The organism is Ruegeria sp. YTSA108, from assembly GCF_059610185.1.
Genome location: NZ_JBXWND010000001.1, coordinates 168,020 through 395,741 on the forward strand (window position 1 = coordinate 168,020; position 227,722 = coordinate 395,741).

217 protein-coding genes, 4 tRNA genes, 1 other RNA gene and 1 pseudogene (2 of these 223 cut by a window edge) are annotated in these 227,722 nt (G+C 56.1%); 101 read left to right on the forward strand and 122 right to left on the reverse strand.

Annotated features, from left to right (window positions below):
- The 3 genes from ligA to sciP all read right to left on the reverse strand — a co-directional run.
- Positions 1 to 824 carry the start of an NAD-dependent DNA ligase LigA gene (gene ligA / locus AC2FHW_RS00870; RefSeq protein WP_496728226.1) on the reverse strand. The gene continues 1,303 nt to the left of window position 1, outside the view, so only the first 824 of its 2,127 coding nucleotides appear in the window; the start codon lies at positions 822 to 824; its stop codon lies beyond the left edge, outside the window.
- A gap of 123 nt (positions 825 to 947) precedes the next feature.
- Entirely contained in the window at positions 948 to 1,664 is a 717-nt protein-coding gene (gene ctrA / locus AC2FHW_RS00875) for a response regulator transcription factor CtrA (protein ID WP_271947054.1), read from the reverse strand.
- A gap of 67 nt (positions 1,665 to 1,731) precedes the next feature.
- Positions 1,732 to 2,040 carry a CtrA inhibitor SciP gene (sciP, locus tag AC2FHW_RS00880; RefSeq protein WP_271947052.1) on the reverse strand — a complete coding sequence of 103 codons (309 nt, stop codon included), beginning with the start codon at positions 2,038 to 2,040 and terminating at the stop codon, positions 1,732 to 1,734.
- Positions 2,041 to 2,169: 129 nt separating this feature from the next.
- Here sciP and mnmA point away from each other — a divergent pair, with 129 nt between their 5' ends.
- Entirely contained in the window at positions 2,170 to 3,315 is a 1,146-nt protein-coding gene (gene mnmA / locus AC2FHW_RS00885; protein WP_271947050.1) for a tRNA 2-thiouridine(34) synthase MnmA, read from the forward strand.
- Here mnmA and AC2FHW_RS00890 read toward each other — a convergent pair.
- From AC2FHW_RS00890 to AC2FHW_RS00970, 17 genes are all read right to left on the reverse strand, one after another.
- Positions 3,312 to 3,893 carry a hypothetical protein gene (locus tag AC2FHW_RS00890; protein ID WP_496821313.1) on the reverse strand — a complete coding sequence of 194 codons (582 nt, stop codon included), beginning with the start codon at positions 3,891 to 3,893 and terminating at the stop codon, positions 3,312 to 3,314. The two genes, mnmA and AC2FHW_RS00890, sit on opposite strands and share 4 nt — an antisense overlap.
- Positions 3,893 to 5,050 carry a lipid-A-disaccharide synthase gene (lpxB, locus tag AC2FHW_RS00895; RefSeq protein ID WP_142633901.1) on the reverse strand — a complete coding sequence of 386 codons (1,158 nt, stop codon included), beginning with the start codon at positions 5,048 to 5,050 and terminating at the stop codon, positions 3,893 to 3,895. The genes AC2FHW_RS00890 and lpxB overlap by 1 nt, the downstream gene beginning before the upstream one ends.
- On the reverse strand, positions 5,050 to 5,844 hold the full coding sequence (locus AC2FHW_RS00900; protein WP_142633903.1) for an LpxI family protein: 795 nt from the start codon (positions 5,842 to 5,844) through the stop codon (positions 5,050 to 5,052). Before AC2FHW_RS00900 ends, lpxB begins: the two co-directional genes overlap by 1 nt.
- 4 nt (positions 5,845 to 5,848) lie before the next feature.
- Positions 5,849 to 6,634: an acyl-ACP--UDP-N-acetylglucosamine O-acyltransferase gene (lpxA, locus tag AC2FHW_RS00905; RefSeq protein WP_142633905.1), complete on the reverse strand. Its 786-nt coding sequence runs from the start codon at positions 6,632 to 6,634 to the stop codon at positions 5,849 to 5,851.
- Positions 6,631 to 7,104: a 3-hydroxyacyl-ACP dehydratase FabZ gene (gene fabZ, locus AC2FHW_RS00910; protein ID WP_142633907.1), complete on the reverse strand. Its 474-nt coding sequence runs from the start codon at positions 7,102 to 7,104 to the stop codon at positions 6,631 to 6,633. The genes lpxA and fabZ overlap by 4 nt, the downstream gene beginning before the upstream one ends.
- 72 nt (positions 7,105 to 7,176) lie before the next feature.
- The gene (locus AC2FHW_RS00915; RefSeq protein WP_282021270.1) at positions 7,177 to 7,659 is read right to left on the reverse strand and encodes an OmpH family outer membrane protein; all 483 of its coding nucleotides are present in this window, start codon (positions 7,657 to 7,659) and stop codon (positions 7,177 to 7,179) included.
- A 108-nt stretch (positions 7,660 to 7,767) separates the two neighbouring features.
- Positions 7,768 to 10,128, reverse strand: a complete 2,361-nt coding sequence (bamA, locus tag AC2FHW_RS00920; protein WP_142633911.1) for an outer membrane protein assembly factor BamA — start codon at positions 10,126 to 10,128, stop codon at positions 7,768 to 7,770.
- A gap of 128 nt (positions 10,129 to 10,256) precedes the next feature.
- A complete protein-coding gene (locus tag AC2FHW_RS00925; RefSeq protein ID WP_271947040.1) occupies positions 10,257 to 10,385 on the reverse strand; it encodes a hypothetical protein in 129 nt (42 codons plus the stop codon).
- Between the two features lie 92 nt (positions 10,386 to 10,477).
- Positions 10,478 to 11,830: an RIP metalloprotease RseP gene (gene rseP / locus AC2FHW_RS00930; protein WP_496693192.1), complete on the reverse strand. Its 1,353-nt coding sequence runs from the start codon at positions 11,828 to 11,830 to the stop codon at positions 10,478 to 10,480.
- 1 nt (position 11,831) lies between these two features.
- Positions 11,832 to 13,007 (reverse strand): 1-deoxy-D-xylulose-5-phosphate reductoisomerase, encoded by a 1,176-nt coding sequence (dxr, locus tag AC2FHW_RS00935; RefSeq protein ID WP_496821314.1) that lies wholly within the window; start codon positions 13,005 to 13,007, stop codon positions 11,832 to 11,834.
- Positions 13,007 to 13,789 carry a phosphatidate cytidylyltransferase gene (locus tag AC2FHW_RS00940; protein WP_496821315.1) on the reverse strand — a complete coding sequence of 261 codons (783 nt, stop codon included), beginning with the start codon at positions 13,787 to 13,789 and terminating at the stop codon, positions 13,007 to 13,009. Before AC2FHW_RS00940 ends, dxr begins: the two co-directional genes overlap by 1 nt.
- Positions 13,786 to 14,496: an undecaprenyl pyrophosphate synthase gene (gene uppS, locus AC2FHW_RS00945; protein WP_496788598.1), complete on the reverse strand. Its 711-nt coding sequence runs from the start codon at positions 14,494 to 14,496 to the stop codon at positions 13,786 to 13,788. The genes AC2FHW_RS00940 and uppS overlap by 4 nt, the downstream gene beginning before the upstream one ends.
- A 30-nt stretch (positions 14,497 to 14,526) precedes the next feature.
- On the reverse strand, positions 14,527 to 15,090 hold the full coding sequence (frr, locus tag AC2FHW_RS00950) for a ribosome recycling factor (RefSeq protein WP_142633921.1): 564 nt from the start codon (positions 15,088 to 15,090) through the stop codon (positions 14,527 to 14,529).
- A gap of 186 nt (positions 15,091 to 15,276) precedes the next feature.
- Positions 15,277 to 16,272 carry an acryloyl-CoA reductase gene (acuI, locus tag AC2FHW_RS00955; RefSeq protein WP_142633922.1) on the reverse strand — a complete coding sequence of 332 codons (996 nt, stop codon included), beginning with the start codon at positions 16,270 to 16,272 and terminating at the stop codon, positions 15,277 to 15,279.
- 85 nt (positions 16,273 to 16,357) lie between these two features.
- Entirely contained in the window at positions 16,358 to 17,461 is a 1,104-nt protein-coding gene (locus AC2FHW_RS00960; protein WP_496821316.1) for a dimethylsulfoniopropionate demethylase, read from the reverse strand.
- Positions 17,462 to 17,601: 140 nt separating this feature from the next.
- Positions 17,602 to 18,306, reverse strand: coding sequence for a DUF1326 domain-containing protein (locus AC2FHW_RS00965; RefSeq protein ID WP_142633927.1), 705 nt, complete (start codon positions 18,304 to 18,306; stop codon positions 17,602 to 17,604).
- Between the two features lie 4 nt (positions 18,307 to 18,310).
- The gene (locus tag AC2FHW_RS00970) at positions 18,311 to 19,033 is read right to left on the reverse strand and encodes a DUF2182 domain-containing protein (RefSeq protein ID WP_142635127.1); all 723 of its coding nucleotides are present in this window, start codon (positions 19,031 to 19,033) and stop codon (positions 18,311 to 18,313) included.
- A gap of 156 nt (positions 19,034 to 19,189) precedes the next feature.
- On the opposite strand from AC2FHW_RS00970, the gene AC2FHW_RS00975 reads away from it, so the two are divergent.
- The 7 genes from AC2FHW_RS00975 to AC2FHW_RS01005 all read left to right on the forward strand — a co-directional run bounded on the left by AC2FHW_RS00975 (position 19,190) and on the right by AC2FHW_RS01005 (position 23,930).
- Positions 19,190 to 19,924: a FadR/GntR family transcriptional regulator gene (locus AC2FHW_RS00975; RefSeq protein WP_142633929.1), complete on the forward strand. Its 735-nt coding sequence runs from the start codon at positions 19,190 to 19,192 to the stop codon at positions 19,922 to 19,924.
- 7 nt (positions 19,925 to 19,931) lie between these two features.
- The gene (locus AC2FHW_RS00980) at positions 19,932 to 20,294 is read left to right on the forward strand and encodes a DUF4345 family protein (protein ID WP_142633931.1); all 363 of its coding nucleotides are present in this window, start codon (positions 19,932 to 19,934) and stop codon (positions 20,292 to 20,294) included.
- A gap of 37 nt (positions 20,295 to 20,331) precedes the next feature.
- Positions 20,332 to 20,677: a transfer-messenger RNA gene (gene ssrA, locus AC2FHW_RS00985) on the forward strand.
- A 100-nt stretch (positions 20,678 to 20,777) separates the two neighbouring features.
- Positions 20,778 to 21,209 carry an ester cyclase gene (locus tag AC2FHW_RS00990; protein ID WP_142633933.1) on the forward strand — a complete coding sequence of 144 codons (432 nt, stop codon included), beginning with the start codon at positions 20,778 to 20,780 and terminating at the stop codon, positions 21,207 to 21,209.
- Between the two features lie 129 nt (positions 21,210 to 21,338).
- Positions 21,339 to 22,142: a chromate resistance protein ChrB domain-containing protein gene (locus AC2FHW_RS00995; RefSeq protein ID WP_281972135.1), complete on the forward strand. Its 804-nt coding sequence runs from the start codon at positions 21,339 to 21,341 to the stop codon at positions 22,140 to 22,142.
- Positions 22,139 to 23,395, forward strand: a complete 1,257-nt coding sequence (gene chrA / locus AC2FHW_RS01000; RefSeq protein WP_281994651.1) for a chromate efflux transporter — start codon at positions 22,139 to 22,141, stop codon at positions 23,393 to 23,395. Before AC2FHW_RS00995 ends, chrA begins: the two co-directional genes overlap by 4 nt.
- A gap of 76 nt (positions 23,396 to 23,471) precedes the next feature.
- Positions 23,472 to 23,930, forward strand: coding sequence for an SspB family protein (locus AC2FHW_RS01005; protein WP_496821317.1), 459 nt, complete (start codon positions 23,472 to 23,474; stop codon positions 23,928 to 23,930).
- 34 nt (positions 23,931 to 23,964) lie between these two features.
- On the opposite strand, the gene AC2FHW_RS01010 is transcribed toward AC2FHW_RS01005, so the two are convergent.
- Positions 23,965 to 24,528, reverse strand: coding sequence for a hypothetical protein (locus AC2FHW_RS01010; RefSeq protein ID WP_271947005.1), 564 nt, complete (start codon positions 24,526 to 24,528; stop codon positions 23,965 to 23,967).
- Positions 24,529 to 24,734: 206 nt separating this feature from the next.
- Here AC2FHW_RS01010 and fumC point away from each other — a divergent pair, with 206 nt between their 5' ends.
- From fumC to AC2FHW_RS01030, 4 genes are all read left to right on the forward strand, one after another.
- Complete coding sequence (fumC, locus tag AC2FHW_RS01015) at positions 24,735 to 26,129, forward strand: class II fumarate hydratase (protein ID WP_142633942.1); 1,395 nt, start codon at positions 24,735 to 24,737, stop codon at positions 26,127 to 26,129.
- Positions 26,129 to 26,305 (forward strand): DUF4169 family protein, encoded by a 177-nt coding sequence (locus AC2FHW_RS01020; RefSeq protein ID WP_142633944.1) that lies wholly within the window; start codon positions 26,129 to 26,131, stop codon positions 26,303 to 26,305. Before fumC ends, AC2FHW_RS01020 begins: the two co-directional genes overlap by 1 nt.
- The gene (locus AC2FHW_RS01025; protein WP_142633946.1) at positions 26,302 to 26,517 is read left to right on the forward strand and encodes a ribbon-helix-helix domain-containing protein; all 216 of its coding nucleotides are present in this window, start codon (positions 26,302 to 26,304) and stop codon (positions 26,515 to 26,517) included. Before AC2FHW_RS01020 ends, AC2FHW_RS01025 begins: the two co-directional genes overlap by 4 nt.
- Positions 26,518 to 26,585: 68 nt before the next feature.
- Entirely contained in the window at positions 26,586 to 27,188 is a 603-nt protein-coding gene (locus AC2FHW_RS01030) for a DNA-3-methyladenine glycosylase I (RefSeq protein ID WP_281972140.1), read from the forward strand.
- 6 nt (positions 27,189 to 27,194) lie between these two features.
- On the opposite strand, the gene AC2FHW_RS01035 is transcribed toward AC2FHW_RS01030, so the two are convergent.
- From AC2FHW_RS01035 to AC2FHW_RS01050, 4 genes are all read right to left on the reverse strand, one after another.
- Complete coding sequence (locus tag AC2FHW_RS01035) at positions 27,195 to 28,076, reverse strand: fructose bisphosphate aldolase (RefSeq protein ID WP_496700969.1); 882 nt, start codon at positions 28,074 to 28,076, stop codon at positions 27,195 to 27,197.
- 72 nt (positions 28,077 to 28,148) lie between these two features.
- Positions 28,149 to 29,498, reverse strand: coding sequence for a cytochrome P450 (locus AC2FHW_RS01040; protein WP_496821318.1), 1,350 nt, complete (start codon positions 29,496 to 29,498; stop codon positions 28,149 to 28,151).
- Positions 29,495 to 30,709, reverse strand: a complete 1,215-nt coding sequence (locus tag AC2FHW_RS01045) for a hypothetical protein (protein ID WP_496821319.1) — start codon at positions 30,707 to 30,709, stop codon at positions 29,495 to 29,497. Before AC2FHW_RS01045 ends, AC2FHW_RS01040 begins: the two co-directional genes overlap by 4 nt.
- Before the next feature lie 63 nt (positions 30,710 to 30,772).
- Positions 30,773 to 31,525: a cytochrome c biogenesis CcdA family protein gene (locus tag AC2FHW_RS01050; protein ID WP_271946989.1), complete on the reverse strand. Its 753-nt coding sequence runs from the start codon at positions 31,523 to 31,525 to the stop codon at positions 30,773 to 30,775.
- Between the two features lie 105 nt (positions 31,526 to 31,630).
- Here AC2FHW_RS01050 and AC2FHW_RS01055 point away from each other — a divergent pair, with 105 nt between their 5' ends.
- Positions 31,631 to 31,864: a sulfurtransferase TusA family protein gene (locus AC2FHW_RS01055; RefSeq protein ID WP_271946987.1), complete on the forward strand. Its 234-nt coding sequence runs from the start codon at positions 31,631 to 31,633 to the stop codon at positions 31,862 to 31,864.
- 45 nt (positions 31,865 to 31,909) lie between these two features.
- Here AC2FHW_RS01055 and AC2FHW_RS01060 read toward each other — a convergent pair whose 3' ends face one another.
- From AC2FHW_RS01060 to purC, 7 genes are all read right to left on the reverse strand, one after another.
- The gene (locus AC2FHW_RS01060) at positions 31,910 to 34,645 is read right to left on the reverse strand and encodes an Rne/Rng family ribonuclease (RefSeq protein WP_496821320.1); all 2,736 of its coding nucleotides are present in this window, start codon (positions 34,643 to 34,645) and stop codon (positions 31,910 to 31,912) included.
- A gap of 506 nt (positions 34,646 to 35,151) precedes the next feature.
- Positions 35,152 to 36,486 carry a sigma-54-dependent transcriptional regulator gene (locus AC2FHW_RS01065; protein ID WP_142633961.1) on the reverse strand — a complete coding sequence of 445 codons (1,335 nt, stop codon included), beginning with the start codon at positions 36,484 to 36,486 and terminating at the stop codon, positions 35,152 to 35,154.
- 12 nt (positions 36,487 to 36,498) lie between these two features.
- Positions 36,499 to 38,277, reverse strand: coding sequence for a sensor histidine kinase (locus AC2FHW_RS01070; RefSeq protein ID WP_271946981.1), 1,779 nt, complete (start codon positions 38,275 to 38,277; stop codon positions 36,499 to 36,501).
- Between the two features lie 36 nt (positions 38,278 to 38,313).
- Entirely contained in the window at positions 38,314 to 38,982 is a 669-nt protein-coding gene (gene purQ, locus AC2FHW_RS01075; protein ID WP_271946978.1) for a phosphoribosylformylglycinamidine synthase subunit PurQ, read from the reverse strand.
- A 22-nt stretch (positions 38,983 to 39,004) separates the two neighbouring features.
- Entirely contained in the window at positions 39,005 to 39,235 is a 231-nt protein-coding gene (purS, locus tag AC2FHW_RS01080) for a phosphoribosylformylglycinamidine synthase subunit PurS (protein ID WP_271946975.1), read from the reverse strand.
- A gap of 95 nt (positions 39,236 to 39,330) precedes the next feature.
- Entirely contained in the window at positions 39,331 to 39,990 is a 660-nt protein-coding gene (locus tag AC2FHW_RS01085; RefSeq protein WP_496821321.1) for a MarC family protein, read from the reverse strand.
- 129 nt (positions 39,991 to 40,119) lie between these two features.
- Positions 40,120 to 40,875, reverse strand: coding sequence for a phosphoribosylaminoimidazolesuccinocarboxamide synthase (gene purC / locus AC2FHW_RS01090; RefSeq protein WP_271946969.1), 756 nt, complete (start codon positions 40,873 to 40,875; stop codon positions 40,120 to 40,122).
- A 186-nt stretch (positions 40,876 to 41,061) separates the two neighbouring features.
- Here purC and AC2FHW_RS01095 point away from each other — a divergent pair, with 186 nt between their 5' ends.
- Both AC2FHW_RS01095 and bmt read left to right on the forward strand, forming a co-directional pair.
- Positions 41,062 to 41,379, forward strand: a complete 318-nt coding sequence (locus tag AC2FHW_RS01095) for a DUF1476 domain-containing protein (protein WP_271946966.1) — start codon at positions 41,062 to 41,064, stop codon at positions 41,377 to 41,379.
- A 118-nt stretch (positions 41,380 to 41,497) separates the two neighbouring features.
- Complete coding sequence (gene bmt, locus AC2FHW_RS01100; protein ID WP_271946964.1) at positions 41,498 to 42,511, forward strand: betaine--homocysteine S-methyltransferase; 1,014 nt, start codon at positions 41,498 to 41,500, stop codon at positions 42,509 to 42,511.
- 5 nt (positions 42,512 to 42,516) lie between these two features.
- On the opposite strand, the gene AC2FHW_RS01105 is transcribed toward bmt, so the two are convergent.
- The 10 genes from AC2FHW_RS01105 to AC2FHW_RS01150 all read right to left on the reverse strand — a co-directional run bounded on the left by AC2FHW_RS01105 (position 42,517) and on the right by AC2FHW_RS01150 (position 53,933).
- Positions 42,517 to 43,293 (reverse strand): enoyl-CoA hydratase-related protein, encoded by a 777-nt coding sequence (locus tag AC2FHW_RS01105; RefSeq protein WP_142633977.1) that lies wholly within the window; start codon positions 43,291 to 43,293, stop codon positions 42,517 to 42,519.
- A 71-nt stretch (positions 43,294 to 43,364) separates the two neighbouring features.
- Positions 43,365 to 43,823: a cytochrome c-type biogenesis protein gene (locus AC2FHW_RS01110; RefSeq protein ID WP_142633979.1), complete on the reverse strand. Its 459-nt coding sequence runs from the start codon at positions 43,821 to 43,823 to the stop codon at positions 43,365 to 43,367.
- Positions 43,820 to 45,784 carry a heme lyase CcmF/NrfE family subunit gene (locus AC2FHW_RS01115; protein WP_496821322.1) on the reverse strand — a complete coding sequence of 655 codons (1,965 nt, stop codon included), beginning with the start codon at positions 45,782 to 45,784 and terminating at the stop codon, positions 43,820 to 43,822. Before AC2FHW_RS01115 ends, AC2FHW_RS01110 begins: the two co-directional genes overlap by 4 nt.
- 75 nt (positions 45,785 to 45,859) lie before the next feature.
- Positions 45,860 to 46,438: a holin family protein gene (locus AC2FHW_RS01120; RefSeq protein ID WP_271946957.1), complete on the reverse strand. Its 579-nt coding sequence runs from the start codon at positions 46,436 to 46,438 to the stop codon at positions 45,860 to 45,862.
- Positions 46,429 to 47,040, reverse strand: coding sequence for a holin-associated N-acetylmuramidase (locus tag AC2FHW_RS01125; protein ID WP_496821323.1), 612 nt, complete (start codon positions 47,038 to 47,040; stop codon positions 46,429 to 46,431). Before AC2FHW_RS01125 ends, AC2FHW_RS01120 begins: the two co-directional genes overlap by 10 nt.
- A 121-nt stretch (positions 47,041 to 47,161) precedes the next feature.
- Entirely contained in the window at positions 47,162 to 47,608 is a 447-nt protein-coding gene (gene ccmE, locus AC2FHW_RS01130) for a cytochrome c maturation protein CcmE (RefSeq protein WP_271946950.1), read from the reverse strand.
- 7 nt (positions 47,609 to 47,615) lie between these two features.
- Positions 47,616 to 48,644, reverse strand: coding sequence for an N-acetyl-gamma-glutamyl-phosphate reductase (argC, locus tag AC2FHW_RS01135; protein WP_271946947.1), 1,029 nt, complete (start codon positions 48,642 to 48,644; stop codon positions 47,616 to 47,618).
- A 94-nt stretch (positions 48,645 to 48,738) separates the two neighbouring features.
- A complete protein-coding gene (gene murI, locus AC2FHW_RS01140) occupies positions 48,739 to 49,548 on the reverse strand; it encodes a glutamate racemase (RefSeq protein ID WP_271946944.1) in 810 nt (269 codons plus the stop codon).
- Positions 49,549 to 49,556: 8 nt separating this feature from the next.
- Positions 49,557 to 50,435 carry a lysophospholipid acyltransferase family protein gene (locus tag AC2FHW_RS01145; protein ID WP_271946941.1) on the reverse strand — a complete coding sequence of 293 codons (879 nt, stop codon included), beginning with the start codon at positions 50,433 to 50,435 and terminating at the stop codon, positions 49,557 to 49,559.
- A gap of 78 nt (positions 50,436 to 50,513) precedes the next feature.
- Positions 50,514 to 53,933, reverse strand: a complete 3,420-nt coding sequence (locus tag AC2FHW_RS01150; protein ID WP_496821324.1) for an indolepyruvate ferredoxin oxidoreductase family protein — start codon at positions 53,931 to 53,933, stop codon at positions 50,514 to 50,516.
- Positions 53,934 to 54,102: 169 nt separating this feature from the next.
- On the opposite strand from AC2FHW_RS01150, the gene AC2FHW_RS01155 reads away from it, so the two are divergent.
- From AC2FHW_RS01155 to grxD, 6 genes are all read left to right on the forward strand, one after another.
- A complete protein-coding gene (locus AC2FHW_RS01155; protein ID WP_142633997.1) occupies positions 54,103 to 55,008 on the forward strand; it encodes a LysR family transcriptional regulator in 906 nt (301 codons plus the stop codon).
- A gap of 277 nt (positions 55,009 to 55,285) precedes the next feature.
- On the forward strand, positions 55,286 to 57,535 hold the full coding sequence (locus AC2FHW_RS01160) for a mechanosensitive ion channel family protein (protein ID WP_271946936.1): 2,250 nt from the start codon (positions 55,286 to 55,288) through the stop codon (positions 57,533 to 57,535).
- Between the two features lie 234 nt (positions 57,536 to 57,769).
- Positions 57,770 to 59,929: a phosphoribosylformylglycinamidine synthase subunit PurL gene (purL, locus tag AC2FHW_RS01165; protein WP_496691347.1), complete on the forward strand. Its 2,160-nt coding sequence runs from the start codon at positions 57,770 to 57,772 to the stop codon at positions 59,927 to 59,929.
- 134 nt (positions 59,930 to 60,063) lie between these two features.
- Positions 60,064 to 60,300, forward strand: a complete 237-nt coding sequence (locus AC2FHW_RS01170; protein WP_142634001.1) for a BolA/IbaG family iron-sulfur metabolism protein — start codon at positions 60,064 to 60,066, stop codon at positions 60,298 to 60,300.
- A 238-nt stretch (positions 60,301 to 60,538) separates the two neighbouring features.
- Positions 60,539 to 60,814: a hypothetical protein gene (locus AC2FHW_RS01175; RefSeq protein WP_282021284.1), complete on the forward strand. Its 276-nt coding sequence runs from the start codon at positions 60,539 to 60,541 to the stop codon at positions 60,812 to 60,814.
- Position 60,815: 1 nt separating this feature from the next.
- Positions 60,816 to 61,178, forward strand: coding sequence for a Grx4 family monothiol glutaredoxin (gene grxD / locus AC2FHW_RS01180; RefSeq protein ID WP_142634005.1), 363 nt, complete (start codon positions 60,816 to 60,818; stop codon positions 61,176 to 61,178).
- Here the strand turns inward: grxD and AC2FHW_RS01185 are convergent, their stop codons facing one another.
- The 3 genes from AC2FHW_RS01185 to AC2FHW_RS01195 are packed head-to-tail and all read right to left on the reverse strand — an operon-like array spanning position 61,179 to position 62,670.
- Positions 61,179 to 61,496 carry an MliC family protein gene (locus AC2FHW_RS01185; protein WP_496700237.1) on the reverse strand — a complete coding sequence of 106 codons (318 nt, stop codon included), beginning with the start codon at positions 61,494 to 61,496 and terminating at the stop codon, positions 61,179 to 61,181.
- A gap of 32 nt (positions 61,497 to 61,528) precedes the next feature.
- Complete coding sequence (locus AC2FHW_RS01190) at positions 61,529 to 61,924, reverse strand: cell division protein ZapA (protein ID WP_281994664.1); 396 nt, start codon at positions 61,922 to 61,924, stop codon at positions 61,529 to 61,531.
- Positions 61,924 to 62,670, reverse strand: a complete 747-nt coding sequence (locus tag AC2FHW_RS01195) for a coiled-coil domain-containing protein (protein WP_142634011.1) — start codon at positions 62,668 to 62,670, stop codon at positions 61,924 to 61,926. The genes AC2FHW_RS01190 and AC2FHW_RS01195 overlap by 1 nt, the downstream gene beginning before the upstream one ends.
- Positions 62,671 to 62,906: 236 nt before the next feature.
- Between AC2FHW_RS01195 and tkt the strand changes: the two genes are divergently transcribed.
- On the forward strand, positions 62,907 to 64,931 hold the full coding sequence (tkt, locus tag AC2FHW_RS01200) for a transketolase (RefSeq protein WP_496821325.1): 2,025 nt from the start codon (positions 62,907 to 62,909) through the stop codon (positions 64,929 to 64,931).
- A gap of 58 nt (positions 64,932 to 64,989) precedes the next feature.
- Here the strand turns inward: tkt and AC2FHW_RS01205 are convergent, their stop codons facing one another.
- The gene (locus tag AC2FHW_RS01205) at positions 64,990 to 65,952 is read right to left on the reverse strand and encodes a DUF808 domain-containing protein (RefSeq protein ID WP_142634015.1); all 963 of its coding nucleotides are present in this window, start codon (positions 65,950 to 65,952) and stop codon (positions 64,990 to 64,992) included.
- A 184-nt stretch (positions 65,953 to 66,136) separates the two neighbouring features.
- Here AC2FHW_RS01205 and gap (AC2FHW_RS01210) point away from each other — a divergent pair, with 184 nt between their 5' ends.
- From gap (AC2FHW_RS01210) to gap (AC2FHW_RS01220), 3 genes are all read left to right on the forward strand, one after another.
- Positions 66,137 to 67,138 carry a type I glyceraldehyde-3-phosphate dehydrogenase gene (gap, locus tag AC2FHW_RS01210; RefSeq protein WP_142634017.1) on the forward strand — a complete coding sequence of 334 codons (1,002 nt, stop codon included), beginning with the start codon at positions 66,137 to 66,139 and terminating at the stop codon, positions 67,136 to 67,138.
- A gap of 71 nt (positions 67,139 to 67,209) precedes the next feature.
- Positions 67,210 to 67,353: a hypothetical protein gene (locus tag AC2FHW_RS01215; protein WP_185956611.1), complete on the forward strand. Its 144-nt coding sequence runs from the start codon at positions 67,210 to 67,212 to the stop codon at positions 67,351 to 67,353.
- Between the two features lie 82 nt (positions 67,354 to 67,435).
- Entirely contained in the window at positions 67,436 to 68,440 is a 1,005-nt protein-coding gene (gene gap / locus AC2FHW_RS01220) for a type I glyceraldehyde-3-phosphate dehydrogenase (protein ID WP_496821326.1), read from the forward strand.
- Here gap (AC2FHW_RS01220) and coaD read toward each other — a convergent pair.
- The 3 genes from coaD to AC2FHW_RS01235 all read right to left on the reverse strand — a co-directional run bounded on the left by coaD (position 68,432) and on the right by AC2FHW_RS01235 (position 70,409).
- Complete coding sequence (gene coaD / locus AC2FHW_RS01225) at positions 68,432 to 68,923, reverse strand: pantetheine-phosphate adenylyltransferase (RefSeq protein ID WP_142634021.1); 492 nt, start codon at positions 68,921 to 68,923, stop codon at positions 68,432 to 68,434. The genes gap (AC2FHW_RS01220) and coaD overlap by 9 nt on opposite strands.
- A gap of 85 nt (positions 68,924 to 69,008) precedes the next feature.
- Complete coding sequence (locus AC2FHW_RS01230) at positions 69,009 to 69,446, reverse strand: CBS domain-containing protein (RefSeq protein ID WP_142634023.1); 438 nt, start codon at positions 69,444 to 69,446, stop codon at positions 69,009 to 69,011.
- 60 nt (positions 69,447 to 69,506) lie between these two features.
- Positions 69,507 to 70,409 carry a LysR family transcriptional regulator gene (locus AC2FHW_RS01235; protein WP_496821327.1) on the reverse strand — a complete coding sequence of 301 codons (903 nt, stop codon included), beginning with the start codon at positions 70,407 to 70,409 and terminating at the stop codon, positions 69,507 to 69,509.
- Positions 70,410 to 70,510: 101 nt separating this feature from the next.
- Here AC2FHW_RS01235 and AC2FHW_RS01240 point away from each other — a divergent pair, with 101 nt between their 5' ends.
- Both AC2FHW_RS01240 and AC2FHW_RS01245 read left to right on the forward strand, forming a co-directional pair.
- Positions 70,511 to 72,010: a CoA-acylating methylmalonate-semialdehyde dehydrogenase gene (locus tag AC2FHW_RS01240; RefSeq protein ID WP_496691299.1), complete on the forward strand. Its 1,500-nt coding sequence runs from the start codon at positions 70,511 to 70,513 to the stop codon at positions 72,008 to 72,010.
- A 202-nt stretch (positions 72,011 to 72,212) separates the two neighbouring features.
- Positions 72,213 to 72,800 (forward strand): L,D-transpeptidase, encoded by a 588-nt coding sequence (locus AC2FHW_RS01245; RefSeq protein ID WP_496821328.1) that lies wholly within the window; start codon positions 72,213 to 72,215, stop codon positions 72,798 to 72,800.
- Between the two features lie 55 nt (positions 72,801 to 72,855).
- Here the strand turns inward: AC2FHW_RS01245 and AC2FHW_RS01250 are convergent, their stop codons facing one another.
- Entirely contained in the window at positions 72,856 to 73,332 is a 477-nt protein-coding gene (locus AC2FHW_RS01250) for a fasciclin domain-containing protein (protein WP_281972158.1), read from the reverse strand.
- Positions 73,333 to 73,409: 77 nt separating this feature from the next.
- The gene (locus AC2FHW_RS01255) at positions 73,410 to 74,255 is read right to left on the reverse strand and encodes a class I SAM-dependent methyltransferase (RefSeq protein ID WP_496821329.1); all 846 of its coding nucleotides are present in this window, start codon (positions 74,253 to 74,255) and stop codon (positions 73,410 to 73,412) included.
- Positions 74,256 to 74,399: 144 nt separating this feature from the next.
- Here AC2FHW_RS01255 and AC2FHW_RS01260 point away from each other — a divergent pair, with 144 nt between their 5' ends.
- From AC2FHW_RS01260 to AC2FHW_RS01285, 6 genes are all read left to right on the forward strand, one after another.
- Positions 74,400 to 75,515, forward strand: coding sequence for a carboxylate-amine ligase (locus AC2FHW_RS01260; RefSeq protein WP_142634035.1), 1,116 nt, complete (start codon positions 74,400 to 74,402; stop codon positions 75,513 to 75,515).
- A gap of 128 nt (positions 75,516 to 75,643) precedes the next feature.
- Positions 75,644 to 76,786 carry an acyl-CoA dehydrogenase family protein gene (locus AC2FHW_RS01265; RefSeq protein ID WP_142634037.1) on the forward strand — a complete coding sequence of 381 codons (1,143 nt, stop codon included), beginning with the start codon at positions 75,644 to 75,646 and terminating at the stop codon, positions 76,784 to 76,786.
- Positions 76,787 to 76,793: 7 nt separating this feature from the next.
- Entirely contained in the window at positions 76,794 to 77,834 is a 1,041-nt protein-coding gene (locus AC2FHW_RS01270) for an enoyl-CoA hydratase/isomerase family protein (protein WP_281972159.1), read from the forward strand.
- A 3-nt stretch (positions 77,835 to 77,837) separates the two neighbouring features.
- Complete coding sequence (gene mmsB, locus AC2FHW_RS01275; RefSeq protein ID WP_496679606.1) at positions 77,838 to 78,710, forward strand: 3-hydroxyisobutyrate dehydrogenase; 873 nt, start codon at positions 77,838 to 77,840, stop codon at positions 78,708 to 78,710.
- Between the two features lie 95 nt (positions 78,711 to 78,805).
- Positions 78,806 to 79,198, forward strand: a complete 393-nt coding sequence (locus AC2FHW_RS01280; protein WP_496785192.1) for a hypothetical protein — start codon at positions 78,806 to 78,808, stop codon at positions 79,196 to 79,198.
- 469 nt (positions 79,199 to 79,667) lie between these two features.
- Positions 79,668 to 79,994, forward strand: a complete 327-nt coding sequence (locus AC2FHW_RS01285; protein WP_496821330.1) for a site-2 protease family protein — start codon at positions 79,668 to 79,670, stop codon at positions 79,992 to 79,994.
- A gap of 17 nt (positions 79,995 to 80,011) precedes the next feature.
- Here AC2FHW_RS01285 and uvrA read toward each other — a convergent pair whose 3' ends face one another.
- From uvrA to AC2FHW_RS01300, 3 genes are all read right to left on the reverse strand, one after another.
- Positions 80,012 to 82,870, reverse strand: a complete 2,859-nt coding sequence (uvrA, locus tag AC2FHW_RS01290; RefSeq protein WP_496821331.1) for an excinuclease ABC subunit UvrA — start codon at positions 82,868 to 82,870, stop codon at positions 80,012 to 80,014.
- 168 nt (positions 82,871 to 83,038) lie between these two features.
- A tRNA-Asp gene (locus AC2FHW_RS01295) sits at positions 83,039 to 83,115 on the reverse strand.
- Between the two features lie 44 nt (positions 83,116 to 83,159).
- Positions 83,160 to 83,236: transfer RNA gene (locus AC2FHW_RS01300), tRNA-Asp, on the reverse strand.
- Positions 83,237 to 83,798: 562 nt separating this feature from the next.
- On the opposite strand from AC2FHW_RS01300, the gene AC2FHW_RS01305 reads away from it, so the two are divergent.
- Entirely contained in the window at positions 83,799 to 85,625 is a 1,827-nt protein-coding gene (locus AC2FHW_RS01305) for a M10 family metallopeptidase C-terminal domain-containing protein (RefSeq protein ID WP_496821332.1), read from the forward strand.
- A 142-nt stretch (positions 85,626 to 85,767) separates the two neighbouring features.
- Positions 85,768 to 85,842, forward strand: a tRNA-Val gene (locus AC2FHW_RS01310).
- Positions 85,843 to 85,954: 112 nt separating this feature from the next.
- Here the strand turns inward: AC2FHW_RS01310 and lon are convergent.
- Complete coding sequence (gene lon, locus AC2FHW_RS01315; RefSeq protein WP_142634051.1) at positions 85,955 to 88,363, reverse strand: endopeptidase La; 2,409 nt, start codon at positions 88,361 to 88,363, stop codon at positions 85,955 to 85,957.
- 351 nt (positions 88,364 to 88,714) lie between these two features.
- Between lon and AC2FHW_RS01320 the strand changes: the two genes are divergently transcribed.
- Positions 88,715 to 89,884 (forward strand): sugar-transfer associated ATP-grasp domain-containing protein, encoded by a 1,170-nt coding sequence (locus tag AC2FHW_RS01320; protein ID WP_281972167.1) that lies wholly within the window; start codon positions 88,715 to 88,717, stop codon positions 89,882 to 89,884.
- A 49-nt stretch (positions 89,885 to 89,933) separates the two neighbouring features.
- Here AC2FHW_RS01320 and tgt read toward each other — a convergent pair whose 3' ends face one another.
- On the reverse strand, positions 89,934 to 91,064 hold the full coding sequence (gene tgt, locus AC2FHW_RS01325; RefSeq protein WP_142634055.1) for a tRNA guanosine(34) transglycosylase Tgt: 1,131 nt from the start codon (positions 91,062 to 91,064) through the stop codon (positions 89,934 to 89,936).
- Positions 91,065 to 91,127: 63 nt separating this feature from the next.
- A complete protein-coding gene (locus AC2FHW_RS01330) occupies positions 91,128 to 92,039 on the reverse strand; it encodes a nucleoside hydrolase (protein WP_496821333.1) in 912 nt (303 codons plus the stop codon).
- Positions 92,040 to 92,212: 173 nt separating this feature from the next.
- On the opposite strand from AC2FHW_RS01330, the gene AC2FHW_RS01335 reads away from it, so the two are divergent.
- The 3 genes from AC2FHW_RS01335 (at position 92,213) to AC2FHW_RS01345 (ending at position 93,841) form a co-directional block, all read left to right on the forward strand.
- Positions 92,213 to 93,103: an SPFH domain-containing protein gene (locus tag AC2FHW_RS01335; protein ID WP_142634059.1), complete on the forward strand. Its 891-nt coding sequence runs from the start codon at positions 92,213 to 92,215 to the stop codon at positions 93,101 to 93,103.
- Complete coding sequence (locus tag AC2FHW_RS01340; RefSeq protein WP_142634061.1) at positions 93,103 to 93,381, forward strand: NfeD family protein; 279 nt, start codon at positions 93,103 to 93,105, stop codon at positions 93,379 to 93,381. Before AC2FHW_RS01335 ends, AC2FHW_RS01340 begins: the two co-directional genes overlap by 1 nt.
- Positions 93,382 to 93,478: 97 nt before the next feature.
- The gene (locus tag AC2FHW_RS01345) at positions 93,479 to 93,841 is read left to right on the forward strand and encodes an SUF system Fe-S cluster assembly protein (RefSeq protein ID WP_142634063.1); all 363 of its coding nucleotides are present in this window, start codon (positions 93,479 to 93,481) and stop codon (positions 93,839 to 93,841) included.
- Between the two features lie 22 nt (positions 93,842 to 93,863).
- Here AC2FHW_RS01345 and AC2FHW_RS01350 read toward each other — a convergent pair whose 3' ends face one another.
- A complete protein-coding gene (locus AC2FHW_RS01350; RefSeq protein ID WP_142634065.1) occupies positions 93,864 to 94,193 on the reverse strand; it encodes a hypothetical protein in 330 nt (109 codons plus the stop codon).
- Between the two features lie 200 nt (positions 94,194 to 94,393).
- On the opposite strand from AC2FHW_RS01350, the gene AC2FHW_RS01355 reads away from it, so the two are divergent.
- Positions 94,394 to 94,759, forward strand: a complete 366-nt coding sequence (locus AC2FHW_RS01355) for a HesB/IscA family protein (RefSeq protein ID WP_142634067.1) — start codon at positions 94,394 to 94,396, stop codon at positions 94,757 to 94,759.
- On the opposite strand, the gene AC2FHW_RS01360 is transcribed toward AC2FHW_RS01355, so the two are convergent.
- Positions 94,756 to 95,679 carry an isopenicillin N synthase family dioxygenase gene (locus tag AC2FHW_RS01360; RefSeq protein WP_496813008.1) on the reverse strand — a complete coding sequence of 308 codons (924 nt, stop codon included), beginning with the start codon at positions 95,677 to 95,679 and terminating at the stop codon, positions 94,756 to 94,758. The genes AC2FHW_RS01355 and AC2FHW_RS01360 overlap by 4 nt on opposite strands.
- 116 nt (positions 95,680 to 95,795) lie before the next feature.
- Here AC2FHW_RS01360 and tpiA point away from each other — a divergent pair, with 116 nt between their 5' ends.
- The gene (tpiA, locus tag AC2FHW_RS01365) at positions 95,796 to 96,545 is read left to right on the forward strand and encodes a triose-phosphate isomerase (RefSeq protein WP_496679571.1); all 750 of its coding nucleotides are present in this window, start codon (positions 95,796 to 95,798) and stop codon (positions 96,543 to 96,545) included.
- Here tpiA and AC2FHW_RS01370 read toward each other — a convergent pair whose 3' ends face one another.
- The 6 genes from AC2FHW_RS01370 to AC2FHW_RS01395 all read right to left on the reverse strand — a co-directional run bounded on the left by AC2FHW_RS01370 (position 96,546) and on the right by AC2FHW_RS01395 (position 103,505).
- On the reverse strand, positions 96,546 to 96,857 hold the full coding sequence (locus AC2FHW_RS01370) for a DMT family transporter (protein ID WP_142634071.1): 312 nt from the start codon (positions 96,855 to 96,857) through the stop codon (positions 96,546 to 96,548).
- Between the two features lie 157 nt (positions 96,858 to 97,014).
- On the reverse strand, positions 97,015 to 98,391 hold the full coding sequence (locus AC2FHW_RS01375) for a TRAP transporter large permease (RefSeq protein WP_282021297.1): 1,377 nt from the start codon (positions 98,389 to 98,391) through the stop codon (positions 97,015 to 97,017).
- Entirely contained in the window at positions 98,391 to 99,068 is a 678-nt protein-coding gene (locus AC2FHW_RS01380) for a TRAP transporter small permease (RefSeq protein WP_142634075.1), read from the reverse strand. Before AC2FHW_RS01380 ends, AC2FHW_RS01375 begins: the two co-directional genes overlap by 1 nt.
- A 113-nt stretch (positions 99,069 to 99,181) precedes the next feature.
- Positions 99,182 to 100,183 carry a DctP family TRAP transporter solute-binding subunit gene (locus AC2FHW_RS01385; RefSeq protein WP_142634078.1) on the reverse strand — a complete coding sequence of 334 codons (1,002 nt, stop codon included), beginning with the start codon at positions 100,181 to 100,183 and terminating at the stop codon, positions 99,182 to 99,184.
- Between the two features lie 362 nt (positions 100,184 to 100,545).
- Positions 100,546 to 101,775, reverse strand: coding sequence for a sigma-54-dependent transcriptional regulator (locus tag AC2FHW_RS01390; protein WP_496750504.1), 1,230 nt, complete (start codon positions 101,773 to 101,775; stop codon positions 100,546 to 100,548).
- Complete coding sequence (locus tag AC2FHW_RS01395; RefSeq protein WP_142634082.1) at positions 101,772 to 103,505, reverse strand: sensor histidine kinase; 1,734 nt, start codon at positions 103,503 to 103,505, stop codon at positions 101,772 to 101,774. The genes AC2FHW_RS01390 and AC2FHW_RS01395 overlap by 4 nt, the downstream gene beginning before the upstream one ends.
- A 47-nt stretch (positions 103,506 to 103,552) precedes the next feature.
- On the opposite strand from AC2FHW_RS01395, the gene AC2FHW_RS01400 reads away from it, so the two are divergent.
- Positions 103,553 to 104,734 (forward strand): cytochrome P450, encoded by a 1,182-nt coding sequence (locus tag AC2FHW_RS01400; RefSeq protein ID WP_142635133.1) that lies wholly within the window; start codon positions 103,553 to 103,555, stop codon positions 104,732 to 104,734.
- Positions 104,735 to 104,737: 3 nt separating this feature from the next.
- Here the strand turns inward: AC2FHW_RS01400 and AC2FHW_RS01405 are convergent, their stop codons facing one another.
- Positions 104,738 to 105,217, reverse strand: coding sequence for an Lrp/AsnC family transcriptional regulator (locus tag AC2FHW_RS01405; RefSeq protein WP_142634084.1), 480 nt, complete (start codon positions 105,215 to 105,217; stop codon positions 104,738 to 104,740).
- Positions 105,218 to 105,359: 142 nt separating this feature from the next.
- On the opposite strand from AC2FHW_RS01405, the gene cobA reads away from it, so the two are divergent.
- From cobA to infC, 7 genes are all read left to right on the forward strand, one after another.
- Positions 105,360 to 106,190, forward strand: a complete 831-nt coding sequence (gene cobA, locus AC2FHW_RS01410; protein ID WP_496821334.1) for a uroporphyrinogen-III C-methyltransferase — start codon at positions 105,360 to 105,362, stop codon at positions 106,188 to 106,190.
- Positions 106,135 to 106,449 carry a DUF2849 domain-containing protein gene (locus AC2FHW_RS01415; protein ID WP_142634089.1) on the forward strand — a complete coding sequence of 105 codons (315 nt, stop codon included), beginning with the start codon at positions 106,135 to 106,137 and terminating at the stop codon, positions 106,447 to 106,449. The genes cobA and AC2FHW_RS01415 overlap by 56 nt, the downstream gene beginning before the upstream one ends.
- A 65-nt stretch (positions 106,450 to 106,514) precedes the next feature.
- Complete coding sequence (locus AC2FHW_RS01420; RefSeq protein WP_496704709.1) at positions 106,515 to 108,179, forward strand: nitrite/sulfite reductase; 1,665 nt, start codon at positions 106,515 to 106,517, stop codon at positions 108,177 to 108,179.
- Entirely contained in the window at positions 108,169 to 108,930 is a 762-nt protein-coding gene (locus tag AC2FHW_RS01425) for a phosphoadenylyl-sulfate reductase (protein WP_271946855.1), read from the forward strand. The genes AC2FHW_RS01420 and AC2FHW_RS01425 overlap by 11 nt, the downstream gene beginning before the upstream one ends.
- Positions 108,927 to 109,334 (forward strand): DUF934 domain-containing protein, encoded by a 408-nt coding sequence (locus AC2FHW_RS01430; RefSeq protein WP_142634095.1) that lies wholly within the window; start codon positions 108,927 to 108,929, stop codon positions 109,332 to 109,334. Before AC2FHW_RS01425 ends, AC2FHW_RS01430 begins: the two co-directional genes overlap by 4 nt.
- A 109-nt stretch (positions 109,335 to 109,443) precedes the next feature.
- Positions 109,444 to 110,277, forward strand: coding sequence for a ferredoxin--NADP reductase (locus tag AC2FHW_RS01435; RefSeq protein ID WP_142635135.1), 834 nt, complete (start codon positions 109,444 to 109,446; stop codon positions 110,275 to 110,277).
- Positions 110,278 to 110,400: 123 nt separating this feature from the next.
- Complete coding sequence (gene infC, locus AC2FHW_RS01440) at positions 110,401 to 110,982, forward strand: translation initiation factor IF-3 (protein WP_246097134.1); 582 nt, start codon at positions 110,401 to 110,403, stop codon at positions 110,980 to 110,982.
- 48 nt (positions 110,983 to 111,030) lie between these two features.
- Here infC and AC2FHW_RS01445 read toward each other — a convergent pair whose 3' ends face one another.
- The 3 genes from AC2FHW_RS01445 to AC2FHW_RS01455 form a co-directional block, all read right to left on the reverse strand.
- Positions 111,031 to 111,420, reverse strand: a complete 390-nt coding sequence (locus AC2FHW_RS01445; RefSeq protein WP_142634097.1) for a hypothetical protein — start codon at positions 111,418 to 111,420, stop codon at positions 111,031 to 111,033.
- Between the two features lie 73 nt (positions 111,421 to 111,493).
- Positions 111,494 to 112,810, reverse strand: coding sequence for an aspartate aminotransferase family protein (locus AC2FHW_RS01450; RefSeq protein ID WP_271946848.1), 1,317 nt, complete (start codon positions 112,808 to 112,810; stop codon positions 111,494 to 111,496).
- The gene (locus AC2FHW_RS01455) at positions 112,807 to 113,574 is read right to left on the reverse strand and encodes a beta-keto acid cleavage family enzyme (protein ID WP_496821335.1); all 768 of its coding nucleotides are present in this window, start codon (positions 113,572 to 113,574) and stop codon (positions 112,807 to 112,809) included. The genes AC2FHW_RS01450 and AC2FHW_RS01455 overlap by 4 nt, the downstream gene beginning before the upstream one ends.
- Positions 113,575 to 113,657: 83 nt before the next feature.
- Between AC2FHW_RS01455 and AC2FHW_RS01460 the strand changes: the two genes are divergently transcribed.
- Positions 113,658 to 114,557 (forward strand): MurR/RpiR family transcriptional regulator, encoded by a 900-nt coding sequence (locus AC2FHW_RS01460; RefSeq protein WP_142634103.1) that lies wholly within the window; start codon positions 113,658 to 113,660, stop codon positions 114,555 to 114,557.
- 52 nt (positions 114,558 to 114,609) lie between these two features.
- Here the strand turns inward: AC2FHW_RS01460 and AC2FHW_RS01465 are convergent, their stop codons facing one another.
- From AC2FHW_RS01465 to AC2FHW_RS01485, 5 genes are all read right to left on the reverse strand, one after another.
- Complete coding sequence (locus tag AC2FHW_RS01465; RefSeq protein WP_142634105.1) at positions 114,610 to 115,401, reverse strand: FAD binding domain-containing protein; 792 nt, start codon at positions 115,399 to 115,401, stop codon at positions 114,610 to 114,612.
- Between the two features lie 94 nt (positions 115,402 to 115,495).
- Positions 115,496 to 117,856, reverse strand: coding sequence for a xanthine dehydrogenase family protein molybdopterin-binding subunit (locus AC2FHW_RS01470; RefSeq protein ID WP_282021304.1), 2,361 nt, complete (start codon positions 117,854 to 117,856; stop codon positions 115,496 to 115,498).
- Between the two features lie 54 nt (positions 117,857 to 117,910).
- Entirely contained in the window at positions 117,911 to 118,396 is a 486-nt protein-coding gene (locus AC2FHW_RS01475; protein WP_142634109.1) for a (2Fe-2S)-binding protein, read from the reverse strand.
- 147 nt (positions 118,397 to 118,543) lie between these two features.
- Complete coding sequence (locus AC2FHW_RS01480; protein WP_496821336.1) at positions 118,544 to 119,545, reverse strand: molybdopterin-binding protein; 1,002 nt, start codon at positions 119,543 to 119,545, stop codon at positions 118,544 to 118,546.
- Entirely contained in the window at positions 119,542 to 120,510 is a 969-nt protein-coding gene (locus AC2FHW_RS01485; RefSeq protein ID WP_496821337.1) for an XdhC family protein, read from the reverse strand. Before AC2FHW_RS01485 ends, AC2FHW_RS01480 begins: the two co-directional genes overlap by 4 nt.
- Positions 120,511 to 120,735: 225 nt before the next feature.
- Here AC2FHW_RS01485 and AC2FHW_RS01490 point away from each other — a divergent pair, with 225 nt between their 5' ends.
- Complete coding sequence (locus AC2FHW_RS01490) at positions 120,736 to 121,236, forward strand: hypothetical protein (protein ID WP_496821338.1); 501 nt, start codon at positions 120,736 to 120,738, stop codon at positions 121,234 to 121,236.
- A 3-nt stretch (positions 121,237 to 121,239) separates the two neighbouring features.
- Here the strand turns inward: AC2FHW_RS01490 and AC2FHW_RS01495 are convergent, their stop codons facing one another.
- Together AC2FHW_RS01495 and AC2FHW_RS01500 are read right to left on the reverse strand one after the other, a co-directional pair.
- On the reverse strand, positions 121,240 to 122,496 hold the full coding sequence (locus AC2FHW_RS01495; RefSeq protein WP_142634115.1) for a vWA domain-containing protein: 1,257 nt from the start codon (positions 122,494 to 122,496) through the stop codon (positions 121,240 to 121,242).
- Entirely contained in the window at positions 122,496 to 123,404 is a 909-nt protein-coding gene (locus AC2FHW_RS01500; RefSeq protein ID WP_142634117.1) for an AAA family ATPase, read from the reverse strand. Before AC2FHW_RS01500 ends, AC2FHW_RS01495 begins: the two co-directional genes overlap by 1 nt.
- A 161-nt stretch (positions 123,405 to 123,565) precedes the next feature.
- Here AC2FHW_RS01500 and pyrC point away from each other — a divergent pair, with 161 nt between their 5' ends.
- Positions 123,566 to 124,603 (forward strand): dihydroorotase, encoded by a 1,038-nt coding sequence (gene pyrC, locus AC2FHW_RS01505; protein ID WP_281994693.1) that lies wholly within the window; start codon positions 123,566 to 123,568, stop codon positions 124,601 to 124,603.
- On the opposite strand, the gene AC2FHW_RS01510 is transcribed toward pyrC, so the two are convergent.
- Positions 124,600 to 125,895, reverse strand: a complete 1,296-nt coding sequence (locus AC2FHW_RS01510) for an MmgE/PrpD family protein (RefSeq protein ID WP_496677752.1) — start codon at positions 125,893 to 125,895, stop codon at positions 124,600 to 124,602. The genes pyrC and AC2FHW_RS01510 overlap by 4 nt on opposite strands.
- A gap of 38 nt (positions 125,896 to 125,933) precedes the next feature.
- Positions 125,934 to 126,380: a type II toxin-antitoxin system RatA family toxin gene (locus AC2FHW_RS01515; RefSeq protein WP_142634123.1), complete on the reverse strand. Its 447-nt coding sequence runs from the start codon at positions 126,378 to 126,380 to the stop codon at positions 125,934 to 125,936.
- A gap of 72 nt (positions 126,381 to 126,452) precedes the next feature.
- Here AC2FHW_RS01515 and hpt point away from each other — a divergent pair, with 72 nt between their 5' ends.
- Positions 126,453 to 126,995: a hypoxanthine phosphoribosyltransferase gene (gene hpt, locus AC2FHW_RS01520; protein ID WP_142634125.1), complete on the forward strand. Its 543-nt coding sequence runs from the start codon at positions 126,453 to 126,455 to the stop codon at positions 126,993 to 126,995.
- Between the two features lie 131 nt (positions 126,996 to 127,126).
- A complete protein-coding gene (locus AC2FHW_RS01525; RefSeq protein ID WP_142634127.1) occupies positions 127,127 to 127,486 on the forward strand; it encodes a hypothetical protein in 360 nt (119 codons plus the stop codon).
- Between the two features lie 4 nt (positions 127,487 to 127,490).
- Here AC2FHW_RS01525 and AC2FHW_RS01530 read toward each other — a convergent pair whose 3' ends face one another.
- Both AC2FHW_RS01530 and lipA read right to left on the reverse strand, forming a co-directional pair.
- Positions 127,491 to 128,633 carry an amidohydrolase gene (locus AC2FHW_RS01530; protein WP_142634129.1) on the reverse strand — a complete coding sequence of 381 codons (1,143 nt, stop codon included), beginning with the start codon at positions 128,631 to 128,633 and terminating at the stop codon, positions 127,491 to 127,493.
- Positions 128,630 to 129,580 carry a lipoyl synthase gene (gene lipA, locus AC2FHW_RS01535; RefSeq protein WP_142634131.1) on the reverse strand — a complete coding sequence of 317 codons (951 nt, stop codon included), beginning with the start codon at positions 129,578 to 129,580 and terminating at the stop codon, positions 128,630 to 128,632. Before lipA ends, AC2FHW_RS01530 begins: the two co-directional genes overlap by 4 nt.
- A 265-nt stretch (positions 129,581 to 129,845) precedes the next feature.
- Here lipA and AC2FHW_RS01540 point away from each other — a divergent pair, with 265 nt between their 5' ends.
- Positions 129,846 to 130,394, forward strand: coding sequence for a peroxiredoxin (locus AC2FHW_RS01540; protein ID WP_142634133.1), 549 nt, complete (start codon positions 129,846 to 129,848; stop codon positions 130,392 to 130,394).
- 46 nt (positions 130,395 to 130,440) lie between these two features.
- Here the strand turns inward: AC2FHW_RS01540 and AC2FHW_RS01545 are convergent, their stop codons facing one another.
- Together AC2FHW_RS01545 and AC2FHW_RS01550 are read right to left on the reverse strand one after the other, a co-directional pair.
- Positions 130,441 to 131,361, reverse strand: coding sequence for a hydrogen peroxide-inducible genes activator (locus tag AC2FHW_RS01545; RefSeq protein WP_142634135.1), 921 nt, complete (start codon positions 131,359 to 131,361; stop codon positions 130,441 to 130,443).
- 52 nt (positions 131,362 to 131,413) lie between these two features.
- Positions 131,414 to 132,517: a DUF6456 domain-containing protein gene (locus AC2FHW_RS01550; protein WP_271946820.1), complete on the reverse strand. Its 1,104-nt coding sequence runs from the start codon at positions 132,515 to 132,517 to the stop codon at positions 131,414 to 131,416.
- Positions 132,518 to 132,755: 238 nt separating this feature from the next.
- On the opposite strand from AC2FHW_RS01550, the gene AC2FHW_RS01555 reads away from it, so the two are divergent.
- Complete coding sequence (locus tag AC2FHW_RS01555) at positions 132,756 to 133,067, forward strand: DUF6477 family protein (RefSeq protein ID WP_425471942.1); 312 nt, start codon at positions 132,756 to 132,758, stop codon at positions 133,065 to 133,067.
- Here the strand turns inward: AC2FHW_RS01555 and AC2FHW_RS01560 are convergent.
- Entirely contained in the window at positions 133,060 to 134,604 is a 1,545-nt protein-coding gene (locus tag AC2FHW_RS01560; RefSeq protein ID WP_142634141.1) for a trimethylamine methyltransferase family protein, read from the reverse strand. The two genes, AC2FHW_RS01555 and AC2FHW_RS01560, sit on opposite strands and share 8 nt — an antisense overlap.
- 277 nt (positions 134,605 to 134,881) lie before the next feature.
- On the opposite strand from AC2FHW_RS01560, the gene guaA reads away from it, so the two are divergent.
- From guaA to AC2FHW_RS01600, 8 genes are all read left to right on the forward strand, one after another.
- On the forward strand, positions 134,882 to 136,441 hold the full coding sequence (gene guaA, locus AC2FHW_RS01565) for a glutamine-hydrolyzing GMP synthase (protein WP_271946816.1): 1,560 nt from the start codon (positions 134,882 to 134,884) through the stop codon (positions 136,439 to 136,441).
- Between the two features lie 96 nt (positions 136,442 to 136,537).
- Positions 136,538 to 137,437 (forward strand): DMT family transporter, encoded by a 900-nt coding sequence (locus tag AC2FHW_RS01570; RefSeq protein ID WP_142634145.1) that lies wholly within the window; start codon positions 136,538 to 136,540, stop codon positions 137,435 to 137,437.
- 125 nt (positions 137,438 to 137,562) lie between these two features.
- Positions 137,563 to 138,687: an OmpP1/FadL family transporter gene (locus AC2FHW_RS01575; RefSeq protein ID WP_142634147.1), complete on the forward strand. Its 1,125-nt coding sequence runs from the start codon at positions 137,563 to 137,565 to the stop codon at positions 138,685 to 138,687.
- Positions 138,688 to 138,919: 232 nt separating this feature from the next.
- Positions 138,920 to 139,792 carry an ATPase gene (locus tag AC2FHW_RS01580; RefSeq protein WP_142634149.1) on the forward strand — a complete coding sequence of 291 codons (873 nt, stop codon included), beginning with the start codon at positions 138,920 to 138,922 and terminating at the stop codon, positions 139,790 to 139,792.
- 39 nt (positions 139,793 to 139,831) lie between these two features.
- Positions 139,832 to 140,749 carry a homoserine O-acetyltransferase MetA gene (gene metA / locus AC2FHW_RS01585; RefSeq protein ID WP_142634151.1) on the forward strand — a complete coding sequence of 306 codons (918 nt, stop codon included), beginning with the start codon at positions 139,832 to 139,834 and terminating at the stop codon, positions 140,747 to 140,749.
- Between the two features lie 58 nt (positions 140,750 to 140,807).
- Positions 140,808 to 141,692 (forward strand): alpha/beta fold hydrolase, encoded by an 885-nt coding sequence (locus tag AC2FHW_RS01590; protein ID WP_496813027.1) that lies wholly within the window; start codon positions 140,808 to 140,810, stop codon positions 141,690 to 141,692.
- A gap of 49 nt (positions 141,693 to 141,741) precedes the next feature.
- Entirely contained in the window at positions 141,742 to 142,611 is an 870-nt protein-coding gene (gene ppk2 / locus AC2FHW_RS01595; protein WP_281994702.1) for a polyphosphate kinase 2, read from the forward strand.
- 104 nt (positions 142,612 to 142,715) lie between these two features.
- Positions 142,716 to 143,330 carry a TetR/AcrR family transcriptional regulator gene (locus AC2FHW_RS01600; protein WP_142634158.1) on the forward strand — a complete coding sequence of 205 codons (615 nt, stop codon included), beginning with the start codon at positions 142,716 to 142,718 and terminating at the stop codon, positions 143,328 to 143,330.
- A 5-nt stretch (positions 143,331 to 143,335) separates the two neighbouring features.
- Here the strand turns inward: AC2FHW_RS01600 and AC2FHW_RS01605 are convergent, their stop codons facing one another.
- The 3 genes from AC2FHW_RS01605 to AC2FHW_RS01615 all read right to left on the reverse strand — a co-directional run bounded on the left by AC2FHW_RS01605 (position 143,336) and on the right by AC2FHW_RS01615 (position 145,729).
- Positions 143,336 to 144,394 (reverse strand): adenylate/guanylate cyclase domain-containing protein, encoded by a 1,059-nt coding sequence (locus AC2FHW_RS01605; protein ID WP_496821339.1) that lies wholly within the window; start codon positions 144,392 to 144,394, stop codon positions 143,336 to 143,338.
- Entirely contained in the window at positions 144,391 to 144,792 is a 402-nt protein-coding gene (locus tag AC2FHW_RS01610) for a group I truncated hemoglobin (protein WP_345741800.1), read from the reverse strand. The genes AC2FHW_RS01605 and AC2FHW_RS01610 overlap by 4 nt, the downstream gene beginning before the upstream one ends.
- A 94-nt stretch (positions 144,793 to 144,886) precedes the next feature.
- The gene (locus tag AC2FHW_RS01615; protein ID WP_496821340.1) at positions 144,887 to 145,729 is read right to left on the reverse strand and encodes a glycosyltransferase family 25 protein; all 843 of its coding nucleotides are present in this window, start codon (positions 145,727 to 145,729) and stop codon (positions 144,887 to 144,889) included.
- Between the two features lie 136 nt (positions 145,730 to 145,865).
- On the opposite strand from AC2FHW_RS01615, the gene speB reads away from it, so the two are divergent.
- Entirely contained in the window at positions 145,866 to 146,840 is a 975-nt protein-coding gene (gene speB / locus AC2FHW_RS01620) for an agmatinase (protein WP_496821341.1), read from the forward strand.
- Positions 146,841 to 146,861: 21 nt separating this feature from the next.
- Here speB and AC2FHW_RS01625 read toward each other — a convergent pair whose 3' ends face one another.
- The 6 genes from AC2FHW_RS01625 to AC2FHW_RS01650 all read right to left on the reverse strand — a co-directional run bounded on the left by AC2FHW_RS01625 (position 146,862) and on the right by AC2FHW_RS01650 (position 154,707).
- A complete protein-coding gene (locus tag AC2FHW_RS01625; protein WP_271946789.1) occupies positions 146,862 to 148,082 on the reverse strand; it encodes an aminopeptidase P family protein in 1,221 nt (406 codons plus the stop codon).
- A 161-nt stretch (positions 148,083 to 148,243) separates the two neighbouring features.
- Complete coding sequence (locus AC2FHW_RS01630; RefSeq protein ID WP_271946786.1) at positions 148,244 to 149,455, reverse strand: ABC transporter permease; 1,212 nt, start codon at positions 149,453 to 149,455, stop codon at positions 148,244 to 148,246.
- Between the two features lie 5 nt (positions 149,456 to 149,460).
- On the reverse strand, positions 149,461 to 150,735 hold the full coding sequence (locus AC2FHW_RS01635) for an ABC transporter permease (RefSeq protein ID WP_271946783.1): 1,275 nt from the start codon (positions 150,733 to 150,735) through the stop codon (positions 149,461 to 149,463).
- 70 nt (positions 150,736 to 150,805) lie between these two features.
- Positions 150,806 to 151,894, reverse strand: coding sequence for an extracellular solute-binding protein (locus AC2FHW_RS01640; RefSeq protein WP_142634172.1), 1,089 nt, complete (start codon positions 151,892 to 151,894; stop codon positions 150,806 to 150,808).
- 101 nt (positions 151,895 to 151,995) lie between these two features.
- A complete protein-coding gene (locus tag AC2FHW_RS01645) occupies positions 151,996 to 153,087 on the reverse strand; it encodes an ABC transporter ATP-binding protein (protein WP_142634174.1) in 1,092 nt (363 codons plus the stop codon).
- 576 nt (positions 153,088 to 153,663) lie between these two features.
- Complete coding sequence (locus AC2FHW_RS01650; protein ID WP_496700196.1) at positions 153,664 to 154,707, reverse strand: pyridoxal-phosphate dependent enzyme; 1,044 nt, start codon at positions 154,705 to 154,707, stop codon at positions 153,664 to 153,666.
- A gap of 110 nt (positions 154,708 to 154,817) precedes the next feature.
- On the opposite strand from AC2FHW_RS01650, the gene AC2FHW_RS01655 reads away from it, so the two are divergent.
- From AC2FHW_RS01655 to argE, 3 genes and pseudogenes are all read left to right on the forward strand, one after another.
- Positions 154,818 to 155,069, forward strand: a complete 252-nt coding sequence (locus AC2FHW_RS01655; RefSeq protein ID WP_496730526.1) for an aminopeptidase P family N-terminal domain-containing protein — start codon at positions 154,818 to 154,820, stop codon at positions 155,067 to 155,069.
- Positions 155,065 to 155,310 (forward strand): annotated as a pseudogene (locus AC2FHW_RS01660) (M24 family metallopeptidase); the annotation flags it as partial. The gene AC2FHW_RS01655 and the pseudogene AC2FHW_RS01660, both read left to right, overlap by 5 nt.
- Positions 155,307 to 156,464, forward strand: a complete 1,158-nt coding sequence (gene argE, locus AC2FHW_RS01665) for an acetylornithine deacetylase (RefSeq protein WP_282021308.1) — start codon at positions 155,307 to 155,309, stop codon at positions 156,462 to 156,464. The pseudogene AC2FHW_RS01660 and the gene argE, both read left to right, overlap by 4 nt.
- Here argE and AC2FHW_RS01670 read toward each other — a convergent pair.
- From AC2FHW_RS01670 to AC2FHW_RS01695, 6 genes are read right to left on the reverse strand one after another with little or no spacing between them, the layout of a single operon-like run.
- Positions 156,461 to 157,327, reverse strand: a complete 867-nt coding sequence (locus AC2FHW_RS01670) for an urea carboxylase-associated family protein (RefSeq protein ID WP_496785245.1) — start codon at positions 157,325 to 157,327, stop codon at positions 156,461 to 156,463. The genes argE and AC2FHW_RS01670 overlap by 4 nt on opposite strands.
- Positions 157,328 to 157,359: 32 nt before the next feature.
- Positions 157,360 to 158,838, reverse strand: a complete 1,479-nt coding sequence (locus AC2FHW_RS01675) for an aldehyde dehydrogenase (protein WP_496821342.1) — start codon at positions 158,836 to 158,838, stop codon at positions 157,360 to 157,362.
- Positions 158,839 to 158,846: 8 nt separating this feature from the next.
- Positions 158,847 to 159,881, reverse strand: a complete 1,035-nt coding sequence (locus AC2FHW_RS01680; RefSeq protein WP_496821343.1) for an LLM class flavin-dependent oxidoreductase — start codon at positions 159,879 to 159,881, stop codon at positions 158,847 to 158,849.
- A gap of 12 nt (positions 159,882 to 159,893) precedes the next feature.
- Positions 159,894 to 160,802 (reverse strand): flavin reductase family protein, encoded by a 909-nt coding sequence (locus AC2FHW_RS01685; protein WP_496707836.1) that lies wholly within the window; start codon positions 160,800 to 160,802, stop codon positions 159,894 to 159,896.
- Positions 160,799 to 161,578 (reverse strand): alpha/beta fold hydrolase, encoded by a 780-nt coding sequence (locus AC2FHW_RS01690; protein WP_496677763.1) that lies wholly within the window; start codon positions 161,576 to 161,578, stop codon positions 160,799 to 160,801. The genes AC2FHW_RS01685 and AC2FHW_RS01690 overlap by 4 nt, the downstream gene beginning before the upstream one ends.
- Positions 161,550 to 162,149 carry an amino acid synthesis family protein gene (locus AC2FHW_RS01695; protein ID WP_142634190.1) on the reverse strand — a complete coding sequence of 200 codons (600 nt, stop codon included), beginning with the start codon at positions 162,147 to 162,149 and terminating at the stop codon, positions 161,550 to 161,552. The genes AC2FHW_RS01690 and AC2FHW_RS01695 overlap by 29 nt, the downstream gene beginning before the upstream one ends.
- 108 nt (positions 162,150 to 162,257) lie before the next feature.
- Here AC2FHW_RS01695 and AC2FHW_RS01700 point away from each other — a divergent pair, with 108 nt between their 5' ends.
- From AC2FHW_RS01700 to AC2FHW_RS01720, 5 genes are all read left to right on the forward strand, one after another.
- Positions 162,258 to 163,106 carry a LysR family transcriptional regulator gene (locus tag AC2FHW_RS01700; RefSeq protein WP_496821344.1) on the forward strand — a complete coding sequence of 283 codons (849 nt, stop codon included), beginning with the start codon at positions 162,258 to 162,260 and terminating at the stop codon, positions 163,104 to 163,106.
- An 85-nt stretch (positions 163,107 to 163,191) separates the two neighbouring features.
- A complete protein-coding gene (locus AC2FHW_RS01705; RefSeq protein WP_496695231.1) occupies positions 163,192 to 164,442 on the forward strand; it encodes a sarcosine oxidase subunit beta family protein in 1,251 nt (416 codons plus the stop codon).
- 14 nt (positions 164,443 to 164,456) lie between these two features.
- Positions 164,457 to 164,744: a sarcosine oxidase subunit delta gene (locus AC2FHW_RS01710; RefSeq protein ID WP_271946753.1), complete on the forward strand. Its 288-nt coding sequence runs from the start codon at positions 164,457 to 164,459 to the stop codon at positions 164,742 to 164,744.
- Positions 164,741 to 167,686 (forward strand): sarcosine oxidase subunit alpha family protein, encoded by a 2,946-nt coding sequence (locus tag AC2FHW_RS01715; RefSeq protein ID WP_496677764.1) that lies wholly within the window; start codon positions 164,741 to 164,743, stop codon positions 167,684 to 167,686. Before AC2FHW_RS01710 ends, AC2FHW_RS01715 begins: the two co-directional genes overlap by 4 nt.
- On the forward strand, positions 167,679 to 168,239 hold the full coding sequence (locus AC2FHW_RS01720; RefSeq protein ID WP_496821345.1) for a sarcosine oxidase subunit gamma: 561 nt from the start codon (positions 167,679 to 167,681) through the stop codon (positions 168,237 to 168,239). The genes AC2FHW_RS01715 and AC2FHW_RS01720 overlap by 8 nt, the downstream gene beginning before the upstream one ends.
- A gap of 7 nt (positions 168,240 to 168,246) precedes the next feature.
- Here the strand turns inward: AC2FHW_RS01720 and AC2FHW_RS01725 are convergent, their stop codons facing one another.
- A complete protein-coding gene (locus tag AC2FHW_RS01725) occupies positions 168,247 to 169,251 on the reverse strand; it encodes a GlxA family transcriptional regulator (RefSeq protein ID WP_271946744.1) in 1,005 nt (334 codons plus the stop codon).
- A gap of 43 nt (positions 169,252 to 169,294) precedes the next feature.
- Complete coding sequence (locus AC2FHW_RS01730) at positions 169,295 to 169,543, reverse strand: hypothetical protein (RefSeq protein ID WP_142634203.1); 249 nt, start codon at positions 169,541 to 169,543, stop codon at positions 169,295 to 169,297.
- Between the two features lie 211 nt (positions 169,544 to 169,754).
- On the opposite strand from AC2FHW_RS01730, the gene AC2FHW_RS01735 reads away from it, so the two are divergent.
- Positions 169,755 to 170,633 carry a LysR family transcriptional regulator gene (locus AC2FHW_RS01735; RefSeq protein ID WP_271946738.1) on the forward strand — a complete coding sequence of 293 codons (879 nt, stop codon included), beginning with the start codon at positions 169,755 to 169,757 and terminating at the stop codon, positions 170,631 to 170,633.
- Between the two features lie 3 nt (positions 170,634 to 170,636).
- Here AC2FHW_RS01735 and AC2FHW_RS01740 read toward each other — a convergent pair whose 3' ends face one another.
- The 14 genes from AC2FHW_RS01740 to pyrH all read right to left on the reverse strand — a co-directional run bounded on the left by AC2FHW_RS01740 (position 170,637) and on the right by pyrH (position 185,515).
- Positions 170,637 to 171,314 carry a YrbL family protein gene (locus tag AC2FHW_RS01740; RefSeq protein ID WP_271946735.1) on the reverse strand — a complete coding sequence of 226 codons (678 nt, stop codon included), beginning with the start codon at positions 171,312 to 171,314 and terminating at the stop codon, positions 170,637 to 170,639.
- Positions 171,315 to 171,354: 40 nt separating this feature from the next.
- Positions 171,355 to 172,764: a hypothetical protein gene (locus tag AC2FHW_RS01745; RefSeq protein ID WP_271946733.1), complete on the reverse strand. Its 1,410-nt coding sequence runs from the start codon at positions 172,762 to 172,764 to the stop codon at positions 171,355 to 171,357.
- On the reverse strand, positions 172,761 to 173,510 hold the full coding sequence (locus tag AC2FHW_RS01750; RefSeq protein ID WP_142634211.1) for a methyltransferase domain-containing protein: 750 nt from the start codon (positions 173,508 to 173,510) through the stop codon (positions 172,761 to 172,763). The genes AC2FHW_RS01745 and AC2FHW_RS01750 overlap by 4 nt, the downstream gene beginning before the upstream one ends.
- A 9-nt stretch (positions 173,511 to 173,519) precedes the next feature.
- Positions 173,520 to 173,906: a GtrA family protein gene (locus tag AC2FHW_RS01755; protein WP_271946729.1), complete on the reverse strand. Its 387-nt coding sequence runs from the start codon at positions 173,904 to 173,906 to the stop codon at positions 173,520 to 173,522.
- The gene (locus tag AC2FHW_RS01760; protein WP_271946727.1) at positions 173,903 to 174,862 is read right to left on the reverse strand and encodes a glycosyltransferase family 2 protein; all 960 of its coding nucleotides are present in this window, start codon (positions 174,860 to 174,862) and stop codon (positions 173,903 to 173,905) included. Before AC2FHW_RS01760 ends, AC2FHW_RS01755 begins: the two co-directional genes overlap by 4 nt.
- 363 nt (positions 174,863 to 175,225) lie before the next feature.
- Positions 175,226 to 175,315, reverse strand: a tRNA-Ser gene (locus AC2FHW_RS01765).
- Positions 175,316 to 175,403: 88 nt separating this feature from the next.
- Positions 175,404 to 177,830, reverse strand: a complete 2,427-nt coding sequence (locus AC2FHW_RS01770; RefSeq protein WP_496728177.1) for a DUF3772 domain-containing protein — start codon at positions 177,828 to 177,830, stop codon at positions 175,404 to 175,406.
- Positions 177,830 to 178,864 carry a cysteine synthase A gene (locus AC2FHW_RS01775; RefSeq protein WP_142634220.1) on the reverse strand — a complete coding sequence of 345 codons (1,035 nt, stop codon included), beginning with the start codon at positions 178,862 to 178,864 and terminating at the stop codon, positions 177,830 to 177,832. The genes AC2FHW_RS01770 and AC2FHW_RS01775 overlap by 1 nt, the downstream gene beginning before the upstream one ends.
- Positions 178,865 to 178,930: 66 nt before the next feature.
- Complete coding sequence (locus tag AC2FHW_RS01780; RefSeq protein WP_496728175.1) at positions 178,931 to 180,049, reverse strand: NUDIX domain-containing protein; 1,119 nt, start codon at positions 180,047 to 180,049, stop codon at positions 178,931 to 178,933.
- A 28-nt stretch (positions 180,050 to 180,077) separates the two neighbouring features.
- Positions 180,078 to 180,518, reverse strand: coding sequence for a TrgA family protein (locus AC2FHW_RS01785; protein ID WP_142634225.1), 441 nt, complete (start codon positions 180,516 to 180,518; stop codon positions 180,078 to 180,080).
- Between the two features lie 16 nt (positions 180,519 to 180,534).
- The gene (locus AC2FHW_RS01790; RefSeq protein WP_496677770.1) at positions 180,535 to 181,743 is read right to left on the reverse strand and encodes a class I SAM-dependent methyltransferase; all 1,209 of its coding nucleotides are present in this window, start codon (positions 181,741 to 181,743) and stop codon (positions 180,535 to 180,537) included.
- A gap of 69 nt (positions 181,744 to 181,812) precedes the next feature.
- Positions 181,813 to 183,237, reverse strand: coding sequence for a cryptochrome/photolyase family protein (locus AC2FHW_RS01795; RefSeq protein WP_271946716.1), 1,425 nt, complete (start codon positions 183,235 to 183,237; stop codon positions 181,813 to 181,815).
- Positions 183,238 to 183,285: 48 nt separating this feature from the next.
- Positions 183,286 to 184,512: an aminotransferase class V-fold PLP-dependent enzyme gene (locus AC2FHW_RS01800; protein WP_496677772.1), complete on the reverse strand. Its 1,227-nt coding sequence runs from the start codon at positions 184,510 to 184,512 to the stop codon at positions 183,286 to 183,288.
- A 250-nt stretch (positions 184,513 to 184,762) separates the two neighbouring features.
- Positions 184,763 to 185,515, reverse strand: coding sequence for a UMP kinase (gene pyrH, locus AC2FHW_RS01805; RefSeq protein WP_271946712.1), 753 nt, complete (start codon positions 185,513 to 185,515; stop codon positions 184,763 to 184,765).
- Positions 185,516 to 185,610: 95 nt separating this feature from the next.
- Here pyrH and miaA point away from each other — a divergent pair, with 95 nt between their 5' ends.
- From miaA to AC2FHW_RS01830, 5 genes are all read left to right on the forward strand, one after another.
- Positions 185,611 to 186,504 (forward strand): tRNA (adenosine(37)-N6)-dimethylallyltransferase MiaA, encoded by an 894-nt coding sequence (gene miaA, locus AC2FHW_RS01810; protein ID WP_271946710.1) that lies wholly within the window; start codon positions 185,611 to 185,613, stop codon positions 186,502 to 186,504.
- 320 nt (positions 186,505 to 186,824) lie between these two features.
- Positions 186,825 to 188,495, forward strand: coding sequence for an ABC transporter substrate-binding protein (locus tag AC2FHW_RS01815; RefSeq protein ID WP_142634235.1), 1,671 nt, complete (start codon positions 186,825 to 186,827; stop codon positions 188,493 to 188,495).
- Between the two features lie 117 nt (positions 188,496 to 188,612).
- Positions 188,613 to 189,659 (forward strand): ABC transporter permease, encoded by a 1,047-nt coding sequence (locus AC2FHW_RS01820; RefSeq protein WP_271946707.1) that lies wholly within the window; start codon positions 188,613 to 188,615, stop codon positions 189,657 to 189,659.
- A 13-nt stretch (positions 189,660 to 189,672) separates the two neighbouring features.
- Positions 189,673 to 191,136: an ABC transporter permease gene (locus tag AC2FHW_RS01825; RefSeq protein WP_142634239.1), complete on the forward strand. Its 1,464-nt coding sequence runs from the start codon at positions 189,673 to 189,675 to the stop codon at positions 191,134 to 191,136.
- A 91-nt stretch (positions 191,137 to 191,227) separates the two neighbouring features.
- Complete coding sequence (locus AC2FHW_RS01830; protein ID WP_271946703.1) at positions 191,228 to 193,315, forward strand: dipeptide ABC transporter ATP-binding protein; 2,088 nt, start codon at positions 191,228 to 191,230, stop codon at positions 193,313 to 193,315.
- Positions 193,316 to 193,408: 93 nt separating this feature from the next.
- Here AC2FHW_RS01830 and AC2FHW_RS01835 read toward each other — a convergent pair whose 3' ends face one another.
- Entirely contained in the window at positions 193,409 to 193,987 is a 579-nt protein-coding gene (locus AC2FHW_RS01835) for a lytic transglycosylase domain-containing protein (protein WP_496821346.1), read from the reverse strand.
- Between the two features lie 207 nt (positions 193,988 to 194,194).
- On the opposite strand from AC2FHW_RS01835, the gene ssb reads away from it, so the two are divergent.
- Together ssb and AC2FHW_RS01845 are read left to right on the forward strand one after the other, a co-directional pair.
- Positions 194,195 to 194,692 carry a single-stranded DNA-binding protein gene (gene ssb / locus AC2FHW_RS01840; protein WP_496821347.1) on the forward strand — a complete coding sequence of 166 codons (498 nt, stop codon included), beginning with the start codon at positions 194,195 to 194,197 and terminating at the stop codon, positions 194,690 to 194,692.
- Between the two features lie 18 nt (positions 194,693 to 194,710).
- On the forward strand, positions 194,711 to 195,781 hold the full coding sequence (locus AC2FHW_RS01845) for a site-2 protease family protein (protein ID WP_271946697.1): 1,071 nt from the start codon (positions 194,711 to 194,713) through the stop codon (positions 195,779 to 195,781).
- Here AC2FHW_RS01845 and aroB read toward each other — a convergent pair whose 3' ends face one another.
- Both aroB and AC2FHW_RS01855 read right to left on the reverse strand, forming a co-directional pair.
- Positions 195,782 to 196,888: a 3-dehydroquinate synthase gene (aroB, locus tag AC2FHW_RS01850; RefSeq protein WP_496821348.1), complete on the reverse strand. Its 1,107-nt coding sequence runs from the start codon at positions 196,886 to 196,888 to the stop codon at positions 195,782 to 195,784.
- Positions 196,889 to 197,476, reverse strand: coding sequence for a shikimate kinase (locus AC2FHW_RS01855; RefSeq protein ID WP_271946690.1), 588 nt, complete (start codon positions 197,474 to 197,476; stop codon positions 196,889 to 196,891).
- A gap of 79 nt (positions 197,477 to 197,555) precedes the next feature.
- On the opposite strand from AC2FHW_RS01855, the gene AC2FHW_RS01860 reads away from it, so the two are divergent.
- The 10 genes from AC2FHW_RS01860 (at position 197,556) to AC2FHW_RS01905 (ending at position 209,526) form a co-directional block, all read left to right on the forward strand.
- Positions 197,556 to 197,705, forward strand: a complete 150-nt coding sequence (locus tag AC2FHW_RS01860; protein WP_185956616.1) for a hypothetical protein — start codon at positions 197,556 to 197,558, stop codon at positions 197,703 to 197,705.
- Complete coding sequence (locus AC2FHW_RS01865; protein ID WP_271946686.1) at positions 197,695 to 199,218, forward strand: hypothetical protein; 1,524 nt, start codon at positions 197,695 to 197,697, stop codon at positions 199,216 to 199,218. Before AC2FHW_RS01860 ends, AC2FHW_RS01865 begins: the two co-directional genes overlap by 11 nt.
- 2 nt (positions 199,219 to 199,220) lie before the next feature.
- Positions 199,221 to 200,174: a site-specific tyrosine recombinase XerD gene (locus tag AC2FHW_RS01870; RefSeq protein WP_271946685.1), complete on the forward strand. Its 954-nt coding sequence runs from the start codon at positions 199,221 to 199,223 to the stop codon at positions 200,172 to 200,174.
- A 63-nt stretch (positions 200,175 to 200,237) separates the two neighbouring features.
- The gene (locus AC2FHW_RS01875; protein WP_142634257.1) at positions 200,238 to 201,545 is read left to right on the forward strand and encodes an HlyC/CorC family transporter; all 1,308 of its coding nucleotides are present in this window, start codon (positions 200,238 to 200,240) and stop codon (positions 201,543 to 201,545) included.
- Positions 201,546 to 201,638: 93 nt separating this feature from the next.
- A complete protein-coding gene (locus AC2FHW_RS01880) occupies positions 201,639 to 204,056 on the forward strand; it encodes a GcvT family protein (RefSeq protein WP_496821349.1) in 2,418 nt (805 codons plus the stop codon).
- A 31-nt stretch (positions 204,057 to 204,087) separates the two neighbouring features.
- The gene (locus AC2FHW_RS01885; protein ID WP_496821350.1) at positions 204,088 to 204,687 is read left to right on the forward strand and encodes a nucleotidyltransferase family protein; all 600 of its coding nucleotides are present in this window, start codon (positions 204,088 to 204,090) and stop codon (positions 204,685 to 204,687) included.
- Positions 204,688 to 205,440: 753 nt separating this feature from the next.
- The gene (locus AC2FHW_RS01890; protein WP_496821351.1) at positions 205,441 to 206,877 is read left to right on the forward strand and encodes a Do family serine endopeptidase; all 1,437 of its coding nucleotides are present in this window, start codon (positions 205,441 to 205,443) and stop codon (positions 206,875 to 206,877) included.
- A gap of 183 nt (positions 206,878 to 207,060) precedes the next feature.
- Positions 207,061 to 207,741, forward strand: coding sequence for a response regulator transcription factor (locus tag AC2FHW_RS01895; protein ID WP_142634264.1), 681 nt, complete (start codon positions 207,061 to 207,063; stop codon positions 207,739 to 207,741).
- Positions 207,734 to 209,104, forward strand: coding sequence for a sensor histidine kinase (locus AC2FHW_RS01900; RefSeq protein ID WP_271946675.1), 1,371 nt, complete (start codon positions 207,734 to 207,736; stop codon positions 209,102 to 209,104). Before AC2FHW_RS01895 ends, AC2FHW_RS01900 begins: the two co-directional genes overlap by 8 nt.
- A 74-nt stretch (positions 209,105 to 209,178) precedes the next feature.
- Positions 209,179 to 209,526 carry a TfoX/Sxy family protein gene (locus AC2FHW_RS01905; protein WP_496677805.1) on the forward strand — a complete coding sequence of 116 codons (348 nt, stop codon included), beginning with the start codon at positions 209,179 to 209,181 and terminating at the stop codon, positions 209,524 to 209,526.
- Positions 209,527 to 209,580: 54 nt separating this feature from the next.
- On the opposite strand, the gene ndk is transcribed toward AC2FHW_RS01905, so the two are convergent.
- Positions 209,581 to 210,003: a nucleoside-diphosphate kinase gene (gene ndk, locus AC2FHW_RS01910; RefSeq protein WP_142634270.1), complete on the reverse strand. Its 423-nt coding sequence runs from the start codon at positions 210,001 to 210,003 to the stop codon at positions 209,581 to 209,583.
- A 117-nt stretch (positions 210,004 to 210,120) separates the two neighbouring features.
- On the reverse strand, positions 210,121 to 211,323 hold the full coding sequence (locus AC2FHW_RS01915) for a multidrug effflux MFS transporter (RefSeq protein WP_271946668.1): 1,203 nt from the start codon (positions 211,321 to 211,323) through the stop codon (positions 210,121 to 210,123).
- A gap of 106 nt (positions 211,324 to 211,429) precedes the next feature.
- Here AC2FHW_RS01915 and AC2FHW_RS01920 point away from each other — a divergent pair, with 106 nt between their 5' ends.
- The 7 genes from AC2FHW_RS01920 (at position 211,430) to AC2FHW_RS01950 (ending at position 218,360) form a co-directional block, all read left to right on the forward strand.
- Positions 211,430 to 213,283, forward strand: a complete 1,854-nt coding sequence (locus tag AC2FHW_RS01920; RefSeq protein ID WP_496821352.1) for an ABC-F family ATP-binding cassette domain-containing protein — start codon at positions 211,430 to 211,432, stop codon at positions 213,281 to 213,283.
- Complete coding sequence (locus tag AC2FHW_RS01925; protein WP_142634274.1) at positions 213,280 to 213,900, forward strand: MarC family protein; 621 nt, start codon at positions 213,280 to 213,282, stop codon at positions 213,898 to 213,900. Before AC2FHW_RS01920 ends, AC2FHW_RS01925 begins: the two co-directional genes overlap by 4 nt.
- 40 nt (positions 213,901 to 213,940) lie before the next feature.
- The gene (locus tag AC2FHW_RS01930; protein WP_496821353.1) at positions 213,941 to 214,522 is read left to right on the forward strand and encodes a retropepsin-like aspartic protease family protein; all 582 of its coding nucleotides are present in this window, start codon (positions 213,941 to 213,943) and stop codon (positions 214,520 to 214,522) included.
- 48 nt (positions 214,523 to 214,570) lie between these two features.
- Entirely contained in the window at positions 214,571 to 215,197 is a 627-nt protein-coding gene (locus AC2FHW_RS01935) for an ImuA family protein (RefSeq protein ID WP_271946659.1), read from the forward strand.
- 61 nt (positions 215,198 to 215,258) lie between these two features.
- Positions 215,259 to 216,473, forward strand: a complete 1,215-nt coding sequence (locus AC2FHW_RS01940) for an MFS transporter (RefSeq protein WP_271946656.1) — start codon at positions 215,259 to 215,261, stop codon at positions 216,471 to 216,473.
- Positions 216,470 to 217,066, forward strand: coding sequence for a YceI family protein (locus tag AC2FHW_RS01945; RefSeq protein WP_271946653.1), 597 nt, complete (start codon positions 216,470 to 216,472; stop codon positions 217,064 to 217,066). Before AC2FHW_RS01940 ends, AC2FHW_RS01945 begins: the two co-directional genes overlap by 4 nt.
- 70 nt (positions 217,067 to 217,136) lie before the next feature.
- Complete coding sequence (locus tag AC2FHW_RS01950) at positions 217,137 to 218,360, forward strand: MFS transporter (protein WP_271946650.1); 1,224 nt, start codon at positions 217,137 to 217,139, stop codon at positions 218,358 to 218,360.
- Positions 218,361 to 218,393: 33 nt separating this feature from the next.
- On the opposite strand, the gene AC2FHW_RS01955 is transcribed toward AC2FHW_RS01950, so the two are convergent.
- Both AC2FHW_RS01955 and AC2FHW_RS01960 read right to left on the reverse strand, forming a co-directional pair.
- Entirely contained in the window at positions 218,394 to 220,064 is a 1,671-nt protein-coding gene (locus tag AC2FHW_RS01955; RefSeq protein WP_496728162.1) for a flotillin family protein, read from the reverse strand.
- A 34-nt stretch (positions 220,065 to 220,098) separates the two neighbouring features.
- Positions 220,099 to 220,815 carry an OB-fold-containig protein gene (locus AC2FHW_RS01960; RefSeq protein WP_271946644.1) on the reverse strand — a complete coding sequence of 239 codons (717 nt, stop codon included), beginning with the start codon at positions 220,813 to 220,815 and terminating at the stop codon, positions 220,099 to 220,101.
- Positions 220,816 to 221,071: 256 nt separating this feature from the next.
- Here AC2FHW_RS01960 and metG point away from each other — a divergent pair, with 256 nt between their 5' ends.
- The 3 genes from metG to AC2FHW_RS01975 all read left to right on the forward strand — a co-directional run bounded on the left by metG (position 221,072) and on the right by AC2FHW_RS01975 (position 227,399).
- Positions 221,072 to 222,790: a methionine--tRNA ligase gene (gene metG, locus AC2FHW_RS01965; RefSeq protein WP_271946641.1), complete on the forward strand. Its 1,719-nt coding sequence runs from the start codon at positions 221,072 to 221,074 to the stop codon at positions 222,788 to 222,790.
- Between the two features lie 289 nt (positions 222,791 to 223,079).
- Positions 223,080 to 224,258 carry an efflux RND transporter periplasmic adaptor subunit gene (locus AC2FHW_RS01970; RefSeq protein ID WP_142634293.1) on the forward strand — a complete coding sequence of 393 codons (1,179 nt, stop codon included), beginning with the start codon at positions 223,080 to 223,082 and terminating at the stop codon, positions 224,256 to 224,258.
- A gap of 3 nt (positions 224,259 to 224,261) precedes the next feature.
- Complete coding sequence (locus AC2FHW_RS01975) at positions 224,262 to 227,399, forward strand: efflux RND transporter permease subunit (RefSeq protein ID WP_496821354.1); 3,138 nt, start codon at positions 224,262 to 224,264, stop codon at positions 227,397 to 227,399.
- Between the two features lie 38 nt (positions 227,400 to 227,437).
- On the opposite strand, the gene glpD is transcribed toward AC2FHW_RS01975, so the two are convergent.
- Positions 227,438 to 227,722, reverse strand: the 3' end of a protein-coding gene (gene glpD / locus AC2FHW_RS01980) for a glycerol-3-phosphate dehydrogenase (protein WP_496821355.1). The gene runs 1,293 nt beyond the window's last position; only the last 285 of its 1,578 coding nucleotides appear in the window; the start codon falls outside the window, past its right edge; it ends in the stop codon at positions 227,438 to 227,440.

Sequence of the window (227,722 nt, forward strand, 5' to 3'; positions counted from 1 at the left end):
TGCTTTGTATCCGCGCATAAACGGGTTAGCGGGTTGGTTGAAAATCCGAATTCCTTCAGGCGCTGTATGGCTTCGTATTGGGTGCTTGCCAGAGGCTCAGACAGCTCCCCCCAAGCATAAGCAAAAAACTTGAGGGGACGAGAACGGGTAATTGCGGAATCCAACTGACGAAGGGATCCTGCGGCGGCATTTCGCGGGTTGGCGAAGGTTTTTTCGCCTTTCTTGGACTGGCTCTCATTTAGACGATCAAAGTCGTCGTGAGACATATAGACCTCGCCGCGAACCTCAAGGATGTCTGGTGCGCCGGTGATTACCTGTGGAATATCCGATATGGTTAGCGCATTTGCGGTAACATTTTCCCCGACTTCTCCGTCTCCCCGCGTGGCCGCCTGGACAAGCCTACCCCTCTCATACCGAAGCGAAAGGGAGAGACCGTCGATCTTGGGCTCAGCCGTATAGCTCAATCCCGTCTCGTCATCCAATCCTAGGTATTTTCGGACAGACCGATCGAAATCAGAGACGTCCTCGTCTTGAAAAGCGTTGCCCAAAGACAGCATGCGCACAGCATGTGAAATCTTGGAGAACCCATCGGCGGGGCGGGCACCAACGATATCCGATGGGCTGTCAGATCGCTTGAGTTGCGGAAATCGCAACTCGATTTCTGAGTTTCTGAGTTTCAGCGCATCATAGTCGGCATCAGAAATCTCGGGGGCGTCTTTCTGGTGATACAATGCGTTCGCATGATGTAAAAGCCCAGCCAGCCGCGCCAGTTCATTGCGTGCCTGATCTTCCGTCAGGTCTGATACAGAAATGGAATTGCTCATGCCTTCGCCCCGTCAACTGTTCTTGGAGTTCAGTGATAGGGCGAGGGCATGGCTAGGTCCAGACGTGCTGTTCAGTGAGCGAGGGTGTCGCCCCGGACCCTTGGCGACGTAAAACTTGCGCGCCTAGGCGCCAACCGCAATGCGAGGTTCGTCGACGCTGTTTTTCTGAGGATCGCGTAACACATATCCCCTGCCCCAGACGGTCTCGATATAATTTACGCCGTCGGTGGCATTGCTAAGTTTTTTGCGCAATTTGCAGATAAAGACGTCAATGATCTTCAATTCGGGCTCATCCATTCCCCCATAGAGATGGTTAAGGAACATCTCTTTGGTCAGGGTTGTTCCCTTTCGAAGGCTCAGAAGTTCGAGCATTTGATATTCTTTGCCGGTCAGGTGAACGGCCTTGCCTTCCACTTCGACGGTTTTCGCATCCAGATTCACTGCAACGCGCCCGGTGTGGATTATGGATTGAGAATGCCCTTTTGAGCGGCGAATAATGGCGTGGATACGTGCAACCAATTCTTCTCTATGGAATGGTTTGGTCAGATAATCGTCAGCACCAAATCCGAAGCCCTTAATTTTACTTTCTGTATCGTCGGCCCCCGACAGGATCAGGATCGGCGTTTCCACCCGCGCAACCCGCAACTGGCGCAGCACTTCATGCCCGTTCATATCCGGAAGGTTGAGATCAAGGAGGATCAGGTCGTAATCGTAAAGTTTTGCGAGGTCGATCCCTTCTTCGCCTAAATCTGTCGCATATACGTTCAGATTGGCATGTGTCAGCATCAGTTCGATGCTTTTGGACGTGGTTGGATCATCCTCGACAAGAAGTATACGCATTTACTGCTCCAATTCAGCTCAATTTACTAATTAAAATCGAGCCTGCTCAAAAATGGTTAATCTGACGTTACCGTTGAATCATTAATTTACACTCTCCTTTAGGTTGTCGATATTTTTTTATCGTGGTGACCTTTAAAGCGTCCGTTCCGTGTTCTGCGACCGCAGAAACCCAGGAATTAAATTCTTCGTCGCTGAGGCCATATTGGTTTTTGGCTTCCGAAAGCGTAATCAATCCGTAAAGAACGCCACGGACTACAATCGCTTTACGGGATGCCACCCAGCGGGTTGTCTCTTTTGGCGGCAGATCAGCCCGGGATAAAACCGTTCCATCCGGCAGGGTTACCGACCTGGGCCCCTCTACTTTGTGCAAATACATCTTTCGGTCCTCTTCGTGCTGCGACAAAGCTGACACCATGCTACTTAATGTGTTGTGAAACCGCCCCTTGAGAGTATCTAGAATTTTCCTATATTCTGCCGGTCTTTCTTAACCCGTACTGGAACCGTCATGGCCCTCGACACCGAGACACCGCTGAACTCTCTTGGCTTTGCCAAGCCCCCGTCTGAAACACGGGTGGTTGTTGCCATGTCCGGAGGCGTGGACAGCTCGGTCGTGGCCGCGCATTTGGCGGATCAGGGGTATGACGTCATCGGCGTCACCCTGCAACTGTACGACCACGGTGCTGCCTTGGCCAAAAAGGGGGCCTGCTGTGCGGGTATCGACATTCACGATGCGCGCCGCGTGGCCGAGGAACGCGGGTTTCCGCATTACGTTCTGGATTATGAGAACATCTTCAAAGACGCCGTGATCGACGAATTCGCCGACAGCTATCTGGCTGGAGCGACGCCGGTTCCCTGCATTCGCTGTAACGAACGGGTGAAATTCAAGGATCTGCTGGAAACCGCCAAGGATCTTGAGGCTGATTGCATGGCCACCGGCCACTATATTCAGCGCAAGACAGGCCCCAACGGGCCGGAATTGCACAGCGCCGAGGATGCCAACCGCGATCAATCCTATTTCCTGTTCTCGACGACCCCGGAACAGCTGGATTTCCTGCGCTTTCCACTGGGCCACCTGCCCTCCAAGGACGCAACGCGCGAAATGGCTGCGCAATATGGGCTGGCTGTTGCCGACAAGCCCGACAGTCAGGACATCTGTTTCGTGCCCAACGGCAACTATGCCAGCGTAATCGAAAAGCTGCGCCCCGGCGCGGCGGAACCGGGTGAGATCGTTCATGCGGATGGTCGTGTGCTGGCCCAGCATAACGGGGTTATCCATTATACCATCGGACAGCGCCGCGGGCTTGGTATCGGAGGCCTCAGCGATCCGCTTTACGTGGTGAAGCTGGATGTCGACAAGAAACAGGTTGTGGTTGGCCCCAAAGAGATGTTGGCCACCCGCACCATTCCGGTGCGTGAGATCAACTGGCTGGGCGATGAGCCGTTTAAGTCACGCGATGAATGGCACGTCCTGGTCAAGGTTCGCTCGACCCGCCCCCCGCGTGAGGCCATCATCCGCCCGCTTTCGGACACCACGGCAGAGGTCGAGTTGCTGACCCCGGAAGAAGGTGTGTCGCCCGGTCAGGCCTGTGTTTTCTATGCGTCCGAAGGCAGCCGCATCTTTGGCGGCGGCTGGATTTGGCGCGGATATTAAACTGCGTCAGTCCACGAGTTGCTGAGAATATAAAGGCCAGCGCAGATCATCACGTAAGGAACAAGCATCTCAAGCTTGCGCACGATGCGACCACTGATGAGCGGAGATTTGGCGCCCAGCAGCGCCAGCGTGGCCAATCCTACCACGGCAAGCCCTGCGCCGAAGGCTCCGGCGATCCGAAAGCCTGGCGTTGAATCCGCCAATAACGGCGCCAGAACGGCCAAAGTGTCCATCGACAGGCTGGTAAACAGTAAGGTTGTCACCAAAATTGATGCTCCGGCTTCGAGATGCGCAGGAGTGTCGACGCCCTGCCCGCGCCATTGGCGGATGGCGGCCAGACAGCCCAGTGTCAGCGGGATCATCCCCAGATACCCGGCCCAGCCCGGTATTACGCCCTCGATCCCCATGGCGAACAGCAAGGACGCCGAAATCACCAAGCCCTGTGCGAACAGAAAGCCAAAGACGGCCCGCTTGTCCCCTGACACCAAGATCAGCGCCACCAAGGCGGCAAGATTATCCAGATTGGTCAGTATCAATGCCAGAAAGGCTGAAAAACCAAAGAGGATGAACTCGGCCATCAGGACGGCATTCTGGCCAACACGGCCTTTGCAGCTCTGAAACCAGGGGCGTCGCCGCCACGGCCAAGGCGCTCCATTGTCAGATCCATCGCGCTGCGCTGCGCGTCAGGTTTCAGGGCGACCTCGCGTAGCGCTACGGCAATCTTGTCCGGCAGGCAGTCATCCAGCAGGCATTCCGGGATGGAACGCGTTTCCGAGACAAGATTGACCAATGTAACCGTGTCCAGATTGACCATACGTACTGCCAGTTTCTGGGTCAGCCAGCTGAGGCGGTAGGCAATCACCATGGGTGTTGCCTGGGCTGCAAGTTCAAGCGACACGGTACCCGATGCCGCCAGAGCAAGGTTCGCTGCGGCAAAAGCTGCGCGTTTCTGCTGAACCGCCTCTTCGGTCGGAACATTGCGCGGGTCGATCACGACGGGATTGCCTGGCCATGTCTGCAGATGTTCGGTTACGGCCTCGACCATATGTGCAACCGCCGGAACAATAACCCGCGTACCCGGCCGGTCGGCTAGGAATTGCCCCAAGGCCTGACCGAATACAGGGGCCAGACGGTCAACCTCACCCTTGCGCGACCCCGGCAAGGCAAGAACCAGCGGAGCATCCCCAAGATCATAGGCGGCGCGAAACTCCTGGATATCGCGATCAGACGCGATGGGTTCGCTTGCAACCGGATGGCCAACAAAATCACATTCCATCCCGGCGCGTTCCATATAGGGCGGCTCAAACGGAAGCAACGCCAGCACATGGTCGATGACCTTGGCCATCTTATCCGCACGCCCCGGTCGCCAGGCCCAAACGCTGGGGGCCACATAGTGGACGGTTCGAGTATCGCTTGCTGCTTTGACCAACTTGGCAACGCGCAACGAGAAGTCCGGACTGTCGATGGTGATCAATACGTCAGGTTTGGTGTCCAGAACGGCCTGCGCTGTCTCAGATATCCGGCGCTTGAGGTGAAAGAATTTTGGCAATACCTCGATCAAGCCCATCACTGACAATTCGGACATCGGAAAGCGGCTGTTCAGACCCTGGGCCTGCATCAATGGTCCGCCGACCCCGTCGAATGTAACATCTGGGACAAGGGCACGTAGCCCTTCCATCAACGCGCCGCCCAATCGATCGCCCGAAGGTTCGCCGGCGACCAGAAACACCCGCATCAGTTGGTTCGCTCACGCACATAAAGGAACAAACCCAGGCGATCGCACTCAGCAATTACACGTTGTCGCTGCAATACAAGCACCCCGCCCTTTTCGATCACGATCCCGGACAAACCAGCTGCGACGGCGCTGGAAATGGTTTCAGGTCCAATAGCTGGCAGATCCGCGCGAAAGTCCTGATCAGGCTTTGGACCCTTGAAAAGCACCCCACCCCCCGCATCGGGCCGTTGAGTCAGAGACTCGAGCATCCATGCGGTGCCAAAAATTCCTTCGATCGCCAAAGCCTGCCCTTTGGAAACTGCACAGGCCTGGCCGATATCAGCTGCCCCCATGGCACGCAGGATACTGGATGCCCGATCCGCATCTGCGCGATCCGCGTCTGAGGGCTGTGCTTCTGTCAAACAACCAAGCGGAGGCAGCAGTTCAGGCGCAATCTCATGCGCGGCACGGACATTCAGGCCTGAGTTTTCGAATATCCCAATGACAGCCCGTAATGCGCCGTCATCGCCGGATTGAATCGCCTGCACCAGAATAGGCACCAACGGCATCGTCGCGGCATCAATGCGCGACGGGTCAACGGCGGGACGTTTAACCGCTCCGGCCATACAGATTTCAGTTACGCCACGGGTTTTGAGATCCGCGATGAATGATCCAAGCTGTTCCAGCGGGAAAACGATGTCAGCAGACAGAGTATCCGGGGCAAAGCCTTCCATCGCGCAGATCAAGGGCCGTTCAGCCAGACAGGAAACCACTTCGTCCGGCAACACACCTGTTCCCGCGATCAGTGCCAACATGATGTTACTTCCTCGGTGTCAGAAAGGACCGATCCGAATCGCCGGTTACGAAATTGACGATTTCGCGGACATATTCGCTTTCGGCATCTTCACCCAAGCGCTTGGCGCGGTCCATAAAAGTTCCGTCACCATCGGACAATTCGCGAAACGCTGCGCGTAAAGCTGAAATATCAGCTCGTGCGACACCACGCCGTTTGAGGCCAACAAGATTCAGGCCGTCCAGCTCGCCGCGAGGCGCTTGAACAAGCCCATAGGGAATCACGTCGTTGGGCACCATCGTCAGCGCGCCGATAATCGCCCCTCGGCCCACACGAACCCATTGATGCAAGCCCGAAATCCCGCCGACGATAACATCGTCTTCGATAATGCAATGTCCCGCGGCACCAGAATGGTTCACCATGATCACGCGATTGCCAATCTGAACGTCGTGAGCCACGTGAACACCAGCCATCAGCAAACAGTCATCGCCAATCCGGGTTACACCGCCACCGCCGTCTGTTCCAGAATTCACTGTTACATGTTCACGGATACGGTTTCGTTTGCCAATTTCCAGCCGCGTATCTTCACCGCCGAACTTAAGGTCTTGCGGGATTTCACCGATGACCGAAAAATTGAAGATTATGGTGTCTTCATCCACCTCGGTGTCACCAGTAACAACAACATGCGACTTCAGTTCTACCCGGTCTTTCAACCGCACCCTTGAACCAACAAAACAAAAAGGGCCGATGACACAGCCCTCTCCGATCTGAGCACCGTTTTCGATGATTGCGCTAGGGTGAATGCCACTCATGTTGTCTTTTCCATGTCCCAATCAACATAGGCTGAGAACTCAGCTTCGGCTGCGACCTCTCCATCAACCGTGGCCCTGCCAGAGAACTTGAAAATCTTGCCACCCTTCTTGCCGCGCACAGTTTCAACATGCATCTCGAGCACGTCACCGGGCACGACTTTGCGGCGGAACTTGCACTTGTCGATATTCATGAAATAGATCAACAAGTCGCTGTCGATGACATCCATCCCAACGCCAAGCATAACACCTGCGGTCTGCGCCATTGCTTCAACAATGGTCACACCAGGCATAATCGGTGTACCAGGAAAATGGCCCTGGAAATGCGGCTCGTTCATAGTGACGTTCTTGATGCCGACCGCTGACTGAAAGCCTGAAATCTCGACCACCTTGTCGACCAGCAGAAACGGATAGCGGTGCGGCAATATCCGTTGAATCAGCTGAATGTCGGCGCTTTTGGTGTCCGTGCTCATAGTTCTGATATCCTGTTCTGGATTTCTCTTTTCAATGTGGTTAGCAACACCGCGACCCGAGGGCAAGCAAACCTATTCGCCTGTACCTTCGTCAAGTGTTGTTCCATCACCAATGGCTGTATCAATTCGGGTGATGGCGGCATCTGTCACATCGGACAGATCCGAACTGAGAAACACGCTGGAGCGTTGAATAATGACAGAGGCGCCAGATTCGCGCAAAAGATCGATCAATACTGGGCGGGCGAGTTCAAAAAACATCTGTCGTGCATCTTCACTGCGACGCGCAAGGGCATCAAGCTTGGCGCGCTGCCCTTCTCGGTGGTTCTGAACCTTTCTGTCGAACGCCTCTGCGAGGGGACGAAATTCTTCAGCAGACAGAGAGGCGCGCTTTTCGGTGAGGTCCTTCTCCTCCGCGCTGAGCTCTGCAACGATCCGCTCGTTCTCGGCAGCAAGCAGAGTCCCCTCTGCTTCGATCTCACTGAGAATGCGACGTCCAAACGCCGAGTCAGAAAACAATCGTTCGCTGGAGATTGTCAGGACGCTGGCTTGTGTCACGCCAAGCTGCTGTCCGGTAACCGGTCCTGCCAGGGTTAAGGTCAGAAAAAGACACAGGGCCCGAATGGGGCCCTGCATATAGGTTTGAAGACTACCTCGCATCCGAGATCAGAACCTCGCCTGAATGGTCAGGTCGAAATTCTGTTCCTTGTCAAAGTCCTCTTTCTTGAGCGCTTGCGAAAAGTTAAAGCGCAGTGGGCCAAACGGTGTTTCCCATAGGACTGCAACACCCAGAACATGACGGATAGACCCATCCGCACCGACAATGTTGGCACCCGAAGTGTTTACATCGTCGATATTGTACAGGTTACCGAAATCATAGAACACGCCTCCACGCAGGCCCAATTCTTCGGGCAAGCCCAGAGGAAAGTCCGATTCCAGACGCGCGACCCAATAGTAATTCCCGCCGATAGCGTCATCCTGACCATTTGACAGATCCCGTGGCCCCAAACCGGCTGGCTCGAACCCGCGGAATTTATTGGGGCCCAACACAAAGCGATCCAACGTCCGGCTGAAATCGTTGCCAGTCCAGTGCATTGCACCCATTTCAAGCGATGCACGAAGAACGACTTCTTCACTCAGAACGCGTGTTTGGGCAATCCCGCGTGCGCTGGTTTTGTAGAACTTGTTGTCCCCACCCAGCCCAGCGGCATCCAGGCCAACCTCAAACAGAACACCGGCATTGGGGTTAAGCCCACCAAGGCGGCTGTCATATACATAGGACACACCCAGAGAACTTGTCGTGCGTTCACCCTGATCAATCTCAGAGGCGATGACCGCGCCGTTTGCCTCGTTGTCCTGCTGCTTCATCTCGCTGTTTTCCCAGGCATAGCGTACGCGCAACGAAGACAGCTCTCCGATCGCATAGCTCAACTGAGGGTTAAAGAACACACGCTCGGTATTATAGCTGGCAAAACTGGAGTCGGTCGACGCCAAACCCAGACCAAGATCAAAGCGAAGCTTGCGGCCCAAAAGATAGGGTTCGGTGAAATTCAGGGAGTACTCTTCTGAATCCTGCGCGGTCGAAATCGTAACCCCGACGGTCTGTCCACGGCCTAGGAAGTTTGACTCACTTAGGCCGATCGCAATGCCGAAACCGTCAGAGATCGAGTAGCTACCACCGAGGCTGAGCGAGCCTGTTGGCTGTTCTTCGACGTCGACATCCACGATCACTTGGCTGGGTGTCGAACCCTCGCGCGGTTCAACGTCAGCGACAGCGAAATAGCCCAATGCCCGGATACGTTCAGCCGCCTGCCGGATTTCACGCGGGTTGAACGGGTCACCCTCGACGGTGTCGAATTGACGACGGATCACGCGGTCAAGCGTTGTGGTGTTGCCCTCGATGTCGATACGCTCGACAAAGATACGCGGTCCTTTGGTCAGAACGAATTCAACATCCAGCGTCAGATCACGTGCATTGCGCGTGACGCGCGGCTCAACCCGCAGAAAGTCCACCCCTTGCCGAATGCCCAAACGCTCTTGCCTGGCGATAGAGTTTTCGACCAGTGAAGGAGAATAGGTGACACCCGGCTTGATCTTGAGTGCGGCCTGATACTCTGCCGCATCAACACCGGGTATTTCGCTTACGGTGGTGATCTTGCCGAATGAGAATTTCTGACCTTCAGTTACATTCATCACCAGGAAAAACGCGTCGCGCTCACGTGTGAATTCAACATTGGCGCTGTTGACGCGGAAATCGACATAGCCACGCGACAAGTAGAAATCACGGATGACTTGTTTGTCGAACTCGATCCGGTCAGCGATAAAAGTATCGCCCCGCAGGAACGTGCGCAGGAAATTGGCTTGCTTGGTTTCAAGCACACGGCGCAGACGCCGGTCGGAATAAGCCCGGTTGCCAACAAAGCTTACGCGCTCAACCTCGATCGTCGTACCTTCGGAGATTTCAAAAACGAGGTCTACCCGATTGTCGCTGCGGCGGATGATTCTGGGGATGACGGTTGCTGCAACACGTCCTTGAGCCAAATAGATTTCGGCAATCATGTCTGCGTCAGCTTCAGCGACCTGAGGCGTAAAGACCCGGCGGGGTTGAGACGAAACGGCATTGAGCAACAGCTCATCCTTGAGCCTCTTGTTACCCTCGATGCTGATCTGGTTGATCGTCGGATATTCCTGAACTTTGATGACCAAAGTGCTGCCACGAGGGGTCAAATCGACTGTTTCAAAAACACCACTGTCAAGCAGCCGTTGGAAGGCATCGTTGAGTTGTCCAGCTGTCACCGTCTGCCCAGGTTCGATTCCCGAACGTGCAATGATTGTCGATGTCTCGATGCGCCTGTTCCCCTCAACTTCGAACGAGTTGATGGTGTAGCTTTGCGCCTGAGCAGCCTGCGGCAGTGACAGCAAACTAACTGTGGCAAATAAGAAAAAGAATGTTAGGGCCTGCCACAAAATCTTGTTTACCGGCTTTTGCCCCCCGCAGGATGTGCCTGCGCCTCGCCTGTCGGTCATATTTTTCTCTACCCAGAATTTTAAGACTTTAAAGCTGAGTAACGGGATTGTCTGGCCTTGTCAAAAGCCGAAAAACAGAAAGCGGCCCATTGGGCCGCTGTTCAGCAAATAAAAAGAAAGGAACAGAATCACATGGTGATCAGATAAGCGCATCCACCCATAGCCAACGCAGTCGCGCCGAAAAACAAGATCGAGTCCCAGTTCAGCGCAAGCAGGAAGCTAAAGCTGCGATATGATTTTTTGATAGCATTCGCCATGATCGCCTCTGACAGACAAAATTATGAAACGAACACATCCTATGAGGGAATTGGGGCGGAATTGCGACTAGATTGTGCAAGCTCCGCCCAAATCAACAGAACAGGTCATTTGAGACGGAAAACAGCATCAGAGCCAGAATGATTGACACTCCGATGCCCATCAGAATCCGCAGCGCTTTGTCGCTGGGTGGTTTCCCAGAGATGGCCTCATATGCGTAAAATACCAAGTGTCCCCCATCCAAAGCCGGAATCGGAAACAGGTTTAGCAAACCGACAGCAGTTGACAGAACAGCGATAAAGAAGATGAAGTTCTGCGCACCCTGGCTGGCCATCGCACCCGAGGTTTCGGCGATTCCGATTGGGCCGGACATGTTGCAGGTGCTGATCGCTCCGGTCACCATGTGCCAGATACCTGAAAGAGACCCGTCAATGATACGCAATGTTTGTCGTACACCGCCGCCGAGAGATGTCAGGATGCCCGCCCTTTCGGTTGCAGGTTCTAGCATCATGCCGCCGACGATCCCGATCCTCCAATGCGTTACAAAACCACCATCAGACTGCGGCTCATCCGTGCGGCGTGGAGCCAGGGCAAACTCCAGTTCCGCTCCGTCACGCCAGACATTCAACAGCAGTGGCCGCCCATCAGAGCTTTCCACATGGTCCTTGAGCTGTTCAAAGGCATAAACCGGGTCGCCATTAACCGCTGTTATGACATCCCCTTGTGCCAGGCTGATATCCATTGCTGCGCTGCGCGGAACAACCTGTTGTATCAGAGGGGGGAACAGCCAAGGTGCGGAAACGTCCAATGTGTCACCGTCACGAAGAACTGTGTAATCAAGAACGGGGTCAACGGGCAAAGAGTCTACGAACTCGCTCCACGATCCTTCTTGCTCGAAATCTGGCAGGTCAATACCTGCAATCGCGTGGATTTCATCACCTTCACGCAGCTCTTGCACTGTCCCGGGCAGAGGATGCAGAGACCCAACGGTCAGAGGGTCTCTGGTTGCGCCTTGAGTAAAGAAAATTAGGGCAAAGACCAGTATCGACATTGCGAAATTAAAGATTGGCCCTGCCGCAACAGTTGCCGTCCTGGCCCAAAGTGGCGCGCCATGCATCGTGCGGCGCAGCTCCTCCGGGCTTTGCTCGGAAATTTCAGACATTGCGGCTTCGTCTTTGCCGGATGCTGCATTGGCATCACCCAGAAACTTGACATACCCGCCGAATGGAAGCGCTGCGATCTGCCAGCGCGTTCCTCTTTTGTCGATACGGCTCCAGAGTACGGGACCGAAACCGATTGAGAACACTTCGGCGTAGATGCCGGACCAACGGCCAACAATGTAATGCCCGTATTCATGTACGGCTACGATGGCGGATAACGCGATCACAAAGGCGAATATGGTGTAAATCAAATTGCCGAACTGTGGGATCAGTGAGAGTACGTCCAATTTATTTTCCTGCTCGTTGCGTAACGGCGTTATCGACCCATATACGTGCCAGATGGTCGGTTTGCAGCACGTTATCAAGGGTCATTGGGGCGTCAATATGGTTGTCCTGTGCATCGAAACGATCCAAGACGGCGGCCACGATGTCTGCCATATCAAGGAAACCAATGCGACCTGCAATGAAATGGTCGAGTGCACATTCTTTGGCTCCGTTGAAAACCGCTCCGGACAGTCCGCCCCGCTCCATGACTTCGCGTGCTAACCGCAAAGCCGGATATCGGTTTTCGTCTGGTTCGTGAAATCGCAACTGTCCCAGCTTTGCAAGGTTCAGCCTTTCGACCGGAAGGGTCTGACGTATTGGCCAATTCAGGGCATATCCGATCGCGTGGCGCATATCTGGCGCGCCCATATGGGCCATAACCGCGCCATCGTTAAACCCGACCATCGCATGAACGATGGATTCAGGATGGACGATCACTTCGATCATATCCGGGGAAATGCCGAAGAATTCGCGTGTTTCGATCACCTCGAGCGCCTTGTTAAACATCGAAGCGCTATCAATCGTGATCCGCTGCCCCATATTCCAGTTCGGGTGGCTCGAGGCCTGCTCAACCGTGGCCGAGGCCAATTTGCTCATTGGCCAATCCCGGAAGGCGCCGCCGCTGGCAGTGATGATGATACGCTCGACCGATGCCATATCTTCACCGACCAGAGCCTGAAAAACGGCAGAATGTTCGCTGTCCACCGGTAGCAATCGGGCATTGTGCTTTCGGGCAGTATCCAGAACCAAAGAACCCGCGCAGACAAGCGTTTCTTTATTCGCCAAAGCCAGCGTCGCGCCTTGTTCAAGCGCCGTCAGCCCTGGTTGCAACCCCGCAGCCCCAACGATGGCAGACATGACCCAGTCAGCCGGTCGCGCCGCAGCTTCGGCCAGAGCATTCGCGCCGGCGGCGACCTCGACATCGAAACCGGCCAAGGCCGCTCGCAGGTCCTCAAGCCGGTCTGGGTGGGCTGTAATCGCGATATCCGCCTTCAAACGTTTGGCGTCACGTGCAAGTTGTTCGATATTGGCTCCACCAGTCAGGGCGACAACATCATACGCTGATGGATTTCGGTCAATCAGATCTATCGTGTTTTGCCCGATAGAACCCGTCGCGCCAAAAACAGAGATTTTGCGCATCACATGGCTCCGGGGGAAAAAATCAACCCCACAAGCAGAACGAACAGAGCGGCCCCCATCATCCCATCGAATCGATCAAGGAAGCCGCCATGGCCGGGAATCAGGTTCGAACTGTCCTTGACGCCGAATTTTCGTTTGGCCGCGCTTTCGACAATATCGCCGGCCTGGCTGGCCATTGACGCCAGAACCGAGATCACGATGAACCAAGTTCCGAAGCCGCCGTAAGCCGCAAAGGCTAAGCCAACAATGGCAGCCGCTACCCAGCCTCCTGCTGTTCCCGACCACGTCTTTTTCGGGCTGACTCGTGGCCAGAATTTTGGCCCACCCAATGCCTTTCCGACAAAATATCCGGCGACATCCGTAGCAACGACGACCGATATCAGCCAGACCATCCAGACAAACCCCATATTCGTCCGGATTGAGATAAAGCCCAGCCCCGCGGCCGCGATCCACAGCACAAATAGGGTATAGATACCCCGGTACCGGCTGACCTGCCCTGCCCCGACCAGTGCCGGAGCAAGCAAGAAGGGAAGTTTATAGAGTGCCGGAAGATGGTAACTCAGCACCACCGCAAAACCGGTCAATATGGCAAGCTGGATCGCAACAGCTTTCCTGCCCGGGTCGATCATACGGACCAGTTCCCAGGTCATCAGCCCGCAAGCAATGGAAATGAAGGCTTCGAACCACAGACCGCCCAGCCAGACCTCGACAGCGCCAACGGCAACAAGGACACCCGCCGATAATACGCGGGCAGTCAGGTCGGACCAGCGCCCGTCACTCATGCCGGTACAGCTCCGAACCGTCGGTCGCGGCTGCCATAGCTCAGGCACAGGCGCTCAAGCTCTGCCGCAGTGAAATCTGGCCAGAGCGTGTCGATGAATTCGTATTCCGAATAGGCGGATTGCCATAACAGAAAATTGGAAATTCGCGCCTCGCCGCTGGTTCGGATCACCAGATCAGGATCGGGAAGAACATGTGTGTCAAGATATTTCGGCAGCGTTTCTTCGTCTACATCATCAGGATGCAAGCGCCCGTCAGCGACATCCTGTGCCAGACGTTTGGTAGCCCGCGCGACTTCATCCCGACCGCCATAGTTCAACGCAATGGTCAGGTGAACCAGATCATTTCCCTCGGTCTCGGCCTCAAGCGTATCCATCAATTCGATCAGTTTGGCATCCAACCTGACTCTGTCACCGATGAAACGCACCCGAACACCCGAGTCTCGGAGCGTCCGGGTTTCCTTGATAATATAGCGCCGAAACAAGCTCATCAGACCGGCAACTTCGACCTGAGTGCGTTTCCAGTTCTCGGTCGAAAACGCAAAAACAGTCAGATATTTGATACCAAGCCTCGGGCAGGCCTCGACCACATCGCGCACACGTCTTGCCCCGGCGTGGTGGCCAAACAGGCGAGGTCGCCCGCGGGCCTGCGCCCAGCGACCATTGCCATCCATGATGATCGCGACATGCTGGGGCCCTCTTTCGGGCATGGTATGCGAGGAAGAGGGCATCACCCGGTCTCAGACCTGCATGATTTCTGCCTGCTTGGTCTCAAGCGCGGCATCTACTACCTTGATCATCTGGTCGGTTAGATCCTGCACTTCGCTTTCCCAGAACTTCTGGTCATCTTCGGACATACCGTCGGCCTTGGCCTTCTTGATCTGATCCATCCCGTCGCGGCGCACATTGCGGATCGAAACGCGCGCGTGTTCGGCATATTGTCCGGCGACTTTGCCCAACTCGCGACGGCGTTCTTCGTTCAGTTCCGGGATCGGTAGCATGATGATCGTTCCGTTAAGCTGAGGGTTGATGCCCAGCCCACTTTCGCGGATCGCTTTTTCCACTTTGCCGACCAGCCCTTTATCCCAGACATTGACCGTTACCATACGCGGCTCGGGCACATTTACCGTTCCCACCTGGTTGATCGGCGTCATCGAACCATAGGCATCGACCATCACCGGCTCGAGCATCGAGGCCGAGGCGCGCCCGGTGCGCAGCGATGCAAATTCGGTTCTGAGGTTTGACATTGCGCCGTCCATGCGGCGCTTCAGGTCGTCTGTGTCCAGTTCGAAATCGTCAGACATTCTGCTCACTCCCCGTCTTCAGGTACTGTTTGCATGGCTCATAAGCCATTCAATTTGGGATGTATAGCAATGATGATCCGTATTTACGCCATTGACCAGAGGTGTTTGCCGGATTTTCCCGAACCTGCAGCCACAAAATTAACCGACCGCAAATCAATGCGGTCGGTCAGACATATTCATTCCGGATCAGGCGTTTACGTCTACGACAACACGACCTTTAACCTGACCTTGCAGGATATCCGCCCCTAATTGGGGCAGATCGCTCAGCTTTGCGGGGTGGATCATCGCCTCAAGCTTGTCCATCGGAAGGTCGGTTGCGATCCGCTGCCAGGCCCGCAGCCGATTTTCATAAGGCTGCATTACGCTGTCGATGCCCAAGAGGTTCACACCGCGTAAAAGGAACGGGATAACAGTTGCCGGAAGGCCCGCGCCGCCAGCCAACCCCACGGCCGAGACCGAGGCACCGTATTTCATCTGCCCCAGAACGCGTGCCAGCATTGCGCCGCCAACTGCGTCCACACAGCCAGACCATGCCTCGCTTTCCAGGGGGCGCTTAGTTGTCTCGTTCAACTCTTCGCGTGGCACAATGGTCGTGGCGCCCAAAGACTTCAGGTAATCGCTGGTTTCCGGCCGTCCGGTGACGGCTGCCACTTCGTATCCCAAATTGGCAAGAATCGCCGTCGCGACCGAGCCGACACCACCTGCCGCGCCCGTGACCAAGACCGGACCGTGCCCCGGTTTCAGCCCATGATCCTCAAGCGCCATAACCGCCAGCATCGCGGTGAACCCAGCGGTTCCGACGGCCATCGCCTGGCGGGGCTCCAACCCATCGGGCAGCGGAACCAACCAATCGGCACGGGCATTGGCTTTTTGTGAGTACCCACCCCAATGCGCCTCACCGACACGCCAACCGGTCAGGACCACTTTGTCACCCGGTTTATATCGCTCATCCGAAGACGACTCGACCGTCCCCGCATAGTCGATGCCAGGAACATGCGGATAGCTGCGTACCAGCCCCCCGCCTTTGGGCGACAGGCAAAGACCATCCTTATAATTTACCGTTGAATACTGAACCGCCACGGTAACCTCACCCTGCGGCAAATCCCCTTCCGAAAGCTGTTGAACCGAGGGGCTGGCCAGCCCGCTTTCCTCGTCTTTTTCCATCACCAGTGCGTTGAACATCAAAATGTCCTCCTGTTTTGGACGTCAGAGTAAAGCCCCGACCCCGTGTAATAACCTGTTTCTGAACCCGATGCGGTGTTTTCGATCAGACCCAGAATTTTTCCCGTACAGTCGCCTCACGCATACCGTCGGGCGTTTCGACCTCTATCTTCGTGCCTTCGTCCCAATGGCTGAGCTTGAGCATCCCAATGGAAACATTGGTGTTGAAATCCGGAGACCAAGCGGCAGAAGTGATTTGACCGACCCGTTTCCCCTGCGCGTAAACCGACCAAGGAGCAACGCAGGCCCCCACCGCCGGCCCAGCGATTTCAATCGGACGGATTTGCTGGATCGGCCCTTCTTTTGCGACCCGCAACAACGCGTCCCGGCCAATGCACCCAATCGCCGTGTGTGTGTTACAGAACTTGCCCAGGCCACATTCATGTGGGGTGTTGTCGTCGGTCATATCGTTTCCGTAGGACAGCAACCCAGCCTCAATGCGTTCGATCAGGTTGGGACAACCTGCGCGTACGTTCAAATCCTCGCCTGCCGAAAACAGCGCATTCCACAGCGTCATTCCGATATCGCTGCCCTCGACATAAATCTCGAACCCGCCCTGCTTTGAATACCCGGACCTGGCGATGGCCAGATCGCGGCCCGCAAATTCGAACATGTCGAATTTGAAGAACCGGATGTCTTTGACGCGCTCGCCGAATACGCGGGACATCAGCTCATCCGCCATGGGCCCTTGTATGGCCAGGGGTGAGACGTCGGGCTCATCCACTAGAACATCCAACCGATAGCCGTTCGCGATTCCTTTGACCCATAACAACAAATCGCTATCCGCGATTGAGATCCACCAACGGTCCTCGGACAGTTTCACCGCAACCGGATCATTCAGCATGCCACCGGTCTCATCAACGATAGGGACGTAATAGCATTGGCCGGGCAACATGCCTCTCAAATCGCGTGGCGTCAGCATTTGCATAAGGCGTGCCGCGTCGGGACCTCTGAGTTCGACCTGTCGCTCACACGAGACATCCCAGACCTGCACATGCTTTTTCAAGTGCCGGTAATCAGCCTCGACGCTGTCGAATACAGTTGGCAATAGCATCCGGTTATAAACCGTGAATGCCTTTACGCCTGCGGCTTCGACCCCTTCAGAAAAAGGTGTGCGCCGCAACCGGCGAGAGAAGGAAATATTGGCCACTTAAGCCTCCTCGGGCATAATGCCAGATCACAATTCGAAGCCTGCGGTCCCGTCAGAATCTGGTGCAACAGGCCGCGATGGCGTGTCTGGCGATTGAAAATTAGGATCACGTATTGCACGTAATCCTTTGTGATTTCGTATTATTTCGGCCCTTGCCAATCGATTGGGCAGATTTCGGCGGATTTTCCACCGAAATCCCAGACCCGACCGTAATCGCGGACCTTGGATTTGGTGCCGCGCGCCACGATAATGTCCGGTCCCATCCAGTATTTCGAGTTTGAGACCATCACAGGATGCTCGGGGTCTTTGCCCGCCAACATCTCGATTTCGCCCTGGATTTTCCGACCAATCATGATGCGGCGCTTGGTCCCGTCGCGTTCGATCTGAACCGGAGCACGTTCGGCCCCGATAATTTCGCTGACCAGCATGGTAAACAAGCCGGTCGTGCCCCCGGCCTGACCGCTGAATATCTGGAGCAACCCGTTATAGGCCTTACCGCTGGCCCGTTCGTCGACATAGGCGGCAACTTTCCACTGCCCCTCACCCATGCGACCCGGAATATCGACTAGAAGGCCAACATTGAGGCCCGACAGGTCCTCGCCCTCGAAATGGCCTTCATCGATGACAATTCCCATCCAGGCATGACAATGACCCTCGGTCGGAGGATGCGCGCCCAGCGATACGACACAGGGGCAGAACAGATCGCACGAGCAGTTAAGGATCAGCTCTCCCTTGATCGCCCAATTCGTCGGGCTCATCTCACGCCGCTTGGGGTTGGGCATGCGGCTGTCGATACGTTGGCTGATCGGCAGGCGATCTGCCTCTGGTTTTTTGTTCTTAGCCAATAGCTTATCCTCCATAGATAAAGGGGTACACGAGCAAGGCACAGCCGCCCGCGATAAGAGCAAATCCCAGCGGTCGTGTAATCACGTGACCGATCTGGGGTAGTTTTTCGAGAACCATGAAAAATGTCGCCAGACCCATCCACAGCAGACTCATGACGCCGCCCACAAAGCCGAGCGCCATAAAGCCCCAGCAGCATCCGACGCAGAACGCACCAAGGCCAAGCCCCATGCGAAAACCGCCTGAAAAACCGGTTTTCCAATGGCCGAGAAAATAGGTCATTGGGGCATGGCAGACCCCATGGCACAGCTCTTTGGCGCGGGTGAATTGAAAGGCGCCGACGGCGATCATCAACCCGCCCGCAACAAGCCCGGATTTCGCAATGCCCAGCATGTCGACAACGCCGCCAAACAGCAGAACCAGTTGCACCCCGGTAATGAGCGCGGCAAACCCGACCCAGACCACGAAATAACCCACCAAGACACCAATCCAGCCGGACCGCGTCCCGTTTGCACTGCGGATCAGATCATCATAGCTGCGCAAAGTTGGAATAATGGTCGGCAACATCATCGCAGCCATCATGATGGCCCACATCCAAAACAGCGGGCCGAACTCTGCCATGGGCATATACATGTCCATCCTGGGATCCATGGCGCGCATCGCCTGCCCCATTGCTCCGGGACGACCGATCCAGTCCAGATCCATGGCGCGGTTCATCACGAACATCATCCACCACGCCCACAGGATCAGAGCGTAGAATCCCAACCAAAATCCATTTCGTAGAACCGCGCGATTCACTTGTCCCTCCCGACTCAGTCCTTGCAATTCAAATGTCAGACTTTTAAATGTCAGACAAATGAAATTTTGCCTGCGGTCCTGCTCAAAATGAAAATCGACCCCAAGAAACCCGCTGATCTTTCGGTTCAGATCGCCCAATCAATCCGCGATGCAATCATTTCAGGTCGGTTGATTGTCGATGAACGCCTGCCTTCTGAGGCGGAGCTGTCCGACCAGTTTCAGGTGTCCCGACCAACCGTGCGTGAGGCCCTTAAACGCCTTGCGGCACAGTCCCTGATCCGCACCCAACGTGGCGCGACGGGCGGAGCATTTGTCAACCGGCTGAGCTATCAGGATGCGTATTCCCAACAGATCACCACATCCACGTTGCTGCTGTCCATGAATGCGGTCAGTTTTGAAACGGCTTGCGAGGCTCGGTATTCGCTGGAACGCGCCTGCGCTACTTTGTCAGCCGAACGCAGGACGGCGGATCATCTGGCGACGATGCGTGCCGAGATATTTCGGCAGGCTCAACCCGGGCTGACAGACGAAGCCTTTTGCGCCTCGGATGTGACCTTTCACCGGGCATTGGTCGATGGGGCCGGCAATCCGGTGTTGTCCTATCAACTGGCCGGCGCCGTCGAGGCGATGCAGCCTTTGATGAACATGATCACGTTTACGGCGCGGTCCCGAGAAGAGATCATCGTGTTGCACAACCAGATTGCCGATGCTTTGGATCGGCGGGACGCTGCTGCGGTAGATTCAGCACTGGTGGATCTCGAAGCTTATACCCGTAAGCTTGCCCTGGACGTTGCCAAACAGCGGCGCAAACCAACCGAATGAGGGTACAATGACGTCGATTTTGAATGCTGCAGCGGCGGTTCTGACAATCGGTTTCGGCCTCTTTGGGTTTCTCGCGCCCGCCTGGACCGCGGCCTCGCTGGATCTGGCACCCACGAACAGCACGATGGGTCTAAGCGAAATGCGAGCTTCGGTCGGTGGACTTTTTGTTGTCACCGGAATTGCGGTCATTTGGCTGAACACTCCCATGGCCTATGCGATGTTGGGCGTTGTTTATGCCGGCGCAGCCTTGGGCCGGTTTGTTTCCGTCATTCTGGATCACCCCCCTTTGATCAAAGCGATGACATTTGGGGGAATCGAGCTGATATTGGCGCTGTGGCTGATCCTGGCAAACATTAACCGACCAAGCTAAGACGTTATTATATAATCCGTCTTTTCGTTGAAGTATGGGGTTTGCTTTCCCCTTGTGGCTCACCTATATAAGGGATGTCCTTCGGGACTATGGACATAAACGCGCTCGTAATAAGCGGATCGGACCCGGGGGCGGTACCCGGCGGCTCCACCAACATCCTTCATTTGAGGATCGCGGGGCCGAAATAGGATCGACGAACGTCTAAAGGGGTTAGCTTTGTCTCGGCGGGGTGCCACCGTACCGGCCCAAACAGTACAATTGCAAATGACAATCGTGCTCCGGTTGCAGTTGCTGCGTAAGCAGTAGCAAGACCGAAACTTAAGCCCTTGCGCCTAGCAGCGTAAGGCGGGGTTCGCAGGTACCTGGCAACAGAAACCTGCATTTTCCCTTAAATGTCTGATGTTTAACTCTGCCTGTGTTCACGTTCAGAGTTTGTTCACTCATTCGCGTCATGCTCGGCCCGTGAGGAAAAGGAGAGCTGGGATGTCACACGCAGATATACTCAGAGAATGGTATTCAGAGGTTTGGGAAAACGGAAATACCGATGCGATTGATCGGTATTTCGCGCCGGAAACGACAGCCGAAGGACTGATTCCGGAAATGCAGGTGGGGGCCGATGATTTTCGGGATCTGGTCATGGCGTTTCGCCACATTCTGGGCGATATCCATGTTGAGCTGCCCAAAATCATCGAAAATGGCGATTGGGTATCGGCGATATTGCAGGTCAGTACAACACGCGCCGATAACGGCGCACCACTGCAGGCCTCTGGCAGTATGATTGGCCGCATTAAAGAAGGTCGTATTGTCGAGGCGTATAACCAGTTTGACTTCATTTCCTTATTTGAACAGCTTGGTCAGTTTCCCAAGGACACCCTGCCCGTATGCATGACTGGTCAACGGCTGGACTGGGCCTAGGAAATGAGCTCGCAATCTTGACCCCGACTGGCTTGTCGCGGTAGCAAAGCCTATGGGGTAAGATTGCGAACGCCCCGTGAGGCGACAGCCCAAGTTTCGCATGTATCCGTCGATCACAGGAGACATGCCATGCCTGCGCCTAATGCTATAACATCGAAACAACTGTTACGTCTGATCGGAACGTCCCGGGCGCCTGTTCTAGTGGACATCTGCACTGACACCGATTTTGAACAGGACCCTTATCTGATACCGGGCTCGGTTCGTCATCCGGCGAAGGATCTGGATGGGCTGAAGGGGCTCATCGCTAACCGCCCCTGCATCATCATTTGCCAAAAGGGCAAAAAGCTGAGCCAGGCCGTCGTTTCCTGGCTGAGGAGTGAAGGCGTGGCCGCTGAGTATCTGGAAGGCGGCATGTATGCTTGGCGCGAGACGCCCGATGCACCGCGCATCCCATTTGCAGATATACCAGCGTCTCCTTCACTCTGGGTAACGCGCCATCGGCCTAAGATTGATCGCATTGCTTGCCCCTGGTTGATCCGGCGTTTCATCGACCCCAACGCACGTTTTCTGTTTGTTGCCCCATCCGAAGTGGCAAAGGTATCCGAAGTCTTTAACGCCACCCCGTTCGATGTTGAGGGCGTCCGCTGGAGCCATCGTGGGGATAACTGCACATTTGATGCTTTGGTAAAAGATTTCCAGCTTGCTACGCCCGCAATGAACAGGCTTGCGACAGTTGTCCGGGCCGCGGATACGAACAGGCATGATCTGGCGCCCGAAGCAGCCGGGCTTCTTGCGGTCTCGGTGGGGCTTTCGCGCCTATATAAAGACGACCATCAGGCCATCGAGGCCGGGATGCATCTGTACGATGCCTTGTATCTCTGGGCCCGCGACGGGTTTGTTGAGAAACATGATTGGCCGGCAGTCGAGAAATGAGCACACCAACATATCCTGAACTCATCCGAGTGTTCGGCCGCATTGGATTGCTGTCCTTCGGCGGCCCGGCAGCCCAGATATCATTGATGCATCAGGAACTCGTCGAAAGGCGTCCCTGGCTGGACGAAGAAACCTATCTTCGGGCTCTGTCGCTGTGCATGTTGCTGCCCGGCCCCGAGGCGATGCAGCTTGCAACCTATTCCGGCTGGCGTCTGCGCGGCGTCTCGGGCGGTATGATCGCAGGCAGCCTGTTTGTTCTGCCCGGTGCGATCATTATCTCAGCATTGGTGGCACTATACGCGGCCTATGGCGCGCTTCCTCTGGTGCAGGCCGCGTTTCTCGGCGTCAAAGCTACGGTGATCATCATCGTGCTACAGGCCCTGCGAAACCTGTCCCGCAAAGCGCTGTCGGACGTCTCACATCGTGCGATCTCGGGCCTCGCGTTTCTGGCAATCTTTCTGTTCGACCTCCCCTTCCCCGCGATCATCGCGGCGGCAGCCCTTTGGGGGTATCTGAGCTTCAACGGCGTCGCCGCCCGACCGGTCGACACCCCCACCCCGCGCCTAAGCGAAGTGCTGCGGAACGCGTCGATCTGGTTGGTTCTGTGGCTTGGCCCGTTGTGGCTGTTAAGTCTTTCTGGTCAGAAACTTCTCAGCGATCTTGGCTGGTTCTTTGCCCGCCTCGCAGTTGTGACATTTGGCGGGGCCTACGCTGTTCTAGCCTACATGACGCAGACCGTTGTGGATCAGTATAACTGGATATCCACAGATCAGATGATCGACGCGCTTGGTCTGGCGGAAACGACACCGGGGCCTTTGATTTTGGTAACACAATTTGTCGCTATGCTGACCGGTCAGATCTCGGGCGGATCGATGCTGGCCATCGCCGCAGGTATCGTTGCACTTTGGGCAACATTCGTTCCCTGCTTTCTGTGGATATTCCTCACAGCCCCCTATCTTGACCACATCGCTGCGCGGCCCCGGTTATCGGCGGCCCTGCAAGGTATTACCTCTGCTGTGGTTGGGGTGATTCTCAACCTATCCGTGTGGTTTGCCCTGAATGTGCTGTTTTCAGAACTGCCAAATAAAACCTTTGGACCAATCAGCCTGCCCTGGCCTGAATTGACCTCATTGGATGTGAAAGCTGCTGTGCTGACTGTCTTCGCCGGAGCGTTGATTTTTAAACTTAAATTCGGCATGGCGCTTACGCTAATGGTTATGCTAGCTGCTGGCACCGGCCTGTTTTTTCTCTGAACAGTCAGCGTGTAACCGGCCTTTCGTTTCCAAAGGAATCCCTTATGCTGAGGGAAGCCACTTTTGAGGATGACACATGTCGCAAGACATCGACTATGGGAACCTGATGCACACCGCCATGCGCGGGTTGATCAAGACGGTTCTGACCAGCGTTTCAGAAAATGGCCTGCCGGGTGCGCACCACTTTTTCATTACCTTTGATACCAGGTGTGACGGCGTGGAAATTGCCGACTGGCTGCATGATCGTTATCCGGAAGAGATGACTGTCGTGATGCAGCATTGGTTCGAAAATCTTGAGGTCGGCGAAAGCGGATTTGCCATCACGCTCAACTTTGGCGACGCGCCGGAACCTTTGTACATCCCCTATGCCTCGATCAAAACATTTGTCGACCCCTCTGTGGAATTTGGCCTGCGTTTTGAAAGCCCGGATGAAGAGGATGACTTTGATCCGATGGACGATGAGATGATCGAGGTCGAAGAAGAACCGCAACAGCATGACGCTGATGTCGTGTCGCTGGACAGCTTCAGAAAATAGTATATGCGCTGGAAAGCCTCGCGGTTCGCGGGGCTTACTCTTTCGTCAGGAACGTCTCTACGGAACGTGATTTGGTACCGTTGCGGAAACGGGAAAATGACAGGTTCAGACCGCCTTCTGCCAGCGTTCTGTCATATTGCTGCAGCTCATAGCCGCCATTTTCTGCAATGAACAACGAAAACACGGTCAGAGTTTGACCCTCAATCCGGCCCCAGACGAACGGTTCCCCCTGCATCGGGTCAAGCGGAACTTCATGGCCGAATACATTGCGCTTCATGGCCGCGGAAAAGATGTCCGATCTGTCCGAGGTCTGAAAATCAATCGAGAATGCCTGTTCCTTGACGCGGCCATTCAGTTTGTAAGTTGTCGTCTTCCAACTAACATTGAACCCGTTCTTCAATTCCTGGATTGACACACTCATATCACGAGGTGTTTCGGTCCCGTTTGCATCGACAACATTGGCAGACCCAACGTAGCTGCCAACAAAGGGCTCAATATCTGCCGCATGAAGCGGATTTACCACCAAGGAGGCCCACAGAACGGTGGCAAAGGAATATATAATGAATTTCAGGCATGTGGTCGGGTGATTCAGACGCATTGCGGCCTCCGGCGTGCTCTGACTCTATAGTAGCTCACCCACCGGCGCGTACAATGGTGGTGATGGCGATTGCGACGAGAAAAATGACGCAGCTCTGCGCCTATACCTTTGTCAGGCATAAGTTTATGGTGCGCGCAACTGGCCGATTGCACCGCGACGCTGCTGACTGTAATTGGCATGCAATGGTATACATGACGGAGTGACCGATGTCTCAAACCCGCACCGAATCCGACAGCTTTGGCCCGTTGGAAGTTCCCGCAGACAAATATTGGGGTGCACAGACCCAGCGTTCGATTATGAACTTCCCGATCGGATGGGAAAAACAGCCTGTGGCCATCGTGCGGGCATTGGGTGTGATCAAAAAAGCCTGCGCCATGCAGAACAAGTCGACAGGGAAACTGGACGCGCGGATTGCGGATGCGGTGATTCAGGCCGCGGGTGAGGTTTTTGAAGGTAAGTTCGACGACAACTTTCCGCTGGTCGTCTGGCAAACAGGATCCGGCACCCAGTCGAACATGAACTCGAACGAGGTTATTGCGAACCGGGCTATCGAAATCCTGGGTGGTACAATCGGCACAAAAGACCCGGTTCATCCGAACGATCATTGCAACATGGGCCAGTCCTCGAACGACACGTTCCCGACGGCCATGCATATCGCCACAGGTATGAGCGTTCGGGACGTTCTGCTGCCGGGTCTGGAAAAGCTGGCCTCGGGGCTGGAGCAGAAGGCCGAAGAATTCAAAGACATCATCAAGATCGGCCGGACCCATACGCAGGATGCCACGCCGCTGACACTGGGTCAGGAATTTGGCGGCTACGCCCATCAAATTCGTCAAGGTATCGCACGGGTCAACGCCGCGATGCCGGGAATTTACGAGCTTGCCCAGGGCGGAACTGCTGTTGGTACTGGCCTGAACACTCAATCCGGGTGGAGCGAAGCGGTCGCTGCGAACATGGCAGATATCACCGGCCTGCCCTTTGTTACCGCTCCGAATAAGTTCGAGGCGCTGGCCGCCCATGATGCGATGGTTTTCCTATCGGGTGCTTTGGCGACCATTGCTGGCAGCTGCTATAAAATTGCAAATGATATCAGACTTTTGGGATCTGGACCGCGTTCCGGTCTGGGCGAATTGATCCTGCCTGAGAATGAGCCCGGATCGTCCATCATGCCAGGCAAGGTAAACCCAACACAAGCCGAAGCACTGACTCAGGTCGCAGCACATGTCATGGGCAACGATGCCGCCATAAAATTCGCCGGCAGCCAGGGGCATTTCGAACTGAACGTCTATAACCCTATGATGTCCTACAATCTTTTGCAGTCGATCCAGTTGCTTGGTGATGCCACAGACAGCTTTACCGAGCGGATGTTGCTAGGCATTCAGGCCAACGAACCACGCATCGAAAAGCTGATGAAGGAATCGCTGATGCTGGTCACCGCGCTGGCACCAACCATTGGGTACGACAACGCAACGACTGTTGCCAAGACCGCGCATAAAAACGGCACCACCCTCAAGGAAGAGGCCATCGCGCTTGGCTTTGTCGACGCCGAAACCTTTGATGCGGTTGTGCGCCCCGAACAAATGATTGGGCCCAAGGACTGATGGCAAAGCCGGTCAATCTGAACCGGTACAGAAAAGACAAGGCGCGGGCCGAGAAAAAGGCCCGCGCCGACCAGAACGCCGTGTCATTTGGGCGCAACAAAGCCGAGAAAGACGCAAGTAAAAAACATCTGGAAAAGTCGCGGCGCGACTTGGATGGGCACGAGATCGACAAATGAGTGGACGTCCCATCAAACGCTCATTGACGCTTAAAGGTCATCGAACCTCGGTATCTCTTGAGGACGAGTTTTGGAAATCCTTTCGTGCCATTGCAGCTGATAAAGATATGGCAATCAATGCCTTAGCTGCGGAAATTGATTTTAACCGTGACCCTGAGGTTGGATTGGCTTCGGCAATACGCGTTTATATTCTGAACTGGTATCGCGGCTGACTTTCCGTTCTTGATTTGGCCTCTGGAAAATGCCTATGCTCATACCAGAACAAAAAGGGAACTTAGTGATGAGCGAAACAGTTACCGGCCCAGACGGTCAACCGCGTTGTGCATGGTGTCAGTCTGCGCCAGAGTTTTTCGACTATCACGACAATGAATGGGGCTATCCGGTCAGCGACGATCAGCGTTTGTTTGAGAAGCTGTGCCTTGAAAGCTTTCAGTCCGGCCTCAGCTGGCGCACCATTCTTTCCAAACGCGAGAACTTTCGAAAAGCATTTAAACATTTTGATTACAACGCAATAGCGAAGTTTGATGAGGCCGATGTCACCCGTCTTTTGCTGGATGCAGGCATTGTCAGGCATCGCGGAAAGATCGAAGCAGTCATCAACAACGCCCGGCGCGCCCAGGAGCTGGTGGCAGCTGAGGGGTCGATTGCAGCTTATGTCTGGCGCTATGAGGCCAGTTCACCGCCAGCGCCACAAACAGCCTCAACTTCGGCTGAATCTATTGCCATGTCCAAAGACCTTAAAAAGCGGGGATGGAAGTTTGTGGGCCCGACCACGGTTTTTGCATTCATGCAGGCCATGGGTCTTGTAAACGATCATGCGACCGAGTGCTCTATGCGGGCAAAAGCGGCGCAGATGCGCCGCGATTTCACTAAACCGGAATAGCGCAGCTTAGGCAGAGGCGCGAGAAATCTTATCGATATTGCTGCCTAGGGCCGTGTTGAATTCGGCATCTGACTGCTTTTTCGACAGTCCTTCGGTCAGCGCACGAGAGAAAGACGCAATCATCTTGCTATTCTGCGCCAGCAGATCACAGGCTTGTTCGGTCGAATATCCGCCGGACAGGGCTACGACCCGCAAAACTCTGGGGTGGTCAGCCAGATCGTCATACAGATTAGCCTGGCTGGGGATGGTAAGCTTAAGCATGACATCCTGACCATCATCCAACTGATCTAGGTTCTGCAAGATTTCCGATTTTAGAATTGCTTCGGCTTCGGCTTTGGTGGTCGAGTTGATGTTCACCTCGGGCTCGACAATCGGAACCAACCCGGCGGCAACGACTTCACGCGCCACATCGAACTGCTGCGCGACAACGTTTGCGATGCCTTTGGCGTTGGCCTCATGGATCACGGAACGTTCCTTAGTGCCGAAAACGCCTTCGGCTTTAGCCAAAGTATCGGCCAGACCGGGGATCGGTTTCATGACCTGAACGCCATCGGCCTCATCCTCGAGGCCCTTGTCGATCTTCAGAAACGGAACAATGCCTTTTACGTTCCAAAGAAAATCTGCGACTTTACGGCCATCAATCTCTTCACTGAGCGTGCGTTCGAACAGGATCGCGCCGATGACTTTGTCGTTTGTGAAGCCATCCGCCAGAATGATACGCGCGCGCATCTTCTGGATTTCGCCGAACATCTCTGCGTCCGAGCCGTATTCTGACGCGTCTACCCCATAAAGCGCCAGCGCCTTGGGGGTCGAGCCGCCACTTTGGTCCAGTGCAGCAATAAAACCGGCACCGTTGGACATCTGCTCGCGCTGTTGTGTTTTGGACATATGACTTTCCCGTTCGAAATGATTCCGCGTTTTTCAACCGCATACAGCATGGAGCATGCCGATGGTAGTTTGTTAGCGCTCAACCAGGCGCAACCAAATTCCATCTTTGGATCTGACGGTCAGATGAGCCACCGGAACCGGCTCTGGCGTGTCCGAGATTTCGAACCTGAACTTCCGCAGTAGTGACGACAGCAATAACGGACCTTCGACCATTGCAAATCCGGCACCGATGCAAATGCGCGACCCGGCAGAGAATGGGATGAAAGCCTCTCTGGGACAGCTTTCCTCATTGCCCTTGGCCCAGCGAGACGGGTCGAACCCGTCGGGGTCTGCCCACAGACGTTCGTGCCGATGCAGGTGCCACGGGCTGATGACTATCTGCGAGCCCGGTTTAATCGCTCGGCCCCTGAAGTTTTCGCGGCATGTGGCCTCTCGCACCATCATCGGGACCGGAGGGTACAGGCGCAGCGTTTCGCGAAACACGTCGCGGCTGAGCTTCAACAGCGATACGGAGGTAAAATCGGATAGGTCCAGCCCTTGCGCCTCGGCCGCCAGCTTGTCCTGCCAATCCGGGTGGGTCGCCAAAAGGTACAATGCCCAAGCCAACGCAGAAGCGCTGGTCTCGTGGCCTGCCAGAAAGAAGATCGCCACCTGATCAACCATCTCCTGCGTGTCAAAACACTTGCCGGTCTTGGGATCAGCCGTTGTCATGATCTTTGTTGCCAGATCATGCGGCGCCTGCCCGGCCTCAATCATCCTCGCGCGTTGAGCGGTCATTTCGGTGATCAGCATCCTGATTTCACGCGCGGTCTTGCGAGTTTTTCTGGAATGAAGCCGGGGCATCCATTTGGGCAGCGGCAGAAACGCCGCCAAATTCAACAGCGGCTGCTCTCTTTGATAGGTTCGGAATTTCTCAAAAACCTGAGACGCAACGCGGTCTTCAATCGGTACAGAAAAAAGCGTTCGAAAGATCACATCCGCGGCGACGTGACTGGTAACCTCTTCGCACTCGATGACAGAACCGGCCTGCCCGCGCAAACGTGCGACGCAGGCCTCAGCTGCCTGAACCATGGCCGGATAGGTATCTTTCAGGCGCCCGCCCTCAAACGCCGGGTCGATAACCCGGCGCTGGCGTTTCCAGTTTTCACCATTGGTCAGAAAGACCGAATTCCCCAGCAACGGCCGCAGACCCTCGCCAATACGGTCTGATTTCGGAAAATCATCGGGGCGTTTTTTCAGAACGGTTTCAACAAGCTCTGGTTGGTTCGTCAAATATGATCGAAAGAACGGCGTCTTAAACTCGGCCATCCATGCGCGGTACAATCGCTGCGGCTGTGCCGAGAGGATGTCCTTGCGAAACAACCTGAAATAGCGCCACAGCGAAACCCTGTCTGGCCTCGATGTGGGCTTTGGCGGGGTCATGGCTGCACCGATACATACTTGGATACAGATCGCTCAATCCGGGATCCCGAAGGTTTGCGATCGGCGAACCGATGCCCAAGCGACAGAGGCCCGGCAGTCACGCGGAAATAATCGTACCTGTCCGGGTGATCAAAGGCGCAGAGATATTGGAAATGCAGTCTGAAAAACCGCCACCTCAGGGCGCGCCACCGTTCTGCTGACAGCGTTTGCGTAAACGCGGCAGATAACACCAAAGGCCAGCGCTGATCGGCATCCGCGACCCCGCTTACAGCGACAGGATCACACAGAGCGAATGCGCAGCCGTCCCCGGGTGCAGAAATGTCGACCCAAGCCAAGTCTTCGCATTTCGAAAGAAACCTCAGGTCCGCGCGCAGATCATATGCGTTGGGCAGGAACGAGACCATGGGAACCACCTGCCCCAATGTCAGAAAGGACAGCTCTGGCCCGTCTGTGCCCACCCGTCCGGATCGGATCAGATCGGCCAGAACCGTGACACCCAGATGAGCGCCGGAACTGTGGCCGACGATCAGAACCTCATCCGTCTCATCGGTAAGAGCTGCGGCAATCGCATTTGTGAACTCCGATAGGCGTCCGGCCAATTCAGGTGGCGTTTTACCGCCTGAAGCCGCTGAATAGGCGTAATCGTGCATCAGGTAATAGACGAACAGCTTGTTGTCGATTTTCCGGAACCACAGCATCAGCACATAGGCAACACCAATAGACAGAACCAACGCCACCAAAGACAGGACCGGCGCAAGCAGAACTGTCAACCCGATGACCACAGCCATTGCGACCAAAAGCTGTGCGATCAGCATCACGATCGGATAAAGAGCGGCTATCACCGGTCCTTTGCGCAATCGCATCAGGCGCCATAACACTCCGGTCGAGATATAGATCCATGCCGTACGCAGCATCTGCAGATAGGTGGCCGCAATCGAGTTCGACATGCTGGAGCGTACGATGTCGGACCAGACCAGCACCTCGACGTCTGTGTGAACTTCAGCCCCGTCCTGAACCGAATGGACGTGCCATCCATACAAGCCCTCTCCGGTTTTGGGCGAGACCGAGATTTCATACCCTGAAATAGCCGCCTGTCTTGCGCTTTCACTGCGGTAAAGCTCGCGATAGCGCCGTGGGGGGATCGGGTCATATCCGGGAATATAGAATACCCTACGCCGTTTCACTCGAGGCTGATTTGTCTGACTGCTCATGGTCTTACCTTCTGCGACGCAGGTTAGCGCAGCATTACAGCCAAAGTAAGTCAGATAAGAGGGTTACCCAAAGTTTGCCAGCGCCGGGAAGGCTTCCAACAGCCACCAGCTGAACTCAGTGAACAGGCCGGTGATCAGCATGATACCAACAAACAGCAACAGGCCACCCATGATCCTCTCGATCAGTGCCATATGGGGCTTTATTCGGTTCATCACCGACATGGATCGGTTCAGGAACATCGCGGCGAGCAGGAAAGGTATGCCAAGACCCGCTGCATAGACGCCCAGCAACAATGTCCCACGTGCGACGGATGCCTCGGAGGCAGCCAGCGACAGGATCGCACCCAATTGCGGGCCGATACAGGGCGTCCAGCCAAAGGCGAAGGCCAGACCCAGAATATAGGCCCCAAAGACAGACCCGCCGCTGTCTCCGGCTTCGATCCGGGCCTCGCGGTCAAGGAATGGGATGCGGAAGACGTTCAGAAAATGCAGGCCAAAAACGATGACCACCGCGCCTGAGATCTTGGCGAACAGCACCTGGTTTTGCAGCACGAACGCCCCAAACGCCGAAGCCGTGAAGCCAAGCAACAGAAACACCGTGGACAGCCCCATGACAAAGAACAGCGCCGAAAGTGTCGCCTTTCTGCGTGCACGGGCCTCATCCTGCATCTCGTTGATCGTGACGCCACTCATATAGGCGAGATAGGGCGGCACAATCGGCAGCACGCAGGGCGATAAAAAGCTGATCAACCCACCGAGCAATGCGATGAACATGGCGGGCAACAGCCCTGCGTCAATGATATCAATTCCGAACATGTTTCAGCACATATGTCATGAAGTCGTCCGCGTCACGGGGCCATTCGGTCACATCCTCGTGGTTGCACGCTGGACACCGTCTGAAAGTGGAAATATCTCAGGTACATGTCAAACCAAACCGAGACACTGGACGCGTTGGGGCTGCTGTGCCCTCTGCCCGTCCTGAAGGCCCGTAAACGGCTCAAGTCAATGCCCGCGGGAGCGGTCTTGAAAGTGCTGGCGGATGATCCCGCTGCAGTCATTGATGTTCCACATTTCTGCATGGAAAGTGGACATCGCTTGCTGTCACAGGAAGAATCTGACGGGCACCAGGTCTACACCATCCAGAAGTCCGTTTGAGGCTTGTCAAAGAAAAAGGCGGGCTCTGAGGCCCGCCTTTTCAAGTTATTGGCCCAACGACCACCAACCGCGCCGTTTTGGCTTGGCAGGCTCCGATGGCGTTTCCGGTTCATCCGCAACCACTTCCAGCACAGGCTCTGTGATTTCTACTGCTGGTTCCTCAGTGGCTTCAACCGCAACAACCTCTTGAACAGGCTCTTCCGCTTCCGGCGTTTCTTCTGTCGGCACGGCAGTTTCCGAAACCGTTTCCTGTTTCGGTGCTGCTTCGGCTTCAACGGTTTCGATTTCTGCCGGAGCTTCCGTTTCAGCTTCGACCTTGGCCTCTGGTTCAGCTTCGACGACCTGTTCGGTTATCGTCTCGGCATCTTCGGCGTCCTTCTTCTTGCGACGCGGAGCCCGGCGGCGTTTAGGCTTGGCAGGCGCTTCTTCCTGCGTCTCTTCCACCGCTACTACGGCATCTGTTGCAGGTTCTTCCACAGCTTCCTCGGACGCTTCAACTGTATCTTCATCAGCCTCTTGCCCGTTAGAATCCTGCCCCTCGGCACCACCATTGCCCTTCTTGCGACGACGCCGACGGCGCTTGCGCTTGGGTTTGGTTTCATCTTCAGTCGGCGGCGTTTCTTCCTCGACGGTCTCTTCTTCAGAGGCGTCGACCATTTCCATCAGCGTGGCATCAACCGATACAACCGGCGCACTGGCTTCGGGAACAATCCGGCTGGCGGTCTTGAACTTCTCCATCGAGAAATCGGGGCTTACCAGATGCACATCCCCTTCGATGCGAACCGACAGACCATAGCGCGCTTCAATCTGTGCGATATGCTCGCGCTTTTGGTTCATCAGGAAGTTGGAGATGCTGACCGGGCAGCGCACCAGCACCTCGCGTGAGCGACGGCGCGTGCCTTCTTCCTCGATCTGGCGCAGAATGCTTAGCGCCATGTTGTCATCCGAACGGATCAGGCCGGTGCCATGGCATGCCGGACAAGGCTGTGTCGTTGCCTCCAACATACCGGGACGCAGGCGCTGTCGGCTCATTTCCATCAGACCAAAACCAGATATGCGACCAACCTGGATGCGCGCACGGTCTGTTTTCAGTTTTTCTTTCAGGCGTTTTTCGACAGCGGCGTTGTTCTTCCGCTCGTCCATATCGATAAAATCGATGACGATCAGACCGGCCAAATCACGCAGGCGCAACTGGCGAGCCACCTCTTCGGCGGCCTCAAGGTTGGTCTTCAGGGCCGTTTCCTCGATCGAGCCTTCTTTGGTTGCCCGACCCGAGTTCACGTCGACCGCCACAAGCGCTTCGGTCACGCCGATCACGATATAGCCACCCGATCTCAGCTGTACCGTCGGGTTGAACATCCCCGCCAGATAGCTTTCCACCTGATAGCGCGCGAACAATGGCAGCGCGTCTTCGTACCGCTGCACATTCTTGGCGTGCGACGGCATGATCATTTTCATGAAGTCCTTGGCGATGCGATATCCGCCTTCGCCTTCGACCAGAACCTCGTCGATGTCGCGATTATAGAGATCGCGGATCGACCGTTTGATCAGGTCGCCTTCTTCATAGATCTTCGCAGGCGCGATGGATTTCAACGTCAGCTCGCGGATCTGTTCCCACATACGTTGCAGATATTCGTAATCGCGCTTGATTTCGGATTTGGTGCGTTTCGCCCCGGCGGTCCGAATGATAAGACCCGCCCCTGTCGGGACGTCAATCTCAGCCGCAATTTCCTTAAGCTTTTTGCGATCAGGCGCGTTGGTAATCTTACGGCTGATGCCGCCGCCCCGCGCGGTGTTCGGCATCAAAACACAATATCGGCCAGCAAGTGACAAATAAGTGGTCAGAGCTGCACCTTTGTTGCCACGCTCTTCCTTGACGACCTGCACAAGCAGAACCTGGCGTACTTTGACGACTTCTTGAATCTTGTACCGGCGCGCGCGCGGTTTGCGCGGCGGACGGATGTCTTCGCTGTCATCTTCGTCGGCAACCGACTCAATGGTCTCGTCTTTTGCGGTGGCGTCCGTACGGGTGTTTTCTTCTTCGTCGTCGCCAGCCTCGTCAGGGGCGTCCTCGGCGTTGGCTTCAGCGCTTGCCGCGTCATCCGCGTCCGTCTCAGTCGCGGTGCTTTCCTGCGCCTCGGCTTCTTTGTCCGTGCCGTCCTGATCAGCGCTAGCATCTGATTGGTCGACTTCTTCCGCAGGCGCGTCTTCAGTTTCTGCGGTTGCTTCTTCCGCCTTCGGTTCGTCCGTCGGCTCTTCTACCGGAGTTTCTGCCACATGATCGGCCGGAGATGTTCCTTCTTCTACAGAAGGATCATTGGCCTCATCGCTCTCATCCAGGTCAATCGTTTCCATGCCTGTGGGTTCGGACGAGACCTCGACCGATTCCACTGCATCATCCGATTTGATATCGGCGGCCTTGGCCCGCGAGCGCGAACGGCGTCTTTTGGGCTTGGTTTCCTCAGCCTCATCACGCGCACGCATTGCCTCGGCATAGGCGCGCTCTTCTTCCATCAGAGCTTCGCGATCAGCGACGGGAATCTGATAATAGTCGGGATGAATTTCGGAGAACGCCAGGAATCCGTGGCGATTTCCGCCATAGTCAACAAAAGCTGCCTGCAGCGAGGGTTCGACCCGTGTAACTTTTGCTAGATATATGTTGCCAGCAAGCTGACGTTTGTTTTCGGATTCAAAATCAAATTCCTCGACCTTGTTTCCGTCAACCACCACGACGCGGGTTTCTTCCGCGTGGGTGGCATCGATAAGCATTTTCTTAGCCATGTTTCCTTGGTGCACCGCGCCAAACGCGTTGTCCTAACCCGTCCAGGAGGACAGGTGCTTTTGGGGTGGTGTCTTGTCAGGGCGATTTCAGACGGCGCGCTGCAGGGTCTGGCACTGTGGCCCCCTGCCCGTACACTCAGTCGTTGCGCGCGCGTCATCGCGGTTCTTCTCCGACAGGCGCGAACGACCGCTGCCTGCCCATTTATTCCTTTCGCCCGCTTTTCTGCGGGCTCAGGCGTTCAATCACCCCGTTAAGGGGCACAATCGGTCTGCTTTGCCAGTGTGGGACCTGGTCTCCACCAGTGGCGTTGCAGCGAATCTCAAAGATCGGGACTTTTCGGCGTCAAATCCGCCCGGCCCGTCTGGTTACAATAAAAGCAGTCCTGTGGAAAAGACAATGGGCAAACTGCATTGAAGACCCCGACCACCGGTCGGGATCTCGTTATCCAGCTAAAAACATTACTTGGTATCACCCAAAGGGCGACAAAGGCATCGCCTCAAGCCCGTCACAGGTAATCGGAACGTTGCAGGCCATATTTGGCCATCTTCTCATTCAATGTCCGACGCGGCAGGCATAGTTCATCCATAACCGAGGCAATCGACCCCTTATGCCGCCGCATGGTATTATCGATCAGCATCCGCTCGAATGCCTCGACATATTCCTTGAGCGGCTTGCCTTCGGTCGTCATCACGGGCTGCATTTCTTCGTGATCAGACATCAACAGGGACGCGATCGTCCCCGATCCGCGACGAGATTGCAGCACGGCACGTTCCGCGATGTTTATCAGCTGCCGTACGTTTCCGGGCCACGGCGCTTGCAAAAGCTGAGCCGCCTCTTGCGCACTGACCTGAGGTGCATCGCAGCCGTATTCTTCGGCGAATTGCTCGCTCAGCCGTGTGAACAGGGTCAGAATGTCTTCACCGCGCTGACGCAGCGGCGGCATTGTGATCCGCAACGCCGCAAGCCTATAGAACAGATCAGGGCGCAGAACGTCCTCGCTGGTTTTCCCAGCTTCCTGCAGGTTGGAAATGGCGACGATGCGGGTTTCAGCAGGCGTGCCCTGATCGTTCATGACACTCAGCAGTTTCGCCTGAAGCGTATCGCTGAGCGCCTCGACATCCTCCAGAACAAGGGTTCCACCCCGGGCTTCCTCAATCGCGGGCAACTGGCTGTCTTCTGGCATCATCGGGCCGAACAGACGCTTTCCCAAGGCCTCTTCTTCGAGGGCAGCACACGAAACCAGAACAAATTTTTTGCCTGCGCGACTGCCAACAGCGTGCAACGCATGTGCAACCAGGGTTTTCCCGGTGCCGGTTTCTCCGTCGATCAGAACATGACCGTCAGCCTGCCCCAGATCCAGAATATCCTCGCGCAGGCGCTCCATCACGGGGCTGGCACCGATGAGCTTGTTCATGATCTGAGTGCCACCGGACAGCTCGCGGCGCAGGGCCCGATTGTCCAGCGTCAACCGGCGGGCATTGCTGGCACGTTTGGCCAGTTCGGACATCCGATCCGGGTTAAACGGCTTTTCGAGGAAATCAAACGCACCCACGCGCATGGCCTCAACCGCCATTGGCACGTCACCGTGGCCGGTAATCATGATGACCGGCAAGGTGCTGTCCGCGCCCATCAGCTTTTTCAACAGCTGGATACCGTCCATACCAGGCATCTTGATGTCCGATATGACGATACCCGGATAATCCGGACCCAGAACTTTCAGTGCATCCTCGGCACTGGAAAAGGTTTCAGTGTCATATCCCGACAGTGCCAGCCATTGGCTGATCGACTGGCGCATGTCCTGTTCGTCATCAACAATGGCGATTTTCATGGCCTGTGCCATATTCATTCCTCGTTATTCAGCGGCCTCAAGGCCATCGCTTCCAAGTATCGGCAGTTGCATCTCAAACACCGCGCCACCGTGCTGGCTGTTGCGCGCGGTCAGCCGTCCCCCATGGTCGTTCACGATACCGGATGAGATGGCAAGCCCCAGACCGACTCCATCGCCGGGTTGTTTGGTCGTGTAGAACGGCTCAAACAGGTTTTCGATGTCTTCAATCCCATAGCCATTATCGCGTACAGTCAGCACCGCCTGGTCACCCGCGGCCAGTATGATTTCAACATCCGGTTCCGATACAGACTTGGTGGCGTCCAAGGCATTACGCAAGAGGTTCACCATCACCTGTTCGATCCGCATGCGGTCGCCCATGACTAGTACGGTTTCTTCCGGCAGTATCTGCGTAATCTTGACGTGCCTTTGACGCAGTTGCGGCTCCATCATGGAGAGGGACGAAGCGAGCGCTTCGCCAAGGTTAACTGGTGAAAACGCATCCGCACCCTTGCGGGCGTAGGACTTGAGCTGGCGTGTTATTGCGCCCATTCGTTCAATCAGACCGTCGATGCGGCCAAAGCTGGCCAGCGCCTCTTCGGGGCGGTTCCGTCGCAGCAGCAAACGCGCGCCGGCAAGATAGGTCTTCATTGCAGCCAAAGGTTGATTCAGCTCGTGGCTGACGGCCGCAGACATCTCGCCCAGGGCCGCGAGTTTCGAGCTTTGGGCCAGCGTCTGCTCGGCTACTTCCAGCGTCTTTTCAACCCGTTCCCTCTCAGCGATTTCCCGCTGTAGCCTTGCGTTCAATGCGCGAAGCTCTGCCGACTCGCGCTGGAACAAGGCCATTCTGAACGTGGCCCTACGGCTGAGCGCATAGAAGGCAAGCGCCAACAGAATCGCAAAACCCATGATTTCCAATGCAAGAACGCTGTTTACCTTCTCACGGATCGAGGCGTAGGTGGTGAACGAGGTCATGGTCCAGCCGCGGAATGGAATGCGTGTCTCCATGCGGATCACCGCCTCGCCCTGCAAATAGGCGTCGGGGGGCAGAGCCGTCCAATCGGTCGTGGCCCTGATAGCGCGCTGGATGGCACTTTGCGGCGGCTGCCGCAGCATGGCAGCCCCCTCCTCTACTCCGCGCCATTGCGGTTCAGTCGACAGAATAATGGTGCCCGTACTGTCAGCGACCAGAACAGCATCGGAGATCCCTGCCCAGGCGCGTTCGAATTTCTGCAGATCAACCTCGACAACGATGACACCAAGGATGTCCGACGAGGCCTCCATCCGGCGCGAATAGATAAAGCTGTAACCACCGGATTCCTTTTCAATCACGGTGAAGATGGTCGAGTTTGACCGAATGGAATCTACAAAATACGGCGCGTTTCTGTGCGTCTCGCCCAACCGGTTGCGATCAGTTGCGGCAACAGATCGGCCATCCCGGTCTAAAAGCATCAAGGACGCGGCGCCTATCTCTTCGACAAAAGAAATAAGTCGCTGCGTGGACAGTGTAAAATCGCTGGATTGCAACGCCGAGATCAGCGTCGGATCCCGCGCCAGCAGCTGCGGCACAATCGCATTTCTGCGCAGCTCGCTCAGCAGGTTCCCGGAATACAGAGCAAGGCGCAGCTCGGCCCGGTTTCGCGTGGATTCAATAAACCGATCCGTCAGCAGACTGTTGGTTATCCATATCGTCGCAACCGTTGCCAGCAAAAGCACCAGAACAGCCGCGCGTAAAGGCCAGCCAAGAGGCGCAGCGCGGAGCGGTTTGAACAGTGCAGACCAGATAGAGCGTGTGTCGGAACTCATTCCCGAAAGTTACGCGGGCTAAGATGCAAGCTCAAGTCACGCAGGTGCGACGATGCCCGACAATGCGCGAAACAATGCCGTTCCATCCGTGCCACCATGCCCTTCGTCTGCCGCTCGTTCGGGATGCGGCATCATACCAAGAACACGGCGGTTTTCAGACAGAATGCCCGCAATGTCGCCAACCGAGCCGTTCGGATTCTCGGTATAGGTGAATGCGATCCGGTCGTGATCCCTGAGCGTGGACAATGTAGCCTCATCCGCGAAATAGTTTCCATCATGATGCGCAATCGGAATGCCGATCACATCGCCAGCGTTATAGCCTTGGGTAAAGGCGCTGTCGCTGGTTGCGACCTTCAGGCCTACGGTACGACAGATATATTTCAGGTTCGCATTGCGCAGCAGAGCGCCAGGCAGAATTCCGGTCTCGGTCAGGATCTGAAACCCGTTACAGATACCAACGGCGTATCCGCCCCGCTCGGTGTGGTCGACCACGGCCTTGCAGATCGGGGATTGTGCGGCAATCGCTCCGCAGCGCAGGTAGTCTCCATAAGAAAACCCGCCGGGGACACCGACAATGTCCACGCCCTTGGGCAGAGCGGCATCTTTATGCCAGACCATGTCTACCTGGAACCCGGCCTGTTCAAAGGCAACGGCAAGATCCCGATCACAGTTGGAACCGGGGAAAACGATGACAGCTGCGCGCATGGCTAGCCCTCCTGCAAGCGGTTCAGACCAGTTCGATCTCGTAGCGTTCGATGACCGTGTTAGCCAACAGTTTTTCGCACATCTCGGTGACGTCCGATTCCGTCGCACCCTCGGCGAGTTCAAGATCAATCACCTTGCCCTGACGGACGCCTTCGACCTGTTCAAAACCCATGGCACCCAATGCGTGGCGCACCGCTTCACCCTGCGGGTCAAGTACCCCGGTTTTCAGCATCACATGCACACGTGCTTTCATTTACTGCAACTCCAGCTGAGGGCCGGTATTTGAGGCCCGTTCCGTTGTGCGCGGGGATAGCGCGACTGTCGGCGTTCGACAACCCTTGTCAGCACCTACCCGGACCCCTTTAGCGCGGGATAATGCGTATCTATTGCGTTGAAGGTCCCTGTCAGAACCATTTCAACCGCTACGGCAACCAAAATGATGGCCATAACACGGGTGATCACATTGATCATTGTCGGCCCAAAGAACCTGGAAATAGGGTCAGCGAATAACAATCCCAGCCCGACAATAGCGCAGGCAATCAAAACGGCCGCCCCCAATGTTACTACCTCGGCGCCGTCGGGCAAACTATGCGCGAACACAATGGTTGTCGCGATAGTGCCGGGCCCAATCGTCAACGGGATAGCCAGGGGAACAACCGCAATGTTCTTCTTCTGCGCGCCATCTTTAACGGCTTTCTGATCGCATTCTGACCGGTCAGACGCGTTCAGCATCGACATGCCAACCCCAAGAATGATCAACCCACCAGCGATGCGAAAAGACGGAATGTCGATACCGAAAAGCGCCAGAATTTCTTCGCCGATCAGTACCGAAATCAGTGATACAATCACAACCGTGGCTGTCACAACCATTGCAACGCGTTTACGTTCTGGCGGGCTGTACCCCTCGGTCATGCTGAGGAAGATCGGGATGCCGTATAGCGGGTTGAAAATCGCCAGCAGCGCAGCGAGGAACTTTAAAAATACTGCCTGATCAAATAGCTCGGCCATTTTTGTTCACCCGATTACGCTTGTTCAACAAACAATGCCGGACAAGCTGCGGCCCTGTCAAATACCCGATCTCAAATAAAAACGCCGCCCAATATCGGCGGCGTTTTTGCGTTGTTCTTCGGCGTTCGATCAGTTGATCAAGGTCGGTTTGGACACATTGCTTTTCGGCAGAACGCCTAGGCGACGCGCAACTTCCGAGTAGGCGTCGGTCAGGCTGCCCAAGTCGCGGCGGAACACGTCCTTGTCCAGCTTCTGGCCGGTTTCGATATCCCAAAGACGGCAGCTGTCTGGGCTGATTTCATCCGCTATGATCAGGCGCTGGAAGTCACCTTCATAGACGCGACCGATTTCAATTTTGAAATCGACCAGACGAATGCCAACCGCCAGCATCACACCGCTCATGAAGTCATTCACCCGCAATGCGAGGCTAAGAATGTCTTCCATGTCCTGCTGGCTGGCCCATCCAAAGGCGGCGATATGTTCTTCGGTGACAAGAGGATCACCCAACGCGTCGTCCTTGTAGCAGTATTCTACTATCGGGCGCGGCAGCTGTGTCCCCTCGGCAATGCCAAGGCGTTTGGACATCGTGCCAGCCGCGAAATTGCGCACAATAACTTCAAGCGGTACGATTTCGCAGTTGCGGACCAACTGTTCGCGCATGTTCAGGCGACGGATGAAATGGGTCGGTACACCGATTTGATTCAGTCCGTTCATGAAGTATTCGCTCAGGCGGTTGTTCAGCACACCTTTCCCGTCGATCACGTCCTTCTTTTCAGCGTTGAAGGCGGTGGCGTCATCCTTGAAATACTGCACGATTGTACCCGGTTCAGGGCCTTCATACAAAATCTTGGCCTTACCTTCGTAAATTTTCTTGCGACGCGCCATGAGCGACCTTTCCAGACTGTCGCGAGGGAAAAAGTTCCTTCGCCTTGGCGCTCTCTTAGTCCAACCCCCACCTTCCCGCAAGTTCCGAGGACCGAGAGGCTTTGACGCAGCGCAAATACCTTGCACCCGGATCGTCGTATCGTCATATCATTAAGGAAAGAACTACCAACCCAAGGGGTCCAACTGATGACTACGTTTGACGAGCGCGAAAATGCATTCGAAGCAAAATTCGCCCATGATGAAGAAATGCAGTTCAAAGCACAGGCGCGTTGCAACAAACTGCTTGGCCTTTGGGCGGCCGAAAAACTGGGCAAAACCGGTAATGAAGCCGATGAATACGCAAAATCCGTTGTGATTTCAGACCTGGAAGAAACCGGGCACGAGGATGTCGTGCGCAAAGTTTCCGGCGATCTCGGGGATCTGTCTTCGGATGACGATATCCGCGCAAAAATGGCCGAGTTTCTGGTCGAGGCCAAAGCACAGGTTCTCAACGAAACCAGCTAAGGTCTCCCCGCAATATTCATGATCTTCATGAGATTTATGAATTTGATTTGACGCCCCGGTCATGAGACACGGGGCGTCTCGCATTTTTAGCGCGGCTCGCCAGTTTCGGAATATTCTTATGACAAATGCGCTCAGCAAACTTCTGGACTCCAACACGACTCTTTTGGCGGATGGAGCAACAGGTACAAACCTATTCAACATGGGCCTGCAGTCGGGCGACGCGCCCGAGCTTTGGAACGTCGATGCACCGGATAAAATCCGCGCGCTGTATCAGGGTTCGGTGGACGCAGGCAGCGACCTTTTCCTGACCAACACATTCGGCGGGACATCTGCGCGTCTCAAACTGCACGAGGCTCAGAACCGGGTCGCTGAACTGAACCGCGCAGGCGCAGAACTTGGCCGTGAGGTTGCTGACAAAGCCAACCGTCCGGTTATCGTCGCGGGATCGGTCGGACCAACCGGCGAGATCATGCAGCCTGTTGGCGCCCTGTCCCATGCCGATGCCGTGGAAATGTTCCACGAACAGGCGCAGGCATTGAAGGACGGTGGTGTCGATGTTCTTTGGGTCGAAACCATCAGCGCCCCAGAAGAGTTCAGGGCCGCGGCAGAAGCCTTTGCGCTGGTCGATATGCCTTGGTGTGGCACGATGAGCTTTGACACGGCTGGCCGCACCATGATGGGTGTCACATCCGCCGACTTTGCTCAGTTGGTTGAAACGCTCCCTAACCCGCCGGTTGCCTTTGGCGCAAATTGCGGGACTGGCGCGTCTGATATTCTGCGCACTGTCCTTGGATTTGTCGCACAAGGTACGGAACGGCCGCTGATATCAAAAGGCAATGCCGGTATTCCGAAATATGTGGATGGACATATTCATTATGACGGCACGCCGGAACTGATGGGCCATTATGCGACCATGGCGCGAGAGGCTGGCGCAAGCATTATCGGCGGATGTTGCGGCACAATGCCCGAGCATCTGCGGCACATGAGAGCTGCGCTTGACGGTGCCCCGTCCGGTATACGCCCAACCCTTGATCAGATCACGGACGCGCTGGGCCCGTTCTCATCCGCAACTGACGGGACTGGCGAGTCCGCCCTTCCGGAACGGCGCGTGCGTAAACGCCGCCGCGCCTGACAACCTCAACGCCCTTCGAATTTCGGGGGGCGTTTTTGCATGAAGGCAACGACGCCTTCGGAAAAGTCTCGGCTGCGGCCACATTCACCTTGCAGATGCGCCTCTGCCTCGAGCTGTTGCGGCAGAGTGTTTTCATAGGTGCCGCGAATAGCCTTTTTGATGGCGCCAAACCCTGAGGTTGGACCTTTGGCCAGATACATGGCCCGCTTGCGCCAATGCGCTTCGAACTCAGCGTCGGGAACGGCTTCCCAGATCAGGCCCCAGTCGTCGGCCTGTCGAGCACTGATCTTATCGGCAAAAAGAGCAGCGCCCATGGCTTTGGCGAACCCCATCTGGCGCGGCATAAACCAGGTGCCTCCAGCGTCGGGCAACAGGCCGATACGGGCAAAAGCCTGCAGGAAATAAGCACTCTCCGTCGCGATCACGATATCCGCGCATAGCGCCAGATTGGCCCCTGCCCCCGCAGCAGCGCCATTTACTGCGGCGATTGTTGGAACCGGGCAATTATAGATTGCTTCAAGCATGGGCTCGTATTCGTCGCGCAGCGTGCGCTCAAGATCAATCTTCCCGGTGCTTGAGGCATCACCTAAATCCTGACCCGAGCAAAAAGCGTTTCCCTTACCGGTCAAAACAATCGCGCGGGCATGGGTGGCAGCGTGTTTCATCGCGTGCGTGACTTCGGCCCGCAACTGAGCGGTCATTGCGTTCAACTTCTCTGGGCGGTTCAGAGTTACCACTGCCAGATCATCCGCAATGTCCAACAGGATCGCTTCGTATTCCATCCACCCCTCCAAGGTTCGCTGCGCCTGCGACCCTGCCTCAATTTCCAATGAAGGAAAAGGTGAACCGAAGGTCAATCTTTGAGGATTTCGCGTAATCGTTCTTTCTCGGCGTCGCTAAGGAGGCCGTCACCTTCCCTTCGGTCCTGTTCCGCCGATCTTTTGCGTAAAAAGCTGAAACCAGTCGCCACAGCGATCAAAAGCATGATCGGACCGGCCAGCCACAAAAGGATGTTCGATCCTGACGTTGTTGGCCTTAGCAAAACATATTCGCCGTAGCGATCAACGATAAAGTCAATCGCCTGTCCATCTGTATCGCCGGCCACCAGGCGTTCGCGCAATAACAGGCGCAAGTCACGGGCCAATCCTGCATTGCTTTCGTCTATGCTTTCGTTGCGGCAAACCAGACAGCGCAAGCCGGAACTCAGATCCCGCGCCCTTTGTTCCAGGATCGGATCATCAAGCACCTCGTCAGGTTGGACAGCCATGCTTGGCGTTGCCAATAAAAGCAGTATCAGTAGAAACCGTTTCATTCCGCCGGAACCCCCTGCGTCGGCGTCTTGCGCGCGCCTGCCGCAACGCGAAAACGCCTGTCGCACAGGCTAAGAACGCCACCGAGCGCCATCAGTAGGCACCCGCCCCAAATCCAATTCGCTAAAGGCTTGATATAAGTCCGCACGACCCAGCCACCATTTGCCTGCTGATCTCCAATGACGACGTAAAGATCCCTGAGAAACCGATAGTCAATCGCAGCTTCAGTCGTTGGCATCCTTGAAACTGGGTAGTCGCGTTTTTCCGGATGCAGTGTTGCGATTGTTCGACCGGCCTGTTCGACCTTAACATCGGCTGTGGTTGAGAAATAGTTGGGCCCCTCGACATTCCGAACCTGTTCAAGTGTCAGAGTGAACTGGCCAACCTCGAAAGGCTGCCCCGTCTGCGCAACGCGGATATCCTCGACCTCCCATGCGGTCAGCCCGGCGATGGCAAAGATCGTAACCCCCAGTCCGGTATGGGCTGCAGCCTTGCCCCAATCGGCACCGGGCAGTCTGAACAGACGCTGCAGGTTGTTTTTTCTTCCAGTACGGCTCCAAAGGTCCACAATAGCGCCAAATGTGATCCAGGCCCCCAGAAACAGCCCCACGGGTCCCAATGCGCTGCGACCGGTCTGCATGACCCAAACGAGCAAGCCAAGCGCAACCGCCAGAAGGAATGCGAACCGCAACGAATGCGCCGCCTTGCCAAGCTTTCCACGTTTCCACGGAAGCATTGCACCAAGCGGTAATACAATCCCCAGCGCAACCATGAACGGTGTGAACGCCGCATTAAAGAACGGCGCGCCGACCGAGAGTTTGCGATCAAATGCCATCTCGGCCACCATCGGCCACAAGGTTCCGAAGAACACAACGAAACAGCTGACCGCCAATAGAATGTTGTTCAGCACCAGGGCGCTTTCGCGGCTGACCATACCAAACACGCCCTTGGCCTCCATCGCTTGCGCGCGTGCCGCATAGAGTGTCAACGCACCGCCAATGAAGACCACAAGAATGATCAGGATAAACACGCCGCGTTCAGGATCATTGGCAAAGGCATGTACCGAAGTCAAAAGCCCCGATCGCACAATGAACGTCCCGATCAGCGAAAAGCCAAAGGCGATAATCGCCAGAAGGATGGTCCAGCTCTTCAGCGCTTCACGCTTTTCGACCACGATAGCAGAATGCAACAGGGCTGCCGCCAATAGCCACGGCATGAAAGAAGCGTTTTCGACCGGATCCCAGAACCAGAACCCGCCCCAGCCCAGCTCGTAATAGGCCCACCAGGATCCAAGCGCGATCCCAATGGTCAGAAAAATCCATGCGGCCAGCGTCCAGGGACGCACCCACCTCCCCCAAGAGGCATCCACGCGCCCTTCGATCAGCGCGGCCACTGCAAAGCTGAATGCCATGCTCAGGCCGACATAGCCCAGATACAGAAACGGCGGGTGGAATGCCAAACCTGGATCTTGCAATAATGGGTTGAGATCCCGCCCATCGAACGGGGCGACAATCAGACGGTCAAATGGGTTCGAGGTGAGCAGGATAAAAGCGTAAAACGCCACCCCTACGGCCGCCTGAACCGCCAGCACGCGCGCTTTGAGCGTCGGAGGTAACCCTGCGCCAAAAAAAGCGGCCATGGCCCCGAAAACTGCGACGATCAGGACCCACAGCAACATTGACCCTTCGTGGTTGCCCCACGTGCCGCTGATTTTATACAGCATCGGTTTGGCGGAATGGCTGTTTTCAACCACTACCCGCAATGAGAAATCAGAGGTGGTAAAGGCCCAGACCAACGCCGCGAAAGAGAAGGCGACTAACAGAAACTGTGCAATAGCGGCGGTTTCTGCAAAGGACATCCAGCCAGTCCACCGTTTCGCCGCCCCTATCAGCGGAATGACCGTCTGAACGATGGCGACGAGAAAGGCGAGTATCAGCGCGAAGTGACCAAGTTCTGTAATCATGGTCCCGCATATATTCCTGTTGAGGGACAATCACCAATCACTTTCGCCTCTGCCGGACGCACATAGTGTCGCGGGTCAGGCGGACCGACCCCGCCGCCAATCCTCGAGCGCAGGGTTGAAATCGGGTTTTAGGACCTCATCGGCCAAGCCTGCATCTGTCCCAGTATCAGCGACCCCAATCAAACGTTCCCGCATCTCTGCCAGTGTTTCGATGTTTTCCATAACTTTCGGAGTACGTGTCATCGTTGCCGAAATTTCACGCTGCAGATCCTGCACTTTGGTCTGGTGTCTTGCGCCGAAATAGAACGAGACGACCACGCCCAACAACCACCACAAGGGCTCAGGTACCAACGCAATCCCCTGCATCCGAGCGGCAAACCAAAGCGGATCGACCATAGCGGCGATAAACAGCCCCAATGTTCCCAAGGCCATGGCGGGGCGCGGCAGCCGGTTGAGCCCATCCATAAAACGGTCAAATGCACTTTTTTGAACCCGCTCGAACTCAGCCCTATACTGTTCCAGTACTCCCTGTTGTCGCGTCAGGTCGCGTTTAGCGCCCTGCTCAGAATTTTCACGAAAGACTTCGGTTGTTTCACGCACGACATTCCGACCCTCGCCAAACAAGAACGCAAATATTCCTGAGATCAGCCCCATTCAGAAACCCTCCTTTGAAACTCTGCGTCGCTAAGATGATAGGTCGGTGACAGGAATTCCTCGGCGCGTCGTATCCAGCCACCTTTTGCCCCAGACCGGGACCGAGCATATTTGCGAGAGGCTGGACGCTGTTCCGCTATCCGGAAATAATAGTTTCTCCTGGCAACGCCATAAGCATCCCGCAGCGCGACAGGGTCCGGTTCAGACGCAGCACTACAAGCCTGCGCCGTCTGCGGGCCCACAACGCCATCTACGACGACATGATACCCCATTTCACGCAGCAAATATTGCATAATTTTAACAGCTTGAACGCCTGAATTCACGTACATGTCGAAAACAGATGGCTGCAGAATGTTAGGCAGTAGGTGTAATCGCGGTTTTGAGAAATAGTGGCGGATAAAGATTTCAACGGCCTGCGACCGGCTCAGCCGCCTTACATCGGATACATCAACGTTCCCGTCCTGCGTCAGGTCCAGTTGCAATCTGCGCATGGTATGGATTGTTACGCCGAATTTTGTCGCTCCACCCGGATCGTCGGGGTCATCGACAAAACCACCTTCACGCGTAACTATCTGTTCCGCGATCTGCCGAACCGTCTGCATGTACTGTTCTCCAACTTGGGACAGACAGACGCTCGGACAATTCTGTTAATACAGCTAAAATAGAAAGGGCGCTGCATGTCGATCCACGCAACGCCCGAATTCCGATCTCAAAGCCTATGGCTCAGCTCTCGCCGGCCTCCTTGTAAATACCTTGTTCTTTCAACGCGTCCACAACCTCTTTTGGCATATAGGTCTCATCGTGTTTCGCAAGAATTTCTGAGGCTTCAAAGACTCCGTTTACGTAGCTTCCGGTACCAATCATACCCTGGTTTTCCGAGAACAAATCAGGCAAAACCCCAGTAAACGTGACCGGCACACTTTCGCCACCGTCCGTCACCACAAAACGCACGGTTTCCCCTTGCCCCCGCACGATCGAACCCTCTTCGACCAGACCACCGATCCGGAATACTTCAGTCGGTTTTGGCGGCGCTGCCATTACTTCACTGGGCGAGCGGAAGAAATTGATGCCGTCCTGCATAGCGTATCCGATCAACGCCGTAGACACTGCCAAAGCAACGATTGACAGAAGGATGATTTGAACGCGACGACGTTTCTTGAGCGTTTTCATTTGTTCCTCATGGGAAAAGTGGGGCCATCATCAGACCCGCAGTTTCAGCTTCACCTAACATCAGGTTAGCGTTCTGCAAGGCTTGGCCACTGCTACCTTTTGTCAGGTTATCCAGTGCTCCGATCACAATGGCGCGCCTCTCGATCCGGTCGCTGGCCACGCCGATATGGCAGAAATTTGAGCCGCGCACATGGTGGGTCGAGGGTGTTTCGCCAAATGGCAGCATCTGGATAAATGGTTCGCTTTCATAGGTTTTCACAAGCGCTTCATAAACGCTCGTGGGGTCACCTTTGACATATGTAGTCGCTAGGATACCCCGGTTTGCCGGAACTAGATGCGGAGTGAACTGAACTTGGACCGGGCGCCCTGCAAGGGCAGAAAATTCTTGATCGAATTCCCCCAAATGCCGATGAGTACCGCCAACAGCATATGCGTTATATCCTTCGCTAAGTTCGGCATGCAGCAGGTTTTCTTTCAGCGACCGCCCGGCACCAGACACCGCGCATTTGAGGTCCAGAATGATGTCATCCAGATCGATGACACCGGCCGAAATCAAGGGACGCAATACATATTGTCCGGTAGCGGCGTTGCAACCTGTTCCGGCAACCAAACGGGCCGTGCAAATTTGATCGCGATAAAACTCGGTCAGGCCGTAAACGGCCTCCTCCTGCTGCTCCAAAGCCGCATGAGGGTTGCCATACCATTTTTCATATTCCTCAGGGTCGCGTAGCCGGAAATCGGCGGACAGGTCGATGATTTTCAGGTCCTTCGGCAGATCGCGGATAACTTCCTGGCTGGTTTTATGTGGCAGCGCGCAAAAGCACAGGTCGATCCCTGAAAAGTCGATTTCTGAAATTTTGCAAAGAACCGGTAATTCCAGGTGCCGCAAATGTGGAAATACCTGCGCCATCGACTGTCCGGCTTTCCGTTCGGCAGAAAGTGCAGCGATTTCCATATTCGGATGCTCGGCGATCAACCGAACCAGTTCAGCGCCGGTATAACCCGAAGCGCCCAGAATTGCGATTTTGTGGGTCATCTTGGACCTCTTGAATCTCTATGCCACTGTTCATGCCCGCCACTGTGACGGTCATGGGATTACGGATTCTTTCAGGCCGCGTCTTTGACCAAAGTCAGACAGCCTCGAAAGTAATTTGTCGTCGGAGGAACTGGGTGGCGCGATCACTGACAACGCCTGGCTTACCAGTGGTCAGATAACCGCCCTTCGCCGCACCCTGCATGTTCGGGTGCCGCTGCAAATAGTCTGCCAGACTTTCGGCAACCAGATCACCCTGGCTGAACACCTCAACGTCGGGTCCTAAGGCCTTCTGAAACGCCTCAGCCATCAAGGGATAGTGCGTACAGCCCAGAATTGCGGCCTGAGGCTCTGGCATCTTGCGTTTCAGGGCGTCCACATGGCTTCGAACCAGCGCTTCGGCCAGGATCATGTCGCCTTCCTCGATGGCATCAACGACCCCACCGCAGGCCTGCGCCTCAACATCTACGCCAATCGCACGAAAGGCCAACTCGCGTTGAAACGCGCGACTCGATACGGTGGCCGGGGTCGCAAACAAAGCGACGTGTTTGACCGCGACTTCACGCGGCGGGCTGTTGTCACCCCATTGCCGCTCAGTCAGCGCTTCGATCAATGGAACAAAAACGCCCAAGACGCGCTTGCCTTGAGGCACGCCCTCTTCCTGCATCCGCCGCAAAGCAGCAGCGCTGGCCGTATTGCAGGCCAGAATCACCAGATCACATCCCCGGTTCCAGAGGTCGTTCACCGCACCCCGGGTCAGCTCATAGATATTCTCTACATCACGCACCCCGTAAGGCGCATGTGCGCTGTCCGCGTAATACAGGAAATCAACGTCGGGAAGACGTTTCTGCGCGGCGTTCAGAACGGTCAGACCGCCCAAACCAGAATCAAAAATGCCTACTGCCATTTGCCCCTTTAGGCGCGATGCCGTTCCTCAAATTCATAGCCATAGTCATAAGACTTTAGTGGCTTTGGAGACAGCTCATACGTTGCTTTGCGCAAGAAATCCATCATCTTGCGCGTATCCTTGGCCAACGGGTCCAGAACGTCGCGGCCGATGGGCTCTCCGATCACCACCTGGACCGGGGTATCAACGCGTTTTTTGAATTCCTTGATTAGCAATCCCATGCGCAATGTATTGTGCAGATGGCTGGCGATCTGAAACAGGCGTGAGGTATGACCGTCAAAAAAGACCGGCACAACTGTCGCGTCTGATTTGGCAACCATCCGCGCTGTGAAGCCACGCCAGCCCGGGTCCATCGGGTACGAGAAAGGCTTTGCCCCTGTGCTGACGGTACCGCCGGGAAATATGCCAATCGCGCCGCCCTCGCCCAGATAGTTCAAAGCTTTCTTGCGGGTCTCGAGGTTCTGCTTCATCGCAGCTTTTGTATCGTCGAATGAAATCGGCAGAACGACCCGATTCAGATCCTCTGCCTTACGAAACACATGGTTGGCCAGAATGCGAAAATCCCCACGCGTACTGGACAACATGTGCCCCATCATCAACCCATCCAGAATTCCATATGGGTGATTGGCAATCAGAATCAGAGGGCCATCACGGGGAATATTAGACAATGACCCGCCAACCACATCCAGAGACAAACCGTATCTCTCAACCATGACCGACCAGAAATCTCGCCCGTTGGCCACGTCTTTTTCGTACCCATCAGCACGCCTGATAAGGCGCAGGCGGCCTGTGGTGTTCTCCATAAGCTTGATGACCATCCGTCCGCTTTTGGTTTCAGCGGAATAGGCATAAGAAATGTCACGTGCAACATGGCGTCGCGAGGGCATGGAAGTCTCCGGTTTTGTACCTGCATTTTAGATGCAAGTAACAATTTTGCCTAGCTGTCGTGACACGGTTGTGACGAATTACTCGGCGGCGGCCTGTAATTCAGGTCCTCCGTTCCGTATCGTGGTCAACAATTCCTCTCTGCGTTTGGCGGCGCTCGCCTCATTCGCCTTAAGGACGGGTCCAAAACCTTTGATATCCAAGGGCAACTTAGCGAACGCAATTACGGCATCCTTTGTTTGGATGGAAATCAGCGGAGTGATCTCTCTGAGATCACGCTCATATTGCTTGATCAGCGCGCGCTCCATTCGACGTTCGACACTATAGCCAAAGATATCCAGCGGAGTACCTCGAAGAACTTTTAGCCGAGACATGAATTTCAGCGGCTTCAGCATCCATTCGCCGAAACTCCGTTTGCGGGGTCGGCCATCTGGTCCTTTGCCACCAAGCAGCGGTGGGGCAAGGTGGAAAGTCATTTTGAATTCGCCATCAAATTCGGCGGCGGCTTTCTCCCGACTGGACAGTAACAACCGGGCCACTTCGTATTCGTCCTTGTAAGACAACAGCTTATGATACCCTTTTGCGACAGCATCACGAATTTCTGCATCCTCAAACGAGTCAACGATTTTGCGGTAGCGTTTCGCCAAACGAGCGCTTTGATACTGGGTCAGATGATCGGCGCGGAACGCGATGACCTGCTCTGGTGATTTCGGGAGGTCGGAAAAACTTGGCCGTAGAATCTCATCGACTTTTTCCGGGTGTAAATCCGCCCAACGACCGATTTCAAAGGCTCTTTTGTTGCGCTCTACCGCCGTTCCGTTCAGATCAATGGCTGCAATCACCGCATCGAGGCTGACGGGTATCAGTCCGCGCTGCCATGCGGCCCCAAAAACCATCATGTTCGAATAGATTGAATCTCCCATCACTGCGCGCGCAAGCTCAGTGGCATCAAACAGGGAAACATCTTCTTTCAATCGTGCTTGCAGCGCCAGTTCCAGCCTCTCACCAGGAATCCTAAACTTAGTGTCGCGCGTGAAATCGCCGGTAACGGTTTCGTGGCTGTTGACCACCGCTCCGGTCTGACCCAAGCGTGTCAGGCCAAGTGTTTTGGCCCCGGCGGACACAACCAAATCCCCACCGATTAATGTGTCGGCTTCACCCGTTGCCACACGTATTGCACTGATATCTTCTGGCCGGTTGGCAATACGGCAATGAATATGAACCGCACCGCCTTTCTGGGCCAAGCCTGCCATCTCCATCATTCCAGCGCCTTTGCCGTCAATCTGGGCCGCCTGTGCCAGAATCGCCCCCAGCGTGACAACTCCGGTCCCACCGATGCCGGTAATGACAACATTATGTGTGCCCATGATTTCAGGCAGCTCGGGCATCGGAAGATCGGGCAGATCAAGTTCGGTCGTCGCTTCTTTGCGAATCTTCGCGCCTTCCAGCGTTACAAAGGAGGGGCAGAACCCACTCAGACACGAAAAATCCTTGTTACAGCTCGATTGGTCAATCGCGCGCTTCCGGCCAAGTTCGGTTTCCTTGGGAACAATCGAAACACAGTTCGATTGGATGCCGCAGTCACCGCAGCCCTCACAGACATCCGTATTGATAAAGACCCTTTTGTCCGGGTCGGGAAAGGTTCCGCGTTTACGGCGACGGCGTTTCTCAGCGGCACAGGTCTGGACATAGACGATGACCGAGACGCCCTCATAGGTGCGGAATTTCTCTTGCACAGTCATCAGTTCGGCACGCTCAAAGCTCTCTACCCCTGCGGGTAAGGCTTTGAAGTTTACATCTTCTTTTTCGTCATAGACCAGCGCGACATGTGTGACGCCCATAGCCTTGACCTCGGCCGCGATCCTTTCGGCGGTCAGATCACCCTCATTGCCCTGCCCGCCCGTCATTGCGACTGCATCGTTGAACAGAATCTTGAAGGTGATGTTCGTACCCGCCGACAAAGCTGCCCGGATCGCCTGAACACCGGAATGGTTATAGGTGCCGTCTCCGAGGTTCTGGAACACATGATTGGTGGTCGAGAACGGCTCTTCCCCGATCCAGTTTGCCCCTTCGCCACCCATCTGAGTAAAGCCAAATGTGCTTCGATCCATCCACTGAACCATGTAATGGCATCCGATGCCCGCATAGGCCCGGCTTCCGTCTGGTACCTTGGTCGAACTGTTATGCGGGCATCCAGAACAGAAATACGGAAGGCGCGAGGCTATTTCCTCGGCATTGTCCGCCCGGCGCGCTTCGGTCAGCTTGGTCAAACCTGCGCGGACCCCGTCGGTATCACGGCCTTCTTCAATCAGGATACCGCCCAGTTTTTCAGCGATCATGTTCGGATCAAGGGCACCGCGGGTGGGAAACAGCTCTTCCCGATGCAGCGTCCCAGCACCGCCCTTGTACCAGCCATAGACTCGTCGACCACGGCGGTCGTCAAAGATCGCTTCCTTAACCTGAACCTCGATCAGTTTACGTTTTTCCTCAACGATTACAATCAGGTCCAAACCTTCTGCCCAGTCATGAAATCCGGACATATCCAGAGGGAACGTCTGTCCGACCTTATAGGTCGTGATGCCAAGGCGCTCGGCCTCGGCCTCATCAATATTCAACAAGGAAAGCGCGTGGGTAAGGTCCAGCCAGTTCTTGCCAGCGGCCACCAGACCTATCTTTGCGCCGGGTTTGCCCCAGACACGTTTGTCCATCCGGTTGGCCCGTGAAAACGTTTCAGCCGCAAAACGCTTGTAATCAATAATGCGCTCTTCCTGCAGATGAGGCGTATCGCCAAGCCGGATGTTCAGCCCTCCTTCGGGCATATCAAACTCGGGCACCAAGACTTTCATGCGATCAGGGTTGCCATCAACGACCGAGGTCACCTCGATCGTGTCCTTCATGGTCTTGAGGCCGACCCAGACACCGGCGAACCGACTGAGCGCGAATCCGTAAACGCCGTAGTCGAGTATCTCCTGTACTCCGGCCGGGCTGACCACTGGCATGTACATATCAACCAGCGACCACTCGGACTGATGCAGAACGGTCGAGCTTTCGCCCGTGTGATCATCCCCCATGGCCATCAGAACGCCACCATGTGCCGCCGTCCCTGCCATATTGGCATGGCGCATCACGTCGCCTGACCGATCTACACCAGGTCCTTTTCCGTACCACAGACCAAAGACGCCATCGAACTTGCCGTCACCCCTTAACCCGGCCTGCTGACTGCCCCAAAGCGCGGTTGCCGCAAGATCCTCGTTCAGACCGTATTGAAAAGTGACATCGCTTTCTGTCAGCTGTTTCTGCGCGCGCATCATCTGCTGGTCGACCGCTCCAAGAGGCGATCCGCGGTATCCCGTCACCAATCCCGCAGTGTTCAGACCCGATTTCGTGTCGCGCGCCTTTTGCATCAGCATAAGGCGCACAAGCGCCTGAGTGCCGTTCAATAGAACCGTGTTTTTGCTTAAGTCGAAACGGTCGTTCAAAGAAATTTGTGGCTTACTCATCAAACGCCTCCCCTCGTCAGATCAGTGTGCTTCATCTGCTTCCATATTAGGTCATAATAACTGACCTGCCTAGAGCTTATCCTCTGAAACGCAAGGATTTCGCCGTTTGAATGTGGAAGTTGTCACCTATTTCATATAGGCGTTCGGCAGGATAACGAAAGTTGCGGCGATGGATTGGGACAAGCTTAGGATATTTCACGCGGTTGCAGATGCGGGCAGCCTGACACATGCAGGCGATAAGCTGAACCTATCTCAATCGGCAGTCAGCAGACAAATTCGGGCATTGGAAGAGTCACTTGATTCGACGTTGTTCCATCGTCACGCCCGCGGTCTGATTCTGACCGAACAGGGTGAGCTGCTGTTCGACGCCACCTCGGCAATGTCCAAGCGACTGGACGCGGCAGCGGCGCGCATACGAGACAGCGAAGAAGAAGTCTTTGGTGTGCTGCGGGTCACAACCACATTTGGCTTTGGGACCCTATGGCTCGCTCCGAGGTTGCCAAAGCTGTATGAACAATACCCGGACCTAAATATCGACCTCATGCTTGAGGAACGCGTTCTTGACCTGCCAATGCGCGAGGCCGATGTCGCCATCCGTATGAAAGAGCCTAGCCAGGCTGATCTGGTGCGCAAGCGCCTGATGACAGTACAGATGCTGCTTTATGCTACCCCGGAATATCTAAAGGAAAGCGGTCAACCTGCCTCCCTCGAAGAAATCTCGAGCCATCGACTTATCTGTCAGACCCCCTCAGCCCCCCAAGTAGGGGCCAGTGCGGCAATGGTACGGCATCTGATGACCTATAACCCGGCGTCGTTGCTGACAGTGAACAACTATTTCGGTGTCTTGCAGGGCGTACTGCACAATCTGGGAATTGGCTTGCTGCCCGATTATGTCACGCATGATTTCCCGCATCTGCTGCCGGTACTTTCAGACATCGAAACGGCTGACGTTCCTGTTTATCTCGCCTACCCCGAAGAACTACGCCATTCCAAACGCGTGGCAGCCTTCCGCGATTTTGTGCAGGACGAGATCATCGCGCAGCGTAAACACCTGAAGAAAATGGGGAAACTATAGCTATGCGTCAACGTCATAGCGGACATGACGGACTATCACACTGAAACGCCTTGATCGTTATCAAACTGATGCCTAAATGGGCACTCGAAGGCGGTGATGCTGTAACGCTCATCATCTTCATACCTCCCTGTTGGACTACGGCCGAGCTTAGTGCTCGGCCTTTTTTTTGGTCCTGGCTTAATCGGTGACACCGAACAGCCGAAAACTGCTGGGAAATTTCCACCTCCGCGCCTATGATCCCGTAAAAGATCAAAAATTCGTGTTCGAGGGAAAATTCATGCACCATCCACTCCGCCTATTACTGGCGTTGATTTCCGCCATTCTTCTTGCGGTACCAGTACACGCACAAGACAGTGGGACCGCGTCGTCTACGGTAACAATTCCAGAGGACCTGACGCCCGATCAGGTTGATGGCTTGGTGGCACGTATGTCCGACGATCAGGTTCGCGCCATTTTGTTGGAACGGCTCGACGCGGTTGCAGAAAAGCAGGCGGCAGCAAACGAAAACCATGAAGATCCGCTTACCGAAATCAGTGAAATCTGGGCCGAGATGGTTACCTCTTGGACGCAGGTTTTGACCACATTGCCAAATATCGTCAGCGCCCAGGTTGAAGCGTTCAGCAATTTCTCAGCGAAATTCGGATCTACCGGGGTGTTTGGCCTGTTTGGGTTGATCCTAGCAGTTCTGGTGGCCGGATACGCTGCTGAGAAATTGTTTGGGTTTCTCACCCGCAAATGGCACGAAGAGCCCGATGGGAATTCTGATGCCGATCTTTGGAGCGCGGTACGTTACTTGTTCCGCCGATTCTGCCGGGAAATCGCAGGACTTGTTGTGTTCTATGTTGTTATCCGGGCGATTGGACGGGGCTTGCTGACGACAGAACAGCTTACCTATGCCGCCCCATTCGTTTTCTACCTGATTTGGATTCCGCGTCTGGGCGCAGCCGCCTCACGCTTTGTGCTGGCGCCCAAAAAGCCACATTACCGATTGGTCAACATAGACGATCATTGGGCCAAATATCTGCATCGCAACCTGATTGGCCTTCTTCTATTGATCGGCCTCACGCTCTTTATCGTACGGTTCAACTTGCTTAACGGTATCACCCCGGCCGATACGCGTATCGGTTTCTGGCTGAACGCTGGCATCCATATATACATTGGGATCATCGCTTGGACCGCGCGCGAAGGGTTGTCTCAGATGATGTTGGGCACGGATCCGGACCACACCAAATTCGATGAAAAGGTCGCTCATTACTATCCCTACTTCGCTATCGGCGTTTCGGTGGTGATATGGTTCCTGGTCGAATTCCTGATCGCACAGCGTGATCCCAGAACACTTGCCCTGCTTGGCAAAGGGCCACATTTCACGACGATGTTCTGGCTGCTGATCGCACCAGCGCTTGATACGCTGATCCGTGGCCTAGTGCGCCATCTTCAACCCCCAATGTTGGGCGACGGACCATTGGCCGAACGCGCCTATAAATCAGCCAAGCGCAGCTATATCCGGATTGGTCGCGTGCTGGCCGGCCTGTTTGTGGTCTTTATGATCGCGCGGGTCTGGCAGCTTGATCTTCGACATGTCGCCTCTGCCGGGATCGGAACCGACGTTGGCGGTACGGTAATCGAATTCCTGATGATCATCGCTGTCGGATACATCTTGAACGAGGTCGTCTCACTATGGATCAACCGTCGTCTTGCCAAGGAACAGACAACGGCAGAAGAGCTGGATGAAGAGGCCGGTGGCGAGGGTGGCGGCGCAGGCGGTTCACGTCTGGCGACGGTTCTTCCCTTGCTGCGGATCACGGCGCAAGTCACGATTGCGGTCATCTTCGGCCTGCTCGCATTGGGCGCGCTGGGCATCAACATCACCCCACTTCTGGCAGGTGCTGGTGTCCTTGGTCTTGCGATCGGTTTCGGCGCTCAGAAGCTGGTGGCAGATATCGTCGGCGGTGTCTTCTTCCTTATCGACGATGCGTTTCGCGTGGGTGAATATGTCGATGTCGGCGGCACCATGGGCACCGTCGAGAAAATCTCGATCCGTTCGATGCAGCTCCGCCATCACCGTGGGCCCGTTCACACGATCCCCTATGGCGAGATTCAAAAGCTGACCAATTTCAGCCGTGACTGGGTGATCATGAAGCTAAAGTTCACCGTGCCGTTTGACACTGATCCCAACAAGGTCAAGAAGATCTTCAAGAAGATCGGCGCCGAGATGATGGCGGACGAAACCCACAAAGAAGGCTTCTTGCAGCCCTTCAAATCGCAAGGTGTTTTCGACTTTGACGATGTTGGCATGATCATCCGCGGCAAGTTCATGGCCAAGCCGGGCAAGCAGTTCACGCTTCGCAAGGAAATCTTCAACCGGGTGAAGGCCGAGTTCAATGCCAATGGCATCGACTTTGCCCGCCGCGAAGTTCGCGTAGCAATTCCTGGTCTGGAAGAGGCCGAGAACCTTACCGAACAACAAAAAGCTGCTGTTGGGGCCGCTGCGGCGGACTCGATCAACAAGGGAGAAACCCCAGCTTAAAGACCAGATACAGACGCCACGCGGCTTTTGGGCCGTCTGGCAGGAAATACTATAGACGGAACCGGCCACTGGCGCGGTTCCGTTTTTTTTTCTGGGTACACAAAGCGCAGAAAAGCTCGAAATTGGCATATGCCGGTTACGTTATTCGACCCTGCGCTGACTTGGCCCTTCCCACAGACGCGCCCTTGCCCTACAAGGCCCGCAATCTCGGCCACCATGGATACAGGACAAACGATGCAAGAGCCCGCCATCACACCGGATCTGATTGCCGCGCACGGGTTGAAACCCGAAGAATACGAGATGATCCTGGAGATTATCGGGCGCGAGCCAACCTTTACCGAGTTGGGCATTTTCTCGGCCATGTGGAACGAGCATTGTTCCTACAAATCTTCTAAGAAATGGCTGCGCACCCTGCCCACCTCTGGACCCCAGGTGATCTGCGGACCGGGTGAAAATGCAGGTGTGGTCGATATCGGCGATGGTCAGGCCGTGGTCTTCAAGATGGAAAGCCACAACCATCCGTCTTACATCGAACCCTATCAAGGTGCGGCCACAGGTGTTGGAGGTATCCTGCGCGACGTTTTCACCATGGGTGCGCGCCCAATCGCCTCGATGAACGCGCTGTCTTTTGGTGAACCCGGCCACCACAAGACCCGTCAGCTGGTCAATGGCGTGGTCGAAGGTATCGGCGGCTATGGCAACTGTTTCGGCGTGCCTTGCGTTGGCGGCGAAGTGCGCTTTCACCCGGCCTATAATGGCAACTGCCTTGTGAATGCCTTCGCAGCCGGGCTGGCTGACAGTGACAAGATTTTCTACTCAGCCGCATCGGGCGTCGGCATGCCGGTTGTCTATCTTGGAGCCAAGACCGGACGCGACGGCGTGGGCGGAGCCACCATGGCCAGCGCCGAATTTGACGACACGATCGAGGAAAAGCGCCCCACCGTTCAGGTTGGCGACCCGTTCACCGAAAAACGCCTGATGGAAGCGACGCTGGAGCTGATGCAGACCGGCGCGGTGATCTCGATCCAGGATATGGGCGCGGCGGGTCTGACCTGCTCGGCCGTGGAAATGGGCGACAAAGGCGGTCTGGGCGTGCGGCTTGATCTGGAAAACGTCCCCCAGCGCGAAGAGAACATGACAGCCTATGAGATGATGCTGTCGGAATCCCAAGAACGCATGTTGATGGTTCTCAAACCCGAGCTTGAGGCCGAAGCTCGCGCCGTTTTCGATAAATGGGACCTGGATTTCGCCATCGTCGGTGAAACCCTCGCCGAAGATCGCTTTCTGATCATGCACAATGGCGAGGTCAAAGCTGATCTGGTTCTGTCCAAGCTCTCGTCCACTGCGCCCGAATATGACCGCCCGTGGGAGGCTACTCCGCAGGCAGAAGACCTGGCCGACGTGCCTCAGATCGACCCGATCGACGGTCTGCGCGCCCTGCTCGCTTCGCCAAACTATGCGGGCAAGCAATGGGTTTACGAGCAGTATGACACCATGGTTATGGCTGATTCCGTGCGTACGCCTGGTCTGGGCGCCGGCATGGTTCGTGTACACGGCACCGACAAAGTTCTTGCTTTCACCAGTGACGTTACCCCGCGCTATGTGCGAGCCAACCCTGTAGAAGGCGGCAAGCAAGCTGTTGCCGAAGCTTATCGCAACCTGACCGCCGTCGGGGCATTGCCGCTGGCGACCACTGACAACCTGAATTTTGGCAACCCGGAAAAGCCCGAGATCATGGGCCAGTTCGTCGGTGCCATCCAAGGCATTGGTAAGGCCGTCGCAGCGTTGGATATGCCCATCGTGTCCGGCAACGTGTCACTTTACAACGAAACCGACGGTCAGGCGATCCTGCCGACCCCGACAATTGGAGCGGTCGGCCTTCTGGCGCACACGGACGAGATCATAGGTAATGAGGTCCGCGACGGCCACGTGGCTCTGGTCATCGGCGATACGCAGGGGCATCTGGGCCAATCCGCCCTTCTGGCCGAAGTGTTCAACCGCGAAGATGGCGACGCGCCGCATGTCGATCTGGATGCCGAAAAGCGCAACGGAGAGTTCATCCGCGCAAACCGAGAGATGATCAAAGCCTGCACCGATCTTGGCGATGGTGGTCTGGCATTGGCGGCCTTCGAACTGGCCGAGGCAACCGGCGTCGGCATCACGCTTGACGACGCCTCGACCGAATTCCTGTTTGGCGAGGATCAGGCCCGTTATCTGGTCGCCTGCAACTTTGACCAGGCCGAAGCCCTGATGATTGCCGCAGGTCAGGCTGGCGTTCCACTGGTATCGGTCGGGCGGTTCACGGGCGACAGCGTCCGCATCGGCTCTTCTGAGGCCTTGCTTGATGAACTGACTGCCACTTTCCGCAACAGCTTCGCCGAAGCCGTCGCCTGATTTTGGGGCCTGCGCTTCTGAAAACCTGCACTTTGACAAGTGCAGGTTTTTGTCATTTCGGGGCGTCTATCTGACCCTTGCGCGCCCCGCCCCGGCGCACTACATCTTGAGAAAGACTTTCAGGAGAAACCTACATGCCGATGAGCGCCCACGAGATTGAGAACCTGCTGCGCGACGCGTTTCCCGATGCGGACATTCAGGTCGGCGGCAGCGACGGCGTACATATGTCGGCCATGGTCGTGGATGAGAGCTTTCGTGGCAAAAACCGGGTGCAACAACAGCGAGCAGTTTATGCAGCCCTCAAAGGCAAGATGGACGGCCCGGATGGCGACTTGCACGCGCTGGCTCTGACGACGAAAGTGCCTGAGTGAGCACGACTTTCTGGATTTACGGGATTTGCTCTTTGGTGGCGCTGGTTGGGTGCATATTTGTTGTTCGATCAGCTTTTTTGCCCGGCACCAATAAGAAAGCTCGCGGAAGCGAACCCGGCCAAGGAGATCAACTAATAACTCATGGCGTGCATACGGGCGGCCCGGGCGGTGGACACCCGACTGTGGCGAGGGTGACCCGAGATCCGCAGCAATACGCTAAAGCCATGGCTCCAAAAAAATGAGTACATGGCTGGCTTGGATTTCAGCAATCGCGGCTTTGATAGTTGCCGCCGCGCTGATCGAGGCCTATGTGAAGCGAAACAGAAAGCGTAAACTGGTCGACATGCGTCCAAACCCGGACAAAATCAGCAAGGTTGACGGCATCGAGAGATACGGGCTGAATCCGCTGGCCCTGGCGCAGGCCGAACACCGACGGCTGGAAAAGGAAGGATGGGTCGCCGCCCCATCACAGGATGAAACGACCGCCCCGGATGCGGATGACAAGGAAAAGTAACATGACCGACGTGAAAACCCAGATCGACGAGACCGTCAAAGCCAATGATGTGGTGCTATATATGAAAGGCACCAAGGAAATGCCGCAATGCGGATTCTCCTCGCGCGTGGCAGGCGTGCTGAACTACATGGGCGTAGAATTTGCTGACGTGAATGTACTGGCCGACGAAGGCTTGCGTCAGGGGATCAAGGACTATTCTGACTGGCCGACTGTTCCGCAACTCTATGTCAAAGGCGAGTTCGTAGGCGGATGCGACATCATCACCGAGATGACCCTGTCGGGCGAATTGGACACGCTGTTTGACGAAAACGGTGTCGGCTACAACAAGGAAGCCGCTGATAAAATCAGGGAAGCAAACGCCTGATCAGCGGCTGACGCAATTTCCCAATAAGACCTGCTCGCTGGCGGCATCTGCACCTGTCGCCAGAAAGCTCACCGTGGCGTCCCAGCCTTTGGAGCGCAGGATGTAAGTGCCAGTTGTTCCGTCGGATTCATAGCGGATACCAGAGCCGCTCTGAGCTTGGTGCAAAGTCACCAGCTTATTGTCGACCATCATGGCTGCCGCGCTGGATCCATCCTCGGCATTGAAATAGGCAACCTCAAGAGGCACGCCGTTATCACAAGTAAATGTGACGGGCAGAATATCGATCCCAGCCCAGGAAACCTGCGCTGACACAGACATGAAAGTTGCAATAGCAATAGTACGCATATTTATCATTTCGTTGACTTTTCTTCTATGAATGCCGCCATTGCCTCGGCCCGAGCAGCCAACTCTGCCAAGGTGTCAGTGACCGAAGGTGGAACCACGGCAACTTCAATTCTTTCCGGCTCGGGCTGTGGCATGCTACGCAGGTTCCGAAGCTCGGCTTCGGCCTCCGCCAGCTTATTTTCCAGCGAGTTGATTTTGTCACCTGTGGCGGCGGCTTTGTCTGCCAACATCAATCCAGCCATCAAAAGCATCCGGGATTCAGGCATCCGACCGATCTGATCCGACAATACCTGCGCTTCATCATCCAGCAATTTAGCAGCAGCTTGCAGGAAAACCTCTTCGCCTTCCTGGCACGAAACCTCAAAGCCGCGCCCCCCGATTTGAATGGTCAATTCAGGCATTATTCCACCTCTCCTTCGGCCAGTTTCGCCTGAGACAGCAACGGTTCCAACCGGGCCAGCACGGCATGTGCTTCGGCCGCATCGGTGGCCTGCGCTGCGCGCGTTGCCTCAAGCTCGGCAGCTGTGGCACGGTTCAACAGATCCGCATCGGTCATTCCGTCTTCTGCAGCTGCGCGCAGCTCTTCGACCGACATTCGTAGTTGTTCGTTGGCTTTGCGCATGCGCTGCAGATCATCATCCAGACGCGACATCGCCGAGCCATGGCTACTGCGTTCGGCGCGCAGCATTTCTAACTCAGCGCTGAGTTCCGCCACGCGTTCACTATCCGCCAATTCCGAACGAAGACGGGCATTTTCGGCTTTCAGTTCTTCGACAACATCCTGATCTTCCAATGCTGCCTTTGCGCTTGCCAACTCGGCCCGTGCGGCTTCGACCGAGGTAAGCTGTGCCCTGGCATCTTCGAGTTGCTCGCGCAGCGCTGCACTTTCCTGACTATCAGACGGCGTATTGCGCAAGCCTTCGATTTCTAGGCGCATGGCATCGACTTCGGAATCGTGCCTTTCTTTTAATGATCTGAGACGCTCTTCAAGTTGAGCATTCGCAACCCTCTCATCATCCAGAGCTACACGCAGAGTGTCATCTTCTCCACTGTTGCCTGCGCCAACTTCCGCCATTGTCGCAATGCCGGATCCAATCCGATCCATCGCGGCCACAATACGGCGTTGTAGTTCTTCGATCTGGCTCATGCCCCTGCCACCTTTTTTATCAAGGTTCCTTTGTTTCGCGAGGTTATCCGAATCAACCTTGTTCGCGTCTTGGCCTAGTCTAACCCAATGGCATCGAAAATACCCACTGTTTGCTTTCAACGACTTGGGTCACATTCTTGATCCAGCAAAACCCTGCAGCACCCAGTTCTACTTGCACTTTGAGGGCTGAATGGTATTGAGCGGCCATCTGCCTGTAATCCAAAGGAACAACACCCGTGGACCTGACTGCGCTGCGCAATGCCAACCCCGAACACTGGGACAAAGCTGCGGCCATCCGCACATTGACCCTCGACGCCGTCGCCGCCGCCAATTCCGGCCATTCCGGTATGCCAATGGGCATGGCCGATGTCGCGACCGTACTGTTCGAAAAGCACCTGAAATTCGACGCCTCGGCCCCAAGCTGGCCCGACCGCGACCGGTTCATCCTGTCCGCCGGTCACGGCTCGATGCTGATCTATTCGCTGTTGTATCTCACTGGGAACGCTGACGTTACGCTGGAACAGATCAAGAATTTCCGTCAGCTGGGCGCAAAAACTGCAGGTCACCCCGAGAACTTCCTTGTCAACGGGATCGAAACAACAACCGGCCCGCTGGGTCAGGGGATCTCGAACGCCGTTGGTTTTGCCATGGCCGAGGAAATTCAGCGCGCTCATTACGGCAAGAAGATCGTAGATCACTATACCTATGTCATCGCGGGCGACGGCTGCCTTATGGAAGGCGTTAGCCAAGAGGCCATCACGCTGGCCGGCCGTCACGAGCTGGGTAAGCTGATCGTGTTCTGGGACAACAACAACATCACCATCGACGGCACGGTCGACATCGCTGACCGGACCGATCAGGTGAAACGTTTTGCCGCCTCGGGCTGGCAGGTCATCGAGATTGATGGTCATGATCCGCAGGCCATCGACGAGGCCATCACCAAGGCGAAATCGTCAAACAAGCCGACCATGATCGCCTGTGAAAGCCATATTGCTTTGGGTCACGCCGCGCAGGATACCTCGAAAGGCCACGGCGCCCTGACCGATCAGGAACAGCTGAAAGCGGCCAAAGAGGCCTATGCCGCCCCGCATGGCGCCTTCGAAATTCCGCCAAATGTCAAAACCACCTGGGAAGCAATCGGTTCCCGCGGCGCGGCCGAGCGGTCTGCGTGGGAGGAGCGTTTCGCGCAAATCTCTGAACGCAAACAGGCCGAGTTCAACCGCTCTTATGCGTTCGAGGCACCCAAAAAACTGGCCGGTGCCATCCGCTCGTTCAAAAAGCAGATGTCGGAAGATCAGCCCAAGTTGGCCACCCGTGCCTCGTCCGAAAAAGTTCTGAATGTGGTCAATCCGATCATGCCGGAAACTATTGGCGGGTCTGCTGACCTGACCGGTTCGAACAACACGAAATCGGCCGATATGGGCGTGTTCCTGCCGGAAAACCGCAAGGGTCGGTACATCCATTACGGTATCCGCGAACACGGCATGGCCGCCGCGATGAACGGTATGGCGCTGCATGGCGGCATCCGTCCCTATGGCGGTACCTTCATGGCGTTCACCGACTATGCGCGGCCCTCGATGCGGCTTGCAGCGCTGATGAAGATACCCACGGTCTTTGTGATGACCCATGACTCGATCGGTCTGGGCGAAGACGGCCCGACCCACCAGCCGGTCGAGCATCTGGCAATCTCACGCGCGACACCGAATACCTATGTGTTCCGTCCGGCGGATGCCGTTGAAACAGCGGAATCCTGGGAACTGGCGCTGACCTTCAAGGACAGCCCTTCGGTCTTGTCTCTGACCCGCCAGGGCGTGCCGACCGTACGCAAGGATCACAAAACCAAAAACCTGACTGCACAAGGCGGCTATGTTCTAGCCGAAGCCGAAGGCAAGCGTCAGGCAATCCTGATCGCAACCGGTTCGGAAGTGTCGCTGGCGATGGAAGCCAAGGCGATGCTCGAGGCCGAGGGCATTGGCACGCGCGTCGTGTCGATGCCATGCATGGAACTGTTCGCCGAGCAGGATGAAGCGTATCGCAAGCGGGTTCTGCCCGGTGGAGCCGTCCGTGTCGGCATCGAGGCCGCCGTCCGCGCCGGAGGCTGGGACCGCTGGCTGCTGGGTGAACGCGGCCGTGACGCCAAGGCAGGCTTCATCGGCATGTCGGGCTTTGGCGCGTCTGCCCCCGCTGATGAACTGTACAAACATTTCGGCATCACTGCCGAGGCCACAGTTGCAAAGGTCAAGGAATTACTGGAGCTGTAATTCCCAATTTCAAACATCAAGCGAAGGGCGGCCATGCGCCGCCCTTTTCGTTTTCTGATTAATGCGTTTCAGATTTCCGAGACAAAATCGGCGCGACCACTTTGGTTGCAATCGGGATCAGCACGAACCCCCAGGCCAGTCCGAAAATGCCATCCATCGTGGCTTTGGAAATCCACTCCACGGCACCTTCCCATTGCGCCGAAACCGCATGCCCGGCTGCATAGGCCATGTCATGGATCTGATGTCCCAACCAGCCAAAACCCAGAACCTCTAGCCCGTGAATGATGATCGAGCCGCCAACCCACAGCATCGCAGCTGTGCCGACAATCGACAGCACTTTCATGACAACCGGCATCGCCTTAACCAATCCACGCCCCAATCCGCGCCCGATCGGCGTTGGTGCGTTCCGCGCCAGGAAAAGGCCCACATCGTCCATCTTCACGATCAAGGCGACCGAGCCATAAACGGCCAGGGTCACACCTAGTCCAACAACGGCCAGCGTTGCCGCCTGCATCCAGATATTCGGTGCTTCGATGGCGGCAAGGGCGATTGTCATGATCTCGGCGGACAAGATGAAATCGGTTTTGATCGCCCCCTTGACCTTCTGCTCTTCCAGATGGCCCGGGTCTTTGACCTTCATATCTTCGTCTATAACGTGGCTGCCATGAGGGAAAAGCAGGTGAAATATCTTTTCTGCCCCTTCGAAGCACAAATAGGACCCGCCAAGCATCAACAAGGGCGTTATCAACCAGGGTGCAAAATTGGCCAGCAACAAGGCGACTGGCAACAGCAGGATAATCTTGTTGAAAATCGAGCCGCGCGCAATGCGCCAGATGATCGGCAATTCCCGCGCCGGGGCAAAGCCCTGCACATATTTCGGAGTAACTGCTGCATCATCGATGATCACGCCCGCAGTCTTGGCCCCGGCCTTGCCGGCGGCAGCGACCACATCGTCCACTGACGCTGCAGCAACCTTTGCTATGCCAGCAACATCATCCAACAGTGCCAACAAACCACTCATGCGTGTTTCCTCTCATCTCACCTGTCGCCAGGGGACCCTACCCGATCCGACGGCTAGCGCAAGCGTTAGCGCAACCGGCGAAGGTTTGCGCTAACACGTTAAGAATATGTCACTTTTGCCCTTTTGAGAAAGCGTCTGTGCCGCTATATGCCCCGCAGAGCAAGCGCATTTTTGGAGACGTCAGATGACCATCAAGGTCGGCATCAATGGATTTGGCCGTATCGGCCGCTGCACCCTGTCGCATATTGCGGCATCGGCCCGCAACGACATCGAAGTGATCAAGGTCAACGCGACCGGCCCATTGGAAACTACCGCCCACCTGCTGAAATACGACAGCATCCACGGCCGCTTTCCCCGCGATGTTTCGATCGAAGGCAACACCATGGATTTGGGCCGCGGCCCAATGGAGGTGTTCTCGACTTACGATATGAACGAGCTTGATTGGGAAGGTTGTGACGTCGTTTTGGAATGCACCGGAAAATTCAACGATGGCCTGAAAGCCAAAACGCATCTGGAACGCGGTGCTCAGAAGGTTCTTTTGTCTGCGCCAGGCAAGAATGTTGATAAAACCATTGTCTATGGCGTGAACCACAACAGCCTGGTTACTGAAGATAGAATGGTTTCGAATGGCTCTTGTACCACGAACTGCCTTGCTCCGCTTGCCAAGGTACTGGACGAAGGTATCGGGATCGAACACGGTATCATGACTACGATCCATGCCTATACCGGCGACCAGCCGACACTGGATCGCCGTCATAGTGACCTGTATCGCGCGCGCGCTGCGGCAATGTCCATGATCCCAACTTCAACAGGTGCAGCCAAAGCTCTGGGCGAAGTTCTGCCGAACCTGAAGGGTCGTTTGGACGGCTCGGCTATCCGTGTACCAACACCAAACGTTTCTGCTGTCGACCTGACTTTCCATGCGGCGCGTGACGTGACTGTCGAAGATGTTAATGCCATCGTTCGTGAAGCATCACGGGGATCAATGCAGCGCGTCGTGGGCTATGAGCCCGCGCCGCTGGTTTCGACCGATTTCAATCATACCGAAGAAAGCTCGATTTTCGCACCAGACCAGACACGGGTCGTTAACAACCGCATGGTTCGTGTTCTGGCTTGGTATGACAACGAATGGGCCTTCTCGGTTCGTATGGCAGACGTCGCCGTTGCCATGGGACGGCTTAACTAAAACGCCGTAGAAATGTTGTACCTTTACACCCGCTCAGTTTATCTGGGCGGGTGTTTTCATTCGGGGCCAACATGACCAATCAAATTGCTATCTGGCTTGGCATTCTAATACTTGGCTGTCTGCTAGTCGATTACGCAATGTTCGGCTCTGAGAACCTGATCTTCCTGGGAAAGAAACTTTACACCTTCCTGGACTGGCTCGCCTTCTGGCGCTGACAGAGGTTTTTCTTGACTTTTTCCTTGATCTAGCTTTGTTAGCGCTAACTTTGCAATAACAGACACCCAGACGGAGCAGACCATGACACTCAAGTTGGCAATCAATGGATTTGGACGGATCGGGCGCGGTGTTTTGCGGGCCTTGATGGAATCTGGGCGGACCGACGTTCAGATCGTGGCCATAAACGATTTGGCCAAGCCCGAAATTAACGCGCATCTCTTTGAATTCGACAGTGTGCATGGACGTTATACAAAGCCCGTTTCCCTGACCGACGCCGGTTTGGATGTCGGTGCAGGCCCGATCCGCCTAACCAGCGAACGCGAGCCTGAGAAACTCGATTGGTCCGATATTGACGTTGTTCTCGAATGCACAGGCGTGTTTCGCACGCGCGAAGCCGCGGCGCGCCATTTTGACAACGGCGCCAAAAAAGTTCTGATTTCTGCTCCTGCCCGCGGGGATGGTGCGGTCAAAACCATCGTCTTCGGGGTAAATGACCATGAACTGTCCGTCGAGGATACGATCGTTTCGAACGCATCCTGCACGACCAACTGTTTGTCACCCGTTGCTGCGGCGCTGGACGAGGGTTTGGGCATTGTCCACGGAAACATGACAACCGTTCATGCCTATACAGCCAGCCAACCAGTTCACGATACCGCCGGAAAAGACCCGTATCTGTCACGCGCGGCTGCATTGTCGATGATTCCCACCACTACGGGGGCAGCCTCAGCCGTAGGTCTCGTATTGCCCCAGTTGGCAGGTAAATTGACTGGACAGGCAATCCGTGTACCCACTCCGAACGTCTCGGTTGTGGATCTGGTGGCCGAAGTGTCGCGCCCAACAACCGAAGAAGAGGTCAACCAGTTGTTCATTGATGCCGCGGCCAATATTCCCGGTGTCCTTGCCGCGGAAAGCCGCCCACTAGTGTCGATCGACTTCAATCACGACGCACACAGTTCGACCGTATCTTTGGCTGAAACCAAGGTGACAGACGGCACGTTGGTCCGGGTGCTGGCCTGGTACGACAATGAATGGGGCTTTTCTAACCGGATGCTGGACACGGCGGCCGCGATGGGCGCGCTATCCTAAGCGCGCACGCAGCGCGTCATTTACGCGGGGCGTGACGAAATTCGACACGTCCCCGTTCAATCGCGCGATCTCTTTCACCAGTTTCGAGGCAATCGCCTGATGGCGGGCCTCAGCCATAAGGAACACCGTCTCGATCGAGTCGTCCAATGCGCGGTTCATACCGACCATCTGGAACTCATACTCGAAATCCGCAACAGCACGCAGGCCTCTGACAATGACCTGAGCACCTACGTCGCGGGCACAGTTGATAAGCAGGTTTTCAAAAGGATGGGCGACAATTTCAGTTCCGGTCTGTTCGGAAAGAAAGGAACATTCGGCTTCGATCATCTCGACCCGTTCTTCCAACGAAAATAACGGCCCCTTTTCCCGATTGATCGCCACCCCAATCACGAGCTTGTCAACCAGAGCGGCCGCGCGACGGATGATATCAATATGACCCAGGGTGATCGGATCAAATGTTCCGGGATACAATCCAACCCTCATTGCCGCCTCCTGCGCAACGAAATTTCTGCGCAAGCAAACATAACTTGGCTATGGGTGCAAGTAGTTGCGTCGCGTTTCTATGGGCTTAATGGCCCATGATCATGCCTTCCAATGCGTCTTTTTCCATTGCCAGTTCGGAAAGCTGTGCTTTGACAACGTCGCCTAGGGTAACAATGCCAACGAGGTTACCGTCCTCAACAACCGGCATATGGCGAAAGCGCCCTTCGGTCATCCGCGACATAATATCCTGGACAGTATCCTGTTGCGTCGCTGTCACCAGCTCGCGGGTCATATAAGCGCTTACGGGTTTTGATAGGCATCCGCTGCCGCTTGCGGCCAGTTCGCGCACAATGTCACGCTCTGATAAGATGCCCGATGCGGTCTTGCCGCCGTCTTCTGATACAACCACCGTTCCGATGCGCTTTTCTGCAAGGATTCCTGCAACCTCTGAAACTGTGCGCGAAGGAGCAACTGTCACCACGCCTCCGGTGGCTTTGGATTTCAGAATGGCCTGAACAAGCATTGACGTAACCTCCGAAATAACTTCGTGTTTTCCAAAGCGTTGCCGGAATGAAATAGCCTGTCAAGGTGAAGCTTCAGCCTCAAGCCGCTCAACTTCATCGCGAATTCCTTGGGACAGGGCCTGCGCGAACCGATTCAGCCGCTCGTTTCGTTGGTCACCTTGATGTCGGACCAGATGAAAACTGCGTGTCAAACTCACTTGATCAACCAATATTTTCTTCAACTTCGGGTGAAATGGCAGTGTGAAATCATGCGCAATGCAGATCCCTGATCCCTGCGAAACCTGCCGCAGTTGGACAGAGACCGAATTCGAGGCCAACGCGACTCGGTCAACACCCAGATCGACCAGATAGTCCAATTCGCGGTCGAATATCATATCAGGTATGTATCCGATCATACGATGCCCCCCTAACGTGCTGATGGAATGAACCGCCGGGTGATCGGCAAGGTATTCCTGCGTTGCGACAAGATGAAGTTTGTAATCGGTAATTTTCTGTACAAGCAGTTTTCCAGCGGTCGGTGCGCTGACGGTCACGGCCATATCGGCTTCACGGCGCGAAAGGTTGATGACGCGCGGCAAGGCCAGAATTTGTATGTCCAGATTGGGATTGGCGTCACAAATCTTGCCACACACCTGCGGCAACAAGTAGTTCGCACACCCGTCCGGTGCGCCGATCCGGATTTGTCCGCTCAACCTCTCAGATGGTTCAGCCGTGGCGCCTGCTGCAGCGCGCATCGCCTCTTCGGCTTTTAGACCGTGGTCCATCAAACGCTCACCAGCTGAGGTCAGCACATATCCCTGCTGCGATTTGGTGAACAGCGGCGCATCCAGAGACGCTTCCAACCGCGCTACACGGCGTCCGACCGTAGCCGGGTCAATCCGAAGTAATCGTCCCGCCGCCGAAAGGCTTTCTTCGCGGGCTACGGCCAGAAAGACCCTCATATCATCCCAATTAGGTGTCACGCTTCACCTTTGCAATTTTGCAAAACACCTTTGGGACATTGCCTCTGTTCAAGCCATTTATGCAAGCCTATTCTGCGCGCAGACCTTCGGAGGAATTCGCAATGAACGAACTGTCCCATTTCATCAACGGTGAGAATGTCATCGGCACGTCCGGCCGATATGATGACGTGTTCAACCCCGCTACCGGCGAGGTACAGTACAAATGCCCGATGGCAAGTGCTGCCGAGACCACAGCAGCCATTGCTAGCGCTGCAGCCGCACAACCGGCCTGGGGTGCAACGAACCCGCAAAAACGCGGGCGCGTGATGATGGCGATGGTTCACCTGATGAACCGCGACATGGACAAGCTGGCCGAAGCGCTCAGCCGCGAGCACGGCAAGACGATCCCTGACGCGAAAGGCGATCTGCAGCGCGGTCTGGAAGTGATCGAATACTGCATCGGTGCGCCGCAGATGTTGAAAGGCGAATTCACCGACAGTGCGGGCCCAGGCATCGACATGTATTCTATGCGCCAGCCTTTGGGGGTTGTGGCCTCAATCATGCCGTTCAACTTCCCGGCCATGATGCCTCTGTGGCATGTGGGCCCTGCTCTGGCCTGTGGAAACGCTGTTGTTCTGAAACCGTCCGAACGCGATCCCTCAGTGCCTTTGATGCTGGCGGAACTGTTCGTTGAGGCTGGTTTGCCCAAAGGTGTGTTCCAGGTGGTCAATGGCGACAAAGAGGCCGTGGACACGCTGTTGGACAGCGAGATCATTCAGGGCGTTTCCTTTGTAGGCTCGACCCCAATCGCGCAGTACATCTATTCGCGCGCCACGGCCAACGGCAAACGCGCGCAGTGTTTCGGCGGCGCCAAGAACCACATGATCGTCATGCCCGACGCCGATCTAGACCAGGCAGCAGATGCCCTGGTTGGCGCCGGTTTCGGCGCGGCTGGCGAACGCTGCATGGCCGTATCGGTTGCCGTCCCGGTCGGAGAGGATACCGCCGACGCGCTGATCGAAAAGCTTATTCCTCGTATCGAGAAACTGAAGGTCGGCCCCTACACTGCCGGCGATGATGTTGACATGGGACCGGTCGTGACCGGTGCTGCCAAAGAGCGCATTTTGGGACTGATCAGCTCGGGCGTTGAACAGGGTGCCAAACTGGTTGTCGATAATCGCGACTTTAGCCTGCAGGGCTATGAAGACGGCTTCTTCGTCGGCCCTCACCTGTTTGACCACGTGACGCCCGACATGGACATCTATAAGCAAGAGATCTTTGGTCCGGTTTTGTCGACCGTCCGCGCAGGATCGTACGAAGAAGCGATTGGCTTGGCTATGGACCACGAATACGGCAATGGCACGGCGATCTTCACCCGCGATGGAGATACCGCGCGTGACTTTGCCAGCCGGATCAATATTGGCATGGTCGGTATCAACGTTCCGATCCCGGTTCCGTTGGCCTATCACACCTTTGGCGGTTGGAAGAAATCCATGTTCGGTGACCTGAACCAGCATGGTGCGGATAGCTTCAAATTCTATACACGCACAAAAACGGTCACCGCGCGTTGGCCGTCAGGCATCAAAGAAGGCGGCGAGTTCAACTTCAAAGCCATGGACTGATTCAAACGAAAGCGGCGGATCCACACAGCCCGGCCACCACTGGCCGGGCTTTTTTCAATACACGGCCAAGTTTCGCTTGTGATGTTCGCTTCACAATAAATTCACTCAACACTCCCTAGGAAATCTGATCAGCAAAACATAAGTTACACGCAGTTTCGCGAGAGCAGTTCCTGAACCGGAGGCCAATTTGTCAGATCCCCGCATGACCCGTCGCTCTGCATTGTTAGGTGCAGCGTCTCTGTTGATGACACCTGCACTGGTGCGCGCACAAAGCAGCGCCGATGCTTTCCCGCTCGACGAAGAGGCGATCAGCACACAGCTCGCTGTGCGGCGGAATGTCTCCTCATTCTCGCACCAGAATTGGCAGGATCACTTCGATGAGTTAGGTGTCGGCTGCCTGCTGGCAGATATCACAAGCCGCGCTGTACACTATTGGGGGGCTGACGGGACGTACAAACTGTACCCCAGCTCAGTCCCTATGAGCGAAGAACTCACAAGGCGTGGTTATACCGAAGTAATACGCAAGCGCGAAAACCCAAGCTGGACCCCGACCGCCTCAATGCGCGAGCGCGACCCGAACCTGCCCATCCGAATAGAAGGTGGCGAGTCCGGAAATCCGCTGGGTACGCGGGCGATGTATCTGGGCTGGCCAGCATATCTGGTGCACGGCACGCACGATACACGCAAGATTGGTCGCCAAAGTTCTTCTGGATGTATTGGCCTTTATAATCAGCATGTTGAAGAATTGTACCCGCTGGTTCAGGTTGGCACCAAGGTCAGATTGGTCTGACAGAACGCCCCGGCCATAACGGCCGGGGTTTTTGCTTGAACACGGTGGTTGCCAATTATTCCGGCAGGATCACCGCATCGACGACGTGGATCACGCCATTGCTGGCCTCGATATCGGCCTGCACAACCTTGGCGCCATTCACTTTTACGCCGTTTTTACCATTCACACTCAGGCGATCACCCTGCACGGTCAGCACTTTGGCGCGCTTGCCAGCGATGTCCCCAGACATGACTTTGGCCGGAACCACATGGTATGTCAGGATTGCGACCAGTTGGTCTTTGTTCTCGGGCAGTAGCAGCGTTTCCACCGTCCCTTCGGGCAGTGCGGCAAAGGCCTCATCCGTGGGGGCAAAAACGGTGAACGGACCGTCCCCTTTCAGCGTATCGACCAGACCCGCCGCTTGAACCGCCGCGACCAGAGTGGTGAATGATCCGGCAGATACGGCGGTATCCACGATATCGGCGGCCTTCGCTTGAACCGGCAAGGTAAGTGCGATTGCGGCGGCGGCGCTCAGGAAAGTACGGCGAAACATATTTGAGATCTCCTATCCAGGTTGTTATGGAAAGGGGTACGGGCGTTTCGCTGCACCGGATCAATTTGGTGTCAGATTTATTTGACCTGAACCCAAATACTTTGCGCGCGCCCATCTTTCAAAAACGGCAGCGCCTCGACCGCATCTTGGCGATCCTGTTGCAAGAAGTATCCAGGCCAAAGCATTGAATATGCACTAGATTGCAACAATGCATGCAACATATATTGCTCGCCCCATCCCGGGCAATCATAGAAGAACCGCTTGGGGTATTCGTAGGGTAGAAAAACATCGTGCACATGGATCACAACGCCCGGTTTTAAGGCCGGTATGATGCGACAGAACAGATGCGCGACATCATTGCTCATCCGGACAACATGGCTGGAATCGATGAACAGGATGTCACCCGCTTCAAGCTGTTCGAAGAGGGCTGGATCGACCTCTTCCAACCGTTTCTGTTCGAATTGATCGACTACATGCGCGATGTCCGCGCGCGGATAGGGATCAATCGCGGTGATTTGCGTCTGCAGCCCGCCATCCAATACAGCCTGCCGTGTCACGCGCGTTGAATTACCGCAGCCAACCTCAATCACCCGCTTGGGTTTGAAACGACGGACCATAAGATACAACGCATCCGCATCTGGGCTGTCATAATACCCGTTGCCGATCCTATACCCGGTTTGATTGCGGGACGGATCTTTCAATGCAGCCAAAGCGGCGGCATGTTCACCATATTCGGCTACCAGCTGCGATATGTCGAAATCGGCCATTCCCGGTGACAACGTATAAGCCGGACGGGTCAGCCCGCCTGCCCTTTCGAACGCCTCTAGCCGGGCGCGTTCGTCCCGTTCGGTAACCTTGTCGATTAGCTTGACGCCAAACCGGTCGAGAACGGCGTTTAGCCGGGGGAATTTCCTGGGTTTCACACAAAGGCTCCGGGGTTCGTCTGAACTTTGACCCGTTCCTTACCGCTGCTTGCCCAAAGACCGCAAGGACTCTGCCGGTAAACACTTGGCAAAAAGCGTATTTCCGTATTCACTGTTTCGCATAAAGCTAGAAAGAGGGCCGCCATGCAGCAGGAATACACGCTGGGCATTGAGGAAGAGTATCTTCTGGTCGACCGCGACAGCCTTGAACTTGCCCAAGCACCCGCTGCACTGATGGAAGCCTGCCAGGCCGATTTTCAGGGCCAGGTCAGCCCTGAGTTTCTGCAGTGCCAGATCGAGGTTGGCACCCGCCCCCATGCGACGATCCGCACGGCCCGAGAAGATTTGAAACGCCTGAGGGCGGGTGTGGCAGATCGGTCCGCCGAATACAATCTGGCCCCGATTGCTGTGTCCTGCCACCCCTTTGCGGACTGGAAGAAACAGCACCACACGCGCCGAGAGCGCTATGACGCCTTGCAGCATGCCCTGGGCGGTGTCGCGCGACGGATGCTGATCTGCGGGATGCATGTGCATGTCGGTGTTGAAGAACCATCCTTGCGGGCCGACCTGATGCCGCAGCTTTCCTATTTCCTGCCGCATCTGTTGGCGCTGTCCACATCCTCGCCCTATTGGAACGGAGAGGATACCGGCCTGTCTTCCTATCGCCTGACCGTATTCGACAACCTGCCCCGCACCGGATTACCACCGGTTCTGGCCAGCTGGTCGGAATATGAACGTACGACAGGCATTCTGGTCGAACTTGGCGTGATCGAGGATACCTCGAAAATCTGGTGGGATTTGCGACCGTCTCATCGCTTTCCAACGCTCGAAACACGCATAATGGACGTGCAGCCTAGGTTGGAGCACACGTTGTCACTGGCTGCAATGGTACAGGCGCTGGTCCGAATGTTGTGCCGTCTGAAAGACCGCAACTTGCGTTGGCGGCAATATGACAGGTTCCTGATTGGTGAAAACCGGTGGCGGGCGCAGCGTTACGGTGTCGGCGAAGGCATGATTGATTTCGGGGATCGATCCATCAAGCCCATGCCGGAACTTATGGGTGAACTGATGGGTATGCTGGCCGAAGATGCCGAAGCACTGGGCACCATGACTGAACTTGCCCGGCTACAGCAAATCGCACAAAACGGCACATCTGCCACGCGGCAACGACGTGTTCACGCCGAAGCGACGGCCAAAGGTGCGGATGCAGGCAGGGCTGTGGTTCAGCATCTGATCGAAGAATTCCATCAGGATTTATGACCTGCCTCATAGTATGATCTAATCGTTTTCGCAATATCCCTGTCAGGAATTGCTGGGCGTGCAAAATTTCTGTAAGAATCAGGAAATAAACACTCGTTCAATTCATCCGGCGACGTGGGAGGAAACCAATGGATTTTGCACCAACCGAAGAGCAAACTGCTATCTTCGATATGGCCTATGAGTTCGGGCAGGAGCATATCGCACCCTTCGCCCGGCAATGGGAGGCAGATGGCACTATTCCCAAAGACCTTTGGCCCCGTGTAGGGGAGCTTGGCTTTGGCGGTCTCTATGTGTCCGAAGATAGTGGCGGTTCCGGTCTTAGTAGGCTGGATGCGACGATGGTGTTCGAGGCCCTTTCGATGGCTTGCCCTTCAGTCGCGGCCTTCCTGACGATCCACAATATGTGCGCCAAGATGTTGGACACATTTGCCGCGGATGAGCTGAAATCGCGGATCATGCCGGATATTCTTAACCTGAACACAGTCCTCAGCTATTGCCTGACCGAACCCGGATCAGGCTCGGACGCAGCCGCGCTGAAAACTCGCGCCGAACGCACGAACGAAGGTTATACGCTGAACGGAACAAAAGCCTTCATCTCGGGCGGCGGATACTCAGATGCTTATGTCTGTATGGTGCGCACCGGACAGGATGGTCCCAAAGGGATTTCAACCCTGTATGTCGAAGATGGCACTCCAGGTCTTAGCTTTGGCGCGCTTGAACAAAAGATGGGCTGGAAAAGCCAACCAACGGCGCAGGTTCAGTTTGACGACTGCAAAGTTCCGGCGGGCAATCTGGTGGGTACAGAAGGTGACGGATTCAAATATGCGATGATGGGCCTGGATGGCGGTCGCTTGAATATTGCCTCATGTTCTTTGGGGGCGGCACAAGCAGGTCTGAACATGACGCTTCAGTATATGTCCGAGCGTCAGGCATTCGGGAAGTCGATTGATCAGTTTCAAGCGCTGCAGTTCAGGCTTGCGGATATGGAAATAGAATTGCAGGCGGCCCGGACGTTCTTGCGTCAGGCGGCCTGGAAACTGGACACGGGCGCACCGGACGCCACCAAGTTCTGTGCAATGGCCAAGAAATTCGTGACTGAAACCGGATCAAAAGTGGTCGACCAATGCCTGCAACTGCACGGCGGTTATGGGTATCTCGCCGATTACGGTATCGAAAAGCTTGTCCGCGACTTGCGCGTTCATCAAATTCTGGAAGGCACAAACGAGATCATGCGCGTCATTGTTTCTCGTCAGATGCTTGCCCAACGCTGAGACCCCGATGCCAGATATTGAAATTCACACTACCGGCCGCGCTGGACGCATCACTCTGACACGCCCCAAGTCTTTGAACGCGCTGAGTTATGACATGTGCATGGCGATAGATACGGCCATGCGCAACTGGCGCGAGGACGAGTCAGTTGACCTGATCATACTGGACGCCGTTGGCGATAAAGCATTTTGCGCCGGGGGAGATATCGCAGAGCTTTATGATACCGGGTGCAAAGGCGACTTTGCCTATGGGCAGACTTTCTGGCGCGATGAATACAGGCTGAATGCACTGATTTTCGAATACCCCAAGCCCGTGGTCAGTTTCCTACAAGGGTTTACTATGGGTGGCGGCGTCGGAATTGGGTGCCACGGAAGCCACCGCATAGTCTGTGAAACATCTCAGATTGCCCTGCCCGAGTGCTCTATCGGTTTGGTGCCGGATGTTGGTGGCTCTCTGATGCTCGCGCTGGCTCCGGGTCGACTGGGAGAATACTTGGGCACAACAGGTCACCGAATGGGCCCTGCGGACGCCATTTATGCGGGCTTTGCCGACCATTTTATCCCCATTGAAGAATGGCCCGGCTTGATCGAACTGCTCGAAGCTTCCGGGAGCACAGACCTGTTGGTCGAGCATTCCCAGACGCCACCCACAGGTAAACTTGAAAAGGTCCAGGCGGAAATCGACGTGCTTTTCAATGGCGAGGGGTTGAACGACATCCTCAACGCGTTGCGCTTTTCCGAGACCCCGTTCTCTGACGCGGCGCAAAAGTTGATGGGCCGCAACTCTCCACTATCCGTGGCTTGTACCATTGAAATGATCCATCGGCTTAAGGCGCTGGATCTGTCGATCCGAAAAGCCCTGGAGATGGAATACCGCTTTACGGCGCGCGCCATGGAACACGGAGACTTTCTGGAAGGTATCCGCGCGCAGATCATAGACAAGGATCGCTCTCCTAATTGGCGTCACCATGGCAAACCTGTTCCCGCCGTGGATATTTCCGCAATGCTGCGGCCCCTGGGCAGCGTCGCCCTGACATTCGAGGAGGATTAAAGAATGAAAATCGGGTTTATCGGCCTTGGAAACATGGGCAATCCAATGGCAGTCAATCTTGCCAATGCCGGGCATGAAGTCGCTGGGTTTGATATGGCCGAGGTGTCGGTTTCCGGTGTTACTTTGACTGGGTCAGGGGCCGACGCTGCAAAAGACGCAGACATCGTCATCACCATGCTTCCGAATGGCCAGATACTTCGATCCGTCGCAAATGAGATCATTCCAGCGATGAATGAAGGGGCCGTCTGGGTCGATTGTTCGACAGTGGATGTCGACAGCGCCCGAGCTGTTGCCGATATGGCATTGGCTGCGGGAGTTTTGGCCGTCGACGCACCCGTCTCGGGCGGTATCGGAGGCGCCTCGGCTGGGACGCTGACATTCATGGCAGGTGGAAGCGCCGAGGCATTCGAAAAAGCCCGGCCCTTGTTCGACATCATGGGGCAAAAGGCAGTACATTGCGGAGACGCGGGCGCGGGTCAGGCGGCCAAGATCTGCAACAACATGATTTTGGGCGTCACCATGATTGCAACCTGCGAGGCCTTCGCGCTGGCCGACAAGTTGGGGCTGGACCGGCAGAAAATGTTCGACGTTGTCAGCACCTCCTCGGGCTATAGCTGGACGATGAACGCATACTGCCCTGCCCCCGGTATCGGCCCGCAAAGCCCGGCCGACAATGGTTATCAACCCGGCTTTGCCGCCGAACTGATGTTGAAAGACCTGCGCCTCAGTCAGCAGGCGGCGGAAAGCTCGGATGCCGACACCCCAATGGGGATGATGGCGACCGAGCTGTATCAGCAATTCGTCGAAAGCGAAGATGGGCTGGGGCTGGACTTCTCGGCCATGCTTCCGCGATTTGAAAAGCGCGGTCGGAACTAGGATGCCCTTGGGCGGCTTCCTGCCCATTGGGTTGACCCCTTTCCTGCCGATGTCCATCTAATGGAGAAGTTCAACATCGATTCCAGGGGGCTACGATGACGCATAATTTGGTCAAAGCGCTTACTGTTCTTGCTCTGGTCGTGACCCCGGTGGCGGCCATGGCCGGTAACGGGAAAGGAAACGGCAAGAACAAGAATAAGGTCATCCGCATTGCGCCTCAGGGCGGTATTGTTGCAACTGGAAACGCCGGCCACTGCCCGCCGGGTCTGGCTAAGAAAAACGTACCCTGTGTCCCTCCGGGACAGGCCAAAAAGCTGTACAGAAATGGCGAGTTTATCAATGGCGACTATCGCTGGATTGATGATCCGTTTCGGTATGGGCTGAATAGGGGAAGCTATGTCCGCGCAGGCGACTACGTGTATCGGGTCGACCCAGATACACGCAAAGTTCTGAACCTGATCGGCGCGGTTGCAGACATCCTGAACTGACAAGCACGGCCTGAATTCAAGCGGGCGAAAACCAACCACAGTCGATTTGAGAAAGTAAGCAGGCTCGGGCATTTTCCGGCCTGTTTTAAAATTTTGACACGATCTAACATCATCATAAACCTCACTATTTCGAGGTTTTATTATGAATACTGAAAACGTGCTATTTGAGCTCCGCGGCCGATGGAACGTACCGATACATTTCAGCCAAAGCCTTATTTCTGGTCTTGATCGTTGTCGGATTTAACGTCGATCCGGTCAACCTGCCCTATGCGCTCGCCTTCGTGGCGATTTAGTTGATTTCGATTCTCCTGCAGGAGTTGGGCCACGCATGGGGCTGTCTTGTGCAGGGCGTGCCCGTCAATCGAGTCGTCCTTTATGGGGGCGGCGGATTCTGCGAACATCGCCGGTCAACCTCGGCATATGAAGACGAATTGATTGTGGCCATGGGGCCGATTGTGAACCTGACCCTGTGGACCGTGTGTTCATTGCTGGAACCGTCTCCAACTCGCCCGAAATTGGCTGGGTTCTGGTGGTGACGGCAGAGCCAAACCTGTGGCTGGCGCTGTTTAACATGCTGCCCCTGATGCCGCTTGATGGGGGGCGTCTGCTCTTCGCTTTGCTCACGCGCATTATGTCGGCGAACTCAGCCGCACGTGTTTCCGGGTTTATTGGGCTGGTTGGCGTTCTGCTGTGGATCCCGATGATGATCTTTGCCTATATCAGCTTCGGCTTCGTGTTCCTGTTCTTTCCGCCAATACTGCGCCACTGGCAGATGCTGCGATACGCCAGATACTGAAGTTGCCGCGGCGGAGGTTATTCCGCCGCGACCCGCTCGGGGTTCAGCAACTGTTTCAAATACCTGCCCGTATGGCTGCGTTCCACAGCAACAACATCTTCGGGCGTTCCCGTGGCGACAATCTCACCACCACCGTCACCGCCTTCGGGCCCGATATCAATGATGTGGTCGGCCGTTTTGACAACATCCAGATTGTGTTCGATCACAACAACCGTGTTACCCTGATCAACCAATTCATGCAGCACTTCCAACAGCTTGCGGACGTCTTCGAAATGAAGACCGGTCGTCGGCTCATCCAGAATGTAAAGCGTCCGACCAGTTGAGCGTTTGGAGAGCTCTTTTGACAGCTTCACCCGCTGCGCTTCACCGCCCGACAGTGTCGTCGCCTGTTGCCCGACCTTGATATACCCCAGACCGACCCGCGCCAGCGCGTCCATCTTATCGCGGATCGAGGGTACCGCCTTAAAGAAATCCTGTGCATCTTCCACTGTCATATCAAGGACATCCGCGATGGACTTGCCTTTGAATTTGATCTCAAGGGTTTCCCGATTGTAACGCGCGCCCTTGCAGGTTTCGCAGGTGACATAGACATCGGGCAGAAAGTGCATCTCGATCTTGATGACGCCGTCGCCCTGACAAGCCTCGCACCGACCGCCTTTGACGTTAAAGCTGAACCGGCCAGGCTTGTACCCTCGCGCCTTGGACTCGGGCAGACCGGCGAACCAGTCACGGATCGGCGTGAACGCCCCGGTATACGTGGCCGGGTTCGAGCGTGGTGTACGCCCGATGGGCCGCTGGTCGATGTCGATCACCTTATCCAGATGCTCGAGCCCCTTGATCGTCTCGCATGGCGCAGGTGTCTGCCGCGCGCCATTCAGCCGCATCGAGGCTGTCTTGAACAGGGTTTCAATCGTCAGGGTCGATTTGCCACCGCCGGATACGCCGGTCACACAGACGAACTTGCCCAGAGGAAAATCAGCGGTCACTTTCTTCAGATTGTTCCCGGTGGCTTTGACCACAGTCACTTTCTGTTTGTTCCCCTTCCGCCGCTCGGACGGCACCGGGATTTCGCGTGTGCCTGACAGGTATTGGCCGGTGATCGAGGCTGCATCGGTCGCGATCTCGGACGGGGTACCATGGCTAACCACCTGCCCACCATGCACACCCGCACCTGGACCGATGTCAAAGACATAGTCGGCTTCGCGGATGGCTTCCTCGTCGTGTTCCACTACGATGACCGTGTTCCCCTGATCCCTCAGGTTTTTGAGAGTACCCAGCAAGCGGTCATTGTCGCGCTGATGCAACCCGATCGAAGGTTCGTCCAGTACATACAACACCCCGGTCAGACCCGAACCGATCTGGCTGGCCAGACGGATACGCTGACTTTCCCCGCCCGAAAGCGTTCCACTTGAACGTGACAGCGTAAGGTATTCCAAACCAACGTTATTCAGGAACCCAAGCCGCTCACGAATCTCCTTGAGTATCACCCGCGCGATTTCATTTTTCTGAGCACTCAGATGGTTTGGTGCATCCTCAACCCACGCCAGCGCCTCGCGGATCGACATCTGCACAACCTGCCCGACATGCAATCCGGCGATCTTGACGGCCAGCGCCTCGGCCCGCAGTCGATAGCCTTCGCAACTGCCGCAGGACCGGTTGTTTTGATAGCGTTCGAATTCTTCGCGTATCCAGGCGCTGTCAGTCTCGCGATAGCGCCGCTCCATATTCGGGATAACGCCTTCGAAACTGCGGGTTACCTGATAAACCCGGCCGCCTTCGTCATAGCGGAACTGGATTTCTTCCTCGCCCGATCCGCGCAGAAACACCTGCTGCACCTTGGCGGGCAGATCTTTCCACGGCGTATTCTTGTCGAACTCATAATGTCGCGCGATGGCTTCGATAGTCTGCAGGAAATAGGGCGACTTGCCCTTGCGCCAGGGCGCCAAGGCGCCGTCATACAGTTTCAGCGTCTGATCCGGCACTACGAGGCGTTCGTCAAAGAACAGCTCGACCCCCAGCCCGTCACAGGCCTGACAGGCCCCGAAGGGCGCATTAAAGGAAAATAGGCGCGGTTCGATCTCGGGGATGGTGAAGCCACTGACAGGACAGGCGAAATTTTCACTGAAGGTGATCCGCTCCGGGTCGCCTTCAGGCGGTGCGGTTTCCAAAATCGCAATGCCATCGGCCAAATCAAGCGCTGTGCGCAGGCTGTCCGCCAGCCGCGTTTCCATGCCCTCGCGCACCACCAATCGGTCGACCACGACGTCGATGTCATGGCGGAACTTCTTGTCCAGCTTCGGAGGCTCGTCCAACTCGTGAAACGCGCCATCAACCTTGACGCGCTGAAAGCCCTGTTTGCGCAGTTCCAGAAACTCTTTCTTATACTCGCCCTTTCGGTCCCGAACGATCGGGGCCAGGAGATACCCTCGCGTGCCCTCCTCCATCGTCATGATCCGGTCGACCATATCCTGCACCTGCTGGGCTTCGATCGGCTTGCCCGTGGCAGGGCTGAACGGTGTACCAGCGCGGGCAAACAGCAGACGCAGATAGTCGTAAATCTCGGTCACGGTTCCCACGGTAGACCGTGGGTTCTTTGAAGTCGTCTTCTGTTCGATGGAAATAGCCGGAGATAGACCACTGATATGGTCCACATCTGGCTTTTCCATCATATCCAGAAATTGCCGGGCATAGGCCGACAGGCTTTCGACATACCGGCGCTGCCCTTCCGCATAGATCGTGTCGAAGGCAAGCGACGATTTGCCCGAGCCTGACAGACCAGTGATAACCACAAGCTGGTCACGCGGAATATCCACGTCAATGCCTTTGAGGTTATGTTCGCGCGCGCCGCGCACCTCGATATTCTTCAGCTCAGCCATGTTTGGCCCCCAACACATAAGTGTCCTAGAGATAAGCGAGCCACACTGAGTCTCCAACAGAAAAGTTAGAACAAAATGTGAACGAGAGAGATGTTGCCGCCACCTACTGGCAACAAAACCAATAGAGTCACCCGGTAAACGGTATGATTTCTGAAAACTAGTGGAAAATGGCGCGGTTGACGGGGCTCGAACCCGCGACCCCCGGCGTGACAGGCCGGTACTCTAACCAGCTGAGCTACAACCGCGCATCTATTTCGTGGCCTTTACCCTGGACCAAGGATGGCAGCGATGGCGCGGTTGACGGGGCTCGAACCCGCGACCCCCGGCGTGACAGGCCGGTACTCTAACCAACTGAGCTACAACCGCCCGCTGCCCGTTCGTTGCTGAACGTTGGGGTGTATTATGGCCACGCCCGGACATCGTCAAGCGGCGAATTGAAGTTTTTTCTCAGAACGTAATTTTTGTTAGAGATGTTTTCTCGTCACACGACGAATGGCCAAACAGAAACCAGCCGATAATTCACGACCTACTGCCTTTGGCCAGACAAAAATATTCTGAAACCTTGAGCAGCACATCACCTGGCATGGGTCCGCTAGATCCAGATCTTAGGACAGCCCCCAAGCTCATCCCCAAGCTTATTCTGGCATAAACCCAAAGAGAACAGTCATATCAAATTGCTGGCAGAGAGTTACTCAAAGCTTGCCGCGTTCTGCCTCATTTCAACCACAAATGGTCTGCAAGACGATTACAAACACCTCTGCCAAAAGAGACTTCATACGCTCGGTTGATCCTCGGGCCAAAACGTTGGAAATTTCTGATGCCAAAGGAAGAATTACCGATTCTAGAACCGGTCAAAATATACGGCGCTAATTTTGTATTCCGGAAAAACCGGGAACAAACGGCGTGTTAGACAAGGAAGAAATTTAAGATGTCAGTTGCCAGCACAACTTCTCCGGGTGCAAATGTTACCGGTCATGTTTATGTAGACAGCCTAATTTGGGGCACGTCTTGGGACACCAGCGCCGGAGGCGTCAGTGCTCCGGGCACAATCACATACTCCTTCGATGATGGATCGTTAGGTCGCCGTGGCTTTGCCTCCTACATGAAGGAAGCAATCCGCAAAGCATTTGCAATTATCGAAACGATCATTCCGATCGAGTTCAACGAAGTCGGCTTTCTGACACCAGCAGGCGAGATTAATGACGTTAACATCACCTACGCTTTGCTGACCCAAAACGATCTTGGCGGACCCGGATCTCTTGGTGTCCATCAAGTTCCGGGTGACGACCCCCTGCTGCAGGATTCTGGCATCGACGCCCTGTTCGGCATCTTTGCCTATGATACGCCTCTGTTTAGCAAAGAGGCGTTACGCAAAGGCGGTGAAGGCTTCGCGACAATCATTCACGAGATTCTTCACGGCCTTGGTCTAGCCCACCCACATGATGAAGGCGGCAGCTCGACAATTTTTCCGGGGGTTACGCAGCCCTTCGACGACTACGGGACAGATGGGCAGAACCAGGGTGTTTATACCATCATGTCCTACAACTCGGGCTATCCCGAAGTTGTTCCTCTGAAGACATATAAGGCTGGCGGCACGGCCTCGCCCATGGCCCTTGATATAGCTGCGCTGCAGGCGATCTACGGAACGACGGACCACAACACCGACGACAGCGTCTATAAAATCAAAGGCAAGAATGGCGCCGGAACATTCTGGACATCCATCTGGGATACAGATGGAATCGATACAATTTCGGCAAAGGGTGTTGATCGTAGCGTCACGATCAACCTCAATGACGCGGATCTTGATGGCAGCGATGCAGGTGGCACTCCTTCCCATGCCAAAGGCGTAACCGGTGGATTTACGATCGCAAATGGGGTCGTCATTGAGAATGCGCAGGGCGGCAACAAGGGCGACATCATCGTCGGGAATGAAGTTGATAACCGGTTGGAAGGATTTGGCGGTAGCGATGTTATTTCTGCTGGCGAGGGTAATGACATTGTTCTTGGGGGTGGCGGCAATGACACCCTGACCGGAGGTCTTGGAAACGACGAACTGTACGGCCACAAGGGCACGGACAACTTTGTAGCCGAGGACAGCGACGGCGACGATACTATTGACGGCGGAGAGGGCCTGGATTGGTTGCGTTATATCGGCACAAGCGCCGTAACCGTTGATTTGTCTGACACCAATGCACAGGCAACCGGATACGGAACCGATACCATTACGGGTGTCGAAAACGTCGTTGGGTCCGAGCAAAATGACGACATTACAGGTACGGACGGTCGAAACATCCTACAGGGTAATGGAGGGTCTGACCGCCTGGACGGGGGCCTTGGCAAAGATACCCTGAATGGTGGCGCAGGCAGCGATACTTTGATCGGTGGTGCCGGAAGGGACACCATGACCGGCAGCGAAGGGGCCGATGAGTTTGTGTTCACGTCAACAACCGAAAGTTCGCGCAAAGCAAAATATGCCGACCGGATTACCGATTTCACTCAGGGTGAAGACAAGATCGACCTAAGTGCGATCGACGCAAGCACCGTAATTGACGGCGATGATTCATTTGTCTTCAACGGTACAACACCGGCCCAGACGTCGGACGAAGGCGAAATCTATTACGTCAAGAAAAACAACGCAGGCACCAAGAACGACTTCACACTTGTTCTTGTGGATACTGACGGCGACAAAAATCCTGAGATGGTTATCAAGATCTCTGGCTTGCACGATCTGACCCAGGACGATTTCATTCTTTGACATCAAAAAGTGAAAGGGCGGCCCCACAAGGCCGCCCGTTTATGGGCACCTCGACTGGGCATTTGCGGGGTAATCCCCGGGGCCCAAAAGGCGCAATGACCTCTTGCGGCTTTGCTGAACTCCTTATAAGACCCCTGCTCACGGGTGATTAGCTCAGTGGTAGAGCGCTTCGTTCACATCGAAGATGTCAGGAGTTCAAATCTCTTATCACCCACCATTTCTCTACTCTGCGATCCGATATGCAAAGCCAGTAATTGGCTGACTATTTGGTCAGACCAAAGAAAAAGGGCGAGGTGCTAACCCCGCCCCTAATTGCCATATTCTGACCTTTAGTGCGCCCTGGCGGACGGGGACGTGTTCTCAGCCGTTTTGGCTGCAGCCGCGGCGGCCTCTTCTGCGGCTTCGTCCCATTCGACAGGTTCAGGATCCCGAACCAGAGCGTGTTTCAGAACTTCCGAAACATGCGTGACCGGGATGATTTTCAGCCCTTCCTTCACGTTGTCAGGAATTTCGGCCAGGTCTTTCTCATTCTCTTCCGGAATCAGAACAGTCTTGATCCCGCCGCGCAGAGCCGCCAGCAGCTTTTCCTTCAAACCACCGATGGGCATCGCATTGCCGCGCAGGGAAACCTCTCCTGTCATGGCAATATCCTTGTGCACCGGGATACCCGTCAGAACCGATACGATTGAGGTCACCATTGCCAAACCGGCCGAAGGACCATCCTTGGGCGTTGCCCCGTCCGGTACGTGGACGTGGATGTCCAGGTTGTCGAATTTGGGCGGCTTCACCCCGATCTTAGGTGAGATTGACCGCACATAAGATGAGGCTGCATCGATGGATTCCTTCATCACATCGCCCAGCTTACCCGTGGTCTTCATCCGCCCCTTACCGGGCAGTTTCAGCGCCTCGATATGCAGCAGATCGCCGCCAACGGAGGTCCAGGCCAGACCGGTTACAACCCCAACCTGATCGTGCTGTTCAGCCAAACCATAGCGGAACTTGGGCACGCCCAAGAATTCATCCAGATTGTCCGGCGTCACCGTGACCGACTCCGCCTCTTTCTTGATGATCTTGGTCAGCGACTTCCGCGCCACCTTGGCGATTTCGCGTTCAAGGTTCCGCACGCCAGCTTCTCGGGTGTAGGTGCGGATAATCGATTGCAGCGCCTCATCGGATAGTTCGAACTCTTTGGCTTTCAGACCGTGGTTCTTGATCTGCTTACCGATCAGGTGCTGCTTGGCGATCTCGCTCTTTTCATCTTCGGTATAGCCCGCCAGAGGTATGATCTCCATCCGGTCGAGCAAAGGCCCGGGCATGTTATAGCTGTTGGAGGTGGTCAGGAACATCACGTTGGATAGGTCATATTCAACCTCAAGGTAGTGATCCATGAACGTGCTGTTCTGTTCCGGGTCCAACACTTCCAGCATGGCCGAGGCCGGATCGCCACGGAAATCCTGACCCATCTTGTCGATCTCGTCGAGCAGGATGAGCGGGTTTGTGGTCTTCGCCTTTTTCAGCGCCTGGATGATCTTACCAGGCATCGAACCGATATAGGTCCGACGGTGGCCACGGATCTCGGACTCGTCACGCACACCGCCCAGCGAGATGCGAATGAATTCGCGCCCCGTCGCACGTGCAACCGACTTACCAAGCGAGGTTTTACCCACACCCGGAGGGCCAACAAGGCACATAATCGGGCCCTTCAGCTTCTTCGACCGCTGCTGAACAGCCAGATATTCGACGATCCGTTCCTTGACCTTCTCAAGCCCATAGTGATCGTCATCCAGAATTTCCTGCGCGCGACCAAGATCTTTTTTAACGCGGGACTTGGTGCCCCAAGGCAGAGCCAAAATCCAGTCGAGGTAATTGCGCACGACTGTGGCCTCAGCCGACATCGGGCTCATATTGCGCAGCTTCTTCAGCTCACCTTCGGCCTTTTCACGCGCCTCTTTCGACAGCTTTGTTTCGGCGATTTTCTCTTCCAGCTCGGCCACTTCGTTCGAGCCGTCATCGCCATCGCCAAGTTCCTTCTGAATGGCTTTCATCTGCTCATTCAGGTAGTACTCGCGCTGTGTCTTCTCCATCTGGGTTTTGACGCGGGTCTTGATCTTTTTCTCGACCTGCAGAACCGACATCTCGCCCTGCATCAGGCCGTAGACCTTTTCAAGCCGTTCGCTGACCGACAGTGTTTCCAGCAGTTCCTGCTTTTGCTCGACCTCGATACCAAGATGCCCCGACACGAGGTCGGCCAGTTTGGCGGGCTCGGCGGTTTCACCAACAGCGGTCAAAGCCTCTTCGGGGATGTTCTTGCGGACTTTGGCATAGCGTTCGAACTCATCCGCGACGGTGCGAAGCAACGCTTGTGTAGTGGTCACATCACCCGGAATCTCGGTCAGATATTCTGCACGAGCCTCAAAAAACTCTTCGTTATCAAGGTATTCTGTAATCTGTACGCGCGCTTGCCCCTCGACCAGAACTTTCACGGTTCCATCTGGAAGCTTCAGCAGCTGCAGCACATTCGCCAGCACGCCCGAGCGATAGATACCGTCGATTTCCGGATCGTCATCACCTGGATCAATCTGGCTAGACAGCAGAATTTGCTTATCGTCCTGCATCACTTCCTCAAGTGCGCGGACAGACCTTTCCCGACCCACGAACAAAGGCACGATCATATGAGGAAAAACCACAATGTCGCGTAGCGGAAGTACTGGGTATGAGGAATTCAGGGGCTCTTGCATGCTCAATCCTTATCTTTGGCAAGACGGCACTGGTCCCTCATCTAGGCAACCCCCGGCCGTCTCCTGTCTGGAAGGTAAAGGTGGTGCGCCAAGCGTCCTATTTCAACCTTACCTGTAGTGGACCTAACAATGACCGGAAGGTTGCGCCTCCGCAAGACGATAACATGATCGGTCTTGTCAAATTCTCAATTTGACCCCGCTTGGTTTCTTCGGCGATTGCCTGCCTGGAAATTCAGAAACCAACAGCAAAAGTACAACACTATCTAACAGGCAGCTGCCCAAAGCCTGCCATCATCGCAAACAATATGATTGCATACCCCAACTTCTGATCGATTACTGTGAGTCGTAGAGATGACAAATCCAAAAAATATCAATGCTGCGGAATCCGACCATCAACGGTACCTATCTGCCCGCGACTCCGATCATGCGACGCTTTTAGCGCATGCCGCCAAAAGCTCTGGGCGCTCTGTTTTACAAGTCCAACGGAGCTTCAATCAAATGGCAAAGCCTCCCAGCCGTTTGAATATGGTTGAGTATGTGCGCAATGGCCTTCATCACGAAGACCGCTTTACCGACGCCGAACGCGCGGCATACATCTCCAATGATCTCCATTGGCCCATCGCCCACAAGTGTAACCATCATGGTTGGAACAGTGCCGCAGAAGACAAGATACTGGCTTCTACTTTGCTTGAAACAGCAGGTGTACCTGTCCCGGAAACCGTTGGCGTCATCGACCGTTCGAACCGACACTACCCCGGGGTTACGAAAATCAACACTCCTGAGGCGTTGCGCGATCTCGTTTGCAACCATCTGGAAGGTGGGCTTTTTGGAAAGATCGTCGAGGGGATGGTAAGCTTTGGGGCCTTTTTGATCGAGGACGCGGATCAATCCACTATCACTTGTGCAGGCCAACCGCCGATCGCCTATGAGGCATTCCTAGACGAGTTCGTTGGGCAGAATTCATATGTCGTGCAACCTTTGCTCAAAAATCACTCTGCAATCCAAGACTACGCTTCAGCCCTTGCAACGGTGCGAATGGTTACGCTGGTAAGAGAAAACGACGTCTTTTGCCCAGTTGCCGTTATTAAACTTCCGCAGGGCCCCAATATTGCGGACGCCTTCTGGAGACCGGGGAACCTTGCTTGTTCGATCAATATCAAAACCGGCGTTATCGAAACCGTCGCGCGCCGCGCCAAGATGGAAACAGAATTCCTGGATGACCATCCTGACAACCCCGGTTTAATGGGCTTGAAACTGCCTTTTTGGGACGAATTGATCGAAATAAATGACCGTGCTGCAAGAACCTTTCAGCCAATTCGATATCAGTCGACCGACATTGCTATAACCGAGTCTGGTCCGGTCGTTGTCGAGCTGAACTATGGCGGTGGCTTCGACCTGCCTCAATATGCAAGTGGTCGTGGGATGTTGACCCCAGAAGTTCGTAGCTTTTTCGAAGGGTTTGGCTACGACCTCGATGCAAAACCACAAAAGAAGCGCTGGCTGTTCGGTAAACGCAGATAAAGCGCCCTCAATCTAGAGTCTTGTTAGGTTGACTGAAAAGGCGCTGAACCTAAATCTGTTCAATATCCCCTTGCGCGCGCTGCGCATGGAAGGTCGCCTGCCAGGCGTCGAATGTACCAGCAGCAATGGCATCGCGCATACCCTGCATTATTTCCTGAAAATAGTGCAGATTATGCCAGGTCAGCAGCATGCCCGAGATCATCTCGTTCGAGCGGAACACATGGTGTAGATAGGCGCGAGAGTAGTTCGAACACGCCGGGCATGAGCAGGCCTCATCCAGCGGGCGCGGGTCATCTGCGTGGCGGGCATTCTTTATGTTGACCACGCCGTAACGAGTGAACACCTGTCCTGTGCGACCGGACCGTGAGGGTAAGACACAATCCATCATGTCGATCCCGCGGGCGACAGCTCCGACAATGTCGTCAGGCTTTCCAACGCCCATCAAATAGCGCGGTCTGTCGGCTGGCAGAAAGTCAGGAGCGTAGTCGAGGCAACCAAACATTGCCTCCTGACCTTCGCCCACGGCCAGACCGCCAACCGCGTAGCCTTCGAATCCGATCGCTTTCAGCGCCTCGGCGCTTTCTTCGCGTAAATCCTGTTCCAGCCCGCCTTGCATGATCCCAAACAACGCATGTCCAGGACGGTCGCCGAAAGCCTGTCGCGATCGATCGGCCCATCGCATCGACAGGCGCATTGATTCAGCAATTCGATCTCGATCTGCGGGTAGGGCCGGACATTCGTCAAAACACATCACGATGTCTGACCCGAGCAGACGCTGAATCTCCATCGAGCGTTCCGGGGTCAGCTCGTGCTTGGACCCATCGACATGAGATTTGAAGGTCACGCCCTTTTCGGTCAGCTTGCGCAGACCAGCCAGGGACATGACCTGAAATCCACCGGAATCCGTCAGGATCGGGCGATCCCAGTTCATAAATTTATGCAACCCACCCAAACGGTCAATGCGCTCGGCCGTAGGGCGCAGCATCAGGTGATAGGTGTTCCCCAACAAGATATCGGCACCGGTTGCACGAACACTTTCCGGCATCATCGCTTTGACCGTCGCAGCAGTGCCTACGGGCATGAACGCCGGAGTACGCACTTCACCGCGCGGTGTGTGGATCACTCCGGCGCGGGCCTTGCCGTCCGTGGCCTTCAGGTCAAATGAGAAACGGTCTGTCATTGGGCATCCTCGGGTCGCTGAACCGGGCAGGATTTGCCCGATCTGTTCAGCCATTGCAAGTTGTCAGGGTAAAGAGGCAACCTGCCGGGTAAACAGATCAACAACCCCTGCCCCGTCAACATCCCGGCATACCAGCACAGCCGGTCGCGTTGAGACCGGACGCGTAGCGCCGGATTCCGTACCACCCACAATTACCTCAACCCCGGTTTCGACCATCTCGAACATCGTGCCATGGGTGCAGGCGATCACAGCAGTCGAGTCATGCAGGCCGCAGCCCTCCAACCCGCCGATATCCTTGTAGAATTTCAGGTAAAATACCGAGATGTCACGCAGGAAAGCCCCCATATCGGGCGAGCGTTGGGCCAGACCGTCAAAATCCGCACTTTTGTACAGCGTTTTCAAGGTGACATCCAAACCAACCACAACGGTCGCCGGGGGTGCTGCAAACACTTCATTTGCGGCAAGGGCATCGTGATAGATGTTTGCTTCGGCATGTTCCGTGATGTTTCCTGGGCAGAAAACCGCCCCACCCATGATCACCAACTGTTTGATGTTCTGCGAAAACTCAGGGTCCAAACGCATCGCCGCAGCAATATTAGTCAAGGGGCCGATTGCACAAACCGTCAGCTCTCCCTTGTGGCGGCGCGCCATTTCCACCAGGAATTCCGTGGCATTCAAATCATGGTTCGCCCCGATTTCCGGGATATCGGTAATATCCCCAAAACCTTCGGGACCGTGAACATGTTCGGACGGTACGTGGTGCCCTGTTCCCTGTGGGTAGGCCGCGCCTTGGGCGACGGGAATGTCCAACCCAAGTTTATCCACCAAAAACCGTGCATTGCGGCTGGATTGATGAACGTGGGTGTTGCCAAAAACGGTCGTGAGGCCGATCAAGTCAATCTCGGGGGCTGCAGCGGCATATGCAATGGCCATCGCATCGTCGATGCCGGGGTCTGTATCAATAATCAGTTTCATCCCAGCCCGATAGCGCAAACGCGAGGGGATGCAAAGCGGTCACAATAGCAAAAACTAACCAAAATCCATGGATCAGCGTTTTGAATCCAAGCACAATCCCTCCATACCAGAGTTGAAAAAGGGCGATTCAACCCCCAAATGTATACTATCGTACACAATAAAAGAGGACAGATATGACCGAAGACCAAATCATTGGATTGCTTTCTTCGAACATAATTTACCTGCTCGCGGCGGCATTGATCGTCATCATCACGCTAAAAGGCATTAAAATCGTGCCGCAATCGGAAAAGTATGTGGTCGAACGGTTCGGGCGCTTGCATTCGGTGCTTGGCCCTGGGATCAACTTTATCGTTCCTTTACTGGATGTTGCGCGGCACAAGATATCCATTCTGGAACGCCAGCTTCCCAATGCAACGCAGGACGCAATCACCAAAGATAACGTTCTGGTCCAAATCGACACTTCGGTCTTTTACCGCATCCTAGAGCCGGAAAAGACAGTCTACCGCATCCGCGATGTAGATGGTGCTATCGCGACGACCGTTGCCGGTATCGTCCGGGCGGAAATCGGCAAGATGGACCTGGACGAAGTTCAGTCGAACCGTGCTCAACTGATCACTCAGATTCAAGGAAGCGTCGAAACCGCAGTGGATGACTGGGGGATCGAAGTGACGCGCGCCGAGATTTTGGACGTTAACCTCGATCAGGCGACCCGTGACGCGATGCTGCAACAGTTGAATGCCGAACGCGCACGCCGCGCGCAGGTTACCGAGGCCGAGGGCAAGAAACGCTCTGTTGAGCTTCAGGCCGACGCCGAACTCTATGCGGCAGAACAAACGGCCAAAGCGCGCCGCATTCAAGCCGAAGCCGAAGCCTATGCAACCAGTGTTGTTGCCCAGGCGATTAAGGAAAACGGTATCGAGGCGGCTCAGTACCAGGTTGCATTGAAACAGGTTGAGGCATTGAACACGCTGGGCACCGGCAATGGCTCGCAGACTATCGTTGTACCTGCCAATGCGCTTGAAGCTTTTGGAAACGCCTTCAACATGTTGAAAGGACGTACATAATGGCTGATCCCTTTTGGTTAACATGGTGGCTATGGCTGGCTGGCGCGTTGGCTTTGGGCATCCTCGAAATAGTCCTACCTGGGTTCATCTTTCTGGGTTTCGCCATCGGGGCCGGGCTGACGGGTATTCTGCTGGCAATCCCTGGCATAGTACCGTCGCTGCCGATCCTGCTTATGATCTTTGCGACTTTGTCGCTGATTGCCTGGCTGATCCTGCGCCGCGTCTTTGCTCTGCCCCATGGCCAGGTGAAGAAGTTCAGGCATGACATAAACGACTAAACTCTTATGGCACCCCTTAAGGGGGTGTCATTGTGCCTCTGGACGCTGCCCGAGGCTTTCCCTATATAATTCGTCAGGTAACAAACCCGAGGCACGAATGACTCATCCGAGCGAACAGTTTGAAGGCACACCTCTTATTGCCCCTTCAACGATTGAACACCCTCTTTATGAGCCGGTGGTCGACGCCTGCCGAACGGTTTATGACCCCGAAATCCCTGTAAACATCTATGATCTGGGTCTGATCTATACGATCGACATCACCCAGGAAAACGCGGTCAAGGTCATCATGACACTGACCGCGCCTGGCTGCCCGGTTGCCGGCGAAATGCCTGGGTGGATCGTCGAGGCAATCGAACCCGTGGCCGGCGTTAAAGAAGTTGACGTGGAACTGACCTGGGAGCCCCCCTGGGGCATGGAAATGATGTCAGACGAAGCGCGCCTGGAACTTGGATTTATGTAAGTCCAAGTGCGAAAGCCTTCTGTTATTGAATTCCGCAGGTCGATTTGATTTCGTCCGACCTCTGGTTAAGCTTCTCTATGTAATCTCCTGATAACATAGTTAGTCTTTTCTTTTCGGTTCCAGTCACAAGGCCTAGAAGCGCCCCAGCAGGTGTAATGGCAATTACACTTTTTGCCTGCTCCTCCTCTGCATGTTTTCGTTCGGTTGCAATCGCGCGCAAATCACCTTCTGCCGTTGCACAGTTTACCGGATGTTGCTTTTCTTCTGCGATCGCCGTCTGAGCCAAAAACACAGACAGCATCAGAGAAGGAATTGTAAGAATATCTTTTTTTCTAAACCAAAGTCTTTTCATGCTATTCAGCCTCAAATATTTTCCAAAAGTGGATCATGGGTCAGGCTATGACGAGTGTAATTTGCAAAGCAAGCCTTGCTTACCGACTGGGGCGGGAAATCTAATCCGACAGTAAAAGTTAGGTAAGAAATCCTGCTATGTCTTGAGCCTGATGCCTCGCGGCACTACATTAGCAACAACGAACAACGACGGAGATCATGATGTTCGGCATCCCCGGCAAACAGGCCGTAACAATGACACCAAAGGCTGCAGAGCAGATTGCCCGCCTGATGACTTCGGGCGGTCATGCTGGTTTGCGTATTGGCGTCAAGAAAGGCGGATGTGCCGGGATGGAATACACCATGGACTATGTCGACCAGCCTGACACCAATGATGAAGTGGTCGAGCAGGACGGCGCGCGGATCATGATCGCCCCGATGGCACAGATGTTCCTGTTTGGAACAGAGATCGACTATGAGGTCTCGTTACTTGAATCCGGTTTCAAGTTCCGCAACCCGAATGTTGTAGATGCCTGCGGTTGCGGAGAATCCATCAAGTTCGACGAAAGCATTGCAACTCAGCCTTAAGACGCTGCCTGCAAGTGCACATAGGTCTCGTTGAACCGACGCGTCAAGTGCTCTCCTGCCTGGATGACATTCTCTGAATGTGGCGGGGCAACATTGGTGTCATAAGACGGGTTGAAGAACAAAGGAACCGACAGCCTTTCAGCAGATCCACCGATCACACGGTGCAGAGTTGCCTTGACCGCCCCTGCCGTCCAGAACTCCAGCATCTCCCCAAAATTGATAATGAATGTTCCGGGCTGCGCTTGGACCTGAGCCCAACTCTGGTCCCGCATCTGTACCTCTAACCCGGCTCGACCATCGGTGGCCAGCAGGGTCAGACAGCCATAATCAGTGTGCGCTCCGATACCGAAATCCTTTTCGCCTGCCCAGACTGGCCTTTGCGGGTAATAATTGCCGCGCAACAGGGCCATGGGCGTGTCGAAGGCAGTGTCAAAGCTGTTGGCATCCTTGCCCAATGCCACCGAAATGGCGCGCAACACCCGCATGGCAACCGAACAGGCGTCACCATAATAGGCCTCGATGATTGATCGAAACTCGGGCACAGTCTCCGGCCATTGGTTCGGGGCATAAACCGAGAGGTTCTTGCCAAAGTACCTATTGGTCTCAGCTAGCTCGTATCCGCAATCGAACACCTCTTTGAAGTCAGGATTTGCAGCTGGATCTACCTGTTCCGAGCGCGAGGCGCCCCACCCACGGTTGGACCCGGTCACAGCCATATCAACACGCCGTTTCTCGGCCTCTGGCAGCCGGAAGAATGCGTGATATGCCGAGATGACCCGTTCCACCCGACAGGCGGAGATACCAGTATTGGACACGGTCAGAAACCCAACTTCACCGACGGCGCGGGTCAATTTGGCCAATTCCGCCGTGTCGCACCGATCCAGTTTTTCAAGATCAAGATGTTCGATCATATTGCTCATTCCTCATCGCGGCGGAAACTGCCGTTTTGCAACGGGCTCTGCAACCGGAATTGTCAGACCTGACTGGCAATGATATCCGGTCACCAGAAAACCGATTTATTTCAAGGGGACGCGATATGCGGCGCAAACTGGCGGCTGGAAACTGGAAGATGAATGGTAATGCTGCCGACTTGAGAGAGCTTCAGGCCCTTTCTCACATGCATGCTGCCCCGGCAGTTGATATTCTGATCTGCCCACCTGCCACCTTGATCCAACGGGCCAAAGAGAAGGTCCCGGTCGGAAACATCCAGATAGGCGGTCAGGATTGCCACGCGGCGAACTCGGGCGCGCATACAGGTGACATTAGCGCCCAGATGCTGGTCGACGCCGGAGCGTCAGCCGTCATTCTTGGCCATTCTGAACGCCGCGAAGACCATGGTGAACAGAATGAAGATGTTCGTGCTAAATCTATTGCCGCAATGTACGGTGGGCTAAAGGCGATCATCTGCGTCGGTGAAAGCCTGGAACAGCGCGAGGCCGCCAATACCCTGGATATAATCGGCGGTCAGATGTCTGGCTCGATCCCGGATCAGGCAACCGGTGAAAACCTGATTGTTGCCTACGAGCCGATCTGGGCCATCGGCACAGGGAAAGTGCCCACCCTGGATGAGATCGGACAGGTTCATGACTTTATCCGCGCGCGGCTGGAACGGCGCTTTGGCGAAGGCGTTGGGCGTTCGGTCCGGCTGCTTTATGGCGGCTCGGTAAAGCCATCAAACGCCGCCGAGATTTTCGCCGTATCGAACGTGGATGGCGCATTGGTGGGCGGGGCGAGCCTGAAGGCTGACGATTTCTCGGGCATCATTCAGGCTCTGGAACAGGCCTGATCAGGCCATTTTCATCGTCACCATCCCGGCTATGATCAAGACTGCCGCGCAGATGCGCGTGGCGGTCAGGGCTTCGCCCAGAAAAAGAATACCAAAGGTAAACGCGCCAACCGCTCCTATTCCCGTCCAGATGACATAGGCTGTTCCCAAAGGCAGCGTCCGCATGGCCAGTGCCAGCAATGTGAACGAACCAAGCATCGAAACCGCCATCAGGGCGGTCGGCCAGAACCGGGTGAACCCGGCAGATTGTTTCATCGCCACGGCCCAGACAATTTCAAGCAGGCCGGCAAACAACAGGATAATCCAGGGCATAGAAGAGACCTCTGATCAGTCCGGGTCGTCCCGGATACTGTCCCGTGATGGAGAGGTCGTCCTCTGCCCTTTTAGATAATCCCCTTGGCGCCCCGTTCAAGACGCAAAAACCGGGCAGAGATCCCCTGCCCGGTCTTATTCTCAGCGGCTGGACCCGCTAGTTTGTTATGATCTCCGGCCCCATGAAAGTGTTGGGCAGAAAGGTGGATATCCACGGGATATAGGTCACCATGATCAGGAAGACGAACAGGACCGCCAGGAATGGCAGGGCCGCCCGGACAACGCCCATCATCGGCATGCCCGCCACGCCCGAGGTCACGAACAGGTTCAAGCCGACCGGCGGGGTAATCATCCCGATCTCCATGTTCACAACCATGATGATGCCCAGGTGAATCGGGTCGATGCCTAGCTCGATTGCAATCGGGAACACCAGTGGTGCTACGATCACCAGCAGGCCCGAAGGCTCCATGAACTGGCCGCCGATTAGCAGGATCACATTGACCACGATCAGGAAAGTCACCGGCCCCAGACCTGCCGACAGCATGGCAGTTGCTATGTGCTGCGGAACCTGCTCATCGGTCAGTACATGTTTCAGGATCAAGGCGTTGGCGATAACGAACAGCAGGGTAACGGTCAGTTTCCCAGCTTCGAACAACGTCTGCTTGGTGTCGGGGTGAAAAATTGCCGTGATCAGCGCATAAGGCTTTCTGAGCAAAGAGATATTCTTTTCCTCACCCTCGGTGCTGAGGGGGCCCATGTCCTTGTAGACGAAGCTGGCAATCAAAAAGGCATAGACTGCGGCCACCGCAGCGGCCTCGGTCGGGGTAAAGATACCCCCATAGATGCCACCCAGAATGATCACGATCAGGAACAGACCCCAACCTGCTTCGCGTGCAGAGACTAAGATTTCGCCCCAGCCTTTCCATTCACCTTTGGGTAGGTTCTTGACCTTGGCCATCACATAGATGGTGATCATCAACATCAGCCCAGCCATCAGGCCGGGGATCACACCGGCGAGGAACATGCGGCCAACCGAAACTTCGACAGCAGCCGCATAGACCACCATCACGATCGACGGCGGGATCAAAATGCCCAGCGTCCCGGCGTTACAGATCACACCGGCGGCAAACTCCTTGGAATAACCAACCTGCCGCATCCCGGCGATCACAATCGAACCAATGGCCACCACCGTAGCCGGAGACGACCCCGACAGAGCCGCAAACAGCATACAGGCGAACACCCCCGCAATCGCCAGACCTCCGGGCAAGTGCCCCACGCAGGCAATCGAGAAACGGATGATGCGCCGGGCCACGCCGCCCGTGGTCATGAAGGACGAGGCGAGAATGAAGAAAGGGATCGCCAGCAGGGTAAAATGCCCTTCGAAAGCCTCAAACAAGGTACCTGCGACCGAGGCGAGCGAACTGTCGGAATAGATCAGCAGAAACAGGGTCGAACTGAGCCCCAGAGCCACCGCAATCGGTACACCGATCAACAGCAAACCTACGACCATCGAGAACAGAAGAATGACATCCATCAGTTGTGCTCTCCTTGCTGAGCGCGGACTTCTTCAATCTCGTCCTCGACTTCGTGACTGGCGACCATCCGATCGGCTTCTCCGCGCCAAATCTGTACCGCAACCTGCGCAAAGCGGATCACCAAAAGCAGCATCGACACGGGCAGAACCAGATACGGCACCACCTTGGGCAGTTTTTCATAGCCCTCGCCATAGTTGATCAGATCCTCCAGAAACCGCAGCGGGGCAACCATCGGAATGTCGTCAACCTCATAAAAACTCTGACTGCGCGCATCGAAGTTGAACCCGGTAGGGAACCATCGCCCCGATGTGGGTGGCAGATCCGCGAACACGGCCCAATAGTCATATGCGCCTTTTAGCATCAGCAGAGAAAACACCAGACAGCAGGCTACTGCGATCAGAGCCAAAATCCGTCGAGGCGCCGGGCTGAGCATGTTCAGGATGGCGTCCACTCCCAGATGGGCGTGTTTCTTGACGGCATAAGACGCCCCAAGCAGCACCAACCAGCCGAAGGCGAATACCGTCAGCTCCAGTGCCCATAGGATATTGGAATTAAAGAAATACCTCGCGATCACATTGGCAAATGTCACAGCCGTCATCAGGCCCAGCAACGATGCGATCAAGGTTTCTTCGATATGGTCGACCAGCCCGCCTTGGCCGGATTGCGCACCAGACATCTATCTGTCCCCACATTTTTTTGAGATAAGTGCTGTTTGGGCGGGCCAAATCGGCCCACCCTGCCTGCGCGTCGAATACTCCCCAGTCCCCGGACGCGCGGCGTATACCAGGATCAGAACCCGGCGTTGATAGCCTGTGCGGCGTCGATCTTTTCTTGACCCACGTCACCGGCGAACTGTTCCCAGACAGGTTTCATGGCGTCGATCCAGGCCTGACGCTGTTCAGGGTTAAGTTCACGGATGATACCGCCCGCATTTGTGATCGAGACCTTGGCTTCCTCGTTCACCGAGAAGGATTCTTTGTTCCGCTGTTCTGTCACTTCGCCCAGAATGGTCAGGAACTGTTCGCGCACCGCAGGATCCAGGCTGTCCAGCCAGTCAACCGATGTCACGACCAAATAGTCGATGACACCGTGGTTGGTTTCAGTGATACCGTCCTGAACCTCAAAGAACTTCTTGCCGTAGATGTTGGACCAAGTGTTTTCCTGTCCGTCGACGACACCTTGCTGCAACGCGCCATAAACCTCTGAGAAAGCCATTTTCTGCGGGCTTCCGCCAATCGCCTCCATCTGCGCGACCAGCACGTCAGAGGATTGGACGCGGAATTTCAGGCCATTGGCATCCGACGGATCGACCAGCGGTTTGTTGGCCGACATCTGTTTCATGCCATTGTGCCAGAATGCCAGCCCCTGCAGGCCACGGCGCTGCATGCTGTCTTTCATCGCCTGACCGTCAGCCGAAGCCTGAAATGCGTCTACCGCGTCAATGTTCTTGAACATGAACGGCAGGTCGAACAGGCGGAATTGCTTGGTGAACTTCTCGAACTTGGACAATGACGGGGCCGCCAGTTGCACATCGCCCTGCAACATCGCCTCAAGGACTTTATCGTCGTTATAGAGCGTGGAGTTCGGGTAGACCTCCATGCACATCACGCCATTCATCTCATCATTAACGCGCTGTTCCAGCAACGAGGCTGCAATACCCTTGGGATGTTTATCGGTATTGGTCACATGCGCGAATTTCACGACGATTTCGCCGTCTTCACAAGCGGCCATGCCTGCGGTTGCTGTTACGGTTAGAGCGACGGCCGTCGCTGCCGTTGTCAAAAATTTCATCAGTCGAGTTCTCCCAGATACTTCACTACGTCTCCGGACGTGCCGAAGTCGTCCCATGGCGGCGAGTGAACCGAATCGGGGTCAAGCCCTCAACTTATTGTGGGCTTCACTATCGGGTAGTATTTTTTCATTTATTTACTGAGTGTTACGCACTTCCTGTCTGGTATCCATTTGAGCCATTCGGGAACCCGTGCGAGAATCCGCACATATAAATGCCCCATTGTGTGGATTTCCGCACAAATAGCGATTCGCCGAACGCGAATCGTTTACCGGGATTTGGCTCTTCCCACGGTCCGCGTCAGCGGACTGCTACACCCAACAGCTTAACCGCATGACAATGCGGGAAAAGCTGGCAGGAGCTTTCACCTACGGTAGTCTTCCGGACGAATGTGATATCGCGCCAGTTTGTCGTAAAAGGTCTTGCGAGGCAGCTTTAGCGCCTTTGCGGCTTCTGATGCTTTGCCGTTATGCCGGCCAAGGGCAGCAATCAGCAGAGATCTTTCGACCCGTGCCATCTGCTCGCTCAACCCCAGTTCTGCGGCCTGCGAGACATCTTCGGGCATTCCCAGCACAAACCTCATTGCGGCTGACATCAGCGACCGTGCATTGCCCGGCCAGTCTCTGGTCATCAGCGATGCCAGATGGTCCGACGTGATTTCCGGTTCCTTTATCCCGGCCTGTTCGGCTGCCTGTGCTACATAGTGGCGGAAGATTACAGGTATATCCTCGGGGCGCTCGGCAAGCGACGGTATGCGAACGCGCATCACATCCAAACGATAGAACAAATCCGCAAGGAACCGTCCATCCGAAGACAATTCGGCCAGGTCAGTGGTCGTGCCCGCCAGAATTCGGGCGCCTACACCCTGTTCAACCATCTCCAGTGCTGCATATTGCGTGGCCTCGGGCATGGCCGAGATTTCGTCCAGAAAAAGGGAACCACCGGCTGCATCTTCGCAGACATGAACCAGATCGCTGGTCGACAAACCGGCGGATGGACGTTTGACAAATGGGCCCTGACTTTGCGGCGACATTAGGTGAACGACCTCGGCAACTTTGGACACTCCGCTGCCAGCCGGTCCGGTGACCAAAACTTCGGCCCCTGTCTGGGCTACTGTACGAACCCTTTCCCTCAGTTCTTCGGCCTTTGATGAGAGACCGAACAGCAGGCGTGCCGCTGGATCGCCGCGCTCAAGCTCGCTTTTCATCGCCCGTTGTTGCAGGACATGTTCTCGCGCCTCAGAGGCCTTGCCCAATACCTTTAACAGGTCAGCCGCAGCGCAGGGTTTTTCCAGAAAGTCGAACGCGCCCTGCCCCATGGCCTGCACTGCCATTGGTATGTCGCCTTCTCCAGTCAACAGGATGACAGGCAGATCAGCATCCATATCGCGGGTGTAGGTCAACAGGTGAAACCCGTCCCGACCAGGCATCCGGATATCCGACACGATCACTCCCGCGAAATCCTCCCGGATATGATCCTTCGCCGCCACAAAGGACCCGGCTGTTACGGGTTCATAATCGGCAAGCTCCAGCGTTTGGGCCAGCGCTTCGCGCACTGCCGAGTCGTCATCGACCAAAAGCACTTTGCGGGTCATGCTACCCCTACTTCCCTGAAATGTTCCAGTTCCACAGTGAATACCGCACCTGTCGGAGCGTTGGTGCCCCGAATATTACCACCAAAGCTTTGAACCAGACCATAAGAGATCGACAGCCCCAGCCCCATGCCCTCAGACGAACCGACAGCTTTGGTGGTATAGAACGGCTCGAACAGCTTCTCCGAGTTCTCGATCCCTGGACCTGTGTCGCTGACCGTGACCGTCAGGGTCTTGTCACTGTTTATCGCGATCTTGATCATGCGTTGTTGTTGCTCACTCATGGCATCGGCGGCGTTGTTAATCAGATTTACGAACACCTGCACCAATCTCACTTCGCCACCCCAAGCATAGATTGGGACATCCGGAGCCTGCCATTCCATACGAACGTTTTCCGAATTCAGCCGGGCCTCGGTCAATTCCAACGCCGTTTCTATTACCTGAACCAGATCAACTCTGCCCATGGGCTCGTTTTCATTGCGGGCAAAAGCCCTGAGGTTCTTGATAATTCGCGCCATTCGCGCGGCCAAATCGGAAATTCTGGTGAGGTTCTCGGCGGCTTTTGACTCGTCACCTCTGCTCAGAAAAGCCGTTCCGTTCTCGGCGAATTGGCGAATGGCCATCAGCGGCTGGTTCAACTCATGGCTGATGCCCGCCGACATCTGCCCGAGCGCACTCAACTTCCCGGCCTGTATAAGCTCTTCCTGCGCATGTTTCAGCGCGACCTCGGCCTCTTCCCGTTCATGAACCTCGCGCCGCAGGGCCGTGTTCGCGGCGGTAAGCGCATGGGTTCTGCGCGTCACGCGGCTTTCCAGCACCGCATTGGCCTCAGCAAGCGCGCGCCGGCGTTCGGTTGCCATGTACAAAAGCGCCCCGAAGGCTAGACAGATCGCAGCGACCGCCGCTGCTTGCAAATTCGCCAGACGGCGCGCCGGGGCCACATCCACCAGCACCTCTGCTGTCATGTCTATCACCGGTAGATCGAGCGTAAGGTGTAACGCATGCCGTGGCAGATACCGGCCCCAATTCAAGGTCCAAAGCTCGTGTCGTCCGATCAGATTCGACGAGAAATCAACCGCCTGCCCCTCGGGCGGCACCAGCCCCGGTTGACCTTCGGTCCGACGCCAGAACAACAGGTCGGATCGGTTCGAGATGAACACCACACCTTCCCCATCAATAAAGAAAATGGCCTCGGTACTGCCCCGCCAAGTCTGTTCGACATCTTGCACATCGGCTATAACCATCAATGCGCCTTCGACTATACCGGTGGGACCAAAGGCAGGGGCTGCATAGGAATAGGTTCGATCGCCGCTTGTGGACTCGACCCCGTGGGCACTGCCCATAGCACCCTGCATGGCGCGCCTGAATGCGGGATGGTCTGCCATCGTCAATTCAGGCACCGGGTGGGCGGCTGCAAGTACCCTGCCCAGACGGTCCAGATAGACAATGTTAACGGCGGCAGTTTTGTCTGCCACGTCCAGCAACACAGCCTGCGCGATGGCGCGATCACTCGGCGTGACAAGCGTTCGAACAGCCGGGTGGCTGGCCATCAAGACAGCCAGTTCCTGATAGACCTGCATTTGTGTGCTAAGGCGGTCGGCGGCCAATTCCAGATCGGCCTCAGCCTTATCGCTCAGCGGCGACAAAGCCTGACGAAAGCCGTATGACCACACTCCAACAGAGAGCAGCCCAACAGCAATCAGAAATGTCGAAATTAACCATACCCTTTGCATGACATTGGGTCTTGCATTCAACGCGCCTCATGGCAAGTGTGCCCGCCATGAAGACTTTGCATCAATCCCCTGTTGACCCGAATTTTGTCCAGAACCCTTATCCGATTTATGATGCGGCCCGCGCGCATGGCGACCTTGTGTATTGGGCCGACTACCGGATGCACGCTGCTGTATCCCACCGGGCGGTTCAGGCCTTGCTGAAGGACCGTCGTTTCGGTCGCGAAGTACCGGCGGAAATGCAACGTCCAGGTCCTGCGCATCTAGCCCCCTGGCTGATGGTCGAATCTCATTCGTTGTTGGAAGCAGAGCCGCCGCGCCACACCCGGCTTCGACGCCTGGTCATGCGCGCCTTTACGTCACGTGCCATTGCGGCACTGGAACCAACGATCCATGACCTCAGCCACAAGCTGATCGACGCCTTTCCGGATGCGTCGTTCGATCTGCTGGACACCTATTGCATGCAAGTTCCGGTCGTTACGATCTGCCGCCTTCTAGGCGTTCCCGAAGAGATGTCGCCCGAGCTTTTGCGCTGGTCCCATGACATGGTGGCGATGTATCAGGCCAGCCGCACACGCCAGACCGAGGATGCGGCGGCGGCCTCGGCAAAAGAGTTCACCGACTTTCTCTCATCTTACGTCGAAAAGCGCCGGTCTGACCCTCGGGATGACCTGATTACCCGGTTGATTGCCGCTGAAGAAGATGGTGAAAAACTGTCGCGTGACGAGTTGGTTGCAACTTGTATTCTGCTCTTAAACGCCGGTCATGAAGCCACGGTTCATTCGCTAGGAAATGGGCTCAGGACCGTATTGCAACAAGGTGTAAAAGCCGATGCCTTTCAGCCTGAAACCATTGACGCCACCGTCGAAGAAATCCTGCGCTTTGACCCGCCGCTGCATATGTTCACGCGCTATGCCTATGAAGAGATCGACCTGTTCGGGCACAGTTTTAAACGCGGTGACGAAGTCGCTTTGTTGCTTGGAGCCGCGAACCGTGATCCCCAAGTCTGGGCCGAACCTCATAAGTTCGATCCAACCCGCCCCATCCTGACCAACAGCAGCTTTGGCGCGGGTCTGCATTTCTGCGTCGGAGCACCGTTGGCCCGACTCGAAATGCGAATAGCGCTGGCGGCACTGTTCGAACGCTGTCCCAACCTAGCGCTCAGCGCGGAACCGGAATATTCCAACAGCTACCATTTTCACGGGCTAAAGCGGTTGATGGTTCAGGTCTGACCGCTAGTTCTCGATCAGGGCATTCAGCGGCAGCATGGTCGTCGACTTGATCTCTTCCATCGACAGCAGAGCCGTCACATTGTGGACGCGCACCTCGGAAATCAAAGTCTGATAGAACACGTCATAGGCGCGCGCGTTCTTGACCCGCACCTTGAGGATATAGTCGATATCCCCCGCCAGCCGGTGCGCCTCTTGCACTTCGGGGCGGTCCCGCAGCGCTTTCAGGAATTTGCGCTGCCAATCTGCCTCGTGTTCAGAGGTGCGGATCAGCACGAAGAACGTCGCCTCAAAACCAAGCGCCTCGGCATCCAATAATACCGTCTGCTGACCGATCACCCCGGCCCCTTTCAGCTTGCGGATACGATTCCAGACAGGCGTCTTGGAACTGCCGACGCGGGCTGCTATTTCGTCCAGCGATTGGCTGGCGTCGCGCTGCAGCTCAACCAGAATTTTCCGATCCGTGTCATCAATCCGCACTGACATTCCAATTTCTTCCTCGTTTCGAAACTTTCGTATCGCTTAACCAATACAGCGAAACGCTTGTTCTTATTTATGCGCACATATGGCGTAATACCGGGAATATTTCCTATATTGAGGGTCAAGTCAAACCAACCCGGACCGAAACATGCAAGTGACGCAAACATATCAGGACGCAGGCCATGTCGACTTTGTCGGCGCAGGCCCCGGTGATCCCGAATTGCTGACGCTCAAGGCCCTGCGCGCATTCGAGCGCGCGGAAGTTGTCCTGCATGACCGGTTGATCAGCGCCGAGGTGCTGGCCCTAGCCGGGCAAACGGCCGTTCTGGTCGATGTTGGCAAAGCCGGGTTCGGCCCCTCGTGGAAACAGGAAGACATCGACGCGCTGCTGGTAGAGTACGCCCTGAAGGGTCTACGCGTTGTACGCCTGAAATCCGGTGACCCCACCGTATTTGGTCGTTTGGACGAAGAAATCGACGCCGTCGAAGCAGCTGGCATCTCGTGGCAGATTATCCCCGGCATCACCGCAGCCTCGGCCGCAGTTGCGGGCATCGGGCAAAGCCAGACGCGCCGCGGGCGCAATTCCTCGATCCGTTTCCTGACCGGGCACGACATGAAGGGGTTCGCCGATCACGATTGGAGCGCCCTGGCGCAGCCCGGTTCGGTGGCGGCGATCTATATGGGCAAAAAGTCTGCCCGGTTTATTCAGGGCCGCCTGATCATGCACGGCGCCGACCGGGCCACACCCGTGACGCTGATCGAAAACGCGTCGCGTCCCGATCAGCGCATATTGACCACGACGCTGGATCACATGTCCGCCGATCTGAACGCCTCGGACATGGACGGCCCCACCCTTACTTTTTACGGCCTTGCCCCCCGCCAGGCAGCCAAGGCCCTGACTGAATTCAAAAGGAGCACGCCTGATGGCCCGCGCTTTTACCCCCAAAGTGGTAACCGCCAACGATCTTTTGGAAGGTGACGTCATCTATCTGACCGAGGACGACCGCTGGTCGCGTGAATTATCCGAGGCAGAGCTGATCACAGACGAAGCCCACGCACAGATCCGCCTTCTGGATGCCGAACGTCAGGCAGGCAAGATTGTCGGTGCCTATCTGGCGGATGCCATAGCTGGCGACGAAGGCCCAGAACCAACTCATTTTCGGGAAGACTTCCGCCGGACTGGTCCGTCCAACTATGCCCACGGCAAACAGGAAACTTCCCCGCAGCCCCGGGCCTGATCCCTGGCCCTCTCTCTCCCCTACATTGGCCCCAGGATCGGGGCTGCACTTAAGGACAGCTAATCATGTATCGCTACTCCGAGTTCGACACAGCATTTTTGGCAGAACGCAACAGACAGTTTCGCGCCCAGGTCGAGCGCCGCATTGACGGTTCGCTGACCGAGGATGAGTTCAAGCCGCTGCGGCTGATGAACGGCCTGTATCTGCAGCTGCACGCCTATATGCTGCGGGTCGCCATTCCTTACGGCACGCTGAACAGCGCGCAGATGCGCCAACTGGCCCTGCTGGCTGAAAAGTGGGACAAGGGCTATGGCCATTTTACCACCCGTCAGAACATCCAGTACAACTGGCCCAAGCTGAATGACGTGCCGGATATGCTGGACGCGCTGGCCGAGGTTGGCATGCACGCCATCCAGACCAGCGGCAACACCATCCGCAACGTGACCGCCGACCATTTCGCCGGTGCCGCCGCGGATGAGGTCGCCGACCCGCGCCCCTATGCGGAATTGCTGCGCCAGTGGTCGACCGACCACCCGGAATTCCAGTTCATGCCGCGCAAGTTCAAGATCGCCATCACCGGGTCTGAAAATGACCGCGCCGTGATCAAGGCACATGACATCGGCCTGCAACTGGTCGAGCGTGACGGCGTTCTGGGTGCTCGTGTCATCGTTGGTGGCGGCCTGGGCCGTACGCCCATGATCGGCAAAGAACTGTCTGACTTCGTCGCCTTTGACGATCTGCTGGCCTACCTTGAGGCCACCGTGTCCGTGTGGAACCAGATCGGCCGCCGTGACAACAAGTACAAGGCGCGCATCAAGATCACCGTGCATGAACACGGCATCGACGCCATCCGCGCCAAGGTGAACGAGCGTTTCCTGCAGGTCCGCCCGCAGTTCAAAGGCGCGGATATGAACCTGCTGGAAGAGATCAAGAGCCACTTCGCTGCACCCACCTTCCGCGAAGCGTCGGTTGCGTCGTTTGAAGGTGCCTACACCAACGATCCGGTCTTCCGCTCGTGGGTCGATACCAACATCGCGCCGCACAAGAATGCAGACCACGCGATTGTCACCATCTCGATCAAGAAGCACGGCGCAACGCCGGGTGATGCAACTGCCGAACAGATGCGCGTGATGGCCGATCTGGCAGAAGAGTACGCCTATGACGAGCTGCGCATCAGCCATGAGCAGAACGTGATCCTGCCGCATGTCCACAAATCGGACCTGCCCGCGATCCATGCCAAGCTGAAGGAATACGAACTGGCGACCGCCAATATCGGCCTGATCAGCGACATCATCGCCTGCCCCGGCATGGACTATTGCGCTCTGGCAACGGCGCGTTCGATCCCGGTTGCACAGGAAATCGCCACCCGGTTCGAAGACCTCAAACTGGAGCATGATATCGGCCACCTGAAGATCAAGATCTCGGGCTGCATCAACGCCTGTGGTCACCACCATGTCGGCCATATCGGCATTCTGGGTCTGGATCGTGCGGGCGTCGAAAACTACCAGATCACTCTGGGTGGCGACGGCACGGAAAACGCCACAATCGGCGATCGTACGGGTCCGGGCTTTGCCTATGATGAGATCGTTCCGGCCGTTGAGCGCATCGTCGAAACCTTTCTGGAGCAGCGTGAGGGCGCCGAAGAAACCTTCCTCGAGACCTATCGCCGTGTCGGAATGACTCCGTTCAAGGCGGCCCTCTACCCCGAGGCGCGAGCGAATGCCGCTTGATCTGATCCAGACTGAACTGGGCCGGGATAGACGTGAACTGACCGAACGGGTCAGTGAGTTGAACGCCCGGTTCCGCCACCACAGTGCGCATGACGTGATGCACGGAGCAATGGAAGAGATCGATGATCTCGCTCTGGTCTCAAGTTTTGGTGCGGAATCGGTGGTGTTGCTGCATATGGCGGCCGTGGTCGACAAGATGACCCCGGTGCTGTTCATCGACACGCAGATGCTGTTCACCGAAACGCTGGAGTATCAGCAGGAGGTGAGCGAGCGGTTGGGGTTGCGAAACGTCAAGATCATCCGCGCGGATGACGAGGATGTTCAACGCGACGACCCCTATGGCGCGCTGCGCCTGCGGGACATGGATGCGTGCTGCAACCTGCGCAAGACCTTCCCGCTGCAACAGGCATTGTTGGGATATGATGGCTGGATCACCGGGCGCAAACGGTTTCAGGCCGGGTCCCGCGCCACGCTTGATTTCTTTGAGGTCGAGGACGGCACAGGCCGGATCAAGGTCAACCCGCTGGCCCATTGGGCGCCCGAAGATGTACGCGCCTATATGGAAGAGAACAACTTGCCCAGGCACCCGCTGGTGGCCAAAGGATACCCTTCGATCGGCTGTGCGCCCTGTACTTCGCCGGTTAAACAGGGCGAAGACCCCCGCGCCGGACGGTGGCGCGATCAGAACAAGGAAGAATGCGGCATTCATTTTGTCGATGGCAAGATGATGCGCGCCGGAGAGAACACATGAACGTTATCGTAACCGATGAGGGGTTCGCCCCCGATGATTGGACTGATGGCTATGTCACGCTGGAAGACGCGGCCAATGATGTGGTCGCGCTGGATGTCAGCTCGGACACGGATCCCGATGAGCTTGCCGAACGGCTGGGCTGTGCCAAGATGGTGCGCATCGATTTCCCGTCCTTTGCGGATGGGCGCGGCTTTACCATCGCGCGGACCCTGCGCCTGAAAGGCTATACCGGTCGCTTGCGCGCCAAAGGCCATGTCTTGGCCGACCAGTATGCCATGGCGCGGCGCAGCGGCTTTGATGAGGTCGAGATTGAAGACACTCTGGCCGATCGCCAGCCCGAAGATCAGTGGGTGGCTCGCGCCAACTGGCAGGACAACAACTATCAGGCCCGCCTGCGCGGCTAAAATCGCCTTTCGCAGCCTCAAATAGGAACGTAGGGGCAAGAGCCACCTTTTCCTGACTTGGATCAAAGATTAAACGGAGATGTCGGTTTACTCCACCGGCAGTGAAACGATGACAGAGATGAAACCCGTGACCGAAGCAACCGCCGTGAAGGCCCCCGTTCTGCCGGACGCCCAGACTGTGACAGACGTCAAGCATTGGACTGACAGCCTGTTCTCATTCAAAGTGTCGCGCCCCGCGTCCTTGCGGTTCCGCTCGGGCGAGTTTGTGATGATCGGTCTGCTGGGCGACAACGGCAAACCCCTGCTGCGCGCCTATTCCATCGCCTCGCCGTCCTGGGATGAAGAGCTTGAGTTCTATTCGATCAAGGTACAGGACGGCCCGCTGACTTCGAAACTTCAGCACATCAAACCAGGCGATCAGATCATCCTGCGGCCCAAGCCGGTTGGCACGCTGGTCCATGACGCCCTGCTGCCTGGTAAGCGCCTGTGGTTCTTTGCCACCGGCACCGGCTTTGCACCCTTCGCCTCTCTGCTGCGCGAACCACAGACCTATGAGGATTATGATGAGGTCATAATCACCCATACCTGCCGCGAAGTGGCCGAGCTGGAATATGGTCGCCAACTGATTGAAGACATCCGTAAGGACGAAATGCTGGCTGAGCTGATGGGCGAAGGTTTTGCGGACAAGATTCGTTACTACCCGACCACCACACGCGAACAGAGCCCCAAAATGGGCCGCATTACCGAGCTGTTGAAAGACGGCACAGTATTTGCCGATCTGGCGATTGAGGGCGGCATCCAGCCGGATACGGACCGCGCGATGGTTTGCGGATCATTGGCTTTCAACCTGGATATCAAAAAAATCCTCGAGGATTTCGGACTGCGCGAAGGCGCAAATTCCGACCCCAAGGAATTCGTCATTGAAAAGGCCTTTGTTGGCTAATCCGGTTTGCCGGTCTGATATGCGACATCAGATCGGCAAAAACGCGGGAATATCATGGGAAATTCACGCTGGTGGTCACTTATGCCGCTTGAATCGTCCCGCAGCCCAGTCTAAATTCCGGGCTTGAAATTCTGCAATCATCAAAGGAATGAACCCATAGCTCGCAGACCTCACAACGCGCCGCCACAGAGAGACACCGGCCCGCGCGTCAATGATAAGATCCGTGCCCCCGAAATTCGCCTTATCGGCGCCGAAGGTGAAAATGTCGGGGTGGTTCATCCCGCCAAAGCCATGCAACTCGCGGACGAAGCCGGCCTGGATCTGGTCGAGATTTCGCCGAATGCAAACCCTCCGGTTTGCAAAATCATGGACTTTGGTAAATTCAAGTACGAAACGCAGAAACGCGAGGCCGAAGCGCGCAAAAAGCAAAAAGTCATTGAGGTGAAAGAGGTCAAGTTCCGTCCCAACACCGATACTCATGACTATGAAGTCAAAATGCGCAACGTGTTCAAATTCCTTGAAAACGGCGACAAGGTAAAGGTGACTCTGCGCTTCCGTGGTCGTGAGATGGCACACCAGAATCTGGGCCGTGAGCTGCTGGAACGTGTTGCCGTGGACACCAAGGAAATCGGCAAGGTCGAGAACATGCCCAAGATGGAAGGCCGTCAGATGATCATGATGATCGGCCCGCTGCCGCAGAAGTAAGCCCTGCGACAACTGCGTTATTCGAAACCCCCTCGGATTGAGGGGGTTTTATTTTGCGCTTCGGCTTTTGAGCCAGACCCTTGCGTCATTCACATCAAATGCCAACGAAATCAGGTCAATAACCAGTAGAAACACTAGAAATTTCGCATATCCGGTCGCCAGTTCAGCTTCGCTTGCAAATGCTGCAATCACGACGAAAACCATTGGCACCCAACATATTAGATGCGGAAATGCCATCGCTTTGCTCATCCCTCGTGTCGCCAGCATGATCGGAAGATTCAATGCCATCCCACCGATTGAGAGTGCTGCGATTAGAATACCATTTGGCTGATCCAGATACGCCAGAGGTGCCAGATTGGTCGGGATGAGCAGCACCACCAACCAGATCTGTACCCAAGCGGGCAAGTCCCGAAAACTCTTCCAGATGTCGACAATCATCATCGCTCCTTCAGGAATTGACCTTTTGTCGATACCCTATTGAGTAAAAAGAGAAAGTCAGATCAAAAGAGCGTCAGATCGCGGCTTTGAGTGCAACCCCCAGCTTATCAACCAATTCCTCAATCTGTGCGTCTTCGATAATGAAAGGCGGTGCCAACAGAATATGGTCGCCACTTCGACCATCGCGCGTGCCAGACATGGGGTAACAGATCAGACCAGCGTTCAATGCCGCCTTCTTGATCTTGCCCGCGAGACCAAGTGCGGGATCAAACGGTGTTTTTCCGGCCCGATCCGAGACCAGCTCGATACCGCGGAACAGCCCGCGGCCCCGAATATCGCCGACATTAGGGTGCTCGCTGAACGCAGTTTCCAGCGCAGATTGCAGTCTCTGTCCCATAAACTCGGCGCGCTGGGGCAGTTGTTGGCTCGTCAATTCCTTCAGCACCGCCAATGCCGCTGCAGTTGCCACCGGATGGCCGACATAGGTATGCCCGTGCTGGAAAAACCCTGACCCATTTTGGATTGCCTTATATATCCGGCTCGTACACAACATTGCGCCTATGGGTTGATAACCCGCCCCCAAACCCTTGGCGATGCACAGAATATCCGGGGCAATTCCATCGTGATCGCAGGCAAACAAATGCCCGGTGCGCCCCATTCCGCACATGACCTCATCCAGGATCAGCAAAACGCCATATTGATCACAGATTTCACGTATGCGCCTAAAATACCCTTCGACCGCCGGGACCGCCCCCAGCGTTGCCCCCACGACTGGCTCGGCCATAAACGCCATGACGGTTTCAGGGCCAAGACGCAAAATTTCGGCCTCCAACTCATCGGCCACCCGTTGACCATAGGCGTGGCTGCTCTCACCATCTTGCTTTTCGGCATATTCGTAGCAGGGCGCGATATGGGTCATTTCGATCAGCATCGGTGCGAATTGCGCACGGCGCCAGGCATTTCCCCCCGCTGACAAGGCCCCCAAAGTGTTTCCATGATAGCTTTGGCGGCGCGCGATGACGTGGCGGCGCTCGGGCTGACCGATCTCAAGAAAAAACTGCCGCGCCAGTTTGATGGCGGCCTCTGTTGCTTCGGACCCTCCGGATACGAAATAAACGCGATCCAAATCCCCGGGCGCATGATCAATCAGAAGGTCCGCAAGGGCTTCGGCAGGTTCGGACGTCATAAACCCGGTATGCGCAAAGGCGATCTTTTCAACCTGGCTTTGAACCGCCTCGATCACCGCCCGGTTTGAGTGGCCAAGACAGGACACAGCAGCATCACCGCAATCCAGATACCGCTTACCGTCAGCATCGATCAGATAGCAGCCTTCGCCGCCAACCGCGACCGGCAGCTGAGATTTCGTATGGCGTGGGAAAACGTGGCTCATGATCTATCCTCTTTCAATCTGGCAACAAGGGCCGCGACTGAGGCGGCGTTATTGTCCCAAGTGTCTCCGTTCCGATCTGCGATGCTGTTTTCAAATCCGACCCGGACATCACCGCCCAAGGACGCCGCATGTACCAGACAGTCATGCTCTTGTTTTCCAAAGGCACAGATCATCCAGGGCGAATCCCCGTCCGGAAACGCATCCAGATCCGAGGGCTTTGATTCCTGATCAGTCCGATAGCGCCCCAGAACAAGCAAACGGTCGGATTGCTGTTCGCGCACAACACCACGCTTTTGCCACCGTGTTAATAGGGCCGCATCTTCAGCGTCGTAAAGAATATGCTGAACCCGCGTCCCCTGATCCGCGCAAAGACCATAGATCCGGTCAGCCAGATCGTTATCGCGCGCGATTTCGCGGACCGAGATCGACGCCCAAGCCGGTCTAACCTTCCTCAGACATTCGAACTGGCTGCTTACATCAAAAATCCCTGCCGCCTCGGTTGTGATCTGGATGTCCAGGGCCGGAACCCACCGCCGAAGTTCGGCAAGTGTTTCCAGATACTGTCCCGCGTCCAAAGAGTGACGACCTTCTGTGTCCCGAATGTGCAGATGAAGACCGGCCGCACCGGCCTCATGGCATGCTCTGGCCGCTTCAAGAATTTGCACGGTTGTGACAGGCAGGGCTGAGTGATCTGCCGCACCTCGGCGCGCACCATTGGGCGCCGCCAGAATGTAGGGTTCGGATTTCGACCGATGCTGTGACATTCCCTGCCCCCGTTTACCTGTTGCCGCATCTATGCAAGCGGCCTATGTTTTACACCTCCTTCTTTCATAACATATGTTTTTTCATGACAGAGACCCAACGCCAGCTGACAGATAACCTGAGGAAAAACATCGACCAGATGCCGCCCAGACTTCAGGCGGCAGCCAAATACATCATTGATCACCCCGCGGATTTTGGCCTCGACCCGATACGGGTAACTGCCGAGAAGATCGGTGTCAGTGCAAATGTCCTTGTCCGATTGGCCCAGCATATGGGTTTTGGCGGGTTTCAAGCCTTTCGCGCACCGTTCCGGCAAAACCTGGCGACGGATACCGAAGAATTCCTTGGCGCGTCCTGGCAAACCCACATGCAAGCGGACGGCGCCCATGGTCAGCTTCAAGCCAGACTTGCCCGCAACGAACAGAATGTCGTCGTCAGGTCCCTGCGATTGATGAGGCCCGAGACAGCGCATCTAGCCGTTGACCATATCTTCAGGTCCCGCCGTTGCTTCGTGACCGCCACCCGCGCCAGTTACGCGCTGGCCTATTACTTTTCCTATACCGGGCGCATGGCGCACCCCGGTATTCAACTAATACCGCGCCACATCGGCTCGGCCACGGATGATCTGCTGGATGCCGATGACAAGGACTGTCTGCTGGCAATCACGGTCAGCCCCTATTCTGCGGAGACGATTAAATCCATAAGGTTCGCCCGGGAAAAGGGGCTTCGGGTCATCCTGATCTCGGACAGCGAAGTCATTGCGCCGGGTGTCGAGCCGGATGTCGCCTTTAACGTCAGCACAAGGTCACAACATCACACCTCGAGCTTTACCGGTGTCATGGCTGTGTTGGAATGTCTCATCGGCCATTTATTTGACGCCGGTGGTAAAACAGCAGCGCACCGCGTTGAGGCCTATCAAAAGGCGCGCGAAGATACCGGAGCCTATTGGCAGCCAAACAAGCTTCCGAAAATTCGCCGAAAATAGAAAAAGCCCCGAGGGACACACCCCGAGGCTTTGCGACTAAAAGCCGATTTACTTACATGCAGGCCAGCACAGCCCGCTTGGTCATCACACTGACCAGATGCGCGCGATACGCTTTGCTGCCATGAAGATCGCCGATCATGTTGGCCGGGTTGATGTTCAGCCCCATCAACGCGTCCGGTCGGAATTCAGTATTCAGCGCCTGTTCTGCTTCGGACCAGCGGAACACCCCATCCTCGCTGGCGCCCGTGACCGCCACACGCACACCGTCGGCGAACCGGGCCAGATAGACACCCACCAACGCAAAGCGCGAGGCTGGCTGCAAGAACTTCTGATAGCTCGCGGCCTGTGGCACCGGAAAGCGGATGGATGTGATGATCTCACCCTCATCCAGTGCGGTCGAGAACATGCCATCAAAAAACGCATCCGCCGCAATCTGACGGGCGTTGGTCACGATCGTGGCCCCGGATCCGAGCACACCCGCCGGGTAACAGGCCGCCGGATCGTTATTCGCAACCGAGCCGCCAATCGTGCCGCGGTTGCGCACCGCCGGATCACCGATCTGACCGGCCAATGCGGCCAGCGCCGGGTATGATCCCGCCGCCTCTTGCGCAACAACTGCATGCGGCGTTGCGCCACCGATAGAAACCGACCCGTCATCCCCAACACAGACGCCCTGCATTTCGGGAATTCCGCTGAGCGAGACGAGTGCCGATGGCGCAGCCAATCGTTGTTTCAGCGTCGGGATCAGGGTTTGCCCACCACCCAACGCCTGCGCATCCTCAGCCCCTAAAGCGGCAACCGCGTCGGCTATGGTCGAGGGTTTCTCAAATTCGAAATTGTACATTTCGTCTTCCTTTCCGAAAGGCGCTGATCCGCCCTTCATCTGGCTATAAATATCTCGGGGAGCGCGAGGGGTTGACCCCTCGCACCCCAACCTCTCACCCGTGCATCGCGGTCCAGACACGCGATGGACTCACCGGCATATCGATATGATCGATGGCCTTGCCGCCTGAATTCAACGCATCCAGCACCGCGTTGACCACCGCAGGTGGTGAACCGATTGCCCCGGCCTCACCACAACCCTTCACACCCAACGGGTTATGCGTACAGGGCGTCTGGCTGGAATGATCCACCGCATAGAACGGCACATCATCGGCACGCGGCATCGCATAGTCCATGAAGGATGCGCTCAGCAGCTGACCGTTTTCGTCATAGGCACAGTTTTCAAGCAATGCCTGACCGATGCCCTGACCGATGCCGCCATGCACCTGACCATCCACGATCATCGGGTTGACGATATTGCCAAAGTCATCAGCGGCAGTGAAGGCTTCGATGGTGACCCGGCCGGTTTCGGGGTCAACCTCGACCTCACAGGCATAGGCGCCAGCCGGGAAGGTAAAGTTGGCCGGGTCATAAAAGGCGGTCTCCTCCAGCCCGGGCTCGACCTCCAGCGGAAAGTTATGCGGCACATAGGCCGTCAGGGTGACGTCACCCCAGGCCACCGACTTGTCGGTCCCTGCCACACTGAACTGACCGTCCTTCAGCTCGATATCAGCCTCGGACGCCTCCAACAGATGCGCCGCGATCTTCTTGGCCTTGTCGATCACTTTCTCGGTTGCCTTGACCATCGCCGATCCACAGACCGCCAAAGACCGCGAGCCATAGGTGCCCATGCCAAACGGAATCTTCGACGTGTCGCCATGCACGATCTCGATCATCGACTCGTCGATACCGATCATGTCCGCCACAACCTGCGGGAAAGCCGTTTCATGCCCCTGCCCGTGGCTATGGGCACCTACCATGACGCTGATCGAGCCGGTGGCATTCACCCGCACAGTCGCCGCATCATACAGACCCGCACGGGCCCCCAGCATACCAACGATGTTCGACGGCGCGATGCCGCAAGCCTCGATATAACAGTTGACGCCCAGACCCCGCAGCTTGCCCTTGGCCTCGCTTTCAGCGCGACGCGCGGCAAAGCCTGCCAGATCAGCAGCGGCCTCAAGCTTGTCCATCGTCCCATTATAATCGCCTGTGTCATAGGTCAGCGCCACCGGTGTGTCATAGGGGAACTGGGTGATGAAGTTCTGCCGTCGAAGGGCGATCGGATCGACACCCAGTTCACGCGCTGCCTTGTCCACGACCCGCTCCAACTGGAACGTCGCCTCAGGACGGCCCGCGCCGCGATAGGCATCCACCGGGACCGTATTGGTGAACATCGCCTTGACGTTGACCTGAATGACCGGCGTCTTGTAGTTGCCCGCCATCAGCGTCCCGTGCAGCCATGTCGGTACCGAGCTGGAGAAGGTCGACAGATACGCACCCATATTTGCATAGGTGTTGGTGCGCAGACCGATAAAGTTATTCTCTGCATCCAGCGCCAGTTCGATCTGTCCGACATGGTCGCGCCCATGCGCGTCTGACATGAACGCCTCGGACCGGCTTGAGGTCCATTTGACCGGACGGTTACAAGCCTTGGCGGCGAAGGTGCAGAATGCCTCTTCGGCATAGTGGAAGATCTTGGTGCCAAAGCCGCCACCCACATCCGGCGCGACCACGCGAACCTTGTGTTCGGGCAGGCCCAGAACAAAGGCACACATCAACAGGCGGATCACATGCGGGTTCTGCGACGTGGTATAAAGTGTGTATTCTTCGGTGCCGCGGCTGTACTCGCCCACCGCCACACGCGGCTCCATCGGATTGGCAACCAGACGGTTGTTCACCAGATCCAGCGTGGTGATATGGGCCGCATTGGCAAAGACCTCATTGACCTTGGCATCATCGGTTTCGCCCAGCTGCCAATCATAGCAGATGTTGTTTTTCAGATCGTCATGGACCAGCGTCGCGCCTTCTTGCGCGGCGGCCTTCATGTCGATCACAGCGGGCAGTTCCTCGATATCAAGCTCGATCGCCTCAGCCGCGTCGCGGGCCTGTTCCAGGCTATCTGCGACCACAGCAGCAATCGGATCGCCCACATGGCGCACTTTACCCTGTGCCAAAATGGGATGTGGAGGTTCCTGCATCGGTGCGCCGTGCTTGTCGGTCACTTCCCAGCCACAGGGCATGCCGCCCACGCCTTCGAAATCCTTGCCGGTGAACACTTTGACCACGCCCGGCATGGCCTCGGCAGCCGAGGTGTCGATGCTTTTGATCCGGCCATGCGCGATGTCGGACCGCAGAAAATGCACATAGGCCTGGCCATGAACGTTGATATCGTCGGTGTAATTGCCTGCTCCGGTTAAAAAGCGCACGTCCTCGCGCCGTTTGGAACTGGCTCCGATGCCACTGTCTTTGGGCATTGCTTGTTCTCCTCCCTGAAAAAGAATTTTCGTCGAAAATTCTTTACGTCGGTATTACTCGGCAGCGATGCCGCTTACGTCCTGGCCCGATGCGGCCATGATCGCTTTGACAATGTTGTGATAGCCTGTGCAGCGGCACAGGTTGCCTTCCAGATACTTTCGAATCTCGGCTTCGCTCGGGCGCGGGTTCTCTTTCAGCAAGGCGGCGGCGCTCATCACCATGCCCGGCGTACAAAACCCGCATTGCAACCCGTGATGATCCTGAAACGCCTGCTGAATCACGTTCAAAGACCCATCCTCAGCGGCCTGGCCCTCAATCGTGGCGACCTCAGACCCGTCTGCTTCCAGCGCAAGCATGTTGCACGACTTCACCGCCGCGCCATTCACATGAACAACACACGCCCCACATTGCGCAGTGTCACATCCAACATGCGTTCCGGTCAGCGACAGATGATCACGTAAAAATCCAGACAACAACGTCCGACCCTCAACCTCACCGCTAACAGACCTCCCGTTCACGGTCATGGTGACCTGTGTCATAAGTTCCTCCCATGTCATATTTTTCTCTGTCGAGTTAAACACGGGACTTATTGTTTGAGAACAAAAATTTCGCAGGGCGCCGTTTATGACAGATCACAATGCCGAACAATGCGGTCTGATCTGGGCCTTAAATTGATGTCAAACGCCTTACCGCTTGATAGATGCGCGTGGCTGTGGCCGGGTCGGGATTTCCTTGAGCAATCCACCGACCCCCATGCCTGCAATATGCGCCGCTGTCGTTTCAATCCCGCAAGCCACGCGCGACAAAACCCAATCCGCACCGTTCAGTGCAGGAGAGCGCGCACACCCCGGCAAACCGATTACGGGTCTGGCGTCCAGCAGACCGGTGAACAACAGGTTGCCCGGATCTACTGGCATTCCAAACCGATCCACCTGACCGCCTGCAACACGAACAGCCTGCGGCGCAACATCATGCGCATCCGAAGTTGCTGAGCCCGTCAAGATCAGGACAATATCCCCTTTAACACCCGTCAATGCAGCAGACAGCGCCTGAATCTCATGTGGCACCACCCGAATGTCATCCAAACCCATACCCAGGGCTTCGACACGCCCTCGGATTGCGGCAATACCCTTGTCGTTCGAAACACCTCCGGGGATGTCTGTGACGATCAGGCCGGCACTGCGAAACACCGGGCTGGACAGGCGCACCGCCCCTTGTGCCAGCGACGAGGCACGCACCACATCTTCGCCGGGGACGGCATAAGAAATGACTTTGATCGTCGCCACCATCCCGCCTGATCCCATCTGTTGATATTGGGGTACTGTGGCCACGGTAATCATCGGGTTAACCAAGTTGAACGCTTCCAGCGCCTGTACGTCCAGAACAGCGACTCCGGGGCCTCTCGCCAAGAGGTTAACGCGCCCTGTGAACGGCTCGGTGACGCGCAATCCCACGGTTGCCGGGTCCGGGGCCAAAGCCTCTGCCAAACTCCGGGCAGCGTCGTTTTCGTGACAATCACCGGGTTCCAGCTGCGCAACAGTGACCGAGGTCAACCCGGCGGCGGCCATTTCATCCAGATGAGTTTGCGTGAGCAAAAGGCCCTTACGCAGCTTTGTGTCTTGGGCTTTCACTGAATGCGCCAGAATTGCACCAGCGGCCTCGCGCAAAGGAACCGAGCCAAACTTCATGCTTTGCCCCGCAACACCGCAGTCATTTCGGCCAATATGGAAACCGCAATTTCCGCAGGATCGGCGGCACCGATATCCAAGCCTACGGGACCGTGAATCTGTGAAATCTGCCCTTCAGTAAATCCGGCTTCTTTCATCCGGGTGACGCGTTTCGCATGCGTTCGACTAGACCCCAGCGCCCCAATATAGAACACCCCGGCTCTCAGGGCGGCCTCTAACGCGGGATCATCCAGTTTTGGATCATGGGTCAGCAAGACAACAGCCGTTCGCGCATCCATTCCAAGCTTTGCAACGGCCTCATCCGGCCAATCCGTCAGCACGGTTTCCTCAGGGAATCTTGCGGCGGTTGCAAACGCATCTCGCGGATCCACAATCGCAGGGTCGTACCCCGCAATTCGCGCCATCGGGACCAGGGCCTGAGCAATATGAACGGCCCCGACCACTATCAACCGCAAGGGCGGATTGTGGACCGAAACAAATGTCTTCGCATCCTCTTCGAAACCGGACCGGTCCATGCGCATGCGTTCGGGATAACGATCGCGCTGCAACGCACGATGGCCGGATTCGATATTCACTTCATAAGCCACAGGCTCGCGCTGCGCGCGTGCAGCGACCAGATCGCTCAATATGCTTTCAGGAAGGACCGATCCAATAGGTTCGACCAGTACCCGAATTGTTCCGCCACAGGCCAGCCCGACCGCAAAAGCATCTTCGTCACTGACCCCGAATTCAAGTAGGCGCGCTTCACCCTCTTCGATCGCTTCCAACGCCTCGACGACAACCGCACCTTCGACACAGCCACCCGATACCGACCCCTCAAAGCGGCCATCACCTGCTATCACAAGCTGAGCGCCAACACGTCTGGGGGCACTGCCCCAGGTCTGAACAACCGTAGCCAGCGCAACTGGCTTTCCCGTTTCATACCAATCCAGAGCAGTCTCGGGGCTGTTGTCGAATCTGTCCATATCGCCCTCCTGGCGTTTCCCGCACCAACATAGGCAGGTTTGGCAGGATGAAAAGTAAACCATCATGCTAACTCATGGGCCTTGAAAGAAATTCCAAATGCTATGCAAAGCCCCGCGGGTTTCAGCCGAACATCCCAAGCATTGATTGCCAGCCCTCCCGATTCTGACCTAAACGCGGATCATGCGCAGCTGTGACGCAGATAATTTTCAAAAGGAGACAGAGACTTGAAACACATTATTACACTCGGATCGGTATTGGGAATGCTAGCGGCGACAGTGGCCAGCGCAGATACCTTCCTGCGCTATGGCGAAGTGGACGGATGGAAAATCTTCATCGACGAAGACAAGAAATCCTGCCTGATCGAAGCTGTTGATGACGCGGAAAACGTGGTTCAAATGGGTCTGACCGAAGACCGCGGCGTGGGATATGTTGGCGTATTCACCAAAGCTGAAACCAACATCAAGCGTGGCGTAACCGAGGCTGTGGCGATCCTGCTGGGCGAAAACCTGTATCTTGGAGAAGCCACCGGCATGAAGGGCAACATCACCAAAGGCTATTCGGGTGGCTATGTGCTGTCGGATGACCCCAAGTTTGCCGAAGACCTTGCCAAACAGAAAGTTATGGTTGTGTTCCCCGAAAAGGAATTCGCCTTCACCGTTGATCTGACCGGTACGTACAAAGCGATGGAAATGGCGCGTAAGTGCAACGAAGAACAGCTTGGTTGAGACCTACTTCGAAAGCGCGGCCATCAACCGCGCTTTCTCACCCATGTCATCCGGTTTTGAGATGACTTTGGCCAGATCTTCCAGCGACGCAATGGAATGACCGGCCCGAAAGCTGTCAACATGGGGAAGCATCGCCGCCACCCCCTGCGCTTTTGGCGCAAAGCCATCCCATCGCAACAAAGGGTTCAGCCAGATCAAACGGCGGGCTGACAGATGCAGGCGCTGGATTTCTTTTCCAAGCACCTCGGGTTCGCCCCGATCCAGACCATCCGTAATCAACAACACCACCGCACCCTGCCCCAGAACCCGACGCGACCAGTCACGGTTAAAAGCGTGCAGGCATTCCCCGATCCGCGTGCCACCCTCCCAATCTTGCGCCTCGGCCCCCGCCGCCGACAAGGCAGCATCCACATCGCGTTGGCGCAGGTGCCGAGTGATATTCGTCAACCTCGTGCCGAAGGTAAACGCATGAACCTTGGCCCACCCCGCGCCCTTGACGTTTGAAACCGCATGCAGGAAATGCAGGATGATACGAGAGTACTGGCTCATGGATCCTGAGATATCGCAGAGAACGACAAGGTTCGGCCACCGTTGTTTCGGCTTCAAATACGCGATGTCCCGCAGTTCACCACCCTGCCGCATGGATGCGCGCAGCGTGCGGGCGCGGTCGATCCGATGCCCAAGGTGGCTGGCTTGGCCTCGGCGCGACTCGATTGGTTTTACCGGCAATTTCAGCTGTGCCAGAATGCGCTTGGCCAAGGCAATTTCTTCGGTGCTCATTTGCTCAAAGTCTAGATTGCGCAACCGTTCTTCCGAGGACGCGGTCCGCGACGCATCTATCTCCAGCTCAGTTTCTTCCTCGATGTCAGAGCTGTCAGGCAAGTCCCGTTCGACGCCGTCCAGCAGAGCCTCGGCCGCGCGTTTCTCTGCAGCTTCGGCCTTGCGCTCTTCCTGAACGCCGCGGATCGCGGGCAGCATCATGGACATCATGTGTTCCATGTAACGAGGGTCGCGCCAATACATGCGGAAAATCTGCGCAAATACTGCCCGATGCTCGGGTCGGGTCACGAAACAAGCGTGCAACGTCCAGTAAAAGTCGCGCTTCTCCGAGAAGCCCGCAACCTGAACCGCCCGGATCGCATCCACGACCCGACCGGTGCCGATGGGCAACCCGGCCTTGCGCAAAGCCCGCGCGAAATGAGTGATATTCTGCGCCAGTTTTGGGTTGTCGGGGATGTCGAGAGGGAGCTGTTCAGCCATCAGGCAGGTTCCAGCGACGCCTTGGCTTCATCCAGAATGCGTTTCGCCTCGGACCCTTGCAGTTGCTGGATATCGTCCTGATATTTCAGGATTGCTCCCAGCGTGTCGCCGATCACTTCGGGGCTAAGGTTGATGACGTCCAGCGCCAGCAGGCATTTGGCCCAGTCGATCGTCTCGGCCACGCCTGGTTTCTTGAACAGATCCTCTGTGCGCAGGTGTTGGACAAAGGCGACGACCTCTCGGCTTAGCGCCTCGGCGACCTCGGGGGCGCGGGCGTTCAGAATTTCAATTTCACGGTCAAAATCCGGGTAATCGACCCAATGGTACAGGCACCGGCGTTTCAGAGCGTCATGCACCTCTCGCGTTCGGTTCGATGTAACGATGACAATCGGTGGCTCCGGCGCTTTGACAGTTCCCAATTCGGGGATAGTGACCTGAAAATCGCTGAGCGCTTCCAGCAGGAAGGCCTCGAACGGTTCATCCGTGCGGTCAAGTTCATCAATCAACAGGACAGGAGCCCCGTTTTCATCCGGGCGCATGGCCTGCAGCAACGGACGCTCGATCAGGTAGTCGTCAGAAAACAATTCGGTCTGCAACGCCCCCCGGTCGGCGCCGCCCGAGGCTTCGGCGGTTCGGATCGCCACCATTTGCGCCGGGAAATTCCATTCGTAAACCGCCGAGGATGCGTCCAACCCCTCATAACATTGCAGGCGGATCAGACGGCGGTTCAGACCAGCGGCCAGTGCTTTGGCGATTTCGGTTTTTCCAACGCCTGCCTCACCTTCTAGAAATAGTGGGCGGCCCAGTTTAAGCGACAAAAACACCACTGTCGCCAAGGCCCGACCGCAAACGTAACCTTGCGAGCCTAGCATCTGCTGCACGGCATCAATGGAATCTTGCTGCGTCATGGAACCCTCTTTCTTTCGTTGCTTAACAGGTCATGCTAGCGCGGGGGCGTCAAGGCCCCGGCCCCGCCACCCAGACGCCATCGCCGCAAATAGGTGAAGTTTTTGCACCAGATCCTCACGGTTTGGTTGGTCTTTGGCCGAGGCTGTGCTAGCGGGTGCGCATGACTGATACGCTGACCATTCGCCGCCCCGATGACTGGCATCTGCATTTGCGCGATGGCGCCATGTTGCAGGCCGTTCTGCCCGAAACAGCACGCCATTTTGCCCGTGCGATCATAATGCCGAACCTCGTTCCGCCAGTTGTGCGCGGCGATCAGGCCGCCGCATATCGCGACCGCATTCTGGCCGCCCTGCCCGAAGGCATGCCGTTCGAGCCGCTGATGACCTTGTACCTGACCGAAGACACCGACGCCGAGGATGTCGCCGCAGCCCATGCAAGTGGGCTGATCAAGGCCGTAAAGCTGTATCCCGCAGGCGCAACCACCAATTCCGCCTCGGGCGTGCGTGATTTCGACAAGGTCCGCCCGGTGCTTGAGAGAATGGCTGAGATCGGTCTGCCGATGTGTGTCCATGGTGAAGTCACCGATGCCGAGGTCGACATTTTCGACCGTGAAGAGGTTTTCATCGATACGATACTTGATCCACTGCGCCAGGCGACTCCTGGTTTGCGAGTCGTGATGGAACACATCACGACGGCTCAGGGTGCAAATTATGCGCAATCCGGTGGAGATGATCTGGCCGCAACAATCACGGCCCATCACCTGATCATCAACCGCAATCACATCCTGGTGGGCGGGATCAAACCGCATTACTACTGCTTGCCCGTGGCCAAGCGCGAGACCCATCGTCAGGCTTTGATGAGCGCCGCAACTTCTGGGATGTCTTGCTACTTCCTTGGCACCGACAGCGCGCCACACACAGATGCAAACAAGGAAATGGCCTGTGGCTGTGCGGGATGCTTCACCGCTACAAACACAATGTCCCTTGTGGCCGAGATGTTTGACAAAGCCAGTGCGCTGGACAAGCTGGAAGGGTTCACATCATTGAACGGACCTGCGTTTTATGGCCTGCCAGTTAATAAAGAAACCATCACCCTTACCAAGGGCGATCCCGTTGAATATCCCGACAAGATCGAAACTGACGACGGCCCGGTAACAGTATTCGAACCCGGGTTCCCATTGCACTGGCGCGTTGTCTAACGCGCCAGCATTTTCGCCAGATCGCGAGTCCGGCCACCGGTACGCAGCATCGACCAGATCGCGTCTGCGTCCTCGGCACCGATCAGCTTGGCCGCCTTGCTTCTGACCCGGTCTTCCCGGTCGGCCAATGTCATAGGGCCAAGCAAATCGTGGCTGGCCTGTTTTCGTGCCCCATCGCGGCGCAGCAAAGACAGATCCGCTTGAGTTTCAGACAGCGTCTCATCGGCTTCGACTGAAATCCGGTCCCGCAGCGATTGCAGGCGCCTATCCGCACATACCTTATCCGAAAAACTGTCTGGCAAGGCTGTGTCATATCCCAGCGCTTGCATAGCAATTACCGTCCGGTAGGAAAACTTGGCCCCCAACCCGGTGGTCGGAGAGGTTTGATTACACACTGTCATCCAACGTGGGTGGGTCTTGATCCTGATCTCGGCTACTTCGGGCTCTGCAATATCCAGGTCACGTGCGGCCTCTAATGCGGCGTGCAACCCATGACAGCAGGCATGAAACTTATGGCTTACATCTTTGAACAGCCACGTTTCTCCTATTCCATCGAGAGCAGCGGCCTGTTCGAACTGACCCATATGGGTTGCACCAAAACCATAGGGCCCCTCAAGCGCATCCGAGTTGGGATCAAACCCCTTGGATACCAACAGCGCAGCCTCAACCCCTGCAGCGGCAGCTAGCCCGGCATTATAGGGCTTCCCCATCGTGCCGAAATGAGCTTTCAGCCCTGCGGCGCGGGTGGCAGCCAGACCAAGAACCCGGCGCATCTTTTCCGTATCGAACCGCAGCACCCGGCCAGCGGCGACCGCCGCACCAAAGGCACCTGATGTCGCGGTCTGATGGAACCCGCCCTGGTAATGCGCGCGCCCCAGCCAAAGCCCTACGCGGATCGAAACCTCCATCCCGACAAGAGCGGCCTCAAGGACATCGACAAGAATCCGGTCGTCCCAATCACAAAGGGCAAAGGCCGCAGGCATAACTGCGACCGAAGGGTGCCCTATATGCGCAAAATGCGTGTCATCATAATCCAAAGCGTGGGAAATGGTTCCGTTAACCAAACCTGCTGCCCTGACGGGAGCCAGCCCCCCGCCAAACAGATGGGCCTGCGGGTTGCCCCCTTCATCCAGAACCAGTGCGCGCACGGTCTGAGATACGGGTTCGCTAACACCGACGCGGCCAACAACCACCCAATCCAGCGCAGACAGAGAGGTTACGAGACGGGCCTCTGACGAGGTCGCAACAGGCCCCGAGGCAAAATCGGCCAATGCTGTGGTAAAATCAGTCATGTGGCGCAGTCTAGCAAGCGCCGCTTTCGGGTAAAGACTTAGCTGTACAATTCCTCTGCCCGGCCCTCGAACGCCCTCACGATCCTGTGCATCGCCTCATTGAAGACCACTCCGATGATACCCTGAAGAATGGCATTCTTGAATTCGAAATCAACATGGAACGAAACGTTGCACCCGCCTTCTGCCGCGTCCTCGAAATGCCAGTCCGACTTCATGTATTTGAAGGGCCCATCCAGATATTCCGTGTCGATCCGGCGTTGTTCGGCAAACAGGGTAACCCGGCTGCCAAAGCGTTCGCGGAACACTTTGAACGAAATGATCAGGTCCGCTTCCATCACCTGTGCCTCTCCTGCTGCATATGAGCGTCGGATACGTGCAGCCGCACACCAGGGCAAAAACTCGGGATACTTTGCTACATCGGCAACCAGATCGTACATCTGTTGCGCAGTGTAAGGCAGGTGTCGCGTTTCCGAATGTATAGGCATGGCGTCCGGTTTTTGCAGGTGACAATGGCGCGTCATGTCGTATGTTGCGCGCCAAAGATCAAGGGGGCAGTGATGAGCCAGCGCGGATATGTGATTGATGAGATGATCTCGGCAAAGGCCATTGCCGCCAGGATCGAAGAACTTTGCCGCGAAATCACTGCCGAATTCGACGGAACCGACAAGCTGGTTGTTGTCGGCCTGCTGCGTGGTAGCTTTGTCTTTATCGCCGATCTGGTGCGCGAATTGGACTTGCCCATTGAAGTGGATTTCCTTGAGGCGTCATCCTACGGGGATGCGATGGAAAGCAGCCGGGAAGTCCGCATTCTAAAAGACCTGCGCGGCGCTATTGAGGGTCGCGACGTTCTGGTAGTCGAGGATATCGTCGACACCGGGCACACGCTGAACCATGTTACTCATCTGCTGCAAAGCCGCGATCCTGGAAAACTTCGCTCGATCGCACTACTGGACAAGCCCAGCCGGCGCGAAGTCGATTTCCGTTCGGACTGGATCGGGTTTGAAATTCCTGATGAGTTTGTTGTGGGTTACGGGATCGACTACGCACAGCGCAATCGCAACTTGCCATTTATTGGTAAGGTTCGTTTTATCGAAGACTGAGAAGGGTAAAAATAGACCCAGATTCCAATAGTCAAAGTTGCTGCGCACCTTTGCATTCACTTGATTGAATACCATTGGACAACGCCCTCAACAACAGATTACCCTCCGATCATCTTGGGAGGATTCTGCTTATGAAAGTAATGTCTATTGGGCTTCTGGCGACTTGTGCCGTCGCCGCAACGGTTGGTCTTGCGGACGCAAAAGACAACAAGGGCAAAGGGAAAAGTTCAGACAAGTCGAAAATCGAAAAGTCGATAAAGACCAATAATGGCGTTGGTGTACCGCCCGGACAGATCAAGCGTTATACGCGAGGTCAGAAACTCCCTAACGATCTGAATTTTGACTATCTTGATGACCTGGACGGCTGGAAGTTGAAGCCCCTACCCGCCGGTCAGCGATATATTCGCGTGGATGACGAAATCCTGTCGATATCTGATGACACTAAGACAGTCATTGATGCCGTTGGAATAGTGAGCGATCTCGTAAACTGAAGTTTCAGCCATTAAGTGATCGAATTGCGGCAACAAATACGTCTACTCCTACCGGGATAAGTGCGTCTGGGAAATCATAGTCAGGGTTATGCAATTGCGGATGATCCTGCCCCGACCCCAGCCAGAACATGGCCGTTTTCGCGCCTTTCCCAAATTGCCCGAAATCTTCTGAGAACTTTTGCGGCGCCTTTGTTGAATGGCACGGTACTCCACGCTCGGCGCAGGCCGTTGCGATGATGCTCACCGCGTCGCTGTGATTGACGCAGGCCTCGAAGACATCGTCATAGGTGATCTCAACCTCCAGACTGTCGGCGGATGCGGCGCGGCGCGCCAGTGCCTCGGCCTCGGTCATCAGCTTCTGCATCCGGGCATCTGAAACGGTGCGCAAGGTCACCCAGATCTCGGCCTTTCCCGGAGCGACGCCGAAAGTCGGCTCTCCCAAACGGGCATGCGTCACAGTTGTCAGCGCAAAATCGGCATCCAACGCGCCGCCTGCGCCTAAACTCGCCAGCTTCGAAACCAGTTCGGACATCGCCTCAGCCGGGGAAATCCCATCCTGAGGCGCAGCCGCATGGGACGTCTTGCCGGTCAGGATGATTTTCATCCCGCGCGAGGCGCAGTTAGCCGAACTCTGACACAACTCAACAGCGCCAAGTTCCAACCTCGGCAGGTTGTGCAGAGAGAACACGTAGTCCGGCGCGATCTTCGCGAATTGAGGGTCCGCGCGAAAGGCGATGGCGCCCTGCCCGGTTTCTTCAGCCGGTTGAAAGATCAAAACCACCCGACCCTTTTGGGGTCGGTGACGCGCCAGGTCTTCCGCAACGCCAAGCACCATCGCCATGTGCCCATCATGGCCACACAGATGCCCTTTGCCCGGAACCTTCGACACATATAGGTGCGTACCAAGTTCTTGAATCGGCAGCCCATCCAATTCGCACCGGATACCAACGGTTGGCCCAGCCTGCCCACTGTCAAAAACCGCGGCAACGCCATGCCCTCCCAGTCCGGTAAGCACATGGTCCGCACCGAACCCCCGCAAAAGATCTGTTATGCGGGCAGCGGTCTCACGCTCGTGCCCGGATAGTTCGGGATATTGATGCAGGTCGTGGCGCAGGCGTGTCAGCCGCGCATGCGCTTCGGGTGTCACCCCTGTTCCAGCTTTTTCCGGCGTGCCTCACGCAGCCGGGCAAAATCGTCTCCGGCGTGATAAGACGACCGGGTCAAAGGTGTGGCCGATACCATCAGGAACCCTTTGCCATAAGCTGCCTTTTCATAGGATGCGAATTCTTCCGGCGTTACGAACCGATCGACTCCGTGGTGTTTGGGCGTGGGCTGCAGATACTGACCGATGGTCAGGAAATCAATTTCAGCGGCGCGCATATCATCCATGACCTGCCGGACCTGCTGACCATCCTCACCCAAACCAACCATGATCCCGGATTTGGTAAAGACCGACGGGTCCAGCTCTTTCACGCGCTGCAATAGACGCAAAGAGTGGAAATACCGCGCGCCCGGTCGCACTTCGGGATAGAGGCCAGGCACCGTTTCAAGATTATGGTTAAAGACGTCTGGCTTTGCCTCAACGACAACTTCTAGAACGGACGGATCGCATTTCAGAAAGTCGGGCGTCAGAATTTCGATCGTCGTACCCGGAGACCGGTGACGCACGGCGCGAATGGTCTGCGCAAAATGCTCTGCCCCGCCATCTGCAAGGTCATCGCGGTCGACAGATGTGATGACCACATGGTTCAACCCCAGCTTTTCAACCGCATGGGCAACGCGACCCGGCTCAAACGCATCCAGCGAATCCGGGCGACCGGTGGCGATGTTGCAAAAGGTACAGCCGCGGGTACAAATCTCGCCCATGATCATCATGGTCGCGTGGCCCTGGCTCCAACATTCACCGACATTGGGGCATCCGGCTTCTTCACAGACCGTAACCAGATTGTTGTCACGCATGATCTTGCGCGTGTCGGCATAACCCTGACCACCGGGCGCTTTGACGCGAATCCAACTGGGCTTTTTCGGCTGCGAATTGTCGGGCCGATGAGCCTTTTCTGGGTGTCTTTGTTCGGGAATGTTCAGATCGCGCACGGCCTGTCTTTCTGACTTTGGGTCAATTCGGTTTACCCATAACATAAACTGACCTCTGCTATTACACCACCCATGCATAGCCGCTATGCATCAGGGTGAAAGACTTTGACGTCTCAGGGCCAAAATTCTAAATAATTTCCTATTATTAACTGCAACTTACGCGTTGTCAGGTAAATTCTGACGCACCTGGAGCATCCGCCATTGAAGCGGATTTGGAATCCTTTTAAGTCCACGAAAACCGTACGTGATTCACAGGAGTTCGATCATGAAGTCTGGCACCAAACTGCCCGAAGTGACCTTTCACACCCGCGTCCGAGACGCTTCTGTCGAAGGACCAAACCCCTTCCGTTGGGAAGACAAGACCACGGCGGACTATTTCGCAGGAAAGCGCGTGATTCTGTTCTCACTGCCTGGCGCATTCACCCCGACATGTTCGACCTATCAGTTGCCCGGATTTGAAAACGGCCACGCAGATTTCAAAGCCGCAGGTGTGGACGAGATCTATTGCATGTCCGTGAATGACAGCTTTGTCATGAACAAATGGGCACAGGATCAAGGCCTGAAAAACGTCAAGGTCATCCCTGATGGCTCAGGCGAATTCACACGTAAAATGGGCATGTTGGTCGACAAAGATAATCTAGGCTTTGGCATGCGGTCCTGGCGCTATGCGGCCATCATCAATGACGGCATCGTAGAAGCCTGGTTTGAAGAGCCCGGACTGATGGATAACTGCCCCGAGGACCCCTATGGCTTTTCGTCACCGGAAAACCTGATGAAACATCTAAACGAAGTCAAAGAGCCGGAACTGGCCTGAGTTCGTCCTCAACAGAAAAGTCCGCTTCAGGCGGGCTTTTTTGTGACTAGCGCGTTTGCGTGACAATGCTCTCGCCGACGGTGCGAATGGTATCCGCCAGGCTTTCGAACCAATCTTCCTGCGAGGTAGAAGATCGACGAACTAGCCCCACTGTCCTTGCCGGCTGCGGCGAGGCAAATCGCATCAGCTCAAGACCCGGTACCGCGTCGGATTCGGAACGGGCGGCAAGCTCTGGCATGAGCGTCAATCCAAACCCTTCGGCAACCAAACGGGATAATGTCGCCAAAGACGAGGCACCCATGTTAATCAGACCGCTGCTGCGGTCCTGACCACAAACCTCCAGGGCCTGATCCGTCAGGCAGTGCCCATCATCCAGTAGCATAAGCTGTGCATTTTGAAGGTCCAAAGGGCGCAAACGCTCTGTATCGCTGGAAAAATTGCGCAACCGTGCCGAACTTCCGGCCAATAAGAACCGATCCTCGAACAAGGGAAATTCGAACAATTCGCTTCCCCCGGAGGGCAGCGCGACCACACCTGCGTCGATCTCACCAGCGCGCAGCATCGTCAACAGGCGCTCTGTCCGCGCTTCGCGTATCTGCACTCTCAAAGAAACATCGGCCGCCCTTAACCCCGCCAGAACACCTGGCAGAACATAGGGCGCAATCGTCGGGATTATTCCGATCGACAAAGACCGATGCCCGCTTGAGTGATCCTTGGCAAATTGGTCGAGCCTGTCCGAGGCACCAAGTATCTGACGCGCATATTCGAGCACATCCCGCCCCAAAGGGGTAAGCAATATGTCACGGGCCTTACGCTCGAACAGGGCACCACCGAGGGTTTCTTCTAACGCCTTGATCTGAACCGATAATGCCGGTTGCGAAACGTTACACATCTGTGCCGCCCGCCCAAAGTTGCGCTGTTGCGCAACAGCGTTAAAGTATAGGAGCTGTCGAAGGGTAAAGTTCATAACCCCTAGCTATCACTCCACCCTGAAACCGCAACCAAAACCGATCAAAGCGTTATCCGATCATACGGCTGCGCTCTTCCTGATCCTGGTAATGACGTTTCAGGCGCTGTAATGCGATACGCAAAACGATTTTGCCGGACCGCGCTGACCACCCCATTCGCTTTTCCGCCAATTCCAACCCTTCCAGATAGCAACAGCAGCGCAAAGCCACGTCGCTCAGCCCCGGTCCAAGGTCAGACAATGCACGCTCTACGCGGTCGCGCGCTTCTGAAGAACCCCGGTTGCCAGTGTCGCCGCTTCCAAAACTTCCGCGCCCACCGGCAGTCAGGAAATGGTCCCAGTTCTGTGCAACCTGAGGTCCGATCTGAGCCAGTTCAAAATCCTCGCGCAGGCGCTCTCCTGCCCCGACAAGTGCTTCATCTAAAAACGGCTTTCCATCCCGATCCCGACGCCTTGCCAGGGCGATCAGCGGGCTTTCTGCGGCGCTATAGCGCATTCTTCTGGGACGTTCTGGATGGGCGCGGTTTGTCGTCGCGTGAGAGGGCGCCCCATGAAACGAAGAAGGCGCTTCTGCCATTCCATGTTCGTTGCGAGACCTTGCCTGGTTCTCGAAATCGGCCATTAACTGGCTCAGTGCCGTGCGGCCCGCGCTGGTAATCCGGTAGCGCGATATCCGGCCTGGGTTGTCGCAGGAAATCCAATCCTTCAACGCCAATGCCTGTGCGATCCTGCAATCAACCACTGCAGTTCTGGTCGCAGCGGCTTCGCCGGTATCGCGCACCACCACTGCTTTGTTCATTTCTTCAGCGACAGCCAGGACCGAACCGGTCTCACACAGTCTGCGCAGTACCCTTAGGGCCTCGTGGTTGAATTCTTCTTTTTCGACGTGTGAATTATGACTGAACGCTGAAACCGTGCGATCAGAAGCATCATTGACCGAAAAATGTTCTTCGGCCAACGACTGCAAAGCCGCATCCACCAATGGATCGTCACGACGCATCTCAATTCGGCGGATTTGTCTAAGAATGGTCGAAGCATGGCACCCCGCAGATCGCGCAATATCGCGGATCGACTGGCCGGTTTCTGTGTGGGCCAGGTATCGTTGTGCCCCCTCAGGTACCCAAGCCGGAATGGTGAAAGCCATGTTGTTTTCCATAGTTCTGTGCCCTCATCGACGAAACAATCTGTTCTCTATCGCCCCCGGTGACTTTGTTAACCAATTCTAACTAGAGTCGCTTTCGTTACTCGTTCGTTAACTGCCGGAGGTGATGACCAGATTTCATTCAAATTCATAAACACTCATGAAGCGAGAGTTCGGGGAGAACCCGATTAAGGCAACACCCGCTTAGGTTGTGTAACAAATTGAGCAACATTAATCCGACAAGTGGAGCCCAATGATGCAGGACCTGATGACCATGATTTCCGCCCTCCGCCGCCCCCGCCTATTGGCGCGGGCAGCCAAACACGGCGCACAGGACTATGATCGGGACCGCCACCTGCAACGCATACTTGGGTACGGATCGCTACCTGGGTCGGGTGCGGCGCTGATGCGTTTGATGGATATTGAACGAGAGGTTAACGCGCAGAGACTGGCAGAAGATGCAGGCTATTCGCTGGTCCGTCATTTGGACCTTCTGATCGCGCTATTGGGTGAGGCGCAGCTGTACAAAGCCAGCCGCGCCTCACAGTTTTCAGTTATCAGCTGAAAGCGTCCGGCATAGAGGCCTTTTTCTTTTCAACATATTCGGTCAAAGCGCTGTGAATTCCCGGGTCGAGTTCCGGTTGCTTGTAGTTGGCAATCAAATGCTCGACCCGAGACGAGGCCAACTGTCGCGTATCGCGCGCGCCCTCGTCTTCCCAGGTTTCGTAAGGTTTGTAGTCCAGCAGGTCGGACTTCCAGAACGCCTCTTTGAAGTTTGCCTGCGTATGAGCACAACCCAGATAGTGGCCACCCGGGCCGACCTCGCGGATTGCGTCCATGGCCTGGGCGTTTTCGTCATAGGCCACACCCTTGGCCAGACCGTGCAGAACGCCAAGTTGATCTGCGTCCATGACGAACTTTTCAAAGTCCGCAACCAGGCCGCCTTCAAGCCAGCCGCAGGAATGCAGCATGAAGTTCACACCCGCCATCAGCCCCATGTTCAGCGAGTTCGCGGTCTCATAAGCGGCCTGCGCATCGGGCAGTTTCGAGCCACAGAACGACCCGGCTGAGCGGAACGGCAGACCCAGACGCCGCGCCAGCTGTCCCGCGCCATAGGTAACCATTGACGCCTCGGGTGTGCCAAAGGTTGGCGCGCCTGAGTTCATGTCGATCGACGAAACGAAAGCACCAAAGATAGCAGGCGCTCCCGGGCGGATGATCTGACTGTACGCGACACCGGCCAAAACTTCGGCCAGAACCTGTGTCAATGTCCCCGCTATCGAAACCGGCGCCATCGCACCACCGACGATGAACGGCGAGATGATGCAGGCCTGATTATTCCTGGCGTAGACTTCCAGCGACCCCATCATCACATCGTCGAAGGTCATCGGCGAGTTGATGTTGGTCAGCGAAGTCATGACGGTGTTTTCCTGAACAAACTCTTTGCCGAACAGGATCTCACACATTTCCACCGAATCCTGAGCGCGGCTGGGATCGGTGACCGAGCCCATGAATGGCTTGTCCGATAAGGTCATATGCGCCATCAGCATGTCCAGGTGACGCTTGTTCACCGGAACGTCTGTGGGTTCGCACACAGTACCGCCCGAGTGGTGTAGCCACTTTGACATGTAAGCCAGTTTCACGAACTTGTTGAAATCGTCCATGGTCGCATAGCGACGGCCACCTTGCGCATCACGCACGAACGGAGGGCCATAGACCGGCGCCAGAACCAGATTGCGACCGCCGATGACCACGGACTTTTCCGGGTTTCTTGCGTGCTGCGTGAACTCGCTTGGCGCTGTTTTGATCAACTCGCGCGCAAGGCCGCGTGGGATGCGCACCCGTTCGCCATCCACATCGGCGCCCGCGTCTTTCCAACGTTCCAGCGCCGCAGGATTGTCGACAAAATTGACGCCGACTTCGGCCAGAAGCGTTTCCGCATTTGTTTCGATGATCTGCAACGCTTCTTCGTTGAGAACCTCGAAATTCGGAATATTGCGTTCGATGTACTTTGCGGTCTCGATACGAACCGCTGTACGTTCGGCCCGGCGGGCAGCGCCACCGCCACCTCTCGCCCTGCGCCGGGTGTTTGCCTCTGTCATGAGAAAATCCCGTATCAGTTGTTGAATTTACATGTGTGTTACAGGAACCCGCCGCAATGGCAGTCGTGGATAACGGCGCTATAGGGGAAAAAGCGACAAAATGTCGGGGACAACCGCCACAAAATGACCCAGCACATGTTTTTAAACTCGCGCGGGTCTTCGTCATTCGCTTCGGGACAGTCCACCAGACAAGCGGGCCCTAACCGCGACCAACTGGCGTGTCTATACCACTTGAAATCCCTTGCGCTTATCATCTTCGCAACCTAGTAGCAGACCCATGACCCAAGACACCCATGACCGCCTTCTGATCATCGACTTCGGCAGCCAGGTAACGCAACTGATTGCGCGCCGCCTGCGTGAGCTGAATGTTTATTGTGAAATCCATCCTTATCAGAATGTTACGACGGACTTTGTTCGGAAAATGGCCCCAAAGGCCGTTATTTTCTCGGGCGGTCCCGATAGCGTGACACGAGAAGGGTCTCCGCGGGTCCCGCAGGAAATCTTTGACGTTGGCGTTCCCATCCTTGGTATCTGCTATGGGCAGCAAGTGATGATGCACCAGTTGGGCGGCAAGGTTGAAAGCGGCCATGGCACCGCAGAGTTCGGCCGCGCCTTTGTGACCCCCAAAGGCCAACTGGATATTCTCGATGGTTGGTTCACCGACGGCGATGAACAGGTCTGGATGAGTCACGGCGACCATGTCAGTGAAATCGCGCCGGGGTTTCAGGTTTATGGCACCTCGCCCAACGCACCGTTTGCGATCACCGCAGACACGTCCCGCCATTTTTATGCAGTTCAGTTCCATCCCGAGGTGCACCACACACCAAAGGGCGCCAAGCTTTATGAGAATTTTGTAAAGCTCGCCGGATTCAGCGGCGATTGGACTATGGGTGCCTATCGCGAGCAGATGATCGCGACGATCCGCGAACAAGTGGGCGATAAACAAGTGATTTGCGGTCTGTCCGGAGGTGTCGATAGTTCGGTCGCGGCGATCCTGATCCACGAGGCGATTGGCGACCAACTGACCTGTGTGTTCGTTGATCACGGCCTGTTGCGCAAGAACGAGGCTGACGAAGTCGTCGGCATGTTCCGCGACAACTATAATATTCGGCTGATCCACGCGGATGAAAGCGATCTGTTCCTAGGTGAGCTTGAGGGGCAAAGCGACCCGGAAACCAAGCGCAAGATAATTGGCAAGCTGTTCATCGACGTGTTCCAGAAACATGCCGACACGATCGACGGGGCCGAATTCCTGGCCCAAGGTACCCTCTACCCTGATGTGATCGAATCCGTTTCGTTCTCGGGCGGGCCTTCGGTCACGATCAAAAGTCACCACAATGTTGGTGGTCTGCCAGAGAAAATGGGTCTGAAACTGGTCGAACCGCTGCGCGAACTGTTCAAGGACGAGGTCCGCGCATTGGGGCGCGAGCTGGGTCTGCCCCAAAGCTTTATCGGCCGCCACCCCTTCCCCGGCCCTGGTCTGGCAATCCGTTGCCCCGGTGAAATCACCCGCGAAAAACTAGATATCCTGCGCGAAGCCGATGCGATCTATATCGACCAGATTCGCAAACATGGGCTTTATGATGATATCTGGCAGGCCTTCGTGGCGATCCTGCCGGTTCGAACCGTCGGCGTCATGGGCGATGGCCGCACGTACGACTATGCCTGCGCCCTGCGGGCAGTTACCTCAGTCGACGGGATGACCGCCGACTATTACCCGTTCAGTCATGAATTCTTGGGCGAAACCGCCACCCGGATCATCAATGAGGTCAAAGGCATCAACCGATGCACCTATGACATCACATCGAAGCCTCCGGGCACAATCGAGTGGGAATGAAAACAAGCCGGGCCAGCGCCCGGCTTTTTTGTTTCTGCGACACAAATATTTAGTTACCAATCAACATCGTAGAACTCCTAGTGCGCGGGCAACTCAATGGAAAGCAGCAAACCCCAAATCGGCAAAGCCGCGCTGTGGATGATCGGGGCGATCGCATCCTTTACGTCTATGGCCGTGGCCGGACGTGAGCTGAGCGTCACCCATGACACCTTTGAGATCATGTTTTATCGCAGCCTAGTCGGCATGTGCGTGGTCAGCCTTGTCCTGACGGTTACGGGAAAGTGGCATCAGGTATCGACCGAACGGATTGGCCTCCACGGGGTACGAAATACCCTGCATTTCACCGGTCAGAATCTCTGGTTCTACGCTGTTTCCGTGGCACCACTGGCACAGGTCTTTGCACTTGAGTTTACTCAACCGATCTGGGTGATCCTGCTGTCCCCAATGCTGCTGGCCGAACGGTTGACAGTCGTGCGGGTCCTTTCAGCACTTATCGGTTTTGCTGGTATCCTTATAGTCGCACGACCGGGGGCTGTTCCGTTAAGCGCAGGAATTGTCGCCGCCGCAATGTCGGCGGTGTTCTTCGCTTTGACTACAATTTCCACAAAAAAACTCACGCGTTCTGCAAGCATCGGGTGCATCATGTTCTGGCTTACCGTTATACAGGCTGGTCTTGGGCTGGCAGCCTCTGCGATCGACGGAGAACTTGCGTTACCAACGATGGCAACCGCGCCTTGGCTTTTGCTTGTAGGGCTTGCAGGCCTATTAGCGCATTTCTGCATTACGAATGCACTCTCAATCGCACCGGCTACGGTTGTGATCCCATTCGATTTTGCGCGCCTTCCTACAATCGCGATTGTCGGTATGCTTTTCTATCATGAGGCTCTCGATCAGTGGACGCTCGTGGGGGCTGCTGTCATTTTTGTGGGTATCTTCCTTAACGTTCAGTCGGAAAACCGTAACAGTTTAGCAACAGATTCTCGCAACACTCACTAAGGGTAACGTTCAGTCACCCGTTGACCACCTATTGTAGAGAGAGTGAAATCCACCTGTAAGAATAACTCGGTTGTGCGCAGACACCACAAATTCGCGCAACTTAGCGACATAATTGGGAGGAATGGATGAAGAAGACGCTTCTACAGGCGTGTGCTTTGTGCGTGGGCGCAACAAGCATTCAAGCCGGTGGTCTGGACCGTAGTGGACAGGGAATCAATATCATTTTCGAAGAGGGATCCGTGGTCCAACTTCGTCTTGGATATGCTTCACCCGACGTAAGCGGTGAACAAAATGGCGTAGAATCAGGTGATGTGTCGAATGCTTTCTTCTCACCGGGCCTGGCTTACAAACGTTCATTTACTGACAAACTGGACTTTGCGCTGATCTATGACGAACCATTCGGTGCGGATATTGGGTATTCCGCCGACTATCCCCTGTCGCAGAATCCAACTGCAGCGTTTGGAGGACGCAGCGGGATTCTGAGAGCCAGCGCTGATGTCGACTCCCTCACCGCATTGCTGCGCTACAAGCTTGACGGTGGCTTCAGCGCCATTGGCGGTATTCGCGCGCAACGTGCTAGCGCAAAAGTCGTTGTACCGGCAGCAGCCGGATACGAATTTGACGCGGATGCCGATACTGACTTTGGTTATCTCGTCGGGGTTGCCTGGGAAAAACCTGAAATCGCAGCTCGGGTTTCGCTGGTCTACAACTCCAAGATCACTCACGATCTGTCGTCGACCGAGTCGTTCAACGTAGTGCCGCCCGTCCCCGCCGGGTTGCAAACAATCGATGACACGACCAGGGTCGAGACACCGCAATCCATCAACCTGGATTTCCAGACCGGGGTTGCCCCAAAAACGCTGGTGTTCGGATCGATCCGCTGGGTTGACTGGCCTCAGACAGTAGTGGCACCTGCCGCCTATGTCGGGATCGTTGGGGACAACCTCGTCGACTTTGACGACGACACATTCACCTATACTCTTGGAATGGGATATCAGTTCTCAGAGGCTTTTTCTGGCGCGATATCCACATCTTACGAAAAGTCGAATGGTACCGAAGTATCAAACTTGGGGCCGACTGACGGTTTCTGGAGCATTGGCGTAGGCGGTACTTACACCGTGGAAAATGCTCAGATCTCGGGCGGTGTCCGTTATACGGACATTGGCGATGCGACAACCACCACGGGTGGTGAATTCAGCGGCAACTCTGCCTGGAGCGTCGGCCTTCAGTTGACCTACTCTCTGAACTGATCAGCGGCAAAACTGTTCACAAGGCTCCGCCCTCCGGCGGAGCCTTTTTTGCATAGATCCGCATGATCACGAATTGAGATGATGCGGTCCTGCGTGGCAAGGAACAGATATCTACTCCCATTCTGGCATAACGAAACCTGTGCCCAAGACTGTTGGTTCTAAACAACCGCGCACGCGCGATTGACGCCGCCTCCCACCCGTTTTAGCAAGGTCGGAAAAGGGATAGTGGACAATGATCTACAACTCGGCAAAAGACTGGCGGGAAGCCGCGCGCAAAAAGGTGCTGTTTTTTGGCATGTCAGGCCTGGGAAAGACCTATGTGTCCAACGTTCTGCGCGATTCCGGGGACTGGTTCCACTATTCGGTCGATTACCGGATCGGCACGCGATACATGGGCGAGTATATCATCGACAACGCCAAAGCCGAGGCCATGAAGGTCCCTTTCCTGCGTGACCTGCTGTTGTCTGATTCCATTTACATCGGATCAAATATCTCGTTCGAGAACTTGACCCCTGTCGCCGCCTATCTGGGAAAACCGGGCAACCCGGCACAGGGCGGCATGGAGCTGACCGAATATAAACGCCGTCAGGAACAATTCCGTTTGGCAGAAATTCACGCTCTGCTGGATACCGAGTATTTCGTGGATCGGGCGCAGAGATTGTACCAATACCCGCATTTCATTTGCGATACTGGCGGTTCGATCTGCGAATGGGTTGATCCCGACGATCCGCGCGATCAGGTCCTGACTGAGCTGTCGCGCCACACGCTGATGATTTGGATCAAAGGTGATGACGACCACACGTCCGAGCTGATCAGGCGCTTTGACCGTGCGCCCAAGCCCATGTCTTATCAGCCCGAATTCCTGACACGTGTCTGGGACGAATATCTGACCCAACAAGGCTGTTCCGCCGAACAGGTCGATCCCAACGCATTCATTCGCTGGACCTATGCCAAAGCTCTTGCGCACCGGCAACCGAGATACAGGGCAATGGCCGACAACTGGGGTCTGACGATCGCTGCCAGCGACATGCACAGTATTCGCGACGACGGTGATTTCGATGAGTTGATCGAACGTGCACTTGAGACCCGGCCAAAGCGCGATTAACTACGGCACTTACACTCTCAAACCAAAGGCTTGCATCCGATGCCGATCAAGATTCCCTCTGACCTGCCTGCATATGACGTTCTCACCAATGAGGGCGTCATGGTCATGTCCGAGGATCAGGCAATGCGTCAGGATATTCGCCCCCTTCGGATCGGGTTGCTGAATCTGATGCCCAAGAAGATTCAGACCGAAAACCAGTTCGCTCGCCTCATCGGTGCAACCCCACTGCAGATCGACCTATCGCTGATCCGTATGACCGAACATCGGACCAAAAACACCGCAGCCGAGCATATGGCCGAGTTCTACCGCCCGTTTCAGGAGGTAAGGGACCAAAAATTTGACGGCCTGATCATCACCGGCGCCCCGATCGAACATCTTGAATTCGAGGATGTCACCTATTGGGAAGAGATCAGCGAAGTATTTGACTGGACCCAGACAAATGTCCATTCGACCTTTGGCGTGTGCTGGGGCGGAATGGCGATGATCAACCATTTCCATGGGGTGCGTAAACATATGTTGGACGCCAAGGCTTTCGGATGTTTCCGGCACCGCAATCTGGCCCCCTCCTCACCGTTTCTGCGCGGGTTTTCCGATGATTGCGTCATCCCGGTCAGCCGGTGGACCGAGATGAAGCAGGCCGAAATCGACAACGCTACCGGCCTGACCACCCTGTTGGGAAGTGATGAGGCAGGCCCCTGCTTAGTCGAAGATAAGGACCATCGTGCGATCTATATCTTCAACCACTTTGAATATGACAGTGATACGCTCAAGCAGGAATATGATCGCGATATCGACAACGGCACACCGATAAACGTGCCGATGAACTACTATCCAGACGACGACCCCTCGTGCCGGCCTCAGAACAGATGGCGCAGCCATGCGCACCTGCTCTATGGCAACTGGATTAACGAAATCTATCAGACAACACCGTTCGATATGGATCAAATTGGTTCTTAAAACCATCATAGCTCTTGCCCTGTTGATTGCAGGCCTGGCCACCGTAACAACTTGGCGCGTGTCACGGAACGAAGCTGTAGCCGAGGCCAGTTTCCCACCCGAGGGTCAGCTGATCGACGTCGATGGAGTCAGCGTTCATGCCGTAGTCATGGGGCACGGGCCCGATGTCGTGCTGATCCACGGGTCCAGCGGAAACACTCGGGACATGACTTTTGCCCTCGCACCAATTCTGGCAGAAGATTTCCGTGTCATTGTTTTTGACCGGCCCGGACTGGGGTATTCCGACAGCTTCAATCCGGACGGCGAAACCCTTGAAGAACAAGCCGAAACCCTACGCCGTGCAGCTGTCAAGCTGGGCGCGGACAAACCCATTGTTGCAGGGCAAAGCTATGGCGGGTCGGTGTCGCTGGCCTGGGCGGTTACACAGCCCGAACACATCTCGGCGCTGGTGTTGATTGCCCCCGCCGCGATCCCTTGGGAAACGCCGCTGGATGGTTTCAACCGAATTGCCGCGACCAAGCCCGGAAACGCGCTTGTGCTGCCGTTGATCAACGCCTTTGTCCCCGATTGGTATGTCGAACAGGCGATGGATAGTGTCTTTGCTCCCCAAAAAGCGCCCGAAGGTTATGCCGAACATTTCGGCCCCGGGCTGACCATGCGCCCGGCTTCGATGCATGCCAACGCAATGCAACGCGCCAATCTGTTGGACGAAGTTCGTGCGCTGCAGCCGCGCTATAAGGATATTTCGGTCCCGACCGAGGTTGTGCATGGCACCGCCGACACAACGGTCGGGTTGGAATGGCATGCGGAACCCCTGATCGACCAAATCCCCGGCGCTGAACTGATCGAATTGCCGGGAATTGGCCATATGCCACAGATCGTGGCCGCACCCGAAGTAGCGGCCGCAATCATCCGGGCTGCTCAGCGGGCGGGTTTGCGTTAATTCCGAGGCTAATCCATAGTAAGATATGGATTTTATCGCGAGGTGACTCATGACACGAACTGGCAAAGGCACCATCGAGGAATATTACAAAAAACGTGCACCAGAAGAAGTCCGGAACGAGATCAAAGAGGCCGATAAGGATGACATTCTGAACCCTACATACCCCTATGACGAACGCATGAAGCGTAAGGCGTATGAGAAACAAATGCAGTCCCTGCAAATCGAGCTTGTGAAAATGCAGCTTTGGGTGAAGGAAACCGGCCAGCGTGTCGCTGTTATCTTCGAAGGCCGCGATGCCGCTGGAAAAGGCGGGACAATCAAGCGGTTCCGTGAGAACCTGAACCCGCGTGGGGCCCGGAATGTTGCGCTCAGCAAGCCATCGGATCAAGAGCGCAGCCAATGGTATTTTCAGCGCTATATCCCACATCTGCCCGCAGCCGGAGAAATCGTGTTCTTTGACCGCAGCTGGTATAACCGCGGCGTGGTGGAAAATGTGTTTGGGTTCTGCAACACAGAACAGCGTGAACGCTTCTTCCGACAGGTTCTGCCGTTAGAGACCGGCCTGTGTGACGATGGTATCCGCTTGTTCAAGTTCTGGTTGAACGTCGGACGGGCCGAGCAGTTGAACCGGTTTCTTGCGCGCGAAACGGACCCATTGAAACACTGGAAGCTAAGCCCAATCGATATCGCTGGTTTGGACAAATGGGATGAATACTCTGCTTCGATTTCCGAAACCCTTACACGCAGTCACAGCGAAGCCTGCCCCTGGACCATAGTTCGTTCCGACGACAAGAAACGGGCAAGGCTGGCAGCAATCCGAACCGTGCTTCATGCGCTGGACTATGATGAAAAGGACAAAAATGCGATTGGCGATATCGACACCAAGATATGTGGCGGGCCAGATATCTGGGATGCTTGATCTTTCTTGCCGGCCAATATCATCACAAAGATTGGACGAATACGTGCTACCGGTTTATGTCTTAGTTCCTCAAGAATTGAACAAAAAAGGCGTCTGAATCAGGGATGACAAAACGCGGGTATCACCACGGCAACCTGAAACAGGCTCTGATCGACGCAGCTCTGTCCCTGATCGAGGAAAAGGGTCCGACCGGGTTCACCCTGTCAGAGGCTGCAAAAGCGGCAGGCGTCACGCCTGCAGCTGTTTATCGCCACTATCACGGGCGCGAGGACCTGATCGCCGAGGCGGCGCGTCAAGGGTTCGAGATGTTCGCCGATCTAATTCAATTCGCTTATGACAAAGGCCAGCCTTCGGCGCTGGCTGCATTCGAAGCAACCGGGCGCGCCTATCTGGCCTTTGCGCGCAAGAATCCTGGCCACTATATCGCGATGTTCGAAAGTGGGATTTCCGTCAACCGCACCCCAGAACTTGCCCTGGCTGCAAACCGGGCCAGAGATGTTCTAGAAAAAGCTGCAGCCGATCTGTCGCAACATATTCCGCCGGAAAAACGTCCGCCGGCTTCAATGTTCAGCGCACATATCTGGGCGCTGAGTCACGGTGTAGTCGAATTGTTTGCCCGTAACACCGGCGCCACCGCACCCTTCCCGCCCGAAGATCTTTTGGAAACGGGGATCGGTATTTATCTGAGGGGACTAGGGCTGGTGCCTCCGGACGAATAAGGCCGTCAGAACACCGGTTTCCGTTGCGGAATGCTGAGACCGGATGTGACATTAATCAGATCCATCTCACCCATACCCTTGATGTCCACACGCCCGATATCAGAGACCTGAAACTCGTCAATCAGGGCGTATTTCATTTCTTCAAGCGCAACAATATTCATTGGGTTTGCAAAGACTTGTAGCCGGGAAGCGATGTTCACGGCGGGCCCGAAAACATCATAGACATATTTCTGAATACCAACCACAGATCCTACCGCTGGCCCCATACCCAGCCCCACACGTGCCTGCCACTTGTGCGGATGGCTTTCATTTCTCCGCTCAAGATAGCGAAGGAACCTGACTGCACAATGGGCAGCAGCAGTCGCATGATCTGGCGTAGCATCCGGCATGCCTGACACCGCAAGATAAGCATCGCCAATAGTCTTGATCCGCTCACATCCGAACTGTTCGACGATCCGGTCAAAGGCCGTAAAGATGTCATTCAACTCGCTTAGGGTAACCGTCGGGTCCGTCTTGGCGGCAAAATCCGTGAACCCCACAAAGTCCAGCATCACAACTGACACCTGATCGTAAAGCTGCGGCGTGACCACACCGAATGTCTTGAATTCTTCATAAACAGCGCGCGGCATCAGGTTCAGCAACAGCCTTTCAACCCGCTCCTTCTCACGCTCCAACTCGCGCGTGTTGCGTTCGACCATAGTCGAGTAGCTGTCAATCATGCTTTCAAGTTCGCGGATTTTGGTGATGTTCTGAAACTCGATGACCAGAACCTGTTCCGAAAGACCGTTTGCCAGAGAAACTGCCGTTGCGAAAACCAGTGTCCTGCGTTTCGGCTTGATCTGCAATTCGACCGAGTATCTGAGCCCAGATTGCTTTACGTCTTCAAGTTCACGCGCATCAAGGTCAGGAAAAATATCCAACAATGTCTGTCCATCAGCCGGAGGGCCAAACCATTCCTGAAAAGGGCCGTTGCAGAATACGAATGTAAGATCCGAAGCCCGAACCACTGCGACACCAACACCGATCGCGCGCAGCAGTTGTTCATTGATCGCAAGAATGCTCATGCCGCATCGCGCGTAACAATAATTGCACGTTTGGATTCGATCGCTCCCAAGGCAATCTTTACGTGCCGATCTTCCATTCCATGTAACGCCAGCGCTTCACCAAACAGATCTGCCATTTCGTCGAAATCTGCGTGCGAGATGTTCAGATTTCTGTGAACCGCTTCAATTCGATCATCACTAAAAGATGTCGGGCCACCGATCAGAGACGATACGAACTTGGTCTGGTGATCAATCAGCCTTGGCATGTCGATATCTTCGAAATGGTCACCGATCTGATCAGACTCCAGTGCCATTTCGTAAAAGGTCATAACGATCCGGCTGATCGTTTTGAAACCGCCATAATGCTCATAGATTGTCTGACCCACACCAACCCCAAACCGGAAAAACACCAACAACACTGGAAGATTATATCAATTTGACAGTTTTGTTAACGCTTATCGAGAATTACTATTTTTGCTTGGTTGGAAAGCCGTGATCAGCCCATGATATAAACTAAACCCTCAGGTCTTCGGCACAGGGGATAAATCCGACATACCCCCCGCTTTCAAGCAATCGGGCTTCGCCTCTCTGGCGCCAATACAACTTGCGTTTCGCGGCCTGCAATTCGCGACGAATGCGAAACCACAGGGGTCCCTTATCCAGACCGCTATTGGTCTTTCTGTTTTGTGAACGTTCACTGACTTTCACGGAATCTTCAGCCTGATCTTGCTGTTTCGACCAGATCATTTGAACGCCGACTGCTGGAAAACACTGATACATTTGCCAATCCGGGCGGGGGATAGATACGAAATCATCCAGGTGATCCGAGTATTTCTCGGACCACTTCAGCAATTTACGGCAGGCCACTTGAGACAGGATATATGCGGCCGCGCTGGGTGCCATTTCCAGCATCGGGCGAACCGGTACGCCGGTAATCTGTAGTTCTGGCCCAAACCGCAGCGACCGGGGGGAATAGTCCAGCTTTAGGAAGTCGAACCCTGACCCTGCTTCGAGCAATCTGGCAATCACACCGCCAGCTTGGGTCGACATTTCGACATCGTCTTCAAAGATCGCAACAGCCTTCAGGTCTTGCTGAACGGCACGCTTCCAAACGGCGCGATGGCTTTCGAAACAAGCGACTTCACTTTGTTTCAGACCCCAGCGGCTGCCAGAACCGGCAACATAGCCGTGACCATCCAGTGCGCCTTCTTGTTGCGCGTCGGTCGCACTGAAACGCGCGGCCCCAATCAGCCCGGTATGGGCGAACTGCGCCTCCATAAAGTTGCGCCGCTCGGGTACCCGATCCAGATTGATATAATAGACACCCGTTCCCGGTGGCAGTTCATGATGGCCCACGGCTCTTCCCTTTTAATGTCTGCACCAGATACACATCGCACAATCGGACAATCAAGCCCACAGATCACCCCCACCTATCGCCGCCTGGAATTCCTGTCTAAGCTGCCGTTGAACAGCAAGAAACGGGAAACTCGCCATGTCATCACATGGGTATAGCGGTGGGCGGCTTAATCTGCCTTTCGTCGGCATTTCAACCTTCGGCAAGTCACCTTATGTCGAAGATTGGGACAACATCGATGCAGATGTCGCAATCATGGGGGCGCCTTTCGACTTTGGCACTCAATGGAGGTCCGGCGCGCGCTTTGGGCCGCGTGCGGTGCGCGAGGCCTCGACCCTGTTCAGCTTTGGCCATGCCGGGGCATATGACCATGAGGATGACGCTACCTATCTGGATGGATCGGTGCGGATGGTCGATATTGGGGATGCCGATATTATCCACACCAAGACAGATGAGAGCCACGCCAATATTCAATACGGCGTCGAACGCATTCTGTCCGCAGGCGCCCTGCCCGTCACCATCGGCGGCGATCATTCGGTGAATATTCCCTGCATCAACGCCTTTGCGGCAGAGTGCGAGCGGAATGGACCCATCCATGTGATCCAGATCGACGCGCATCTAGATTTCGTTGACGAACGTCATGGCGTCACTGCTGGCCACGGCAATCCGATGCGGCGGGCGATTGAAAAGCCTTATGTCGCCGGCATGACCCAGTTGGGGATCCGAAACGTGTCATCAACCGCCAAGGAAGGGTATGAGGATGCCCGCGCTCGCGGCTCGGACATCTTGTCCGTACGACAGGTGCGCAAGTTGGGCACCGAAGGTGTATTGGAGCGCATCCCCGAGGGCGCGCGGTATTACGTTACGATTGATATCGACGCGTTTTGCCCCTCAATCGCACCTGGCACGGGTACGCCCAGCCATGGCGGGTTTTTGTATTACGATGTGCTGGAAATTCTTCAGGGGCTGGCGAAACGCGGTGACGTGGTCGGGATCGACCTTGTTGAAGTCGCCCCAAGTTACGACCCAACCGAAAGCACGCAGATTCTGGCGGCACAGGTGCTGTTGAACTTTATCGGCTTCATCTTTCACGAACGGGGCAAGAAGGGCTAATCGCCCCTCCTGCCCATGTGATCAGGCGCTGATCGTGTTGTGTTCTGGCCCATAGGGGAAGCCGGTGATGTTTTCAGCTCCGGCCTCTTCGACCACCAGAATGTCATGCTCACGATAGCCGCCGGCGCCTTTCTGACCTTCAGGTATCCACAGCATCGGCTCGATGGACACGACCATGCCGGGTTCCAAAACCGTGTCGATATCCTCGCGCAGTTCAAGACCCGCTTCACGACCGTAATAGTGGCTGAGTATGCCGAAGGAATGGCCATAGCCAAAGGAGCGGTATTGCAGCAGGCCTTCGTCGGCGAAGAATCGATTGATCTCAGCCGTGATCCCCGAGCAGGTCGCGCCCGGTTTGATCAGGCTCAGCCCCAACTCATGCGCGGCGACGTTTGCCTTCCAGATGCGCAGGCTGTCAGCGTCGGGTTCGCCCAGAAACAAGGTGCGTTCCAGCGCAGTGTAATAGCCCGAGATCATCGGGAATGTGTTCAGCGACAGGATATCGCCCTTTTCCAGCGCCCGCTTGGTGACCGGGTTATGTGCGCCATCAGTGTTCAGGCCGGATTGGAACCAGACCCAGGTGTCGCGGTACTCGGCTTCTGGATAAGCACGAGCAATCTCGGCCTCCATAGCGTCACGGCCTGCCATGGCGATTTCGATCTCGGTTGCGCCTTCGCGGATCGCCGCGTGAATGGCTGCACCGCCCACATCTGCAGTGTGTGCGCCGCCTTTGATCAGCGCGATCTCTTCGGCGGATTTCACCATGCGTGCGGCCATTGTGTCAGGTGCGATATCAACCAGTTCAGGCTGGCCCAGCATATCCAGTGCGGTGTCGCGCATTGCCAGGGTCATGTGATCGCCTTCGATCCCGACCCGACCGGCTGATCCAATCAGATCAGCCACCGCGCGCCAGTAATTGTTCCGCTTCCAGTCGGTATAGATCACGTTGTCTTCAACCGAGCGACGCCAAGGCTGGCCGGCGTCGATATTGGCCGACACGGTGGTGCATTTGTCCTGAGTGACAACGCAACCGTAGGGACGCCCGAACGAGCAATACAAGAAGCCCGAGTAATAGGCGATGTTTTGCATGGAAGTCAGCAGAACTGCTGGAATATCGCGGGCGGCCATCGTGGCGCGCAAGCTGGCCAGACGGCGTGCATATTCCGCCTTACTAAAGGGCAAAGGCGCCTTCTCACCGTTGTGGCAGGTAAAGAATTCGGGGCGATTGTTTAGATCATTCATCTTGGTCTCTCCTCGATGCCGGACAGGCAAAGCCCGGCCACAAGTCCCGGCGTTCAGGACAAGCGGCCTCGGGAACCGAGAGCCATGCACCCGCCTAGATGTCACGACGCCATCGTGACCGGGGTGCATGGTGAAATCGCTAAATCACCTTTTGAGTCGCGTCAAGCGGGACTGAGCCCCCGCATGCGTTCAGACCGCCGCCGCAGCAGCTCTACCGTGGTCAACAGCGCAATCGAGATCACCACAAGGATGGTCGCTACCGCCAGAATGGTCGGGCTGATCTGTTCGCGCAGGCCGGTGAACATCTGCCATGGCAGTGTCTTCTGGCTGGCAGAGCCAACGAACAGCACCACAACCACCTCATCGAACGAGGTGATAAAGGCGAAGAGGCCGCCCGAGATCACGCCCGGCAGGATAAGGGGCATCTGAATCTTGAAGAACGTCCGCACCGGGCCCGCGCCCATATTCGCCGCCGCCCGCGTCAGAGAGCGATCAAAGCCCACCAGCGTCGCAGTCACGGTGATGATGACGAAAGGGATGCCCAGAACGGCGTGAGCAAGGACAACTTTCACATAGCCCACGAAGTTCTTGTTCATGCCCAGCGTGCCTTCCATGAAGCGACCGATATCGCTGTAGAAGAAGAACATGCCGGTGGCCGAGATGATCAACGGAACGATCATCGGCGAGATCAGGACGCCCATGATTACGCGGCGGCCGGGTACGTGGCTCTGGCTGAGGCCGATGGCCGCCAACGTGCCCAGCGAGACCGAGATGATCGTCGCAATCGGCGCGATGATCAGCGAGTTCTTGAAGCTGCGCTGCCATTCATTGTTGGTGAAGAAATCGCGGTAATGCTTCAGCGAATATCCTTCGGGGTCCAGACTCAGCATCTCAGGGGTGAAGGTAAAGAAGTCCTGCGCGTTGAACGACAGCGGCAGAACCACAAGGATCGGAGTGATCAGGAACACGAAGATCGCACCGCAGATAACCCGGAACAGATAGTGATAGAACACCTGTTTTGGCGTCAGATAGCTGAGCAGTTTGCGACGATACCGGCCTTCATAGAGCCAATAGATAAAGAAGATAAAAAACCAACCGCCCAACAGGCCCAGAATGCCACCCATCGGACCTGTCAACAGGAAACCGATGACGCCGAAACCCAGGATATTGATCCAGCGCGCCAGTTTTTCGTTCTTCAGAACGTTGATGTAGACCCAGGCCAGCGCGGCGATCAGAGCTGCGCCACCCAGAATGCCCAAAAGGATCGAGCCGTTGCCCGCGCCGACAAAGACGCCGGCGAAGGCACCCGCCAAGGCGACACTGGGCAGAACCATGGAGAGCGGTTTGCGGGATATCGGTGTAAGTGCTGCCATGTCGATTATCCCAACTTCACGTTATCAATGCCCACGATCTTGTCGTAGACCCAGTAGAGCAGCATGACGACACCCAGCAGGATCGTACCCAAGGCCGCAGCCAGTCCCCAGTTCAGCGAGGACGATATGTGATAGGCGATCCGGTTCGAGATGAAGACACCCTTGGTGCCGCCCACAATTTCAGGCGTGATGTAGTAACCGATCGACAGAATGAACACGAGGATAGAACCCGCTCCGATACCCGGAATGGATTGTGGGAAGTAGATGCGCCAGAAGGTCGTCCAGTTGGTCGCGCCCATGGATTTCGCCGCCCGCGTGTAAGTCACCGGGATCGTCTGCATCACTGAATACATCGGCAGGATCATGAACGGCAGCAGGATATGCGTCATCGCAATGATCGTGCCTATCTGGTTATTGATAATCACCAGTCGTGCATCATCGGCCACAAGTCCAAGCCAGACCAATGTTTCATTAATCACGCCCTGCTGTTGCAACATCACTTTCCACGCCGAGGTCCGCACCAGAAGTGAGGTCCAGAAAGGCAAGAGAACGAGGATCATCAGCAGGTTCGACACCCGCATCGGCAGGGTCGCCAGCAGGTAGCTAACCGGATAGGCCAACAAGATGCAGGACACCGTAATCACCAGCGACATGAACAATGTGCGGCCAAACAGCTTGATCAGAATCTGCTTGTCTTCAGGCTGCGACTGCGCGCCTTCGGGCGTGCGGCGCATATCGACCGCGTTCAGGAAATAACCATTGGTAACCGTTGGCGAATGGGTCTTGATCACTGCCCATGTCTTAGGATCGCCCCAGCCCTCGTGAATCTCTATGATCTGTTCCTTGAACGGTCCATCGGTTTCAGGGTCAAGCTTGCCCATTTTCCGGCCAGAGCGGCGGAACAAAGAAGACATGCCAGTCTCTTCGTAGTTCAGACGCGAGCCAAGGCGGGTGTGGGTTTTGCTATCAACGGCAACGACCATGTCGCGAACAAATGCGTCGTATACTGCTTCGTCCGGAAGCTCACCGCTTTGGGCGTCCCAGCTTTGCAGGGCTTCCACAGTAAGCGGGAGGGTCTCTGAAACCATGCTGTTTTCAACCGAGCGGAACAGCATTGAAGCAATCGGCACGATAAAGGAAAACATGACAAATAGCAGAAGCGGAGCGACGAGCATCAATGCTCGTAATTTCTGCCGCCGCAGTGAACGTGCCAGCGATTGCTTGAGCGGCGTTCCGTCCGCTGCCAGCATCGGCCCCGCATTTTGGCTTGCGTCAGTCATTTGTGCCCCTTGACTCTGCTTGGGTCTGGGGGCGGCGCACCGCCCCCGACTGTTTCATGAAATCAAACGATTATTTCGCAAGCCAAGCCTGGAATTTCGCTTCGATGTCATCGCGGTAATCCGCCCAGAACTCGTAGTTATACAGGAACGTGTTCTTGGCGTTTTCCGGATCGGTCGGCATGTGCGGCGCCATGTCGATGCCAAGCTCGGCATGCTGACCAACCAGCGGAGCCGAAGAGGCACGGGCCGGACCGTACGAGATGTACTTAGCCTGATCCGCCAGACGCTGCGTGTCCGTTGCGAACATGATGTAGTCCAGCGCACGCTGCTGACGCTCTTCGCTCAGACCGGCGGGGATGATCCAGCCGTCCAGGTCAAAGATCTGCGCGTCCCACAGCATGGCAACGGGCTGCTTCTGCTCTTCGATCACGCTGAACAGACGGCCGTTATAGGTCGAGCCCATGATGATCTCGCCATCGGCCAGAAGCTGCGGCGTGTCGGCACCCGCGGACCACCAGACGACGTTGTCCTTGATGGTTCCCAGTTTCGCCAATGCCTGATCCTGACCTTCAGGGGTCGCCAGAACGTCATAAACGTCATCTTTGGCGACGCCGTCACAGATCAGCGCCCATTCCATGTTGTTGATGGCGCGCTTTTCCAGTGAACGTTTGCCCGGATAGGCCTCCAGATCAAATACGGCGCAGACATCGGTCGGAGGTGTGTCACCTACCAGGTCTGTACGATAGCCGAATGTAGTCGAATACACGATCTGCGGGATAAAGCACTCGCTGACCAGCAGGTCACCGAAATCATCGGCAGCCGAAGTGCCGTCGGGCGCCGGGGCCAGCATGGTGTCGGGGTCGATCTCCATCGCCAGACCTTCGTCACACAGACGAATTGCGTCCGCAGCAACAACATCCACTACGTCCCAGGTGATGTTGCCCGCTTCGTTCATCGCGCGCAGCTTGGCAACCGCTTCGGCCGAGCTGTCATCGTTAAGGATAGTGATGCCGCTCTTTTCAGAATAGGGCTCGTGATACGCCTTCAGCTGTGACTTGGAATAGGCGCCGCCCCACGAGACAATCGTCATCTCCTCGGCCATGGCGCCTCCGGCCACGGCAACAATGGCGCTTGCCATCAAAGTGGTCTTAACTTTCATTGTTAACTCCCTGTTATACCCGTAAATTTCTGAACAGACCGGATCACGGGGCAACCCGGCCGCCATTTACCCCCCAGCGATCCACCAGGGGACGTTCTTCATCAGGCGTCAAGTGCCCGGCAATCATGGGCCAACCAACCGATTTCAACTTCCTGGCCGGGCGACAACCGAACCGCATCGGGAGCGTTTCGGGTCTTGATGATAAAGTCTTCATTGCCCGCCACAGATAGGCGGAACCGGAAGACATCACCCATATAGATGAATTCTTTGACAGTCGCCTTTAGCGTATGCGCATCGGCATGCAGGCGATCTTTGTTGAACTCCACCCGTTCGGGGCGGATTGAAACTTTGGTCCGTTCACCAGCAGCGCTGACATTGACCGGTTTGGCGTCAATTTCTGATCCATCATCCAGTGCAACCACGCACGAGTCGCCGTCGATTGACTTAACAGCGCCTTCCAAGGTGTTGTTTTCACCAATGAACTGGGCAACAAAGCTATTTTCGGGCTCTTCATAGAGCAGATCCGGCGGCGCAAGCTGCTGGATGCGTCCGTCGTCGAACACGGCCACGCGATCCGACATCGTCAGCGCCTCTGTCTGGTCGTGGGTGACGTAGACCGTCGTGATCCCCAACTCATGCGCCAGACGGGTAATCTCGAACTGCATATGTTCGCGCAGCTGCTTGTCCAGCGCGCCCAGTGGCTCGTCCATCAAGACCAGCTCGGGCTCGAACACCAAGGCACGGGCCAAGGCGATCCGCTGTTGCTGACCGCCGGACAGTTGCGCCGGACGGCGGCTGCCAAAGGCGCCCATCTGGACCATATCCAGCGCGCGCTTCACTTTTTCTTCCCGATCGCTTTTGCCGATGTTGCGCACCTCAAGCGGGAACGAGAGATTTTCAGCCACGGTCATATGGGGGAACAAGGCATAGTTTTGAAACACCATGCCGATCCCGCGTTTATGAGGTGGAATATTGTTGATCGGGCGCCCGTCCAACATGATTTCGCCATGGGTAGCGGTCTCAAAACCAGCCAACATCATCAGGCAAGTCGTCTTGCCAGACCCAGAGGGGCCCAGCATTGTCAGAAACTCACCCTTTGGCATTGAGAGGTTAAGATCTTTTACGACGAGTATCTCGCCGTCATAAGATTTTTGAACACGCTGAAATTCGACGAACGCTGCGTCATTTGACATTACCAACTTGGCTCCCCTGTGCGGTCTTTGCTTGCCCGGTTCATCCGGATCTCAAAGACCAGTCCACCCTATTTAAGGACATGGGGGACCAACCACGCAACCATAAATGTGACAGCTAGGCGACAAAGAATCCTGTAATTCACTTCAGCTCAACTGATATTTCGATATCTCGTCCGCAACGCAAGGCCTTGAATGGCGTAATTAACTTGCTTCATTCGCCTCTATTTAACTTCCCATTCAACAACATAAATATAATTATTTAAATGAGTTATAATTGCTATTTAAACCGCCGTATCTCCCGGCCCAGACCTCGACATCGATACTGAGTTGCTGAGAGATTCGCATGTCGAAAATCCTTGACCGATCGGAAAACGCCAAAATTATCTGGTGCAATCCAATCTAGAAACCGCGCTTTGGGGGGCTATTAATCTCATTTTGATAGGGCAGAGGTACGGATTTGCGAACCCCGCGTTTTCAGGCGCAATCGAATTCTGCCTGTGGGGGCAGTTGCACCCTCTTAATTTGCCGCTTCCTGCGCTTATTCCGGGGCAGGATTCAGATGTTTCTTGACCTTCTTCAATCCGGCACTTCGGATAAAATGCACAGAACTTGGGCATCGCTCCCAATGTTCAGGGCCTCGCAGACATCTGCATTCATCGCTGCTGCGACGCCTGCCCCGCCCGAAGCAGTTGTCGCCAACCCAGCCTCTGCCATGGCCGGTAAATACCGCACCACGTCGTCATCCGAGAGCGTCAGAAAACAGTTTGCATCCCGCGCCAGACCATTCAGCGCGATCAGCGAGGGTTCTTTACAGTCCAGCCGCCCCATGATGCTGTCAGGCCCATCCGCAAACACGCAGGTACCTGCTTCGATACTGGCTTGCAACGCAGGGGCCGCTTCGGGTTCCACGACAATGATCTTGGGTCCATCACCCCAGGCATGGCGCGCATAAGCTGCAACCGCCCCTGCCAACCCACCTACCCCGGCCTGCAAAATGATATGCGTGGGCGCATTTGGGCATTGGCGCACCGCTTCTGCAGCCATCTGCAGATACCCCTCCATCAGGGTGTGCGGCAGCTCGTAATACCCGTCCCACGAGCTGTCAGATAGCAATGTCCAACCGTTATCCTGCGCCGCTTTGCCAGCAGCCTCCATACTGGCAGCATAATCCGTACCTTGACGAACGACCCTGGCTTTTTGCGCACGAAGGCGTTCCGCGAAACTTTCAGGTACGGTTTCGGCGATATAGACCACTGCATCAGCCCCAAATATCCGTGCACCTGCTGCTACACTCATCCCGTGGTTACCCGCGCTAGCGGTGACATAGGTTTTCCCGCGTAAAGTAAACTCATCCGGTGTCTGCGCCAGATCAGCAGCGTGACGGGCGATGACATAGGCAGCCCCCAAAGCCTTGAATGACCCGAGGTTCATGCGCCCACGCTCATCTTTGACCCATAGATCGGCGACATTGGCCAAATCCTTGGCTTCAACCAGATTGGTTTCCGCTGCTGCAGGGCAAACTGTTAACAAATCAGCTACGCGAGCCGCGTTTATCGAAGGAAATGGAGCATTAGGAATCAATTTTTCCTTGCCGCGGTGTGGGTTTGAACTGAGTTTCAACAGTATTTCCTTCCTGAGTTGTCCATTGACGTGATCGGATTCGTAAAGTTCTGTCAACACGTCTCTAATCACGACACGAGGATCCGATGAGCCAAGTGAATCCGGCATTCATGCGGGGGGAATTTGACCGTCGGCTGTCCAAAACACGAAAAGCCGTGACCGAGGTCGGGCTGGACGCGCTGTACTTCGAAGACCCTTCGAACATGACGTGGCTAACCGGATACGAGGGGTGGTCGTTCTACGTCCATCAGGGCGTTTTGGTCTTTCATGACGCAGACCCGATCTGGTGGGGACGCAATCAGGATACGAATGGGGAACGACGTACAGTGTGGATGCCAGATTGTCAGATACGTCCACATTGAACGCCGCGCGTGCTGCGGCTATCCAGTGGGTCTGAGCTATCTCCCGGACTGGGGTGAGCGCACGATATCTCTGCGTCCCGAGGATGAGACAATCCTGGAACCAGGCAAGACGTTTCACTTTATGCCTGGCCTCTGGTTGAATGACTGGGGGTTAGAGATCACCGAGTCGATCCTGATCACCGATACCGGTCCTGCCGAATGTTACTGTAACCGCCCAAGAAAGCTGTTTGTAAAGCCATGACCCTGCAAAGAACCCAAGATATCCTCGCCGATCTGATCGCGTTTGAAACGGTATCTGCAGACAGCAATCTTCAGATCATCAGCTATCTAAGGGACAGGTTGCAAGCCTTGGGTGCACGCTGCATCGAAACCCGGGATGATACTGGCACCAAGGCCAATGTATTTGCTTCCATAGGCCCAGACATTCCCGGCGGCATCCTGTTATCCGGCCACACGGACGTGGTTCCCGTCGCGGATCAGAACTGGACATCAGACCCGTTTTTGATGACCGAGAAAGATGGCAGACTTTACGGACGTGGCACCTGTGACATGAAGGGCTTCATCGCCGCCGCACTTGCACTTGCCGAAACGCTGGATGCCAGAAAACTGACCCAACCGCTGCACTTTGCCTTCACCTATGATGAAGAAACCGGATGTTTGGGCGCGCAGAACATGGTGAACGATCTTTCCGAACGAGGAATTGTGCCAGATATCGCAATAATCGGAGAGCCCACCGAAATGTGCCTGATCGAAGGACATAAGGGGTGCTATGAATACACGACACGATTTGTTGGGCTCGAAGGACACAGCTCGGCCCCTGATGATGGGGTTAATGCGGCGGAATACGCGGCACGCTATGTAGGAAAACTTCTGGAACTGCGCCAGATATTGAAATCCCGCGCGCCAACAAACAGCCCCTTCGAGCCACCCTGGACCACTATAAACGTGGGGTTCTTCAATAGCGGCGTCGCCCATAACGTCATTGCCAGCAAAGCCGATGTCGGCTGGGAAATGCGCCCGGTTCAGGCCAGCGATGCAGATTTCGTCAAGCAAACCCTGACTGACTATGTGACGCACAGCCTGCTGCCCGAAATGCAGGCCGTCCATAGTGAAGCCAGCATCACGCAGGATATCACGGCCGAGGTTGCAGGCCTTGAGCCCATGGAAGAAAACGCCGCCCGCAAACTGGTTGCCGAGCTGACCGGGGCGAACGGAACAGGTGTTGTGTCATTCGCCACTGAAGCTGGCCTGTTTCAGCAGCTTGGCACCCACGCGATTGTCTGCGGTCCCGGCTCGATCACACAGGCCCATAAAGCAGATGAGTACGTCGAGATCGAACAGCTCGACCTATGCTGTCGGATGCTGGACCGGCTTGGGCAACGCCTGACCTCTTAACCTGCCCCATGAGTGCGATCATAAGCAGATCGCTTGGGCTGAATATGCGCGTTTCGGATGTCTTCACCGGGGTCATAGACTTCCATAACCAATGGATAACAGGCGGCTGCGTCCGAGGAATGCTCGGACGAGCAATCGCCCCCGGGACAAGCTGAAAGGCCGACGATCAGGTCAATCTCAGCGTAGAATTCCAGATAATCACCCGGACGCACCGGGCTTGCCTTCATGAAGTATTGGCCTGTGTCCTGCGTAAATCCGGTGCACATGAAGACGTTCAACACGTCGTGGACGTGCATTTCGGCCTCATGCAGCGGCAGGCCGCAATGGCTGGCCAATGCCCGTGTCAGGTTGGAATGGCAGCAATAATGGTAGTCATCGCCAGACAGCAGTCGCCCGGTATAGGGGTCACAGCGGGTCCCGATTACGTCATGCACGGATCCGCCGTATGAATCGAACCCATACCAATCCAGAGTATCCGTAACGATGGTCGCCATGGGCCGCATATTCGGAAAACTTGACCACATCCGATCCCCGGTCGACAGATGCGTGCCATGCAGCGCGCGGGTTTTGCCGGAATAGAACCGTTCGGTCAGGTCGTGCTTGTACCACATGTTCAGATCACCGACCTGCGCGCCATCGACCGACACCACCCGAATAAAGGCCCCCGCGGGCACTTCAATACAGGCCGCATCACGCGGGGCTGCTATGACTTCGGCGGTTTTCACCGCGCGCTGCCTCAGGTCAGTCAACGCAGCCAGATCAGGTTGCGGTATCGTTTCGGGCGGATAGCAAATGACTGGAGGGATCGCCCTCCGGTCATTTGCGTCTGCCGGAGGTTCAAAATTCGGATGTTTCAACTTCATGACCGCGCTCCGATATCTGTCTGACAACAGACCTAGCGCATCACAAACGGGTTCGCCATCGGCTCTTGCGAGGTGCTGATCCAGGTGGTCTTGGTCCGGGTGTAATCCAGGATCGCCTCAACCCCGGCTTCACGGCCATACCCTGATTGATTGAATCCGCCAAACGGCGCGATAGGAGAGATCGCGCGATAGGTATTAACCCAACAAATCCCCGACTTGATCCGCTTGGACACCCGATGCGCCCGCGCCAGATTCTGCGTGAACACGCCAGACCCCAACCCAAAGACCGTGCTGTTGGCTAATGCTATGGCCTCTTCTTCGGTATCGAAGGGCAGCAGAGACATAACCGGGCCAAACATCTCAACTTTCAACGTCTCGGTCTCGGGCGATATGCACTCGACCAGTGTTGGGTTCATGTAATTGCCGGGCCGATCCGCAGGTTGCCCGCCGAAATGGACCACGGCCCCCTGCTCCGCTGACTTGGCCAGGGTCTCTTCGATCTTGTTCACTTGCGCCATGGTACATAGCGGTCCGACATGGGTACCGGCATCCAGCGGGTCACCCAGAACGATTGCACCCGCCTTTTCTTTGATGCGGCCGATCAGGCCTTGCAGAACGGATCGCTGCACAAGCCCGCGCGTGCCCGCAACGCAACTTTGCCCCGACGCGCCAAAGTTTCCGGCGATCAGGCCATTTGCCGCGCCATCCAGATCCGCGTCATCAAAAACAACTATCGGCGATTTGCCCCCAAGTTCCAGCGAGGTGACCGCGAAGTTTTCGGCCGAATTTCTAACCACATGGCGCGCGGTCTCGGGGCCGCCGGTAAAGGCGATGCGATCCAGATCGGGGTGGCGGGTCAATGGAATTGCGCAGTTTTCCGCATCCCCGGTGATGACCGAGACAACGCCTGCAGGGAATCCGGCCTGTTCGATCAAACGTGCGAATTCCAGCATCGGGGCGGGCGCGATTTCGGATGCTTTCAGCACGACGGTACAGCCAGCCGCAAGCGCCGGGCCCAGTTTGGTCGCCGTCAGGAACATTTGCGCATTCCACGGCACAATCGCTGCAACAACTCCGATGGGTTCGCGCGTGGTAAACACATGCATATCGGGCTTGTCGATGGGCAGAACCGTTCCTTCAACCTTATCCGCAAGCCCTGCGAAATAGCGGTAATAATCCGCGACATACCCCGTTTGCGCCGAGGTTTCTGCCAGCAGTTTGCCGCTGTCGGTTGTCTCAAATTCCCCGAGCTTTGCGGCGTGTTCGGCAACCAGATCGGCCAGACGATACAAAAGCTTGCCGCGCGCGGTGGCCGTCATGTCGCGCCATTGCGGATCATCAAGCGCCCGTTTGGCGGCGGCGACTGCCCTGTCCACATCCTCGGGTGCTGCGCAGGAAAAGGTCGCCCATCCCTGACCGGTTGCGGGGTTGACAGATGTCATGACCTGAGACGTCGCCCCCTCGGTCCAGGCGCCATCAATGAAAAGCTGAAAATGCGGTAGATTTCCCATAATATTCCTCACTGAAAGGCTGGCATGACGTCGTCGATGAACCGCGCCAGAGAGGCACGTTTTCGCTCGTTCGTCATCCCGCTGTCGACCCAGAACGAAAACTCATCATAGCCCAAATCTTCATAACGTTTGATCCGGTCGATAACCTGCTGCGCTGTACCAACCGTCAGGTCGCGCGCCAGCTTATCACTTGTGTACATCTGGTTTGCATCCATCTCGTCCTGGGTGATTCGTTGGATCAAACCCTGTGCGACCGGGCGTTTATTCATGAACCAGGCACCGAAATAGTTGTAATACCGGCGCAATTCCTGAACGCCTTGCGCAACATCGTCTGTGTCCTTGCCAACATATGTATGATGCAACAGCATGATTTTGGGGCGCGGTCCGGTATGGCTGTCGCAGGCTGCATTGAAGCGGTCCATCAGCGTTTCAATCTCTTCCATGCCCTGCCACAGGGGGGTGACCTGGATGTTAAACCCGTTGTGGACACCGAATTCATGACTATTGGGGTCCCGCGCCGCGATCCAGATCGGCGGACCGTTTTTCTGAAACGGTTTCGGCGCAGATGTGGTCGCCGGAAAGGAATAAAACTCACCCTCATGCGCACAATCGCCCTGCCAGATCTGCGGAAGCAAAGGGGTTGTTTCCCGCATCCGTTGGCCCGCTTCCCAGGCATCCATCCCCGGCATCAGGCGCTCATACTCATAAGAATATGCGCCGCGTGCGATCCCCAGTTCGATCCGGCCTTTGGTAATCTGATCTGCCGCGGCGGCCTCTCCGGCCAATTTGATCGGATGCCAGAACGGGGCGACTACCGTACCCGTCCCCAGCCGTACATTCCGGGTGTGATGGGCCAGATCGACTAGCGAGATAAAGGGGTTAGGCGCGATGGTGAACTCCATCCCGTGATGCTCGCCAGTCCAGACGGCCCGCATCCCGCCCTCGTCCGCCATTTTCACAAGGCTGACGAATTCGTCATACAGAACGTCATGCGGCTGATCTGGCGACAAACGTTCCATATGGGCAAACAGGGAAAATTCCATTGACCTGCTCCTTTATCGTAAGCTGTGAATGTCGCCCTGCGAGGCGTCACCAAGGTAGAGAGAGAAATCCCCCTCTTTGGCTTCCATCGCATAGCGGGTCATCATGTGGCGGACACCGCCGGACACGTATTTCAGGTTCGGAAGGTCATACGTTCTGATCCATTCGGCGCCCTCAAGCGGCGTTGGTCGGGAACAGCTGGCCAGAAAATAGGTGTAATGCTGCTTTGTTTCCGCATCGTCGAATGAGGAATAGACCTGTTCGACCTGTACCTTCAGCCCACGTTCGGACAGGCCCTGGGTCAACCGGTTTCTCTGCCCACCCCGCTCGACCCCGGCGATTTGAATGGGACAATAGGCACCGTTGCTCGGCTCCAGCAAGACGCTGTCGCCATTGCGAATGATCGCGCCGCAGATCGTCGGTACCATGGCGTCCACTTCCCGCTCGAGCCCCAGGCTGAAATACGACCCTCCGACATATCCAAGACCCTGCCCGACCGAGTGCGAGAACTCTGCCACTTCACCGATCAATAAGGTATGATCACCGGCGGGAAGGACCTGATGGGTCTCGCAGCAAAACTGCGCCAGCGCACCGTCGATTAGGGGTAGATCAAAAAGACCATTGCTGTGCGCGACCTTTGCAAACCGGTCCCCTTTATACCCAGCGAAAGTGTTCGATATCTCTTGCTGTCCATCTGCGAGCACATTCACCGCAAACCGGGTGCAGTTGGCGAAAATATCGTGGCTGGACAGAAACTTCCCCGGACACACCAGCAGCAATGGCGGGTCAAGTGACACAGACGAAAACGAGTTTGCGGTGAACCCGACCGGCGCGCCCTGCGGATCCCGTGCCGTCACAACTGTCACCCCGGTCATAAAGCTGCCAAAGGCGTCACGCAAAGCTCGGGGGTCCATACTTGTCATGGCTGGCACCCCCCCACAAATTCCAACAGCTGTGCGTTTACTTCGGCGGAATGAGTCATCGGCAACATATGTGCGGCACCTGCGATGATTGAAGCTTGTCCCGAGGGAACCAAACGCGCCATGTCCCGAGACATTTCAGGCGTCGAATTCGGCTCATCCGCGCCGGTCATGAACAAGGCGGGACAAGCGATACGGGCCAGTTCATCATCGGAAGGACCGTCCGTTTCGGCAAAAGCGGTATACGCGGATTTGTAGGCCGCCGGATCAACCTCAGTTAGCCAGCGCCTGCAGGCCTGTCGCTCGGCGGACGAGGCTTCGCCAAACCAACGTTGCAACGTGACCGTGGGATCATTTGGCCCCGATACCTCCAAGGCCGAGGCACGTGCGACGACAGCCTTGTGCGCGGCAACCGGACGCCGATGGATCGCATTCAATGCCGCAACGCCAAGAACGCTATCTGGCACATCCGCCGCCAGTCGGAGCGCTATCAGGGCGCCCATTGAATGGCCGATCAAGACAGCGGGCTCTGTCAGCACGGACGCCGTGCGGTGCACGTAGGCCTCCAAGCCAGTCGGATGATCAAAGCTCGACTGACCATGTCCTGGCATATCCGGGCACAAGACACGATACCCCGCCGCGACCAGGGCGTCGATCTGCGCGCCCCACGCCTCGGCCCGCAGGCCAACCCCGTGCAGCAGAATAACCAGCGGCCCTTGGCCCTGATCAATCACAGCCAGGGTGCTGAGTTCAGACCGAGGCCGGGTTGTCCACGTCATGGCCCAAATCCTTGAGGTCCTGATAACGGTCGCCGATCCGATGATGGGGACGGCCCGAGGTTGCGCCACCCAGCACGACCACAATTTCATCCGCGCGCGGTGCGTCGGGGATTGCAAACTGCAGCGTCAGATAATGCGATCTACGCCCGGCATCATTCTTGTCCATCATGGGCACCATGATCGGAGTGTTCGCCGGACCGCGGGTATTGGTGAAGGACAGATAGGACTTGGCCCCAACCGCTTGACGATAGTAATTCCCGAAATGCAGCGTGTGGATCAGGCCCGAGGCATGTTCGACCTCGCCATCCAGCCCAACGACCGCCGCTTTGCCATAGGCTTCGATCACCTCGCCGCCGCCTGCAAGCGTGACCATCCGGTCAGTCAACATTTGCCCCAGCACAGGTCCATAGGCCAGAATTTCCGGCCTCAGATCCTCGACATACCGGCCAGCCCAGGGGTTCGACACAACCGCCGCTACGGCAAACATGCGCCACGGGCGTTCCGCTGCCCGAAATCCTTCTACCAGAACCTCTTCGTCGAAAGTCACTATTTTTCTGATATTTGGCTGCACTGCCGTCTCCCCAAATCTGCTTGAGGAAATATCACCGTTAGAAACATCTTTTGACAAACGAAAGAACTTGAGCCTTAGGTGTTAACAACACTAATAAGTCGGTTACCGATGGCAAAAACACTCCCTCCCCTGACGTGGTTCCGATCGTTCGAAGCAGCGGCGCGGCGGCTTAGTTCAACTGCTGCAGCGGATGAAATCGGGTTGACGCAATCCGCAGTCAGCCAACAAATCAAAGCCTTGGAAACCCGTCTGGGCGTCGTTCTGTTCCACCGCCACGCGCGCGGTCTTTCTTTGACGGATGAAGGGCGGAAGCTGCTGCCACAAGTCGAGGCAGCCTTGGATATGTTGCACTCCGCAGCCTCACCCTATTTGGCCGAAGAAAAAGCTCGCCATATCACGGTGGCAGCCTCTATCAGCATCATCGAATGGGTCATCTCGCCGGCATTACCCGAATTTCAGGCCCAGCACCCGGAAACCTCACTCCGATTTGTCAGCACGATCTGGCCTGACGAATACGCAGCATCGCGCGCCGATATTGAGGTACGCTTTGGTTCAGAAAAACAAGTCGGGAAAAATGCGAAACCGTTAAATCCCAATCGCCTTGTCCCGGTGGTGTCGCCGAATCTAAGCGGCAATTGGCTTGAACTGCCCCTGATCGAATCCGTTGGCACATCGGACAGTTGGGCGTCATGGGGTGAAATCACCGGCCAGAAACTGCGCAAGCCATCATATTTTGTGGATTCCTATGGCCTCGCCCTGCAACTTGCCGTTTCAGGCAGCGGTGTTGCGCTGGTGAATTCTATCATCGCAGAGCAAGCCTTGAAATCGGGCAAAGTCCGCCTTGCCAGCAAAGATTCCGCACCCGCCTGTGAGGGCTATTTTTTATCCGTCCTTCGCAACTCAACCGAGGTATCGGATTTCACCGAATGGTTTTCCGGCCTTATTTCTTGTGCCTGAGGGTCTGATTCAGACACACCCATGTCGCATATGGGGATATCGCTGCGCTCGAAAATAATGAAGTTTGGAAGAAAAGGTCCGATTCATGAGATATTCCGGCTTTCGAGTTATCAAAGAGGCGCTAACCGGCCACAAAGGGTGGAAACCGGTCTGGCGTGAACCTGAACCTAAGGCCCATTACGACATCATCGTAATCGGTGGCGGCGGGCATGGTCTGGCAACCGCGCATTACCTTTCCAAAATCTACGGCCAACGAAATGTTGCCGTAATCGAGAAAGGCTGGATCGGTGGCGGAAATGTGGGCCGGAACACCACGATCATTCGCTCGAACTACCTGCTGGATGGGAATGAGCCGTTCTATGAGTTCTCGCTGAAGCTGTGGGAAGGGCTCGAGCAGGACCTGAACTATAACGCAATGGTCAGTCAGCGCGGTATTGTCAATCTGTTCCATACAGACGGTCAGCGTGACGCCTATACGCGACGTGGGAATGCGATGATCCTGAACGGGGCCGATGCCGAATTGCTGGACGCAGATCAGGTGCGGCGCGAACACCCTTATCTGAATTTCGACGACGCTCGCTTTCCGATCAAGGGCGGCCTTGTTCAACGGCGCGGCGGTACCGTGCGCCATGATGCAGTGGCCTGGGGCTATGCCCGGTCAGCCGACCTTCATGGCGTCGATATTATTCAGAACTGTGAAGTTACCGGGCTGCGGATAGAAGACGGTAAATGTCTTGGGGTCGAAACGACTAAGGGCTTTATCGGCGCCTCCAAAGTCGGATGCGCAGTTGCGGGCAGTTCAGGGCGCGTTATGGGGATGGCCGGACTGCGCCTGCCTATCGAAAGCCACGTTCTGCAAGCCTTTGTATCTGAAGGGTTAAAACCCGTCCTACCCAGTGTCATCACCTATGGCGCGGGGCATTTTTATGTCAGTCAGTCCGACAAGGGCGGGCTGGTGTTCGGTGGCGATCTTGACGGCTATAACACCTATGCCCAACGCGGCAACTTGCCCGTGGTCGAGGATGTTTGCGAAGGTGGCATGGCATTGATGCCGATGATCGGACGCGCCCGGTTGCTGCGGATGTGGGGCGGCGTGATGGATATGTCGATGGATGGCTCACCGATCATTGACCAAACGCCGGTCGAGGGCCTCTATTTCAACGGGGGCTGGTGCTATGGCGGGTTCAAGGCCACTCCGGCTTCGGGCTATTGCTTTGCGCATCTGCTTGCGAAGGACGAACCGCACCCTGTCGCAACAGCCTATCGGTTGGACCGGTTCCGCACCGGCCGGATGATCGACGAAAAAGGCGCGGGCAATCAGCCCAACCTGCATTAAAGGGGACACCAGACATGATAATCAACCACCCCCTTCTTGGGCCTCGCGATGCATCAGAATTCACCTATCTGGGCGACGCCGCGCTGATTGATCGCCCCGATTGGCAGGCGGAAAATGCCGTCGAGGCCTTTCACGACTATGCCTATCTGCGCGACAACCCGGCAGGCGAACACCGTGAACTTTGGTACCACGAAACAGGTGACCGATCCTGGCTGGTAGTCACGCGCAACACGCTGACCCACGAGATTTCAAAGGTGGAACTGGCCCGCGATGTGGCCCGCGAACGGGGGCGCTCCAAATGACGCAGGTGAACCGGCTGAACGGCGGACAGATCGACCGCAATACAACGCTGAACTTCCGCTTTGACGGGCGCAGCTATACCGCCCATCCCGGCGACACTTTGGCATCTGCCCTGCTGGCCAATGATGTGCGTCTGATCGGGCGGTCTTTCAAATACCACCGTCCGCGCGGATTGCTGACCGCAGGATCCGAAGAGCCGAACGGCCTGGTCGAACTGCGCTCGGGCGCCCGCAAAGAGCCCAATACCCGCGCAACAACCATCGAGATGTTCGAGGGGCTTGAGGCGCGATCACAGAACCGCTGGCCCAGCCTGAAATTCGACGCGCTGGCCGTGAATGACATGTTTTCCAACTTCCTGTCTGCGGGTTTCTACTACAAGACGTTCATGTGGCCTGCAGCCTTCTGGGAAAAGCTGTACGAGCCTACAATCCGTCGCGCAGCCGGGCTTGGATCGCTTTCGATGCAAGAGGACCCGGACGAATACGACAAGGGCTTTCGCCATTGCGATCTGCTGATCATTGGTGCCGGACCAGCCGGTCTTATGGCGGCTTTGACCGCGGGTCGTGCGGGCTCGGATGTCATTCTGGCGGATGAGGATTTCGCCCTGGGCGGTCGCCTGAACAGCGAAACACTCACCATAGACGATGCTGCGGCGTCTGACTGGGCGGCGCAGGCTGTGGCCGAGCTGTCCGCGCTTCCCAATGTGCGCCTGATGCCGCGCACCACGGTGATCGGCGCGTTTGACCACGGAATTTATGGCGCGGTCGAGCGTACGGGCGATCATCTGCCCAGCCTGCCCGCAGGCAAACCCCGGCAAATCCTCTGGCGTATCTATACCCAAAAGGCGCTGCTGTGCGCAGGCGCGACCGAGCGGCCAATCGCATTCGAGAACAATGATCGCCCCGGCATCATGACAGCCAGCGCCCTGCGGACCTATGCCAACCGGTTTGGAGCAGCGGCATCGCAGCGCGTCGCCGTCTTTACCAACAATGATGACGGTCACCGCACCGCAGCTGATCTGCACGCCAAAGGTGTTAAAATCACCGCAGTGATCGATGTACGCAAGGACGCACCTATCAGCCACGATTACGAAGTTCTGCAAGGCGCGCAGGTCACAAATACCAAAGGCCGCCTGGGGCTGAGCTTTGTCGAAGTCGCCCTGCCCGATGGCTCAACCAGGACATTGGAATGCGGTGCCTTGGGCGTCTCGGGCGGTTGGAACCCCAACGTCCACATGACCTGCCACCAGCGCGGCCGCCCCGCATGGGATGAGACGCTGGCCGCCTTTGTTCCCGGCGCGGACCTGCCGGTAGGCATGTCCGTTGCCGGCGCGGCAAACGGCGATATGTCTACCCACGGTGCGTTGCGCTCTGGCGCCGAGGCCGCAATCGCCGCTTTGGACCTGACCAACGCCAAACCCGATCTGCCCGAGGCCGAGGACGCACCCATCGCGCAGACCCCATTCTGGTACGTTCAGGGCTGCAAACGCGCATGGCTGGACCAGCAGAACGATGTGACGGTCAAGGATGTCCGTCTCAGCTATCAGGAGGGCTTCCGTTCGGTCGAGCATCTGAAACGCTATACCACGCTGGGCATGGCCACGGACCAAGGCAAGACCTCGAATATCGGCGGGCTGGCGATCATGGCCGAGCTGGCCGGTAAGTCGATCCCCGAGACCGGTACCACCATCTTCCGCCCGCCCTATACCCCCGTCCCGATTGCTACTTTCGCAGGCCGGATGAAGGGCAAAGAGTTCCACCCTACCCGCCTGACGCCCTCACATCACTGGGCCGAAGAACGCGGCGCGGTGTTTGTCGAGGTTGGCAACTGGCTGCGTGCGCAGTGGTTCCCCCTGCCCGGCGAGACCCATTGGCGCGACAGCGTGGACCGTGAAGTGCGCCAGACCCGCGCCTCGGTCGGGGTGTGCGATTGTACGACTTTGGGCAAAATCGACGTCCAGGGCACCGATGCGGCAGCGTTCCTGAACCGCGTCTATGCCAATGCTTTCGCCAAGCTGGCAGTCGGCAAAACCCGCTATGGCCTGATGCTGCGCGAAGATGGCATAGCCATGGATGATGGCACAGCGGCAAGGCTGGCCGAGGATCATTTCGTCGTCACTACCACGACCGCAAATGCCGTAGTCGTCTATCGCCACATGGAATTCGTGCGCCAGTGCCTATGCCCGGACATGGATGTGCAGCTGATTTCCACCACTGAAGGATGGGCGCAATATGCCGTTGCCGGGCCCAATTCCCGTAAGCTGCTGCGAAAAATCATCGACCCGGAATTCGACATCTCGAATGAGGCCTTTCCCTTTATGGCCTGTGGAACCATCACCGTGTGCGGCGGCCTTCGGGCGCGGCTGTTCCGGATTTCCTTTTCAGGCGAGCTGGCATTCGAAATCGCGGTTCCCTCTCGCTATGGCGACGCATTGATGCGCAGGCTGATGGCCGAGGGCGAAGAGTTCGACGTTGTCCCATATGGCACCGAAGCACTGGGCGTCATGCGGGTCGAAAAAGGCCATGCTGCAGGCAGCGAGTTGAACGGCACCACAACCGCCCTGAACCTGGGAATGGGCCGCATGGTGTCCAAAAAGAAGGACAGCATCGGATCAACCCTGTCGGAACGCGAGGCACTGAACCAACCGGATGCACTGATGCTGGTGGGGATCAAACCGTTGGAGCCTGAAAACAAGGTAACCGCCGGTGGCCACCTGATGAAGAACGATGGCCCGGTCGATGCGGCCCATGATCAGGGCTATGTCACCTCAGCCGTCTACTCGCCCATTCTGAACAGTAGCATCGGGCTGGGACTGTTGAAAAACGGCGGCGACAGGCTGGGCGAAAAAATGCGCCTTGTCTCTCCGCTGACGGACCTGACGGTCGAGGTGGAAATTGTCTCGGCCCATTTCGTTGACCCGGAAGGAGAACGTCTGCGTGGATAATCTGGTTGCGATAACCGCCCTCGGCGCGGCTGACCCTCGGGTAGACACGGTTGGGCCTGTCACCTGTTCCGAGGTACCGGGCGTGGCGTTGGCATCAGTCGCGGCGCGGCTCGGTCAGGAAACAGCGGCCAAAGCCGCATTGAAGAAACTAATTGGCGCTGAGGCACCAAAGGTCCAGAGGTTTGAAGGAACCGCAATCACCGCCTTTTGGGCGGGGCCAGAGCAATGGATGGTTGAAGCACCGCATGACACGCACGAGGACCTTGCCGCGCAGGTGAAATCTGCGGTTGGGTCTGCGGCCTCAGTCACTGAACAGACCGATGCCTGGGTGCGTTTCGACTTGGCTGGTGCGAACATTCAAGCAGTGCTGGAGCTTTTGTGCCAGTTGGATCTGCGCATATTGACTAAGGGAACGGCGGCGCGCAGCTCGATCCACCATATTGGCTGTTTCGTGCTGTGTCGTAGTTCGGATCACTACAGCCTGTACGGTCCGCGCTCGTCCGCCAAATCTCTGCACCATGCGATCCTGACGGCGATGCGATCGGCGCTTTAGTCAGCGCCTAGACCGAGGGCAAAGGGGCGTTATCCTCAACCCGGAAACGGTTGATGCGGCGCCTGTCCTCGCTGGGGCTCAGGCCAAAAGCCGACCGGTAATGCGTCACCAAGGGCGCGACAGATCCATAGCCGACAGCGGCCGCGATCTGGGAAATGGGGTCTTTGGTATAAACCACCATCTGCCGCGCCGCCTTCATCCGCATGGCACGGTAGTAATGGCTGGGGCTGTGTCCGGTTGCCTGTTTGAATGCCCGTTCGATCTGACGAGGTGTGACGCCCATTTGTTTCGCAACTTCGGCAATCGAGATCGCTTGACCAATATTGGCGGCAAACATTTCAACGCTGCGTGAAACAAGCGGTGGAAGGCGGTCTCCCGTTTTCGGCGCTGTCGCATTGGGCACCTGCTGACGCACTGCCGCACCGCGCATCATCGGATGTTGAAACCAGCACGCAACCTCATGCGCAATGTCACCGCCCAAGCGATCGTGAACCAAATGCAGTGCCAGGTCGAACCCTGCCGCTGCACCGGCGGCGGTATAGCGCGTCACGGTGCGCACGATCACTTCGCTCCGGGCGTCCATATCGGGAAACTCGGCCTCAAAAGCCGCCTCATAGCACCAGTGGACCGAGACCGGCTGACCTGCCATTGCACCGGATCGCACAAGAGGGAATACGCCACCGCTGATCCCACCCAGAACTGTTCCGTGCCTCCCGAGACCACGCAGCAAGGCATTGCCGCTAACAGCGTTGTCAAAGACCGAAGACGGGCTGCTGAGCAGGAATAAAATGTCGATATTCCTGCAGTCCGCCAACGCGCGATCTGCTTCGAACCCAACCCCTGCGCTTGACTGAACCTTTTGGCCACGTTCAGAAACCAGCGACCATCTAAACGCTTGATGACCTGCGATTTCATTGGCCGCCCGCAGGGGTTCAATCACCGATGTCAAACAAGCCATCGGAAATCCATCAAACAGCAGAAAGCCGATATCGATTCTGTCCTGATCCGTCATAGATCCGTCCTAACAAGTTCCTGGCGGCAACCCTACACCAAGTTTATGCCCAACGGATCAGTCCAATAATGGCAGAGGTCGCATAGAACGCCTGCAACAGCAAAAACGTCCAGCGCCGATCAATCAATGCCCATGCGGCAAACAGCGCCGAGGACACCAACAGTAGGGAGAATCCAAGAATCTCAGCGCCAATATTCGAAGCAATCAGCAAGGCATAAGCCATAGCCAGAACCGATCCGGTGATCTCAAACAGTGTTGTCAGGCGGCGGTTAGCTGTTCTGTCTTCCGTCATCAGTTACACTTTCCTTTGCCGAAAGAAGAAGACAGCGTCAGCGGACCAGATTTGCATGCCGACTGATGTTCGAAGTCTGTGATATCCTCCGGGTACAGATTGTTCATTTCGAAGCTCCGCGAACATTGTGTTCGCGATACCTAATCTGACATTTGCCTTTGCCGCAAATGAATGATTATCATTCAATGATCAAAATCTGTCATGGGCATTCATGAACGAACGTTTGGAAATAGACGCTTTGCGCGCGCTGCTCGCAATCGCGACCTATGGTGGTGTGACCAGTGCGGCCCGACACCTTGCGCTTTCGCAATCGGCAGTCAGCCATAAGATCGGCCGTTTAGAGCGCGCACTGAATTGCAAACTGCTGACTCGCCGCAAAGGTGCCCCCCTGTTCACCGAAGACGGGCTGCGTCTTTGTGAATACGCCCGTCGAATTACCACTCTGCATGACGAAGCGGTGGCCTCACTTGGTAACAGGCCGCTCACCGGCCACTTGCGGCTTGGCATGACCGAGGATGCGACAACCAGCGGGATCGCCCAAATTCTTGGACGTTTCACGCGGCTGTACCCCGATGTTCGCGTACGAACCCGCACTGGTCAAAGCCTGAATGTTCAGGATTGGTTGAAGGCTGGTGAATTAGACTTGGCGGTGATTCAGATATTTCGCAACGACGTGCAGCCCGAAGATCTGATCCTGTTTCAGGATTCCCTTCATTGGGTCAAATCACCCGACTATCGTCTGAATCTGTCAGAACCGGTTCCGTTTCTGTCCTTTGACACACAGTGTTTCTACCGAAGATGGGGAATGGAAGACAGTCAGCAGCAGGACCACCGTTTTGACAATATCCTGGAATGTCCAAGTGCAGCAGGAATCCAGTCGGCTGTTCGATCTGGGCTGGGCATAGCGCTATTGAACGGGATGCACATTACACCAGACATGGAAGTCATCAACGATGTCTTTCCAAACCCTCCAGAGCTTGCCTATGTCGCACGGGTTCAGATGAACAACCGCAACGCCGTGACAAAAGCCCTGATTGCGGAGATAGCAAAAGAAGTCGAACGCGCCTTTCCCCTGCGCGTAGCAGTTTAGTGGTCAGGTCTTCATTAAACCAAAGCCACTCGACATCCTCTGTCGCCGGCGGTCGATTGACTTGCGAAACGCTGTTTCGCTGACCAGTGACAGCGGAAAAAGAACCCTCTCGCCAACGCCGTCAATCACGGTCAGCTTGCCGCCTCTTTCCTGCGCACGAACGATGTTTTCGAACCCCATGTCACCCACAATGATCCGGCCGCTTTCGAGATCGTCAAACAGTTCCATCAATTCAGCATGAAGACGTTCACGTCCGGCGTGATCCTTGGCCAACGCGACGCGTTCCGAATGCAGGGTTGGCGCAAGATCTCCGTCCGGGCCGGTCAGTTTTTCCACCACTATCGCCGGGCCCGCTGATGTTGGCGCATATCCCATGAATTGCGCCAACCTTTCGATCTCAGGGCATCCACGGTTGAGCGCCGCCAGATATTCGTTTGCTTCGCGGTTCCATTGGCGCAGATTGCCATAGCGCCATTCGGCATAACGCGGCAGAAAATGGCTACGCACAGGTTCGTCCACCCGCACTTTCAGCAGCGCCCCTTCGACCTCGGGGTGCTGATAAATCAGGTAGTTGCGACTTTTTCGCAGGGGTTTGTGGTCGCTCAGGTCAATCATGTCCGGGTGTTCCAACAGGGGTTGGGGTCTGTGTCCTTGAATGCCGGACAGCCCAAGTGGGCGCATTCATAGAATTTTCTCAAACCTGTTACAACTCACCTTTTGATCAGGGCCCCAGATTGGGACGCGGCAAAAGGATAAAGGCCTGGTCACCAGTTGATGCGACAACAGGCGTCGAGACCCAGTCGCCTGGATCGAACGGAGGTGTAATCCCATCGCATCTATCGGGCTGCTTCCAGCACATGATGATCTCGGCCCCGGTCAGATAGTTTAACCGCAACCGCAGCCCCCGTTCGAATTGAACTCTGGCGTCTGCCGCGCCATTCACGCCAAGAAAATGCCCATAGATATATACGGTTTCGACCTGTTCAGGCAGGCTTTGCGCCAATGCGCTCGTTGCTTTTTGCCAAGGCGGGATGAACATAAACGATGTTTTGCCAATGAGCATCAAATTGATCATCAACACGCACATCAACAAGATACGCGAAACACTTAACCATCTTTTTGAAGACTGCAGAAACTGAACCCCACACGTGGTGAGCACGACTCCAAACAAGATCCAAAGCCAGTTCAATGCCCGAACAGGGACCTGCACCCCCGACATAATCGCCTTGAGGATAAGCGGTGCCAGACCAGCAAGTGCAGCCATCAGGATCGCGACGGCAAACATCCGTCTTCGGGTAAACAGGAACCCCCAGGCACCTGCAAATAGGGCCAAGAGCATCAAGCCATAACCGATTGTCCCTCCGCCCATTGTATAGATGATGGATCGGAGGAATACTTTGACCTTGGTAAGGTTCAGCAGCAGGTCATCGACCGAATTTACTTCGTTGGGCCCACGCCATTCAGCAACCGGAATACCAAATATCCCATGATAAAAGTAGTTCAGGGTGTAAACACTCAGCAACGCCAGAACCAGGCTGACAAAGAAAATGATCAGCGTAACAGCGACGCTGGTATAGGTTTTTGGCGCCTTGTTTGACAGCAGGATCAGTGTCAGTAACAGGAACGGATAGGTCGTGTAGGCCATGAAGGATAAGGGCACTGCCACAACCAAAAGGGCCAGCGACACACGATGCGGCAGAAACAGAACTGCCAGGCTGTACAAGGTGATAACCCAGATCCCCGGCAGCAACGTGTTGAACCAGTATGAAATCAGGAATGCTGGAACCGAAAACGCAATGAATAGCGCAAGATAACCTTTGTACCAGATCGGGTCCGAACGCTCCATGATCGCGACTGCCGCCGCAGCCGAGAACAAGCCCCAGGCTATGTTATAGAGATACATGCTTATCTGTGAGGGCCATAGAAATGGCCGGAACTGCCACCAGTAGTTCAACCAACGACCTTCATCCAAGGCCTTGTGGTAGGCAATCTCGGTCCAGCCCAGCAGCGCCGGGAAATCATCATGACGTACGAAAGGGTCGAAAAGCTGTGGCCAATTGATCAAGAACAACGCAGCGATGCAAAGCAGGGACAGAAAAAAAAACTCCTGCCGAGATGTTTTTTCCGTCATGATTTGTCGCCATATGACCTTGCAATAACAGAGGCCCGGACCTGCGCGATAGCGGTGACAGCCGACCGGGGCAAGGCACGCACAACCAGCTTGCGTAGGGTCCAGCCTAAACTGCCGACCTCTTTCAACGCGCCGGGCGCGACTTTGGTATCCAGCACGTCCTGAGACAGCCGGACTGCCCCTGATTGGTTCGCATAGAGGACAGAATTATACCGATACCAGGGTTCGATCGATTGATCCCCGAACATCTCAGGCCGCAAACAATCATAGGCCGTGTATCCCCGTTCAGCGAACAAACCCTGCCAAAAGGACAGGCGCTGTTCATTTATATGAAACTCGCCGCCCTGCCCCGGAACGGCGGCTGAGAACAGGACCAGATCGCTATGTGTGGTCAGGCTCTGAACCAGGCTGGCCGACGCGTCATGCGGCAAGTGTTCACCGACCTCAAGCGACTGAGCCAAATCAAACTGGCGTCCAAGCTCGACCGGTTTGGACAGATCTGCACCGATAAACGCCTCAGCCGGTATCGCAAGCTTGTCACGATCCACATAGTCGCCATCGACACCGGCAATATCCTTGCAACCCGCGGCCTGCCACTCCGACAGCCACACACCCCGCCCGCAGCCAAAGTCCACGACACTGTCCGCAGAGATTTTTCCTAGAAGGCAAGCAATTAGCCTGTTTGCGGACCGCCTGGCGCCCTGGTCAATATAGTCAAAGAACTCGTTTGAATAGATATGCGACATTGCCAATCTCTAGGTTGAATTCTGCGGTTTATAGACCCATAGCCGTAGGAACGCGAAGTTGATCACAGGCAGAACAACTACAACGACAGCGGCCGAGGCAGCTTCGCTCAGGCCAAAACGAGGACCGGCCAGTCCGGTAATCGCAGCTGAAACCAGCAGCCCAATTCCGACCATGCAAAGAAACCGCCCAAACTGTGCAGGAACCACCAGCGCCTGCCCGAAGGTCCAGACTGTTTGCCCAATATATTGGATCAGGATTGCGGACCCAAAAGCCAATGCATTGGCGATCCAAGGCGAATGAAACACGCGCAACAGGCCCAGATAGGCCAGCATGTAGTAACCAGCCACGCCTAAGCCCACGATGGCAAACCGGATTATGCGGCGCCGTTCGCTCATTTCTGCGCGGTCTTCTCTTCTACTATGGTGTCCGAAATCTCTGAGGTCTCTTGATCTACAAAATAGAGTGGTCGGTTTTTGGCCTCGATATACAGACGTCCGAGATATTCCCCCATGATTCCAAGTGTCAACAGCTGGATACCCGAGAAGAAACTGATCACCAGAACCGTCGACGCCCAACCCGCAACCGCGTTGTAAAGGATCAAGGACCAAAAGACGTAGACCGCCATCAGCGCAGCGATAATCAGTGTCAGAAAGGCCATTCGTGTGGCTATCTGCAGCGGTTTGATCGAAAAACTCGCCAGTGCATCAAGCGCAAAGCGGATCATCTTGGACATCGGGTATTTGGTCTCGCCCGCGATCCGTGGGTCGCGGATGTATTCGATCCCGATTTGACGGAAACCAACCCAAGCGAACATGCCCCGAACGAACCGCGCGCGTTCCGGCATACTCAGAACCGCATCCAGCGCCCGACGGCTGACAAGCCGGAAATCGCCCGTGTCATTTGGAATGGGTACGTCCGAAAGCCGGTTCAATATGCGGTAGAAACCATGAGCTGTTACTTTCTTAATCCAACTTTCGCCTTTTCGCTCACTCCGACGCCCATAAACCACATCATAACCCTGATCCATCATCGCCATCATGTCCGACAAAAGCTCCGGCGGGTCTTGCAGATCGGCATCCAACATGAATATCCGCTGCCCTTGGGCTGCATTCAGCCCCGCTGTCAGAGCGATCTGGTGACCGCGGTTACCCGATAGCTTCAAACCGCGAATACGCGGATGAAACTCGCTTTGGGCACAGATTGCGCGCCATGTTTCGTCATTAGACCCATCATCCACCAGAATAATCTCGGATTCGGCGTTCCACTGTTCAGTCGCAGCGATCAGGCGCTCCACCAGTAAGGGGATCGACTCCTCTTCGTTCATGCATGGAATGACGACAGACAGTAACATCTAACCTCCGGGCGCGATTTTACGGCGCACCTATCGCAAAACGGACCAGCCAAGGAATAACGTTCACTTGGCGTTGTAGATGTATTGATATCTCAACAGACGCATCAGCGAACAAGCCGAGCGCCGAGTTTTCACCTGTAGTTACCCAACCGACACAGGAATAGGCCCTACCCAACAGATTGACTGCCTCGCATCCTGAAATTCCCTTGCCTGCAAGAAACAGTAATTCTGGGCCATCTAAATTGGATGAATTCGCTCAACATGGGTTATGTGAATCGCTTACCGAGCCTTTTTTGCTGGGGGGCTCCAAAACAATGTCTGAGATGTGAAACACCTAAGCGTCCAAGACAAGAGCTGGTGTTGTGGCGGAGAGACAGGGATTCGAACCCTGGAGACGGTCTCCCGCCTACACACTTTCCAGGCGTGCGCCTTCGACCACTCGGCCACCTCTCCGTGCGGGCGTTATTTGGACTATCGCCTGGGGATTTGCAAGGCCCGATTAGTGTAAAATTCTCTGGCTCGTTTCAGGCCCGAACTTGCCTCAGGGTTCGTCACCATCACCGTCGGAAAGATCAGCCTCGGTCAATTCGGCGGGCGAAGAGGCCGGGGGCGCTTTTGCCTCTGAAACAGGCTCAGATGGGGGCATTTGCGCGTTATCTGACGATTGAAGAGCCTCGGGGTTTCGCAGCCAGACATCACGCTGAGCAAACGGTATCTCGATCCCCTCTTCGACAAAGCGGCGATTGATCTCATGGTTCATGTCGGACTTCACCGAAAGAACCCAATTCACATCCCGCAAAATGGCGCGGATTTCAAAGTCCAGAGAATCCGCACCGAACCCCTGAAACACAACGTTGGGTGCCGGATTCGCCAATACCATCGGATGTGCGTTGGCGATTTCGCCCAGGATTGTCTCGACTACGCGGGTATCGGTACCATAGGCCACCCCGACCGGGACAATGACGCGTCCGATCGTATTTCCACGGGTATAGTTGGTGACAACACCGCTGATCAGGTCCGAGTTTGGGACAATGACATCTGTTCGATCGAAGGTCTCAATCCGGGTCGAGCGTACCGAGATGTCGCGCACATATCCCATCATCCCGTTTACGTCGATCCAATCGCCTTTTGAGATCGGACGTTCGACCAAAAGAATAATGCCGGACACAAAGTTCGAGACAATGGTTTGCAGACCAAATCCGATCCCGACAGAGAGCGCCCCGGCCACGATGGCCAGGGACGACAGATCGAAACCCGCAACCATGATGGCGACCAAGGCTGCCAGGAAGATACCGACATACCCCGTCCCTGAAACAATCGCGTTTTGACCACCGGGATCAATGCTCGTCTTTGGCAGCAAAGAGGTCCGCAACCCACCCTGCAGGGCGCGTGTCAGTCCGTATCCGATCAGGAAAACCACCAGAAAAGTAAAGAAATTACTGGGCGAGACTGTCACGCCCCCAATGTCGAACCCCAAAAGAAGCCGCGACCATGCCTCTAACAAATCGGTCTCGCGTGCGCCCCAGATCAGCGCCAGAACCGGCAGGGCCAAAATGGCCATGGCAAAGCCAATCAGAACCGAAAACAATGTGTCCCGGGCTGCCTCGCCCTTGCGGGTTATCAATCCGTAAACCGAAGTCAGGAATCGTTGAAGGATGATCAGTGCGGCAATCAGTATCAACGATTTTACCGCTGGAAAAACAATGGCCTCAGCCGCGTTGTTATAACCGATGGCGGCCAGAACCGGGCTGACAACTCCCAACAGGAACAATGCCCGGCGCAAGAATTCGACCAGCTGGATAACCCCGGTTCCACGGGCATTGCCATCAGGTTCTGCCTGCACCTCGGCAAGCCGTATCTGCCGCGCACGCAACAGAACCAGAGCAGTTGCAAGAATAACTGGGAAGCCCACAACTGCGCGCGTCGCATCCGAAGTATTCTCGATCTGTTCGAAAAGGTTCCCAAGATCGTGCAAAATGAGAAAAACGGCAAGCAGATCCAGGTAGATTCGAAGCTCGGTGATCCGCTTTGGCGAGAGCTTTCTGAAACCCTGCGCCTGCTGCATTACATAGACCTGACGACCAATCCAGTCGTAGTACAGAACAATGGCCGCCCAAAACGGTACGTTTTCTATCAGAAGGGTTCCCCGCAATCCCAATATCCCCGTCAAGACGACGGCTTTTACCAGCAACAAAACACCCAGCCATGGCAGAATTATCCGAAACAGCGATGTCAGGAATGTCCATACGCCAGTTCCCTGCCCCCCTATGGTACGCAGATAGTTCCCGGCAGCCTCGGACCAACGTTTTCCATAGCCCAGCAAAACAATGGCCACAAAGACCAGCAAAAGAATTCCAAGCCCCTGTTTGCGAAGCTGCTCATGCACCACGTCTGTTTGGTAGTTCTGCACAGCCTCGTAGAAAAGGCTTCGGCCCGCTTCAGTCAGGTCAACCCAGGCTGGCCGCCAATAGCTGGGGTTCAGTGGCGATGGGCCGCGCTCCAACAGCTCTTTTTTCTGCCTATTTCGCAGGATCTGGTCAATTTCTGCGATCAGTCCGTTGGCGCGACTGAAGGCCTCGTCGGAAATGATATGCGGCACCCGCAGCGCGTTCAGTTGGTTTTCAAGATGTGAACGCAGCGTAGCAATGTCTTCCGGTTCGGTTGCATCACCTTCCGGTCCGGGACCCAAAGCCTTGATCTGGCTTTCCAGGGTCTGGATACGTTCGGTATTTGCACCACGCGCGCTGTTGAAAACATCTCGATAGGTATGAATTTCCGATCGCAGATTTTCCAGCGAAGCGTTCGAGGCCCGATTGGCCTCGATCACATCTTCGGCCCGATCCGCCGTTTTTACCCAACCCTGATAGTAGTCACTTTGCCGATCCGAAAGCTGGGCCGTTGCAGGACCAGACAGAACTGCAAACAAAAGTGAAACAAGGGCCAGAAACAGGCGGACCTGCCGCAACATCATACGTCCTCGAAAACGCCCGGAATGCTACGCGGCGCCTCGGTCATCCAATCAGGAACAGGCAATTCTTTTTCGCGCAGGAATTCCGGGTTGAACAGTTTGGATTGATAGCGCGTGCCATAATCACACAGGATGGTAACAATGGTATGGCCCGGACCCAGATCCTTGGCCAGGCGCACGGCGCCAGCCATGTTGATGGCGGTCGATCCGCCCATGACCAGACCTTCGTCGCGCAGAAGGTCAAAGATATAGGGCAACGCTTCGTTATCCGTCATCTGATAGGCGAAATCCGGTTTGAACCCCTCAAGGTTCTTGGTGATCCGCACCTGCCCAATACCTTCCGCGATCGAGCTTCCCTCCATCGCGATCTCACCGGTTTTGTAATAGGAATACAACCCGGCCCCCATCGGATCGACTAATGCGATCTTGACGCCTTTGGGCTGCAGGGCCTCGGCCACACCGGCCAACGTACCACCTGAACCAACCGCACTGACAAAGCCGTCGACCTTACCGCCGGTTTGCTCCCAGATCTCGGGGCCGGTGGTCTCGACATGGCTCTGACGGTTGGCGACGTTGTCGAACTGATTGGCCCAGATTGCGCCATTGGGTTCCGTCTGCGCCAGTTCTTCAGCTAGACGGCGAGAGTAATGTACAAAGTTGTTCGGGTTGCGATACGGCGCTGCCGGGACCTGAACCAACTGAGCGCCCGCAAGACGCAGCATATCCTTCTTTTCTTCCGACTGGGTCTCGGGGATCACGATCACGGTCTTGAAGCCCATCGACGCCCCGACAAGCGCCAGACCGATACCGGTGTTTCCGGCGGTGCCTTCAACGATGGTGCCCCCAGGTTTCAGGTCGCCCCGTGCTATGGCATCGCGAATGATATAAAGGGCGGCACGGTCCTTGACCGATTGACCAGGATTCATGAACTCGGCCTTGCCAAGAATTTCACACCCGGTTTCCTCACTGATACGGCGCAGCCGGATCAACGGAGTTTTCCCTACTGCGTCGGCAAGGTCTTTCGCAATGCGCATGGCGCCCTCATTTCTTTACGTATCAACGAAGATTTACAGATGCTACGCAACAACCACAAGCCGCGATCACGCCCCACGCAGCCTGTCTCTGTTCCGAGCCAGCCAATGCGCCAGTGACAATAGCGGCAAATCCTTGAACCCATGCCCGTCGACTTGATCCATGAACTGAGCATAGGGAATGATTTTGGTGCGGATATCCTCACCTTCCGAGGCCAACCCGCCATCGTCTATCGTTTTCTCAAGATCGGCCAACCCTACGTAAAGATAGACGTATTCGGTGGACGATCCGCTGGACGAATAGGCCTCTCCGGCAAATTCAAGCGACTTGAGGCTGATCTGGGCCTCTTCCATCGCCTCACGCCGCGCAGCCTGTTGCGGCGTTTCACCGGGGTCAATCATGCCTGCAACGGGTTCCCACATCCACGGCTCGGGGTCTTCGATCAGGAAAACCGGCGTCCTAAATTGTTCAACCAAAAGCACCGCATCACGCCCCGGATCATATGGCAGAACCACCACAGCACTGCCCTGCATCAATCCGTTGCGGTTCAGCACCGACCCCATCGTGCCGTCATTCCTTCGGTGTTGAAGCTGAACCTCCTGCATGCCGAAATAGTCAATATAGGCATGGGTATGCTCGTGTACGATAACATCCTTCTTCGGATCACGCGCGTCACCGGTTCCGCGTTTGCGTGCACCCAGCTTGGCCCAGGCGCGGGTTCGGATCGATGGAAAACTGCGCGCGATCTTGACGGCATCGGCCTTGCCGTAATAGCCCATGACCTCTTGCGCGGCGGTTAGGGTCAGATCCGCCCATGCGTCTGCCCAGTCCTGCAAGGACCATAGCTCACCGGGCGACCACAGGTCAGGCTCGGGAAAGAACACGCTGACTTCGACAACAGAGCCATCGGGCAGTTCAACGGGCTGCAGCTGCAGATCATAATCAAACCCCCCTTCATAGAAAATCAGTCGCCTGAAATCCTCGGGTTCGAGGCCCTGAACCAGAAGGCCATCCGCAACGCCCCCACGTTCTGGCTGGATCATCGGAAATGCCTCGTCGCGCACGCTGTAAACCGCGTGATCCTTCAGCTTGGCCTCTGACAAAGTCAGGCGTGACAGCGGACGGCCAAGCACCAGTTGCAGCAGTGGCAGATGCCGAAGCGTGCCATAGAAAAACAGATCGTTCACAAGGGTATCTCGCGTTGGTATTTGGGTGCTAGCGCCAGCGGCGGCTTGCTTCTTCCGTCGCCAAACCGGCGATAAGAGCGCCAATAGCCAAAGTCCACAGAATTTCCGGAGCTAACAACTGTTCGCCATATCCAACGCCAATCTTGAATATCGCCATAAGGGCCTCGAACGGGCCGTCATAGCGGTGGCGCATGGCCAAGCGGAACATCTCATAGGTGCCCTGAACGAAAAGACCCCAAAACACCAGCGAGGCAATGCCTGTCAGTCCGTTATTGACGGCAGCGGTCCACCCTTTGCCGGTTCGCTTACCCATGATTTTCCAACCACACGCGACCCCAAGGGCCATGTTGACGACAGTGAAGTAGCCATAGCTTTTGCCTTCTTCACCATTTGCTATGATCATGCTGGAAACCAGAAATGCCACCACCGCCAGACAAAGGGCTGCGACAAGACGTGAGGCGCTGGGCATTCTAAAGGTCCGTTTACTAAGTAGGTTTCGCTATGGTGATCTGTGTCACATCACAGTTGCCGGTGTCAAAGGCCGCGCCGCAAGCGGTCAAATAATAATTCCACATGCGGCGAAAACGCTCATCAAACCCCATTCCCGAAATCTCGTCCCATTTGTCATTGAACGTCTCGTACCAGCGGCGCAGTGTCAGATCATAGCTTTTGCCGAATTCTTTTGACTTCACCACGGTCAGACCCGCATTCGCCACCTGCTCCTGCAGAATTGTCGGAGCCGGAAGCATCCCACCCGGAAAGATATATTTCTGAATGAAATCAACACCATTCTTATACACATCCCAGCGATGATCGCCGACGGTAATGATTTGCAACGTTGCCTGTGCGCCAGGTTTTAAGCGATCGCGGATGGTGCCGAAATAGACCGGCCAATATTTCTGACCAACCGCCTCGAACATCTCAATAGAGGCGATCCCGTCATATTGGCCCCGTTCGTCACGATAATCCTGCAGCTTCAGATCAACTAAATCCGTAAGCCCTTGTTTTTCAATTCGTTGACGGGCAAAGCTCAACTGCTCCTTGCTGATCGTCAAGCCTGTGACCCGCAGGCCACGCTCTTTTGCTGCATATTCGGCGAAACCACCCCATCCGCAGCCAATTTCCAGAATATGGTCACCGGGCTTGGCACCCATTTCATCAACCAGACTGGCGTATTTAGCGGTTTGTGCCTTTTCCAAGCTTTCCTGCCCGGTTTCGAACAATGCACTGGAATAGGTCATGGTATCATCCAGCCATAACCCATAGAATTCATTACCTAAATCGTAATGATAAGAGATATTCTTTTTAGCCTGTCGACGGTTGTTTCGATGCAGCCAAAAGCGCAGGCGTTCATAGGCCTGTACCAGAAATTTCCCGGTGAAATCGTCGTACACGGTCTCGGTACCCAGATGCACTAGATCCATGAAGGCACGCAGATCTGGTGTGCTCCAATCGCCTTCCAGATATCCGTCTGAAAACCCCAGCTCACCCTCCCGGATAAGTCGTGCAAATACGTCCGGATTGTGAATATCGACCCGTGCGACAGGCCCAGGGCGTTTGCCTTCGGTGCGAAATACACGACCGTCTGGCAAGGCAATATCAAGCTGCCCCTGCTCCATCTGGTTCAGCATATTCAGAACATGTGCAAAATATCTTGGCAGGTCTGTCTGCCCTTCGATTGTAGTTAGAACCATCCGCTCTCCCCTGTGCGGTTGTTGTAGAAGGCTAAAACGAGTTTGTGTTTCTGGCAAGTTTTCAGTTCTTTACCGGCTTTTTCGGCCCTCATAGGCCGACAAGGCACGCGCGCGCCCTTCGGCCAAACCCACAACAGGGTTTGGGTATGGCGCAGACGGATCAAGACCCCACTTGCAAGGAATGGCTTCAAAATAATCAAGTGCGCTCGAGGGCGGGTTTGACTGTCCTTCGGCCACCCATTTCCGCACATAGTCGCAATAGGGATCATATTTTTTTTGCTGCGCCTCAGGGTTAAATATACGGAAAAACGGGGACGCATCTGGGCCGGACCCAGCAACCCATTGCCAACCCATCGCATTTGAGGCCGGATCCCAATCGGTCAGGCAATCGGAAAACCAGCCCATACCGATTTTCCAGTGCGCCATCAGATGTTTGGTCAAATAGCTGGCGACAATCATCCGGGCGCGATTGTGCATGCGACCTGTGACGTACATCTGTCGCAACCCAGCATCAACCACGGGAATGCCTGTCCTTGCCTGCTTCCAAGCAATGATCTCGGGGCTAGAGACGTTCTGGCCCCAAGGGAACTGATCCCATTCCGGTTTCCAGTTGTTGCTCAACAAATGAGGCGTATGGAACATCAAATGATAGGCAAATTCACGCCAAACCAACTGTCGCAAATAGGCTTGGGTACCGGACATGCCGAACATCTCTGCGCCCTGAAGGGCGTGCCAGACGCTACGTGGTCCAATCTCACCCAGCGATAGATATTCGGAAATGCCCGACGTTCCATCCTCGGCCAGCTGATCCCGGGCTTCGGGATACCCCGAAAGCCGTTCCAAGAACCGATGGAGCGTTTTGAACGCTGAGTCTTCCCCTGGCTGTACATAGCGGGCGCAAACTGATGCCCCGCGGTTCATTCCCGCGGCCAATCCCCACGACTCCAGAGTATCTGTATGCGGCCATTCCTTCGGCGGGGTCAGCGCGGCGGGTCGCGCATGTGGGAATGGAACCTCGCGTTTCTGTACCGATCGCCACATTGGTGTAAACACGCGAAAAGGCGTTCCGGTCTTGGTCTGGACGGTCCAGGGCTCAAAAAGCAGGTGCCCGGAAAACGATTTGGGCTGTACGCCCAGTTTGGTCAGAGCCGTCTTGATCCTTGTATCTCGGGCAATCGTGTCCGGATCGTAAGCCCGAGACCAATAGACCTCGGTGGATCCGGTTTCCTTGATCAGGTTTTGCAGAACCTCCAACGCATCCCCGCGCCGCAAGATCAGACGGCTTCCCAACTGCGCCAACGCACGGTCAAACACCTCCAGGCCCTTGCCGAGGCGCCATTTAGGAGCCGCACCCAAGGCCTGCCCGAGATCGTCGAAAATATACACCGGAATGATTGGCCGCCCCGTTGCCGAGGCAGCGCTGAGTGCAGGATGGTCCGACAGTCGCAAATCCTGTCGGAACCACACAATTATCGGCGGGCTCTTGGGTCCCATGACTGCTCCGTATTGTTTACCTTTCTACGCAGCAGTCTCAGAACTGGATCACAAAACAGCGTCCAACGCATTCAAAAGCTGATCAATTTCCCGTTTCGATGTGTAATGCGTAAAGCTGACTCGCAAAACACCTTGACCCAGATCCACACCCATGGCCTGCAAAGGACGCACGGCATAGAAATCTCCGCCACCGGCCATAACCCCATGCGAGGCAAGACTGGCAGCAACAGATTCAGCATTTCGGTTCAGCGCCAGCGCGACCGTTGGCGCACGCCGCGAGGCATCAGAGGTTCCGATCAGACGGGCTGCATTACGATCTTTAACCGCATCCAGAACCGGTTGTAGCAGGGCGATCTCGTGCCCGCGCATCAGGTCGTGGACAAACGCTCCCCGCGCTGCAGCACCAGTTCCGGGTCCGTCATGATGTTCGCATAATAGATCGACGTAATCCGCCATGCCCGCGCTGGCGGCGATCTGTGCGTGATCCGGCCCTGCAGGGGTAAATCGTTGATAAAGAACATCGCCGTTGAAATAGTGCCCCTGATTGGGCAACAGCTCCCCCAATGCCCGGCGGATCACCATGCATCCCTGATGAGGACCATAGGTTTTATACGCCGAAAACAGATAGATATCCGGTCCCAGATCACCGACATTCGGAAATCCATGCGGCGTGTAAGAGACACCGTCGACGCAGACAAACGCGCCTGCCGCATGTGCAATCGCAGTTATCTCGGTAACCGGATTGATTTCCCCGACCACGTTCGAACAATGCGGAAAACAGACCAGACGCACCTTTTCGTCCAGAATGTCCTCAAGATCCTGCGGGTTCAGAGACCCGGATTCGGGGTCTATCTGCCATTCGCGAACCTCTATGCCCTCATCAGCAAGACGGCGCCAAGGCCCCGAATTGGCCTCATGATCTTGATTTGTCACGACAATCGCATCACCCGGCTGCATCCACTGTCGGAATGCCTGCGCCAGAACATAGGTGTTCTGCGTGGTCGACGGGCCAAAGCTCAGTTCATCTGCATCCACACCCATGATCGCAGCCATTCGGGCGCGGGCCTCGTCCATTTCCTCTCCGGCCAGACGGCTGGCATCATAGGGGGCATAGGGCTGTACCTTGCGCTGGGTGTAATAGCGCGTCAAACGATCAAGCACCGGCTTGCAAGTATATGATCCACCAGCATTTTCGAAAAATGCCTGCCCCTGCAGGCTGGGTTCGGAAAAAGCCGGAAACTGCGACCGAACGAAATTGATATCCAGAGTGCTCATGGCACGTGCCTCCTTGATCATGCTTGCCTATCCAAGAGGTGCCCGAGCATGATTTCGGAACCCTCAGAAATCATGGCAGGTCTTCCAGCCCAGCCGACACGTTCAGGTGCCCGCAGAACCTGCGCCTTTGCCGCGCAAGTACGCCGACAAATTGCCCACAGCTTTTGCCATCGTCAAGAACACTGTGCCCTGAACCAAAGAAAAAGCCGGGCAACCATGCCCGGCCTTGAAAATGAGTATCGTTCGGGTGTCAGCCCTGAACTTTTGTGTAGGTTCCCTCACCGGCCAGGATACCGCGGAAACCGCCCGGCTCATCCAATCCGAATACGATCAGAGGCAGGTTATTGTCGCGCGCTAGCGCAATGGCCGATGCATCCATGACTTTCAGCCGCTTTGCCAACACGTCATCGTAGCTGACCGAGTCATAACGCACCGCATCCGCATGTTCTTTGGGGTCTTTGTCATAGACACCGTCCACGCCGTTCTTACCCATAAAGATCGCCTCGCAAGCCATCTCATTGGCGCGCAGTGTCGCTGCGGTATCTGTGGTGAAATACGGATTCCCTGTTCCAGCGGCAAAGATGCAGACCCGTTTCTTTTCCAGATGCCGCACAGCGCGGCGGCGGATGTAAGGCTCGCAAACCTCATCCATACGAATGGCCGAGATCACACGAGTAAATACGCCAACCTCCTCAAGCGCCGATTGCATGCCAAGCGCATTCATGACCGTAGCCAGCATACCCATGTAATCCGCCGTCGTCCGTTCCATCCCCTGGGCTGAACCGCTGAGGCCGCGGAAGATGTTGCCACCGCCGATGACCATGCAGATCTCGACCCCAAGGTCATGCACCGACTTTACCTCTTGCGCGATGCGCTGAACGGTGGGGGGATGCAGGCCAAAACCCTGATCTCCCATCAGCGCCTCGCCCGAAATCTTCAGCATCACACGGCTGTATTTCGCCTTGGTCGTATCGACAGTGTCGGTTGTGGGGGAAAGGGTCATATTGCGCTCCGGGCTGGCACGGGTTTAATTCCGGCGCAAAATGAAGCAAAAGCTCCGCAGGTTCAATGCGGATGATGAGGAATGAGGCAACCTGAATGGCCAATGCCGAGATGACGCAGTTTTGGGACCGCCTTCCCCCTATTCCTGACGACAAACCCGTCTTGATCGCCGGGCCCACCGCATCGGGGAAATCAGCATTGGCGCTGAAGATCGCCGAAACGTTCGGCGGCGTGATCGTCAATGCAGATGCAAGCCAGGTTTATGATTGCTGGCGCGTGATCTCGGCGCGTCCCTCCGCCGAGGAAGAAGCCCGCGCGCCGCATCTGCTTTATGGTCATGTGCCTTATGATCAGGACTATTCGACTGGCCACTGGTTGCGCGAGGTCAAGCCATTGCTGTCCGGCGGTAAGCGCCCCATCATTGTGGGCGGTACAGGTTTGTATTTTTCTGCCCTGACCGAAGGTATGGCCGATATCCCGGCGACTCCGACCAAAGTTCGGGCTGCCGCGGATCAACTGGACCTAGCTACACTGATTGATGGGGTCGATGCTAAAACCCTGGCCGGGATTGACACCCGGAATCGCGCCCGCGTTCAACGTGCGTGGGAAGTTCAGCAAGCCACCGGGCGCAGCTTGCGGGACTGGCAAGCCGACACCCCTCCTCCGGTCCTGAACCCGCAAGACGCCGTGCCCATTGTGTTTGATGTCGACAAAGAATGGCTATTGGATCGGATCAGGCGCCGGTTTGACCTGATGCTGGAAAGTGGTGCTTTGGAAGAAGTTGAGGCGATGCGAAACCGGTATGACGCCTCGCTGCCGTCTTTCAAGGCCATCGGCGTTCCCGAGTTGGTAGCCTATCTTGAAGGCCGTATCACACTGGATGACGCGCGCGAGCGTGCCACAATCTCGACCCGTCAATTTGCCAAACGTCAGCGCACGTGGTTTCGCGCACGCATGAGAAACTGGATTCGCGCTGATTTATCAAAGTGATACTTAAGGTCGTTACAAACACATTTTCAAGACAACAGCCGCAGGTTCGAAGTGATCGAATCTGATTGGCGGTCACTTATTTGAATTACCCGGAGCACAGATTAAGCATCCGCGATGACGGAAACTTCGGCCTCAAAATGTCGCTTTTGTGCAGTTGATGACGATTTCCGACATTGACCTCATGGGAAATCTGGTGCCGAATGACGCCATGGGGATGCTGCATATCCAAAAAAAAACACACGAACCTGCTGCCTGACACCAACCGGTCTGAGCGGTTCAGAGCTACTTCATCAAAATCGATGTCACAGGGAGAGACATTAATGAAACACCAAACCATTACCGGAGCGCCGATCCATCGTGCCGCGGAAATGCACGCGCAAGAGTACCGCGACGGGCAACTAAGCCGCCGCGAGTTTTTGGCGCGCGTGACGGCATTGGGGGTTACCGTCCCCGCCGCCTATGGAATGATCGGCCTGGCGTCTCCGGCACAAGCACAAGAGCCACCGCGCGGTGGAACTATCCGCTATCAGATGGAAGTGCGCGCCCTGAAAGATCCACGTACTTATGACTGGACGCAAATTGCGACCTTCACGGCTGGATGGCTGGAATATCTGGTCGAATACAACAATGACGGTTCGTTCAAGCCGATGTTGCTGGAAAGCTGGGAATCCAACGATGACGCGACTGAGCACACGCTGAACGTTCGCAAAGGCGTCAAGTGGAACAACGGTGATGACTTCACCGCAGCGGATGTCGCCCGCAACATCGAAATGTGGTGTGACGCGGCAGTCGAGGGGAACTCGATGGCATCGCGCATGTCATCCCTGGTTGACGAGGCAACCCAGAAAGCGGGTGAAGGTGCAATCACTGTGGTCGATGATCACACGGTCAAGCTGACTTGCAACACGCCCGATATCACGATCATTCCTGGTATGGCCGACTACCCCGCAGCCATCGTGCACAGCAGCCACGATCCCAACAATATGCTGGCCAACCCGATTGGCACTGGCTTCATGATCCCTGAAAGCCACGAAGTGGGCGTAAAGGGTGTACTGGTCCGCAATGAAGAGCACGACTGGTGGGGATATGCTGCGGGCAAAGGTGGCTATATCGATCGGATCGAATTCATCGACTACGGCACCGACCCTGCGGCCTTCCTGGCTGCTTATGAGGCCGAAGAGATCGACATGAACTGGGAGTCGGTCGGCGAATTCGTAGACATCTTTGACAGCATCGGCCTGACACGGTCCGAGATTCCATCGGGCTTTACAATCGTCATCCGCCCGAACCAGCTGGCCGAAGATGCCGACGGCAACAAGATCTACGCCGACAAACGTGTGCGGCAGGCCCTGGCCATGGCCGTCGACAACGCCGTCTGCCTGGAGCTGGGCATGTCGGGATACGGCATTCCTGCCGACAACTGCCATGTTGGCCCGATGCACCCGGAACATGATTCCGCTGTAACCCGCCTGCCCTTTGATCCCGCAGCGGCCAAAGCGCTGATGGACGAGGCCGGAATGGGTGACTTCGAGCATGAGGTTCAGTCGATCGACGACGACTGGCGCCGCAACACGACCGCGGCCGTGGTAGCTCAGTTGAACGATGCTGGCATCAAGGCACGTCATACGGTTCTTCCGGGTTCGACCTTCTGGAACGACTGGACGAAATACGCCTTCTCGTCGACCAACTGGAACCACCGCCCGCTGGGCACGCAGGTTCTGGCGCTGGCCTACAAATCGGGCGTAGCCTGGAACGAGGCTGGTTTCGCCAATGACGAGTTCGACGCGCTTCTGGCCGAGGCAAACTCGATCGCGGATGTCGACAAGCGTCGCGAAGTCATGGCCAAGCTGCAGGCGATCATGATCGAAGAAGGCGTGACCATCCAACCCTATTGGCGGACGGCGATGCGTCACCACCGGGACAATATGGTTGGGGTTGAAAAGCACATCGCCGACCTGCCACAAATCTATAAGTTCGGCGTTCTTTCCTAAGCCGACAGATACAAGCCGCGCCGATTGGGCGCGGCTTTTTCGTCCGTATCGTGGCGACCAAAAAACAGCGAAGTGTGGGGCTTTTGACACCTGCACTGGCCACCAACAGGGGCTAATATGGGACTATTCATTCTAAAGCGTGTCGGCATCATGCTCATCACAGCTTTGTGCCTGACATTCTTGGTCTTCTTCCTCACCAACCTGTATCCGAACCTCGAAAAGCTTGCGAAAACGCAGGGCAATTTTCGGATGTCCGACGAACAGGTTGAAAGCTATCTTCTGAAAAACGGGTATCTGCAGCCGACGCCGATCAAATACGGCGAGTGGTTGGGCGTGCTGCCTTCCTATCGGCACACCAACGAAGACGGCAGCATACAAGGAAGATGTATCCTGCCCGGTGAAACCGCCGAAACCTCGCCAAGTTTCTGCGGCATCCTGCAGGGATACTGGGGATACTCCTCGGTTTTCAAAGAGGAAGTTTCGAAAGTTGTTGGCACCCGGCTGGCCCTGACCGGTCGGCTGATGCTTTGGGTTATGTTGCTGATGGTCCCTTCGGCTCTGATCCTTGGAGTTCTGGCAGGTATGAAGGAAGGATCGGCCACCGACCGGACCCTTTCAACCTTTGCCATCACCACAACCGCGACGCCGGAATATGTGTCGGGCGTGATCTTCATCGCGATTTTCTCTTCATCTGCGGTGGGGTTGAAATGGTTCAAGGGCATTTCAACGCAGGCAATGGAAACGCCGACCTTTGAAAACTTCTTCCTCCCGGTGCTAACCATCTCGCTATACGGAATGGGCTATATCGCCCGCATGACCCGCGCCTCGATGACCGAGGTGATGACGTCGCAATACATCCGTACCGCGCGCCTTAAAGGGGTTTCCTTCCCGAATATCGTCATGAAGCACGCGCTGCGAAACGCGATGATTGCACCGTTCACAGTCATCATGCTGCAGTTTCCCTGGCTGCTGAACGGTGTGGTGATCGTCGAGACCTTGTTCCAGTACAAGGGCTTCGGCTGGGCACTGGTGGAGGCGGCTGGCAACAACGACATCCAGTTGCTGCTGGCGATCTCGGTCGTGTCGGTCTTTGTGGTGCTGGTAACGCAGCTGATCTCGGATATCGGCTATGTCTACCTCAACCCGCGCATTCGCATTTCGTAAGGAGGGACAGAACATGGAACCACTTACCTGGACCGGCTCTATCGCCATTCTGAACCCCTTGCTGATGATCGCACTGGTGGCGTTGGGGGTATCAATCATCGTCTGGATCTTGGGCAGCATCGTGTTGCCCGAAACGCCGGTCGTCGTGAATATCGACGGCACAATCAATGCAGATACCGGACTGCGCGGCCTGACGCAGATCGCGTTGAGGTACAGCTTTTTCGCCTGCGTCGCGCTGTGTCTGGCCTATGTGGTGCTTGGCATTTTGATGGGAACAAGCGCCGGGATCATCGGAGCGATCTCGCGGCAGTTCTTACCTGTCTGGATGTCGCTGATCATTCTGTTTGCAATGTCGATCGCCTTCAAGCGCAAGCTTGGCCTATATGGCAAACTGTTTGACAGCCCCATCGGCATGATCGGTTTTGGCCTTGTGATGTTCTGGGTCTTTACCGGCATTTTTGGTGCGCTGGACCTGATCGTCACGCATGATCCGCTGGCGCAGGTTTCAGGTATGAAGAACAAGTTGCCCGGAACTCCAATGCCCAGCACTGAGGACGGAACATATTCCTGGTATCTACTGGGTGGGGACAATCTGGCCCGCGATGTGTTCAGCCGGATGGTCAAAGGGGCATGGATCGTTGTGCAGATCGCACCGATGGCAACCATATTTGCCTTCATGGTCGGGATTACTTTGGGCCTGCCTGCGGGGTTTTATGGCGGACGTCTGGACACGTTCCTGTCCTTCCTGGCAAACCTGATACTGGCCTTCCCGGTAATCCTGCTGTTCTATCTGCTGGTCACGCCCGAGATCGTGGCAACCGGTGTGCCGAACTATATGGCAGCCGTGTTGTTCGTCTTTCCGATCCTGTTTCTTTGCGTCCTGCTGAATTCGCGGTTCTATACGCGGCCCAATTTCCGCACACCTCTGCTGATCGGAGTGTTGGGCATCGCGATGTGGCTCTATCTATCTCTGATTTCAACAGACGGCTACATCATCGAAACCAACAGCTACAACATCTGGGGACTGCCCACCTATCTGGACCTGTTCAATATCCCCGGCGGCATTCTGGTCGTGTTCGTTTCGGTGGTTTTCGTGAACTCACCCACGGTATTCCGTATCGTGCGTGGCCTGGCGTTGGACATCAAAACCCGCGATTATGTTGCCGCAGCGCAAACCCGTGGTGAAGGTCCATGGTACATCATGCTTTGGGAAATCCTGCCCAATGCGCGCGGGCCGCTGATCGTCGACTTCTGTCTGCGCATTGGCTATACGACCATCCTTTTGGGAACCTTGGGATTCTTTGGCCTCGGGCTACCACCCGAAAGTCCCGATTGGGGGTCGACGATCAATGAAGGGCGCAAGCTCTTGTCGATCTATCTGCACCCTGCCCTGCCACCTGCGCTGGCGCTGTTGACACTGGTTCTTGGGTTGAACCTGTTGGCTGATGGCCTGCGCGAAGAAAGTCTGAAGGACTGATGTATGAGCGGCCGGGGGCCTGCCCCCGGACCCCCGAGGTATTTTTGGCCAGATGAAGGGGATCCCCGGGATCTGGTGAGGAGCAACACAGATGACCAAACTTGCGTCCTATGAGGGCCCGATATTGGAGATCGACAAGCTGTCGATTTCGTTTTTCACGCGGTTGCGCGAGATCCCTGCAGTGATGGATTTTTCGGTCAGCGTGCAGCCTGGTGAAGCTGTGGGGCTGGTTGGGGAATCGGGGTGCGGGAAATCCACCGTTGCGTTGGGCGTGATGCAGGATCTGGGCAAGAACGGGCGTGTTGTTGGCGGATCCATCAAGTTCAAGGGTCGTGACCTATCCGAGATGACGGCCGAAGAACTGCGCGATATTCGCGGCAATGAAATAGCCATGATCTATCAGGAACCTATGGCCAGCCTGAACCCCGCGATGAAGATCGGTCGGCAGCTGATGGAAGTACCGATGATCCACGAGGGCGTCAGCAAGGACGAGGCCTATGCCCGTGCGCTGGAAGTGGTCACCGATGTACGCCTGCCCGACCCTGAACGGATGCTGAATTCTTTCCCCCACCAGCTGTCGGGAGGCCAGCAACAGCGCATCGTGATCGCGATGGCGCTGATGTCCAAGCCATCGTTGCTGATCCTGGACGAGCCCACCACCGCGCTTGACGTGACCGTCGAGGCCGCGGTGGTCGAGCTGGTCAAGGATCTGGGCAAGAAATACGGCACCTCTATGCTGTTCATCAGCCACAATCTGGGGCTGGTGCTGGAAACCTGCGACCGGCTGTGCGTGATGTATTCCGGCGAAGCGGTCGAGCGCGGCTCGATCAAGGATGTGTTCGACGAAATGCAGCACCCCTATACGCAGGCGCTCTTCCGGTCGATTCCACTGCCGGGTGCGGACAAGAACGCGCGCCCGCTGGTGGCCATTCCGGGCAATTTCCCCCTGCCCCATGAGCGCCCTTCGGGCTGCAACTTTGGCCCACGCTGCGACTATTTCGAGGAAGGTCGCTGTGACGCGCAGAACATTCTGATGGAGGCCGTGCCAGGCAATGACCGGCATCATACCCGCTGTCTGAAATTTCAGGAGATCGACTGGAACGCGCCCATCACCCTGGCCGAGCAAAAGGAAAAAGGTGAGATTGGCCGCGTTGTTCTGAAGATGGAAAATCTCAAGAAATACTATGAGGTTGCGGCAAATGCATTGTTTGGCGGCGGTGAAGCGAAGGTAGTCAAAGCAAACGAAACTCTGAGCTTTGAGGCGCATGAATCCGAGACACTTGCAATTGTGGGCGAATCCGGCTGCGGCAAATCCACCTTTGCCAAAGTTCTTATGGGGTTGGAGACGGCAACGGACGGGCAGATCCTGCTGGACAACCGCAATATCGAGGACGTGCCCATCGAAGAGCGCGACGCCAAGACGGTGGGCGAGGTTCAGATGGTGTTCCAGAATCCGTTCGACACGTTGAATCCTTCGATGACCGTGGGCCGTCAAATCATCCGCGCTCTGGAAATCTTTGGCGTCGGTAAGTCCGAGGCCGAGCGCAAGAAGCGGATGCTCGAACTGTTGGACTTGGTGAAACTGCCCCGCGCCTTTGCCGAGCGGATGCCGCGACAGCTATCGGGCGGGCAGAAACAACGTGTCGGCATCGCCCGCGCCTTTGCCGGGGATGCGCGGATCGTGGTGGCGGATGAGCCGGTCTCGGCGCTGGATGTATCGGTGCAGGCGGCGGTAACCGACCTGCTGATGGAGATCCAACGCGAGCACAAAACCACACTGCTGTTCATCAGCCACGACCTGTCGATCGTGCGCTATCTCAGCGACCGGGTGATGGTGATGTATCTGGGCCATGTGGTCGAGCTGGGCACCACTGATCAGGTGTTTGCACCGCCCTATCACCCCTATACAGAAGCCCTGCTGAGCGCGGTCCCCATCGCCGATACATCGGTCGAGAAGCAGCACATCGTCTTGGAAGGCGACATCCCATCAGCGATGAACCCGCCTCCTGGCTGTCCGTTTCAGACCCGCTGTCGCTGGAAATCCGAAGTCCCCAACGGTCTTTGCGAAAGAGATGTCCCACCCGTGAAAACCCTGGCAGACGGTCATCAGGTCAAATGCCATCTGGCAGACGACATCCTGGCACGTATGGAACCCGTCATAAAAATCGCCGCAGAGTGAGGGCGTGAGAACACCAAAGGCGTCGGAGAGCTTCCGGCGCCTTTTTCAAACCAAACAAGCTTGGCCAGCCATTCTTAGAATGCGCTGCCGGGCTTAACCGCCCCAAATCACCTTCACGTAATTCTGGGTTTCCTTGTAGGGTGGTACGCCGCCGTGTTTTTCAACAGCCTGAGGTCCGGCGTTATAGGCGGCCAGCGCAAGCCGCCAGGATTTGAACTTGCGGTATTGCCAGGACAGATACCGGGCCCCACCTTCAAGATTCTGTTTCGGGTCGCGCGGGTTCACGCCCAATAATTGCGCGGTCCCGGGCATCAACTGGGCCAGACCCAACGCGCCTTTATGTGACACGGCATGCGGATTCCATCCACTTTCCTGCTGAACAAGGCGCAGGAACAGCTCTTCGGGAACATCGTGTTTACGAGCCGCTTGCCGCGCCATCGTCAGGTACTCACCCCGATAGTTGCCGGAATATCGCTTACTGAATTGTGATTGAGGCGTCTTAGGCTTCAACCGATCTGAATCGCGGTACTGGGTGGCCGCACGGCCGTCCAAATATTTGGATTGCTTCAGAAAGATGTCCTTACGGCTTTTGGTAGACAGCGTATCCGCCGCAGCGAGTCCACAGGTCAACGCAAAGCATAGAACCGATAAAAAACAAAATCTGAAACGCATTAATGCCTGTCCCGCACTGTCACGAACCCGAGTGAGTATATGTATTTCAGCCAATAATGAAAGCATGGTAAATTTTCTACGTGCAAACTCCCGACCAGTTCATTTCTCATGATCCATGTTCCAACCATGGTTCAGGGCGTATAGGGTCTCAGAAATACACAGCGCCAGATTCGGGCGCACTCAAGTCAGTTAAGAACGGGGAAATACATGGCGGGTTCTGTCAACAAGGTCATTCTGGTGGGAAATCTGGGGCGTGATCCCGAGGTACGGTCGTTCCAGAACGGTGGCAAGGTCTGCAATCTGCGCATCGCCACTTCCGAGACCTGGAAAGACCGCAACACCGGCGAACGCCGCGAGCGGACAGAATGGCACTCGGTCGCGATTTTTTCAGAACCATTGGCCCGCATTGCCGAGCAATATCTGCGCAAGGGCAGCAAAGTTTATATCGAAGGTCAGCTGGAAACCCGCAAGTGGCAGGATCAGTCCGGTCAGGACCGCTATAGCACTGAGGTGGTTTTGCGCCCCTATCGCGGCGAACTGACTTTGCTGGATGCGCGTGGAGAAGGCGGCGGCGGTGGCGGTGGTCAATCCGGCGGTTACGGTGGCGGCCAGGCAGGTGGTGGCTATGGTGACCCCTATGGCGGACAATCCAGCACCCCGGCACCCGCGTCTGGTGGAATAGACGACGACGAGATTCCGTTCTAAGCACACCGGAGACACATCATGACATGGTCCTTCTCGCTCGGCCGACTTTTGGGGTCGGAACTGAAGGTCCATGTCACCTTTTTCCTCTTGTTGGCATGGGTTGGATTCGCTGCCTATTCTACCGGAGGGATGCAGGCCGCGATCGGGAATCTGATTTTCGTGCTTGCCCTTTTTGCATGTGTGGTCGCGCATGAGTTTGGTCATGCGCTGATGGCGCGGCGCTATGGCATAAAAACTCCGGACATTACTTTATTGCCGATCGGCGGTCTTGCCCGATTGGAACGGATGCCAGAGAACCCCATGCAAGAGGTATCGGTGGCTTTGGCCGGTCCTGCGGTAAACGTCGTCATCTGGATCATCCTCGTCTTTTTGGGCGCAGGAATGCCATTTGAAACACTCGCCAATATTGATTCACCCGAGACCGGGCTTTTGAACCGCCTCGCCTATGTGAACCTTCTTCTGGCTGCCTTTAATCTCATCCCCGCATTCCCGATGGATGGTGGACGCGTTTTTCGCGCACTGCTCTGCCTGAGGATGGATCGGGTCAAGGCCACGCGCATTGCCGCATTTGCCGGTCAGATAGTGGCGGTAGGATTGGGGTTTCTGGGGCTAAGCACAGGCAATCCGTTGTTGGTTCTGATCGCGGTTTTTGTATTCGTTGCCGCCAATGCAGAAAGCCAGGACGTCGCAATGCGATCAGTGGCGCGTCAGGTTCTGGCCCGCGACGCCATGATCACCGAGTTTCACGCCCTATCGCCAAGCGACACGCTTGCGACCGCCGCTCAAGCGGTCATTCACACCACTCAGCATGAATTTCCATTGTTGGATGCAACAGGGAAACTGCAGGGCTTTGTTACGCGCGACCGGCTGTTTGCTGCTCTCGCCAAAGATATTCCCCGGTCAGAATTGGCCAGTTCAATCATGGTTGAGGATATCCCGACAGTGACCCTGAGCAGCGGATTGGAAGCGGTTCTGAAACAGTTCCACGGGGGTGCCCCCGCAGTTGCCGTCTGCACGCGGTCAGATCAAATGGTCGGCTATATTACCCGTGAAAATATTGGCGAGTTAATGATCATTCGCGGACGTTGATCAACCCAGCGCGTCCTTGAGGACACTCAAAACCGCATCCCGCGCAACATCCGACGTGACAAATGCCTGCCCGATGCCTCGGGCTAGAATGAAACGCAGTTGGCCATCGATAACCTTCTTGTCCTGCGCCATCAGCTCGACCAGCGCTTCGGCGTCGGGCAAATCCCCGTGGATATCGGAAATGTCGGTTTTCATGCCCATCGCACGCAGATGTGCCCGAACCCGGCTTGGGTCCTCTTGCGAACATAATCCAAGTCGCGCCGACAGTTCGAATGCCAGTGCGCATCCAATCGCAACGCCTTCTCCATGCAGCAAACGATCAGAATACCCGGTAGCAGCCTCAAGCGCATGACAGAACGTATGCCCGAGATTCAGCAGGGCGCGATCCCCTTGCTCGGTCTCATCACGAGCGACGATGTCGGCTTTCATCTGAACGGATCGGGTGACGGCCCGAACCCGCGCGGCCATATCCCCGCCCGAGACATCGGGGCCATGGCCCTCGAGCCATTCAAAGAATGCCGCATCCCCCAACAGCCCGTATTTTACGACCTCACCATAACCGGACAGGAAATCCCTGTCGGTCATTGTGCCCAGAACCGAAGTATCCGCCAGCACCAGTGAGGGTTGATGAAATGCGCCAATCAGGTTCTTGCCCTGCGGTGCGTTGATCCCGGTTTTGCCGCCGACCGAACTGTCGACCTGCGCTAGCAGCGAAGTTGGTATCTGAACAAACCGTACGCCCCGGCGCAAAACGGCCGCGGCAAATCCTGCGAGATCACCTATAACCCCACCTCCGAACGCAACCACCACGTCACGCCGCTCGATTTTCTCGGCTAACAACCATTCGACCGCACGCTCAAAATGCGGCCAGCTTTTGGTGGCTTCGCCCGCGGGCAGCGCCAATGCGGACATTTCGATCCCTGCGCTGGCCAACCCATCCCGCAACGCGTCAAGATGCAGGCTCGCCACGTTTTCATCGGTCAGAACCGCTACTTTGGGTCGCGGCAGCAAAGGCGCTATGCGCTGACCGGCCTGCATCAGCAGATCGGGGCCGATCTCAACATCATAGGACCGATCCCCAAGCTCAACATGTACGGTTTGGTGCATCTATTTCCGTTCCAAAACATCAGGTCGCGTCATCAGAGCTTTGACGACACGCTCTACCATATCTTCAATCGAGACATCCCCGTCGGACGAAACCGCCAGATCGGCGCGTTCATAGATCGGAACACGCTGATCGTACAATGCACGAAGGGTCGCGAACGGGTTTTCGGTGCGCAAAAGCGGGCGCGTATCCTTGTGGCGAACGCGGTTCCACAACACACCCAAATCGGCGCGCAACCAAACGGACACCCCGCGTTGAGTGATCATGTCGCGGTTTTGTTCGGTCATAAAGGCACCGCCGCCGGTAGAAAGGATACCTTTTTCCTCGACCAAAAGCCGCCCGATGACCTGGCTTTCCTTGCTGCGAAAAAAGGCTTCGCCATCACGCTCGAATATCTCGGGGATGGTCATGTTGGCCGCTGATTCGATTTCGGCATCGCTATCGAGGAAAGGAACCTGCAACCGAGCGGCCAATGCGCGGCCTACGGCGGTCTTTCCGGCCCCCATCATACCTACAAGCACCACTGTTTTGTGCAGTGTATAGTCCGAAACGGCAGATGCCGCATGGGTGTTATGCTTAATTTCGCTCATTTCATCGTGAATGACGTGATCTTAGGAAAAATGCCAGTTATAACTTGGTCAAAAGAGAAAATTGAGGCAGCGTTTGACCATGGGCCGTCTGATCAAGTTCCTGATATATCTGATTTGCCTGTGTTTCATCGGGCTGGTGGGATATGTCTACCTGGGTGAGTTTTTTGGTGCAGATTTCTCTGCGCCGCAAAGCGAGGTCAGGGAGCCGGTAATACTGAATGTCGAATAAAGTGGCGGTGGTTGCACTGTTTCTTGCAGGAACAGCGCAGGCGCAGCAGGAACCCCTTTCTGTTATTGAATGGCTGGCCAATCCTCCGGAAAACCTTCCGGGGACGGTTTTGCTTGAGCCACCCGTGGCGCAGCCCGGCGGTCAGCCCGATGTTCTTGTGACCCCGCTTCAGGCATTGTCACAACCCCTGGGCCTGGTTGCTTCGACTGTCACAGGATTGCCTGTCGACATGTGGCAGAACAGCGATCCCCAACGCCTGTCCGAACTGATCGAAAGCGTCCCGGTCAAGTACAACCCTGCAATGCAGCGTTTGCTGTTCACGTTGCTTTTAACCGAAGCTCGGGCACCGACGTCCAGTAAAGGGGAAGAGATTTTGCTTTTGGCGCGGCTCGACCGCCTCATGCATCTTGGCGCTGCGGACCCCACGCAATCATTGGTACAGCTGGCAGGCCCGACGAACAGTCTTGACCGATTTCAACGCTGGTTCGACGCCACCCTTCTGACCGGGGATGAAGATCGCAGTTGCACGGCGCTGATTGCTCAGCCGCATTTGTCACGGGACTATGCCGCTCAGATTTTCTGCAAGGCCCGGCGTGGGGATTGGGACTCGGCCGCTCTCACGCTTGAGGCAGCCCATGCCCTACAGGTTCTGGCACCACAAGAGCTGGAGGTTCTGGACAGGTTTCTAAGCCCTGAACTGTACGAAGACGCCGAGTATCTGCCGCAACCGGACGACCCCTCGCCCCTGATGTTCCGCTTGTTCGAAGCTATTGGCGAACGTTTGCCCTCGGCTGCTTTGCCCCGCGTCTTCGCAAATGCGGATCTGCGGGATGTTGCGGGCTGGAAGGCTCAGGTCGAAGCCGCGGAACGGTTGACACGCGTTGGGGCGCTAACGCCAAATCAACTGCTGGGGCTCTATACAGAACGGTCTCCGGCTGCGTCTGGAGCCGTATGGGACCGGGTATCGTCGATACAGCGGTTCGAAAATGCACTTGATTCTGGCAATTCGGCAAAGATCGCCAAAGCTCTGCCGGTGGTTTGGAACCAGATGCGCAATATCGGCCTGGAAGTGCCATTCGCTGAACTTTTCGCCGGGCGCCTCTCTCAGGTCAAACTACAGAAACCCGCGGCCGAGGATCTGCGGTGGCGCATTCTGTTGCTGTCAGATCTATATGAAACAGCGGCGTTGTCGGCTCCGGACAATTCTGAAGAAAGTCAGTTTCTGGCTGCGCTGGCTCAGGGTGATCCGGGGCGCGCGCCCTCCCCTTCGCCGCTGGCGGATGCCATCGCAGAGGGGTTTGCATGGGCGGCGCCGGTGCCAACCGATATCAGCAACATGCTGGACGAAGGCCGCCTCGGTGAGGCGCTTCTGGAGACGATGGTGCTGTTTGCCCATGGATCGCGGGGAAACCTGGTCGACCTGACAGCAGCCATGGCAACCCTGCGCCGGGTCGGTCTAGAAGATACCGCGCGCCGCGCCGCGCTGAACCTGCTGATCCTGCAGGGCAGGTGACCATGACGTCTCCGGGCTCTGACGAAATCTGGATTTCGATCTTTCTGGAAGCACAGGCCGCCGAGTTAGGCGCTGCCCAAAATACGCTTGTTGCCTATGGCCGCGATCTCAAGGATTTTTCGGCCTGGCTGCGGCGCCGGAAAATTGGGTTTGCCGAGGCCGACGCCAAGCAGGTTGAGGATTACCTGATCAGTTGCGACGCACAGGGATTGGCTCAATCCACCCGCGCGCGCCGTTTGTCTGCTATAAAACAGATTTATCGGTTCGCATTCGAGGAAGGTTGGCGTTCGACAAACCCCGCGATCAAGATCAAAGGCCCAGGACGGCCAAAGCGGCTGCCGAAAACTCTGGATGTATCCGAGGTGGACCAGTTACTGGCTGCTGCGCGCGAAAGCGGGCGAAACAACATCGAAAAGCTGCGCAATACCTGTCTGATGGAAATCCTGTATGCCACCGGGATGCGTGTCACTGAACTGGTATCGTTGCCGGTGTCATCGGCGCGCGGCGATCCGAGGATGCTCTTGGTATTGGGAAAAGGTGGCAAAGAGCGGATGGTTCCACTGTCCCCACCGGCTCGACAGGCGCTTTCGGCATGGTTGGCGGCTCGGGATGAGACTGACGAAAAGCGTGTTTCAAAGGGTGGGCAGAGTTCCCGATTTCTTTTTCCCTCACGTGGCAAGGCCGGGCATCTGACTCGGCATATGTTCTATCATCTGATCAAGGAACTGGCGGTTCACGGTGGGGTCTCGCCCGAAAAGGTTACACCGCACACCTTGCGTCACGCTTTTGCGACACATCTTCTTGCCAACGGTGCCGATTTGCGATCGATTCAAACATTGCTTGGTCACGCGGATGTGGCGACCACAGAAATCTATACTCATGTCCTGGAAGAACGGCTGGCTGAACTGGTGTTGCAGCATCACCCATTAGCTAAAGATCCAGTTGAAAAGGGCTAACTCCTTGATCCAGTCAAGCCGCGCCCCCATAACAGACGCAGAAACACAAGCAGCTAAGGACCGATGGAACCCTCAACTTCTCTGATCGACGGCACATTCTGGCTTACGTCCGGTGCCATATTGCTATTGCTCTTCTTATCGGGGTTTTTCTCGGGTTCTGAAACGGCTCTGACGGCCTCGTCACGCGGCAAGCTGCGGGCGCAGGCGGACAAAGGGTCGCGCGGGGCGCAGAAGGCGCTGGACATCACCGACGACAACGAACGGCTGATCGGATCGGTTTTGCTGGGCAACAACCTGGTCAACATTCTTGCGGCCTCGTTGGCCACAGCGATGTTCACGCGCCTCTTTGGCGAAAGCGGCGTAGCATTGGCAACCCTGGTCATGACCTTGCTGGTTCTGATCTTTGCTGAAGTTTTGCCCAAGACCTATGCCATAACCAATTCGGAAAAAGCGGCATCCGCCGTTGCTCCGATCATCAGCGTGGTTGTCACCCTATTCTCACCGGTCGTTTCGGCCGTACGCCTATTGGTACGGGGAGTTTTACGCCTGTTCGGTGTACAGATCGACCCGGACAGCAACATTCTGGCCGTGCGCGACGAAATCGTTGGGGCCCTGCATCTGGGCCATTCCGAAGGCGTGGTCGAGAAGGAAGACCGTGACCGTATTCTGGGCGCCTTGGATCTGGGTGAACGCGCGGTTGAAGAGATCATGCTCCATCGTTCGAATATCGAGATGGTTGATGCGGATGACGCTCCCGAGGCGATCCTGAAACAATGCCTTGAAAGCCCCCATACACGCCTGCCTGTCTTTAGGGACGAACCAGAAAACATCGTTGGGGTTGTTCACGCCAAAGACCTGTTCCGCGCTATGTATGCCCATGCAGGAAGCAGCGAACGTGAAAACAACCGATTGAAAGAGTTCGATGTCTCAAAGGTAGCGAACGCCCCTTATTTTGTGCCTGAAACGACCACTCTGGACGATCAGATGCGGGAATTCCTGCGGATGCATAGCCATTTTGCGCTGGTGGTCGACGAATATGGTTCACTCAGGGGACTGATCACGCTTGAAGATATCCTCGAAGAAATCGTCGGCGAGATTGCTGATGAGTTTGACATTGATGAGGACGTCCCGGTAACGCGAACCGAAGACGGCCAGTACCTTGTTGAAGGCGCCATGACGATCCGCGATGTAAACCGCGCGATGGAATGGTCTTTGCCCGACGAAGAGGCCAATACCGTGGCCGGTCTGGTCATCCACGAAGCGCAGATGATCCCGATCACGGGACAGGTATTCTCGTTCCACGGTTTCAGATTCGAAGTCGTCGCGCGCGAAGGCAACAGGATCACAGAGCTGAAGATCCGTCCACTCTGATCCTCTCGCCGCGACAGCCTATGTCGTGAACGGAACAGTATCCCTGGTTCTGCGATTGCAGGCTTTGACTATATCGCAAGGGGAGTCTGTGACGTGAAGACAACAACTCAGGTAGCTGTAATCGGTGGCGGCGTTGTCGGGTGTTCGGTTCTTTATCACCTGACCAAGCTGGGCTGGTCGGATGTGATGCTGCTGGAGCGGTCCGAATTGACCAGTGGCTCGACCTGGCACGCGGCGGGTGGTTTCCACACATTGAACGGCGACACTAATATGGCCGCACTGCAAGGCTATACGATCCGGCTGTATAAAGAGCTGGAAGAGATCACCGGCATGTCCTGTGGCCTGCACCACGTTGGCGGCATAACGTTGGCCGACGACCGCGACCGGTTTGACATGCTCCTGGCCGAACGTGCCAAGCACCGCTTTATGGGGTTAGAGACCGAAATCGTAGGCCCTGAAGAGATAAGGAAAATCGCACCGATCACCAATACCGACGGCATCATCGGCGCGCTCTATGATCCGCTGGACGGGCATCTTGATCCGTCCGGAACCACCCATGCCTATGCCAAAGCGGCGCGGATGGGCGGCGCAACAATCGAAACCCATTGCATGGTGCACGAAACAAATCAGCGCCCCGATGGCACCTGGGATGTGGTCACCAACAAGGGCACGATTCATGCCGAACATGTGGTCAACGCTGGTGGGCTCTGGGCGCGCGAGGTTGGCGCCATGGCCGGTGTCTATTTCCCGCTGCATCCGATGGAACATCAGTACCTGGTCACCGACTCGATCCCCCAAATTGAGGCACTTATCGACGCAGGTGGCGAACATCCCCATGTCATGGATCCCGCCGGCGAAAGCTATCTGCGGCAAGAGGGACGCGGTCTGTGCATCGGCTTTTATGAACAAACCTGCAGGCCCTGGGCTGTCGACGGCACCTCGTGGGATTTCGGTCACGAGCTTCTACCCGATGATTTCGATAAGATCACCGAAAGTATTGAATTCGCCTATCGCCGCTTTCCTGTTTTGGCCGAGGCTGGTGTGAAATCGGTGATCCACGGGCCGTTTACCTTTGCACCGGACGGCAATCCTCTGGTCGGGCCGGTTCCGGGGTTGCGCAACTATTGGTCGGCCTGCGGCGTGATGGCCGGGTTCAGCCAGGGCGGCGGCGTTGGTCTGACACTGGCGCAATGGATGATTGAGGGCGAGCCAGAGCGCGACGTCTTTGCGATGGACGTGGCGCGGTTCGGGGATTGGATCAGCCCGGGCTATACCCGTCCAAAGGTCATCGAGAACTATCAGAAGCGGTTCAGCGTTTCTTATCCGAACGAGGAATTGCCGGCAGCCCGCCCAGCCCGCACAACGCCGATGTATGATATCTTTACCGATCTTGGTGCTGTGTGGGGTCAGCAATACGGGCTTGAGGTGCCCAATTACTTCGCCCAGGGGGATGAACCCGGCTATGAAACGCCCTCGTTCCGCCGATCCAACGCATTCGATGCCACCGGGCGCGAAGTTCGGGCCGTGCGATCAGGTGTTGGCATCAACGAAGTGCACAATTTTGGCAAATACCGCATTGCTGGACCTGCTGCCCGCGATTGGCTGGATCGGATCATGGCGGGTCGAATCCCGAAACCGGGCCGCGTGTCGCTAACCCCGATGCTATCACCAAAGGGCAAGCTGATCGGTGATTTTACCGTTTCCTGTCTTGATGAGACCGAGTTCCGTCTGACCGCCTCCTACGGCTCTCAGGCGTTTCACATGCGCTGGTTCCTGCAAAATGCGCAGAATGGCGTGACTGTCGAAAACATCAGCGATCGGCAGAACGGGTTCCAGATCGCCGGTCCAAAAGCCACGCAGGTTCTGGCGGCCTGCACCCGTGATGACCTGAGCGGATTTCGGTTCCTCGATCTGCGCCGCATGACCGTTGGGATGACCGACTGCATCGTCCAGCGCGTCAGCTATACCGGCGATTTGGGGTACGAGATCTACTGCGATCCCATGGCACAAAGGCAGTTGTGGTGGACCTTATGGCAGGCCGGGCAAGAACGCGGCATCGTTCCATTTGGCATGCGCGCGATGATGAGCCTGCGTCTGGACAAGTTCTTTGGATCCTGGATGCGAGAATTCTCGCCTGATTACACAGCCGCGGAAACCGGTCTGGATCGGTTCATTTCATTCTCTAAGAACGCCGATTTCATTGGCCGCGCAGCTGCCGAGGCTGAACGCGCCTCTGGCCCTGCCCGTCGACTGGTTGCGTTCGAGGTTGATGCCGAGGACGCTGATGTCAACGCGTATGAGCCGGTTTGGCTGGGCGGAAAGGTCGCCGGGTTTTGCACTTCGGGTGGCTATTCACACTATGCAGGCAAGTCCTTTGCCATGGGGTTTCTACCAACAGACCGCGCTGCGGACGGGCTGGAAGCAGAAATCGAAATACTTGGCCAGTTGTGCAAGGCACGCGTGATCTCAGAACCGTTATTCGACGCCGATGGCGCGCGTATGAGGGGATGACACTGCTTTCATACGTCTGCATTGTCGGCGCATGACGCAAATACCCATCATCCTTCTGGCCGCCGGACAATCCCGGCGTATGCGAGGCGCAGATAAGCTGCTGCAAGAAATTGATGGCTGCCCGCTGCTGCTCCGTTCCGCCCAGACAGCACGGGCCGCATCGTCGGTTATTGTTGCCCTGCCGTCCAAGCCTCATCCCAGGTACGACGTGTTGCAGGGGCTGGACCTGCATCTGGTCGAAATCGCAGATGCGGTGGAAGGTATGAATGCCAGCTTACGAGGGGCTCTGTCCGCAGTTGGGCAAGAGGCCGAAGCCGTCATGGTTCTGCTAGCTGACCTGCCTGAAATCACTCTGGATGACCTTCAGACGCTGATCAAGGCAACTAAGGCGTATCCGGATAAGCTGATCTGGCGCGGGTCGACCGCGTCAGGACAGCCTGGCCACCCTGTGATCTTCAGCCGTCTCCTGTTCGATCAGATCAGCCGCCTGACCGGAGACGAAGGCGCACAATCTGTGGTTCGGGACCATCCGGACAAGGTCCATCTATGTGTGCTCCCCGGCCAACATGCCGTGCTGGATCTGGACACGCCCGAAGCATGGGATATCTGGACCAAAAATCGCAACAGTTAAAACGAGTACGGCCCGGTCAATGAAGACCGGGCCGGTTACCCAATTAAGGACTACCACTTTTCACTGATCCTGAAAGCGCGTCCAGAACACACTAGGCATTCCGAATATTCCGCAACCGAACCTAAACAAGACCCCCTCGTTAACATGCCGCTCAGCGCTTCCAGAGACTGTGACAAGCCGTTGGCACCCCCTAGTGCCGCCGACTTCCCTTCGCTTGGGCAAGACCATCGTCACCTATCAGATGCTCTCAAACAACGTAAAATTGGCCTAAACTTGCATTTTCTGATGTATCAGTTTGGTTTTTACGCAACATTTCTCTCAATGTGTTTCTACTATAGGTTGTTCGTCCGAGAAAATCTAAATGCAAGTACACTCCATTTATCACAGACCATATATATAACATGTTCATAATATGATATGTTTCCGGCAAATTCAGCCTATGACATCAGATCAACTCACAACCAATGGCTGTGTCATAAATCCATCAATTTCTGAGCGCTCGCTTTGTTTATCAAACAGATTTAATTCAACTAAAATCATCATTTGACTGCCGAACAGGCAACAATCCACCGATTCTCACCTTATGATTCGGAAGATTTCCGCGAATCTTTGCCACCCGACGCCGGGATAGAGCCTCTCGTTTGTGGCAAAATTAAGATTTATTAACCAACCAATCAGGAAAGTCACAGACTGATGCAGCATCTCTTGATCCAAGGCGCGGCCAGTGTCGCGTGCTTCAATCAGGAGACCAAAATGAGCATCCGTAAATCCTCTCTTCTTATGCCACGCACATCAAACTGGCTAGGCGTCTCAGCGCTGAGTGCGGCATTGTTGGCGACGACTGCCCTGCCCTCGAAAGCTGACGAAGCGCTGGCTGATTTAGTTGAGAGCGTGTCACCTTCTGTCGTGACCATCATCGCGGAACAAAACGCCGCCAAGGGCCCGAAAAATGGACAGCAGTTTGATTTCGAAGGCCAACCATTCGGTGAATTCTTCAAACGCTTTGGCGTGCCTGAAGGGTTCGATGCCCCCCGTCGTGGTCCTTCTCAGGGTTTGGGGTCAGGTTTTGTGCTGGATGAAGCCGGGTACATCATTACGAACCATCACGTGGTCGACGATGCCGCGACCGTGACCGTGCGCCTGAATGATGACCGAACTTTTGAGGCTGAGGTGATCGGTACCGACCCCTTGACCGATATCGCGGTTCTCAAGATCGACGCGGGCGAGCCACTTCAGGCCGTAGAGCTTGGCAATAGCGATGTAATCCGTGTGGGCGAGGATGTCGTCGCCATCGGGAACCCGTTTGGCCTCAGCTCGACCGTGACGACCGGGATTGTATCGGCCAAGGACCGCAATATTTCGCAGGGACCTTATGCCGAGTTCATCCAGACGGATGCGGCCATCAACAAAGGCAATTCCGGTGGCCCGCTGTTCAACATGGATGGTGAGGTTATCGGCGTGAACTCGGCCATCTATTCCCCGAGCGGTGGGTCGGTCGGGTTAGGTTTTGCCGTCACGTCGAACATTGTGGACCATATTGCCGCGGATCTGCGCGATGATGGCCAGGTCAGCCGCGGTTGGCTGGGTGTGTCAATCCAGAATGTCAGCCCTCAGATCGCTGCGGCGATGGGAATTGATGCCTCAAACGGCGCATTGGTTTCGGACGTTGTTGCCAACAGCCCTGCCGAAGGCATCCTGGAACAGGGCGACGTCATCCTGACCTTTAACGGCGAACCCGTCGCGTCCAGCAGCGACCTGCCGATCCTTGTCGGAACTACCAAGGTTGGAACAGAAAGCACGCTTACAGTTTTACGCAACGGCAGTGAGCAAGACATAAAGTTGACGATCGGACAGCATCAGTCCGCATCGGCCGAAATGGAAAAGTCAGTGGATGAAGGCATTTCGGGCACCGCCCTGGGCGTCACCGTTGCACCACTAACAGAAACCAACCGTGCGGAACTGGGCGTGGCCGAGAATATTGACGGTGTGATCGTCACGGACCTGAAACCGGACAGCCCTGCAGCCAAAGCCGGTCTTCAGCGTGGCGACGTGATCGTGAAGCTGGGCAACCAGGACACGGCCACTCCTGACGCGCTGAAAGACGCGCTGGACAGCGAAAAAACTGATCCCGCGCTTGTCCTGATCAACCGTGGCGGCAACCAGATCTTTGTTGCGGTGGAAATCGCCTGATCGAACACCTGCGCGCGCCACGTGATGGGGAGATCTGGCGGGCGCCTCTCTGGCATGATTGAATTGTCCGCAATCTGCCGGAGCAGCCGGGTGCGCAACGACGCACCCGGCATCTAAACTGGTCAAATCTTGTACTTTGTTTGAAAAATTGTGTTTAAGTTCCGGTAGAAAGGATTTCAGATCATGAGCCGACGCCTGTTGATCGTTGAAGATGATGAAGACACCCGGGAATTCATAGCAAAAGGGTTCAGCGAGGAAGGATATGTCGTCGAACAGGCCGCGGATGGGCGCGAAGGGCTGTATCACGCCACAGATGGTGGCTTTGACGCCATCGTTCTGGACCGAATGCTGCCCGGTCTAGACGGCCTGTCACTGATCAAATCCATGCGCGCAGCGGGTCTGAAAACTCCGGTTCTGATGTTAACCGCAATGAGCGCGGTCGATGAGAGAGTCAAAGGCCTGAGGGCCGGTGCAGATGATTATCTGGTCAAACCGTTCTCTTTTCAGGAACTGCATGCGCGGATCGAAGCTCTGTTAAGACGCCCGCAGGAATCTGAGGAAAACCCAACCCTGACCTGCCGCGATCTGGATATGGATTTGCTGACCCGCAAAGTCACCCGCAACGGGCGAGAGATTACCCTGACACCGCGTGAATTTCAGATTTTGGAATTCTTCCTGAGACGCAAGAACCGCGTAGTGTCACGCACCATGTTGCTGGAAGGTGTCTGGGATTATCATTTCGACCCGAACACCAATGTGGTTGACGTCCATATCTCGAAACTGCGCCGCCAATTGGATGAAGGCGGAGAGATCCCGTTGATTGAAACAGTCCGGGGCGCAGGTTACATGATATCTGATGGATAACCTACGGCTTTCGTTCAATAATTCCAGAACGCGTTTGGTTCTGGCCAGCATGGTTCTGAGCACATTGCTGACAGCCACCGTGCTGGCCCTTGTCTATGTCACCGCAAATCGCAGTATCGAAAGCGAAACCCGCTCGGTGGTTTCCGCGGAATTGACCGGTCTGGCCGATGAATACGAAAGGCGCGGGCTCATCGGTTTGCTGACAGCCATCGAACGCCGTATTCCCACCGCCTCTGAACGGGATGCCCTCTACTTGTTGACCGACCGCAACGGGACGAAATTGGCTGGCAACCTGAGACAATGGCCCGATGACATCACTGCCGGAAGTGGTTGGGTCCAACTAGAGCTGCGACGCTCGGACAGCGAACAGCTGGTGCCAATTTCGGCTGCATCCATTCGTCTGCCGGGCGGAGAACGCCTGCTTGTCGGGCGGGATGCGTTGGCACGACAGCAGTTTGACCGTGTTCTTTTACGCTCGGTCGGCTTCGCGCTGGCAATCGCGCTGGCGCTGAGCGTCCTGACAGGCTGGCTGTTTACCAGGCTCGTCTTTTCGCGCTTGTCTGACATCGCCTCAACCGCAGAAAACATCGTTTCAGGCGACCTGTCGCGCAGGATGCCCTTGCGCGGGACCGGTGATGAATTCGATCAAGTTTCAGGTACGCTCAATACGATGTTGGACCGGATCGAGGAGTTGGTCAGCAATCTACGGACGACCTCGAATTCGATCGCGCATGATCTACGCTCTCCTTTGTCGCGGTTGAAACAGCGGGTCGAATCCCTGTCAGATAGCCGCAAATCCGAACAGGATCGCGAAATCGACATCGCGCGCGCGACGACCGAGGTTGATCATGTCCTGCGGGTACTGGGCCAACTGACTGAGATTTCGCGTGCCGAAGCAGGTGTCGGGCGAGAGCAGTTCGAAGATGTCGACCTTAAGCAACTCGTGGCGGACGTGGTCGAGCTCTATGATCCGGTTGCCACGGATCAGGGCGTAACACTTGAAGTTACAGGGTCAACTGCCCCCCTTCCCGGCCACCGCCCCCTTTTGTCTCAGGCACTGTCCAACCTGTTAGAAAATGCGCTGCGATACGCGCCTGATGGTTCGACCATCACGATCAATATTGCGGATGACGGCCTGTATACCAACCTCAGCGTGCGAGATCACGGCCCCGGTGTACCACAGGACGATCTGGCCCGTCTGCAGATGCCCTTTGTGACACTCGATCCCGCCCGGACCGAGCGCAATGCAGGTCTGGGCCTGGCTTTGGTCGCAGCGATATCGCATATGCACAAAGGCATGTTCGACGCCCGCAACTGTGATCCGGGCCTTGAAGCCACTATTCGTCTGTCGCGCAAACCCTGATCCGGTGATCATGAACCGCAAAGGTAAAAAAGGATCGGGTGACAGTAATTCTGACACCGGTTAAAACGTCGATTATGTCTGACCCGATCTCAACTATCCGTAATCTCGGCCCGGCCTATGAACAGGCTTGCGCGCGCGCCGGTATCCACTCGGCCCAGCAACTGCGCGAGATAGGCCCCGACGCGGCCTATGCAAAACTCTTGCAGGCAGGATCGCGCCCTCATTTCATCGGCTATTATGTTTTGGTGATGGGGCTGCAAGGCCGCCCCTGGAACGATTGCAAAGGCGAAGAGAAAAAAGCCCTGCGGCAAAGGTTCGACGCAATCAAAGCCAGCAACGGTACTGCGCCGCAGACGAAGATGATTGCCGACTTGGATGCGATCGGCGTCCGGGTATCTTCGGACGACTTGAAACCCGCATAGAAAAAGCCGCCCCCGACCCCGGGAGCGGCTTTATAGGCTTGATCTTAAAGCAGATTAGCCGACCAGTTCGATGCCCGAGAAGAAATAGGCGATCTCAACCGCTGCGGTTTCCGGTGCGTCTGAACCGTGGACCGAGTTCTCGCCAACCGATTCAGCGAACTCGGCGCGGATGGTGCCGGGGGCCGCATCTGCGGGGTTGGTTGCGCCCATGACTTCGCGGTTCTTGGCAATGGCGCCTTCGCCTTCCAGAACCTGTACAATAACCGGCTCGGACGACATGAATTCGCACAGTTCGTCATAGAACGGGCGCTCGGCATGGACGTCATAGAACTTGCCAGCTTGTGCTTTGGTCATGTGAATGCGCTTTTGCGCAACGATGCGCAGACCGGCCTCTTCAAACTTGGCGTTGATCTTGCCAGTCAGGTTGCGGCGGGTTGCATCGGGTTTGATGATCGAGAATGTGCGTTCCAGTGCCATGTCGGCCTCTCCTTAAAAATAGGGCGCGGGGCCCGCGCCGAAATCCATCGCGGGCCGCGTATCATGGTCTGTAGCTTATGAAAAGTGTTATGATGCCCTGCTCCGGCGCTTTGCCGGTCACAATGTGCTGGGCAACGGGTCCAGACTGTCGATCCGACGAACATAGAGCACGGCCAGAAGGCCGATAAAGCTACACCCGCACATCATGCCAAGCACAAGAAAAGGTCCGTTTTCAGGGCTGACAAAGGCGCCGGTGATCGTCGTCAGAACCGCCCCCAGCGCAACGATCATTGCACCTGACAGGCCCGCCGCGCTGCCTGCCAGTTTGGGACGAACCGACATCACGCCCGACGATGCATTGGCGTTGGTCAGTCCATTGCCGAAACCGACACAGATGGCTGAGCCGAAAAAGACCCAAACCGTACCAAGCCCGACCCAAAACAGAAGCAGCCCGCAAAGCGGCCCTGCCGTGGCCACATTCCGCCCTATCAGGATCATCGTTGTTAACTGCGTCCGCGCCGCCAATCGGCCGGTAACAAAATTCCCGACCATGAACCCGCCGGTGATAATGCCGATCCCAAGACCCAGCATCGCGGGGCTCAGATCAAACCAAGCAGCTGCAACCAACGGTGCACCGGTGATAAAACTGAAAAAACCACCGATCGAAAACGCCGCGCATAGGGCATAACCCCAAAACCTTCGGGCGCGGAACAGATGCGGATATTCCTTCAGCTGCGCCGCGAATGTTGGGGCGCGGTTTATATTGGTCTCTCCCATATCAAACCACAGCAAAGCCAGCAGACCGGTGCCAAGTAAGGAATACAGAACAAACCCCGAGCGCCAGCCAAACAGCATGTCCAACGCGCCGCCCAACATCGGTCCCAGCATTGGCGCCAGCGCCATAGCCATTGCGACATAGCCCAGCTTGCTGGCCGCCTCGTTGGGGGGATAGCGGTCGCGGATTGAGGCGCTGGACAGCACAGACCCGGCGACGACCACAGCCTGAATGAGGCGAAAACCCAGAAACACCCAGATTGACCCAGCCAGCACGCAGCCGATGGATGCGACCACGAAGATCGACATGCAGATCAACAGGACCGGTCTGCGCCCATATCGATCCGACAGAGGACCCATGATCAGTTGCAGCACAGCAGAAACCGCCAGATATCCCGCAACCGCCAGATTCATAAGGCCGTAATCCACCTGAAAGTCCACGCTCATATGCGCCAGCGATGGCAGGAACATATTCAGCGTCAGCACCGACAACGCCGTGGCAAAGACCAGCGTGACCAACGACGGAGGTGTTCGGGCTGTATGCATGATGGAACCGTGTGAAAACTTCAGGCAAAACAGCGCTAACACATTGAATGCCGGTTGAACATGCAAGCTGCTGGCGGCGGCATAACGGCTCTGCTAAGAGCAGCATATGTTACGGATTCAAGACATCACCTATGCCGTTGAAGGCCGCCCTTTGTTCGAGGGCGCAAGCGCAACCATCCCCGATGGCCACAAGGTTGGACTAGTGGGGCGCAATGGCACCGGCAAGACCACCCTGTTTCGCTTGATCCGGGGGGAGCTGGCGCTGGAATCGGGCAGTATCGCTGTCCCGAAACGGGCGCGTATTGGTGGCGTGGCGCAAGAGGTGCCCTCGTCCGATGCCTCACTGATCAATACCGTTCTGGCCGCCGATACCGAGCGCAGCGCGTTGATGACTGAAGCCGATAGTGCCACCGACCCCGGACGCATCGCCGATATTCAGACCCGGCTGGCCGATATCGACGCCTGGTCGGCCGAAGCGCGCGCAGCCTCGATCCTCAAAGGGTTGGGGTTCGATGACGAGGATCAGCTGAAACCCTGTTCGGACTTTTCCGGCGGCTGGCGCATGCGCGTCGCGCTAGCAGCGGTGCTGTTCTCGCAGCCTGATCTGTTGCTGCTGGACGAACCGACCAACTATCTGGATCTGGAAGGCGCTCTGTGGCTGGAAAGCTATCTGGCGAAATATCCGCACACGGTGATCATCATCAGCCATGACCGCGAGTTGCTGAACCGCGCTGTGGGGTCGATCCTGCATCTGGAAGATCGCAAGCTGACCTATTACGCGGTGCCTTACGATAAATTCGCGGAACGCCGCGCCGAACGTCTGGCACAGGCGGAATCGGAAAACACCAAGGCCAAGGCGCGCATCGCACATCTGCAAAGCTTCGTGGATCGCTTTCGCTATAAGGCGTCCAAAGCAGTTCAGGCCCAGTCGCGCCTGAAGATGATCGAACGAATTCAGTTGGTCTCGACCCCGCAAGAGGCTGCTCTGCGCGCTTTTTCCTTCCCAGAACCCGAAGAACTGTCGCCCCCGATCATTCAGATCGAAGGCGGTGTGACGGGATACGGCGAGACCGAGGTGTTGCGCAGACTGAACCTGCGCATTGATCAGGATGACCGTATCGCGCTGCTGGGCAAGAACGGTCAGGGCAAATCGACCCTGTCCAAGCTGCTGTCTGATCGTCTGCCGTTGATGGCTGGCAAGATGAGCCGCAGCACCAAGCTGCGCATCGGCTATTTTGCACAGCATCAGGTGGATGAGCTGCATGTGGACGAGACGCCCTTGGATCATCTGCGCCGATTGCGCCCGAATGAAGCTCCGGGCAAGTGGCGCTCGCGTTTGGCCGGGTTCGGATTGAATGCCGATCAGGCAGAAACCAAGGTCGGGCGGCTGTCCGGCGGACAAAAGGCGCGCCTGTCGCTGCTGCTTGCCACCATCGACGCCCCGCATATGCTGATTCTGGACGAACCGACCAACCATCTGGACATCGAAAGCCGCGAGGCGCTGGTTGAGGCATTGACCGCCTATTCCGGGGCTGTAGTGCTGGTCAGTCATGACATGCACCTGCTTTCGCTGGTGGCGGACCACCTCTGGCTGGTCTCGGACGGATCCGTCAAACAGTTTGACGGGGATCTGGAATCTTATCGGTCCCTACTGCTGGGCCGCGACAAACCTGTTAAGGAAAAGCCGCTGACGGCCAAGCCCAAACGCCCATCGCGCGAGGCGGTTCTGAACCTGCGCGCCGATCTGCGCAAATGCGAGGAACGGATCGAGAAATTGACGGATATGCACGAAAAACTCTCGGCCAAACTGGCTGACCCCAGTTTGTATGAAGACGACAAGATCAACGACCTGGCGACCTGGAACCGGAAATTTTCCGAGGTGGTCGAGGCAATGCAAAAAGCCGAGGCGCTTTGGGTGGTTGCAGCAGAGCGGTTGGAACAGGCAGAGACCGCAGCATGATGGATACAGCCTTTCTCATAACCTCGTTTACAACATTGCTTGTGGTCATTGATCCGCCAGCACAAACGCCGATCTTTGTGGCCCTGACACAAGGCATGGATCGGCATGCGCGTTATACAATAGCGGTGCGCGCCTGTCTGACGGCGGCTGGGATTCTGGCCATGTTCGCCGCATTCGGCGAGGCGGTTCTGGGCTTTATTGGCATCTCGATGGAGGCGTTCCGCGTTGCGGGCGGAGTTCTGTTGTTCCTCACAGCGCTGGACATGCTGTTCGAACGGCGCACCAAGCGGCGCGAAAACAGCGCCGAAGAAGAAGAGCATCCTGATCCTTCGGTATTTCCGCTGGGTATTCCCCTGATTGCAGGACCCGGCGCGATTGCCACAATGATCCTGCTGGCCGGGCAGCATCCGGGCATTGAGGGTCTGGCCGTGGTGATCGGAATGATGCTGATCGTAGTGGCGATGGTGTTCGTCACCTACCTGTCTTCAGGCGCGGTGGCACGAATTCTGGGCAAGACCGGGCTGAATGTGCTGACCCGCCTGTTGGGCATGCTGCTGGCGGCCTTGTCAGTTCAGTTTATCTTGGATGGGCTAAAAGCCTTTGGATTTGCGTCATAAATCCCCATATTGGATTCGAGTGACGCAGTAAGGTAGCGGTATGGACGGCGACAGCATTGCAAATCTGGCCTATCTTGGATTGTTGGGCGCAGCGGTCGTGGCCTGGTTTATCTCTCAGAACCGGCAAAGCCTGAACAAAACGTTGCAACAGGCTCTGGCCTGGGTGTTTATTTTTATCGGCATCATTGCCGCCTATGGACTGTGGGGCGATATCCGCAGCACTGTGGGCCCTGCCCCGCAGATGACCGTGACCGGAGAAAGCATCGAGGTGCCGCGCGCCTATGACGGGCATTACTATCTACCGGTTCTGGTCAATGGAGTGTCCATCACCTTTTTGGTCGATACCGGCGCCAGCCAGATTGTGTTGAACGAGGCGGATGCAAGACGCATCGGTGTTGACCCCGATCAGCTGAACTATTTCGGGCGGGCCCTGACGGCCAATGGCGAGGTGCGCACCGCCCCGATACGGCTGGACAGCCTTGAACTGGGGCCGATCACGGATCGCAATGTCTCGGCCTGGGTGAATGAAGGGGCGCTGGATCAGTCCTTGCTGGGCATGGATTACCTGCACCGGTTCTCGAATATTCAATTCGCGGATGGGCGTCTGATCCTGTCGCGCTGATGCCCTCTCGATATTGAGAACATAATAAGAACATGCTAGAGTAATAGCATGTCCACACATCTTCTTGGCCGCAAACCCGCACGACAAATGGCAGGGCTGAATCTCCATCCGCAGATCACCCTGCAACTGGCCCGCGTGCACGAGGCCTGCGGCCCCGCCCGGCGCAGCTTTGCCATGTGGTTGGCCGGTCAGGCACAGGGGCCGGTGTTGTGGATTTCCCCCGCGTGGGAGGCAAGCCAGTTGCACCCAGGCGGGATGATGGCCTTTGCCGATCCTGCTCGGTTCCTGTTTGCCCGCCCCAACCATGCCGAGGACCTGCTGTGGTGCATGGAAGAAGCGTTGCGCAGCGGGGCAACCCCACTGGTGATCTGCGATCTGCCCGAGGCGCCCGGCCTGACGCCGGTCCGACGGATGCATCTGGCCGCGGAACAAGGCGGCACGATGGGGCCAGCCCCGCTTGGCCTGTTACTGACCCCTGGCGATGGCGGCGCACAGGGGGTTGAAACCCGCTGGCACATGGCTGCGGATCATCACGCCGGGGTTCCCTGCTGGACCCTGACCCGCCGTCGCGCCCGCGCCCTACCCCCGGTCAGCTGGCAGGCCACCCAGACCAAGCCACATGCCGGGCTGAACCTGACGCGGATCAAGGCCCAAGATGTGTATTGGGGTGAATAAGTTACGCGCCTCACGGCACTTGTGACTAGCCAAGTGCCACATCCAACCCTAGCGTTCCGGTATGAGCCATCCAATCCATGACAGCCGCTATTCTTGGCTTCGCCTTCTGATCACCCTCGCAATCGCTACGGTGGCGAATGTGGGCATGTGGGCGGTAATCGTCGTGATGCCCGCGATCGAGGCGCAATTCAGCGCCGGTCGGGCCGAAGCCTCATTTCCCTATGTCTTGTCGATGATCGGGTTTGCACTGGGGAACATGTGGCTGGGGCAGCTGGTTGATCGGTTGGGCGTGACCAAGGCACTGATCGGTGCCGCCCTTCTGAGCGCGGTCAGCTATCTGTTGGCAACATGGGCGCCGAATATGCTGCTCTTGTCACTGGCCCATCTGCTGTTGGGGCTGGGCACGGCTGTTGGTTTTGGCCCTCTGATCGCAGATATCTCACACTGGTTCATGAAACGCCGCGGGATTGCGGTGGCGTTGGTTGCCAGCGGAAACTACCTGTCCGGGGCGATCTGGCCAACGCTTCTGTCAGGCATCCTTGCACGTGAGGGATGGCAGCAGGTCTATCTGACGCTGGCGGTCATAACGCTGCTCGTTGTCATCCCCCTGTCTCTGCTGCTGCGCCGGCAAGTCCCGATCGAGGCCCATCAGACCGCCGCCGCCAATGCGCAGATCAACGCGCGCAGCGTGGGAATATCGCCGCGCAGCTTGCAATACGTTCTTGGTCTGGCCGGAATCGGCTGTTGCGTGGCCATGTCGATGCCGCAGGTCCATATCGTGTCCTACTGCGTCGGGCTCGGATATGGCCCGGCGGTCGGGGCCGAGATGCTCTCGCTGATGTTGCTGGGCGGCGTGGTCAGCCGAGTGATCTCGGGGTTGGTCGCCGACAAGCTGGGCGGGTTGATGACATTGCTGGTCGGCTCTTTCCTGCAATGTATCGCCCTATTTCTGTTCCTGCCCTATGACGGGATGGCCTCACTTTACATTATCAGCCTCATGTTCGGTCTGGCGCAGGGCGGCATTGTCCCCAGCTATGCGCTGGTCGTACGTGAATATATGCCCCCGCAAGAGGCCGGAGCACGCGTTGGCTTTGTCATGATGATGACCATCATGGGCATGGCACTGGGCGGATGGATGTCCGGGTGGATTTACGACTTAACCGGAAATTATCAACTGGCCTTTATCAATGGCATCCTCTGGAACGGGCTGAACATCGTTATCCTGCTGATGTTGCTAAGGCGATCGCGGCCCCGCAGGCAGGAGGTCATGATATGACCCAACTGACAAGGCGCGCTGTACTGTCCGGGTTGACCGCCCTGCCATTTGCGCGCCCGGCTCTGGCCGGGTTGCGTCCCTATGAACTGGTCCGCAATGGCACTTCCGTAGATTTTACGTTCGAGCTGTCCGGCATCACACAGTCCGGAACCATGCCGATACGATCCGCAGATATCCGAATTGACATGACCGACCTGGCCAACAGCCGGGTGGATGTCTCGCTAAACGTCGCCAAGGCGCGCACCAACCTGCCCTTCGCCCGCAAACCGATGCTCAGCGCTGGGGTTCTGGACGCCACAGGATTTCCCACAATTCATTTCACCTCGACCGATATTCAGCTTGGCAACGGTGGACGTATCTCGAACGGGGCCGAGATCACAGGAGATCTAACCTTGCGTGGCGTAACGCGACCAATCACATTGCGCGCCAATATTTTTCGCCCGCCCGGCAGCGCCCGAGACAACTTGAATAACCTCTCCATCCAACTCAGCGGTTCACTGAACCGTCACGAATTTGGCGCCTCGGGTTATTCCGACCTCGTAAAGGAAACTGTTGGCCTTGATATCCGGGCCAAGATCAAAAAGACTGGATAGATCAAAAACGACGCCACAAAGTCGATAAGCCGCGCGCACCGCGCTGGAAATATCGCAATCTGAGCCCATCATGCGCACGATCATTTCCTTTGCCGCCCTATTTCTTTCCGTCATTCTGCTTCAACTGTCCACCGGTGGCGTTGGCCCGCTGGATGCGATTTCCGGCCTGACCCTGAATTTCACCACCGGGCAAATTGGTCTGTTGGGCTCGGCCCATTTCGTTGGCTTCTTTGTGGGATGCTGGTGGGCCCCGCGCCTGATGGGAAGCGTCGGCCATTCGCGGGCATTTGCCGTTTGCACAGCTTTGGGCGCAATGGGGTTGCTGGGGCACACCCTGACGGACAACGCTTATATCTGGGCGGCCCTTCGGATCGCGTCAGGCGCCTGTGTCGCCGGGTGCTACACAGTGATCGAGGCCTGGCTGAACGCAAAAGTCACGAATGAGACGCGCGGGCGCGCCATGGGCACCTATCGCATCGTCGATATGGGCGCGTCCCTCTGCGCCCAGCTGATCATCGCAGTTCTGCCACCAGCATCATATGTCTCGTATAACTTGCTGGCGATCCTGTGCTGCGCTGCCCTGTTGCCACTGACCCTGACGCGCGCCAGCCAGCCCGAAACGCCCGACGCCCCGCGGCTGCGCCCGAAACTGGCCTGGAACAGCTCTCCTCTGGCGGTGGCCGGGGTGGTGGTTGCTGCGTTAAGCTCGGCGTCCTTTCGGATGGTTGGCCCTGTTTACGGGCAAGAGGTTGGGCTTGGTGTCGATCAGATCGCGTTTTTCCTGGCGTCTTTCGTGCTGGGCGGCGCGTTGGCGCAATATCCGATGGGATGGCTAGCCGATAAATACGACAGGCGCTGGGTACTGATCTGGCTTTCGGTAGCCGCCGTCCTCAGCTGCGGTGTGACCATGGCCGCCGGCAACACCGGAACCGTCGGCGTCATGCTGGCCGCGTGTTTGTTCGGCTTTACGACCTTCCCGATTTTCTCAGTTTCATCCGCGCACGCCAATGACTTTGCCACAACCGAACAACGGGTCGAGCTCTCTGCCGCGCTGATGTTCTGGTATGCGCTGGGTGCGATTGCCTCGCCTTACGTGTCATCCACTTTGATCCAATCCTTTGGACCCGGCGCGCTTTTTGCCTTTGTGGCACTTGGCCACGTGTTCCTGATCATCTTTGGTCTGGCGCGGATGCGGTCGCGGCCAACACCCGAGGAACGCACCAGCTATGTCTATTCACCGCGAACCTCGTTTACCATCGGGCGCTTGCTGAAACGATCCCGCGAGGAACGATAGAAAAAGGGCCGGGAAAATCCCGGCCCTTTCGTTTTAGTGTTCGGTGTGAGGTTCCTTGTCGACAACTTCGACCTCTTTCACCGGATCAACCGTCGGCTCTAGCGCGCCGTTGACGATGCCCCCGACCCCGTTTTCCATCGACAGGCCCAGCTCTTCGCCCAGCTTTTTCAACGCGGGCATCTGAACGGCCATGCCCATGATCGAATCCAGCGCCTGGTTCACCACCGGCTTGTCGCCATTGGCGCCTCCGCCACCACCGGCGGCACCGATCCCGCCAACCTGATGGATCTTGATCGAGTCGATCTTTTCGGCAGGTTTGACCATTTCCGCAATGATCGTCGGCATCGCTTCAATCCGGGCTAGATCAACCTTCAGGCGGATCTGATCAACGGACAGGGCATTGTCAGCCTCGACAATCGCGCGCTTACCTTCCGCTTCGGCCAGCATGTCGTTCTTCTTGGCCTCGGCGCGGATGTTCAGCGCATCCGCTTCGGCTTGCGCCTCTTCGCGGCGGGCTTCGGCGCGGTCGGCGGCAGCTTCTTTCTCGGCCTGGGCGGCCAGACGGATGGCTGTGGCCTGACGTTCAGCCTCACGCGTCGCTTCGATCAGCACGATCTGCTTCTGACGCTCGGCCTCGGCCACCTGACGGGCGGTAACCACCGCTTCGGTCGCTTTGGTCGCCTCAGCGCGGGCCAGATCGGCAGACGCACGGGCGCGGCTTTCCTCTTCGGATTTCTGCGCGATGATGATCTGACGCTCTTGCTCGGCAACCTCCAACTCACGCTCTTTCGAGATCTCGGCCTCACGGATTTTACGCTCGCGTTCAATGTCAGCCGCTCGAATTGCTTCCTCGCGCGCAATCCGGGCACGCTCGGTTTCACGTACAGAATCCTCGGTCCGCGCGGCGATCTCAGCCTCTTGCGCCACGCGCAGGGTTTCGATCTGTTGCGTCTGTTCGATGCGCGCCTGCTCTTCGTCCTTGTCGATCAACAGCTTCTGACGCTGGGCTTCCATCGCAGCACGGCGCACTTCAACCTCGGCATCCGCATCAATCTGCGCGCGCTCTTTTTTCGAGGTCGCAATCACCTCGGCCAGCTTGCGCATACCCACGGCGTTAAAGGCGTTGTTTTCATCCAGCGCTTCGAACGGTGTCTGATCCAGCGCGGTCAGCGAGACCGATTCCAGCGACAGGCCGTTTTTCAGAAGGTCTTCGGACACCGCATTCTGCACCTCTTGCACAAAGTCAGCGCGGTTTTCATGCAGACCGTCCATGGTCATCTGCGCAGCCACGGCACGCAGACCGTCGATCAGCTTGCCTTCGATCATCTCACGCAGCTGTTCGACATCGAATGTACGGGCGCCCAGGGTTTGGGCCGCGCGTGCGATGCCCTCTTCCGTGGCCATGACCGAGACATAGAACTCGACCCCCACGTCAACACGCATCCGGTCTTTGGTGATCAAAGCAGCCTCGGCGCTGCGCTGCACCTCAAGACGCAGGGTCTTCATGTTGACGGGGCTGACCTCATGCAACAGCGGCACGACGATGACGCCACCATCCATGATGACTTTCTTACCACCAGCACCGGTTTTCACCAGGCTCACCTCGCGGGTTGCGCGGCGGTAGAGTCGGGCCAGTACAAGGCCGATGAACATAACGACCGCTAAAATGGTCACAACTGTGACGGCTAGGAATGTAAGTTCCATGCAAATTCCTCCGAGATTGGGGTTTGAAATTTAGTTAGTTTGACAAGCCGACCAGAACGAACCGGTCTTGCCGTCGGTCGCGCAGGACAAGCACTTCAGTGCCCTGTTCCAGCGTATCCTTGTCCTGCAGGGGCTCAGCGCGCAGGTAATGCGCATTGCCAAAGCGATCCATGACCCGCACTTCGGCCGGGCGGCCACGCGATGCTGTCCCTTGCGAGATGAAACCGCGACGGCGGGCCAGCATCCGTTCGGACATAGCCTCGGTCTCGGTTTTCGGCAGCAGGCGGGCAAAGACCGCGCTAAAGCCACGCGCAAACCAGATGCCTAAGGCCCCAGCCGGGATCGCAGCCATCCATGAGGGCAGATCAAAGCCCATCACATCACGCAGGCCCAGCTGCAAGCCGATGCCAGACAGGCCGAAACCAGCCAGCAGAACCACCAGCCAGATCATGAACGGCACTTTTCCAAAGCCCAGCCAGCTTGCAGGACCGTCCGAGGTCACAACCGGCGTTTCCGCCGCAACCTCGGCCAGCTCGAACTCACCCAGATCGACATCCGCATCCAGATCAAGTTCGAAATCACCGATGTCCAATTCCGGAGCGTCAACCAGATCAAGGTCAACGTCGCCCTCGCCCGCCATCAGGCTTCCACCCAGCATCAGCGCCACCAGTTCCAGCCCCAAAAGGCCAAACAACAGAGCAATCGCGATGGTAAAGGGCACAAATGCACCCTCGAGTAGAAAACTGAACATCAGTGGGCCGTCTCCGTTATTGTATACGATGGTATGCAGTAAATATGGGGAGTCATGACAAAGTTTCAAGAGGTTGTGATTCTATATTTCAACCTATGGGTAATTGACACGGTGACACAGCGGCAGTCGGGAAACCCGTTCTTTGGGGATTTTTCCGTGCATGGGGCCGGAAAGTTGCATCCGTGCAAAAGCCGGGCTTTTGCTGGGCTGTGACATAAGATAGACGGGCCTGCAGTTACATACGCGGAAACGGAACATGGCTCGGATTCTCATCACCTCGGCGATCCCCTACATCAACGGGATCAAGCACCTCGGCAATCTGATCGGCTCGCAATTGCCTGCCGACCTGTATGCGCGGTATCAGCGCGGCCGGGGGAATGAGGTCATGTTTCTCTGCGCCACCGACGAACACGGCACCCCCGCCGAGCTGGCCGCCGCCAAGGCAGGCAAGCCGGTCGCCGAATACTGTGCCGAGATGCATGGCGTGCAGGCCGATATCGCACAGCGCTTTGGCCTGAGCTTTGATCACTTTGGCCGCTCATCCAGCCCCCAGAACAAGGTGCTGACCCAGCATTTCGCAGGCAAATTGGATGACGCCGGGTTGATCCGCGAAGTGAGCGAGAAGCAGGTCTATTCCCACGCCGATAGGCGCTTTCTTCCTGACCGCTATATTGAAGGCACCTGCCCCAACTGCGGGTACGACCGTGCGCGCGGTGATCAGTGCGAAAACTGTACCAAACAGCTGGACCCGACCGACCTGATCGAGCCGCGTTCGGCCATTTCCGGTTCGACCGACCTTGAGGTGCGCGAAACCAAGCACCTGTATTTGCGCCAGTCATCAATGAAAGATCAACTAAACGCCTGGATCGACTCCAAGTCCGACTGGCCAATCCTGACCACATCCATTGCCAAGAAATGGTTACATGACGGCGACGGCCTGCAAGACCGTGGCATTACCCGCGATCTGGACTGGGGCGTGCCGGTCAAGAAAGGCGATCAGGACTGGCCCGGCATGGAGGGCAAGGTCTTTTACGTCTGGTTCGACGCGCCGATCGAATACATCGCCTGCGCCAAGGAGTGGGCTGATGCGACCGGCAAGCCGGATGCCGAGTGGGAGCGCTGGTGGCGCACTGACAAAGGTGCCGATGACGTGCGCTATGTTCAATTCATGGGTAAGGACAACGTGCCTTTCCATACCCTGTCCTTCCCGGCGACCATTCTAGGTTCGGGTGAGCCGTGGAAGATGGTCGACCATCTGAAATCCTTCAACTACCTGAACTATGACGGCGGCCAGTTCTCGACCAGCCAAGGTCGCGGCGTGTTCATGGACCAGGCGCTGGACATCCTGCCTGCCGATTACTGGCGCTGGTGGCTGCTGAGCCATGCGCCCGAAAGCAGCGATAGCGAATTCACCTGGGAGAACTTCCAGCAATCGGTGAACAAGGATCTGGCCGATGTGTTGGGCAACTTCGTCAGCCGGATCACCAAGTTCTGCCGCTCAAAATTCGGCGAGGCGGTGCCCCAAGGCGGCACCTATGGCGACCGCGAGCAGGCCCTGATCGAAGAGCTGACCCGCCGCGTCCGCGCCTATGAAGGGTTCATGGAGGCAATGGAAGTTCGCAAATCCGCCCAGGAATTGCGCGCCATCTGGGTTGCCGGGAACGAGTATCTTCAATCCGCGGCACCCTGGTCGACCTTCAAGGAAGATCCCGAACAGGCCGCGGTACAGGTGCGTCTGGGTCTGAACTTGATCCGGCTCTATGCCGTGCTCAGTGCGCCGTTCATTCCCGAAACCACCGCCCGTATGCTGAGCGCGATGAACACGATGGATACCGCCTGGCCTGACGATGTTGCGGCGGCCCTGTCCGCCCTGCCCGCAGGCCACGACTTTGCCGTTCCCGATGTTCTGTTCGCCAAGATCACCGACGAACAGCGCGAAGACTGGCAGGACCGTTTTGCAGGTGTCCGCACCTAAGACACCCGACCGGGAAAAGAATACAGGGGGCTTTACGGCCCCCTTTTTTCATTTTGCGTTTGATCCAGATTGCCGGAAACGACCTTGCCAGATCAGGGAACTAGCCCTGGCCGATTTGCGTAAACCTGCCGCCCTACAGAAAAATATCCTTGGGTAAGCGATTGCCCTACGGGCTAACACGCTTGAGAAACCTAGCAAAACCAGCCATCCTCACGAAGAGTTTAGGCGACTCGGACCGCTGGCGGCGACCCGAGTTGTGTCCAGTTTTTGTTTCAATGGGGCTTCTGCCATGATCCTTGCATCAACACTTTTCAGCTTTCGACCGAATGACCCCATAGCCAAATCCGTTTGGTATGCCGCAGCTTTGGCCCTGTGTGGGTTGGTGGTGCCAGCTGCCGCGCAGGATAAAAGTGACGCCCCACCGCCCAAAGTGTCCATCGCAGCGGCCTACACGCAAGAAATCACGGACGAGGCGACTTTCATCGGTCGAGCTGAGGCGCTGAACAAGGCCGATATTGTCGCCCGGGTCAGCGGATTTCTGGACAGTCAGAATGTTGAAGACGGCGCGATGGTGAATGAAGGCGACCTTATGTTCACGATCGAGCCGGACCTGTATCAGGCGACACTAGATGCACGGAATGCCGATCTGGACCGTGCCGAAGCAAATCTTGAGCTCGCCAAAGTTGACCTGGCCCGGAAGGAAGAACTTTACAAACGCGATGCCACTCCGGAAAGCGAACGGGATATCGCCCGTGCCAACGAACTTGTGGCCATTGCCGAAGTCAAAGCTGCGAAAGCCGCGATCCAACAGGCTGAACTTGATCTGAGCTATACTAAGGTCCACGCACCGTTCACCGGCCGTATCGGGCGGGTCGCTATCAGCGTCGGGGACGTTGTTGGCCCGAACAACCCACCATTGGTGAATATCGTCAGCGAGGCACCAGTGTATGTGAATTTCTCGTTGAACGAAAAACAGTTTACCTCGGTTCTTGAACAATATGGCGAGAATGCATCGTCGCTGGCCGAAAGCCCCAAAAGCCCGAATGTGCATGTAACGCTGCCCAATGGATCGGACTTGGGCGAAACAGGTTCGATTGTTTTCGTTGACAACCATATCGACCCGCTAACTGGAACGATTGCAATGCGGGCCGAATTCACAAATGCCGACCGGCTGATCCTCGATGGTCAGTTCCTGAGCGTTCATATCGAAGCCCTGGAGCCGACCTTGCAGGTTCTGATCCCGCAGGCGGCCTTGTCACGTGATCAGCGCGGTGATTTCGTTCTGGTCGTTAACGATAAGCAAATGGTCGAACAGCGCTATATCACCACCGGCGACAATGTCGGAACTGCTGTGATCGTTCTAGACGGCCTGCGCGAAGGGGAAAGCGTGATCGTCGAGGGCCTCCAGCGCGTGCGCCCGGGTGTGGCAGTGGATGCTGTCACCGCATCCGAGCAGCCGGGAGAGTAACAGATGTTCTCATCCCTGTTCATCAGCCGGCCCAAGCTGGCCCTAGTTATTTCGCTTGTCCTGACGATCATGGGCGGGATCGGCTATATGGTTCTGCCGGTCGCCCAGTTTCCTGATATTACGCCACCGGTCGTCAGCGTTTCCGCCACCTATACCGGTGCCAATGCCGAAACGGTCGAGAACACTGTCGCCGCGCCGATCGAGGCGCAGGTCAACGGCGTGGATGACATGATCTACATGACGTCCACCTCTTCGGATAACGGATCGTATTCGTTGAATATTACCTTTGAAGTCGGCACCGATCCTGACATTGCATCCGTCAACGTGCAGAACCGCGTTGCGCAGGCCATGTCTTCGCTTCCGTCAGAGGTGACTTCGTCGGGTGTCGTTACGCAGAAGGCATCGACCAATATGCTGATGCTGGTCACGCTGACCTCACCCAAAAGCACCTATGACAGTGTATTCTTGTCGAACTACGCTTCGATCAACCTGAAAGATGCGTTGGCGCGGGTACAGGGTGTTGGTAAAGCCGACGTTCTGACTAACCTTGAATATGCAATGCGGATATGGATGGATCCCGACAAGATGACCGCCCTGTCGATTTCACCGGGTGATGTCATAAACGCTATCCGAGAACAGAATATCGAAGTGTCTGCCGGTTCGATAGGCTCGCCGCCGGTCCCTGAGGGACAGACATTTCAATATACGATCAAGACCAAGGGCCGGCTGACCTCGGCCGCTGAATTTGGCAATATTGTCATCCGTACTGGTGATGCAGGGGCAATCGTACGCGTAAGGGACATTGCCAGAACCGAACTTGGAGCGCAGTTCTATTCGGCTTCGGGTTATTTCCAGGCAGAACCCGCAACGGTTATCGGTATTTATCAAGCCCCCGGTGCCAATGCGTTGGCTGTTTCAGATCGTGTTCAGGCCGAATTGGACCGGCTGTCGCGTTCGTTCCCAACAGATGTTGAATATCAGGTTCCGTTCAACACGACCGACTTCGTGGAACAATCTCTGAACGACGTGGTTTCCACCCTGATGCTGACGTTCGTTTTAGTGATTTCGGTCGTATTTGTCTTTTTGGGCAGTTGGCGTGCCACGATCATTCCTGCGGTTGCTATTCCTGTTTCGCTGATTGGCACGTTCGCGTTCCTGCTGGCGTTTGGGATGTCCCTGAACACAATTTCTTTGTTCGCGCTTGTACTGGCCATCGGGATCGTGGTCGATGATGCCATCGTGGTGGTTGAAAACGTTGAACGCATTATCGCCGACGAAGGGTTGTCCCCGCCTGAGGCGACACGGAAAGCAATGGGCCAAATCACCGGACCCGTCATCGCAACCACACTGGTTCTGCTGGCCGTTTTTGTGCCCGTAACCTTTATGCCTGGCATCTCGGGGCGACTGTATTCTCAGTTTGCAGTCACCATCTCGACTGCGGTCGTGATTTCTTCAATCAACGCTTTGACCTTGTCTCCGGCGCTTTGCGGACTGGTTCTGCGCGCGCGCTCGGGTCCGCCCAAGGGTATTCTGGCCCTGTTTGAGCGTTTCATCGGAACGCTGCGTGACGGTTATGTTGTCATTGTCCGAAAACTGTTAATTCTGCCAGTCGCCGGACTGGGCGTCATCGTTGTTCTGGCCATGGGTACAGGGACGATCATGTCGAACACATCAAGCGGTTTTATTCCGCTTGAAGACAACGGCTATCTCTTTGTGGACATCCAGTTGCCAGATGCGGCAACACTGGAACGCACCGAGACTATCGCAGGTCGGGTCGACGACCAAATCCGCGATATCTCGGGGGTCGCCAGTACGGTTCTGATCAACGGGTTTTCGCTGCTGAACGGCACAACCACAAATGGAGCGACCGTTTTTGTGAACCTCGACAACTGGGACGAGCGGCAAGATCCCGACCTGTCTGCCGATGCCATTCTGGGCAAGGTTCTGGCGATTGCAAATGGCGAATCCGCAGCTTCGATCGTGGCCTTCAACCCGCCACCGATTCAGGGCCTCGGCATGTCAGCCGGTGTGGAAATGGAGGTTCAGCAAGTCGGGGGCGGTACGCCTCAGGATCTGGCCTCGGCCGTTGGGTCCTTCGTCTATGCTGCAAACCAGCGACCCGAGATTGGTCAGGCCTATACAACGTTCCGGGCCAATGTTCCCCAGCTATTTGTCGATCTGGACCGTGAGAAAGCGAAAACCCTGGAAGTGTCTGTTGCTGAGATTTTCCAGACGATGCAAGCCCAGCTGGGCTCGTACTATGTGAACGATTTCAACCTGTTCGGCCGCGTCTACCGTGTGATGATTCAGGCCGAGGGGAGCTATCGGAACAAGGTCGAGGATATTTCGAACCTGTATGTGCGCTCGACCAAGGGCGATATGGTTCCATTGGGTACGTTGATCGACGTGGAAAACGTGTTGGGGCCAGTCCTGTTAAAACGGCATAACCTGTTCCGTTCGGCAACTGTTACAGCTGTACCTGCGCCAGGGCTGTCCAGTGGCGACGCTATCACTGTGATGACAGAAGAATCCGCCAACGCCCTACCCTCGGGATACGCGTTTGAATGGACAGGTACCGCGCAACAGCAGCTTGCATCCGGCAGCCTTGTGATCATTATCCTCGGGCTTGCTGTCCTGTTCGCCTATTTGTTCCTGGTGGGGCAATACGAAAGCTGGTCGATGCCGGTGTCCATTCTTCTATCGGTTATTGTTGCCCTATTCGGGGCGGTTGCGGCGGTGGCCATCGTGGGCAGCGACATAAACCTGTACACGCAGATCGGGATGATCATGCTGGTGGGGCTTGCGTCGAAGAACGGTATCCTCATCGTTGAATTCGCAATGGAACAGCGTGCCAATGGCCTTTCGATCAAAGATGCTGCAGCCGAAGCCGCCCATCAACGTTTCCGCGCGGTGATGATGACCGCCCTCTCCTTCCTGTTGGGTGTTGTACCGTTGCTTGCCGCGAACGGCGCGGGAGCGGCTAGCCAGAAGGCCATCGGTGTCGCCGTCTTTGGCGGAATGCTGGCGGCGACTCTGGTTGGCGTTATCCTTGTGCCGGTACTTTACGCCCTGATGCAGGGGCTGAGGGAATGGCTCAAAGGGACAAAGAACGACCCCGACCCTTCGGAAGAAGCCGCATAAATCAAAAAAAAGCCCCGCCGATAACGCGGGGCTTTTCTTTAATGGGCCAGGCGCTTTTCGATCCAGCGCTGGATGGCAGCGATCTGATCGGCATCAAGCCTTAGGCCCAGCTTGTTTCTGCGCCAGATGGCATCTTCAGCGCAGCGCACATATTCCTTGGTGACCAGCCATTCCATTTCGCGTTCGGTCAGCGTCGCCCCGAACTCTTCCCCCAGATCCTCAGCGGTCTTTGCATCGGCCAGAATAGCGCGCGCCTCGGTTCCATAGGCGCGCACCAGCCGTTCCGCCCATGTGCGATTCAAAAAGGCATAGTCGAATTCCAG

What these genes read in the sequence shown, in the direction of transcription:
- ctrA (WP_271947054.1), bottom strand. Translation starts at nt 1,664, where the DNA reads ATGCGTATACTTCTTGTCGAGGATGATCCAACCACGTCCAAAAGCATC.
- sciP (WP_271947052.1), bottom strand. Translation starts at nt 2,040, where the DNA reads ATGTATTTGCACAAAGTAGAGGGGCCCAGGTCGGTAACCCTGCCGGAT.
- mnmA (WP_271947050.1), top strand. Translation starts at nt 2,170, where the DNA reads ATGGCCCTCGACACCGAGACACCGCTGAACTCTCTTGGCTTTGCCAAG.
- AC2FHW_RS00890 (WP_496821313.1), bottom strand. Translation starts at nt 3,893, where the DNA reads ATGGCCGAGTTCATCCTCTTTGGTTTTTCAGCCTTTCTGGCATTGATA.
- lpxB (WP_142633901.1), bottom strand. Translation starts at nt 5,050, where the DNA reads ATGCGGGTGTTTCTGGTCGCCGGCGAACCTTCGGGCGATCGATTGGGC.
- AC2FHW_RS00900 (WP_142633903.1), bottom strand. Translation starts at nt 5,844, where the DNA reads ATGTTGGCACTGATCGCGGGAACAGGTGTGTTGCCGGACGAAGTGGTT.
- lpxA (WP_142633905.1), bottom strand. Translation starts at nt 6,634, where the DNA reads ATGAGTGGCATTCACCCTAGCGCAATCATCGAAAACGGTGCTCAGATC.
- fabZ (WP_142633907.1), bottom strand. Translation starts at nt 7,104, where the DNA reads ATGAGCACGGACACCAAAAGCGCCGACATTCAGCTGATTCAACGGATA.
- bamA (WP_142633911.1), bottom strand. Translation starts at nt 10,128, where the DNA reads ATGACCGACAGGCGAGGCGCAGGCACATCCTGCGGGGGGCAAAAGCCG.
- AC2FHW_RS00925 (WP_271947040.1), bottom strand. Translation starts at nt 10,385, where the DNA reads ATGGCGAATGCTATCAAAAAATCATATCGCAGCTTTAGCTTCCTGCTT.
- dxr (WP_496821314.1), bottom strand. Translation starts at nt 13,007, where the DNA reads ATGCGCAAAATCTCTGTTTTTGGCGCGACGGGTTCTATCGGGCAAAAC.
- AC2FHW_RS00940 (WP_496821315.1), bottom strand. Translation starts at nt 13,789, where the DNA reads ATGAGTGACGGGCGCTGGTCCGACCTGACTGCCCGCGTATTATCGGCG.
- uppS (WP_496788598.1), bottom strand. Translation starts at nt 14,496, where the DNA reads ATGCCCGAAAGAGGGCCCCAGCATGTCGCGATCATCATGGATGGCAAT.
- frr (WP_142633921.1), bottom strand. Translation starts at nt 15,090, where the DNA reads ATGTCTGACGATTTCGAACTGGACACAGACGACCTGAAGCGCCGCATG.
- acuI (WP_142633922.1), bottom strand. Translation starts at nt 16,272, where the DNA reads ATGTTCAACGCACTGGTGATGGAAAAAGACGAGGAAAGCGGGCTGGCC.
- AC2FHW_RS00970 (WP_142635127.1), bottom strand. Translation starts at nt 19,033, where the DNA reads ATGATGTTCGTGATGAACCGCGCCATGGATCTGGACTGGATCGGTCGT.
- AC2FHW_RS00975 (WP_142633929.1), top strand. Translation starts at nt 19,190, where the DNA reads ATGAAAATCGACCCCAAGAAACCCGCTGATCTTTCGGTTCAGATCGCC.
- AC2FHW_RS00980 (WP_142633931.1), top strand. Translation starts at nt 19,932, where the DNA reads ATGACGTCGATTTTGAATGCTGCAGCGGCGGTTCTGACAATCGGTTTC.
- AC2FHW_RS00990 (WP_142633933.1), top strand. Translation starts at nt 20,778, where the DNA reads ATGTCACACGCAGATATACTCAGAGAATGGTATTCAGAGGTTTGGGAA.
- AC2FHW_RS00995 (WP_281972135.1), top strand. Translation starts at nt 21,339, where the DNA reads ATGCCTGCGCCTAATGCTATAACATCGAAACAACTGTTACGTCTGATC.
- chrA (WP_281994651.1), top strand. Translation starts at nt 22,139, where the DNA reads ATGAGCACACCAACATATCCTGAACTCATCCGAGTGTTCGGCCGCATT.
- AC2FHW_RS01005 (WP_496821317.1), top strand. Translation starts at nt 23,472, where the DNA reads ATGTCGCAAGACATCGACTATGGGAACCTGATGCACACCGCCATGCGC.
- AC2FHW_RS01010 (WP_271947005.1), bottom strand. Translation starts at nt 24,528, where the DNA reads ATGCGTCTGAATCACCCGACCACATGCCTGAAATTCATTATATATTCC.
- fumC (WP_142633942.1), top strand. Translation starts at nt 24,735, where the DNA reads ATGTCTCAAACCCGCACCGAATCCGACAGCTTTGGCCCGTTGGAAGTT.
- AC2FHW_RS01020 (WP_142633944.1), top strand. Translation starts at nt 26,129, where the DNA reads ATGGCAAAGCCGGTCAATCTGAACCGGTACAGAAAAGACAAGGCGCGG.
- AC2FHW_RS01025 (WP_142633946.1), top strand. Translation starts at nt 26,302, where the DNA reads ATGAGTGGACGTCCCATCAAACGCTCATTGACGCTTAAAGGTCATCGA.
- AC2FHW_RS01030 (WP_281972140.1), top strand. Translation starts at nt 26,586, where the DNA reads ATGAGCGAAACAGTTACCGGCCCAGACGGTCAACCGCGTTGTGCATGG.
- AC2FHW_RS01035 (WP_496700969.1), bottom strand. Translation starts at nt 28,076, where the DNA reads ATGTCCAAAACACAACAGCGCGAGCAGATGTCCAACGGTGCCGGTTTT.
- AC2FHW_RS01040 (WP_496821318.1), bottom strand. Translation starts at nt 29,498, where the DNA reads ATGACCCCGCCAAAGCCCACATCGAGGCCAGACAGGGTTTCGCTGTGG.
- AC2FHW_RS01045 (WP_496821319.1), bottom strand. Translation starts at nt 30,709, where the DNA reads ATGAGCAGTCAGACAAATCAGCCTCGAGTGAAACGGCGTAGGGTATTC.
- AC2FHW_RS01050 (WP_271946989.1), bottom strand. Translation starts at nt 31,525, where the DNA reads ATGTTCGGAATTGATATCATTGACGCAGGGCTGTTGCCCGCCATGTTC.
- AC2FHW_RS01055 (WP_271946987.1), top strand. Translation starts at nt 31,631, where the DNA reads ATGTCAAACCAAACCGAGACACTGGACGCGTTGGGGCTGCTGTGCCCT.
- AC2FHW_RS01060 (WP_496821320.1), bottom strand. Translation starts at nt 34,645, where the DNA reads ATGGCTAAGAAAATGCTTATCGATGCCACCCACGCGGAAGAAACCCGC.
- AC2FHW_RS01065 (WP_142633961.1), bottom strand. Translation starts at nt 36,486, where the DNA reads ATGGCACAGGCCATGAAAATCGCCATTGTTGATGACGAACAGGACATG.
- AC2FHW_RS01070 (WP_271946981.1), bottom strand. Translation starts at nt 38,277, where the DNA reads ATGAGTTCCGACACACGCTCTATCTGGTCTGCACTGTTCAAACCGCTC.
- purQ (WP_271946978.1), bottom strand. Translation starts at nt 38,982, where the DNA reads ATGCGCGCAGCTGTCATCGTTTTCCCCGGTTCCAACTGTGATCGGGAT.
- purS (WP_271946975.1), bottom strand. Translation starts at nt 39,235, where the DNA reads ATGAAAGCACGTGTGCATGTGATGCTGAAAACCGGGGTACTTGACCCG.
- AC2FHW_RS01085 (WP_496821321.1), bottom strand. Translation starts at nt 39,990, where the DNA reads ATGGCCGAGCTATTTGATCAGGCAGTATTTTTAAAGTTCCTCGCTGCG.
- purC (WP_271946969.1), bottom strand. Translation starts at nt 40,875, where the DNA reads ATGGCGCGTCGCAAGAAAATTTACGAAGGTAAGGCCAAGATTTTGTAT.
- AC2FHW_RS01095 (WP_271946966.1), top strand. Translation starts at nt 41,062, where the DNA reads ATGACTACGTTTGACGAGCGCGAAAATGCATTCGAAGCAAAATTCGCC.
- bmt (WP_271946964.1), top strand. Translation starts at nt 41,498, where the DNA reads ATGACAAATGCGCTCAGCAAACTTCTGGACTCCAACACGACTCTTTTG.
- AC2FHW_RS01105 (WP_142633977.1), bottom strand. Translation starts at nt 43,293, where the DNA reads ATGGAATACGAAGCGATCCTGTTGGACATTGCGGATGATCTGGCAGTG.
- AC2FHW_RS01110 (WP_142633979.1), bottom strand. Translation starts at nt 43,823, where the DNA reads ATGAAACGGTTTCTACTGATACTGCTTTTATTGGCAACGCCAAGCATG.
- AC2FHW_RS01115 (WP_496821322.1), bottom strand. Translation starts at nt 45,784, where the DNA reads ATGATTACAGAACTTGGTCACTTCGCGCTGATACTCGCCTTTCTCGTC.
- AC2FHW_RS01120 (WP_271946957.1), bottom strand. Translation starts at nt 46,438, where the DNA reads ATGGGGCTGATCTCAGGAATATTTGCGTTCTTGTTTGGCGAGGGTCGG.
- AC2FHW_RS01125 (WP_496821323.1), bottom strand. Translation starts at nt 47,040, where the DNA reads ATGCAGACGGTTCGGCAGATCGCGGAACAGATAGTTACGCGTGAAGGT.
- ccmE (WP_271946950.1), bottom strand. Translation starts at nt 47,608, where the DNA reads ATGAAAACGCTCAAGAAACGTCGTCGCGTTCAAATCATCCTTCTGTCA.
- argC (WP_271946947.1), bottom strand. Translation starts at nt 48,644, where the DNA reads ATGACCCACAAAATCGCAATTCTGGGCGCTTCGGGTTATACCGGCGCT.
- murI (WP_271946944.1), bottom strand. Translation starts at nt 49,548, where the DNA reads ATGGCAGTAGGCATTTTTGATTCTGGTTTGGGCGGTCTGACCGTTCTG.
- AC2FHW_RS01145 (WP_271946941.1), bottom strand. Translation starts at nt 50,435, where the DNA reads ATGCCCTCGCGACGCCATGTTGCACGTGACATTTCTTATGCCTATTCC.
- AC2FHW_RS01150 (WP_496821324.1), bottom strand. Translation starts at nt 53,933, where the DNA reads ATGAGTAAGCCACAAATTTCTTTGAACGACCGTTTCGACTTAAGCAAA.
- AC2FHW_RS01155 (WP_142633997.1), top strand. Translation starts at nt 54,103, where the DNA reads ATGGATTGGGACAAGCTTAGGATATTTCACGCGGTTGCAGATGCGGGC.
- AC2FHW_RS01160 (WP_271946936.1), top strand. Translation starts at nt 55,286, where the DNA reads ATGCACCATCCACTCCGCCTATTACTGGCGTTGATTTCCGCCATTCTT.
- purL (WP_496691347.1), top strand. Translation starts at nt 57,770, where the DNA reads ATGCAAGAGCCCGCCATCACACCGGATCTGATTGCCGCGCACGGGTTG.
- AC2FHW_RS01170 (WP_142634001.1), top strand. Translation starts at nt 60,064, where the DNA reads ATGCCGATGAGCGCCCACGAGATTGAGAACCTGCTGCGCGACGCGTTT.
- AC2FHW_RS01175 (WP_282021284.1), top strand. Translation starts at nt 60,539, where the DNA reads ATGAGTACATGGCTGGCTTGGATTTCAGCAATCGCGGCTTTGATAGTT.
- grxD (WP_142634005.1), top strand. Translation starts at nt 60,816, where the DNA reads ATGACCGACGTGAAAACCCAGATCGACGAGACCGTCAAAGCCAATGAT.
- AC2FHW_RS01185 (WP_496700237.1), bottom strand. Translation starts at nt 61,496, where the DNA reads ATGTCTGTGTCAGCGCAGGTTTCCTGGGCTGGGATCGATATTCTGCCC.
- AC2FHW_RS01190 (WP_281994664.1), bottom strand. Translation starts at nt 61,924, where the DNA reads ATGCCTGAATTGACCATTCAAATCGGGGGGCGCGGCTTTGAGGTTTCG.
- AC2FHW_RS01195 (WP_142634011.1), bottom strand. Translation starts at nt 62,670, where the DNA reads ATGAGCCAGATCGAAGAACTACAACGCCGTATTGTGGCCGCGATGGAT.
- AC2FHW_RS01205 (WP_142634015.1), bottom strand. Translation starts at nt 65,952, where the DNA reads ATGAGTGGTTTGTTGGCACTGTTGGATGATGTTGCTGGCATAGCAAAG.
- gap (WP_142634017.1), top strand. Translation starts at nt 66,137, where the DNA reads ATGACCATCAAGGTCGGCATCAATGGATTTGGCCGTATCGGCCGCTGC.
- AC2FHW_RS01215 (WP_185956611.1), top strand. Translation starts at nt 67,210, where the DNA reads ATGACCAATCAAATTGCTATCTGGCTTGGCATTCTAATACTTGGCTGT.
- gap (WP_496821326.1), top strand. Translation starts at nt 67,436, where the DNA reads ATGACACTCAAGTTGGCAATCAATGGATTTGGACGGATCGGGCGCGGT.
- coaD (WP_142634021.1), bottom strand. Translation starts at nt 68,923, where the DNA reads ATGAGGGTTGGATTGTATCCCGGAACATTTGATCCGATCACCCTGGGT.
- AC2FHW_RS01230 (WP_142634023.1), bottom strand. Translation starts at nt 69,446, where the DNA reads ATGCTTGTTCAGGCCATTCTGAAATCCAAAGCCACCGGAGGCGTGGTG.
- AC2FHW_RS01240 (WP_496691299.1), top strand. Translation starts at nt 70,511, where the DNA reads ATGAACGAACTGTCCCATTTCATCAACGGTGAGAATGTCATCGGCACG.
- AC2FHW_RS01245 (WP_496821328.1), top strand. Translation starts at nt 72,213, where the DNA reads ATGACCCGTCGCTCTGCATTGTTAGGTGCAGCGTCTCTGTTGATGACA.
- AC2FHW_RS01250 (WP_281972158.1), bottom strand. Translation starts at nt 73,332, where the DNA reads ATGTTTCGCCGTACTTTCCTGAGCGCCGCCGCCGCAATCGCACTTACC.
- AC2FHW_RS01260 (WP_142634035.1), top strand. Translation starts at nt 74,400, where the DNA reads ATGCAGCAGGAATACACGCTGGGCATTGAGGAAGAGTATCTTCTGGTC.
- AC2FHW_RS01265 (WP_142634037.1), top strand. Translation starts at nt 75,644, where the DNA reads ATGGATTTTGCACCAACCGAAGAGCAAACTGCTATCTTCGATATGGCC.
- AC2FHW_RS01270 (WP_281972159.1), top strand. Translation starts at nt 76,794, where the DNA reads ATGCCAGATATTGAAATTCACACTACCGGCCGCGCTGGACGCATCACT.
- mmsB (WP_496679606.1), top strand. Translation starts at nt 77,838, where the DNA reads ATGAAAATCGGGTTTATCGGCCTTGGAAACATGGGCAATCCAATGGCA.
- AC2FHW_RS01280 (WP_496785192.1), top strand. Translation starts at nt 78,806, where the DNA reads ATGACGCATAATTTGGTCAAAGCGCTTACTGTTCTTGCTCTGGTCGTG.
- uvrA (WP_496821331.1), bottom strand. Translation starts at nt 82,870, where the DNA reads ATGGCTGAGCTGAAGAATATCGAGGTGCGCGGCGCGCGCGAACATAAC.
- AC2FHW_RS01305 (WP_496821332.1), top strand. Translation starts at nt 83,799, where the DNA reads ATGTCAGTTGCCAGCACAACTTCTCCGGGTGCAAATGTTACCGGTCAT.
- lon (WP_142634051.1), bottom strand. Translation starts at nt 88,363, where the DNA reads ATGCAAGAGCCCCTGAATTCCTCATACCCAGTACTTCCGCTACGCGAC.
- AC2FHW_RS01320 (WP_281972167.1), top strand. Translation starts at nt 88,715, where the DNA reads ATGACAAATCCAAAAAATATCAATGCTGCGGAATCCGACCATCAACGG.
- tgt (WP_142634055.1), bottom strand. Translation starts at nt 91,064, where the DNA reads ATGACAGACCGTTTCTCATTTGACCTGAAGGCCACGGACGGCAAGGCC.
- AC2FHW_RS01330 (WP_496821333.1), bottom strand. Translation starts at nt 92,039, where the DNA reads ATGAAACTGATTATTGATACAGACCCCGGCATCGACGATGCGATGGCC.
- AC2FHW_RS01335 (WP_142634059.1), top strand. Translation starts at nt 92,213, where the DNA reads ATGACCGAAGACCAAATCATTGGATTGCTTTCTTCGAACATAATTTAC.
- AC2FHW_RS01340 (WP_142634061.1), top strand. Translation starts at nt 93,103, where the DNA reads ATGGCTGATCCCTTTTGGTTAACATGGTGGCTATGGCTGGCTGGCGCG.
- AC2FHW_RS01345 (WP_142634063.1), top strand. Translation starts at nt 93,479, where the DNA reads ATGACTCATCCGAGCGAACAGTTTGAAGGCACACCTCTTATTGCCCCT.
- AC2FHW_RS01350 (WP_142634065.1), bottom strand. Translation starts at nt 94,193, where the DNA reads ATGAAAAGACTTTGGTTTAGAAAAAAAGATATTCTTACAATTCCTTCT.
- AC2FHW_RS01355 (WP_142634067.1), top strand. Translation starts at nt 94,394, where the DNA reads ATGTTCGGCATCCCCGGCAAACAGGCCGTAACAATGACACCAAAGGCT.
- AC2FHW_RS01360 (WP_496813008.1), bottom strand. Translation starts at nt 95,679, where the DNA reads ATGAGCAATATGATCGAACATCTTGATCTTGAAAAACTGGATCGGTGC.
- tpiA (WP_496679571.1), top strand. Translation starts at nt 95,796, where the DNA reads ATGCGGCGCAAACTGGCGGCTGGAAACTGGAAGATGAATGGTAATGCT.
- AC2FHW_RS01370 (WP_142634071.1), bottom strand. Translation starts at nt 96,857, where the DNA reads ATGCCCTGGATTATCCTGTTGTTTGCCGGCCTGCTTGAAATTGTCTGG.
- AC2FHW_RS01375 (WP_282021297.1), bottom strand. Translation starts at nt 98,391, where the DNA reads ATGGATGTCATTCTTCTGTTCTCGATGGTCGTAGGTTTGCTGTTGATC.
- AC2FHW_RS01380 (WP_142634075.1), bottom strand. Translation starts at nt 99,068, where the DNA reads ATGTCTGGTGCGCAATCCGGCCAAGGCGGGCTGGTCGACCATATCGAA.
- AC2FHW_RS01385 (WP_142634078.1), bottom strand. Translation starts at nt 100,183, where the DNA reads ATGAAATTTTTGACAACGGCAGCGACGGCCGTCGCTCTAACCGTAACA.
- AC2FHW_RS01390 (WP_496750504.1), bottom strand. Translation starts at nt 101,775, where the DNA reads ATGACCCGCAAAGTGCTTTTGGTCGATGACGACTCGGCAGTGCGCGAA.
- AC2FHW_RS01395 (WP_142634082.1), bottom strand. Translation starts at nt 103,505, where the DNA reads ATGCAAAGGGTATGGTTAATTTCGACATTTCTGATTGCTGTTGGGCTG.
- AC2FHW_RS01400 (WP_142635133.1), top strand. Translation starts at nt 103,553, where the DNA reads ATGAAGACTTTGCATCAATCCCCTGTTGACCCGAATTTTGTCCAGAAC.
- AC2FHW_RS01405 (WP_142634084.1), bottom strand. Translation starts at nt 105,217, where the DNA reads ATGTCAGTGCGGATTGATGACACGGATCGGAAAATTCTGGTTGAGCTG.
- cobA (WP_496821334.1), top strand. Translation starts at nt 105,360, where the DNA reads ATGCAAGTGACGCAAACATATCAGGACGCAGGCCATGTCGACTTTGTC.
- AC2FHW_RS01415 (WP_142634089.1), top strand. Translation starts at nt 106,135, where the DNA reads ATGGCCCGCGCTTTTACCCCCAAAGTGGTAACCGCCAACGATCTTTTG.
- AC2FHW_RS01420 (WP_496704709.1), top strand. Translation starts at nt 106,515, where the DNA reads ATGTATCGCTACTCCGAGTTCGACACAGCATTTTTGGCAGAACGCAAC.
- AC2FHW_RS01425 (WP_271946855.1), top strand. Translation starts at nt 108,169, where the DNA reads ATGCCGCTTGATCTGATCCAGACTGAACTGGGCCGGGATAGACGTGAA.
- AC2FHW_RS01430 (WP_142634095.1), top strand. Translation starts at nt 108,927, where the DNA reads ATGAACGTTATCGTAACCGATGAGGGGTTCGCCCCCGATGATTGGACT.
- AC2FHW_RS01435 (WP_142635135.1), top strand. Translation starts at nt 109,444, where the DNA reads ATGACAGAGATGAAACCCGTGACCGAAGCAACCGCCGTGAAGGCCCCC.
- AC2FHW_RS01445 (WP_142634097.1), bottom strand. Translation starts at nt 111,420, where the DNA reads ATGATTGTCGACATCTGGAAGAGTTTTCGGGACTTGCCCGCTTGGGTA.
- AC2FHW_RS01450 (WP_271946848.1), bottom strand. Translation starts at nt 112,810, where the DNA reads ATGAGCCACGTTTTCCCACGCCATACGAAATCTCAGCTGCCGGTCGCG.
- AC2FHW_RS01455 (WP_496821335.1), bottom strand. Translation starts at nt 113,574, where the DNA reads ATGTCACAGCATCGGTCGAAATCCGAACCCTACATTCTGGCGGCGCCC.
- AC2FHW_RS01460 (WP_142634103.1), top strand. Translation starts at nt 113,658, where the DNA reads ATGACAGAGACCCAACGCCAGCTGACAGATAACCTGAGGAAAAACATC.
- AC2FHW_RS01465 (WP_142634105.1), bottom strand. Translation starts at nt 115,401, where the DNA reads ATGTACAATTTCGAATTTGAGAAACCCTCGACCATAGCCGACGCGGTT.
- AC2FHW_RS01470 (WP_282021304.1), bottom strand. Translation starts at nt 117,856, where the DNA reads ATGCCCAAAGACAGTGGCATCGGAGCCAGTTCCAAACGGCGCGAGGAC.
- AC2FHW_RS01475 (WP_142634109.1), bottom strand. Translation starts at nt 118,396, where the DNA reads ATGACACAGGTCACCATGACCGTGAACGGGAGGTCTGTTAGCGGTGAG.
- AC2FHW_RS01480 (WP_496821336.1), bottom strand. Translation starts at nt 119,545, where the DNA reads ATGAAGTTTGGCTCGGTTCCTTTGCGCGAGGCCGCTGGTGCAATTCTG.
- AC2FHW_RS01485 (WP_496821337.1), bottom strand. Translation starts at nt 120,510, where the DNA reads ATGGACAGATTCGACAACAGCCCCGAGACTGCTCTGGATTGGTATGAA.
- AC2FHW_RS01495 (WP_142634115.1), bottom strand. Translation starts at nt 122,496, where the DNA reads ATGGCTGAACAGCTCCCTCTCGACATCCCCGACAACCCAAAACTGGCG.
- AC2FHW_RS01500 (WP_142634117.1), bottom strand. Translation starts at nt 123,404, where the DNA reads ATGACGCAGCAAGATTCCATTGATGCCGTGCAGCAGATGCTAGGCTCG.
- pyrC (WP_281994693.1), top strand. Translation starts at nt 123,566, where the DNA reads ATGACTGATACGCTGACCATTCGCCGCCCCGATGACTGGCATCTGCAT.
- AC2FHW_RS01510 (WP_496677752.1), bottom strand. Translation starts at nt 125,895, where the DNA reads ATGACTGATTTTACCACAGCATTGGCCGATTTTGCCTCGGGGCCTGTT.
- AC2FHW_RS01515 (WP_142634123.1), bottom strand. Translation starts at nt 126,380, where the DNA reads ATGCCTATACATTCGGAAACGCGACACCTGCCTTACACTGCGCAACAG.
- hpt (WP_142634125.1), top strand. Translation starts at nt 126,453, where the DNA reads ATGAGCCAGCGCGGATATGTGATTGATGAGATGATCTCGGCAAAGGCC.
- AC2FHW_RS01525 (WP_142634127.1), top strand. Translation starts at nt 127,127, where the DNA reads ATGAAAGTAATGTCTATTGGGCTTCTGGCGACTTGTGCCGTCGCCGCA.
- AC2FHW_RS01540 (WP_142634133.1), top strand. Translation starts at nt 129,846, where the DNA reads ATGAAGTCTGGCACCAAACTGCCCGAAGTGACCTTTCACACCCGCGTC.
- AC2FHW_RS01545 (WP_142634135.1), bottom strand. Translation starts at nt 131,361, where the DNA reads ATGAACTTTACCCTTCGACAGCTCCTATACTTTAACGCTGTTGCGCAA.
- AC2FHW_RS01550 (WP_271946820.1), bottom strand. Translation starts at nt 132,517, where the DNA reads ATGGAAAACAACATGGCTTTCACCATTCCGGCTTGGGTACCTGAGGGG.
- AC2FHW_RS01555 (WP_425471942.1), top strand. Translation starts at nt 132,756, where the DNA reads ATGATGCAGGACCTGATGACCATGATTTCCGCCCTCCGCCGCCCCCGC.
- AC2FHW_RS01560 (WP_142634141.1), bottom strand. Translation starts at nt 134,604, where the DNA reads ATGACAGAGGCAAACACCCGGCGCAGGGCGAGAGGTGGCGGTGGCGCT.
- guaA (WP_271946816.1), top strand. Translation starts at nt 134,882, where the DNA reads ATGACCCAAGACACCCATGACCGCCTTCTGATCATCGACTTCGGCAGC.
- AC2FHW_RS01570 (WP_142634145.1), top strand. Translation starts at nt 136,538, where the DNA reads ATGGAAAGCAGCAAACCCCAAATCGGCAAAGCCGCGCTGTGGATGATC.
- AC2FHW_RS01575 (WP_142634147.1), top strand. Translation starts at nt 137,563, where the DNA reads ATGAAGAAGACGCTTCTACAGGCGTGTGCTTTGTGCGTGGGCGCAACA.
- AC2FHW_RS01580 (WP_142634149.1), top strand. Translation starts at nt 138,920, where the DNA reads ATGATCTACAACTCGGCAAAAGACTGGCGGGAAGCCGCGCGCAAAAAG.
- metA (WP_142634151.1), top strand. Translation starts at nt 139,832, where the DNA reads ATGCCGATCAAGATTCCCTCTGACCTGCCTGCATATGACGTTCTCACC.
- ppk2 (WP_281994702.1), top strand. Translation starts at nt 141,742, where the DNA reads ATGACACGAACTGGCAAAGGCACCATCGAGGAATATTACAAAAAACGT.
- AC2FHW_RS01600 (WP_142634158.1), top strand. Translation starts at nt 142,716, where the DNA reads ATGACAAAACGCGGGTATCACCACGGCAACCTGAAACAGGCTCTGATC.
- AC2FHW_RS01605 (WP_496821339.1), bottom strand. Translation starts at nt 144,394, where the DNA reads ATGAGCATTCTTGCGATCAATGAACAACTGCTGCGCGCGATCGGTGTT.
- speB (WP_496821341.1), top strand. Translation starts at nt 145,866, where the DNA reads ATGTCATCACATGGGTATAGCGGTGGGCGGCTTAATCTGCCTTTCGTC.
- AC2FHW_RS01625 (WP_271946789.1), bottom strand. Translation starts at nt 148,082, where the DNA reads ATGAATGATCTAAACAATCGCCCCGAATTCTTTACCTGCCACAACGGT.
- AC2FHW_RS01630 (WP_271946786.1), bottom strand. Translation starts at nt 149,455, where the DNA reads ATGGCAGCACTTACACCGATATCCCGCAAACCGCTCTCCATGGTTCTG.
- AC2FHW_RS01635 (WP_271946783.1), bottom strand. Translation starts at nt 150,735, where the DNA reads ATGACTGACGCAAGCCAAAATGCGGGGCCGATGCTGGCAGCGGACGGA.
- AC2FHW_RS01640 (WP_142634172.1), bottom strand. Translation starts at nt 151,894, where the DNA reads ATGAAAGTTAAGACCACTTTGATGGCAAGCGCCATTGTTGCCGTGGCC.
- AC2FHW_RS01645 (WP_142634174.1), bottom strand. Translation starts at nt 153,087, where the DNA reads ATGTCAAATGACGCAGCGTTCGTCGAATTTCAGCGTGTTCAAAAATCT.
- AC2FHW_RS01655 (WP_496730526.1), top strand. Translation starts at nt 154,818, where the DNA reads ATGCGGGGGGAATTTGACCGTCGGCTGTCCAAAACACGAAAAGCCGTG.
- argE (WP_282021308.1), top strand. Translation starts at nt 155,307, where the DNA reads ATGACCCTGCAAAGAACCCAAGATATCCTCGCCGATCTGATCGCGTTT.
- AC2FHW_RS01670 (WP_496785245.1), bottom strand. Translation starts at nt 157,327, where the DNA reads ATGAAGTTGAAACATCCGAATTTTGAACCTCCGGCAGACGCAAATGAC.
- AC2FHW_RS01675 (WP_496821342.1), bottom strand. Translation starts at nt 158,838, where the DNA reads ATGGGAAATCTACCGCATTTTCAGCTTTTCATTGATGGCGCCTGGACC.
- AC2FHW_RS01680 (WP_496821343.1), bottom strand. Translation starts at nt 159,881, where the DNA reads ATGGAATTTTCCCTGTTTGCCCATATGGAACGTTTGTCGCCAGATCAG.
- AC2FHW_RS01685 (WP_496707836.1), bottom strand. Translation starts at nt 160,802, where the DNA reads ATGACAAGTATGGACCCCCGAGCTTTGCGTGACGCCTTTGGCAGCTTT.
- AC2FHW_RS01690 (WP_496677763.1), bottom strand. Translation starts at nt 161,578, where the DNA reads ATGACGTGGACAACCCGGCCTCGGTCTGAACTCAGCACCCTGGCTGTG.
- AC2FHW_RS01700 (WP_496821344.1), top strand. Translation starts at nt 162,258, where the DNA reads ATGGCAAAAACACTCCCTCCCCTGACGTGGTTCCGATCGTTCGAAGCA.
- AC2FHW_RS01705 (WP_496695231.1), top strand. Translation starts at nt 163,192, where the DNA reads ATGAGATATTCCGGCTTTCGAGTTATCAAAGAGGCGCTAACCGGCCAC.
- AC2FHW_RS01710 (WP_271946753.1), top strand. Translation starts at nt 164,457, where the DNA reads ATGATAATCAACCACCCCCTTCTTGGGCCTCGCGATGCATCAGAATTC.
- AC2FHW_RS01715 (WP_496677764.1), top strand. Translation starts at nt 164,741, where the DNA reads ATGACGCAGGTGAACCGGCTGAACGGCGGACAGATCGACCGCAATACA.
- AC2FHW_RS01725 (WP_271946744.1), bottom strand. Translation starts at nt 169,251, where the DNA reads ATGACGGATCAGGACAGAATCGATATCGGCTTTCTGCTGTTTGATGGA.
- AC2FHW_RS01730 (WP_142634203.1), bottom strand. Translation starts at nt 169,543, where the DNA reads ATGACGGAAGACAGAACAGCTAACCGCCGCCTGACAACACTGTTTGAG.
- AC2FHW_RS01735 (WP_271946738.1), top strand. Translation starts at nt 169,755, where the DNA reads ATGAACGAACGTTTGGAAATAGACGCTTTGCGCGCGCTGCTCGCAATC.
- AC2FHW_RS01740 (WP_271946735.1), bottom strand. Translation starts at nt 171,314, where the DNA reads ATGCGCCCACTTGGGCTGTCCGGCATTCAAGGACACAGACCCCAACCC.
- AC2FHW_RS01745 (WP_271946733.1), bottom strand. Translation starts at nt 172,764, where the DNA reads ATGACGGAAAAAACATCTCGGCAGGAGTTTTTTTTTCTGTCCCTGCTT.
- AC2FHW_RS01750 (WP_142634211.1), bottom strand. Translation starts at nt 173,510, where the DNA reads ATGTCGCATATCTATTCAAACGAGTTCTTTGACTATATTGACCAGGGC.
- AC2FHW_RS01755 (WP_271946729.1), bottom strand. Translation starts at nt 173,906, where the DNA reads ATGAGCGAACGGCGCCGCATAATCCGGTTTGCCATCGTGGGCTTAGGC.
- AC2FHW_RS01760 (WP_271946727.1), bottom strand. Translation starts at nt 174,862, where the DNA reads ATGTTACTGTCTGTCGTCATTCCATGCATGAACGAAGAGGAGTCGATC.
- AC2FHW_RS01770 (WP_496728177.1), bottom strand. Translation starts at nt 177,830, where the DNA reads ATGTTGCGGCAGGTCCGCCTGTTTCTGGCCCTTGTTTCACTTTTGTTT.
- AC2FHW_RS01775 (WP_142634220.1), bottom strand. Translation starts at nt 178,864, where the DNA reads ATGCGCATTGCGAAAGACCTTGCCGACGCAGTAGGGAAAACTCCGTTG.
- AC2FHW_RS01785 (WP_142634225.1), bottom strand. Translation starts at nt 180,518, where the DNA reads ATGCCCAGCGCCTCACGTCTTGTCGCAGCCCTTTGTCTGGCGGTGGTG.
- AC2FHW_RS01790 (WP_496677770.1), bottom strand. Translation starts at nt 181,743, where the DNA reads ATGGTTCTAACTACAATCGAAGGGCAGACAGACCTGCCAAGATATTTT.
- AC2FHW_RS01795 (WP_271946716.1), bottom strand. Translation starts at nt 183,237, where the DNA reads ATGGGACCCAAGAGCCCGCCGATAATTGTGTGGTTCCGACAGGATTTG.
- AC2FHW_RS01800 (WP_496677772.1), bottom strand. Translation starts at nt 184,512, where the DNA reads ATGAGCACTCTGGATATCAATTTCGTTCGGTCGCAGTTTCCGGCTTTT.
- pyrH (WP_271946712.1), bottom strand. Translation starts at nt 185,515, where the DNA reads ATGACCCTTTCCCCCACAACCGACACTGTCGATACGACCAAGGCGAAA.
- miaA (WP_271946710.1), top strand. Translation starts at nt 185,611, where the DNA reads ATGGCCAATGCCGAGATGACGCAGTTTTGGGACCGCCTTCCCCCTATT.
- AC2FHW_RS01815 (WP_142634235.1), top strand. Translation starts at nt 186,825, where the DNA reads ATGAAACACCAAACCATTACCGGAGCGCCGATCCATCGTGCCGCGGAA.
- AC2FHW_RS01820 (WP_271946707.1), top strand. Translation starts at nt 188,613, where the DNA reads ATGGGACTATTCATTCTAAAGCGTGTCGGCATCATGCTCATCACAGCT.
- AC2FHW_RS01825 (WP_142634239.1), top strand. Translation starts at nt 189,673, where the DNA reads ATGGAACCACTTACCTGGACCGGCTCTATCGCCATTCTGAACCCCTTG.
- AC2FHW_RS01830 (WP_271946703.1), top strand. Translation starts at nt 191,228, where the DNA reads ATGACCAAACTTGCGTCCTATGAGGGCCCGATATTGGAGATCGACAAG.
- AC2FHW_RS01835 (WP_496821346.1), bottom strand. Translation starts at nt 193,987, where the DNA reads ATGCGTTTCAGATTTTGTTTTTTATCGGTTCTATGCTTTGCGTTGACC.
- ssb (WP_496821347.1), top strand. Translation starts at nt 194,195, where the DNA reads ATGGCGGGTTCTGTCAACAAGGTCATTCTGGTGGGAAATCTGGGGCGT.
- AC2FHW_RS01845 (WP_271946697.1), top strand. Translation starts at nt 194,711, where the DNA reads ATGACATGGTCCTTCTCGCTCGGCCGACTTTTGGGGTCGGAACTGAAG.
- aroB (WP_496821348.1), bottom strand. Translation starts at nt 196,888, where the DNA reads ATGCACCAAACCGTACATGTTGAGCTTGGGGATCGGTCCTATGATGTT.
- AC2FHW_RS01855 (WP_271946690.1), bottom strand. Translation starts at nt 197,476, where the DNA reads ATGAGCGAAATTAAGCATAACACCCATGCGGCATCTGCCGTTTCGGAC.
- AC2FHW_RS01860 (WP_185956616.1), top strand. Translation starts at nt 197,556, where the DNA reads ATGGGCCGTCTGATCAAGTTCCTGATATATCTGATTTGCCTGTGTTTC.
- AC2FHW_RS01865 (WP_271946686.1), top strand. Translation starts at nt 197,695, where the DNA reads ATGTCGAATAAAGTGGCGGTGGTTGCACTGTTTCTTGCAGGAACAGCG.
- AC2FHW_RS01870 (WP_271946685.1), top strand. Translation starts at nt 199,221, where the DNA reads ATGACGTCTCCGGGCTCTGACGAAATCTGGATTTCGATCTTTCTGGAA.
- AC2FHW_RS01875 (WP_142634257.1), top strand. Translation starts at nt 200,238, where the DNA reads ATGGAACCCTCAACTTCTCTGATCGACGGCACATTCTGGCTTACGTCC.
- AC2FHW_RS01885 (WP_496821350.1), top strand. Translation starts at nt 204,088, where the DNA reads ATGACGCAAATACCCATCATCCTTCTGGCCGCCGGACAATCCCGGCGT.
- AC2FHW_RS01890 (WP_496821351.1), top strand. Translation starts at nt 205,441, where the DNA reads ATGAGCATCCGTAAATCCTCTCTTCTTATGCCACGCACATCAAACTGG.
- AC2FHW_RS01895 (WP_142634264.1), top strand. Translation starts at nt 207,061, where the DNA reads ATGAGCCGACGCCTGTTGATCGTTGAAGATGATGAAGACACCCGGGAA.
- AC2FHW_RS01900 (WP_271946675.1), top strand. Translation starts at nt 207,734, where the DNA reads ATGGATAACCTACGGCTTTCGTTCAATAATTCCAGAACGCGTTTGGTT.
- AC2FHW_RS01905 (WP_496677805.1), top strand. Translation starts at nt 209,179, where the DNA reads ATGTCTGACCCGATCTCAACTATCCGTAATCTCGGCCCGGCCTATGAA.
- ndk (WP_142634270.1), bottom strand. Translation starts at nt 210,003, where the DNA reads ATGGCACTGGAACGCACATTCTCGATCATCAAACCCGATGCAACCCGC.
- AC2FHW_RS01915 (WP_271946668.1), bottom strand. Translation starts at nt 211,323, where the DNA reads ATGCATACAGCCCGAACACCTCCGTCGTTGGTCACGCTGGTCTTTGCC.
- AC2FHW_RS01920 (WP_496821352.1), top strand. Translation starts at nt 211,430, where the DNA reads ATGTTACGGATTCAAGACATCACCTATGCCGTTGAAGGCCGCCCTTTG.
- AC2FHW_RS01925 (WP_142634274.1), top strand. Translation starts at nt 213,280, where the DNA reads ATGATGGATACAGCCTTTCTCATAACCTCGTTTACAACATTGCTTGTG.
- AC2FHW_RS01930 (WP_496821353.1), top strand. Translation starts at nt 213,941, where the DNA reads ATGGACGGCGACAGCATTGCAAATCTGGCCTATCTTGGATTGTTGGGC.
- AC2FHW_RS01935 (WP_271946659.1), top strand. Translation starts at nt 214,571, where the DNA reads ATGTCCACACATCTTCTTGGCCGCAAACCCGCACGACAAATGGCAGGG.
- AC2FHW_RS01940 (WP_271946656.1), top strand. Translation starts at nt 215,259, where the DNA reads ATGAGCCATCCAATCCATGACAGCCGCTATTCTTGGCTTCGCCTTCTG.
- AC2FHW_RS01945 (WP_271946653.1), top strand. Translation starts at nt 216,470, where the DNA reads ATGACCCAACTGACAAGGCGCGCTGTACTGTCCGGGTTGACCGCCCTG.
- AC2FHW_RS01950 (WP_271946650.1), top strand. Translation starts at nt 217,137, where the DNA reads ATGCGCACGATCATTTCCTTTGCCGCCCTATTTCTTTCCGTCATTCTG.
- AC2FHW_RS01955 (WP_496728162.1), bottom strand. Translation starts at nt 220,064, where the DNA reads ATGGAACTTACATTCCTAGCCGTCACAGTTGTGACCATTTTAGCGGTC.
- AC2FHW_RS01960 (WP_271946644.1), bottom strand. Translation starts at nt 220,815, where the DNA reads ATGTTCAGTTTTCTACTCGAGGGTGCATTTGTGCCCTTTACCATCGCG.
- metG (WP_271946641.1), top strand. Translation starts at nt 221,072, where the DNA reads ATGGCTCGGATTCTCATCACCTCGGCGATCCCCTACATCAACGGGATC.
- AC2FHW_RS01970 (WP_142634293.1), top strand. Translation starts at nt 223,080, where the DNA reads ATGATCCTTGCATCAACACTTTTCAGCTTTCGACCGAATGACCCCATA.
- AC2FHW_RS01975 (WP_496821354.1), top strand. Translation starts at nt 224,262, where the DNA reads ATGTTCTCATCCCTGTTCATCAGCCGGCCCAAGCTGGCCCTAGTTATT.